General features: G+C 45.4%; 160 protein-coding genes, 3 tRNA genes, 1 rRNA gene, 2 pseudogenes, 1 riboswitch and 1 other annotated feature. Of the genes and pseudogenes, 95 read left to right on the forward strand and 71 right to left on the reverse strand.

Annotated features, from left to right (window positions below; genetic code table 11):
- Positions 1-19 precede the first annotated feature (19 nt).
- Both BW42_RS13915 and BW42_RS13920 read right to left on the reverse strand, forming a co-directional pair.
- Positions 20-205 carry a hypothetical protein gene (locus tag BW42_RS13915; protein ID WP_035412391.1) on the reverse strand — a complete coding sequence of 62 codons (186 nt, stop codon included), beginning with the start codon at positions 203-205 and terminating at the stop codon, positions 20-22.
- A gap of 112 nt (positions 206-317) precedes the next feature.
- Entirely contained in the window at positions 318-857 is a 540-nt protein-coding gene (locus BW42_RS13920) for a gamma carbonic anhydrase family protein (protein WP_035412392.1), read from the reverse strand.
- A 124-nt stretch (positions 858-981) separates the two neighbouring features.
- Here BW42_RS13920 and ade point away from each other — a divergent pair, with 124 nt between their 5' ends.
- On the forward strand, positions 982-2,715 hold the full coding sequence (ade, locus tag BW42_RS13925) for an adenine deaminase (protein ID WP_035412395.1): 1,734 nt from the start codon (positions 982-984) through the stop codon (positions 2,713-2,715).
- Positions 2,716-2,978: 263 nt separating this feature from the next.
- Complete coding sequence (locus BW42_RS13930) at positions 2,979-3,236, forward strand: hypothetical protein (RefSeq protein WP_035412398.1); 258 nt, start codon at positions 2,979-2,981, stop codon at positions 3,234-3,236.
- A 131-nt stretch (positions 3,237-3,367) separates the two neighbouring features.
- Here the strand turns inward: BW42_RS13930 and BW42_RS13935 are convergent, their stop codons facing one another.
- Together BW42_RS13935 and BW42_RS13940 are read right to left on the reverse strand one after the other, a co-directional pair.
- Positions 3,368-5,002: a peptide ABC transporter substrate-binding protein gene (locus tag BW42_RS13935; RefSeq protein WP_035412402.1), complete on the reverse strand. Its 1,635-nt coding sequence runs from the start codon at positions 5,000-5,002 to the stop codon at positions 3,368-3,370.
- A gap of 109 nt (positions 5,003-5,111) precedes the next feature.
- Entirely contained in the window at positions 5,112-5,795 is a 684-nt protein-coding gene (locus BW42_RS13940) for an MgtC/SapB family protein (RefSeq protein ID WP_035412404.1), read from the reverse strand.
- 111 nt (positions 5,796-5,906) lie between these two features.
- On the opposite strand from BW42_RS13940, the gene BW42_RS13945 reads away from it, so the two are divergent.
- Positions 5,907-7,304, forward strand: coding sequence for a basic amino acid/polyamine antiporter (locus BW42_RS13945; protein ID WP_197026248.1), 1,398 nt, complete (start codon positions 5,907-5,909; stop codon positions 7,302-7,304).
- Positions 7,305-7,361: 57 nt separating this feature from the next.
- On the opposite strand, the gene BW42_RS13950 is transcribed toward BW42_RS13945, so the two are convergent.
- Positions 7,362-9,389 (reverse strand): EAL domain-containing protein, encoded by a 2,028-nt coding sequence (locus BW42_RS13950; protein ID WP_035412409.1) that lies wholly within the window; start codon positions 9,387-9,389, stop codon positions 7,362-7,364.
- Between the two features lie 186 nt (positions 9,390-9,575).
- Between BW42_RS13950 and BW42_RS13955 the strand changes: the two genes are divergently transcribed.
- From BW42_RS13955 to nagE, 3 genes are all read left to right on the forward strand, one after another.
- The gene (locus BW42_RS13955; RefSeq protein ID WP_023467138.1) at positions 9,576-10,778 is read left to right on the forward strand and encodes an ornithine--oxo-acid transaminase; all 1,203 of its coding nucleotides are present in this window, start codon (positions 9,576-9,578) and stop codon (positions 10,776-10,778) included.
- Between the two features lie 153 nt (positions 10,779-10,931).
- Positions 10,932-11,129, forward strand: a complete 198-nt coding sequence (locus BW42_RS13960) for a CsbD family protein (protein ID WP_035412412.1) — start codon at positions 10,932-10,934, stop codon at positions 11,127-11,129.
- A gap of 211 nt (positions 11,130-11,340) precedes the next feature.
- Positions 11,341-12,849 carry an N-acetylglucosamine-specific PTS transporter subunit IIBC gene (nagE, locus tag BW42_RS13965; protein ID WP_035412415.1) on the forward strand — a complete coding sequence of 503 codons (1,509 nt, stop codon included), beginning with the start codon at positions 11,341-11,343 and terminating at the stop codon, positions 12,847-12,849.
- Between the two features lie 21 nt (positions 12,850-12,870).
- Here nagE and BW42_RS13970 read toward each other — a convergent pair whose 3' ends face one another.
- The 4 genes from BW42_RS13970 to yhfH all read right to left on the reverse strand — a co-directional run bounded on the left by BW42_RS13970 (position 12,871) and on the right by yhfH (position 15,714).
- Positions 12,871-13,773 carry a DMT family transporter gene (locus tag BW42_RS13970; RefSeq protein WP_035412417.1) on the reverse strand — a complete coding sequence of 301 codons (903 nt, stop codon included), beginning with the start codon at positions 13,771-13,773 and terminating at the stop codon, positions 12,871-12,873.
- 100 nt (positions 13,774-13,873) lie between these two features.
- Positions 13,874-14,515: a YkyA family protein gene (locus BW42_RS13975; protein WP_052019158.1), complete on the reverse strand. Its 642-nt coding sequence runs from the start codon at positions 14,513-14,515 to the stop codon at positions 13,874-13,876.
- A 15-nt stretch (positions 14,516-14,530) separates the two neighbouring features.
- A complete protein-coding gene (locus BW42_RS13980) occupies positions 14,531-15,376 on the reverse strand; it encodes a polysaccharide deacetylase family protein (RefSeq protein WP_035412419.1) in 846 nt (281 codons plus the stop codon).
- A gap of 191 nt (positions 15,377-15,567) precedes the next feature.
- Entirely contained in the window at positions 15,568-15,714 is a 147-nt protein-coding gene (yhfH, locus tag BW42_RS16210) for a protein YhfH (protein ID WP_071908744.1), read from the reverse strand.
- A gap of 183 nt (positions 15,715-15,897) precedes the next feature.
- Here yhfH and BW42_RS13985 point away from each other — a divergent pair, with 183 nt between their 5' ends.
- Both BW42_RS13985 and BW42_RS13990 read left to right on the forward strand, forming a co-directional pair.
- On the forward strand, positions 15,898-16,524 hold the full coding sequence (locus BW42_RS13985; RefSeq protein ID WP_035412421.1) for a nitroreductase family protein: 627 nt from the start codon (positions 15,898-15,900) through the stop codon (positions 16,522-16,524).
- A gap of 139 nt (positions 16,525-16,663) precedes the next feature.
- A tRNA-Val gene (locus tag BW42_RS13990) sits at positions 16,664-16,736 on the forward strand.
- Positions 16,737-16,781: 45 nt separating this feature from the next.
- On the opposite strand, the gene BW42_RS13995 is transcribed toward BW42_RS13990, so the two are convergent.
- Positions 16,782-17,333 carry a YdhK family protein gene (locus BW42_RS13995; RefSeq protein ID WP_035412424.1) on the reverse strand — a complete coding sequence of 184 codons (552 nt, stop codon included), beginning with the start codon at positions 17,331-17,333 and terminating at the stop codon, positions 16,782-16,784.
- Between the two features lie 147 nt (positions 17,334-17,480).
- On the opposite strand from BW42_RS13995, the gene BW42_RS14000 reads away from it, so the two are divergent.
- The 3 genes from BW42_RS14000 to BW42_RS14010 are packed head-to-tail and all read left to right on the forward strand — an operon-like array spanning position 17,481 to position 20,064.
- The gene (locus BW42_RS14000) at positions 17,481-18,830 is read left to right on the forward strand and encodes a cell wall metabolism sensor histidine kinase WalK (protein ID WP_035412426.1); all 1,350 of its coding nucleotides are present in this window, start codon (positions 17,481-17,483) and stop codon (positions 18,828-18,830) included.
- A 1-nt stretch (position 18,831) separates the two neighbouring features.
- Positions 18,832-19,479, forward strand: a complete 648-nt coding sequence (locus tag BW42_RS14005) for a response regulator transcription factor (protein WP_035412428.1) — start codon at positions 18,832-18,834, stop codon at positions 19,477-19,479.
- Positions 19,480-19,497: 18 nt separating this feature from the next.
- Positions 19,498-20,064, forward strand: coding sequence for a histidine phosphatase family protein (locus tag BW42_RS14010; protein WP_035412430.1), 567 nt, complete (start codon positions 19,498-19,500; stop codon positions 20,062-20,064).
- Between the two features lie 59 nt (positions 20,065-20,123).
- On the opposite strand, the gene BW42_RS14015 is transcribed toward BW42_RS14010, so the two are convergent.
- Both BW42_RS14015 and BW42_RS14020 read right to left on the reverse strand, forming a co-directional pair.
- Positions 20,124-21,611 (reverse strand): NAD(P)/FAD-dependent oxidoreductase, encoded by a 1,488-nt coding sequence (locus BW42_RS14015; RefSeq protein ID WP_035412432.1) that lies wholly within the window; start codon positions 21,609-21,611, stop codon positions 20,124-20,126.
- A 17-nt stretch (positions 21,612-21,628) separates the two neighbouring features.
- On the reverse strand, positions 21,629-22,174 hold the full coding sequence (locus BW42_RS14020; protein ID WP_035412434.1) for an isoprenylcysteine carboxylmethyltransferase family protein: 546 nt from the start codon (positions 22,172-22,174) through the stop codon (positions 21,629-21,631).
- Positions 22,175-22,387: 213 nt separating this feature from the next.
- On the opposite strand from BW42_RS14020, the gene BW42_RS14025 reads away from it, so the two are divergent.
- Complete coding sequence (locus BW42_RS14025; RefSeq protein WP_035412436.1) at positions 22,388-23,215, forward strand: D-alanyl-D-alanine carboxypeptidase family protein; 828 nt, start codon at positions 22,388-22,390, stop codon at positions 23,213-23,215.
- Positions 23,216-23,415: 200 nt separating this feature from the next.
- On the opposite strand, the gene BW42_RS14030 is transcribed toward BW42_RS14025, so the two are convergent.
- Entirely contained in the window at positions 23,416-26,556 is a 3,141-nt protein-coding gene (locus BW42_RS14030; protein WP_035412438.1) for an efflux RND transporter permease subunit, read from the reverse strand.
- Between the two features lie 184 nt (positions 26,557-26,740).
- On the opposite strand from BW42_RS14030, the gene BW42_RS14035 reads away from it, so the two are divergent.
- Positions 26,741-26,813 (forward strand) — tRNA-Val (locus BW42_RS14035).
- A gap of 97 nt (positions 26,814-26,910) precedes the next feature.
- Here the strand turns inward: BW42_RS14035 and BW42_RS14040 are convergent.
- Positions 26,911-27,933 carry a PTS transporter subunit IIC gene (locus BW42_RS14040; RefSeq protein WP_035412440.1) on the reverse strand — a complete coding sequence of 341 codons (1,023 nt, stop codon included), beginning with the start codon at positions 27,931-27,933 and terminating at the stop codon, positions 26,911-26,913.
- 363 nt (positions 27,934-28,296) lie between these two features.
- On the opposite strand from BW42_RS14040, the gene BW42_RS14045 reads away from it, so the two are divergent.
- The gene (locus BW42_RS14045; RefSeq protein ID WP_035412443.1) at positions 28,297-29,031 is read left to right on the forward strand and encodes a metallophosphoesterase; all 735 of its coding nucleotides are present in this window, start codon (positions 28,297-28,299) and stop codon (positions 29,029-29,031) included.
- Between the two features lie 36 nt (positions 29,032-29,067).
- On the opposite strand, the gene BW42_RS14050 is transcribed toward BW42_RS14045, so the two are convergent.
- The 5 genes and pseudogenes from BW42_RS14050 to BW42_RS14075 form a co-directional block, all read right to left on the reverse strand.
- Positions 29,068-29,346, reverse strand: a complete 279-nt coding sequence (locus BW42_RS14050) for a hypothetical protein (protein WP_035412446.1) — start codon at positions 29,344-29,346, stop codon at positions 29,068-29,070.
- Between the two features lie 127 nt (positions 29,347-29,473).
- Positions 29,474-30,634, reverse strand: a pseudogene (locus tag BW42_RS14055) (IS3 family transposase).
- Between the two features lie 110 nt (positions 30,635-30,744).
- Positions 30,745-31,299: a TetR/AcrR family transcriptional regulator gene (locus BW42_RS14065; protein WP_035412451.1), complete on the reverse strand. Its 555-nt coding sequence runs from the start codon at positions 31,297-31,299 to the stop codon at positions 30,745-30,747.
- Complete coding sequence (locus BW42_RS14070) at positions 31,286-33,604, reverse strand: YhgE/Pip domain-containing protein (RefSeq protein WP_035412453.1); 2,319 nt, start codon at positions 33,602-33,604, stop codon at positions 31,286-31,288. The genes BW42_RS14065 and BW42_RS14070 overlap by 14 nt, the downstream gene beginning before the upstream one ends.
- 149 nt (positions 33,605-33,753) lie before the next feature.
- Complete coding sequence (locus BW42_RS14075; protein WP_035412456.1) at positions 33,754-34,719, reverse strand: quinone oxidoreductase; 966 nt, start codon at positions 34,717-34,719, stop codon at positions 33,754-33,756.
- A 104-nt stretch (positions 34,720-34,823) separates the two neighbouring features.
- Here BW42_RS14075 and yidD point away from each other — a divergent pair, with 104 nt between their 5' ends.
- A complete protein-coding gene (gene yidD, locus BW42_RS14080; RefSeq protein WP_035412458.1) occupies positions 34,824-35,108 on the forward strand; it encodes a membrane protein insertion efficiency factor YidD in 285 nt (94 codons plus the stop codon).
- A 108-nt stretch (positions 35,109-35,216) separates the two neighbouring features.
- Here yidD and BW42_RS14085 read toward each other — a convergent pair whose 3' ends face one another.
- Positions 35,217-35,606, reverse strand: coding sequence for a tautomerase family protein (locus BW42_RS14085; protein WP_035412460.1), 390 nt, complete (start codon positions 35,604-35,606; stop codon positions 35,217-35,219).
- Between the two features lie 60 nt (positions 35,607-35,666).
- On the reverse strand, positions 35,667-37,151 hold the full coding sequence (locus tag BW42_RS14090; RefSeq protein WP_081780441.1) for an aldehyde dehydrogenase family protein: 1,485 nt from the start codon (positions 37,149-37,151) through the stop codon (positions 35,667-35,669).
- A gap of 273 nt (positions 37,152-37,424) precedes the next feature.
- Between BW42_RS14090 and BW42_RS14095 the strand changes: the two genes are divergently transcribed.
- The 5 genes from BW42_RS14095 to BW42_RS14110 all read left to right on the forward strand — a co-directional run bounded on the left by BW42_RS14095 (position 37,425) and on the right by BW42_RS14110 (position 40,794).
- Positions 37,425-37,913, forward strand: a complete 489-nt coding sequence (locus tag BW42_RS14095) for a DUF456 domain-containing protein (RefSeq protein WP_231496923.1) — start codon at positions 37,425-37,427, stop codon at positions 37,911-37,913.
- Positions 37,914-38,105: 192 nt separating this feature from the next.
- On the forward strand, positions 38,106-39,443 hold the full coding sequence (locus BW42_RS14100) for a hemolysin family protein (RefSeq protein WP_035412463.1): 1,338 nt from the start codon (positions 38,106-38,108) through the stop codon (positions 39,441-39,443).
- A gap of 176 nt (positions 39,444-39,619) precedes the next feature.
- A complete protein-coding gene (locus BW42_RS14105) occupies positions 39,620-40,054 on the forward strand; it encodes an organic hydroperoxide resistance protein (protein WP_035412467.1) in 435 nt (144 codons plus the stop codon).
- Positions 40,055-40,080: 26 nt separating this feature from the next.
- A complete protein-coding gene (locus BW42_RS16465) occupies positions 40,081-40,254 on the forward strand; it encodes a hypothetical protein (RefSeq protein ID WP_197026247.1) in 174 nt (57 codons plus the stop codon).
- Between the two features lie 27 nt (positions 40,255-40,281).
- Positions 40,282-40,794 carry a type 1 glutamine amidotransferase domain-containing protein gene (locus BW42_RS14110; RefSeq protein WP_035412470.1) on the forward strand — a complete coding sequence of 171 codons (513 nt, stop codon included), beginning with the start codon at positions 40,282-40,284 and terminating at the stop codon, positions 40,792-40,794.
- 47 nt (positions 40,795-40,841) lie between these two features.
- Here BW42_RS14110 and mce read toward each other — a convergent pair whose 3' ends face one another.
- On the reverse strand, positions 40,842-41,252 hold the full coding sequence (mce, locus tag BW42_RS14115; RefSeq protein ID WP_035412473.1) for a methylmalonyl-CoA epimerase: 411 nt from the start codon (positions 41,250-41,252) through the stop codon (positions 40,842-40,844).
- A 264-nt stretch (positions 41,253-41,516) separates the two neighbouring features.
- On the opposite strand from mce, the gene BW42_RS14120 reads away from it, so the two are divergent.
- From BW42_RS14120 to BW42_RS14150, 7 genes are all read left to right on the forward strand, one after another.
- The gene (locus BW42_RS14120) at positions 41,517-42,962 is read left to right on the forward strand and encodes a murein hydrolase activator EnvC (protein WP_035412477.1); all 1,446 of its coding nucleotides are present in this window, start codon (positions 41,517-41,519) and stop codon (positions 42,960-42,962) included.
- Positions 42,963-43,164: 202 nt separating this feature from the next.
- The gene (locus BW42_RS14125) at positions 43,165-44,442 is read left to right on the forward strand and encodes a murein hydrolase activator EnvC (RefSeq protein ID WP_035412479.1); all 1,278 of its coding nucleotides are present in this window, start codon (positions 43,165-43,167) and stop codon (positions 44,440-44,442) included.
- Positions 44,443-44,506: 64 nt separating this feature from the next.
- Positions 44,507-44,617, forward strand: a riboswitch (TPP riboswitch).
- Between the two features lie 115 nt (positions 44,618-44,732).
- Positions 44,733-45,536 carry a bifunctional hydroxymethylpyrimidine kinase/phosphomethylpyrimidine kinase gene (gene thiD, locus BW42_RS14130; protein WP_035412481.1) on the forward strand — a complete coding sequence of 268 codons (804 nt, stop codon included), beginning with the start codon at positions 44,733-44,735 and terminating at the stop codon, positions 45,534-45,536.
- On the forward strand, positions 45,517-46,284 hold the full coding sequence (thiM, locus tag BW42_RS14135) for a hydroxyethylthiazole kinase (RefSeq protein WP_035412483.1): 768 nt from the start codon (positions 45,517-45,519) through the stop codon (positions 46,282-46,284). Before thiD ends, thiM begins: the two co-directional genes overlap by 20 nt.
- Entirely contained in the window at positions 46,274-46,912 is a 639-nt protein-coding gene (gene thiE / locus BW42_RS14140) for a thiamine phosphate synthase (RefSeq protein WP_035412485.1), read from the forward strand. The genes thiM and thiE overlap by 11 nt, the downstream gene beginning before the upstream one ends.
- Before the next feature lie 113 nt (positions 46,913-47,025).
- Positions 47,026-47,367, forward strand: a complete 342-nt coding sequence (locus tag BW42_RS14145; protein ID WP_231496924.1) for a hypothetical protein — start codon at positions 47,026-47,028, stop codon at positions 47,365-47,367.
- Positions 47,368-47,425: 58 nt separating this feature from the next.
- Positions 47,426-47,794 (forward strand): metalloregulator ArsR/SmtB family transcription factor, encoded by a 369-nt coding sequence (locus BW42_RS14150; RefSeq protein WP_035412491.1) that lies wholly within the window; start codon positions 47,426-47,428, stop codon positions 47,792-47,794.
- Between the two features lie 44 nt (positions 47,795-47,838).
- Here the strand turns inward: BW42_RS14150 and BW42_RS14155 are convergent, their stop codons facing one another.
- Both BW42_RS14155 and BW42_RS14160 read right to left on the reverse strand, forming a co-directional pair.
- The gene (locus tag BW42_RS14155) at positions 47,839-48,477 is read right to left on the reverse strand and encodes a hypothetical protein (protein WP_035412493.1); all 639 of its coding nucleotides are present in this window, start codon (positions 48,475-48,477) and stop codon (positions 47,839-47,841) included.
- Between the two features lie 201 nt (positions 48,478-48,678).
- Positions 48,679-49,545 carry a YitT family protein gene (locus tag BW42_RS14160; protein ID WP_035412496.1) on the reverse strand — a complete coding sequence of 289 codons (867 nt, stop codon included), beginning with the start codon at positions 49,543-49,545 and terminating at the stop codon, positions 48,679-48,681.
- Positions 49,546-49,681: 136 nt separating this feature from the next.
- Here BW42_RS14160 and BW42_RS14165 point away from each other — a divergent pair, with 136 nt between their 5' ends.
- Positions 49,682-50,284 (forward strand): hypothetical protein, encoded by a 603-nt coding sequence (locus tag BW42_RS14165; RefSeq protein WP_035412499.1) that lies wholly within the window; start codon positions 49,682-49,684, stop codon positions 50,282-50,284.
- Positions 50,285-50,467: 183 nt separating this feature from the next.
- Entirely contained in the window at positions 50,468-51,304 is an 837-nt protein-coding gene (locus BW42_RS14170) for a formate/nitrite transporter family protein (RefSeq protein WP_035412502.1), read from the forward strand.
- 35 nt (positions 51,305-51,339) lie between these two features.
- Here BW42_RS14170 and BW42_RS14175 read toward each other — a convergent pair whose 3' ends face one another.
- Positions 51,340-51,759: a YkvA family protein gene (locus BW42_RS14175; protein WP_035412504.1), complete on the reverse strand. Its 420-nt coding sequence runs from the start codon at positions 51,757-51,759 to the stop codon at positions 51,340-51,342.
- A 98-nt stretch (positions 51,760-51,857) separates the two neighbouring features.
- Here BW42_RS14175 and BW42_RS14180 point away from each other — a divergent pair, with 98 nt between their 5' ends.
- Positions 51,858-53,081, forward strand: coding sequence for an aminopeptidase (locus tag BW42_RS14180; protein WP_035412507.1), 1,224 nt, complete (start codon positions 51,858-51,860; stop codon positions 53,079-53,081).
- Positions 53,082-53,136: 55 nt separating this feature from the next.
- Here the strand turns inward: BW42_RS14180 and murB are convergent, their stop codons facing one another.
- Entirely contained in the window at positions 53,137-54,051 is a 915-nt protein-coding gene (gene murB / locus BW42_RS14185; protein ID WP_035412510.1) for a UDP-N-acetylmuramate dehydrogenase, read from the reverse strand.
- A gap of 245 nt (positions 54,052-54,296) precedes the next feature.
- On the opposite strand from murB, the gene BW42_RS14190 reads away from it, so the two are divergent.
- The 4 genes from BW42_RS14190 to BW42_RS14205 all read left to right on the forward strand — a co-directional run bounded on the left by BW42_RS14190 (position 54,297) and on the right by BW42_RS14205 (position 56,750).
- Complete coding sequence (locus BW42_RS14190) at positions 54,297-54,812, forward strand: GNAT family N-acetyltransferase (protein ID WP_035412512.1); 516 nt, start codon at positions 54,297-54,299, stop codon at positions 54,810-54,812.
- Positions 54,813-54,826: 14 nt separating this feature from the next.
- Positions 54,827-55,312: a GNAT family N-acetyltransferase gene (locus tag BW42_RS14195; protein ID WP_052019161.1), complete on the forward strand. Its 486-nt coding sequence runs from the start codon at positions 54,827-54,829 to the stop codon at positions 55,310-55,312.
- Positions 55,313-55,341: 29 nt separating this feature from the next.
- Positions 55,342-55,701, forward strand: coding sequence for a hypothetical protein (locus BW42_RS14200; RefSeq protein WP_035412515.1), 360 nt, complete (start codon positions 55,342-55,344; stop codon positions 55,699-55,701).
- A gap of 113 nt (positions 55,702-55,814) precedes the next feature.
- On the forward strand, positions 55,815-56,750 hold the full coding sequence (locus BW42_RS14205; RefSeq protein WP_035412518.1) for a hypothetical protein: 936 nt from the start codon (positions 55,815-55,817) through the stop codon (positions 56,748-56,750).
- On the opposite strand, the gene BW42_RS14210 is transcribed toward BW42_RS14205, so the two are convergent.
- A complete protein-coding gene (locus BW42_RS14210; protein WP_369792038.1) occupies positions 56,739-57,569 on the reverse strand; it encodes a GNAT family N-acetyltransferase in 831 nt (276 codons plus the stop codon). The genes BW42_RS14205 and BW42_RS14210 overlap by 12 nt on opposite strands.
- A 149-nt stretch (positions 57,570-57,718) precedes the next feature.
- Here BW42_RS14210 and BW42_RS14215 point away from each other — a divergent pair, with 149 nt between their 5' ends.
- Complete coding sequence (locus BW42_RS14215) at positions 57,719-57,982, forward strand: hypothetical protein (protein WP_035412522.1); 264 nt, start codon at positions 57,719-57,721, stop codon at positions 57,980-57,982.
- A gap of 99 nt (positions 57,983-58,081) precedes the next feature.
- Here BW42_RS14215 and BW42_RS14220 read toward each other — a convergent pair whose 3' ends face one another.
- Positions 58,082-58,993, reverse strand: coding sequence for a hypothetical protein (locus BW42_RS14220; protein ID WP_035412525.1), 912 nt, complete (start codon positions 58,991-58,993; stop codon positions 58,082-58,084).
- A 143-nt stretch (positions 58,994-59,136) separates the two neighbouring features.
- Here BW42_RS14220 and nfsA point away from each other — a divergent pair, with 143 nt between their 5' ends.
- The 5 genes from nfsA to BW42_RS14245 all read left to right on the forward strand — a co-directional run bounded on the left by nfsA (position 59,137) and on the right by BW42_RS14245 (position 63,113).
- Entirely contained in the window at positions 59,137-59,883 is a 747-nt protein-coding gene (nfsA, locus tag BW42_RS14225; RefSeq protein WP_035412527.1) for an oxygen-insensitive NADPH nitroreductase, read from the forward strand.
- Between the two features lie 15 nt (positions 59,884-59,898).
- Positions 59,899-61,104, forward strand: coding sequence for an LCP family protein (locus BW42_RS14230; protein WP_035412530.1), 1,206 nt, complete (start codon positions 59,899-59,901; stop codon positions 61,102-61,104).
- Between the two features lie 156 nt (positions 61,105-61,260).
- A complete protein-coding gene (locus BW42_RS14235; RefSeq protein WP_035412533.1) occupies positions 61,261-61,971 on the forward strand; it encodes an NAD(P)H-binding protein in 711 nt (236 codons plus the stop codon).
- 150 nt (positions 61,972-62,121) lie between these two features.
- Complete coding sequence (locus BW42_RS14240) at positions 62,122-62,658, forward strand: TlpA disulfide reductase family protein (RefSeq protein WP_231496927.1); 537 nt, start codon at positions 62,122-62,124, stop codon at positions 62,656-62,658.
- 2 nt (positions 62,659-62,660) lie between these two features.
- Positions 62,661-63,113, forward strand: coding sequence for a hypothetical protein (locus BW42_RS14245; RefSeq protein WP_035412539.1), 453 nt, complete (start codon positions 62,661-62,663; stop codon positions 63,111-63,113).
- 90 nt (positions 63,114-63,203) lie between these two features.
- On the opposite strand, the gene BW42_RS14250 is transcribed toward BW42_RS14245, so the two are convergent.
- The gene (locus BW42_RS14250; RefSeq protein WP_023467214.1) at positions 63,204-63,413 is read right to left on the reverse strand and encodes a DUF3006 domain-containing protein; all 210 of its coding nucleotides are present in this window, start codon (positions 63,411-63,413) and stop codon (positions 63,204-63,206) included.
- A gap of 257 nt (positions 63,414-63,670) precedes the next feature.
- Positions 63,671-65,047, reverse strand: coding sequence for a Na+/H+ antiporter NhaC (gene nhaC / locus BW42_RS14255; protein WP_035412543.1), 1,377 nt, complete (start codon positions 65,045-65,047; stop codon positions 63,671-63,673).
- 507 nt (positions 65,048-65,554) lie between these two features.
- On the opposite strand from nhaC, the gene argC reads away from it, so the two are divergent.
- Genes argC through argF form a run of 7 tightly spaced genes read left to right on the forward strand, consistent with a single transcriptional unit; the run spans position 65,555 to position 74,718 of the window.
- Entirely contained in the window at positions 65,555-66,586 is a 1,032-nt protein-coding gene (gene argC, locus BW42_RS14260) for an N-acetyl-gamma-glutamyl-phosphate reductase (protein WP_035412545.1), read from the forward strand.
- A gap of 30 nt (positions 66,587-66,616) precedes the next feature.
- On the forward strand, positions 66,617-67,834 hold the full coding sequence (argJ, locus tag BW42_RS14265) for a bifunctional glutamate N-acetyltransferase/amino-acid acetyltransferase ArgJ (RefSeq protein WP_035412548.1): 1,218 nt from the start codon (positions 66,617-66,619) through the stop codon (positions 67,832-67,834).
- Positions 67,831-68,604 carry an acetylglutamate kinase gene (argB, locus tag BW42_RS14270; RefSeq protein WP_035412551.1) on the forward strand — a complete coding sequence of 258 codons (774 nt, stop codon included), beginning with the start codon at positions 67,831-67,833 and terminating at the stop codon, positions 68,602-68,604. The genes argJ and argB overlap by 4 nt, the downstream gene beginning before the upstream one ends.
- Complete coding sequence (locus tag BW42_RS14275) at positions 68,570-69,715, forward strand: acetylornithine transaminase (protein ID WP_035412554.1); 1,146 nt, start codon at positions 68,570-68,572, stop codon at positions 69,713-69,715. Before argB ends, BW42_RS14275 begins: the two co-directional genes overlap by 35 nt.
- Positions 69,712-70,770 carry a carbamoyl phosphate synthase small subunit gene (locus BW42_RS14280; protein ID WP_035412557.1) on the forward strand — a complete coding sequence of 353 codons (1,059 nt, stop codon included), beginning with the start codon at positions 69,712-69,714 and terminating at the stop codon, positions 70,768-70,770. Before BW42_RS14275 ends, BW42_RS14280 begins: the two co-directional genes overlap by 4 nt.
- Positions 70,760-73,792 carry a carbamoyl-phosphate synthase (glutamine-hydrolyzing) large subunit gene (gene carB / locus BW42_RS14285; RefSeq protein ID WP_035412560.1) on the forward strand — a complete coding sequence of 1,011 codons (3,033 nt, stop codon included), beginning with the start codon at positions 70,760-70,762 and terminating at the stop codon, positions 73,790-73,792. The genes BW42_RS14280 and carB overlap by 11 nt, the downstream gene beginning before the upstream one ends.
- Positions 73,789-74,718 carry an ornithine carbamoyltransferase gene (gene argF / locus BW42_RS14290; RefSeq protein WP_035412563.1) on the forward strand — a complete coding sequence of 310 codons (930 nt, stop codon included), beginning with the start codon at positions 73,789-73,791 and terminating at the stop codon, positions 74,716-74,718. Before carB ends, argF begins: the two co-directional genes overlap by 4 nt.
- A 53-nt stretch (positions 74,719-74,771) precedes the next feature.
- Here the strand turns inward: argF and BW42_RS14295 are convergent, their stop codons facing one another.
- Both BW42_RS14295 and BW42_RS14300 read right to left on the reverse strand, forming a co-directional pair.
- A complete protein-coding gene (locus BW42_RS14295) occupies positions 74,772-75,581 on the reverse strand; it encodes an MBL fold metallo-hydrolase (RefSeq protein WP_035412567.1) in 810 nt (269 codons plus the stop codon).
- Between the two features lie 152 nt (positions 75,582-75,733).
- Positions 75,734-75,807 (reverse strand) — tRNA-Gly (locus BW42_RS14300).
- Positions 75,808-75,976: 169 nt separating this feature from the next.
- On the opposite strand from BW42_RS14300, the gene BW42_RS14305 reads away from it, so the two are divergent.
- Together BW42_RS14305 and BW42_RS14310 are read left to right on the forward strand one after the other, a co-directional pair.
- Positions 75,977-76,522, forward strand: coding sequence for a hypothetical protein (locus BW42_RS14305; RefSeq protein WP_231496925.1), 546 nt, complete (start codon positions 75,977-75,979; stop codon positions 76,520-76,522).
- Positions 76,519-76,938, forward strand: a complete 420-nt coding sequence (locus BW42_RS14310) for a hypothetical protein (protein ID WP_023467229.1) — start codon at positions 76,519-76,521, stop codon at positions 76,936-76,938. The genes BW42_RS14305 and BW42_RS14310 overlap by 4 nt, the downstream gene beginning before the upstream one ends.
- Positions 76,939-77,009: 71 nt before the next feature.
- On the opposite strand, the gene BW42_RS14315 is transcribed toward BW42_RS14310, so the two are convergent.
- Positions 77,010-77,966 carry an alpha/beta fold hydrolase gene (locus BW42_RS14315; RefSeq protein ID WP_035412573.1) on the reverse strand — a complete coding sequence of 319 codons (957 nt, stop codon included), beginning with the start codon at positions 77,964-77,966 and terminating at the stop codon, positions 77,010-77,012.
- A gap of 16 nt (positions 77,967-77,982) precedes the next feature.
- Positions 77,983-79,662, reverse strand: a complete 1,680-nt coding sequence (locus BW42_RS14320) for a formate--tetrahydrofolate ligase (RefSeq protein WP_035412576.1) — start codon at positions 79,660-79,662, stop codon at positions 77,983-77,985.
- Positions 79,663-79,828: 166 nt separating this feature from the next.
- Here BW42_RS14320 and BW42_RS14325 point away from each other — a divergent pair, with 166 nt between their 5' ends.
- From BW42_RS14325 to BW42_RS14345, 5 genes are all read left to right on the forward strand, one after another.
- Positions 79,829-80,716, forward strand: a complete 888-nt coding sequence (locus tag BW42_RS14325; RefSeq protein WP_052019165.1) for a carbohydrate ABC transporter permease — start codon at positions 79,829-79,831, stop codon at positions 80,714-80,716.
- The gene (locus BW42_RS14330; protein WP_035412579.1) at positions 80,713-81,600 is read left to right on the forward strand and encodes a carbohydrate ABC transporter permease; all 888 of its coding nucleotides are present in this window, start codon (positions 80,713-80,715) and stop codon (positions 81,598-81,600) included. The genes BW42_RS14325 and BW42_RS14330 overlap by 4 nt, the downstream gene beginning before the upstream one ends.
- Before the next feature lie 144 nt (positions 81,601-81,744).
- Positions 81,745-81,992, forward strand: a binding site (T-box leader).
- 66 nt (positions 81,993-82,058) lie between these two features.
- Positions 82,059-83,033, forward strand: a complete 975-nt coding sequence (gene asnA, locus BW42_RS14335) for an aspartate--ammonia ligase (protein WP_035412582.1) — start codon at positions 82,059-82,061, stop codon at positions 83,031-83,033.
- A gap of 171 nt (positions 83,034-83,204) precedes the next feature.
- A complete protein-coding gene (locus tag BW42_RS14340) occupies positions 83,205-83,426 on the forward strand; it encodes a hypothetical protein (RefSeq protein WP_035412585.1) in 222 nt (73 codons plus the stop codon).
- A 16-nt stretch (positions 83,427-83,442) separates the two neighbouring features.
- Entirely contained in the window at positions 83,443-84,078 is a 636-nt protein-coding gene (locus BW42_RS14345; RefSeq protein WP_052019167.1) for a DedA family protein, read from the forward strand.
- Between the two features lie 153 nt (positions 84,079-84,231).
- Here the strand turns inward: BW42_RS14345 and BW42_RS14350 are convergent, their stop codons facing one another.
- Positions 84,232-85,692, reverse strand: coding sequence for a potassium/proton antiporter (locus tag BW42_RS14350; protein ID WP_035412588.1), 1,461 nt, complete (start codon positions 85,690-85,692; stop codon positions 84,232-84,234).
- Between the two features lie 190 nt (positions 85,693-85,882).
- On the opposite strand from BW42_RS14350, the gene BW42_RS14355 reads away from it, so the two are divergent.
- A complete protein-coding gene (locus BW42_RS14355; RefSeq protein ID WP_035412590.1) occupies positions 85,883-87,163 on the forward strand; it encodes an ABC transporter substrate-binding protein in 1,281 nt (426 codons plus the stop codon).
- A 60-nt stretch (positions 87,164-87,223) separates the two neighbouring features.
- Here the strand turns inward: BW42_RS14355 and BW42_RS14360 are convergent, their stop codons facing one another.
- A complete protein-coding gene (locus tag BW42_RS14360; protein ID WP_035412593.1) occupies positions 87,224-88,513 on the reverse strand; it encodes an NCS2 family permease in 1,290 nt (429 codons plus the stop codon).
- Between the two features lie 197 nt (positions 88,514-88,710).
- On the opposite strand from BW42_RS14360, the gene BW42_RS14365 reads away from it, so the two are divergent.
- The 11 genes from BW42_RS14365 (at position 88,711) to BW42_RS14410 (ending at position 99,629) form a co-directional block, all read left to right on the forward strand.
- Complete coding sequence (locus BW42_RS14365; protein WP_035412597.1) at positions 88,711-90,474, forward strand: sensor histidine kinase; 1,764 nt, start codon at positions 88,711-88,713, stop codon at positions 90,472-90,474.
- A complete protein-coding gene (locus tag BW42_RS14370) occupies positions 90,471-91,175 on the forward strand; it encodes a helix-turn-helix domain-containing protein (protein WP_035412600.1) in 705 nt (234 codons plus the stop codon). Before BW42_RS14365 ends, BW42_RS14370 begins: the two co-directional genes overlap by 4 nt.
- Positions 91,176-91,199: 24 nt before the next feature.
- The gene (gene deoD / locus BW42_RS14375) at positions 91,200-91,907 is read left to right on the forward strand and encodes a purine-nucleoside phosphorylase (RefSeq protein WP_035412602.1); all 708 of its coding nucleotides are present in this window, start codon (positions 91,200-91,202) and stop codon (positions 91,905-91,907) included.
- Positions 91,908-92,007: 100 nt separating this feature from the next.
- Positions 92,008-93,390 carry an aldehyde dehydrogenase gene (locus BW42_RS14380; RefSeq protein ID WP_035412605.1) on the forward strand — a complete coding sequence of 461 codons (1,383 nt, stop codon included), beginning with the start codon at positions 92,008-92,010 and terminating at the stop codon, positions 93,388-93,390.
- Positions 93,391-93,452: 62 nt separating this feature from the next.
- Entirely contained in the window at positions 93,453-94,622 is a 1,170-nt protein-coding gene (locus BW42_RS14385) for a CDP-glycerol glycerophosphotransferase family protein (protein WP_035412772.1), read from the forward strand.
- A 16-nt stretch (positions 94,623-94,638) separates the two neighbouring features.
- A complete protein-coding gene (tagD, locus tag BW42_RS14390) occupies positions 94,639-95,028 on the forward strand; it encodes a glycerol-3-phosphate cytidylyltransferase (RefSeq protein ID WP_035412608.1) in 390 nt (129 codons plus the stop codon).
- Positions 95,029-95,080: 52 nt separating this feature from the next.
- The gene (locus BW42_RS14395) at positions 95,081-96,235 is read left to right on the forward strand and encodes a CDP-glycerol glycerophosphotransferase family protein (protein ID WP_035412610.1); all 1,155 of its coding nucleotides are present in this window, start codon (positions 95,081-95,083) and stop codon (positions 96,233-96,235) included.
- 157 nt (positions 96,236-96,392) lie between these two features.
- Positions 96,393-97,106, forward strand: coding sequence for a Crp/Fnr family transcriptional regulator (locus BW42_RS14400; protein ID WP_231496926.1), 714 nt, complete (start codon positions 96,393-96,395; stop codon positions 97,104-97,106).
- A 233-nt stretch (positions 97,107-97,339) separates the two neighbouring features.
- Positions 97,340-97,453, forward strand: coding sequence for a cytochrome C oxidase subunit II (locus BW42_RS16345; protein ID WP_155960209.1), 114 nt, complete (start codon positions 97,340-97,342; stop codon positions 97,451-97,453).
- Between the two features lie 12 nt (positions 97,454-97,465).
- The gene (locus BW42_RS14405; RefSeq protein ID WP_035412613.1) at positions 97,466-97,936 is read left to right on the forward strand and encodes a cytochrome c oxidase subunit II; all 471 of its coding nucleotides are present in this window, start codon (positions 97,466-97,468) and stop codon (positions 97,934-97,936) included.
- 1 nt (position 97,937) lies between these two features.
- Positions 97,938-99,629, forward strand: a complete 1,692-nt coding sequence (locus BW42_RS14410) for a b(o/a)3-type cytochrome-c oxidase subunit 1 (protein WP_035412616.1) — start codon at positions 97,938-97,940, stop codon at positions 99,627-99,629.
- A 99-nt stretch (positions 99,630-99,728) separates the two neighbouring features.
- Here BW42_RS14410 and BW42_RS14415 read toward each other — a convergent pair whose 3' ends face one another.
- The 5 genes from BW42_RS14415 to BW42_RS14435 are packed head-to-tail and all read right to left on the reverse strand — an operon-like array spanning position 99,729 to position 103,201.
- On the reverse strand, positions 99,729-100,358 hold the full coding sequence (locus BW42_RS14415) for a response regulator transcription factor (RefSeq protein WP_023467256.1): 630 nt from the start codon (positions 100,356-100,358) through the stop codon (positions 99,729-99,731).
- Positions 100,355-101,380, reverse strand: coding sequence for a sensor histidine kinase (locus BW42_RS14420; RefSeq protein WP_035412619.1), 1,026 nt, complete (start codon positions 101,378-101,380; stop codon positions 100,355-100,357). The genes BW42_RS14415 and BW42_RS14420 overlap by 4 nt, the downstream gene beginning before the upstream one ends.
- Complete coding sequence (gene liaF / locus BW42_RS14425; RefSeq protein WP_029340864.1) at positions 101,377-102,096, reverse strand: cell wall-active antibiotics response protein LiaF; 720 nt, start codon at positions 102,094-102,096, stop codon at positions 101,377-101,379. The genes BW42_RS14420 and liaF overlap by 4 nt, the downstream gene beginning before the upstream one ends.
- 59 nt (positions 102,097-102,155) lie before the next feature.
- Positions 102,156-102,773 carry a hypothetical protein gene (locus tag BW42_RS14430; protein ID WP_023467259.1) on the reverse strand — a complete coding sequence of 206 codons (618 nt, stop codon included), beginning with the start codon at positions 102,771-102,773 and terminating at the stop codon, positions 102,156-102,158.
- Positions 102,774-102,823: 50 nt separating this feature from the next.
- The gene (locus BW42_RS14435; protein ID WP_023467260.1) at positions 102,824-103,201 is read right to left on the reverse strand and encodes a hypothetical protein; all 378 of its coding nucleotides are present in this window, start codon (positions 103,199-103,201) and stop codon (positions 102,824-102,826) included.
- Positions 103,202-103,474: 273 nt separating this feature from the next.
- On the opposite strand from BW42_RS14435, the gene rsgA reads away from it, so the two are divergent.
- Complete coding sequence (gene rsgA, locus BW42_RS14440; RefSeq protein WP_035412623.1) at positions 103,475-104,524, forward strand: ribosome small subunit-dependent GTPase A; 1,050 nt, start codon at positions 103,475-103,477, stop codon at positions 104,522-104,524.
- A gap of 70 nt (positions 104,525-104,594) precedes the next feature.
- Here the strand turns inward: rsgA and abc-f are convergent, their stop codons facing one another.
- From abc-f to pflB, 3 genes are all read right to left on the reverse strand, one after another.
- Entirely contained in the window at positions 104,595-106,295 is a 1,701-nt protein-coding gene (abc-f, locus tag BW42_RS14445; protein ID WP_035412626.1) for a ribosomal protection-like ABC-F family protein, read from the reverse strand.
- A gap of 274 nt (positions 106,296-106,569) precedes the next feature.
- Positions 106,570-107,289, reverse strand: coding sequence for a pyruvate formate-lyase-activating protein (gene pflA, locus BW42_RS14450; protein WP_035412629.1), 720 nt, complete (start codon positions 107,287-107,289; stop codon positions 106,570-106,572).
- A gap of 34 nt (positions 107,290-107,323) precedes the next feature.
- Positions 107,324-109,573 (reverse strand): formate C-acetyltransferase, encoded by a 2,250-nt coding sequence (pflB, locus tag BW42_RS14455; protein ID WP_035412632.1) that lies wholly within the window; start codon positions 109,571-109,573, stop codon positions 107,324-107,326.
- A gap of 339 nt (positions 109,574-109,912) precedes the next feature.
- On the opposite strand from pflB, the gene BW42_RS14460 reads away from it, so the two are divergent.
- Genes BW42_RS14460 through BW42_RS14470 form a run of 3 tightly spaced genes read left to right on the forward strand, consistent with a single transcriptional unit; the run spans position 109,913 to position 112,183 of the window.
- Positions 109,913-110,341, forward strand: a complete 429-nt coding sequence (locus BW42_RS14460; RefSeq protein WP_035412635.1) for a hypothetical protein — start codon at positions 109,913-109,915, stop codon at positions 110,339-110,341.
- Positions 110,342-110,369: 28 nt separating this feature from the next.
- Positions 110,370-111,542: a DEAD/DEAH box helicase gene (locus BW42_RS14465; RefSeq protein ID WP_035412637.1), complete on the forward strand. Its 1,173-nt coding sequence runs from the start codon at positions 110,370-110,372 to the stop codon at positions 111,540-111,542.
- Positions 111,539-112,183 (forward strand): hypothetical protein, encoded by a 645-nt coding sequence (locus tag BW42_RS14470; protein ID WP_035412639.1) that lies wholly within the window; start codon positions 111,539-111,541, stop codon positions 112,181-112,183. Before BW42_RS14465 ends, BW42_RS14470 begins: the two co-directional genes overlap by 4 nt.
- Positions 112,184-112,236: 53 nt before the next feature.
- On the opposite strand, the gene BW42_RS14475 is transcribed toward BW42_RS14470, so the two are convergent.
- The 7 genes from BW42_RS14475 to BW42_RS16470 all read right to left on the reverse strand — a co-directional run bounded on the left by BW42_RS14475 (position 112,237) and on the right by BW42_RS16470 (position 119,623).
- Entirely contained in the window at positions 112,237-114,024 is a 1,788-nt protein-coding gene (locus BW42_RS14475; RefSeq protein WP_035412641.1) for a GGDEF domain-containing protein, read from the reverse strand.
- A gap of 10 nt (positions 114,025-114,034) precedes the next feature.
- Positions 114,035-115,867, reverse strand: a complete 1,833-nt coding sequence (locus tag BW42_RS14480) for a GGDEF domain-containing protein (RefSeq protein WP_231496928.1) — start codon at positions 115,865-115,867, stop codon at positions 114,035-114,037.
- 180 nt (positions 115,868-116,047) lie between these two features.
- Positions 116,048-117,949 (reverse strand): ABC-F family ATP-binding cassette domain-containing protein, encoded by a 1,902-nt coding sequence (locus BW42_RS14485; protein ID WP_035412645.1) that lies wholly within the window; start codon positions 117,947-117,949, stop codon positions 116,048-116,050.
- 1 nt (position 117,950) lies between these two features.
- Positions 117,951-118,649, reverse strand: coding sequence for a 1-acyl-sn-glycerol-3-phosphate acyltransferase (locus BW42_RS14490; protein WP_035412648.1), 699 nt, complete (start codon positions 118,647-118,649; stop codon positions 117,951-117,953).
- Between the two features lie 79 nt (positions 118,650-118,728).
- Positions 118,729-118,986, reverse strand: a complete 258-nt coding sequence (locus BW42_RS14495) for a hypothetical protein (protein WP_023467272.1) — start codon at positions 118,984-118,986, stop codon at positions 118,729-118,731.
- A 38-nt stretch (positions 118,987-119,024) separates the two neighbouring features.
- Positions 119,025-119,330: a hypothetical protein gene (locus tag BW42_RS14500; protein WP_035412654.1), complete on the reverse strand. Its 306-nt coding sequence runs from the start codon at positions 119,328-119,330 to the stop codon at positions 119,025-119,027.
- A gap of 125 nt (positions 119,331-119,455) precedes the next feature.
- Positions 119,456-119,623 (reverse strand): hypothetical protein, encoded by a 168-nt coding sequence (locus BW42_RS16470; protein WP_023467274.1) that lies wholly within the window; start codon positions 119,621-119,623, stop codon positions 119,456-119,458.
- A gap of 233 nt (positions 119,624-119,856) precedes the next feature.
- On the opposite strand from BW42_RS16470, the gene BW42_RS14505 reads away from it, so the two are divergent.
- From BW42_RS14505 to map, 5 genes are all read left to right on the forward strand, one after another.
- Entirely contained in the window at positions 119,857-120,711 is an 855-nt protein-coding gene (locus tag BW42_RS14505; protein ID WP_035412657.1) for a S1 RNA-binding domain-containing protein, read from the forward strand.
- A 332-nt stretch (positions 120,712-121,043) separates the two neighbouring features.
- Positions 121,044-122,603 carry a DEAD/DEAH box helicase gene (locus tag BW42_RS14510; RefSeq protein WP_035412660.1) on the forward strand — a complete coding sequence of 520 codons (1,560 nt, stop codon included), beginning with the start codon at positions 121,044-121,046 and terminating at the stop codon, positions 122,601-122,603.
- Positions 122,604-122,709: 106 nt separating this feature from the next.
- A complete protein-coding gene (locus tag BW42_RS14515) occupies positions 122,710-122,976 on the forward strand; it encodes a hypothetical protein (protein ID WP_035412663.1) in 267 nt (88 codons plus the stop codon).
- A 73-nt stretch (positions 122,977-123,049) separates the two neighbouring features.
- Entirely contained in the window at positions 123,050-124,240 is a 1,191-nt protein-coding gene (locus BW42_RS14520; RefSeq protein ID WP_035412666.1) for an EAL-associated domain-containing protein, read from the forward strand.
- 13 nt (positions 124,241-124,253) lie between these two features.
- Positions 124,254-125,015 (forward strand): type I methionyl aminopeptidase, encoded by a 762-nt coding sequence (gene map / locus BW42_RS14525; protein ID WP_023467279.1) that lies wholly within the window; start codon positions 124,254-124,256, stop codon positions 125,013-125,015.
- Between the two features lie 76 nt (positions 125,016-125,091).
- On the opposite strand, the gene menC is transcribed toward map, so the two are convergent.
- The 6 genes from menC to BW42_RS14555 form a co-directional block, all read right to left on the reverse strand.
- A complete protein-coding gene (menC, locus tag BW42_RS14530) occupies positions 125,092-126,162 on the reverse strand; it encodes an o-succinylbenzoate synthase (protein WP_052019169.1) in 1,071 nt (356 codons plus the stop codon).
- Entirely contained in the window at positions 126,159-127,532 is a 1,374-nt protein-coding gene (menE, locus tag BW42_RS14535; protein WP_035412669.1) for an o-succinylbenzoate--CoA ligase, read from the reverse strand. Before menE ends, menC begins: the two co-directional genes overlap by 4 nt.
- 71 nt (positions 127,533-127,603) lie before the next feature.
- Positions 127,604-128,428 (reverse strand): 1,4-dihydroxy-2-naphthoyl-CoA synthase, encoded by an 825-nt coding sequence (gene menB, locus BW42_RS14540; RefSeq protein WP_023469886.1) that lies wholly within the window; start codon positions 128,426-128,428, stop codon positions 127,604-127,606.
- 18 nt (positions 128,429-128,446) lie between these two features.
- Complete coding sequence (gene menH / locus BW42_RS14545) at positions 128,447-129,223, reverse strand: 2-succinyl-6-hydroxy-2,4-cyclohexadiene-1-carboxylate synthase (RefSeq protein WP_035412672.1); 777 nt, start codon at positions 129,221-129,223, stop codon at positions 128,447-128,449.
- Complete coding sequence (gene menD, locus BW42_RS14550; protein ID WP_052019171.1) at positions 129,220-130,863, reverse strand: 2-succinyl-5-enolpyruvyl-6-hydroxy-3-cyclohexene-1-carboxylic-acid synthase; 1,644 nt, start codon at positions 130,861-130,863, stop codon at positions 129,220-129,222. The genes menH and menD overlap by 4 nt, the downstream gene beginning before the upstream one ends.
- The gene (locus BW42_RS14555; protein ID WP_035412678.1) at positions 130,853-132,238 is read right to left on the reverse strand and encodes an isochorismate synthase MenF; all 1,386 of its coding nucleotides are present in this window, start codon (positions 132,236-132,238) and stop codon (positions 130,853-130,855) included. Before BW42_RS14555 ends, menD begins: the two co-directional genes overlap by 11 nt.
- Before the next feature lie 159 nt (positions 132,239-132,397).
- Here BW42_RS14555 and BW42_RS14560 point away from each other — a divergent pair, with 159 nt between their 5' ends.
- The 4 genes from BW42_RS14560 (at position 132,398) to BW42_RS14575 (ending at position 135,830) form a co-directional block, all read left to right on the forward strand.
- Positions 132,398-133,291 (forward strand): 1,4-dihydroxy-2-naphthoate polyprenyltransferase, encoded by an 894-nt coding sequence (locus BW42_RS14560; RefSeq protein WP_035412681.1) that lies wholly within the window; start codon positions 132,398-132,400, stop codon positions 133,289-133,291.
- Between the two features lie 178 nt (positions 133,292-133,469).
- On the forward strand, positions 133,470-134,381 hold the full coding sequence (locus BW42_RS14565) for a PfkB family carbohydrate kinase (RefSeq protein WP_035412684.1): 912 nt from the start codon (positions 133,470-133,472) through the stop codon (positions 134,379-134,381).
- A gap of 25 nt (positions 134,382-134,406) precedes the next feature.
- Positions 134,407-134,835 carry an NUDIX domain-containing protein gene (locus tag BW42_RS14570; protein ID WP_035412687.1) on the forward strand — a complete coding sequence of 143 codons (429 nt, stop codon included), beginning with the start codon at positions 134,407-134,409 and terminating at the stop codon, positions 134,833-134,835.
- A gap of 86 nt (positions 134,836-134,921) precedes the next feature.
- Positions 134,922-135,830, forward strand: a complete 909-nt coding sequence (locus BW42_RS14575) for a YihY/virulence factor BrkB family protein (protein ID WP_035412690.1) — start codon at positions 134,922-134,924, stop codon at positions 135,828-135,830.
- 53 nt (positions 135,831-135,883) lie between these two features.
- Here BW42_RS14575 and BW42_RS14580 read toward each other — a convergent pair whose 3' ends face one another.
- Positions 135,884-137,830, reverse strand: coding sequence for a heavy metal translocating P-type ATPase (locus BW42_RS14580; RefSeq protein ID WP_369792037.1), 1,947 nt, complete (start codon positions 137,828-137,830; stop codon positions 135,884-135,886).
- A gap of 188 nt (positions 137,831-138,018) precedes the next feature.
- On the opposite strand from BW42_RS14580, the gene BW42_RS14585 reads away from it, so the two are divergent.
- The gene (locus tag BW42_RS14585; RefSeq protein WP_035412693.1) at positions 138,019-138,948 is read left to right on the forward strand and encodes a DMT family transporter; all 930 of its coding nucleotides are present in this window, start codon (positions 138,019-138,021) and stop codon (positions 138,946-138,948) included.
- A 162-nt stretch (positions 138,949-139,110) separates the two neighbouring features.
- On the forward strand, positions 139,111-139,398 hold the full coding sequence (locus BW42_RS14590; protein WP_023467290.1) for a hypothetical protein: 288 nt from the start codon (positions 139,111-139,113) through the stop codon (positions 139,396-139,398).
- Positions 139,399-139,438: 40 nt separating this feature from the next.
- On the opposite strand, the pseudogene BW42_RS14595 reads toward BW42_RS14590, so the two are convergent.
- The 3 genes and pseudogenes from BW42_RS14595 to yfkAB form a co-directional block, all read right to left on the reverse strand.
- Positions 139,439-140,590, reverse strand: a pseudogene (locus tag BW42_RS14595) (MFS transporter); the annotation flags it as partial.
- 71 nt (positions 140,591-140,661) lie between these two features.
- Complete coding sequence (locus BW42_RS14600) at positions 140,662-140,844, reverse strand: hypothetical protein (RefSeq protein ID WP_035412697.1); 183 nt, start codon at positions 140,842-140,844, stop codon at positions 140,662-140,664.
- 87 nt (positions 140,845-140,931) lie between these two features.
- A complete protein-coding gene (yfkAB, locus tag BW42_RS14605; RefSeq protein WP_035412699.1) occupies positions 140,932-142,044 on the reverse strand; it encodes a radical SAM/CxCxxxxC motif protein YfkAB in 1,113 nt (370 codons plus the stop codon).
- Positions 142,045-142,128: 84 nt separating this feature from the next.
- Here yfkAB and BW42_RS14610 point away from each other — a divergent pair, with 84 nt between their 5' ends.
- The gene (locus BW42_RS14610) at positions 142,129-142,341 is read left to right on the forward strand and encodes an SE1561 family protein (RefSeq protein WP_023467294.1); all 213 of its coding nucleotides are present in this window, start codon (positions 142,129-142,131) and stop codon (positions 142,339-142,341) included.
- Between the two features lie 40 nt (positions 142,342-142,381).
- A complete protein-coding gene (gene rlmD / locus BW42_RS14615; protein ID WP_035412702.1) occupies positions 142,382-143,767 on the forward strand; it encodes a 23S rRNA (uracil(1939)-C(5))-methyltransferase RlmD in 1,386 nt (461 codons plus the stop codon).
- A 52-nt stretch (positions 143,768-143,819) separates the two neighbouring features.
- On the opposite strand, the gene BW42_RS14620 is transcribed toward rlmD, so the two are convergent.
- From BW42_RS14620 to BW42_RS14650, 7 genes are all read right to left on the reverse strand, one after another.
- Positions 143,820-144,698, reverse strand: coding sequence for an aldo/keto reductase (locus BW42_RS14620; protein WP_035412705.1), 879 nt, complete (start codon positions 144,696-144,698; stop codon positions 143,820-143,822).
- A gap of 31 nt (positions 144,699-144,729) precedes the next feature.
- Positions 144,730-145,293, reverse strand: a complete 564-nt coding sequence (locus BW42_RS14625) for a TVP38/TMEM64 family protein (protein WP_035412708.1) — start codon at positions 145,291-145,293, stop codon at positions 144,730-144,732.
- Positions 145,293-146,687, reverse strand: coding sequence for a cell wall metabolism sensor histidine kinase WalK (locus tag BW42_RS14630; RefSeq protein ID WP_052019174.1), 1,395 nt, complete (start codon positions 146,685-146,687; stop codon positions 145,293-145,295). The genes BW42_RS14625 and BW42_RS14630 overlap by 1 nt, the downstream gene beginning before the upstream one ends.
- Positions 146,684-147,367 carry a response regulator transcription factor gene (locus BW42_RS14635; RefSeq protein ID WP_023467299.1) on the reverse strand — a complete coding sequence of 228 codons (684 nt, stop codon included), beginning with the start codon at positions 147,365-147,367 and terminating at the stop codon, positions 146,684-146,686. Before BW42_RS14635 ends, BW42_RS14630 begins: the two co-directional genes overlap by 4 nt.
- A 127-nt stretch (positions 147,368-147,494) precedes the next feature.
- Positions 147,495-148,055 carry a GNAT family N-acetyltransferase gene (locus BW42_RS14640; protein WP_023467300.1) on the reverse strand — a complete coding sequence of 187 codons (561 nt, stop codon included), beginning with the start codon at positions 148,053-148,055 and terminating at the stop codon, positions 147,495-147,497.
- Between the two features lie 230 nt (positions 148,056-148,285).
- On the reverse strand, positions 148,286-149,425 hold the full coding sequence (locus BW42_RS14645) for an amidohydrolase (protein WP_035412712.1): 1,140 nt from the start codon (positions 149,423-149,425) through the stop codon (positions 148,286-148,288).
- Between the two features lie 18 nt (positions 149,426-149,443).
- Positions 149,444-150,352: a TIGR01777 family oxidoreductase gene (locus BW42_RS14650; RefSeq protein ID WP_035412715.1), complete on the reverse strand. Its 909-nt coding sequence runs from the start codon at positions 150,350-150,352 to the stop codon at positions 149,444-149,446.
- Positions 150,353-150,485: 133 nt separating this feature from the next.
- On the opposite strand from BW42_RS14650, the gene BW42_RS14655 reads away from it, so the two are divergent.
- From BW42_RS14655 to BW42_RS14675, 5 genes are all read left to right on the forward strand, one after another.
- On the forward strand, positions 150,486-151,301 hold the full coding sequence (locus tag BW42_RS14655; RefSeq protein ID WP_035412717.1) for a RecX family transcriptional regulator: 816 nt from the start codon (positions 150,486-150,488) through the stop codon (positions 151,299-151,301).
- A 321-nt stretch (positions 151,302-151,622) separates the two neighbouring features.
- Positions 151,623-153,350: an ABC transporter ATP-binding protein gene (locus tag BW42_RS14660; RefSeq protein ID WP_035412722.1), complete on the forward strand. Its 1,728-nt coding sequence runs from the start codon at positions 151,623-151,625 to the stop codon at positions 153,348-153,350.
- Positions 153,351-153,364: 14 nt separating this feature from the next.
- Complete coding sequence (locus BW42_RS14665; protein WP_035412724.1) at positions 153,365-155,425, forward strand: ABC transporter ATP-binding protein; 2,061 nt, start codon at positions 153,365-153,367, stop codon at positions 155,423-155,425.
- Positions 155,426-155,485: 60 nt separating this feature from the next.
- Positions 155,486-155,806, forward strand: coding sequence for a DUF1811 family protein (locus BW42_RS14670; RefSeq protein WP_023467306.1), 321 nt, complete (start codon positions 155,486-155,488; stop codon positions 155,804-155,806).
- The gene (locus BW42_RS14675; protein ID WP_023467307.1) at positions 155,803-156,075 is read left to right on the forward strand and encodes a YfhJ family protein; all 273 of its coding nucleotides are present in this window, start codon (positions 155,803-155,805) and stop codon (positions 156,073-156,075) included. The genes BW42_RS14670 and BW42_RS14675 overlap by 4 nt, the downstream gene beginning before the upstream one ends.
- A gap of 45 nt (positions 156,076-156,120) precedes the next feature.
- Here the strand turns inward: BW42_RS14675 and BW42_RS14680 are convergent, their stop codons facing one another.
- On the reverse strand, positions 156,121-157,104 hold the full coding sequence (locus BW42_RS14680; protein WP_035412727.1) for a metal-dependent hydrolase: 984 nt from the start codon (positions 157,102-157,104) through the stop codon (positions 156,121-156,123).
- Between the two features lie 103 nt (positions 157,105-157,207).
- On the opposite strand from BW42_RS14680, the gene mutY reads away from it, so the two are divergent.
- From mutY to BW42_RS14700, 4 genes are all read left to right on the forward strand, one after another.
- Positions 157,208-158,224 carry an A/G-specific adenine glycosylase gene (gene mutY, locus BW42_RS14685; RefSeq protein WP_035412729.1) on the forward strand — a complete coding sequence of 339 codons (1,017 nt, stop codon included), beginning with the start codon at positions 157,208-157,210 and terminating at the stop codon, positions 158,222-158,224.
- Positions 158,224-158,649: a hypothetical protein gene (locus tag BW42_RS14690; RefSeq protein WP_035412732.1), complete on the forward strand. Its 426-nt coding sequence runs from the start codon at positions 158,224-158,226 to the stop codon at positions 158,647-158,649. Before mutY ends, BW42_RS14690 begins: the two co-directional genes overlap by 1 nt.
- A gap of 116 nt (positions 158,650-158,765) precedes the next feature.
- Positions 158,766-159,308 carry a DUF402 domain-containing protein gene (locus tag BW42_RS14695; protein WP_023467311.1) on the forward strand — a complete coding sequence of 181 codons (543 nt, stop codon included), beginning with the start codon at positions 158,766-158,768 and terminating at the stop codon, positions 159,306-159,308.
- Positions 159,309-159,398: 90 nt separating this feature from the next.
- Positions 159,399-161,132 carry an ABC transporter ATP-binding protein gene (locus BW42_RS14700; protein WP_035412790.1) on the forward strand — a complete coding sequence of 578 codons (1,734 nt, stop codon included), beginning with the start codon at positions 159,399-159,401 and terminating at the stop codon, positions 161,130-161,132.
- 48 nt (positions 161,133-161,180) lie between these two features.
- Here BW42_RS14700 and BW42_RS14705 read toward each other — a convergent pair whose 3' ends face one another.
- The gene (locus tag BW42_RS14705; protein WP_035412735.1) at positions 161,181-162,479 is read right to left on the reverse strand and encodes a glutamate-1-semialdehyde 2,1-aminomutase; all 1,299 of its coding nucleotides are present in this window, start codon (positions 162,477-162,479) and stop codon (positions 161,181-161,183) included.
- A 175-nt stretch (positions 162,480-162,654) separates the two neighbouring features.
- On the opposite strand from BW42_RS14705, the gene perR reads away from it, so the two are divergent.
- Complete coding sequence (gene perR / locus BW42_RS14710) at positions 162,655-163,077, forward strand: peroxide-responsive transcriptional repressor PerR (protein ID WP_369792039.1); 423 nt, start codon at positions 162,655-162,657, stop codon at positions 163,075-163,077.
- Positions 163,078-163,092: 15 nt separating this feature from the next.
- On the opposite strand, the gene BW42_RS14715 is transcribed toward perR, so the two are convergent.
- Positions 163,093-163,455: a DUF2614 family zinc ribbon-containing protein gene (locus tag BW42_RS14715; RefSeq protein ID WP_035412738.1), complete on the reverse strand. Its 363-nt coding sequence runs from the start codon at positions 163,453-163,455 to the stop codon at positions 163,093-163,095.
- 114 nt (positions 163,456-163,569) lie between these two features.
- On the opposite strand from BW42_RS14715, the gene BW42_RS14720 reads away from it, so the two are divergent.
- A complete protein-coding gene (locus BW42_RS14720) occupies positions 163,570-164,439 on the forward strand; it encodes a nucleotidyltransferase-like protein (RefSeq protein WP_035412741.1) in 870 nt (289 codons plus the stop codon).
- A 346-nt stretch (positions 164,440-164,785) separates the two neighbouring features.
- Positions 164,786-165,148 (forward strand): 16S ribosomal RNA (locus BW42_RS14725); the annotation flags it as partial.

Raw genomic sequence — 165,148 nt, forward strand, 5'->3', positions numbered from 1 at the left:
CGAACAGTGCGTTGCTGAATCATACACGTTCTTCCTCTCGGTTTAATGTTCCAAGGCGGTGCTCGGCATCTTTAACGATACGTACTTGAACCTCAGCTGTCAACCAATCTGTTTCGAATTCAGGTAACGTCGGCAAACCATAGCTTGGGTTACTCGTAGATGAAAATAAATCAGACATAATACGTTCTTCATATACTGGAATCATATAAAAATCCCCTCTCTGTGTCTTGATTCATCTCTTGCACCTCTAGTGTACGAAAGAATTGTAAAGACGGAAGAGGGGAGGTATTAAGAACCTGTGAACTTTGTAAACGTTCTCACAAACTTGTCAAATCCTCTGTAATGGCTTCACAACTATCGGCATATTGCTCCCCTCGTTTCACATATTTTTGGACTGTCCGTTCCATGATGAATCGATCATGGTCGCTGATATCGCGGACGATTTTTGCAGGAACCCCCATAACCATTGTCCCTGCAGGCACCTTCATTTTTGGCGGAACAAGACTTCCGGCAGCAACGAATGCACCTTCTCCAATTTCAGCTTCATCAAGGATCGTTGCCGACATCCCGATCAACGCTCCTTTTCGAATGATACCTCCATGAATCATTGCCATATGACCAATCGTGACTTCATCTTCAATGATAGTCGGAAACCCTTCATACTGATGAATCATCGAACCATCTTGAATGTTGACGCGTTCTCCGATTTGGATCGGACCTTCATCTCCCCGGATGACCGTATTGAACCAGACGGATGAGTCTTTTCCGATCGTGACCTCTCCGATGACCTTTGATCCATCCGCTAAATAAACGGATGGATCGATGTTTGGAATAAGTGAACCGACACGATATTTCATGCGTTTTCCCCCCTCAGGCATTAAATCCATACTCTTTCATCTTGACGTTACAAAAAATAAATTGCAACAGCTTCCAAACTAATTGTAAGATAGTGAAAATACGCTTACACCAGGAGGAGACAGGATGGAACAAACAGTACGTAAACGATTGATCGCGATTGCTGCAAAAAAAGAGAAAGCAGCTGTCGTCTATCAAAACATTTCAGTCATCGATGTCATGACACGTGAGACGTATACGGCAGATGTAGCGATTGATTCAGGCTTTATTGCTGCTGTCGGAGAGGGATATGAGGGAGTCGAGAATCGTCCGGGAACGAATCTATTTATCGCTCCAAGTTTTATTGACGCTCATGTTCATATTGAATCATCGATGGTACCACCAAGTGAGTATGAACAGGCGATTCTACCACTAGGCGTCACGACGATCATCGCGGATCCACATGAGATCGCGAACGTCAAAGGAGCAGAAGGTCTGTCCTTTATGCTAGACGATGCAGAAGGTCTCGCCCTTGACGTGCGCATGATGTTACCGAGCTGTGTCCCGGCGACTTCGTTTGAACATGCGGGGGCATCACTTGACGCAGCGGCACTTGCGCCATTTGTCATTCATCCGGGTGTCCATGGTTTAGGGGAAGTCATGGATTATCCGGCTGTCGAACGAGCCGATCGCGACATGTTACAAAAAATCAAACAGATTGAAGATGCAGGGAAACTCGTCGATGGACATGCTGCAGGACTCGGGCCACGCGAAATCAACATATATGGTGTCGCCGGAATTCGGACGGATCATGAATCCGTCAGTAAGGAAGATGCGATTGCGCGAGCACGTCGTGGTCTGTATGTCGAAGTACGGGAAGGATCAGCAGCTCGAAATTTGAAGGAAGTACTCGATGCCGTGACAGAGAGTAATGCCAGCAGATTTCTCTTCTGTACGGATGATAAACATTTAGACGATACATTACGTGAAGGTACGATTGATTATAATATTCGCTATGCGATTCGTCATGGGATTAAACGCGAAACAGCATATGCGATGGCATCGTTGCACGCGACGAACGCGTATCGTCTAGACGATCGGGGAGCCATCGTACCAGGACGTCGGGCGGACTTCGTCTTGTTATCGGATGCCGATAACGTCGTGATTGATGAGGTTTATATTCAAGGGAATTGTGTCGCACGAGCTGGGAAAACGATTCGACCCGTTCGCCGTGCTTATGTGCCGGAGTCATTACGTGGAACCTTGAATACAAAACCGATCACACCAGAAGTATTCGCCCTTCCACTCGAATCAGCACGTGCGCATGTCATCGGAGTCATTCCGAAAAGCATCGTCACCGAGCACTTGATTCTTGACGTTCCGCTTCAAGAAGGACATTTCGTTCCTGTGCCAGAGGAGGATCTCTTAAAAATTGCTGTCATTGAGCGTCATCACGGGACATCGTTCTCAGCAGTTGGGATCGTCAAAGGATTTAAGATGAAGCGTGGAGCGATTGCTGCGACCGTTGCCCATGATTCACATAATCTCGTCATCGTTGGGGCATCAGACGAAGAGATGCAACTCGCTGCAGAACGTCTTGTTCAAGCGGGTGGGGGTGTCATTGCTGTTAATGGGCAAGACGTGCTTGCAGAATTACCGCTCGAAATCGCTGGGCTGATGACAAATCGTCCTTTCCAAGAAGTCGGGGATACACTCGAAGCATTAAACGATGCACTTGATGTATTAGAAGCGGATCGGTCCTTTAATCCTTATTTGACGATGTCGTTCCTTTGCTTACCGGTCATTCCGGAATTGAAGTTGACCGACAGTGGGTTATTCGATGTGAAACACTTCCAGCATATTTCAGTACAAGCAAACTAAAGTCCATCGCGAGTCTGAGTCTCTTTCCGGGACTCAGACCGTTTTTTATTAGAAATAGATGATCTAAAATCAAAGAAAGACACTTTACAAAAGGTCTAAATATTCTTAATGAAACTTAATAGTTTGGATGTTGAATCATTTTAGAAAGCTTGTTATAGTAAGGTCTATATCATTTGTGAGAAACCTCACTTTCTTTGAAACTCTTTATTTAAAAGAGTCGTAGAAAAGAATAGGATCACTAAAGTGGAAAGGGGACTATATTTATGGATAAATCATATTTTGAAGGACATGAAGTCTTGATTGCGGACGTCTATCGTTCATTCACGCGTCAATTTTATGCACTTCCGACACATCGGCGAACGAAACGTCAATTGCGAAACCTTGCATTCTCCGTTATTCGTCAAGCCAGACCGACGTATGAAGAACGCACCGTTTTGTACGCCTATTTTGCTGAATTCTTCCGAGCAGTGGAAGAAGGACAAGATGAAGAAATCGCTTTTTATAAACAAATCGCACAGTAAAGACCCCCGATGGCTCCGTCAGAAGGGGTCTTTGTTGTTTTTAGGGATATCTTCAGGAAATCAAAAACAAGTAGCGGACGAGGTCCACTACTTGTTGATTAAAGAATTCGATGTGTGCGTCAGGTCCTCGTTTACTTGATTTCCATCCATTTAAAGCTCATATCGGCACCGAATGGGTGACGGTATAATTTATCAATGTTTGTCCGTTGCAAGTACGCTTCACCTTTTTGATAGATCGGCGCGATCGCGTAGTCATCGGTTAGCAAGATTTTTTCAGCTTCTTGCATATCAGACCAACGTTTCGCTTCATCTGCTTGTTGTTTTGCCCCTTTGATGAGATCATCGAATTTTTTGTTCGAGTATTCCATCCGGTTGAAGCTTCCGCCTGTCAACCACATATCGAGGAATGTCATTGGATCCTGGTAGTCAGGTCCCCATCCAGCTGCAGAGATATCATAATCGCCCTTCGATTCGAGGTCGAGGAAGTTCTTGAACGGTTGTTGTTTGATATTGATCGTCAAACCAGGAAGATGTTTCTCTAGATCACCTTTTAAGTATTCAGAGACTTTCTTGAATGCATCTTCATCCCGTGAGAGCATGCTGAGTTCGACTGTTTTGACACCAAGTTCCTTCAATCCAGCATCCCAAGCTTTTTTCGCTGCATCAGCATCATAGCTTTGAAGATCCGGATATTTCACTCGGAAATCCTCACCATCGGGTGTGAACGTGAAATCTTTCGCAACGATGAAGTTTGCTGGTTTTGATCCATCGTTTAGGATGACGTCCGTAATCCCTTGTTTCTCAAAACCAAGTGCGAGCGCTTTTCGAATGTTCTTGTTTTTCAATGCTTTATTCTTTTGGTTAAAGCGGAGGAAGTTGATCCGAGCATCTGGACGTGTCTTGTAATCCTCTGATTTTTCATATTGTGAGACGAATTCAGATGTAATCGGTGCGAAGTCGACTTCTTTTGCTTCAAAGAGGTTGACGCCAGTCGAGATTTCCTTAACGACTTTAACGTTGATCTGATCCATCTTGACGTTTGCTTTATCCCAGTAATCCGGGTTTTTCTTATATGTCCAACCCGCGTTCGCTTGCCACTTATCGAGGACAAAAGGTCCGTTGAAGACCATAGTGTCCACACTTGTCGCGAACTTATCGCCTTTATCTTCAACGAATGATTGCTTTAATGGTAAGTAAGTCGGAAAACTCGTCAAACCAAGGAAGTAAGGTGCTGGAGCTTCGAGTTGTACTTCAAGTGTCTGATCATCGATTTTCTTGACACCGAGTTCATCAAGTTCAGCTTTGCCTGCCATAATTTTATTGGCATTTTTCAAGTCCTGTAAAATGTATGCGTATTCTGCTGCTGTCTTTGGATCAAGTGCACGTTTCCAAGCATAGATGAAATCATCTGCTGTGACGGCTGATCCATCCGACCACTTCGCATCTTTACGCAATTTGAATGTATATGTCTTTTTATCTTTTGACACTTCGACATTTTCTGCGATTCCAGGTGTCGGCTTGTTATCACCATCGAGTCGATAAAGTCCTTCAAAGACGTTGTTCGTAACAATGATGGAAGTCGAGTCCGTCGTTTTCGTCGGATCAAGCTGAGGTACATCTGTCGTCGAAACGAGCGTGACTTCCTTTTTCTTGTTTTTTGAATCAGATCCGCTTGTGTTTTCATCATTTCCTTGCCCGCATGCAGCGACAGCAAGTAGTGCGATGCTAGATAGTCCAGCAAACGCAATTTTCGATGTTTTATTCATGGAACGATGACCCCCCGAGAGTTAGAGTTAAATATTTCAGAAAAATGTGAACATATTGTTAATTTAAGTGAAAGTGATTAAAAATGCAACATAAATTTTCAGATAATTCTCACTGATCAAGGTCTATATCCTTAATTCCGAGTGATTTTAAATAGTCATAAAGTAGGAATATGGTCAGTTTATGCGGAGAATACATTCGTAATGTCAACCGAACCGGATCTCCTCGCATGCGCATATTCGTAATATGAACACCTTTTCGTTCAAGAGCGAAGATGATTTCAGATGGGTCCAGATCAGCAGGAAGGAGCAAGTGTGCGACAAGGACGTTCGCTTCGAATCGACTGTTATTAATGCGGCGCATTCCTCGAGTCAATCCCTCTAATAAGAAGAACAAAAATAAAACAAGAAAAACCGATTCCCATATAAATCCTGCACCGACAGCAATTCCAATTCCACTTGAACTCCATATAATGGCGGCCGTCGTCAATCCACTGACGATATCGTGAGGACGACGCAAAATGACACCAGCACCAATGAAGCCGATACCGGCAATGATTTGTGCGACAAGGCGCATCGGATCCATTTGAACATTCGTCGCCATATCGTGATAGAGTGAAACGGATTTGATGGATACGATGGTTAAAAGACAGCTGATGAGGGTAATTACGAGGCTAGTGCGTATACCGACCGGTTTATTTTTAATTTCACGCTCGAATCCCATGAAAATTCCAAGGGCAGCAGCCAACAGGAGTTTAAAGAGATCCTCGAGCTGAAATACATGAATCCAGTTCATTCGTCTCAAATCCTTTCTTTACTTTAAAAGGTGATTTGTTATAATGACTTTTGTGTCTTTCGAATGAATATACGTAAGATGTAATAGATATACGGAAAAAGGAAGTGTCTCATCATGAATCAACAAAAAATCGGTTTCTTTGCTCTCGCAGCAATGGTTATCGGTTCGATGGTCGGTGGAGGTGCCTTTAACCTTCCCGGTGCAATGGCCCAAAGTGCAAGTGCAGGACCTATTCTCATCGGATGGAGTATTACAGGAATTGGAATGATCATGCTCGCGCTCGTCTTCCAGCACCTTGCAAACAGTAAACCCGAACTTGAAGGTGGTATTTATGCCTATGCACGTGAAGGGTTCGGACGTTTCGTCGGTTTCAACAGTGCTTGGGGATACTGGGTATCTGCATGGATTGGAACGGTTGCGAACATCACACTCGTCTTCAATGCGATTAGTTATTTCTTCCCGATTTTCGCGGCAGAGAATCGGATATTCCTTCTCTTGATGAGTATGGTAGTCATTTGGGGATTATTCTGGCTTGTCTCAAGCGGGATCAAGGAAGCGACCCTCGTCAATCTGATTACAACGATTGCAAAGCTCGTTCCAATCTTGATTTTCGTTCTATTGGTTGGGATCGCCTTTAATATCAAAACGTTCAATTTAGACATCTGGGGAGATGGGACAGAACTCGGTTCAATCTTCGATCAAGTAAAAGGAACGATGCTCGTCACGCTTTGGGCGTTCGTTGGAATTGAAGGGGCAGTCGTTTTATCGAGTCGTGCTAAAAATCGAAGTGATGTCGGAAAAGCGACCGTAACGGGACTCGTTGGTGTTTTGGTCATCTATATCTTGATTTCGGTCTTATCACTTGGCGTCCTTAGTCAAGAAAAACTGGCTGGATTAAAGGAACCGACGATGGCGTATGTATTAGAGGCAGCAATCGGACCAGTCGGCGCGACGATCATCATGATTGGTTTAATCATCTCTCTATCCGGAGCGCTTCTTGGATGGACGATTTTAGCATCAGAGATTTCATATTTGGTTGCGAAAGATGGTGCGTTCCCGAAAGCATTCGCTAAGACGAATCGAAAAGGGGCACCAGTCGGAGCGCTATTAATTACACAGATTGCCACACAAATTGTTGCTGGGATTGCGCTATTCTCTGCACAGACGTATCTCGTTCTATCAAGTATTGCCGGGATTTGTGCGCTCTTACCATATCTGTTATCAGCCTTGTACAGCATCCGGACTTCACGGGAAGAGCGGAATCGGAAAATGTTACTCTTCTCGGTCATCGCATCCGCGTACTCTATTTGGCTCGTCTATGCGTCGGGCGTTTGGTATATCGTCATTGCGGCATTAGTTTATGCGCCAGGCATTTTAGCATATGCGTTAGCAGAACGAGAACAGCAACGGACAGGCATGTCACGCTACGAGTGGATTGCTAGCATGATTCTTGTTGTCTTAGCCGGAGTGGCTGTTTACGGAATGGTCGTAGGAGAAATTCAATTGTAAGAAACGATATGCAAAAGAAGTCACGGTGGATAAAAATCACCGTGACTTCTTTTTTTATTAAGGGGTTAAGAATCTTTTTTCGACATCCTGTACGGACAGTGGTTCAGAGAAAATGAACCCTTGCATGTACTGGCAATCTGTCGTTTTCAAGTAAGTCAAGGCATGTTCTGTCTCGACACCCTCAGCGACGAGGTTCAACTCTAGATTGCGACCCAGTTGAATGATAGAATCCAGCAAAGCATGATCGTTCTTTGCTAGTCCATCAATGAACACTTTATCGATTTTTAATTCATCAATTGGAAACGCGCTGAGATACTGTAAAGAAGAGTAGCCGGTTCCAAAATCATCAATCGATAAGCGGAAACCGAGTGACTTAATGAGGTGCATGCGTTCGACGGTTCGTTGTGTCTGTAAGATAGCAATATTCTCTGTCATCTCGAGCGTGACGGAAGATGGCGAAACGAGTCGCTCCGTTACGACATGTTGCAACGTTCGAATAAAGGAGTCACTTTGGAATTGGTGCGGTGAAATGTTGATCGCCATCGTCAATTCAGGATCAATCGTTTGTTGCCACTTCGCGAGCTGTTCGCATGCTTCGATGATGACCCAGTTGTTGATTGTTGTGATTAGAGAAGCTTCTTCGGCGAGTGGAATGAACTCATCCGGCGGAATATTTCCGAGCGCCGTATGATTCCAGCGTAATAACGCTTCGAATCCTTTGACGGCTTGTGATTGAAGCTCGATGATCGGTTGATAAGCAAGGTAGAGCGACTGATCTTCGAGTGCCGTGAAGAGAGAACGTTCGAGTTGGATTTTACGTGTGAATTGTGTGTCCATCTCGTGTGTTAAGTACTGAATCGTTCCCGTACCAATTGATTTTCCCGCATAGAGAGCAGTTTCAGAGCGGCGGTATAAATCTTCAAGTGTTTTCGCTTCAGACGGATAGACAGTGATACCGAATGTGCAAGAAACGATGAGTGAATGACCGTTAATGTAATAAGGACGTTGTAACGCTTGTTGTAATTTTCGAGCATATTGAAAGAGTAGATTACTCGAGGGTGCAGGTAATAGGACACCGAATAAATCACTCGTCGGATGAAAAGCAAGGACACCCGTCGTATGTTCCAAAAGCCGTGTTGCCATTGCTTGAAGGAGTTGATCCCCGACATGTGTTCCAAACGAATCGTTTATGACTTTGAAACGATCGATATCGAACAAAATGAGTGCAATGGGTTCATGTGATGCAGCAGACTGGAACAATGCTTCCCCTTCGCGTAAAAATCCACGTTTATTTAATAAATGCGTCATCTCATGGTGATGCACTAAAAAATCAAGTTCTTCTTCAAGCACAGTTGTTTCCGTAATGTCGTTACCGATGAACAGATGCTGAAAACGAACGCCGTTTGCATCATAAATCGGAATCAATGTCGCTTGGAGATGTTTTCGTTCACCCGTATGTGAAGTGAGACTAAGACGACCAGACCACGCTTTGCGTTCACGGAGTTGTGTTCGGATTTCTGAGACAGTCGCACTAGTTTGATCGAGAATTACGGACCATGGCTGACCAATAAGCATTTCAGGACAGTAACCTGTTACATCCATAAGTTGGTCGTTTATATACGTAATTGCACCACGCGCGTCAAATACAGCGACACTGGCGATTTGATCGAACGCCTGACGTAAATCCATCAAACCTTGAAATAATGGTTTTGTTGTAATCGGTTGTTGAGCAGACGGAATACAGCAAACGAAAGCAGCAATGGCATTGCCTACTTCATCAAGTAGAGGAGACAGTAGCAACGTTGAGGTCATGGGAGTACCAGACTTATGGAATAAGGAGGCATTCGGCAATTGGACCGATTGACGACGTTCCAGAAAGGAATGCCAAATCTGATGGCTGAATGCCATATCTTCCTGGTCAAGTAAAGGAACGATTTGTCCGACGATTTCCTGTTGTGTCCAGCCCCAATGCTGTTCTGCTAACTCGTTCCAGGAACGAATGGTCAAATCGATATTTAAGATGAAAGACGGTAGTGGAAACTCTTGAATGACGACTTCATAGGAATCAATGGTCGAACGATCCATTACGTGCGCACGCTCCTTTATGATGAAAAGAGATGACGGTTCACTTGTCTTGTCTTTTCCCAATATATTCAATTCTTACGCATCCCAATCCTCTAGGTTATACATTTTTTAGATGAAGATTATACAAGAAAATCTGCTATAATGATTTTGAAAGCGTTTTCTAAAGAGCTATAAGGGGGAATCTCGATGAATCAAACAGAGAAAATCATTCAACAGACAGAACAGTTCGGAGCACATAACTACCATCCACTCCCGATCGTCATTTCAGAAGCAGAAGGTGTCTTCGTCACGGATCCGGAAGGACGTCGTTATATGGATATGTTGAGTGCTTACTCAGCCGTCAACCAAGGACATCGTCATCCGAAAATCATCGAAGCTCTAAAACGACAGGCGGATAAGATCACTTTGACGTCACGTGCCTTCCACAATGATCAACTGGGCTTTTTCTATGAAAAAGTAGCACAATTGACGGGTAAAGACATGGTATTACCGATGAATACAGGTGCGGAAGCTGTCGAGACGGCAGTGAAAGCAGCACGACGCTGGGCATATGAAGTGAAACAAATCCCAGGTGATGCTGAAATCATCGTTTGTGAAGGAAACTTTCACGGTCGAACGATGACAGCCGTCTCCATGTCGACGGAGGCAGAATATCAACGAGGATTTGGACCGCTTCTTCCTGGAATCAAGACGATTCCATACGGCGATCTGGAGGCACTAAAACAGGCAATCACTGAAAATACAGCGGCATTCATCTTGGAGCCGATTCAAGGCGAAGCAGGAATTTTAATTCCGTATGATGGCTTCCTAAAAGATGCACAAGAAGTTTGTCGTGCGCAGAATGTTTTGCTCGTATCGGACGAGATTCAATCTGGACTTGGTCGTTCCGGTAAATGGTTTGCTTCTGATTGGGATGAGGTAACACCAGACATGTACATTCTTGGGAAAGCACTGGGTGGTGGTGTATTCCCAATCTCGTGTGTTGCCGCGAATAAAGATGTCCTTTCTGTCTTCAATCCAGGTTCGCACGGCTCGACGTTCGGTGGCAATCCACTCGCTTGTGCCGTCTCGATTGCTTCACTTGAAGTATTAGAAGACGAAAAGTTACCGGAACGTTCACTCGAACTCGGTACGTACTTCATGGAGAAATTAAAACAAATTAACAACCCGATGATCAAAGAAGTACGTGGTCGTGGATTGTTCATTGGTGTTGAACTAACAGAAGCAGCTCGACCATATTGCGAAGCGTTGAAAGAGAAAGGCTTACTCTGTAAAGAAACACACGAGACAGTCATTCGCTTTGCACCACCGCTTGTCATCACAAAAGAAGAGTTGGATTGGGCGTTCGAACGGATTGAACAAGTGTTAGGCGTTTCCGTCGCCCAGTAAATGAATAAATTCAAATCGAATAACAGTGAACAAGATGTTCACTGTTATTTTTGTTTGGATGAGTGTCGGTATGGATACAGGAAATGTTTGAAATTCAGTCATACGGGAACATACAACTATCGCAAAAAAAATTTTTAAATGGGGGTAATGGTTATGTCAAATGACAGTGGTCTCAATAAAAAAGCAGATGGTCTTGTTGATAAAGTAGCGGGTAAAGCAAAAGAAGCACTCGGTAAAGCAACAGGAGATAAATCGACAGAGCGCGAAGGTAAAAAAGATCAATTAAAAGGTGACGCAAAGAAAACCGTAGGAAACGTTCAACAAAATTTTGAAGATACAACTCGTCGTTAAGACTGTAAGAATTAAATAGAAAAACCGGACTGGAGGATTACTCTAGTCCGGTTTTTAGTGTTTGCTATAATGAATTTTTATACTAATAAAAAAGATAGTGAATAATTTGTATAAAGGTCTAGTCATTTAGATATTTATATGGAATAATTAAAAACGTAAAAGCGTTTACATTGTTCTGTCATTATCGTTTATTTAGGAAAGGGTGAAAGGTATGTTGCAGTTTCTACAACGAATTGGTAAGGCCTTAATGTTACCAATCGCAGTATTACCAGCTGCCGGAATCGTACTTCGATTAGGTTCGGCGGATATGCTAGATATTCCGTTGATGGTAGCAGCAGGAGGGGCAATTTTTGATAACCTTCCTTTGATATTTGCCATTGGTGTCGCGATCGGTCTATCGATCGATGCGAGTGGGGCAGCGGGTCTTGCCGGAGCCATCGGGTATCTTGTCTTAAAAAATGGCGTCGACTCGATGAACAAGGATTATTCCAGTGCACAGATTCAAGCAAAATATGATGCGATTGCGGCGATCGTCAATGATTCCTCGACCAAGGTCGATGGCGCGACGCTTGGTTCGATTGCGAACCAGGCGACGCTCGGTTCAACCGTCAATATGGCAGTATTCGGTGGGATCATTGCGGGTATCGTTGCCGGTCTTCTATACAATCGCTTCTACAATATTAAGTTACCGGATTGGTTGGCATTCTTCGGAGGCCGTCGTTTTGTTCCAATCATTACCTCAGCTGTCATGCTCGTACTTGCTTTCATCTTTGGTTATGTTTGGCCGTTCATCGAGCAAGGTATCAACGGTGCCGGTGAATGGATGGTCGGTCTTGGCGCAGGAGGCGCTGCTTTGTTTGGATTCTTTAACCGTCTCCTGATTCCTGTCGGCTTGCACCATGTTTTAAATAATATTTTTTGGTTTGTTTTCGGTTCATACGAAAAAGCAGATGGTACGGTAGCGAACGGGGATATTGCGCGTTTCTTCGCTGGAGATCCAACAGCGGGGATTTATCAAGCTGGCTTCTTCCCGATCATGATGTTTGCCTTGCCAGCTGCAGCCTTTGCCATCGTCATGGCTGCGCGTAAGGAAAATCGAAAAGCCGTTGCTGGAGCGATGATTGGTCTTGGACTGACATCCTTCCTGACAGGAATTACGGAACCAATCGAGTTCTCGTTCATGTTCTTGTCACCTGTTTTATACGTCATCCATGCTGTACTAACGGGTCTATCGATGGCCATCGTTAACTTACTCGGTATTTTACATGGCTTCTCCTTCTCGGCTGGTTTCATTGATTACGCCTTGAACTTCGGGATTGCGAAAAAACCATTGTTGATCATCCCGGTTGGTCTCGCGTTCGCGGTCGTCTACTACTTCCTGTTCTACTTCATGATCACAAAATTCGATCTGAAGACACCAGGTCGTGAAGATGAATCGCTCGTTACAGACACGGGAGTCGTTTTGACGGACTCAGACGATAAATATGAACAACAAGCAGCTCAAATTTTTGCTGGATTGAAAGGAACAGAAAATGTCACGTCGATTGACAACTGTGCGACACGTTTACGTCTTCAAGTCAAGGATCCAAGCATCATTGATGAAGCGGCGATTAAAGCGGCTGGAGCAAAAGGTGTCATGAAGATGGGGGCGACTAGTGTTCAAATCATCATTGGCACAGATGTCGAATTCGTTGCAGATGCGATGAAACGACAGAAGTAAAGAAAACGACCTTTCCTGAGCTCAGGAAAGGTCGTTTTGCTGTACGTTCGCAACAGGTGCTGTTTTGCTCGAGCGATAGATCGGATAAAAGATTCCAATCAAGATGATGACGATCCCAATCCATTGAGAGCTCATCAGATGTTCACCTAAAATTAACACGGAACAGATGACCGCTGTCGGTAGTTCAGCTGCTCCAAGCAAAGAAACGCTTGCTGGGGAGAGGTGAGGCGCGCCCGCAGCAAATAAGAGCGGTGGTAAAATTAACGCGAACAGACCGAGCGGAATCGCGTATAACAGAAGTCCATTTTCGAAGTTCGCAGAGGATAAGAACGTCGTCGGTGGATACATCGTCATGACGAAAGCAAGACCACCTGTCATCATGTAAAAACTCTTCTTGATGACGGGTAAATGATTGGCGATGCGTCCACTAGCGAGTAAGAAAATTGAGAAGCTGACAGCCGCTCCAAGACCGAATAATGTTCCACGGAAGTCAAGTGGACTCGAGTAAGCGGCACTCGCAAGAATGGCTCCGCCAATCAACAGAATCGCAGACAGGAAATGCGCGCGAGATGGTAAACGTCTGAATGCGAGCGCATCGATGATGACACCAATCCAAGTGAATTGGAATAAGAGAATGATTGCAACGGATGCCGATACGGTCTGAAGACTTTGATAGTACAGATAACCAGTTGTACCACTAGAGATACCGATCAACATGAGAAGACCAGCTGTCTTAAGATCGAGACGAAGATTTTTCGTAAATAAGGCAAGACTGAAAATCATCAGCCAACCGAAGAAAAATTGACTCCCAGAAACGGCTGCTGAGTTAAATCCAGCTGCATAAGCGAGTTTGACGATCGTTGAGAGGACACCATAACTGATAGCGCCAATGAGAACGAATAAGGTTGCTTTTGAGCGATGCATGAATAATTTCCCTCCATTTTTAGTAAAAACCACACAAAAAAGGTTGCAACGGGGCCTTGTCCAGGTTTTTTGGACAGGGTTTGGTTGCAACCTGTGTGATTTATTGAGTTGATGTGTCGAGCAAACGATACAGCCGGGTTTTCGTTTGGTTGTACTGAACGGTCAGCGTGTTCCACTTCTTTAATGACGCGGTAGCTTTCCGTGTTAAACGATTTAAATCCGCTGTTGACTCATCAATCTTAACGAAATCCGGTTTTTTAGTCAAGCGTGAAAGCACTTTCTTTTCAGCGTCCATCGCTTGTCGATACGTTTTAGAGAACGTTTGAAACGTCTGCTGGCGTTCCTTGATGATTGCCACTAAGGCAGTTCCTTCCGTTTTTGCTTTACCATCAAGTTTGTTTACAGCATCCTTCAATTCTTCAAGATCAAGTTCAGCGTACGTTTCCTTACGTAACGTTTCTTCTTGTTTCAATAAAGAAAGCCGTTCGTCATTTAAGGCTTCTAGTTCCTCCCGTTCATTTTGAGAGCGTTTGATTTCTTCAGCACCTGCATCAAGAACGGCTTGGTACGTATTAACTGAAATTTCGTCCTTACGAGCACGTTGATCAGCTAGCATGAATGCCTTTTCTTCACCTTTGACTTGTTGCTCTAGCTGTTCATGAAGAGAGGCTGGTGAATCGTTGGAGCAGGCAGCGAGTCCGAAGCTCGACAGGAACAGTACTGCTACGAATGATTTTTTCATCTAGATAGTAACTCCTTATAAATTCGAGTATTGCACGAAGTTGTACGGAATATGGAAATCTTCATCATAAATCGCGAACTGATAGCCCTTTTTCTGAAGTCCGGCAACAATGGCCGGAAGGGCCTTGATAGCTTGTGGTTGTTCATGCAAGAGAATGATTTCAAATGGACGCTCTGCTCGCCGAATGACCGTATTAGCCACTTCTTTTGCACTATCTTTGTAATACCAGTCCATTGAATCGATCGACCAGTCCCATACTCGGAAGTCTGCAGCGTGGATGGCAGATGCCATCTTTTTCGTAATGCCAGGATCAGATCCGTAAGGTGGTCGTGTCAAATGTGGTGTCAGTTTTGTTAAATCATAAATTTTTTTCTGAACACTTTTCATTTCTGAGACGTACTGTCCTTTTTTGTACAATGTATCGTAATCGTGTGTTTCACCGTGTAAGCCGATGTAATGTCCGGCTTTCGCAGCAGCTTTAACTTCTTTTGGAAAAACATCTACCTGTGATCCGAGATAAAAGAAAGTAGCGCGAGTATGAAGGTGATCTAATGTTCGAAGTAACTCTGATGTTAATGCGGATGGTCCGTCTTCAAAGGTTAAATAAGCGACTTTTTTTGTCACACCATTCCATTTTTCGACGCGTGCTTTCTCCATGTTGACGACGGGAACTTTGGTAATGGACTTACCGGTAGTGATTGACTGTTGTTCAGGTGTGAAGACGTATCGATAAGCAATATACCCTCCGACTCCAAGAAAAACGAGTATAAGAAGTAAGAAAAATCGAGGGAAGAACTTTCTTTTTTTTGTCCGCGGTCGTGGACCGAGTTCGCTAGCGTGGCTTGAGGTAAATGGATCCATCGTTGTCTGTCGCTCCTTGTGTCAAAAATATCATATACAGATAATGTAACATTTTAATTGTTTCTTTTGTAACAAATAGATGACAAAAAGATGACGGGAGATCGATTTTTCTAAAAATATCAACTTAATTAGAAATAGAGTATATAAAAACAAAAAAACAACCACTAGTTAAGTGATTGTTTTACATGTTATTAGTGTTCTGTTACAGCACATTCAACACATTCTGATTGATAGGATTCACATTGCTCGTCCATTTCTTTCCCACAATGAACGCATGTCTTAACGGGAAGTTCACGATAAAACTCAGCAGACGCTTCTTGGTAAAGGGGTTGTTCCATGTGTTTTTCCTCCTTCAAAATAAACGCAATGTCTTTTTTCTTGTTTTCATTGTATTAGTACAGAGGTTTAATGTCAACATTGTTTTATAACAGATGATTTATTTGGAGTATTGGTAAAGGACAATGAAAAAGAGACATGCTACGATATCTAAGTAATCTGATAATAATAAGGGGGATTTGTACATGACACATGCAACACTGGATACAATGCGTGTCTTAACAGAAAGACGTTCCGTTCGTCATTACGACGAAACGTTCAAACTTTCAAAACAGGAAGTGGAAGAACTATTAGAATGGACGACAGCGGCGCCGAGTGCTTGGAATCTACAACACTGGCATTTCACGGTCTTCCATTCAAAAGAAGCGAAGCAACAGCTTGCACCAATTGCATACAATCAGCCAGCCATCACTTCGGCTTCAGCAATCATTGCGATTCTAGGGGATGTTCAAGCCAATCGAAACTACAATCCGGTTTATGGTCCGGCAGTAGAAGCGGGTGGTATGACAGAAGAATTGTTCGATTCGATCAAAGAACAAGTAGAAGGCGCTTATCAAAGTGAAGCGTATGGTCGCGACGCGGCAATGTCGAATGCGAGTCTTGCTGCGATGCAATTGATGCTTGCGGCAGAAGCGCGTGGATTATCAACACTCGCAATGGGTGGATTTGATCATCAACGTTTTACGGAAACGTTTATTACCGAGTCACGGTATGTACCGGTCATGTTAATTGCTGTCGGTAAAGCGGTCGAAGATGCAAAAAAACGTCCAGCACTCCGTTTACCGATCGATCGAGTATCAACCTTCCTGTAAGTCATTCAAAATGGAGGAAGCGGGGGGCAATTCCTCCATTTTAATTTTTTTATTTTTTTTCGGAAAAAGACTTGTCAGCCTTTTAGTTTCTTGATATATTAATACATGTCCTAGCAAGTACATTACGTACTGCAAACATGATTCTGTAGCTCAGCTGGGAGAGCGCTACCTTGACAGGGTAGAGGTCGCTGGTTCGAGCCCAGTCAGAATCATACCGAAAGCCCGCTTCTCCTTTATAGGAAAAGCGGGCTTTTTTATTATTTCTTTATCTCATCCTCGGTGACCCATTTATGATTTTTCACCATCTCTCCACCGTCCGTTGGTTCATAGTTCACCATGTAGACAGTCGTTTCTTTTACTTCATCAATCGTCGCTTTAGCTCCATCCATACCTTTCATATGATCTGCCTTGACAGTCGTTTCATCACCAACTTGCAGTGGCTTAGTTGGAACTGGATCAAGTTCTTCCTGAATGACCCATTTGTGATTTTTCACCATCTTTCCACCAGTAGTCGGTTTATAACTGATTGCATAGACGACAGTATCATAAGCACCGGCAATCGTTGCTTTTGCTCCGTTCATTCCGTCCATATGATTCGTCGTCAAAGTGACATTACTGCCTCTCGGATAAGTCGGATCACTAGCTTTCTTTAAACCAGACGGTACCTTTCCGTCACTCGAATGCATCATATCTCCATGTGACATGTCGTGTGAGTCACTATTACTTCCATCGTTATTGGCGGATCCACATGCACCGAGCCAAAGCGTAGAACTAAGAGCAAGTACAGTTAACGTCAATGATTTTTTCATATTAAAACCCTCCTGAAGTCATTAGTCTTCTTTACTATACCCAGCGTATGTGCAAATCGTGTGCAGATGAAGTGACAGTTTCGTTTATCGGCATTGATTATGTTTTTTTTCGCTATACTAAAATGGAGAGATAAGGAGGGAAACGTCATGCGTCGTATTTCATACTCGGTCGGAGGAATCGTTCTTGCGGCATTTTTAATTTGTGGCAGTGTATTGTTCGGGACTTTATATTATCAGTTGTCTCAAATACGAACGCAGGAAGTGGTGGATGGTTTGCTGAACCGAGGGAATACCCATCGTGATGTCCTGGTCGATTCCTACGACCAAACGACGATGCGTCATGTCAGTATGATGGAAGCGAACTCATCCTTTACTGTCGTGATCACCGATGCAAGAGGGAAACAACTCGAAGCATCACGTCCTTTGACGAGTGAGATGAGACGTGTATTACAACATACAGATTTTGATTATCGTCAACGAGGAAAAATCGTAACGATGCGTAACTTTTTAATGACGGACAGTCCCATCACCATTGACGAGGAACATCGTGGTCATGTCTTCATGTTCGCTTCTAAAGCAATCGTGGATCACGTACTTGATCCGTTGAAACAGCAGTTTTTCCAAGTTGGTCTGCTTGCACTTTTATTGGCAGGTGCTGCAAGCATTTGGACGACCCGAATCATTTCTCGTCCGTTGATTCAGATGGAAAAAGCGACGGCGCGTCTATTGGATGGGGAAAGTGGAGAGTTGCCAATTGATCGAAAAGACGAACTGGGACAATTGGCGCGTTCGATTCAGCAGTTAAAACAGGATCTCGATTTTTTAAATCGGGAACGATCCGAATTTTTAGCAAGCGTATCTCATGAACTACGAACACCATTGACATATATAAAGGGATATGCGGATATTCTCAAACGCCAAACATTGACACCGGATGAACAACGACGCTACATCACGATCATTCGAGAAGAAAGTCAGCAAATGAATGAATGGATTGAACAACTATTTTGGCTAGCACGAATTGATGCCAATGCTTTTATGATGGAACGAAAACCTGTCGATGTCGAAGACTTGATTCATCAAGTGATACGATTGATGCGTCTAGACATCGAACAAGAAAATATTTCTTTTGAGATAGAAGGTGAGCCATTACAAGTGATGGGTGACGCTCAGCAACTCCGTCAGATGATTGTAAATATCATTGAAAATGCACGTCGACATACGACGTCGGGAACAATCATCGTTCGTTATGGTGTCAACGCAGTAGGGGCTTTCATTCAAATCGAAGATACAGGAGAAGGGATTGCTGCAGACTCTTTACCTCATGTAACGAAACGGCTCTACCGAACGGAAACATCGCGTTCTCGAAAACATGGAGGAACTGGAATCGGACTCTCCATCGTTGAAGCAATTGCGCAGACACATGGAGCTGAATTGAACATCAAGAGTCAACTTGGACATGGAACACAAGTGACACTGCAGTGGAGGGAGAAATAAAATGCCGCATGTATTGATTGTAGATGATGAACCGAGAATGCTTGAACTGTTAAAACTGTATATTCAGCCGTATGGGTACACGTGTCAGCTTGTGGATTCTGCGCAACAAGCTCTTGAGCTCTGCTGTCAGAACGTATTTGATCTTATTTTAATGGATGTCATGATGCCAGATATGGACGGATGGACATGTTGTCGTCTCATTCGAAAACACACTAACATCCCGATATTGATGGTTACGGCACGGAATCAGCGGGAAGACATCATTCGGACACGGGAAGTAGGGGCGAATGATTACATATCAAAGCCGATTCAAGAAGGAGAACTGATCGGACGAATGGAAGTTTTATTACAGCAGCGGCATGCTGGTCTATCCTATGACCGGGAAGGCTATCGTTGTTGTTACCTCCAACAAACGATTTCGTTAACGAAGACGGAGTTTGAATTGTTAGGTGTATTTTTAGATTCTCCACGACGTGTTTGGACGCGGAATCAGCTGACGACGATGTTATGGGGAGCGGAAGCGTCTGTAGACGAGCGGACAATCGACTCGCATATCAGACATTTAAGAGAAAAACTACGTGTTTGCGGTTTTCCAATCGAACAGCATCTGGAAACGGTTCGCGGAATCGGATACCGCTGGATACACTAGTAAGAAGGAGATTCAAACATGACGACACTCTATTTCGTACGGCACGCACATTCGACATACTCACCGGATGAACGGAGACGTCCACTTTCCGATAAAGGACAGGCAGATGCAAGACGTTTACTTGAAACGTTTCAAGAAATTCCAATCGACAGATTCTATAGTAGTCCGTATCAGCGGGCGATCGAGACGGTTGCACCGCTCGCGGAGGCACGTCGACAACCAATTATTGAGGTAGAAGAACTAAGAGAGCGATTACTAGCACCTGGAGAGCTTGACGGTTTTCAGGAGGCGGTTATGTATGTATGGCAACATCCGAACGATAATCCATTCGGGGGCGAAACGAACAAAGAAGCAGCGCAACGCATTCGGCAATTCATCGATGAACTGGTGGAGAAGCATTCCGACGAAATAGTTGTTCTTGGAACACATGGAAACATCATGATGTTACTTCTCGAAACATTCGATCCGACATTTGATTATACATTTTGGAAATCCTTACCGATGCCAGCCGTGTGCCGGTTGGAAGTGAAATCAGGAGGAGAGGTAGATATTCACGTCGTACCACTTTTGACGAATGTAAAGTAAAAAAAGAGGCGGAACTGATGAGTAAATCAGTTTCCGTCTCTTTTGTAATCAAAGAAATCTTAAGGCGTAGGAATAGCACCTTCATGTTTTCGGATCAAATCAGCTGTTAATTGACCGGATAAGGTGACCATTGGCACACCGCCGCCTGGGTGTGTAGAACCACCAACGAAATAAAGTCCTTCGTATAACTCGCTCTTCGATGGAATCTTGAATCCACCATTTTTCTTCCGATCAGCTGCGACACCATAAATCGATCCACCGTTTGGACCATATAAGTCCTTCAGATCTTCTGGGGTGAAGCGATATTCAAACTCGATTGATTCCCGAAGACCGTAAAGTCCCATTCGTTCGAGTTTATCAAGAACAACTTCACGATAAGCATCCCAGTCGACCTCACCTTTTTGGAGTGTTAGAGGAGGGACATGCGTCAAGACGAACAGATTATCTTTTCCATCGGGCGCTTGCGAAGCATCAGATTTCGACGAGACCCCGACATAAATCGTCGGATCCTCAGGAGGCGTTCCTTCTTTGAACATTTGAGCGAATTCGCGCTCTGGATTTTCTGAGAAAAAGAAGTTGTGATGTGCTAGTCCACTATACTCACGGTTCACACCAAGTAATAATACGAGTCCAGAAACAGAGGGAGCAAACGATGCCTGTAATTTTTTTGCCTGCTTCCGGGCTTTTTTCTCAGGTACGATTCGTTCGTAAGTCGGGATGACCTCAAGATTTGAGACGACGATGTCGGCTGCATGGAACGTACCATTCGAAAGGACACCAACTGCTTTTTTATTTTCAAGGACGATTTGTTCAACCGGTGAGTTGAGATGCACCGTGACGCGGAGCTCGTCAAGCAATCGTTTCATAGCACGCGCGATTTGATACATCCCGCCTTTAACATAATAGATGCCAAGCCCCATCTGTACATAAATCATTTGATTGAAGACGGCTGGCGCTTGATAAGGGTTGGAACCGACATACATGACCATGTAGTTGAATAGCTGTTCGAGATACGGATTATTGAGGTGTTTTTTTGTTCCGGTCGCGACGGTGTTCATCGGGTCCATCTTTAATAAATCAGACATCGTATGGTATTTTTTTAAGTCCTTTAAATCTTCGAGACTGTATTTATAAAAGCTGTCGAGACATAAGTCATACATTTGTTTTGAGTACCGGAACAATTCGACGAAATCCGCTCGTGACGAAATTTGCTCGACTTCTTCAAGCATTCCAGGTAAGTCACCTTTGACGTCGATTTTTGTTCCATCTTCAAAAAAAGTACGCCATTGCGGTTCAATGCGTTCGATTTCTAAGTAATCATCTAAGTTACGATGAACACTTGAGAAGAGTTGTTCGAGTACCCAAGGCATCGTTAAAATCGATGGACCAGTATCAAAAGTAAATCCTTTCCCGCTGCGCTGATTTAGTTTCCCACCGACGTTTGCATTTTTTTCAAGCATCGTGACTGCGTAACCATCTCCAGCTAAACGAATGGCAGCAGACATACCGGCAAGACCAGCTCCAATGACGATTGCACGTTTCTTCAAATGGATCACTTCTCCTTTTAATAGATGAATGGAATCAAACGTTTTCGTTTTGCAGCCCACATCGTATAGGCAGGTCCGAAACCTTTTGTCAACATCGCTTCCTCGATCCGGATTCGATAGAGTAGGAAAAAGAACATGAGCACTCCAGCGAAAGCGAATAGGACCATTTGTCCCGTGAACAGAGGAAAGCTGATCGTGATCAACAATAATCCACTGTACAATGGATGGCGCAAGAAACGATAAGGACCACTACTGACAAGCTTGTCATCAGCTGCGACGACGACGTGACGAGTGAATTGTTGTTTTAAGTGGAGAATTCCCCAAAGGCGTAAAGCGACTCCACTCCACAACAGCAGGCAGGAAGTGATGCGCAACCAGGGAGAAACACTTTCGTCCGCAAAGAGGAAAGAGCAGACGATCGTTCCACTCAAGACAAGGAAAATCAAATAAAAACTTACTTGTTCTGCGGCGCCCGACCGGGAATCGGATCGATTCCGAAAACGAATCATTTCACTGATCCAACAGACGCTACCAATGCTGAAGATCCATTCCCACAATGTCACGTACGCTCCTCCTTTCTGTTTCAGAACTTGTTTCGAAAGCGCATTCAACGTTATTTACCCATTGCAATTCACCCTTAAGCTACATTTAGAAAACTTCAGAAATACTTCATTTTCATGACAAGCATTCCGAATGAACCCTGTTTGAAAAAAATAATGGTATTCTAATCTAAAACATGGATGCAGATCCTCATGCATAAAGGAGATACACGATTCATGAAATACATCAAGACACTCATCACGACATTGGCATTGACGGTAGCCTGTACGTCGACTTATATATCAGAAGCTGAGGCGGCGACTTCTTCTTATCGTCAAGCCAAGACATCCCTTCATTTACGTCAAGGGACATCAGTCGAGCAACCGAGTATTGCAGTCATTCCGACAGGGATTTATGTAACAGAACTATCAAAAATCGGTACGTGGTCCAAAATACAGTACGGAACGAAGATTGGCTATGCGAGTACGAAATATCTGTTAACGGATGAACAAATCGGTGGGAAACGTATTGGCAAGACACTCATCGCGAATAAGAACTTAGCACTCCGTTCGACGTACGCTCTTGGAGAGAATCAGCAAGCGCGTGCAGCTTTTGAGAAAATGCGCTTGGCAGCAAAAAAAGAGGGGATTACGCTGGTCGCATTTAGTACATACCGTTCGTACGCTTACCAAAAGGCATTGTTTGATAAATATGTCGCGCGAGATGGATATGAAAAAGCGAGTACTTATAGTGCGGAGCCAGGAAAAAGCGAACATCAGACAGGACTCGCTTTTGATATAGGGGGAGCAGATTCTTCTAAATACGCGATGTTCAGTTTTGCGAAGACGAAAGAGGCGAAATGGCTGTTCGCGAATGCGCACCGGTATGGTTTCCATCTTCGTTATCCATCTGGTAAAGAATCGTGGACAGGTTATACGTATGAAAGCTGGCACTACCGTTATGTAGGGGCGACGCTTGCTGCTCGCCTGAAACTCAGTGGGTTGACAATGGAAGAGTATTTTCATCTTGCTCCTTGGAAACCAGTAAAGACTTCGACATCTTAAAACATGATAAATAGAGGGTGTTGGATTCATCTATTATTCGTCTTGAATGAAAGAGATGGACTGTTTGACAATGACCGGCATGCTGATTGGTAGCTGAACATGACGGTACATTGGAGCAGACGGATGAACCGTTGGAATCATAAGCCTCACACTATAAAAAGCCCATCGCAATCCAAGCGATGGGCTTTTTTGATGTTCACTTAATTGGTTGTTCGTTCTTTTTTCGCTTTTTTGAAGAAGAACAGTTCATAGACGACTGGAACAATGATGAGTGTTAACAACGTAGATGTCGTTAACCCCCCAATAACTGTTAGGGCGAGACCTTTTGAGATCAATGTCCCTGAAGAAGTTGTTAATGCGAGTGGTACCAATGCCATGATCGTTGCGAATGCGGTCATCAGGATTGGACGCAATCGTGTTTTACCCGCTTCAATCAATGATTCGCGAATTGGCATACCACGACCAACGTTTTGACCAATACGGTCGACGAGAACGATGGCATTCGTGGTGACGATACCAATTAACATCAAGAAGCCGATCATGACACTGACCGATAATGGTTCATTTGCAAAGAAGAGCGTGACGAGTGAACCGATTGGAACAAAAATCAGTGAAGACAAGATGATGAACGGAATTCGTGCTTTTCCGAACGTGATCAGCATCGTCAGGTAAACAAGCCCGATTGCAACGACAATCGCGATTCCGAGGGACTGGAAGATTTCGACTGTATCATCATTCCCACCACCACTTGTCAACGAGACACCGTCTGGTAAATTAATTTTTTCGACCTCTGTTTTTACAGCATTAGAAACGTTTTGTACGTCGTCTCCTTTAACTTGTCCGGAAACGCGAGCATATACTTTTCCGTCGAGCTTCTGAATTGATGTGAAGGTCTCAACTTCTTTGACGGTCGCGACATCTTTTAGAGCAACAGGACCGTTTGCTGAGAACAGTTGGACGTCTTCGAGATCTTTCTTCGAAACGAGTCCTTTTTCATAAGACAATTGTACATCTTGATCTTTATTATCAAGATTCAACGTGCCAACAGTAACAGGCTTCGTTTGATCATTGACGGTCCCGAGGATCTGGAAGCCGGATAGTCCACGATCACTTGCTTTTTCAGGATCGATTTCAACGAGGAATTGCTTTTGTTTTTCGCTGAAGTTGTTTGTGATATATTTTAAATCACTATTTTTGGACATATTATCCTCGACTAATTTCGCAGCTTTTTGAAGCGCTTCGAGATCGTTCGAGAACAGGTCGACATCGACGTTGTTGTTCGACGGAGGACCACCTGTTGATAATTCAGCTACGCTGATTTTGACATTGACGTTTTCCTCTTGAGCGATGTCCTCCATCTGTGTCTCAAGTGATTTGATCGTTTTCTCAACGTTCGCGCCGTCCTTCAGGTTCAAGAAATAACTTGCTTTATTATCGAGACGTAAGCCTGTCGTAAAGTCTCGTGCTCCGACAGACGTCGTGACGTCAGCGATTGCTTGTTCTTTATCAAACATCTTTTCCATCTCAAATGAGACGTCGCTCGTTTTCTCGAGCGATGTGGCAGCCGGAAGTTCAAGCGATGCCGTTAGTGTCTTTGAGGCTTCGTTCGGAATGAACGTAAAGCCGAGACGTGGAACGATCGCTAGAGAACCGCCGAGAAGAATGAACGATACAATTAAGATCGTCGCCTTATGCGAGAGTGACTTTTCAATCAGCTTGCCATACCACCGTTGAAGAGCACCTTCTTTTTCTTCTGCTGGAACCTTCTTAAAGGCAAATTTCGCAAGAATCGGTACGATCGTGATCGCAACGAGTAGTGAAGCAAGTAATGAGAAAATAATTGTCAAAGCAAACGGTAAGAAGAACTTACCAGTGATTCCACCGACGAATCCGATTGGCAGGAAGACGACGACGGTCGTTAGCGTCGATGACGTGATTGCTTTTAAAATCTCTTTTGTCGATTGTTCGATGATCTCATCCGTCATACCGGATTCGGATTTTCGAACACGCCGGAAGATGTTCTCGATAACGACGATACTATCATCAACGACACGACCGACCGCAACGGCCATCCCGCCAAGTGTCATGATGTTCAGAGAAATATCTTGCCAGTTCAAGAAGATAGCAGCAATGAGTAACGATAAAGGAATCGAGACGATGGCAATAATCGTTGCGCGAATATTTCGTAAGAACAAGAGTACAGCGAGAGAGGCAAAGAGGGCACCAAGTAATCCTTCTTTGACGAGTGTCGCGACGGATTCCTCGATATCCTTCGCTGAATCGATCCCAATCGTATAGTCGACTTGATCGTCATATTTATTAAGGATCTTCGTGACTTCATCTGCGATTTCGACCGTATTGGCATCTTGTTTTTTCGTGATTGCCATCGATAAGGAATCTTTTAAATCGTAACGTGTTTTTTCGCTTTGTTGCGAGACTGCTTCGATTTTTGCAATATCTTCTAGACGAATCGGTTCTGCAGGTTCAGACGCCTGATCTGTAGCTGCTCCACCTGTTGTACTTGGTGGTCCTTGTGTTGCACCTTGTGGTGGACCGCCAGCAGATGAACCACCTGTTTGATCGCTACTAGCTGAACTAGTCGCACCTGCAACGGGTGTCAATTGTAGATTTTTTAGTTTATCTAGATTTTCTAGTTTTTCCTCAACGCGAATCGGTATTTTTGAATCGTTTTCTGATAGCTGACCAGATGGGAACGAGACATACTTTCCGTTGATTTGTTCCTTGATACTTGAGAGCGAGAGTCCTGCTTCTGTTGCTTTCTGATTATCGACGGTGATTTGAACGAGATCATCTTTGTAGCCACCAACGGAAACGCTATTGATTCCTGGAATCTTATTAAGTTCAGGTTCGATATCGTCCTTGAGGATTTTTTCGATGTCTTTACCATCCTTACTAAAGAAAGAGATATTATAGATTGGGAACGATCCAAAGGACAGACGATTTAATTTCGTTGTTGCTTCCTCTGGTAGATTCGCATCTTGGATTGCAGCATCAATCTGTTGTTCGACTTTATCCATATCAGTATCGAACGGGAATTCGATGTTTAAGATACCGATGCTTTCATAAGAAGAGCTTGTCAGCTTAGTAGCTCCTTCGATTCCTTTCAAAGCAGTTTCAAGCTTCGAGACGACTTGTTTATCGACATCGTCGGGCGAAGCACCAGGATATACTGCTTCAACAGAGATTTGAGGAAATTCGATTTCTGGGAACTGATCGACTTTTAATTTCGAGAAAGAATAGACGCCTCCTAAAACTAAAAGAATGGCGATGATGAAAACAGCCACCGAATTCTTTAAACTGAATCGGGTTAAAAAGTTCATATGAACACTCCTTTCGTTTATATGTGCTTATTTACATAGTAGAGGACACTCATAGAACCCGCAACTTTAAAACTGTTTTATTCAAAAAGATCTTTTTGAAAAAAGATAATTTTTTTTGTTAAAAAGGCTTTACACCTTTCGATATGCTGCTATAATAAAAATATACCCAGTAACAACACAGCATGATTCTGTAGCTCAGCTGGGAGAGCGCTACCTTGACAGGGTAGAGGTCGCTGGTTCGAGCCCAGTCAGAATCATACCGAAATCGTTCCTTTTCGAAGGAACGATTTTTTTTGCATTAAAAAAACTATTCCCGAAATCAATCAGGAATAGTTGGAAGGTAGAGATATTATTTTATTGGATTTCGAGATGAAGATCGCCACGCTTCGTCCAGCCTGCGACAGTCGTCAATCGATAGAAGACGAGTGTCAAGACGCCAGGTAAAACGACACCAGTCAAGAAGAAGATAAGGAACGCCTGAGGACCTTGGTTGACGAAGATATTGAGTGGCGCAATCATCGAATTTAAACCGAGTCCAGCGAGTTCATATGGTACTTTCAAAGAGAGAAGAAGCGTCGCTACAGGAGCTGAAATCATCGCTGCGAGAAACGGTGCAACGACAAGACGTGGATTTTTAACGATATTCGGGAATTGTACTTTAGGTGTGACAAAGAAAGAAGCAATCAAACCACCGGGATCCGTCTGACGATATGCCATCAATGTGAAGCCAACGAATTGAGCGGAACAGCCAATGAGTGCGGCGGCACTTGCTACAGGATCAAGCTGCAAAGCGATAGCGAGTGCAGCGGATGAAGCGGGAGACATCAATAAGACACTAAAGATGAGTGCAATGACAAGAGATGTAGCAATAGGAGACGATTCGACTGAAGCGGTGATCATAGCGCTGAATTTTGTAAGGAGTGGTGTCGTTACGGCAGCAGCACCGATACCAGTGATACCACCGGCAAGCACAGCACTCATTGGGATGACCATCATGTCAAATTTCGTTTTTCCAGTCATGCGTTTTCCGACATATACAGCGACCGCAGCTGCGAGTAATGCACTGATTGGCTGACCGGGGGCAAGAACGAGTCCAGAAGCAGTCGATTGAAGCGCAGCACCACCAATCGTCGCTGCGATCATCGCGCTGAACAGGACAAGTGTGTTTCCTCCGAGCTGAAAGGCGATACCGGCACCGAGTGCAGGAGCAAGCAGTACTTTTGCGACGCCGCCAATCGTCAGTAGCATTTGGATATGTAAAAAATTGCCGAGCGTCTCAATCAGGAGTCCGACACCGAGTGTTACAAGAACGGCATTCGCCATTCCAGCTGATACTTTTACCATTCGATCCATCGCATATTCTTTCAACGTTGTCATCCTCTCTCTATCTATCTCTATTTTTTGCCATGAAAAAAGCCTATCCATTTTTGGGATAGGCGCCACTCATTCTGTGCGGGCGCCTCATTCGATGCATCGAAAGGAGGGCCCAAAAATCATTTCCGTTTCATCATCGGAAAAGTTTTCAGTCCCTCATGCATAGAATAATCAGTCGTCCGGCTTGGTTAAATGGCTGTTGCGTCGGAATCATTCAATCGTGCCCCTCTCTGTGAATTTTTCTAAGCCTAACATGCTTCTGATCAATAATCAATATTTTCTGACAATTTATTTTTTTCTCTAAATCTAATAGGAATTTACGCTATCATCGGGAAATCCTAATGTACTAACAATGGAGGCGTTTACATGAAAGTAATGATTTTTACAGATATTCACGGGAATGCTTCAGCATTGCGTGCCGTGTTGTCCTACCTCGATCAGTCTTCAGACATCGATGCTGTATATTGTCTCGGTGATCTCGTCGGTATCGGACCTGAACATAATGAGGTCATCAATTTGTTAAGGCAGCGGCCTGATATTCAGACGATTTCTGGAAACCATGATGAATGCGTCCTTGCTTTGATTCATGGGGATGTTTATCCCGCTAGTTACCAACATGCGAAAGAGCACCATCAATGGATTGCAGATTCATTGACGCAGGAGAATCAGAGTTATTTGGAGCGTTTACCGCGTGTATTGAATGTCACCCATCAGGAACAAACGATGTATCTGACACATTATGCCTATGCCGATCAGACGAAAAAAATCGGTGAGGAACCCTTAAAGCCAGCAGTGGATGGAACGAAAGAAAACTTACCCGTCCTTTTTTCCGGAAATGAGGCGCGAATCATTGGCTTTGGTCACCACCATCCAGCACAACAAGTTGAGACGGATCAAACGCTGTACATCAACCCTGGAGCGATCGGGTGTCAGGAAACAGCTCTTGCCCCAGTAGCAATCCTCACTTTAGAAAAAGGACAAGTTCGTTCGGAAATCCTGACGATTCCTTACGATGACCGCCCATTTCTAAATGTACTCAATACAACAGAAATGCCGGAACGTGAATTGATGCGACGTCTCTTCTTCGGAAATAGATCATGAAAAAAACCTTCATGAATAGATCATGAAGGAAGTCGATCATGCAGACAGTTTCGTCATGATTGAGATGAGGCAGACGATAATCAGTAACAGGATACCGATATTTCGTTTCAACGAGTGGCGTGACCAGTAGAAGAATAGTGCAAGTACAGGGGCCACGAAAAAGGCAAGAACAAGACTGATCAGTGTTGCAAGAAATAAAACAAATATCCAGAGCTTGCTCGTTGTCCGGTAAACCTGCCACATGTCGTAAAGCGACATAAGTGTATAAGCGAGTAATACAAAGATGATTCCGGTCGATAAACTCAAAACGATCATCACTCCATTCCTTTTTTAGTATAAGGGAAGGAGCAAAGATGACTATATGTCTTGCAGGAAAAAACGTGACGAATCGATGAACGTATAGACTGACCTAGCACTATGAGACACATATAAAACACCTTGATTAGGCTGCCAGTACACCGTATCTTTTCGGTGTCAGGTAGCCTAATTTTTCTTGGATTCGTTCTTCGTTATAGTAGTTTAAGTAATTAATAACGCGTTCAGAGACCTCATGGTCTCTTAGCGAGTTAAATTTGACGTACTGGAACTCCTCGGACTTTAAATTAGAGTGGAACGATTCAATAACTGCGTTGTCCCAACAGTTTCCTCTACGAGACATGCTACTTATTAGGTGATTGCTCTTAACGAATTCTTGAAAGGCATATGACGTATAGACACTGCCTTGGTCCGAATGAAGGATGACCCCTTCGGGATAGTTTCGGTTCTCAAGCGCTATCTTCAACGTATCGATCACAAGAGGCGTTTGTTGATGCTCGTATAACTTGTAGGCGATGATTTCGTTATTGAATAAGTCCATGATAGTTGAAAGATATTTCGTCGTGCTGCCGTATTGGATATAGGTGATATCCGTCACCCACTTCTGATTCGGTTTACTTGCTGTGAAGTCGCGCTTGATGAGATCCGGTGCCGTTACGATGCGCTCACCTTGAGACTTCCATCTTCGTTTCAGCTTGATCCGGCATTGGAGATGGTGTTTTTGCATGATTTTCTGCACGGTATTCCGATTGGCTTTCAACTGATAAATTTGCTGTAATAATGCCTTTATTTTTCGATGTCCGTTCCGATACTTCGTCTGCTTACTTAGTCCAATGATGCTTTTTCGAGCACCGAGGGTGCTTTCACAGATTCTTTAATCCAACGGTAATAGTTTGCTCTCGGTATATTCAAAACGCTAAGAATAGCGGTGATTGTATACTTCCCCGAAGAAACTCTACAATTTTTATGACTACTTCTTTCTCAACTCTCTTTCGATCTCCATGTACTTTTTTAAGATTTCGTTTTCCATCTTTAGATGAGACATTTGTCGTTCTCTCTTATCATCCTCACTTGCAGAATCTGGACCATGTCCATAGGTATATTGTTTTCCAATCGGCTGATCAAATCGATAATGTTCGTTAGCGCGATACCATCTCATCCATGTTTTAATTTGAGATTCATTTTTGATTCCGTACTTCTCCATAATCTCTTTCGTCGTTAACTTACCACTCAGCTTATCTTTTACTACTGCCCATTTCACTTCACTTGAATATACGTTTTTGCCCATGCAAAAACACCTCCGATGTTAGTACTTTTTAAAAGTGTACCACTCCGAAGGTGTTTTATATTGTCTCAAAATTTTAGGTTAGCCCAATCCATTGATCAGCGGTTTTTTATTCACAGAACGCGCAACATGGCACGTCGAATCGTATCGAGTTCAAGTGGACGCGCAATCGATGGCCATTCGGCGATCAACGCGATATACGTTCGAAAGATCAGGAAGGCCGTGACATCGACCGGTATGTCGCGATCGTCTTGACCAAGACGAGTCTCAAGTAATGTCTTGATATATTCGACGACATGTCGTTCAATCCGCATCCGTAATTCCTGCATCTCTTGTAATTTTAAGTTGCGTGTTTCTTCGATGATTTGAAGAATGAATAAGTGTTGTTGCTGATGATAGACGATGGCGTCGATCATTGCTTGTTTATTTTCTTCTACGGTCGCCTGTTCGACGTAAGCGCGTTCTGCTTCTTCTTTCATCTCTTGCAACACACGTGTTACGAGTGATTCAAACAGATTGAGTTTACTTTCGAACAATTGATAGACGGTTGGTTTTCCGACATGAGCGCGTCGGGCGACACGCTCGATCGTCGTTCCCTTATAACCGAGTTCTGAAAAGCAAGCCATTGCTGAGTCGAGTATCAAAGTTTCTTTATCAGACTGTGTCATGTTGTTTTCGTCTCGCTTTCGTTGAGAGTAGAATCCGTTTGGCTCCGAGCCCTCCAACGAAGCTGATGATTAATGCGACGACTAATATGGTCGCAAGGACTTGACTATTGGATACGAGGGCATCCGTCACACCGAGTCCAAGCGCTTCGCGGAATCCACCGACCGAATATGTCATCGGTAAGAAAGCGTGAATCGCTTGGAAGAACCCTGGCGTCATTTCGACAGGGAACGTTCCACCACTACCACCGATTTGAAGAAGGAGTAGTAAGAAGGCAAGGAACTGTCCGACGCGACCGAGTAGCATCGCGAGCGTGAACAGAATGGTAATGAACGTCATACCTGTCAAGGCAGCGAATCCATACAGCGCAGGGACACTCGCGACATCAGCATCCAGCACATAGACGATTGCTGTGGCCGCTGCGACACCTTGTAATGCGCCAATCGGTAAGATAAGTGATAATTTACCGACGAGGAAGCGCCATGTCAGACTCTCACCATGTTCGGGACGAATCTGATAGACCGAAGAGAACATCAAGGCACCTGCGAACAAGGCAATACTAAGGATATAAGCTGATAAACCAGAACCGTAATTGTTGACAGTCGAATAGTCATGTTCTTTTAAGACGACGGGTTCTGCTAGCATATTATCCCGCTCTTTTGTCGGCTTGACCGTCGCGTCTTTAGCTCCTTTGCTGAGCTCATCCTTCAGTGTTTTAGCTCCATCTTCAAGTTTCGTGTTGGCATCCGCGATTTTTGAAGCACCCTCGGTCGTTTTGCCGATACCATCTGTAATCGTAGAAGAACCAGATGCCAATTGTCCTAATCCGTTATTCAACGCGCTAGCCCCAGCTTGAAGTTGATGTGTACCATCTGACAGTTGGTTCGCGCCGTCAGCTAGTTGGGCACCGCCTGTTGCGGCTTTATGCACACCCGCAGTATACTGACCGAGTTTTTCATTGAACGTCTGTTGTCCACTAGCTAATTGTTGTGCGCCAGACTCGACTTGTTTCGCACCATCGACGAGCTTCAATTGTCCAGCGTTTAGTTGCGATACAGCAGACTGGACTTGCTGACCACCTGCGGCGAGTTGACCGATTTTCTTCGTTGCATTTGTTGCTTGAGCAAGACTCTGATCAATTGCACCTTCTTGGGCAGCAAGACTTTGAATATTTTCTTCTAATGAACCAATAGAACCGAGTAATATTTGTTTTTCTTCATCTGATAACTGTTCAGAAGCAGAAATAACTTCTTTTAGTTGAGCGACGTTTGCCTCAAGTGCTTGGCGACGGGCCCGTAAGTCCTGTTTCGCCTGTTCAGCATCTTGATTGAGTTGTGTTAAAAAGGCATTCGCAGCTTGTGCTTTTTCATCCAGTTGATTTAATCCGTTCGTCAACTGAGGAATTTTTTCATTAAGCTGAGCAGTACCCGCAGCCAGTTGTTCTGCCCCTTGGCGTACCTGTGTTGAGCCACCGCTGAGTTTTGTTGCGCCTTCTTGAAGTTGCGCGGCACCTGCCTGTAAATTGCCACCGTTTTCATCGAGTGTGTTCAATCCAGAAGATAGCTCACCCGTTTTTTGAGCGAAGAGGGTGGTCTTTTCGTCGAGTGTCGTGACACCATCACTCAGTTTTTTCGAACCTTGATTCGCTTCCCCGAGTTTTTCGGACAGTGTCAGACTGCCATCTGCGAGTTTTCCAAGATTTGTTGCTAGTGTTCTAGCGCCATCCGCTGTTTTATGGTTACCGTCCTCGAGTTTAGAGGAACCGTCCGACGCTTTTTCCATTCCGTTTGCGATTTTCTTTAACGCACCGAATATAGCACTACTATATTGTTTCGTAACGGATTTTCGGATTTTTTCGTTTAACTGTTTTGCGGCAGTACTCGAAATTTGTGTTCCCGAGTAGTTTTTCGCTGGATTCAAGTAATATTCTAACTCAATCTTCTTCGGGTGATCATCGAGTAGTGTCGTTGCATTTTTAGAAAAATTCTTTGGAATGACAACTGTCATGTAGACTTTTCCGTCACGCAATTCTTTCTCTGCCTTATCCTGAGACAAGAACTGCCAATCAAAATCATCATTTTTTTTGAGTTTATCGACGAATTGATCCCCGATGTCGACTTTCTCTCCTTTAAACTTTGTCGCCTGATCTTCGTTGACGATAGCAACCTTAATATCTTCTGTACGACCGTACGGGTCCCAGAATGCAGATAAGAAGATGGAGTTGTAAAGAAACGGTACGAGGATGAGGGCGAGAATAACGACGATCATCATCGGACTCTTCAATTTCTTCCATTCTGAGCGAAACATAAATACAAATCCCCTTTCTAAAACTCAAAACTAATTTGAGTTTTAGGTTTTGATGAGATTTACTTTACTCTCTTCATTATAAAAAATCAATCGATAATTCCAATTTCACACAAAAAAACGACTCACGGAGAGTCGTCTCTAGAAAATGATTAAGGAATTAACAGTAACTTTCCTGTACTACGTCGGCTTTCTAAAAAGTCATGCGCTGCTTTTCCATCAGATAAAGCAAAAATTGTCGGAGAGGACAGGTTAAGGTGACTAGATAAAATCCAATCAAACAGCTCACCCGATCTGCGGATGCGTTCCTCAGAAGACGTTAACACATTCCAAAGGTCGCCACCTGTTAATGTTTTGGACGTATCCATTAAAAAACGTGGATCGACAGGTGCGGGATCACCGCCTGCCATACCATAGAAGACGACGGTCCCATGTACTTTCGTTACATGGAAACTGTCCATTAGCGTAGAACCGATAGACTCATAAACGACATCGACCCCTCTACCAGAAGTTTGTGTAAGCACTTGCTCGACCCAGTTCTCTGAGTACAAATAGACAGACTCACAACCGGCAGTTTTTGCGATCTGTGCCTTATCGGGAGAAGAAGTTAAGCCAATCGGAGTTGCACCAAGTAAACGAATGAGTTGTGTCAGTAATTGCCCCACGCCACCGGCAGCAGCGTGAACTAAGACGGTATCTCCTGGTTGAACGTGATAACTGTCGCGAGTCAAATAATGTGCCGTCAATCCTTGTAATAAGACAGAAGCTGCTGTTTCGTATGAGATACCGTCAGGAAGCGGAATCAATTTATCAACGGGTGCCGCCACGTACTCAGCGTTCGCAAGCGGAACGTCCGCAAAAGCAATCCGTTGACCTACATGGAACGTTGAAACGGCTGCACCGATTGCGGTGATGACTCCTGCTCCTTCGTAACCTAAAATATAGGGAGGCTGTCCTTCTAAATGATAGTTTCCTTTTCGACGATAAATATCTGCAAAATTCAGACCGATCGCTTTCATTTCAATCAGAACTTCCTGTTCGCTGATTGTTGGCGTTGGCACGTCTTCGAAGCGTAATACATCAGAACCTCCGAATTCGTGGAATGTTAATGCCTTCATCTCAACACATCCTTCTTTTAAATCTGCTTATAGTATAAAGCAGAACATCTGAAAATGATGGACAGATGCGTTACACTAGAAAAAAAGAAGAAAGAAGGGACGTTATGAAACGTGTCTTAATGGGAGGCATTCGCTTTTATCAAAAAGTCATTTCTCCCATGAAACCAGCCACATGTCGATTCTATCCGACGTGTTCCCATTACGGGATGGAGGCAATTGAACGTCATGGTGCAGTAAAAGGGAGTTATTTGACGACACGCCGTTTGCTCCGTTGCCAACCGTTTCATCCAGGAGGTCTCGATTTCGTTCCAGAACCTGATCAGTTTAGTTGGAAAGCGCCGTTACAGCGAGAAAATCCCCGTGAGAAGGTCGAAGTCACTGTGGAATAAGTCATGTTAGGGTTTATGTTAATAGTTTAATGAATGAAGAAAAAGGGGGGTGTGTTACCGGAAATCATCGGTAACACACCCCCTTTAATTGTTTCATTTGTTGAACGCTCATAGTTTACCTGTTAAAAACTGTGCTTCACCGAGACCGAAACTCCAGTCTGCCGCATCATTTTCGACGATTGAAACCATTAAATCAGTCGGAGCAAGTCCACAATTTGCTTCTAATCGTTCAGCGAGCAATTGATAGAGACGTTGCTTCTTCTCTTTCGTCCGCGTTTTACTTGTCACACTGATAAGGACGATATCTTTACTCCGATTAAAACCAAGACCTGTATCTTGAATGACCATTTCGTGGGCTTTGTGCGTATGCACGATTTGATACCGATCACGTTCCGGCACGTCGAATGCTTCGACCATCGCGTCATGTGCAGTGTCGAGTAACACGTTCAACTCTTCTTCAGAACGTCCTTCAATGACGTCGAATCGTAATAATGGCATAACCGTTCAGCTCCTTTTTTAAGTATGTAGAGCAGGGAAGAGTTCCCTGCTCTCGATTATTTATTCAAAGAATGGTTTGTATTGGCGGCGATCATGCATGACGGACAACCATTGTACAGTTGAGAATTCTTCAAGCACCCATTCACCGTTAAAGCGACCAAGTCCTGAATCTTTTTCACCACCAAATGGCATATGTGGCTCATCGTTGACCGATTGGTCGTTGATGTGAATCATACCTGTCTCGACTTCCAGTGCAAAAGCGGTCGCACGTTCAATAGATGAACCGTGCACTGCACCACTCAATCCGTATGGAAGAGAGTTTGCGATTTCAAGTGCCTCTTCATCTGTATCGAATGGGATGATGACGGCAACTGGTCCAAAGATTTCATTTTTAGCAAGCGGCATATCGTTCGTGACGCCTGTGACGACAGTTGGCGCAATGACGTTGTCTTTTGCTTCTCCACCTACACGAACGGTTGCACCGGCAGCTTTTGTTTTTTCAAGATCTTCAAGGATGCGTTCGACTTGTGATTGATTGATGAGTGGTCCGACTTGTGTCCGGTCATGTGATGGATCACCATACTGTAATTCTTTCACACGAGCAACGTATTTTTCGACGAACTCATCATGAATCGAAGAAGCGACAAGAATTCGGTTCGTCGACATACAGATTTGACCTTGATGATAGAACTTGCTGTAGACAGCAGATTCAACCGCACGATCGAGATCAGCATCATCAAGTACGACGAAGACGTTGTTTCCGCCAAGTTCAAGCGCTGTTTTCTTCAGGTGTTTACCGGCAAGTTCTCCGATGTGGCGACCGACTTCAGTTGATCCTGTAAAGGAAATCAAGCGTGGGACAGGGTGTTCGACGATGGCGTCACCGATTTCTGAACCACGACCGACGATAACATTTAAAACACCTTTTGGTAATCCAGCTTTTTCAAACAGGCTAGCGAAAATTAAACCGCCTGAGACAGGTGTGTCTGTTGCCGGTTTAACGACGACTGCATTCCCAATAGCGATAGCAGTAGCGATCGACCGCACAGCTAAGTGGAACGGGAAGTTCCATGGACTGATGACACCGATGACGCCAAGTGCTTTACGATAGATTCGGTTTTCTTTGCCTGGTACGACCGATGGACGAATTTCACCGTGCATCCGTAATGGGAAGGTAGCAGCTTCCTTTACGATCAAGACTGAGGCAAGGAATTCACCTTCCGCTTTAATACGTGTACTTCCTGACTCTTTGATTAGCCAATCGATGATAGTCTCTTTTTCTTCGTACAACACCTTCAGGAAGTTTTCGATGAGACCTTGGCGTTTTAAGGCAGGAACTTTCGCCCAGTCTTTTTGAGCAACTTGAGCCGCTTCATACGCATCATCTAAATCTTGTTGGTTCGCGGCAGAGATCGTAAAGAGCTCTTCTCCAGTGAATGGATTTGTGTTCGTCATGTTGCTGTCACTTGCGCCTGTGCGCCACTGACCGTCAATATAAATCTTCGTAAAATCCGTATGCAATGTAGCTTCGTTTTGTTGAGCCATCTCATTTCATCCTCCATTCGTTATTATAACAATTAAGTTATTCACGTTATGAAAAGAAGTAAAACACATCCATACACTTCTACCAAACATATTGCTCAAAATCAGTCAGTCAAGCGGGTTTTAAAGAACTTTAAACCAGGAATTTAACCAATATAATGCTATAAAAATGAGTGGGATCGTTCTTTTTTAGAAGGACGATTGAAACAAGCGCTTGATGAAACCTTTGCCTCTTCACGTTCGTAATAAAAGCAAGAACTTTAGAAGAAGGGAGGGATGGAAGTGACAATTTTATTATGGAGTCTAATCGTCGTGTGTTTTCTCGTCGCTTTTGCAGGACTCGTATATCCGATCATCCCAAGTGCGCCGATTTTAGTGGTAGGCTTTTTGATTTATGGATTCGGATTCGGTTTCTCTGAATTATCGATTAGTTTTTGGGTGATTCAAGCGATTTTTATCATTCTCTTGTTCACACTGGATTATCTCGTCAGCGCCTACACTGTTGATCGACGGGGAGGATCTCAAGCGGCTAAAATCGCGACGACAGTGGGATTGATTGCTGGACCGTTTATTTTACCAGGAATCGGACTATTGATTTTCCCGTTCGTCTTTGCCATCTTGACGGAAAAAATCATTAGTAAAAAAACATGGCAAACAGCCGTTTCAGTAGGAATCGGTACGGTTCTCGGTATCTTATCAAGTGCGTTGTTAAAGGGAATCGCGATGTTGCTCATGATTGTAATCTTCATCCTATACGTGGTCTGACCGATTGAAATCGTGTCTTCAAGTACACATTTTGCAAAAGTTCCGTTATAGTATGAATATGAAAAAGTAAGGAAGCTTTGAAAGAATAAAGCTTCTTTTTGCTGTAAACGACCAGATGCCTTTGCATCTGGCTTTATATTAATGGAGGTGAATCCCCTTTCTTCGGGGAAACGATTGGACAGTACACACTCAATGGAGACATTCGACACGACGACGATCATTATTCGACTACTCGTCATTGCACTACTCATCATTTTAACCGCTTTTTTTGTTGCCGCCGAATTTTCGGTCGTCAAAATGCGAATGTCTCGAATCGATCAGTTGATTACAGAAGGAAGCAAGACTGCGAAAGTAGCGAAGCGGCTACTTGAGAATTTGGATTATTATTTATCAGCCTGTCAACTTGGAATTACCGTGACAGCGCTTGGTCTCGGGTGGTTAGGAGAATCGACGGTAGGTGCGATTCTCAGTATGTTGTTCGAAGAAATCGACATCCCAAACTCCGTTTCGACGATCATTTCGTTCGTCCTTGCATTCTCAATTGTAACGTTTCTTCATGTCGTGCTTGGAGAACTCGCTCCTAAGTCCTTGGCTATTCAAAAGACGGAAGCCATCACGATGTTACTCGCACCACCGCTTTATTGGTTCGGTAAGGTCATGAAACCTTTCATTTGGACATTGAACGGTTCAGCCCGGGTCATTCTTCGTTTGTTTGGTGTTGAACCTGTTGGTCACGAAGAAGTTCACTCGGAAGAAGAAATTAAAATCATCATGACGCAGAGTTACAAGAGTGGAGAAATCAACCAGACCGAACTTTCCTACATGCAAAATATCTTCTCGTTCGATGAGCGGATCGCGAAAGACATCATGTTACCGCGGACAGATTTAATCACGATTTCGAACGATGCATCGATGGAGGACATTATTCGTCTCGTTGAAGAGTATCAGTTCACACGTTATCCGGTAGCGGAAGAAGGAGATAAGGATAAAATACTTGGCTTCATCAATGCAAAACAATTATTTACGGACCATATGGCGAACAAGGGGAAAGCATTAAGTTATTATATCCACAACTTGCCGATCGTATCCGAGTATTCACCTCTTCAAGACGCGATGCTGAAGATGCAGGTGGAACGGACGCCAATGGCACTCGTCATTGATGAATACGGAGGGACAGCTGGTGTCATCACGATGGAAGACATATTGGAGGAAATCGTCGGAGAAATCCGAGACGAATTCGATAAAGATGAGAAAGCGGATATCGAACAGATTCATGAGCGATTATACCGGATTTCAGGTCGTGTCTTAATTGATGACTTAAATGAACGCTTTAACCTAGGTATTGAAGAAGAAGATATTGATACGATTGGTGGTTGGGTCATGGCACAGGATACAGAAGTATCAAGTGGTCAAGAATTCCGCTATCAAGCGTATACGATCAAGGTCATGGAAGTCGATAACCACCAAGTGAAGTCGATTTATCTTCAATTGCCTGATCAAGAAGAAGTTGCAACAGAGGATATCGGATAGAATAGCAAAATCAAAAGACGATGGACATTAAGTTCATCGTCTTTTTTCGTTATTGAAAGAATGGCAGGGTAAAGGAATTGAACACTCCTTGTGTTTATCTCCGCCAGTGACGGGTATTACTGTTTATGTGGCAAAAAAGTCTTTTTTTAATTCAACAGGAAAAGGGGTTTTCTATCATGTCAAACGTCATTCTTACTTCACGCGCATCTGCAGTCGGTGGTCGCGACGGGAAAGTCGCTTCAGATGATAACGTCATTAATCTTGATTTAGTCATGCCTGGAACAAAAGGCAAAGAAGACATTCCGACATCAAACCCGGAACAGTTATTCGCAGCAGGATATGCCGCTTGTTTTGATGGTGCCTACAATTTGATGGCGCGCCAAGCGAAAAAACGAGTCGAGACGCGGACGAATTCAGAAGTCAGCCTCTTACAGGACGAAGCGGATAACGGTGTGAAAATTGCGGCGAAACTCGTCGTCGAAGTCGTTGGGGTATCGCAAGAAGAAGCAGAAGAACTACTTGAGAAGACACACAATTTCTGCCCGTATTCAAAAGCGACTCGTGGCAACATCGATGTTGACCTTTCTGTTAAAGTCGTCGATTCGTTATAAGAATACATCCTTAAGGAGGGTTTTCGATGGCACCAAAAGAAACCGATCGTCCAAATGAAAAATTGGAAGATGAACGGGATCGTCTGTCTGATAAAGAACGGAAACTGACAGAGGAGCAGCAGAAGGAAATCCTAAAAGGGAAAAACGAGATGCCAGATGATCCGGTTTCTCCACGAGATCGCGGAGAAGATCCGATTTAAATTCAAATAACTTGGGAGATGAATCACATGTCTAAAAAAGTAGCAGTCGTACTCGCCGATCATTTTGAAGATGTAGAATTCACTGGACCGGTTGATGCGTTAAAAGAAGCGGGGCACGACATTACTGTCATTGGTGCCAAAAAAGGTGCAGAGCTTGTTGGTAAACAGGAAGATGCAAAAGTAACCGTTGATCTCTCAATTGATGAGACATCGGCGGCAGACTATGATGCCCTTTTGATACCAGGTGGATTTTCACCAGATTTACTACGCGAAGATGAGCGTTTCGTCTCATTCGTCGAAGAATTCGATATGTCAAAAAAACCGATCTTCTCGATCTGTCATGGACCTCAGTTGATGATTAACGCCAAAATCGTTAAAGGAAGAAAAATGACAGGTTATAAATCAATTCGCATCGACCTAGAAAATGCTGGAGTAGATTTCGCGGACGAAGAAGTCGTCGTTGATGATAATTTTATCTCAAGTCGACAACCGGATGACATTCCTGCATTCAATCGAGAAATCGTTGCAAAACTCGGCTAATCGTATAAAACAAAAATCAGCACTGCGTTGTCGCAGTGCTGATTTTTTTATGAGTTCTCTGGATAATCACAGAGTTCCGTGATAACCCCATGTGAATGACGAGGGTTCATATAAATCAGTCGTCGTCCAAACGGCGTCGTTCGATACGTATCTTCTAAAAATGTTAAGCCTTGTTGTTTTGCTTCGGCGATTGCTTGATCTAAATCATCAACACGGTAGGCAATGTGATGGACTCCTTTTCCACGTTGTTTTAAAAAACGAGCGATTGGACTATCCTGGCTAGTTGGTGTCAACAGCTCGATATGCGCATCATCGAACTCGATGACGGCGATGTTGGAAGCGACACCAGGTGCGGGGTTTGAGTACTCTTTTGTTAATGTTCCACCAAGTACTTTTGTATAAAATGAGATTGCTTCTTGCATATCGCGAACGGCGATGCCGGTATGATCTAGTTTCATCTGATGTTTCCCTCCATTCGCTTCAGTTTCCCAAAAATGAATCAAAGTTGCAATGGGAAGCTGTTTTCCATCATTTTCTATTACATAGAAGAGGAACAATTTATTTAAAATGAAATATCACTGAAATATTATGGAAGAGGAATGAATGCTATAATCAAAAACGTTCCTATAAATAAGAAAAACTATTATAGAATTTAATTTTAACGTAACTGTTATTCCATATAATTCATCGACATACTACTAGAGAAAAAGAGGGAATACTACATGAAAAAAACGTTCGCGTCGCTCATCGTTTCCGCACTAGTTCTTTCATCAGCACCTCATTTTGCAGCAGCTGACGATTTAAGTGAACAGAAAGCTAAAAACGAACAACAGCAACAAGACAATGCTAAAAAACAAAAAAACTTAGAGTCTTCCGTTAATCAGGAGGGTCAAAAAATTTCTAAGACGCAACAAGAAGTCAATCGATTAGACGAAGCCTTGAATGAAAAGATCTTTGCTGTCGAAACGAAAGATCGTCAAATTAAGGCGACGGAACGAGAAATCGTTCAACTTGGAAAGGAAATCGAAAAGTATAAAGCGAAATTAAAACGCCAAGAAAAACTACTTGGGGATCGTCTTCGTGTCATGCAAGAAAATGACGGGAACTCGATTAAATGGGAAGAAGTCATTTTTGGGGCAAAAAACGTCGGTGACCTCGTTAGTCGTGTCATGGCCGGAAAATCGATTTCAAAGCAAGATGATAAAATGATCACGGATTATCAAAATACGCAAAAGCAATTAGCGGATGCACAACAAGAAGTGAAAGACAAGAAAGCACAATTGGTTGTTGAAAAGCAAGAATTGAAACGCCAACAAGCAGAACTTGAATCGCAATTAAAAGAGCGAAACAAACGCTTAAAAGAATTACGTAAGAAAAAAGAGAAATTTGAAACACAATTGATGGATGCAAAAGAAGTCCAGCAAATTCTGATTGCTCAAGAAAAAGCGATTGCAGCTGAAAAGGCAGCACGTGAACGTGAAGCACGTATCGAAAAAGAGCGTCAAGCTCAAGCAGCACGTGAAGCAAAAGCGCGAGCAGAAGCTGAAGCAGCTCAAGCAGCGGCTCAAAAAGAAGCTGAGCAACAAGCAGCTAAAGAAGCAGCGGCTCAGCAGGCAGCACAAGAGAAAGCGTCGCAAGCCGCGAAACCTTCTGGTTCGACGAAACAATCGACTCCAAAAGCATCTACACCTGCGCCAGCACCAGCTGCGCCAACACCGTCAGCACCTGCGACACCTAAACCGTCACCATCATCCGGTGGTCTGTTCATCCATCCAACGGTTGGGGCTGTCACGCAAGGCTATGGCTCAGCAGGTGGAGAAAACGGTTATACGTTCCATAACGGGATCGACTTTGGTGGTCCGGTTGGAACTCCAATCGTTGCAGCTGCAACAGGAACAGTCATTACAGCATCAGGTGGTGGTCCTTACGGAAACCACATCATGATTGCTCACCAATTAAACGGTAAAACGTACACAACATTGTATGCTCATATGAGCGCACTCAATGCTCACGCAGGTCAACGCGTCAGTCAAGGTGAACAAATCGGTTTACGTGGAAGTACTGGGAATTCAACTGGTCCACACTTACACTTTGAAATCCACGTCGGTGGATACAGCTATAGTGCAACTGGTCCAGCTAGCTCAGTGAACCCAATGACGATGTTTTAAACAGTAAAGAATCGTTGCTTATGCAGCGGTTCTTTTTTTGCGATTTTCAAAAAATAAATGATTATATTACAAAAAAACGTTTTCATTTGAAATGTAAATGAAATTTTTTTGAAACGATTAGGGTGCTATAATCTATTTCAGATATGAGAGAAACTTGAATACTATAATAAAATATGAAAAACATAAGTGAGGAAAACGATATATGCTAAAAAAACTAATTTCTACCATTGTTTTAGGAGCATTACTTATAACAGGAACACAACCAATTGCAGCAGCAACGATCAAAGAAAAAAAGGCTGAAAATGCCGCAGAACAACGTAAATTAGAAAAAGCAATTAAAAAACAAGAGTCGAAAATTTCGAAAGAACAACGTCAAATCAATCGAATCGATGCAGCGATCAACGAAAAGATTTTTCAGATTTCCGAAAAAAATAAACAAATCGAGAAATTGAATTTGCGAATCGATGAATTAAAAGCAGACATCGTTCGCTACGAAGAGATGTTGAAAAAACAAGAAGAACTACTCGGTGATCGTCTACGTGTCTTCCAAGAAAACGATGGAAACTCAATCAAATGGGAAGAAGTCATTTTTGGATCGAAGGATTTAGGTGATTTATTTAGTCGTGTCATGGCAGGGAAAAAAATCGCGGAGCAAGATGATAAAATGATTTCGGATTACATCGCAACCCAACAAAAGCTAGCGGAAGCAAAACAAGCGCTCGTTGAAAAAAAGGCGGAGCAGGTTGAAGAGAAGAAAACATTAATCGAACAAAAAAAAGCGTTGAAAGTTCAAATGAAAGAACGCAGTGCTACGCTTAAAAAATTACGAAAAGGTAAGACGAAGTTTACGACAGAACTTCTAGACGCGAAAGAACTACAAGCCACACTTGAAGCTCAAGAACGTGCGATTGCGGCAGCGAAGGCAGCAGCTAAAGCAGCGGCTGAAAGAGCAGCAGCCGAGAAAGCAGCAGCTGAAAAAGCCGCTAAAGCGAATGCTCAAGCAGCAAAACAAGCAGGTAAGAGTTCAGAATCACCTACTTCAGTTGCCCCACCCGTTGTTTCGAGCGGTGGGAAATTCGTTCGTCCATCTTCTGGTGGCGTATCACAAGGGTTTGGACCAGCAAGCGGTGCGAACGGCTATACGTTCCATAATGGTGTCGATTTCAGTGGTTCGGTCGGCTCACCAATCGTCGCAGCAGCAGCTGGAACGGTCATTACAGCTTCAGGTGGTGGGCCTTATGGAAATCACGTCATGATTTCTCACTTCCTTGACGGAAAAGTCTATACGACAGTCTACGCTCATATGAGTTCATTATCTGTTCATGCAGGACAAACAGTTTCTCAAGGTCAGCAAGTTGGAACACTTGGTAGTACTGGGAATTCAACAGGACCACACTTGCATTTCGAACTACATGTCGGAGGCTATCAGTACAGTGCCTCTTCTCCTCTGAATGCAGTTAATCCATTAGCATACCTATAATTCAAAACGAGCTTCGGCTCGTTTTTTTCTTGCCGCTATGCTACAGTTAAGGCGAAATGAATACTTGAGCAACTAGGGGAGCTGGAGGAATCCGGCTGAGAGGAAAACCAATCTGTTTTCGACCCTATTACCTGAACTGGATAATACCAGCGTAGGAAAGTTGAGCCGAACGGATACCGAAATGGTTGGATAACGATTTCGTATAGCGTCGACTGCTTTTTTACAGCGGTCGACGCTTTTTTTGTCGGTAACAACTCCCTTACATTGCTCGATGGAAAGGTGAGAAAAATATGAAACATGTATTGACGATTGCGGGATCTGACTCCGGTGGTGGAGCTGGAATTCAGGCAGATTTAAAGACATTTTCGGCATTGGGCGTTTATGGGATGAGTGTTTTGACGGCGGTAACGGCTCAAAATACACTGGGCGTTCAAGCAGTAGAAGAGTTATCATCGGAAATCGTTGATGCCCAATTAGCTTCAATCTTTTCAGATATTCGTGTGGATGCTATCAAAATCGGTATGGTCTCGAATGCACAAACGATTCACGTCATTGCAACACATCTTCGCAAACAGACAGTTCCGATCATACTAGACCCTGTCATGGTCGCAAAAGGCGGGCATGCCCTATTGCGGACGGAGGCAGAGGAAGCACTAATCGCGGAGTTACTGCCACTTGCGACACTCGTCACACCAAATTTACCGGAAGCAGAGCGCTTAACAGGGCAGTCAGTTACTAATCTAGAGGAGATTCGACTGGCGATGCATCAGTTGGCTATGAAGACTGGAGCCGTCTTGCTAAAAGGTGGACATCTACCGGGAGCTGCCACGGATTTATTATGGGACGGGCAAGAGGAATACCGTTTCACATCAGATCGGTTAGATAATCAACATACTCATGGAACAGGCTGTACCTTATCTGCAGCGATTGCGGCACGGATGGCACTTGGAGAAGCTTTACCGGACAGTGTACGTCAGGCCAAGAAGTATGTTACAGAGGCGATTCGTCATGGATTTGCTCTCGGACAAGGGATTGGACCGACACATCATTTTCATTCACTTTGGAGGGATACACATGTTTACGACCATTCTTAAACACAAACCACTCATTCATCATTTGACGAACACAGTCACGATCAATGATTGCGCCAATGTCACACTCGCCGTTGGCGCATCTCCAGTCATGGCGGAGGATATTCGCGAAGTGGAAGAGATGGTTCGACTTGCGCAAGCTCTTGTCTTGAACATTGGAACAATTGATGCAGACATGCAAGCAGCTCAACGACTCGCCGCAAGCGAAGCGAGACGCTTGAACGTTCCGATCATCCTTGATCCAGTTGGAGCGGGAGCTACATCATTGCGTACGTCCTTTTCAAAAGAATTGAGTAGACTCGGATGTACGGTCGTTAAAGGAAATGCTTCAGAAATCAAGACATTGCTTGGGGAGAATGGACGAACAAAAGGAGTCGATGCTGCTAGTGATGAGATCATGGATCGAGAAATCATTCGTGCATTCGCTCGTAAACAAAAGTCCGTCATTGTCGTCACAGGTCCAATCGACTACATCACGGACGGCATGCGCGAAGTGGAACTACAAGTAGGTACGCCGCGTCTCGGAGACGTCACAGGTACGGGGTGTATGACAGCTTCTTTGATTGCGAGTTTTCTTGGTGCAGGATATTCTGCGTTTGAGGCAGCAGTCCACGGAACATTTATCATGGGAAAAGCAGGAGAACAGGCAGCATCAGAAAAAGGTCTAGGTAATTTCAAACGAGAGTTGTTCAATGCAATCAGTCTGATGACGGAGCAAGATTTGATGGAGGTGGTAGAACATGTCAATTGATTATTCCATTTATGCGGTGACAGATCGTCGATATCATCCGGGAGTCGCAATCGAAACGGTCGTTGAAGAAGCGATTTTAGGTGGTGCAACGATTATACAATTACGGGAAAAAACAGCGCAGGGAAAGGAATTCTTCGAACAGGCAGTCCGGTTAAAGAGATTGACGGATCGTCATGATGTTCCTTTGATTATCAATGACCGAATTGATATTGCGTTACTTGTCGGAGCTGGTTTGCATATCGGACAAGAAGATATTCCTCTAACCGCAGCGCGACGTCTCTTACCGAACACTGTGATCGGCGTATCGGTAGCAACCGTCGCGCAAGCGATTGAAGCAGAACGAGATGGAGCATCTTATTTAGGTGTAGGTTCTCTATTTGCGACGTCATCGAAAGCAGACGCCGACTCGATGTCACACACGATGCTTCAAGCGATTCGCGAAGCCGTGCGCTTACCTTTAATCGGCATTGGTGGAATTACGGCAACGAATGTTGCTTCTCTTCCTATCCCATTAGAAGGATATGCGGTCATCTCGGAAATTTTTGCTAAAGAAGATCGACGACGTGCTGCACAACATATGACAGATGCTGTATGGGAATGGCATCAATCTCTTCAGAACAGGGTATAATCCGTTCAGAGGTGATTGTATTGAAATGGCAGACGATCCGTTTTCGGGGCTATTGGATCCGGTATCGATTGGAACCACAAATCATTCGCGTGGATAATCGGGGGATCTACCATTTGGGGAAAATTTTATTTCCGCGTCCTAATCGTGTATCTTATGAAATGGCTCTCTTGCTGAAGGAAAAGTATGAAAGACGCTACAAACGTCCGTTGTATATCAAGACAAGTTCGATCGCTACAGAAATTTGGGGACACACCCACTTAGACATCTATTATCGAATACTGCTTCGTCTCCCGATTCCTTCTCGATTACGTAAGCGTTATAGGAATCGATTGGAGAGTACGAAGATCATCGATATCGGTGTACGTGCGGTCGATCAAAATCGAATCGTTTGGGATATCGGTGATTACGTAGGGGGATGGTTTGTATTTTGGCTCATTCGTAGGCGGATGCGCTGAACTTGCAAATGTCCTGTTTCTCATGGTGCAATATAGAAATAGAAACGAGGTGACGGACATGGACATTCCCCGTTGTGAAACGATTGCTATTGATGAACAGCGTGCGTCTGAGATTGGACAAGTCGTTGATACGATTCCGACGCTTGAAATCGGAAAATTATTTAAGATCCTTTCAGATGCGACACGACTACGAATCGTTTATGCGTTGACGATCGAAGAGGAATTGTGCGTTTGTGACGTCTCTGCTTCTGTCGACTGCTCGATTGCGACAGCATCTCATCATCTTCGCTCCCTGTTGAAACAAGGGCTCGTCAAGTTTCGTAAAGATGGAAAAGTCGTGTATTATTCTTTAGATGACCATCATGTGTCGTCGCTTGTTCATATGGCGATGGAGCATGTACAAGAGGGAAAAGCAGTATCTGAATAATTTTTAGAGTAAACGAAAAGCGCAGCTTTGGCTGCGCTTTTCGTTTACTCTAAGGACGATTCGTCTGACTTGTTAGGTGCGAACCGGTGGGAAAAAAAGATCGTCGCACTAATTAATAAAAAGGACAGAATAGAGAGACTGAGACACATCCATTTATATGTAGCGACTAAAGTATCTGATTGTTGTAATTTTGCTTGAAGTGTCTTATACAAATCATCTTTCACACGAGATAAGTCCTCGAGAATCGTTTGTGTCGTTTGCGTCGTTTGTTTGGCAAGGCGCTTTGCTGCCGTTGGACTCTGACGCTCATAGACGACGAATACTCGTTCAATCTCGGACTCCCAGACATTATTGCGACGTAGTAAATCCTTGATTGCTCCTGGCGTGGTCGACGATTGATTTAGACTGTTTCGTAAATCATGAATTTTAGAAGTAGAAAAGTAATACTGTTCGAGATAACGACTATCTTCATACAATAAAAGACCACGCACCGCATTGGCACGATCTCGGTTATGTTCAACCAACTGGTCCACTTGATTGATTAACGGTATGTCATGATCCTTCATTTGCTCTGTTATCGTTGCAATCGTCCGATAACCGGATAGTGCGTAAATGATTGGGATAGAAGCGAATAAACTGATCAAAAGGATCAGCAGAATACGCTGACGCCAAAGTGAGTGCATGCAATCATTCCTTTAAATAAATAGACATGTCATAAGCTTAACTACTATCGCAAAAAAAGTGAAGCCTGTCCATTTTTTGAATAGGGAGAAGAAAGTAAAAAAATCAGTATTCCTAATAAAAAAGCAGGAAAGCTGGTGCAATACGAGAAGCTGTTTTAAAGTAAACGAAATAGAAAAAGCACAGCTAGGCTGCGCTTGAGTTTAAAACGAATACGAATGTTCCTTATAATTCCCAAAAACAGTATGGATTTCTGAGAACGTAACGAACGCGTTAGGTTCGACAGAAGAAACGATTTCTTGCAAACGGACGATTTCATTATTTTGAACGACGACATAGACCATTTTCTTCGTTCGGTTGGAGTATCCTCCCCGTGCATCAAGGATCGTCACACCACGACCAAGTTCTTTTGTGATGACTTCATTTATTTCATCCGCCTTTTCGCAAATAATGATACATTGCTTAGAAGCGGAATAAAAACTGTAAACCGTTTGAAGAGCTTTGGCGCGAACGAAGCTCATGATAAGAGCATACATAACGTGTTTCAAATCGAAGACCCACCATACCAAGATATAGATGACAAGATCTTGCATCAGAAATATGCGAGGAAGTGGCCAATTATGAAAACGAGCAAAGAAAAACTTTCCAAGAATATCGAGTCCACCAGTCGATGCGCCACCAAAGAAAATCAATGCCATTGCAAGACCAGAGACTAGACCGGCAAAGATGGAGGCAACAAGCGGATCATTCAACGACTCGGGAACGATCTGAGTCGGAATCCAGTCGATTAAAAAAGAAGAGGCAACGACAATGATGCCAGATAAGAACATGAATCGCTTTCGTAAGAAACGGAAACCTAAAAGGAAAAGGGGAATGTTTAAGAGCAATTGGGTTAATCCGATTGGAGTGTGGAAAAGCTCTTGAATGACAAGCGTGATCCCCATGATACCACCTGATCCGATATCATTTGGAGATAGTAGTAAGCTGATGTACAGGGAATACAGCAACGTACCTATGATTAAAAAACTGATTTTTTCAACTCTCTTTTTCTGTGGGTGTGTTGTAGTCATGGCATTATGATGAGTGACCTCATGCTCCTCCTTCTGTGAGTATCTGCCTGCAAGAGTACGCCCATATGCATAAAATTTCAACCCTTCTTATGAAAAAAGATGAAAAAGGGTAAGTTTTTTTAGGAAGGTGATGAAAATGAAGAAAACATTCTTGATTATAGGCTGTATTTGTTTAGGCGTATTGGTGGGGATTCGTCTTTTTCAACAACCAGACGAAGAAAACCAACGATCTATTTGGCATGATGGTGATCTCGTAGCGAGACAAGTCGGTGCTTCCATGATGAATACGGTAGCTGTTCGCCAATTAGCTGAACAACTCCCGTTTTCATCAGAATTAAAACAGGTAGATGTCGAAGGAGAGTCGTTACGGCTCGCTTATGACGTCACAGGCAAAGAACGGCGTGCTTGGATCGGGACCGATACTGGTACATTACAAATGAATCAGGATTTCTTGAACGCTCGCTTATCAAAAGTACTTATGCATCATACGCTCGTTTTATTTTCGACGATTCCTGACTTGACCAATCTTGAAATTCACTATACCGATCCCTATTCGAAAGCTGATTTTAAGATAGATCGTAGCGCGTTCGACATCTATACACCATCTGACATCGAACGCGCTACGTCATCGTCTGGACGTTTTAATCGTGTCGTCATCGATGGATATGTGCTTGATGCCTCCAGACGACAAACCTTTTTCGAGCGTTTCGCATCAGGATTTTCGATTCAAACTAATTAATTGTATAAAGCAAGAAAAGGCATTTTTCACAATCTCGACACAATGATATCGTTTACATCTCGTTCTTTTATGAAAACGATAAAACAGGTCGATTCAAGACTTGAACATCTCTTAAGATGGAAGTATCATAATAAATGAATAAACATTGTGAAGTGTTGAACAAAAGAAAGAGAGGTTTCTACAATGAACGAGGTAGAAGCATTAGAAGGATTACGGAATAAAGCAATCAAGTCGACACGTATGCTACAACTGCGTCCTCTCGAATACTTAGTTCGTGCCATGTTAGCGGGGATATTCATTGGATTTGCAATCATTTTTACCTTAAAAGCAATTAATGGGCTGTATATGGCAGAATCACCTGTCGCGACACTTGTCGGTGGATTGACGTTCGGAGTGGCACTCGTCTTGATCGTTTATGGCGGTGCAGAACTGTTTACAGGGAATACGATGTATTTCACGACGGCAACGATGCGCGGCTATACAACGAAGATGGATACGATGAAAGTCTGGTTGATTTGTCTGATCGGAAATGGTCTTGGAGGATTAGCATTCGCACTACTCTTCTCTCAAACAGGTATCTTACAGGAACTTGGAATGAACAATTGGTTGTTTGCTGTATCGGAAACAAAAATTCATCATTCGACGTGGGAAATCTTTACTCGGGCAATCTTCTGTAACTGGATGGTCTGTTTAGCAATTTTCATTCCGAAGAACATGAAGAATGAGTTAGCGCAAATCATGATGATGATGGTACTTGTCGCAGTCTTCTTCGCATCAGGATTTGATCATGTCATCGCAAATATGGCATTGTTCTCTATCGCATTAATCGTGCCACATCCGGATACGATTACGTTTGCAGGAGCCATGCACAATCTTTTACCGGCTTTAGCTGGGAATATCATCGGTGGAGCAGTCTTCATGGGAATGATTTATACGTGGTTGAATAAAGAAAAACTAGAAATAGATGAATCACGTCAATCTACGGCACCGGTTCATATCGCTTCTAAACAAAATGCATAATGAAAAAGCAGCTGTCGCGACAGCTGCTTTTTCATTCATTCCATATGTTGAAAGCGATCAACATCTGCGGCGAGTTCTTCGTAAATCGTCTCGACGATTTGTGCGTCATCAAAGAGTCCGAGGACGTTATCGTCCGGTAAGGCGTCAACAGGAGACGTAAAGTACAGAACTGCCGTTAGCAATAATTGTTCTTGCTCCGCATGCATCTCGAATTTTTTCTGATAGAGGGCACGAAGCATTTCGAGTAGTTGTTTTAATTGGAAATAAAGGACGAGTTCTGCCTCGCGTTCGATATCAGAACTTTCCGTAGACGCGATATCTTGTGTCAGATGTGCGAGTCCGATTTCTGCTCGAATCAACAATTCTTGTTGTGCTTTTTCATCACCGACGAGATCGAGTGCCTGTCGGTGAAAATACGTATAAGCTGATTTAAAATCTCCGGGTGTGAATTCCATGATGATGCCTCCTTCTCTTCTCTTTCTAGTTTCGCCTTATTTCTTGCAAAATTGCAACTATTTCGTGAAAATAAAGATACAAGAAAGGGGATTACATAATGCCGACACAAGCAGAATTACAACAGTACGCGTCTTTAGCAGTGCGTACCGGGATCAATCTACAGCCAGGACAACAACTTGAGGTGCGAGCGGGAATCGAGAACTTACCACTTGTTCGCGAAATCACACGTGTAGCATATGAAGTAGGTGCTACGCAAGTATATGTACAATGGTCAGATGATGAGATGACGAAAATCCGTTATTTTGATGCACCAGAAGACTCGTTTGATACATTCCCGGATTGGTTAAAAGCACGTTACGATCAGCTTGCAGAAGAAAAAACAGCATTCTTATCGGTCGTCAGCGAAGATCCAGATTTATTAAATGGTGTTGATTCAAGTCGAATCGCGCGTGCGAATAAAGCAGCTGGTATTGCTCTCGCCAATTGGCGAAAGTTCGTCATGAGTGACAATGTCAGCTGGTGTGTCGTAGCAGCACCTTCTGAAAGCTGGGCGAAGAAAGTATTCCCTGATGCAGAGGAACCGATTGAGGAACTGTGGGCAGCTATTTTGAAGGCAACACGTGCTGATCAAGCGGATCCGGTTGCTGCATGGGCGGATCATGATCATAATCTGCGTTCAAAAGCGAAATTCCTGACAGAGAAGAAATACAAAACATTGCATTATACAGCGCCAGGAACAGAGTTATCAATTGAATTACCAGAACGTCACGTTTGGTTAGGTGGCGGTGGTCCGAATGCAGATGGTGTTGATTTTATCGCGAATCTGCCGACTGAAGAAGTGTTCACATTACCGAAGAAGACAGGTGTTAACGGTCATGTCTCGAGTACGAAACCACTCAGCTACAGTGGTAACTTGATTGATGAATTTACTCTTTGGTTCGAGGACGGAAAAATCGTCAAAGCGGAAGCGAAACAGGGGCAAGAAGCATTGGATGATTTAATTTCACTCGATGAAGGTGCCCGGTATCTCGGAGAAGTCGCGCTCGTACCACATCGTTCTCCGATTTCTGATTCAGGTATTTTATTCTACAATACGTTGTTTGATGAGAATGCTTCGTGCCACTTAGCGATTGGTCGTGCGTACTCGACGTGTCTTGAAAATGGTCCCAGTCTTTCAGCGGAAGAACTAGAAGCACAAGGTGCGAACGACTCGATGACGCATGTCGACTTCATGATTGGATCCGCGGATCTATCAATTGAGGGAGAACTTGCAGACGGGACGCGTGAATCAGTCATGCGTGACGGAAACTGGTCGATCTAAACGAATAAAAAGGTGAGTCCGAATACTGGGCTCACCTTTTCTGATTAGATTATTATCATACTTCTTCCCCAATGATTTTTACTTCTGTCTCAAGTAAAATACCGAATTTTTCTTGGACGGTTTCTTGTACATGGCGAATGAGTGCAATGTAGTCAGATGCTGATGCGTTTTCGACGTTGACGATAAAACCGGCGTGTTTCTTTGATACTTCAGCACCACCGATGCGTGTTCCTTGGAGTTCACTATCTTGAATCAATTTACCCGCAAAATAGCCTTCTGGACGTTTGAAGACACTACCACAAGAAGGATATTCGAGAGGCTGCTTTGTTTCTCGTTTATGCGTTAGATCATCCATGACTTCCTTGATCAATGCTGGATCACCCTCCGTCAAAGCAAATCGTCCTTCGAGAATGATGTATTCTTTCTTTGAGAAACAACTCGTCCGGTATCCCAGTTCGAGTTCATCATGCGAAATGTTCAACAGATCCCCTTGTCGTGTCAAAACAGTGGCGCTATGAAGGCAATCTTTGACTTCTCCACCGTAGGCGCCCGCATTCATGATCAACGCGCCACCAATCGTTCCCGGAATCCCGCAAGCGAATTCAAGACCACTCAGTTGATGCGCATACGCAACACGAGACGCCTCGATGATTGCTGCGCCACTTTGAGCGACGAGTTCATGTCCTTCGACCGAAATGTCGGTTAACTTTTCAAACGAAAGAACGATACCGCGAATACCGCCATCACGTACGACGAGATTCGATCCGTTCCCGAGCAATGTCAAAGGGATGCCTCGTTCGTAAGCATATCTTACGACAAAAGCCGTTTCTTCATAAGACGTTGGGATGATGAAGAGATCAGCGATTCCTCCCATTTTTGTATACGTATGATATTTTAAAGGTTCATTGATCAGTACAGATTCTTTTGAAATGCCTTCATATAGCCCTGTCATTACTTGTTCAGTCATCATGGTCTCAGTCCTTTTCATAAATTCCTATCCAGCGCTTATGCGCTCAAAATATATTTTAACATTAATTGTGCAGTCGTTGTTCAACATACTGTTCCCAAAATACCGACTTATGCCGGGAATTGCAAGCACTAGAGAGTGAATGTCATCGATTAGTAATGAAAAACATCGCACAGGTAGAATAATAGGGAAGAGGAATGAAGGGAAAAGAACTCGGGAAAAGAAACATATAGAAGGAGGCGATGAGGATGGAAAGTGAACGATTATGGATGCGACCATTCGAAGAAGCGGATTTCAGCTTTTACAAGTCACTTGTTCAAAATGAGCAAGTCATGCGCTATATCAATGGTGGCGTTGCTCTGAGTGAAGATGAGGCACGAGAATGGTTCGATCGACAATTGGAACGATACTCGGATGAACGACAAACTGGTTTTTTGCTGTTATTCAAAAAAGAAACGAATGAACCAATCGGTTTCGCTGGATTATTGATGCAGGAAGTGGATGGAAAAGAAGAATTAGAAGTCGGTTATTGGCTCGAACCGAAGCACTGGAAAGTCGGTTATGGTCGTGAAGCAGCGAAACGTCTAATGATGGAAGCGTTTAATCGAGGGCATGATCGAATCATCTCGATCATTCATCCCGATAATCGTTCTTCTCAAAATGTCGCTCGCGCAAACGGTCTGAACTGGGAAAAAGATACGATTTTTAAAGACATTCCGGTCACAATCTATGCTGGACAATTATCACGACTTTGTCGTAACTAAAGAGGAGAGTTTTTATGTACGCATTCGCATTTGAGTCTTTTCATCACATGACACCCGATACGTTATATGCATTGTTGAAATTACGAATGGATATTTTCGTCGTTGAGCAGGAGTGTGCATATCCGGAACTAGATGATCAAGATCAACAAGCCACACACCTGATCGTACGTAACGAAAGCGGTCAAATCGTTGGATGTCTTCGGATATACAACCATCCGACAAAAGGATTAGCGATTGGCCGGGTTGCCGTTCATCGTACTCACCGATCAGTTGGATTGGCAAAACAAATGATGGAGAAAGCGATGGATTATTTGCAGGAAAAAGCTACGATCTACTTACAAGCGCAAGCGCACTTAGAAGGGTTTTACGGGTCATTTGGTTTCGAAACTGTATCCGAACCTTATTTAGAGGATGATATTCCACATGTAGATATGCAGTTTTACGCAAAGGATTCTAAAAAAGACTTCACGTCGTCGAAGGATAAACCGATGAATAAGTAGAATGAACTTTTCTCGGAGGTGGATCAGTCATGAAGAAAGTGCTGGTCATTTGCGCGCTTAGTTTAATCGGTATCCTCTCTTTAGGAGTCGGTATTTCGTATGCTCAATTGCAAGGGAATTACCGTGATTCTGAGCAAGAATTGATGACGATTTTAGAGCGACAACATGATTTATCGGCTTCCTCCTTTCTTGAAGTGCATGCCTCCTTTTCTTTACAGCATCGGCAAATCATACACGTCCGCCTTCGTGGCGAGCCTGCCATCACATACGAATTCATCCAACCAAAGGATGAAATCGAATATTATGGATCTGTCGGAACAAGTGTTGAAAAGACAGGGAAGCACGATGACGTCTTTCGAAATGCTCATCTAAAAGTCGGGGAAAAATAAAAAAATGGAGGATCTTCCGGAAACAACGGAAGATCCTCCATTTTTTGCTTTTAAGACGATCGGATATTGCGTACACTACGAAGAGATACTGGAATGAGGAGGTCGAGGGAATTATGTGGAAACCCTTTACGAAAAATCAATCAATTGCTCCGGCGTTGCAAGCCTTTCGGGAACTTGACGTTGAGATGTTTCGGACGCACGTTGCTCAACTGAACGATGCGGAACAACGTGCCTTACAATTCATTAAACGATCGCTAGAGCAGGATTCACCTGCTCATTTAGAACTAGCACTGGAGATGAAACAACCGTTCAGCGAAATCGATCGTCTGTTCCAAACGCTTGTCGCGTGTCAAAATCGTCAGCAGTTACTCGAGATGCTATTAGCGCACGGTCTTGACGTCAATCAAGTCTACACACTTGAGGGTCATCGCTCCATCGTCCGGCAGCCGCTTCACTTTCCTGTAGGTCTTTATGCGGCGCGTCATCCAGAGCTATGGACACTTGTCGCTACAAAATTGGATGTTACCTACACAATGCATCTTCAACGCAGTGATCAATTCATGGAGACGCATGAATTAAATCTGCTTGATCTCGTCTTATTACTTGATATCGAAGAAGAATTGACGATTCGAGTGCTGGATCAGCTGAGCGAATGCAAAGCGACCGTTGGGCTAGCAGAACGATTACAGCGCCCGACTTCACCGTTGTTGTTCAAAACAATTGAGGCAAATGCCTATCTTCCGACGTTCGTTTATGCGAAACATTACTTTCCATTCTATGCGTTGATTGGACGGCAAACGACGCTCTTTCCATCTTTATTAAAACGTGTGATGCAAGAGCCTGTTGCATCTGAAATCTGTAAGGATGCCTTGCTTGCTTTCCATAACCATCACCCTGGACTTGCTATGACAATGGGAGACGTCTATATCGAACAGTTATTCGGGATGGGTCTGGTGCTTCGTGACGTGGGGCACGTTGATTTTAGAAAAATGGATGCGGAGTATGTGTTACCTGAATACAGAGAGGTCGTCGATCGGTTAAACGATTAACGGGGGATGATCTGTACTAAATGTATGCCAATAAGAGGTTAACTGGATATCGCAAAACATCGTGGGACGATATAGTCGTAATACGTCTTGCTGTGTTGAAAGAAAAAAGACTTCAAACGTTTGAATGTTCGAACGTCGTAGTTTTTCCTGAAACGTATGGAGTATGCGACTTCCGTAGCCTTGACGTCTCAGCCCAGGTAGACAGGTGATTTCAAGAAGACGAATGTTCGGACCGAGTTTTTGAAATAAGAGTGTACCAACGATCAATTGCTTATCATAGACTAAATAAGGAACAGCTTTTCGTCTGATTAACTTTTCTAAATCAGCAACACTGTGAGGGAAGAAGTGGGTGGATCCTTTGAGGGCATCGTTACGAAGAGCCAGATACGTATCTTGATTGCGTTCATGAACAGCTTTCAAACGCAATGTGGCAGGTTGTCCGTCTGATAATCCGATCAAACGAAATTGTTCGGCATATAAACTGTAGCCAAGCTCTTTCCAAATCGAGGTTACAGAAAGGTCATGTGGTGGAGAAACTTGTACGTGAATTTGTCGACACCCTTGCCGAAGGGCATGTGTGTGTAATGAAATGGCGAGACGACGGAAGGCTTGAATATCATGAAAAGCTCCGTTCGTTAAACGAACGACATCATGTACGACATGATAGCCAAGTGTCGCCTGGATCTGACCAGACTCGACGTAAATCCATTGACACTCTTCAAGAGGCTGAAAAAATGAAACATCATACGGCTGTTGATGAGAATGTAGAAGTTGATGGACGTGTCGTCTTTGAACATGAGACAATTGACCGTAATACACGATAGGCAAATTAAATTCCTCCTTTAAGAAAGTGAAGATGGTTGCATCTCACTTTTATTTTACAGGAAATAAAAGGTATTTATATCTTTTGTTTCAAATAAAAAGTAGATGGATTCCTGAAGATAAGAAAGAATCGAGGCAAAAATATCATGAAGTATTTTTGGATCATCATTGGGTTATCAGGATTTCTAATCAGTGCGGATACATTGACAGTAGAAGCACGTGATTACGATGAACCGGGCGTGAGTAGTTCGACGACGTATGGTAATTATGGAACGGAAGACCATATCATCGTTGATCGAAAAGAACCAATTTATGAAGGATTCGATTCACCAAACGATATGGCATTTTTATTTGCCTGTATTGCTTTACTGGCAACGGTTGGACTTGGAATCGTTAATGCTTCTGATTGAGATGAATCTGCTCTGAGCCACGAGAATACAAAAAAGCAAGTGACGCTGTCCGTCACTTGCTTTTTTGTATAGTATGAGTGGTTAGGAAGAGAAGGATCCTTAAAAATGAATACGTTTTTTACGTCCGACGCGCTCTATACGATCATGCTCTTGTTCTAGTCCAGCGCGCTCGAGGAGGTCGAGATAATAACGAAAAGGAGTCGAACGATGCGAAAAGTAAGGAATATATTCTGTGAACAGCATTGTCTCCGCTCGTTCTAAGGCTCGTAGTGAAATCAGGGCATGCAACTCTGCAAAGCGAATTTCTTGATAAGTGGATAAAGCATCTGCATCGATTCGGACATGTGACTGTAGTTTTTTTGCATGCACGTTCAAGCAATTGATATAGGCTTCTTGGTGTTCTGCTGTCTCACAGTGGGCAAGTACGGCAAGTAAAAGATCACTGCGTTCGGTATCAACGTCCATTGGAACTTTCAAGGCAGTATAGAGCGCGCGTTCCATCCACTCGATGCCATGACTATCATTTTTATAATAACCGACTAATTCTTGAAAAAAATCGACTTGTGAGACTTTTAATAGTCGAAAAGGATCGTTACTTAAAAATAAAGGTTCTTCTCCGGCAGCTGACGAAAGAAGAAAGAAAAACTCCTCAAAGGCAATCTGGGTTCCATTTTTGCGATGTGCATAATGGCGTAAATGCTTCAGCAAACGTTTTGCGGTAATATACCAATTCTTTTGTTCGCGAAGCGGTACGATTGGGTTTGGCTCAAGGTACTGTAAGTCGTATGCCAATTGGATGAACCGATCTGTCTGTGCGATGGTTTGTTCGACGGTCGGTTGTTCCTGTTCTTTTTGCAAATCCTTATACTTCACGAACTGTGTCAACATGGCGTCAAACTCTTTCTCTTCGATGACTTGTCTCGGAAGTTGACGATAGATTTCGACGATGATATCGCGAAGGGTCGTATCGCCATACTGTTCCAATAAAAGACGTAGTTTCCGTATTCTCATGATCGACCTCCTTCGCCAAAAAAGCACAGTACAACACTATTCATTTCCCGCTTTTTTCATAAACCGAACCTCTTCATTTGCGCTTTTTAGTCAGAGACGACTATCTTAAATAAGAAGACTATTACAGAAGGGGACAATTACTCATGAATGAAACCATTCAACATTTACTCAACCACCGGTCAGTCCGGAAATTTAAACAACATCAATTAGACGAAAAGACAATCGAGACACTTGTTAAAGCAGCGCAGGCTGCATCGACATCTTCTTATCAGCAAGCCTATGCGATTATCGGTGTCGAAGATGAAGAATTGAAACGACAACTAGTCGACGTTGCAAGTGGTCAACAATACGTGGCAGAAAATAGTTATTTCTTTGTATTTTGTATGGATTACCACAAACACATGTTAGCAGCAGAACTAGCAGGGGGGGATGTAAGTCGGACGATCGAGACGACAGAAGCACTTGTTGTGGGGGCTGTTGATGCGGGGCTCGCTGCTCAAAATTTAGTCGTAGCTGCCGAGTCGCTCGGATATGGAACAGTCTATATCGGTTCACTGCGTAATGATGCCCGTCGTGTCAGCGAGCTCTTACAACTTCCTGATCACGTCGTACCATTATTCGGAGTCGCAGTTGGTCTTCCGGATCAGCAACCTGGTAAAAAACCCCGCCTTCCGATGGATGCGGTCTTCCACCGGAATACGTATACTGATGACGATACGATGCGTGACTTACTGGCACAATACGAAGAGTCGACGTCATCGTATTACGGAGAACGGACCGGTGGTCAACGGACAGAAGGGTGGGTCAAACAGATGGCTGCCTCGATGCACGAACCGAAACGGACGTATCTCCGCGAATTCTTGAAAGAGAAACAAATCGCAAAAGATTGATACGGAGGTATCTGAATGGCAGAACATCAACCACAGCGCTCCCGCTTGGAGCGACGACGCTTAGAACTAGAAGAGCAAGCAAAAGAAGAGGCATTTTCGTCGGAAGAGTCGATTGCTCATGAACCACTTAAGGGACAGCAGGGAACAGAAACGTACCATCGATATGTTGAAGAGCAACGACGGGACCCAAAAAGTACATCGCGTCGTTCTAAAAACAGCGTACTGAAACAGGTCGTACAGATGATCGGGAGCGCAGGCTCGCGATTGTTTTCTAATCAAGAACGCTCGAGACGTTCGAGAAAGACTGGGCGATCAGAGCAATCCGTGCAAAAAAAACCTGACGTATCTTCAAAAGAAGCCTATCCTAAAAAAATCAAGAAAAAACGTCGTTTTAAACGAAAGCTTCTTGGATTGTTTTTGCTGTTGCTCATCGCATTCGTTCTTTTTGCCTCACAACCCTTCACGTTTTTGTTGATCGGTAGTGACGCACGACCTGGAGAATCGTTACGCGGGTCACGTTCAGACTCCCTGTCGGTTATGCAATTCATTCCACTTTCTCGAACGATTCAGTTGACATCGATTCCTCGGGACACGTATACACCGATTTCCTGTGAGAATGGAAAGAAAGATAAAATCACACATGCTTTTGCCTTCGGTGGAGAAGAATGTACACAAGATGCCGTTTCTGGTCTACTCGATGAAGACATCGATGGAAAGATCGTCATCTCCTTCGATAGTTTCATCGGATTAGTTGATCAAATCGGCGGAATCGATCTTGTATCGACAGGAACGTTCTCCGAGCAGGATGCGAGTGGGAAAGCAAATCAGTATTCATTCCAGAAAGGAAAGGAATACCATATGGATGGTGCAATGGCACTTGCCTATTCGAGACACCGTAAAACGGACAATGACGGGGCACGCGCCAATCGTCAGTCGGAAGTCATCCAAGGCGTCGCGACGCACTTGTTGAAGCCAACTGGATGGTCGAAAATTCCGGCAGCGCACACGTATATGAAAGAAGAGATGAACCTCGATTTAAGTGTTCGTGAGATGGCAACAGCAGGTTTATCGATCGCCTTGATGTCAGAACGGAAACACTATGAAATTGAAGCCGTCAGTCAGCGATTGAATGGTATTTTCTATGACTTACCGAATGAGAAGGCACTGCAAGAACTACGTGATCGTCTCGATACGACGTTTTATGGTACCTTGAAGAACTAAAGGGGAGGGGTTTCCTTCCGGTCATTGCGGGTATAAATTGATGTACGTTGCTCCTTTGGTGGATCGTGTTAGGTCATCTCCGAAAGTAACGATTTTTGGACATGACATCATGACATTCCACGAAGGTGACTAACTTATCGAGGAGGGACCCCCCATATGAAAGTACTAGTTGTAGGTGCATCCGGTACGATTGGAGCGCGCGTCGTCAAATCGCTTGCCAAGGGTCATCAGGTCACGGTCATCGTTCGTCACGAACATCTGGTGGAACGATTCGAAAAACTCGGTGTCAAGGCACATTACGTCGATATTGAAACAGAACTCGAAAAAGTCATTGAACATGGAGTCGCAGGACAGGATGCAGTCATTTGTGCGGCGACCGCAGGAGTAGACGGCGAAGCAACGGAAATTGAACTGCTGGATCGGACAGTTGCCTTAAAAACGATCGATGCAGCTAAAAAAGCGCGTGTACGTCATTTCGTACTATTAAGTGCGTACGGTGCAGATCGACCTGAGCAATTTAAAAAGGATGTCTATCCGTTCTATGCTGCTAAGAATGCGGCTGAAGAGCAGATTGAACATAGCGGTTTGACGTATACGATCATTTGTCCCGTTGCCATCACGACTGGTGAAGGGCGCGGTTTGATTGAGGCAGATGAAGATTTGAAAGATACAAAGGATGCAACGATTTCGGAAACAGATGTCGCATCGATTCTCGTTGCTTCCGTTGATAATCGGTCAGTATTCAACCGACGTCTAGAAGTCAAGGAAGGGAAGACATCCTTGAATGAGGCCTTAGGCGGAACCGAGGCAGTCGGTAGCGTCAAAGATAACCGTCAAGTCAAAAAACAATTACCACGTTTTAACTAATCATTTAAAGAGCGTATCTAAATAAAATGAGGCGAACTCTTTTCTGTTTACAAAACAGAAGAGTTCGCTTTTTTGTTGATAAAAGAAGACGGTCGAAAAGAGGAAGTCTGCTACACTTAACGAAGAAGGAGGGGATTAGATGTGAAAAAAATGTTGATCTATCTGATCCTAGCGATCGCTATCATCGGCATTGCCTATCAAGGTTATCAAACATACGATGCGAAGCAAAAGAAAGTAGAACAACAACAAAAACAAGCATCACAAGGTGGTCTAGAGGTAGGGATGAAAGCCCCGAATCTATCCTTGCGTCAAGAAGGAAAAACAATCGATCTAGACGAAATTAATCATGATGTCTTTGTTATTAATTTTTGGGCGACGTGGTGTCCACCTTGCAAACAAGAAATTCCAGAACTAAATGCCTTTGCACGACATACGAATATACCTGTTTATGGCATCAACGTCACGACATCGGAGCGGCGTGTTTCAGATGTTGCCGATTTTCTGAAGCAGACACCTGTTGAATATTCTGTGTTGTATGATCGAACAGGAAATTCAGAAGACGCCTATCGTCTCGTAGCAATGCCCGCAACCTACGTATTAGATCGTAAAGGAACGATTCTTGCAAAACATGTCGGTCCTGTGACGGAACAGATGTTAAAAGAGATGGTGAAACGAACAGGAGGATGACAATGGAACTCCTATGCGACAACTGCTCCTTTCAACAAACATTTCAACTCGGTCAACTAGATGGGTGGCCGACGTTTCCTGCTGTCTTGACGCAAGGAGTTGAAGCGTTCATGACAGGTCTGCCGCTTTGGTTCGTACCGTCGATGCATGAACCGGTCTTACAGCGGACGTATGTGGACGACTGGAATCGTTTTCGTCTAATCCAATACTATCAGCTACATCAAGCAGAAGTAGCGGATGATTGGGTACCGTACCAATTAGACTTATATCATTGTCCAACATGTCACCAGTTTTCAAATCGATTTTGGTGTGCTTTATTTTTGCAATTGGATGTCGTACAGCCACAGTATGTGTGTCCAAACGATCAAACAATATTAGAACGAATCGAAATATCTGATGTCCATCAGTACCCTTGTCCGTCGTGTAGTCACCATTCCCTATATGTTCGTCGTTAAAGCGAAAAAGCCATTCGTTTCATGAAGGACTGATGAGAGAAATTTTTCTCTATAGTCGATGCATGATACCGAATGGCTTTTTATCGATCATCAGCCCATTTGCCGAAACGAAAACGTTTGAAAGGAAGAGGGTGATGAATTGCTGACATCTAACGTATAAGTCGTACCGTCAAAAATAATTGTATCGCCTAATCTTGCTTCAGGTGGTAAATAACGTCGTGGAATGAAGCTTGAACCATTTTCCCACAGTAGAACGGCATATTTACCATCAAGTCGCTCCAGCGTACCACGTTTGATCATATTAACTCCTCCCACAATTACATCGAAGTCGTTCCTCGATCGAACAGGAACGTACTCTCTCTCTATCATTCTCTGTAATTTTTATTCTTATGTTTGGTATATTCCCAGTTCGTTTCATCTTTACACATAATTCTTTAAAAAAACGTGATTCCAAGCCGTTTTCGTCGTAATTCGGACGTAATTAACTGGAAATAAAAGCGATAGTGGCAGAAAAAAAGATCCGATATGTCATATCGGACCTCTAATATGAAATAGACTTAAGAAGCGAGGGACTGTTTCGTTTCGACTTTAGTCGGACGAAGAAAAGCAAGTAAGAACGTAAACAATGGTGAAAGAAGTAAAAAGAATGCGAACGGGATGTATTCCGTTACCGGAACACCTAGTGTTGAAGCGAAGAATGCTCCGGAAACTCCCCACGGAATGAGTGGATTGACGAGTGTTCCTCCATCCTCTAGTGAACGAGAAAGGAAACGTGGATCAATCTGACGTTCTTCAAAAACCCGTTTAAATGCTTGTCCTGGCAATAAAATCGACAAGTACTGTTCTCCAGCCATCACGTTGACACCGATGGAAGATAAGGCAACAGCAGAGATGATACTTCCATCGCGTTTGAGTCGTGAAACGGTCCGTTCAATGATGACATCGATGACACCGATGCCGCGTAAAACACCACCGAAAGCGAGTGCGAGCATGACGAGGGAAACGGACCACATCATTGATTGCAAGCCACCCTTACTGATGATTGCTGCGACGGTTTTACTAGAAGATTCTAGTTTTAAACCGTTTTGAATGACGGCCATCCAATTTGAAACGTCCCAATTTCCTTGAACGAGACCTGTTAACAATAGACCACTTAAGACACCAGCTACAAGTGTCGGGATGACCGGCATCTTACGCAATGCTAGAACCATGACAAGTAAAGGAGAAAGTAGCGTCCATGGTGATAGATGGAACAAGCGGGCTAATTCCTCTTGTGTCGTTTGAACAGCAGGTGAATCGACCGTGCCACTGCTACGTCCAAAGATGAAGAACAAAATAAATGTGATCGTGATGGCAGGAATCGTCGTTCCCATCATGAAACGAATATGATCAAATACGGTAACGTTGACGATTCCCGGTGCAAAGTTCGTCGTATCTGACAAAGGTGACATCTTATCTCCAAAACATGCGCCACTGATGATAGCACCTGCTGCAAGTGCGGGATTGACACCTAACGCGATTGCGATTCCCATTAAGGCAACACCAACCGTACCGATCGTCGTAAATGAACTGCCTGTAAAGGTCGAAACGACCATCGCAATGAGAAGGGCGCTCGGTGCGAACCAAGTCGCCGAAAGAGTGGATAAACCAAAATGAAGAAGGGTCGGCACTGCGCCACTCATCATCCAGACTGCGATCGTTATGCCGACGAGTAACATGATTAAGATTGGTTTAATCGCTTCCCGAATACCTTGAATCATATGATGTTCAACGTCTTCGAACTTAAATCCACGATAAACAGCATATCCTGAGACGAAAATAAGACTGGATAAGATGGCAAGATGCGGTTCGGCTTTAGCACCGAATAACGCGGACAATAAGATGATGATGCTGATTCCTAGGATAGCTGCGGATTCACGGAATGACATGCGCATGCTTCCACCTCCTTAAAAGAATATGGATAGATGATAGTCCTCTGTTGCTAACACGCTTTTATGCATGAAAGCAATGAACAAACGTAATCTTAACGAATAATAACGTTGGCGTCAACTATAAGAGATTCGCCAATGAATTAGAAAAGAGTATAAATGTGACGATTTTTTGTCGTAAACGCTTTCCTTTTTTCTTTAAATCTTGCACAATAGGAAGTATCAGATGACATTTTTGTGAACGATGAGGAGGATACATATGTTTACAATGATTTTTGTAGTAGTCGTTGCGATCATGGGTGCAGGCGTATTTGGGATCGATCATCTCGTAGCACAACGTGCTGAAAAGCGTTAAATGAGTGAATATAAAAGAAGTGTTGAAGGGGCTGTCTTATAGAAGACAATCACTTCAACGCTTCTTTTTTGCATAAAAACTAATAAAAATTCAATTGACAGTATAAATATACATATGTTTAAATCGGTATAACATTCTTTGAAGGGGAGCGTACAGTTATGAAATGTACCATCATCGGAGTAACAGGATACACCGGAATTGAGCTATTAAGGCTATTAGAAGCACATCCTTCATTTGAAATCGTTTGTTTGATGAGTGATTCGATGGCAGGACAATCGATGAATGAGTTATTCCCATTCATGAATAAAAAAACGTATTCATTATTATCTTCCTTTTCCGTAGAACATTTAACGGAAACAGAGACAGACATAGTGTTCTTAGCGACACCGAGTGGAGTCTCGAAACAATACTTAGAACAACTTCAAAATTGGTCCGGTTACGTTATCGATTTAAGTGGTGATTTACGACTACCGTCTGAATCGTATGAAGCTTGGTATGATAAGGAACCAATTGATGCCCAGTTACAACAAAAAGCGACGTATGGTTTATCGGAATGGAATCGTCAAGCAATCAAAACGAGCAGATGGATTGCGAATCCCGGTTGTTATGCGACAGCGGTCCTTCTTGGACTAGCACCATTCGTAAAAGAGAAAAAAATCGATCCCTCTCAAATCATCATCCAAGCATCTTCTGGTCTAACGGGAGCAGGAAAGACGTTGACAACACAGACTCATCATGTCCATTCCAGTGAAAACGTTCGTTTATATAAAGTAAATCAACACCAACATATTCCAGAAATTGAACAGGCACTTTTGGAATGGACCGGTTCATCGTATCCGATCACGTTCTCGACGCAATTATTACCGATCAATCGAGGCATCATGGCGATCATGACGGTCCAGCCGTTCCTTGATCAATCAGAAGCAGAATGGCGATCCTGGTTGACGGAACAGTATGCAACGGAACCGTTTATACGTGTACAACACAGCGATCCGGAGATTAAGTCCGTCGTGGGTAGCAACCACTGTGATTTGACCGTCTATAAGGATGAACGGACAGGGCGCGTTACCATCGTTTCGGTCATCGATAATATGCAAAAAGGTGCTGCCGGACAGGCCGTTCAAAATGCCAACATTCTAGCAGGATTTGATGAAATGTCTGGTTTGACCCAACAACCGATCTTTATTTAAACACTTGGAGACGAAAGAGGAGGAACGCCTGTGTGGCAAGTACAAGTAGAGACCCCATTGACGATCACGACACCGAAGGGATTTCAAGCATCAGGGGTACACGTGGGGCTAAAGCGAAAGCGAAAGGATCTTGGTTTGATTTGGTGTGAGGAAGGAGCAAGTGCCGCAGCTGTCTATACGACGAATCAGGTGCAAGCAGCACCGATTACTGTGACGAAGCAAGCGATTCAGGCGTCACAAGGACGCATTCATGCCGTCCTCGTCAACAGCGGGAACGCGAATGCCTGTACGGGAGAACTTGGTCTATCACATGCGTATACATCACAACAAGCGTTAGCGACACATTTCGGGATCGCTCCTGAACAAGTTGTCATCGCTTCGACTGGGATCATCGGTCAACCGTTAGCCATTGATACGTTACTGGCAGGTATTCCACAGCTGATTCCTACAAATGACAAGGATGCCGCGAGTGATTTCGCCCATGCGATCCTGACAACCGATACCGGTACGAAATCAGCTGGTCAACAATACATGCAAGGGGATGTCCAAATTTCAGTATGTGGTGTAGCGAAAGGATCAGGGATGATTCATCCGAACATGGCGACGATGCTTGGGTTCTTGACGACCGATGCAACGATTGAACCGGATGTCTTACAGACACTATTGCGCCGGACGATTCATCGGACGTTTAACTGCATTACCGTAGATGGAGACAGTTCGACAAATGACATGGTCATGATTTTAGCGAGTGGAGCTGCAGGGGGAGCGCCGATCGTTGAAGGTACGGACGAAGCATTCGCATTCGAACAGGCCATCGAAACGGTTTGTCAAGATTTAGCGAAACAAATTGCGCGGGACGGGGAAGGTGCGACGAAGTTAATCGAAGTGACGGTAAAGGGAACACAAACCGATGAAGTAGCGCGGATGGTCGCTAAACAAGTCGTCGGATCGTCTCTCGTCAAAACAGCAATCTTTGGGGAAGATGCGAACTGGGGACGAATCATCGCTGCTGTCGGAAGTATCAAGGAGCCGCTTGATGTATCAAACGTTGATATTAAAATTGGTTCGCAGTGGGTGTTACAACAGAGCATGCCTATTTTATTTGATGAAACAATCGCATCGCAGGACCTTGCGCAACAAGACGTCCGAATTCATATCAATTTGAATGATGGAGTAGGACAAGGACACGCCTATGGTTGTGACCTGACGTACGATTACGTCAAAATCAATGCGAGTTACCGGACATGACGAAACGAAAAGTTATCAAACTGGGTGGTAGTGTATGGGAGCAATTGGATGCGCAGTATTTCGAGGAATGGAAAGCGTGGGTCGAAACCGGTAACGAACTATTGATCGTCCATGGGGGTGGCCCACTTCTATCGAGTTACTGTGAACAAGAGGGAATCAAACCCGTGTTTCGAGATGGTGTCCGTGTGACGACGGATGGTGTGTTACTCGGGGCGCGACGGATCTTAGCAGGGGAAGTCCAATCCGGGATCGTCCAGCAATTGAATCAGGCAGGAATTCCAGCGGTCGGGATGAGCGGGTTAGACGGTGCGAGCGTCCATGGTAAAAAAGTCAAAGGACTCGGGGCAGTTGGTCAAATTACGCACATTCATCCACGATTGTTCACAGTGTTGAGTACGAATGGTTATGTGCCGGTCGTCACATCCCTTGTCACAGGGGAACAAGGTGTGTTGAACAGTAACGGGGATGCGTGTGCCATTGCTGTCGCGAAGGCTTGGTCCGTCGACCGATTTGAATTGTTGACGGATGTCGAAGGTGTAAAAGTAAACGGTGACTATCAATCAGAAATCACGTCTGCAGCTATCGAAGCTGCGATCGCGTCGGGAGAAATTTACGGGGGAATGATTCCGAAGGTCGAAGCGATGATGCAGGCCACTCAGCATGGTATTTCAGAGGTCGTCATTCGATCGGGAAAAAATGCGTTAGCTGCAGGGACACGAATCAAGGAGGAATTACATGAGTGCACTACTACCCACTTATCAACGTACTGATGTGGAATTGGTCAAAGGACAAGGATCGATCGTAGAAGATGCGACAGGAAAGACGTATCTTGATTTCATCATGGGAATCGCTGTATGCAACACAGGGCACCGTCATCCTTATGTTCAGCAACGGCTAGAGGAACAGTTGAACCGAATTTGGCATACGTCAAATCTGTTTCAAATCGCGGCACAAGAGCGGGTCGCCGAGCGACTGACGGAAGACAGTCATCTCAGTCATGCTTTCTTTTGTAACAGTGGTGCTGAAGCAAACGAGGCGGCGTACAAACTCGTTCGAAAATGGACAGGGAAAACAGAAGTTGTCACGTTTAAACAATCTTTCCATGGTCGGACATTTGCGATGATGGGCGCAACAGGACAGGAAAAAATCAAAGCGGGATACGGGGAGATGGTGAATGGATTCAAACATCTACCGTTTAACGAGATGGAAAGCCTATCAGCAATTACGGATCAAACTGCTGCTGTATGGCTCGAAATCATTCAAGGAGAGGGTGGGGTCGTCGTCGCTGACGATGCGTGGCTAGAAGCGTTGATGAAGAAGGCGCAGCAATACGATGTCAAAATCATCGTCGATGAAGTGCAAACCGGAATTGGTCGGACGGGTTCACGTTTTGCATTTGAGCAGACACCACTCGTACCGGATATCATCACCCTTGCGAAAGGACTTGGAAGTGGACTCGCGGTTGGTGCGCTACTCGCAACGGAAGAGGCAGCAGAAGTATTCACGCCCGGATCGCATGGTTCGACATTTGGTGGAAATCCACTCGCGATGACAGCTGCAGAAGCAACACTTGACCTCTTGTTAAGTGACACTGTCATGGCAGACATTCAAGAAAAAGGTGAATATTTACGTCAACAATTAGAAAAAAAATTACCCAATTCGATCGTGAGTTCTATTCGTGGTCGTGGCTTGATGATTGGTATTGAATGTACGATGCCTGTTGCACCGCTGATTGATGCCTTACGTGAGAATGGTCTTCTTGTCGTTTCGGCTGGTCCTCATGTCATTCGCTTGTTGCCATCGTTATTCGTGACGGAACAAGAACTCACGCAAGCCATCGAAAAAATACAACTCGTTTGTCAACAGGAGGTCATCGTATGAAACAATCCGGAAAACTAACGCTTGCGAACGGAACGACGTTTACCGGTTCGTGGCAAGGAACAGTTCCAGTCAAAGGAGAAGTCGTCTTTTTTACTGGGATGACAGGATATCAGGAAGTCTTAACGGATCCATCTTATCAGGGGCAAATTCTTGTCTTCACATATCCGTTGATCGGTCAATACGGTATTCAAGCGGAGGCATCAGAAAGCAACCAGATTCAAGTCGCTGGTGTCATCGTTCAAACTTTGGCTGAGGATGGGCAAGGAACATCACTCGCAAGCTGGCTAGGCGAAGCGAATGTTCCGGTTTTGTCGGGAGTAGATACGCGTTCCCTTGTACATCTATTACGGACAGAGGGCGACCAATTTGGAGACATGATGCAGGAGAATATGACAGTACCGGAGTCAGTAGACGCAGCATACATCGCTTCTGTGTCGACGACTTCAAACGTCGAATACGTTCCGGAAGTCGAAGATGGTCATGTCGTCTGTATCGATTACGGTGTGAAACAATCGATGATCGATGCTTTGATTGAACGGCATATGCGTGTGACGGTCGTGCCATACGATACGACACCGGAACGGATTCAAGCACTGGCACCAGACGGTCTGCTGTTTTCCAATGGACCTGGTGATCCGACGCAACTAGATCCATTCCTTTCAGGAATCCGTGAACTGGCGACGAGCTATCCGACACTTGGTATTTGTATGGGACACCAAGTTCTCGCTCATGCGTTCGGTTGTACCTTATTAAAACAACATCATGGACACCGAGGAGCGAATCATCCTGTACGTCATCTAGCATCCGGACAAGTATTCATGACGTCTCAAAATCATGGTTATGCCGTTGATGTTAAAAGCATCGAAGCGTCTGAGATGGAACTTGCGTATGAACATATCAATGATGGATCCGTTGAAGGATTGATTCATCCGGCTTTACCGATCATGACAGTCCAGTTTCACCCAGAAGCGAGTCCAGGACCGACAGAGGCGATGGTCGTCTTCGATCAATTCGTAAATACCGTATTACATCAGGAGGTAGCATATGTGGGATAAACAGAAAGTACTCGTCATCGGTTCGGGTCCGATCGTCATCGGACAAGCAGCAGAATTTGATTATTCCGGCACACAAGCCTGTCAGGCGCTTCGAGAAGCGGGATGCGAGGTCATCTTAATGAATTCGAATCCGGCTACTATCATGACGGATCCGAGCACGGCAGATCATGTCTACATTGAGGCGATGACTCTTGAAAAAGCAACAGCTATCATCAAACAAGATCGACCGTCCCATCTCCTAGCGACGGTCGGCGGACAAACGGCACTCAATCTTGCAATGTCACTCGAAGAAGCAGGAGTACTTGAGCGATACGGTGTCGAACTCCTAGGGACATCGCTTGAGACGATCCGAGACGGAGAAGATCGCGAACGATTCAAACAAAAGATGATCGAGCTCGCGCAACCGCTCCCGGAAAGTCAAACGATCGAATCGTTAGCAGAGCTTGAAGAATTCATGGCAGTACATGGTGTCCCACTCGTCATCCGACCAGCCTTTACACTCGGGGGAACGGGCGGTGGAATTGCGCTGACAAAGGACGAAGCACGTCTGCTAGCGCAAAACGGCTTACAAGCAAGTCCGATTTCACAGTGTTTGGTTGAAGTGAGTATTGCTGGTTATAAAGAAGTCGAATATGAAGTCATGCGTGACAGTGCAGATACGACGATCATCGTCTGTAACATGGAAAACATTGATCCCGTCGGTGTCCATACCGGAGACTCTGTCGTCTTTGCACCGATTCAATCGATTTCGGATCGAATGAATCAGCAATTGCGGACGGAAGCGCGTAAAATCGTGTCGCACCTCGGTGTCATCGGTGGATGCAACATCCAGTTTGCGATCCACCCGACGGAAGAACGCTACTTCGTCATTGAAGTCAATCCGCGTGTCAGTCGCTCTTCAGCACTTGCTTCCAAAGCGACGGGGTACCCGATTGCGAAATTAGCGACGCGTCTTGCACTCGGTGAGCGACTCGACGACTGTATCAATCCTGTCACGAAGGAGACGATGGCGAGCTTCGAACCGACGATGGATTATATCACGGCAAAAGTGCCTTGTTTCCCGTTCGATCTATTTACTGACAGTAACCGGACACTTGGTACACAAATGAAGGCGACCGGTGAGAGTATGGCGATGGGGAAGACGCTGGAAGAAGCGTTACAAAAGGCGTGGCGTGGTGCAGGAGTCGAGCAATCGCCTCTTTATCCGACATGGATGAAAACAGCGGAGGCTGGCGTATTGTGGAAAGAAATAAAAGTGCCGACGGACCGTCGTCTGCTCGCGATGTTAGCACTACTAGATCGTCAGGAAACGACCGTCGAAGAACTCGTCGAACAGACGAAAGTACAAGCTTTATTCGTCAAAGTACTCCAGCGCCTCGTCGATCAGCAACGAAAAATTGATTTATCGAATGAAAGTTCTTTAAAACAGACAAAAATGATGGGCTTCACGGACGAACAAATTGCCTTTCTGACGGGTGTCGGTGCTGTAGACATCGAGCACTTACGTAAAGAGAAAGGCATCCTTCCTGTCTATCATATGATTGATACATGTGCAGGAGAGTTCAAGAGTGCAACTCCTTACTTCTACGGAAACTGGAGTGGTCAAACGGAAGTCACTACATCGACGAAAAAGAAAGTCGCTGTCATCGGTGCGGGACCCATTCGGATCGGTCAAGGAATCGAATTTGATTATTGTTCCGTTCACGCGGTACGTGCACTACAAGCATCCGGTTATGAAACGATCATGATCAACAATAATCCGGAGACCGTCTCGACCGACTTCGAAGTCGCAGATCGCCTATATGTCGAGCCGCTGACACTCGAAGACGTCATGCATGTCCTAGAAGCAGAGGATTGCCAAGATGTATTAGTCCAGTTCGGAGGACAAACGGGGATTGCGCTTGCATCAGGTTTAGAGACAGCCGGTTATCATCTTCTTGGAACGACGGCAGCTGTCATCGATCAAATGGAAGACCGTGAGCGGTTCTATCAATTTTTAGATGACATCGGGATTGATCGTATTCCAGGACAAGAAGTGGCGACACACGAACAAATGATAGAAGTCGCAACAACGATTGGTTACCCGGTCATGATTCGTCCTTCCTATGTCATCGGAGGTAAGGGGATGCATATCATCCACGATCAAGAGCAATTAGAGACGATCGTTTCCGAATTAGCATTCCCTGTCCTCGTGGATGCCTACCTCCAAGGAAAGGAAATCGAAGTCGATTGCATTACGGATGGAACAACGACGTACGTTCCGATTTTGATGGAGCAATTGGAACGGGCAGGAGTTCACTCTGGAGATTCGACGATGATTCTACCACCTGTATCGCTCAGCGCTACCGTTCAGAGCGAAGTAGAACGAATTGCACAGATGATCGGGCAACGGATGGATTATAAAGGAGCGTACAATATCCAATTCGTCTTGCATGACGATCAGGTCTACGTGCTAGAAATCAATCCGCGTGCCTCCCGCACGTTACCGATCGTCGCCAAAGTAACGGGTCAACCAATCTTGCAGTGGGCAGTCCAAGCTGCTGTCGGTCAAGCGGTCGCACTACCAACAGAACAGACGAAACTTAATTTCCATGCCGTCAAGACCCCTGTTTTTTCAACGCTGAAACTACAAGGAGTCGATCCGAAAACAGGCCCTGTCATGCGTTCGACAGGTGAAACGTTGCAATGGACGACAGACGGACTGGCACTGGAGCGTTTCATTTTCGACGAGACGACGAAACGACATTTGACCGCAAGAGACATCATCGTTGCTGGAGCAGATACCGAGGCATTCGGAACAGGTGTAGCGTTAGATGAAACGATCGACTGGGCACAATGTGCGATTTTCTATTCACACGTGACAGAAGAAAAAACCAGTCGCGAAGCAGCGCTTGCTGCCGGAGTACAAGTTCTGACAGAACCTGAACTAGCACAGTATCATCTACAAGCGGTAGAAAAGTCCTCTTATGCTATTAAGCCACTTCATACATGGACAGAGCCGATCAAGGAGGAAGTAAAATGAAGACGATGCAACACCTAAAACATTTCTTGACGATGGCGGAACTGACGCCGGAAGCATTGACGGAGCTATTGGCACTCGCGAAAGATATCAAGCATCAACCAAGCGTTTACCAAAACGTATTAAGCCATAAAAAAGTTGCCTTATTGTTTGAAAAGGCATCGACGCGGACACGCCTATCATTTGAAGTGGGTGTTGTCGAACTCGGCGGGCATCCAATCGTACTGAGTGGAGCAGATATGCAAATCGGTCGGGGGGAGCCGCTTTCTGATACGATTCAAGTCATGAGCCGTTACGTCGATGCCCTCATGATCCGGACGTTCGGTCATGAGATCGTCGATACACTTGCGGCACATGGCACGATTCCAATCATTAACGGACTGACGGATTTGCATCATCCGTGCCAAGTCCTTGCTGACTTGCTGACGATCGAAGAGACATTCGGAACCCGGGCTGGAAAGATTTTGACATATATCGGGGACGGGAACAATATGGCGCATTCGCTAATGATTGGTGGAGCGCTCAGTGGAATGGAAGTCCGAATTTGTGCGCCAGCAGCCTATGCTCCTGATCCACAAGTCGTTCATGAGGCACAAGCCATCGCGAAAGAAACCGGTGGAAATATCATCGTCATGACGGACCCTAAGGAAGCAGCGAGTGGTGCGGATGTCGTGTATACGGATGTCTTCGCAAGCATGGGGCAAGAGGAAGAAGCGACGATGCGTCTGCAAGCATTTGAAGGATATCAGGTCAATGACGATATCATGAATCAAGCGAATGATGAAGCCATTTTCTTGCACTGCCTGCCGGCACACCGTGGGGAGGAAGTCACGGCAGACGTCATCGATGGCAAGCAATCTGTCATCTTCGATCAAGCCGAGAATCGTCTCCATGCACAAAAAGCGTTACTCGTCACATTACTTGGATAATCATAAAAGACTCGGTCGCGGATTTAGCGACCGAGTCTTTTGGTTGATGAAAGTTAATCGTAGTGACGCCGTGCTAATCGTTCCTCGTGTTCTTGTTTGACTTGTCGCTTATTTTTTTCGTGCAGACGTTTCATGAACGGAGTCGTTTGCCAGGATGGTGCCCAGTCAGATTCTTTTCCGGCACGGAGCGCGAGGATATAATCATAGCTCTGATGAAGTCGTTCAATCATCTCTGTTCGGACATCGCAAATGTGACCGTGTCCGGGAATCAAGAGTTTGACTTCATATTCATAAATGAACGACTCGAGTAGTTCGAGTGTCGTCAAATATTCAGAGGAATCGTGTTCAATCAAAGGGATTTCAACATCGGAAGCATAATCACCGCAGACTAACAAGTGAAGTGGCATGACGATGAAGGAAAGGTGAGTCGCTTCATGACCGGGCGTCATAAAGAAGATCAGCTTCGTCTGTCCAATCGTCAAAATCGTTTCAGACTCATGGATCACATGCGTCACATCTGGAAATAGCACGGGGGAGTCGATGTAAAATTCATCGTTAAAGTCTTGAACGGCTTTGAGCGCTTCTTGTCGATCGACATCGATGAACGGTTTAGAAGCGATGACGATGGCATCCGTAAAGGCGTAAGCACCTAAAATATGATCAAAATGAGCATGCGTATAGACGACATATAATGGTCGTTCACGACGCACGATTTCAACGTCTCGACGAATCGTTGCAATCTCATCAGGAAGCCAGCCAGGATCGACGACAATCAGACAATCAGGCGTCTCGATCAATGTTGAGGTCGTTTTCATAAGTGTACTTTGATAAATCGTCACGCCAGGCATTTTCATCTGAATCATACGAATCCTCCTTTACGAATCTCTATCTATATCGTTGTATACCCATAAATTCGTTGGAATCATCAGCAGAACCAATAAAAAAGACGACTCGCACGCCGCGAGTCGCCTGCCCTCTAGAGGGAAATGGTCCTAGACCTATGTTATGTCATAATTGGAGCGGGTGAAGAGAATCGAACTCTCGTCATCAGCTTGGAAGGCTGAGGTTTTACCATTAAACTACACCCGCGTATTGGCTACATGAAATATAGTAGCATAGCAAAGAGAGCATTTCCATAACTTTTATGAAAAAAGGCAATTTCTTTTGAGATTCAGTGTACAATAATACTAGTTAATCGTTTACACTGGTAATCTTGATTTGTAATATGGGTAAAGTTGGGTAGAGGAGAGAGTGTCTGGTGAATGAAGTAAGAGTTTGGAGCGAACAGCCGATGGGAAAAGGATGGGAAGCAATTTGTCATCACCAATTCGATCGTCATCGCTTATTGATAGGAGAGTGGTTCCATAACGTAGGTGTACTTGCTTTTTCCATCAATCAAGATGCGGATTTGTTACCGGATGTCCTTCCGAACACATTCGATCTGCCGCTCGTCTCGGAACGTGTGCAGCGAGTCATTGCAGCATATGCGCCCTTTTCTGTACAATGTCTCAAGGTACATCTTGAGACGAAGGACGGAGTGGTTCCGTACTATCTTCTCAATCTCTTATCTGTCAGTCGGATCGAACATTTACATACGACGGATGTATTCCGTCCGATTCCGAGACGGCGCGTCTATTTTTTGACAGAGCGACGAATCAGCGATTCGATATGTCCGCATCATCTTATGCGAGATGAGCGAACACATCGCATGTTCGTCTCTGCTCAACTCGCTCGACAATTCGAGCGTATGGCTGTGACGGGTATTCGCTTTGAAGAGATACAACGAATGGAGGAATTCAAATGAAACAGTACACAGTCGATCATTGGATCACGCTAGAATATCCAAAGGTATTTGAATATCAAGAAGAAGAAACATACGTCAGTTTTTATTCAACAGACGAAAATGCAATGGGCACGCTACAATTATCCATTTATGAGTCCGATTCAGAAGAACTGACACCGTATGAAGCGGCAGAACAAGAAATCAATCTGTTGGTAGAAGAGTTCGGCATCGAACTAACGGGAGCACTTGAAGTCCGCCGTAATTCAACAAAAGAAGCATTGCTAGCAGTAGACGGGAAAGAAGAAGATATCTTCTTACGCATCTATGCGTATTCAGACGGGGAACGGCTAGTCCTATTGACATACTCCGCAGAACGCGAGACGCTTGAAATCGAGGAAATCGAAGCGATGATTTCTTCACTAACTTGGATTCAATGAAGTACACAATAGATTGTTCAAAAGGCAGCAGATCCAAGGATCTGCTGCCTTTTTGTATCGATCGATATGACTTAAGAAGAACGAGAAGATGAGCGTGTAGCTGCAGGGTTGACTTGTTTATTCAACCAGCTCGCGATATCTGCGAAAACGCGGATACGTTCGAACTCATGGAAGAGCTCGTGGCGTAACCCTTTATAAATCGTCAGCTGTACGGCATCGACACGGACACGGTTATACATATCGAACAGATGATGGATACCTTTGCCGTCAAATGCGACCGGGTCATCGCCACCCGCGATCAACAAGAGCGGTAAATGTCGCGGATGCTGATAGATGGAGGCAAGTGCGTTGACGAGTTTCGTTGCGTGCAAGAGTTCATGGAAGAACCCGAGTGTGACCGTTTGACCGGATAACGGATCTTCATCATAGCGCATGACGGATTGTGGATCCGAAGAGAGCCAGGCATTTTTCGATAGTGCCGGGAAGAAACGTAGATTATAGCGTCCGAAGACCAGTTGTCCGAAACGTTCAGCAAGATGTGTAGAAGAAAGCTGATTGATTTGGCGTTCGACGAGCTTTTCGCTGATGTTACCGAGTAAACCTGTGCTCGTCGGAGGGCCGCTCGCGATGATTCCTGCTACCGTGTGACCGAGTGTTTGACCAATCCGGCGAGCGATCAACGAACCAAAACTGTGACCGAAAATGAATACTGGTAACGTCGGGTAACGTTCTTTGATGTCAGAGACGAGTTCTTCTGCGTCCTGCATCAATTGATTAAAACCTTGATTCGGTTCAAGATGACCGAGTGTCCCGCGCTGTGCAGCTTGAGTCCCGAAACAGCGCAAATCTGCGATGATCGTGTGGTAATGATGAGCATAGAGGAATTCTGCGAATTCCTCATACCGTGCGCCATGCTCCATCATCCCGTGAAAGACGATCACGACTCCTTTCGAATCATGTGCTTCGAGGCTATGCAATGTCGTAGTATAGCCGTCAGAGGCTATCCAGTGTGAATGATCAATCGTCATGTAACTCATCCTCTCATTAAGAAAGTCCGAATACCTGTCCGTCTTCCGAAACGCCCATATGGAAGGCAGCAGGAACCGCGGGTAATCCCGGCATCGTTAATACATTCCCAGTCAATGCAACGATGAATCCTGCACCAATCGATGGTCGGATTTCACGAACTGTAATCGTGAAGTCTTCGACACGACCATACCGAGCGGGGTCATCGGTTAAAGAAAATGGCGTTTTTGCCATACAAATCGGTAAATGATTCAATCCCATCTCCGTACACCGTTCGAGTTCGCGGAGGGCTTTGTCTTCAAAATGAACGTCGGCTGCGCCATAGACACGTTTTGCGATACGTTCGATCTTTTGACGAAGCGGCAACTCGTCAGGGTACAGTGGACGGAACTGGCTTGGTTCCTCAAGTGCTTGCATGACTTCCGCGACGAGTGCTTCACCGCCGGCACCGCCTTTACTGAAGACTTCGCTTTCCGCCACACGAATATTTCTTTCCTGGCACCATGTCAAAATCATGTTCCGCTCGGCTTCCGTATCGGTGAAGAAACGGTTCAAGGCAACGACGGCAGGGACACCGAACAAGTTCATCGTCTCAACGTGTTTTTCAAGTAAAGCAAGACCATCCGTTAAGGCAGCGAGGTTTTCTTCGCTGAGTTGTGTTCTGTCTACACCACCATGCATCTTCAAGGCACGAACCGTAGCGACGATGACGACGGCATCCGGATGGAGTTTGCCAATCCGAGATTTGATATTGAAGAATTTCTCAGCTCCTAAGTCAGCGCCGAATCCTGCTTCTGTGACAACGTAGTCACTTAACTTCAACGCGGTTTGTGTAGCAATCAAAGAGTTGCAGCCGTGTGCGATGTTCGCGAACGGTCCGCCATGAATCAATGCCGGTGTTCCTTCGACGGTCTGAACGAGGTTTGGGCGGAACGCATCTTTTAGAAGTAACGTTGCAGCTCCTGATGCTTGAATATCCTTGACCGTAACCGGCTGTTGATCGTACGTATACGCAACGACAATGCGGCTCAGGCGTCGTTCGAGATCCGTGATAGAGTCTGATAGACAGAGGACAGCCATGATTTCGGAAGCGACCGTGATATCGAAGCCATCTTGACGCGGAACGCCATGTGCAGGACCGCCGAGACCAATCGTAACTTGGCGCAAGGCACGGTCGTTTAAATCAAGCACACGTTTCCAGACGATACGGCGTGGATCAATGCCAAGAATGTTGCCTTGATGCAGGTGATTGTCGAGCAAGGCACTGATTGTATTATGAGCAGATGTGATCGCATGCATATCACCTGTGAAATGGAGATTGATCTCCTCCATCGGCAGGACTTGGCTATAGCCACCACCACACGCACCACCTTTTAATCCCATCGTCGGACCAAGTGAGGGTTCCCGTAAACAAATCATCGTCTTATGGTTTGCTCGGTGTAGTGCTTGTCCGAGTCCGACAGTGACGGTTGATTTCCCTTCACCGGCAGCCGTCGGATTGATAGCAGTGACAAGAATCAGTTTGCCGTCAGATTTCGTTGCCAACCGGTTCAGCAGCCCGTCTGTCAACTTCGCTTTATACTTTCCGTACGTATCAAAATCTTCTTCTTGCAAACCAATCCGATCCGCGATTTCTCGAATCGGGCGTAAGACAGTTTGTTGTGCGATTTCTAAGTCAGAACGAATGGTCTTTTCCATGGTATCGACTCCCTCTTTGATTGGATCTCTCTTTTTTCTAATAGTAGCCTATCTAGTGTGAACGCGCCAAAAGAAAACGTTCAATATTTTCCACCCAATGGGTCAAATGGTGACGTGTTCAAGTGTAAGTGAAAGACGTACTGTAGAGTGGAGGAGGGATGAAACAATGACATCTGGACAAAAGAAGTGGAAACGCGGTCTTGATTTTTGGCTCTTCGTCGGACCGGTCTTTCTTGTATTCGCAGTGATCGTGCTTGTACCGTTTTTCAATGGCGTCATGTATTCGTTCACGGACTGGAATGGTGTAACAGGAGAATTAAATTGGATCGGCTTTGATAACTATGTCCGTCTCTTTACGAGTGACGAGCAGTTTCAGCAGTCATTTTGGTTGACGACGAAATATACGGTCGTCGCCGTCGTCTTAACGAATGTCGTCGGTTTCATCTTGGCGTTCTTATTGACACAAAATATTCGCACACGTAATTTCTTACGGACAATATTCTTTATGCCGAACTTAATCGGTGGATTGATTCTCGGATTCGTCTGGCAGTTCATCTATGTCAAAGGCTTTGCATCAATCGGTGAATTGACAGGGTGGAGCATATTTGAACTTCCATGGTTAGGAGATGCCCGAACAGGGTTCTGGGGTATCGTCATCGTTTCAATTTGGCAAGGTGGCGGTTACATCATGGTCATCTATATCGCGGCTCTACAAAACGTTCCTCAAGAGCTGATTGAAGCAGCAAAAATCGATGGTGCCAATCGTCTATCGACGTTACGGAACATTACGTTGCCACTGATTATGCCGTCCGTCACGATTTGTCTGTTCTTAACGATTTCGTGGTCCTTCAAGTTATTCGATACGAACTTGTCACTAACGAATGGTGGACCCTTCAAATCGACCGAAATGCTTGCTTTAAACATTTACAAGGAATCGTTTACGAATAATAATCTTGGACTCGGTTCAGCGAAAGCAATCATCTTCTTCGTTGTTGTTGCGGCGATTACAGTCACTCAAGTCTATCTGACGAAAAAACGGGAGGTGGAAGCATGAGTACGGCACAACCGTTACCTACTCCGCAAGAGGAGAAACCAAAGCGCTCTAAAAAGGCGAGAGGTCGTTATTCACTCCGTCTTGGAACGGTCGAACTAGCAGCCTTATTGATGGGGCTTCTGTATATGATTCCGTTTTATTACGTCGTCTCGAATTCATTCAAGACGCAGGGAGATATCTTTACGAACACATCGGGTCTACCAAAGGAATGGATGACTTCCAACTATTCAGAAGCATGGGAAGCCATGAACTTCGGAAAAGTCTTTTTAAACTCCGTCATCATTACAGTCGGTGCTAATGCGGTCATCATCATCTTTTGTTCGATGGCAGCCTGGAAGCTTGTCCGTACGAAAACACGTTTGTCGACGATCATCTTCTTCTTGTTCGTTGCCGCGATGATCATTCCATTCCAATCAATCATGATTCCTTTATCGAAACTGTCTGGGGATCTTGGATTACAGAATAGTTATTGGGGACTGATTTTGATGTACCTTGGTTTTGGTTCTGGACTATCGATCTTCCTGTATCATGGTTTCATGAAGTCGATTCCTGAAGAAATCGAGGAGGCAGCAATCATTGATGGTTGTTCACAATGGGGTGTGTTCTGGCGCATCGTCTTCCCATTGCTCAAGCCGATTACAGTGACGATCATCATCTTGAACACGCTGTGGATTTGGAACGATTTCTTATTACCCTCGCTCATGTTACGAGATGTCGATTTACGGACGATTCCTCTCGCGACGTTTTACTTCTTCGGACAGTATACAAAACAATGGGACTTGGCTCTTGCCGGACTCGTGCTTGGGATCATTCCGTTGTTGCTATTCTTCTTCGCCCTGCAAAAACAGATCATTCAAGGGATTACAAGTGGATCAATCAAATAATTTTTGTAAGCGCGTTCTCGATTCTAGGAGAACGCTTTTTTTATGTTTCATGCATCAGATTAATCTGATAACTTTTATTTTTTTTGAAAAAAAGGCTTTTCAAATACTTGCGACCTGTTGTACGATGTTCTCAATTCAATTGTAACAACGACGTTGAAGGGAAGAGTAACACCTTGTACGACCGTATAGCGAGCTGGGGATGGTGAGAGCCCAGTCGGAAGCAAGATGCGAAGAACCTCCCGGAGTCGCTACCCGAACCCGAATGTCAGTAGGCGTAGCCGGAGTTGCCTGTCCGTTATCATATGGCCGAAGATGAAGTGATTCGTCTTTTGAGTGAGCAACATCGTTGCTAACATGGGTGGTACCGCGGAACCGAGTCTTTCGTCCCATATTCTTGGGAAAGAAGGGCTCTTTTTTATGGCTTCTTTTTCAAAACACAATTGAGGAGGAACATCACCATGACAACACTCGTATCGATGAAACACACACAGGAAGCAATCACACTCGTAAAGAAACGCTTTGAGGAACGCTTTTCGACGACACTCGGATTAACACGTGTTGAAGCACCATTGTTCGTAGAGAGCACACTCGGCGTCAACGACCATCTCAACGGCGTAGAGCGCATCATCCGCTTTGATGCACTAGATCACACGACAGATCTTGAAATCGTCCAATCCCTTGCGAAATGGAAACGTCAAGCGCTTCACACATACGGATTCGAAGCTGGAGAAGGATTATACACATTGATGCATGCGATTCGTCGTGATGAGATACTTGATGCGACACATTCCATCCACGTCGACCAGTGGGATTGGGAACGGGTCATTACGAAAGAACAACGGACGAGTGCCTATCTAAAAGAAACGGTACAAGCGATTTATGCAACGATTCGTCAAGTCGAGCAAGAAGTGGAAGCAGAGTATGGCATTTCAGCGATCTTACCGGAAACGATTCATTTCATGACAACACAGGAACTAGAGGATGCCTATCCAACGCTTTCAACAAAAGAACGTGAAACAGAGGTCACGAAGGCATACGGTGCTGTTTTCTTGATGCAGATTGGTGGCGCGCTTGCTTCGGGAGAGAAGCATGATGGTCGAGCGGCAGATTACGACGATTGGACACTCAACGGTGACATCTTAGTACATCACCCAGAAATCGGAGCATTTGAATTGTCTTCAATGGGAATTCGTGTTGACCGTGAAGCGCTATTAAAACAGACGTCCATCGCTCAAGAAGAGGATAAATTGGCTTTCCCGTTCCATCAAGGTGTGCTCGAAGAGCGTCTGCCGTTAACGATGGGTGGAGGGATTGGTCAATCACGTATGGCGATGTTCTTATTGAAGAAACGTCATATCGGCGAAGTCCAAGCTTCTGTCTGGTCGGAAGAGACTCGTAAAAGTCTTCAAGCTGAAGGTATTCACTTGCTCTAACATATATATATAGTAAGAAAGCGTCAAAGGAATGATATTTTAAGTAACGAAGAGCACACTTCCATTCGGAAGTGTGCTCTTTTTTTAAAGGTCATAAGACCTCAGGCGGAGGAAAAGCGTGTCAATTCTTGATAGAATGGGGATAACAATAAATAAGAAAGAGGTGAAAGCATGTCTTCTCTATTAATCGTCGGAATACTCATCCCCATTTTGTTCATTGCGTTTCTTTGGTTCAACATTAAAGGTTTACGGACAATGTGGCGGGATTATAAACGGACAGGCTCAATCGTTGCACTCGGCTTTTTCATTGTCGGGGTCATCGGAATTTTCACAGGTGTCTGGACAACTCTAGTCGTCATCATTTATTATCTCCTCCGTCCAGCGAGAGGATGAACGGAGGGTTACTCGTATGTTGGAATGGTTATTTTCGGCCGGAGAATCTAATCTCTGGCTGTTTTTAGGAATCATGATCATTGGTCTTGGAACAGAATTGATTCCAGCAGAAGTCGGATTACCGCTACTCGGTTTATATGTATCGAACGGAACAGTCAGTTGGACAATTGCTGTTCTCGTCGGCTTTCTAGGGAGTTTGATGGGGGCGACAGTCTTTTATCTCTTAGGGCGTTACGCAGGTCGTCCAATCCTTATACGATACGGAAAATGGTTACTGATCAAAGAAAAAGAAATTGAGCAGGGTGAGCGAATCGTCGGAAGGTATGGAACATGGTCCGCGTTATTTGGACGATTCTTCCCTGTCGTTCGTTCAGTCGTCTCGATTCCCTGTGGTCTGTTTGGTCTTTCATTCAAGCGCTATCTACTCGCTTCAAGTATTGGATTATTTCCGGTCTCTTTCTTTTACATCTGGGTCGGGGAGCGATTCGGAGTAAAGCGAGCGGAGTCAATGCTTAAAGGGCTAGAGCAGGAGTTATGGTGGATTTTAGGCGGAATCGTCGTAATCCTCGGCGGGTACATCCTGTATCGTCGCTCTAAAGCGAAACAACACGGACAGACGCAAGACGTAAAAACGAAGCAACAGAATAAATGAAGGGGTCGACAAAAAGTCAGTCTCTACAAAGATAAGGGTGGCAGAATGATGATCTGCCACCCTTATCTCATAAAAAAAGGACTCGTCACACGCGACACCTACAGGAAAGGGCGTGAAAAGACGAGTCCTTCTTTTTTTGAGTAAGCCCGGGATTCAAGCAGGAGGAAACAAGAATCGCTTCAGCGACTTAATACGATGTTTAGGCGTCAGCAGTAACAGTTGATCATTGCCTTCAAGAGCAGTGTCGCCACGGGGAGTAATGATATGATCATCGCGAATGATGGCGGTAATCAAAAACTCTTGCGGTAGATCGATTTCTGAAATCGTCGTTCCGATGAACGGATGGGACATCGGTAACGTCAATTCAATGATTTCTGCGTTCGGTTTACCGATCGACATGAACTCAATGACCGTATGGATAGCAGAAGTCTGTGTCTCGTTGAGACGTAACCGTTCGGAAAGGAATGTCAACATACTCCCTTGAATCAGTGTCGATAGTAGAACTGTAAAGAACACGATATTGAAAATCATCGATGCATTCTCGATGTCGGCAACGAGTGGGTATGTCGCAAGAATGATCGGTACCGCTCCTTTTAGACCAGCAAAAGAAATAAAGACCTTCTCTTGCCACGAATAACGAAACGGCAATAAGCTAATCCAAACGGACAGCGGTCGAGCAATGAAAATCAAAATCAACGCAAGGGCAACGGAAGACAGGATAACCCGGATATCGAGCAATTGTTTCGGGAAGACGAGCAACCCGAGAACAATGAACATTCCGATTTGAGCTAGGTGTGCCATACTCATCGTAAAGCGGACGAGCGTCTGACGGTAGACGAGTTCATGATTACTGATATAGATTGCTGTCACATAAACGGCGAGAAATCCACTAGCATGAAATGTATCAGCTAACCCGAAAGACAAGAAAGCAAACGACATGAGTAAAATCGGATAAAAGCTCGAGGAAGATAAGTCAATCCGATTGATCAAGGTTGAAGCTGTCCATCCAATGAATAGACCGATTAAAAGCCCCATCGACATTTCCCAAACGAGTGAACCGAGTCCCATCAAGAGTGATGCTTCTTCAGGATTCGTCACGAATTCAAGGAATAAGACGGTCAAAAAGACAGCCATGGGGTCATTCGTTCCAGATTCAACTTCGAGTGTTGACCCTACCTTACGTCGGATCGGTTGTCCACTTAAGACAGAAAAGATGGCAGCAGCATCCGTCGATCCTACGATTGCGCCAAGTAAAAAGGCATTCGCCCAACTGAAGCCAAGAATGTAATGGGAGGCAACTGCAACGATGGAAGTAGCAATGAAGACTCCGAACGTTGCAAGAGAAAGCGAAGGTGCGAGCTCGTGTCGCACTTCTTTCCACGCTGTTTGCAGACCACCTTCAAACAGAATGATGATCAGAGCGACAGTTCCAAGAAGCTGGGCAAGTTCCGCATCGTCAAAGCGAATGAAACCCGTAATATCACTTCCGGCAATCATACCAAGAGCGATAAAAATCAATAGAGCAGGAATATTCAGACGACTTGATAACTTCGTCGTCCACACAGCGGCGAACAATAGTATACCAATCAATAAAATCGTGAATTGTAAGGACATGGCATCAAGCTCCTATTCAATAAAGAATCTTCTAGTTTCATGATACAACAATCCCGATGAAAAGACTCGGATAATGATTGTTCAATATTTTCCACCACACCGGACAACTTTCTCTCTCTTCATTGCAAGCGTTTTCATTTATTGTGAAGGTGTAGCACGTAAATGAAACGAAATCAGGGAGGGAATCCGAATGCGTAAAAGAAGATGGGCAGCATTACCTGTCGTCACAACGGCGATGGTCGTCGCTTTGGCAGCATGTGGTGGCGGTACATTGAATAGCGATGACTCGAAAGATAGTGGTTCAAAAGATGGTAAGACGCTCAACGTATTCCAATTCAAGGCTGAAATCGCAAAAGACATGGAAAAAATGGCAAAAGCGTATGAGAAGGAGACGGGGACGAAAGTCGTCGTACAAACAGTTGGTGGTGGATCGGATTATGGTGCTGCCTTGAAGTCGCAGTTTGCCTCTGGGAATGAACCGGATGTCTTTAACAACGGTGGCTTTACGGAAGCAAAAACATGGCAGGATAAATTAGAAGATTTGTCAGACGAAAAATGGGTCGGTGATCTAACGGACCTATCAAAAGAGCCGATGACGATTGATGGAAAGTTATACGGCATGCCGATGAACCTTGAAGGATACGGCTTCATCTACAACAAAGATATCTTCAAAAAAGCAGGCATCACAGAGCTTCCAAAAACATTAACGGAATTAACGGATGCATCTAAAAAGTTGAAAGCAGATGGTGTGACGCCGTTTTCGATCGGATATGGAGAGTGGTGGATTCTTGGAAACCACCTAATGAACATTCCGGTCGCACAGCAGGATGATCCAGATCAGTTCATCGCGGACTTGAATGCTGGAAAAGCTAAATTCGAAGATAACAAACAGTTCAAGGAATTCATGAATCTGTTTGATTTGACGATTAAGTACGGGAATAAAAATCCGTTAACGACGGATTACAACACACAAGTTTCTCAGTTCGCTGAAGGTAAGACAGCGATGATTCAACAAGGGAACTGGGCACAGCAATTGATCACAGATGTGAATCCGGATATCAATATGGGCTTCATCCCGATGCCAATCAATGACGATAAAGAAAAAATGGATCGTCTCCCTGTTGGCGTACCAAATAACTGGGTCGTCAATAAAAACTCGAAGAATAAAGCAGAAGCGAAAAAATTCCTCGAGTGGATGGCGACATCTGATACAGGAAAAGACTACATGGTCAACAAATTCAAGTTTATTCCGGCCTTCAAATCAATCGAAGCAAAAGATTTAGGACCGCTTGCAGATGATATCCAAGCGTACTCGAAAGCTGGTAAAACGATCTCATGGAACTGGTTCAAGTATCCGGATGGTGCAGTAAACGAGTTTGGTGCGATCATGCAGGCATACGTCGGTAAGCAAAAAACAGCTGACGAGATGCTACAAGATTTCACGAAAACATGGGACAAAATGAAGAAATAAGAAGTGATTCAAAAAAACATGCCTGTTCCGATCAACTGACGGAACAGGCATGTTTTTTTATTATAGGAAAAATAATTGGATGAAGAAGAGAAGCGCAAATACATAGATGAGTGGATGGACGCGCTCTTTTTGGATGGCTTTCATGATCGGATAAACGATGAAGCCGAATGCGATACCGGTTGCGATGCTACCGGATAACGGCATGATCAAGATGACAAGGAAAGCTGTGAAAGCTTCACTGAAATCATCCCATGGAATCTGTTTGATGTTTTGAATCATAAAGGCACCGACTAGAATCAACGCGGGTGCGGTAATCGCGGGAACACTTGAAATCGATTGAACGAACGGTCCAAAGATGGCAGATAATGCGAAGAGTATCCCGACCGTCACGGACGTGAGTCCAGTCCGACCACCCGCAGCAACACCTGCTGCAGATTCTACATAAGCAGTTGTTGGACTTGTTCCGAACAAGGAACCGGCAACCATCGCAGTCGAATCAGATAATAGTGCGCGTTCACTATTTTTCAATGATCCATCTTCTTCAATCAATCCAGCTTGTTCACCGACAGCGACCATCGTACCTGTCGTGTCAAACATCGTTACGAGCACGAAGGAGAGGACGCCGCTGAATAGCCCGTACTGAAATACGTCCTGAATGGCGTTGAAAGGATTAGTGATGATCAATCCTTCCGGTAACGTTGGTAACGCGACGAAGGAATCTGAGAACTTTAATTCACCTGTCAAAAATGCGATCACACCAGAAAGGATCATGGCGTAAAGGATAGCTCCTGGTACCCGTTTGATCGTCAAGATCGCAGCAACTAATAACCCGATGAGTGTGATCAGCGCTTCTGGTGACGTCAAGGCACCAATCGTGACCAGTGTATCTTCACTACCAATGAGAATTCCTGACATCTTGAGACCAAGTGAAGCGATGAAGAGACCGATTCCACCCGTGATGGCAAGCTTTAAGGTCATCGGAATGATTTCGATCAGTTTCGTACGGATCGGCGAGAGTGACAACAATAAGAAGATGACACCAGCGACGAACACGACTGAAAGTGCTGTTTGATATGGAATTTTTTCACCGACGACAAGTGTATATGTGAAGTACGCGTTGAGTCCCATTCCGGGTGCGACTGCGATCGGTAGATTCGCATAGAACCCCATTAAAAGTGTACCGATCAATGTAGCGATGATCGTCGCAGAAAAAGCTTGGGCTTGAGGGATACCGGCATCTGCTAAAATCGTCGGATTGACGAGCAAAATGTATGCCATCGTAATAAACGTTACAAATCCGGCTTGAATTTCACGTTTTACGGTTGTTTGGTGTGCGGCAAGTTTAAACATGGATAAAAGAACCACCTTCATAACAAATTGATTAAAAGACGAACATTGATGATATTATAGTAAAATTCATTCGGAATCAAGTCGAAAGAAAAAATAATTTATTATTGCAATCCTGAAAGAGAATATCAGGAAATGATGTAAGCGAATTCAAGGTTATGATACGATTGATTACAAGAAAAAGGATGGGGGCGCCTTTTATGAAAAGTATCCGGACACGTTTGATTCGTCTCGTTGTCTTAGCGATCTTAATTCCGACAGCCCTCGCGACTTCGATTTCCTATCTTTATGTACGACACCAGAACATCGAACAGGCAGAACATTCTAGCCTGAACGTGTTGACTCGGGGAAATACACAGGTGACTCATTATATAGAGGATATTCGACGTCTATCAACGAGTTTATATGCGAATCGCTCGTTGATGAACATCATGCGTGTCGGAGCGGATCAGGAACTAGACGAATCCGATGGAGTCGTCTCGCGGGCGATGTTAGGTCTATTTTTATCCCGACAGGATATTGAGCAGTTACATTTCGTCATCTTGAATGGCTATTCAGAGTATTCGGTTTACAATATGAAAACGACGAGTCGAGGAACATTTGATTGGATGCAAGAAACGGATTATTTTCGATTAATGAAACAAAAAAACAGTTGGTTGATTGACGGAGCTCACCCGATCGAACCGTACAATGTGCATACGATGATTCTCGATGAGAAACAAGTCGTCAGTTTTCGTTATCGGATTGATCGTGTCGAGACGGATGAGCCGCTTGGGTTCCTCTCAGTCGATATTCCGGTTCGGGTATTTGAACAGCAATTAAAATTGTTCGAGAATGATCCGGATGAGTCGCTGTGGCTGATGACCGATCAACGTGTTCTGGCACAGACTGGAGCAAAGATGGACCTACCTACCGACCAATTCACTGGACAGAGTGGAAGTCTACGTGTCGGAAAATCGTTCATCGTCTACTCGAAAACGATGACGAACGGAATCCCGTTGACACTGATCAAACGGATTCCTTATGCATCCGTCATCCAAGGGGCAAACGAGACGGCATTGATTCTCGTACTGATTGGTCTCGCTTCTCTTATCGTCATGATTATTGCCGCGAGTCTGGTTGCCATGCAAATCACGAAACCGATTAAACAGTTGACGGCAAACGTCTGGCGAGTCGAACAGGGTGATTTATCGGCACCGTTCGTTGCCACGACGAATGATGAGATTGGATTACTCAATCGTCAGTTCCAACGCATGATTCAACGGATCGATCGTTTGATTAAACGGGAATATCGATTGGCGCTCGAAAATCGGACGAATGAGCTTCGAGCCTTACAATCTCAACTCAATCCTCACTTTTTATTCAACGCCTTGCAATCGATCGGAACGACGACGTTACAAGGGGACCGGAAGATCGCGTACCGCTCCATCACCGGATTATCGCAAATGATGCGTTACTCGATGAACAATGAACAAACGATCGTAACGTTAAAACAAGAAGTCGATCATCTTCAAGCATACATCCGTCTGCAACAGCAACGTTTTCCTGAGCGATTCCGTTATATCGTCGACGTCCCTTGGCACCTCAATGACATTGAAGTACCAAAGATGATCTTACAACCGTTTGCTGAAAACTATTTCAAACACGGCTTCCGTCAACAATTAGCGGCGACAGAAAACTATCTTGCCTACAAAGTACGGACGGATGGTGGACGTCTCATCATTCAAATCGAGAATAGCGGTGCCGTCCTTGAAACAGGACGACTTGAAGAAATTGATCGAAAAATGCGTATGCATCGTAGTCCAGAGGATCTCGAGACGAGCGGGATCGGTCTCCACAATATCTACGAACGTCTCTTGATATTTTACGGGGAGGAAGCAAGTATGACCCTCTCTTCTCCAGTGACGGAGGGAGGATTCAAAATCGTGATTCGGATTCCATATGAAAAGGGGGATTTGGCATGAACGTATTGATCGTAGATGATGAACGACATGTACGAGAAGCGGTCAAACTGCTCGGAGAATGGGACAGATGGCGTGTTTCAAACCTATACGAGGCGGAACATGGGGAAGAGGCAAAACGTTTACTGGATACCGGAACGATCGATTTAATGCTGACCGACGTCGAAATGCCTGGACTGGACGGATTAACGTTACTGGAATGGACAAAAAATCATCATCCAAAGGTCGTCACGATCGTGCTGACAGGGTATGATGATTATACGTATATGCGGCGTGCCATTTTGCATCAATCCTTTGATTATTTATTGAAGCCAGTTGATCCAGATGTACTCAATGATGCCTTGTCCCGCGCGATGGAATGTATCCATCCGGTAGTGGAATCAGGGGAAGCGATTGATCAAATCGCAAAATACATCGAAACGCATTATGCGGAAGAATTGACACTACAATTCATGAGCGAACGGTTTTACTTGAGCCGAGAGTATATATCACGGCGCTTCAAACAGCGTTTTTCTGTTAACTTATCTGATTACATTCAAACAATTCGTTTGAATCGGGCGAAGGAATTGTTGAGCGAGACGGAAGCGCGTATTTATGAAATTGCGCTTGAAGTCGGATATCAGGACGATAAGTATTTTCGGAAAGTGTTCAAAAAACAATTCGGTGTCACACCGAACGAGTTTCGTGAATTGTTGTCGATTTAAACGACTATCGAGGAGGAATCGTACATGAGTGTACACATTAACGCAGCTGAAGGACAAATCGCCGAAACGGTCTTACTTCCAGGAGATCCGCTACGGGCTAAATACATCGCCGAAACGTTTTTAGAGGATGTTGTTCTCTACAATGAAGTTCGAGGAATGTATGGTTTTACAGGTACTTATAAGGGTAAAAAAGTTTCTGTTCAAGGAACAGGTATGGGTGTACCATCGATGTCAATCTATGCGAACGAACTCGTTCAGTCGTATGGTGCGAAAAACTTGATTCGTGTCGGTACTGCTGGTGGCATTACTCCAGACGTTAAAGTCCGCGATGTCGTTATCGCAATGAGTGCTTCACATGACATGGCACAAAACCGCGCTCGTTTTAACGGATTAGACTACGCGCCGACAGCGTCTTTTGATCTGTTGCATAAAGCCTATACAGCCGCAAAAGAACAAGGCATCGATGCAAAAGTCGGTCAAATCTTCACGACGGATCAGTTCTATCAAGATGATTTTCATCATTTCAAAAAATGGGCAGATTTCGGATGCCTCGCAATCGAGATGGAAGCAGCAGGACTGTATACGCTCGCTGCGAAACATAAGGTAAATGCATTGACGATTTTGACGATTTCGGATCATCTGTTGACAGGGGAAGAAACGACATCGGAAGAGCGTCAAACGACATTCAACGACATGATGAAAGTCGCGCTCGAGACAGCGATTCAATTATAAAGAGCAAGACGGAGAATCCTCTCCGTCTTTTTTCATATCGAAAAAGAGATATGGTAAGATGAAGGCAGTGTTATAGACCAGTTAAAGGAGAGATTCTCGGATGGAAACAACGATGACAGAGACAGTTCTTTCAGAACGCTTGCAATTACAACGGCACTTTTTCCGGACAGGGGCAACACGCAGTCTAGCCTTCCGCTTAAGTATGTTAACGTTCTTACGCCAAGCAATCGAAACACATGAAGCGGCGATTTATGAGGCATTAAAACAAGATCTCAATAAAGGACAGCATGATGCGTTCACGACGGAAATCGGATTCGTTTACGGAGAGATTCAACGGATGGAGAGACAACTCCGTCGACTGGCAAGACCAAAACGTGTCACAACACCGCTTCTGCATATCGGGTCGAAAAGTGAAATCCAATACGAACCTTATGGCAATGTGCTTGTGATTGCACCATGGAACTATCCCTTCCAGCTCGCACTTGCTCCTGTCATTGGTGCGATTGCAGCCGGGAATACGGTCGTCCTTAAACCATCCGAGTTGACACCGAATGTCTCTCGCGTATTACGAGAAGTCTTTGAAACGGCATTCCATGAACGATTCGGAATCGTCATAGAAGGGGATGCTGAAGTCAGCAGTGCCTTATTAAACGAGCGTTTTGACTATATCTTCTTTACGGGTTCCACACGCGTCGGAAAAATCGTACATCAGGCTGCGGCGAAGCACCTGACGCCTGTCACGCTTGAACTAGGTGGAAAATCTCCGACGATCGTGCACAAGGATGCAGACCTTCGTCTAGCAGCGAAGCGGATCGCATGGGGAAAATGGTTGAATGCGGGACAGACATGTATCGCTCCGGATTATGTATTGATTCATGAAGACGTCAAAGAACGCTTCTTACAACTGATAGAAGAAGAAGCCTTTAAACAGTACGGAAACGGCGTAGGCGTCTCTTCATACGTTAAAATCGTATCGGACGATCATTTGAATCGTTTAAGCAATTATTTAACGCAAGGAACGATCGAATTCGGTGGACAAGTGGATCCGGAAACACGCAAGATGGCGCCGACCGTCATGACTGGTGTAGTAACGGATGCTCCATTGATGCAAGACGAAATCTTCGGACCGATCCTACCGGTGTTAACATACCGTGAAATCGAAGAAGTTATTACATTCGTCAATGATCGTGATAAGCCGCTTGCGCTTTATCTATTCACAGAGAATAAAGCCATCGAGCATCGCGTCCTTGAGCGAATTTCGTTTGGTGGTGGATGCGTCAATGACACATTGATGCATGTCGCACAGCACCACTTACCATTTGGTGGAGTCGGAGCGAGTGGAATGGGTGGATATCATGGCAAATATAGTTTCGAGACGTTCAGTCATCGGAAAGGAATCGTCAAAAATACGACGGCATTTGATTTACCGTTCCGCTACATGCGAACAAATAGCAATTCCAAATGGATGCGCTTTTTGTTATGATGAGCTGTGATTAATTGACTTAAGAAGGAGCTCTTCACTTGAAAGATCAAGTAAAACAGTGGATGAAACGAACAGGCTTGATTGAACGCGGTCTTCGTACCGTCATGAGAGTCTTTACATGGTTGCCACAAAAACGTAAGCGAATTCTTTTCGAGAGTTTTCTCGGAAAACAATATAGTGACAGTCCGCGTGCCATTTACGAATTGATGCGCGCGATGCATCCGGAGTGTGAGTTGATTTTCAGCAAGCAACGAGGTGTTGCATTTCCACCAAATGTCAAGACAGTAGATCGGTTGACGTTCCGCTGGATTTATTTACTTGCGACGTCACGGGTCTGGGTATCAAACAGTCGGTTACCGGGTTGGTTGATCAAACCGGAAAAAACGTTTTATCTCCAAACTTGGCATGGCACACCGCTCAAGAAACTAGCGCTTGATATGGATGATGTCCAAATGGCGAATACGACAACCGAACGATATAAACAAGGATTTAAGCAGGAAGCAGCAAAATGGTCTAGCTTAGTTTCACCCAATACCTATTCCAGTTCAATATTTAGACGGGCATTTGCATTTGAAGGTGAGATGCTAGAAATTGGGTATCCTCGAAATGATATATTTTATCAAGAGGCGCGACATGCTAAAATCAAAGAAGCAGTATATCGCCACTATGATATTGATCATTCAAAAAAAGTCTTGTTGTATGCACCAACTTGGCGAGATAATGCATTCGAAGGTCAAGGGAAATATTCATTTGAGCTACCTTTTTCGCTAAATGAATTTGAAAAGCGATTTGGGGATGAATACGTTCTGCTTGTCCGAATGCACTATTTAGTCGGAAGTCGTCTCGACGTCACTGCTTATCCATCCGTTCGAAATACATCGGACTACCCGGATATCGCGGAGCTCTATCTGGCGTCGGACGCCTTGATCACGGATTATTCTTCTGTCATGTTTGATTTTGCGCACTTATCTCGTCCGATTTTATTCTATACGTATGATTTAGAACATTATCGAGATCAGTTGCGTGGATTTTACTTCGATTTTGAGCAGGAGGCACCGGGACCATTGTTGTCGACTGAAACAGCACTGTTTGAAGAGCTGAACCAGTTAGATGATTGGCACACACGGTATGCGTCAGCATTTCGAGCGTTCCAAGAGACGTATTGTCAATGGGATGATGGACAGGCTTCAGAACGGGCGATGAAGACGATCATAAAGAGAATTCACGGATAAAAGGGAGAGCAGAATCATGAAGAAGGTTATTACGTACGGAACATTTGATTTATTACACTGGGGTCATATCAACATCTTAAAACGCGCAAAAGCGATGGGAGACTATCTTATCGTTGCGATTTCAACGGACGAATTCAACCGTTTGAAACATAAGCAGTCCTACCATAATTTCGAGAATCGAAAGATGATTCTTGAAGCCATCCGTTATGTGGATGAAGTCATTCCGGAAAACAGCTGGGATCAAAAAGTAGAAGATGTGAAGAAGCATAACGTCGACCTCTTCGTCATGGGTGATGATTGGAAAGGCGAGTTCGATTTCTTAAAAGAGCATTGTGAAGTCGTTTACCTTAGCCGAACTGAGGGTATTTCTACGAGTCAGATTAAAACGGAATTAGCTTCGAAGTGATTGAAGAGGAGACCACACGACGACGTGCGGTCTTTCTTCGTAGAAGGGCAGGATGAAAGTGGTTAGAGAAGGAATCGTATGGGTCTATTTATTGTTGTTTCGTATTTGTTATGGTGTCTTTCGGTTGTTACCGCTTCGCCCCGTCACTTTATTTTGGATGACATACGGGGATAACGCAAAACCTGTTAATGATCGCTTGGCGCAGGAATTGCCAAATGAGAAACGGTATCTTGTATATGATCACCATTTCATGAAGCAGCCAGATTTATGGAAGTCAGACCGAATGCTTCGCTTTCGTCGATTACGGTTCGTCAGACTCGCATATTTACTTGCGACCTCCCGGACGGTTTTCGTCGATAATTATGTTGCGGAATTCAGTGTTGCTAAAACGCGACGTGGAACACGACGTATCCAGCTATGGCATGCCGGCGGAACGTTAAAGCAGTTTGGACTAACTTCTTCGAAAAGCCTGTTCGTATCGGAACGGATACGAAATCGGTTCCGACGTGTCTATCAGGAATATGGTGATTTCATCGTGCCGGGGATGCGTTGTGCGACACAATTCATGGCACCGCATGATTTAAAACGATCTCATTTTAAACCGTTCGGCATGCCGCGGACGGATTATTGGTATGATGAGGTTCAGCGGGAACATCGGGCGCTTGATTTAAAAGAACGTTATGTAAAACCCGACCGCCGGATTCTATTGTATGCCCCGACTTACCGCGAATATAAAGGAACGGAAGATCACACGATTCAACAATTTGAACAACTGGCTAAAACAGGCTGGACGATTCTTGTTAAGTTACATCCGACGATCCGAGCGCTTTCGACCTATCGTTCCGCCCATATACATCTTGTGGATGACACGTATCAGATCAATGATTATTTGCTCATCACGGATGTTCTGGTGACCGACTATTCGTCGATTCCATTTGAAAGCTGTCTTCTTGAGGTTCCAACGTTCTTATACACACCGGACATCGATACATATCGACAACTACCAGGACTTGTCGATCAGTATCCAAAACCATTACCGGTGCGACAGACGGAGCAGATGGCGCAATTGATGGAGTGGATCGTGTCTGACGCGATACTTGAAGAGTGCCGTCAGCACATGCAAGAATTCCAAACAAGTTGGTATGATCACCCACCAGGTCAAGCAGTTGAACGAATCGTTCATCATTATTACGGAACAGGTATGTAATACTATATCTGACGATTGCTTTAGTTTTAGAAAGCGGTCGTCAGATACTTTTTCAAAACTAATGTGAAATATTGAACAAAGTTTGACAATCTTTTGAAAATCCATTCTTTTGAACTGTGATGTTCTATACTAAAAGCAGAAGAAAAGGAGAGGAGAAATGGATATGCTGACTTGTGGAACGACTGAAGCGAATACATTCATCTTATCACCTGAGACAAGAACGTTACTAGAGAGCTTCATGACGGAAACGACGTTCAAAAAGGATTCCATCGTCTGTTGGGAAGGGGAAATGAACGACAAGTTGTTTTATGTGAAACAAGGAGGCGTCAAACTATCGAAGTTGACGAAAAAAGGCAGTCCATTACTCATGTTCTTATATTTCAAAGGGGATCTATTTGGTGAATTTGATGTAGGAGAAGCTTTTCCGAGTTCATACAGTATCGAGACGATGGAGGATAGTATCATCGGTTTCCTCTCAAAAGAAAAATTAGAGGAACTCATGAGAAAGGATGGTACTTTTGCGCTTGAGATCATGCGGTGGCAAACATTGATGCGGAAACAGACGGAGACTAAATTGCGCGACTTGCTATTGTTCGGAAAACCGGGTGCGTTAGCTTCGACGTTACTTCGTCTCATCGCGATGGAAGGGGAACAAGTAGGAGAAACCTACCGTCTTGCAAAACGTCCATCCGATGGGGAGTTTGGTCAATTGATTGGCGCACCGCGTGAAACGGTCAATCGGATGTTCTCCCAGTGGAAAAAAGAAGGTGTCATTTCGATGACGCCAAAAGAAATCATCATTCATGATGCACAATATCTGCGTGATCTGTGTCATTGTGAAGGATGCCCAGCAGGTGTTTGTCGAATTTAATAGATAGTGTACAAACAATTCAAACGTGAAGCAGAATTTTCTGTCTCATGTATGGATTGTTTTTTTTTGTAGATGAGTCGTGCCTCCTTCTCTTGTTCAGATGTGAACTTTTTGTGTGTTTTTAGAAAGAAAAGTGCGGATTCTTCACATTTGAAGTGATATATATCACAGTTTCCGAACTTGCTGAATTCTTACAATAAAGACAAGTTCAAAGCAGGAGAGGAGTAATCACCATGGACCAAAAATCAGAATCAAACCTCAAAGGAACATTTATTGCCGTCCTGATCGTAGCAGGTATCATCATTGGGATGTGGAGCTCAATCTTTCTATTATTCTTATCACGGTAAGGGGGAGTCACAATGCATATTCATCGTCTAGAAAAAATCTGGCTGATTTTTGGAGCAGTGATGCTTGGCGTCTTTTTAACCATCATCGGCGTATCCGCTTTTGCATCCGGAAATCAACCGCCATCCGATGCAACATTGATTGATCCGACGAAAGTTGATCAAACGAAACCATTCGACAAGCCAGGACTAAAAAAAATCGATGACGACCGATACGAAGCGATCATCGTCGCACAAGCGTTCCAATTCACACCAAAAGATATGGTCATTCCCAAAGGGGCAACGGTTGATTTTTTGGTGACATCAAAAGATGTCGTCCATGGCTTTGAAATTGTCAAGACGAATGTCAATATGATGGTCGTTCCTGGTCATATCAATTCCATTGAATATACATTCAAGGAAGCTGGCGAGTATTTGGTCGTCTGTAATGAATACTGTGGATCGGGTCATCATATGATGGCAACCAAAATCAAGGTGGTGGAATAAGATGAATGCCATTTCAAAAAAATTAAGACAGTTCGAGATGGAGCGTGGTCTGCCTGCTACCGTCATCGGAATTAAGGAAGCGAAGCTCGCTTTCGCACATGTTAGTTTTTCACTCGTTGCCTTATTGATTGGTGGTTTATGTGGATTGTTACAAACGATGGTGCGGACAGGTGTCATTCCAGAAATTGCTGGAGTCGGCTACTATGAGCTTCTCACTGCCCACGGGTTAATGCTTGCGATCGTTTTTACGACATTATTCATATTTGGATTACTGTTTTCATTTTTAGGTCAATCCTTTGGACGTTTCGAAGACTTTCCTCGACGTCTCGGGTGGGTTGGATTCTGGTTCATGATCCTTGGTGTCATCCTCGTCACATGGATGGTACTTGCAGGAGAAGCTTCCGTCCTCTATACATTCTATGCACCACTCAAGGCACATCCAGTATTTTATATTGGACTCGTCATCTTCGTCGTCGGAACGTGGATTGCTTCTGGTGCCATGTTCCGTATGTATGCTGATTATAAACGGGAACACCCTGGCGTTCATCCACCACTTCAAGCATACATGAGTATTATGACTGCCTTATTATGGGTGGTTGCGACACTCGGAGTAGCAGCGACGATTCTCTTTCAGCTCCTTCCCTTATCCCTTGGTTGGACGGATAAGGTCGGAATCGAGCTATCCCGGACGCTATTTTGGTATTTTGGTCATCCACTCGTCTATTTCTGGTTGTTACCTGCCTACATCGTCTGGTATACAGTCATCCCGAAAATCGTTGGTGGAAAGGTTTTTTCTGACGCGTTAGCACGTATGTCATTTTTATTGTTCCTCCTCTTTTCGTTCCCGGTTGGTTTTCACCATCAATTGTTAGAGCCGGGGATTTCTGCTTTTTGGAAGTATGTCCAAGTCGTCTTAACGTTCCTCGTCATCATTCCATCATTGATGACAGCCTTCTCGATGTTTGCGACTTTTGAGTTGGCGGGTCGTCGGAAAGGGGCGACCGGGGTATTTGATTGGGTGAAGAAAATGCCGTATCGCGATGTACGTTTTCTTGCACCGTTCATCGGGATGTTGTTCTTCATTCCTGCAGGTGCAGGTGGTGTCATCAACGCATCCCATCAACTAAACATCATCGTTCACAATACGTTATGGGTCACAGGACACTTTCATATCACGGTCGGTGCCGCTGTGGCATTGACGTTCTTTGGAACGGCTTACTGGCTTGTCCCGCTCTTACGTGGTCGAACGTTAACAGCGGCAATGAATCGTCTTGGGCTTATTCAAACGGCTGCCTGGACAATCGGAATGCTCTTCATGTCGACAGCAATGCATATCTCAGGTCTACTCGGTAATCCACGACGGACGGGTCCTGCCGCCTACTTCAAAGATTCGATCGTCGCTGACTGGATTCCATATCATGTCGCCATGGCAATTGGTGGGACGATTTTATTCATCTCGATTCTATTGTTCTTGTATGCGATGTTCCAACTTGCATTTCGTACACCAAAAGGAACGGAAGAATTTCCGATTGCTGAAACGGAAGAAGAGGCGATGGCAACGCCACTCTTCTTTGAAAATTGGAAGCTATGGATTTTTGTAACGTTCGCTTTGATTGCGTTTGCGTACACAGTACCGATTTGGCATATGATTGAAAACGCCCCTCCAGGCGCTCCGGGATGGAAGCTTTGGTAATCGTTTCGTACAACATCAAAACCCCGAACGGTCTCTGACTAAGAGACGATTCGGGGTTTTTGGCATGCGCTTAAAGAATAAGTAATGAAGGGCTAAATCTTATTTGACGAGATTATGCTTGAAGGCATAGACGACAGCTTGTGTACGGTCTACGACATCTAGTTTTGATAAGATGTTCGAGACATGTGTTTTGACGGTTTTTAAGGAAATGAATAATTCGTCCGCAATCTCTTGGTTCGCCATACCACGAGCCATCAATTGAAGAACTTCCTGCTCACGTTCCGTTAAATCATCATGTAAGTGTGTCGTAGGACGACGAAGACGTTCCATCATTTTACCGGTCACTTGTGCTGCCATGACGGATTGACCGTTTGCTGTCTTGCGAATCGCTTCTGCGATGTCAAAGGCGCTAGCTGTCTTTAAAACGTAACTCATCGCACCCGCTTCAATGACAGGATAGACTTTCTCGTCATCAAGAAAACTCGTCACGACGAGAATTTTTGCTTCCGGCCAGTCTTTGCGGATCAACCGGGTTCCTTCGACGCCATCAACTGGCTCCATCACTAAATCCATCAAGATGACATCCGGTCGGTGTTCGAGCGCCAGCAAGGCTCCCGCTTGACCATCCGAAGCTTCAGCGACGACCTCGATGTCTGGTTGTGTGGAAAGGAAAGCAGACACACCGGCCCGGACCATCTCGTGGTCATCTACTAATAATACGCGTATCATACTTGCACCATCCGATCTTTTCTAAGTTTTACTTCGATTTGGGTTCCTTGTCCATGAACACTGACGAGACGAATCGTTCCACCCATCTCAGCCGTTCGTTCTCGCATCGAATTGATGCCATAAGAGGCAAGTTTTTTTTCATCCACAACAAATCCAACACCATCATCATTCATGCTCAGGATAATTGTTTCGTTGAATTGCCGGAGCTCGATATCCATATGGGACGCTTTCGCGTGACGTAAGGCATTCGTTAATCCTTCTTGAACGATCCGGAACAACTCGTTTTCGATTTGTCGTGGGAGTGACATCTCTTCTAACTTCCAACTCAATTGTGTGGACTGCTTTCTAGATAATTCTTCGAGCAGTTGAGAAAGTCCTTGTTGTAACGTCATTCCTTCAAGTTCGACGGGACGAAGTTGAAGTAAGAGCGAACGCATTTCAGACTGTGCCGTTTGTGCCATCGTCTCGACCATTTCGATTTGTTTGGCAGCAGCTTCAGGTTGAGACAAAATCGTCTGTTTGGCTGCTGTCGTCATCATCGAGATGGCATAAAGTTGTTGTGAAACGGAGTCGTGTAAATCACGTGCGAGTCGCTTGCGTTCTTCGGTGACAGCTTGAATCCGTACCTGTTCGACGTGCTGCGGACGCGTGCTGATCTTTTGAACGGTCTCGACTTGCTCGTCAATACGTTTTCCAATTCGTGACAGGCGTGTCAACGTATGAAAATAGGGACCGGGAACAATTGTGACATCTTTTCCTTGCTCCAGTTCGATGATGGCAGTCGTGACACGCTTGAAGTCACGACGCAAGAAAAAATAATGCATGCTACCGATAGCAAGCGGCAGTAGTAATGAGAGTCCGATGACGAGTAAAAGGACAGGAAAGTCTTGCTGACGGACGAAGAGAACATGCCAATCGACTTGGCGTGTACTTAAGAATAACAACGTCGTCATGACGGCTGTCAAGAAGCCCGTCATGACTTGCAGAGCGATGACACCAAGCGGAAATTGATCACGCTTCATATCGAAGACACCTCCACGTTGCCAATACCGAGCATGACATGAATACGAACCTTCCGCGTCGCTTCACCATATTCTGGTGCTCGGAATTGAATGCGTCGATTGAAGAAGGTCGGAATACGGCGGATGTCCGTCTTGACGCTTCCGAAGCCGATCGACGTGTCGAGCGTATAATCATAACCGGACGGTAAAAGAATCCGGACGTCCCCGACGACGCCACTGACGACGATCAATGTTTCACCTTCCGGGACATAGGCATGCGTCAAATCGATTTCTAAATCCTTGACGATGAACTGTTCACTTAAGTCCTGTAAGACATACGGTGCATCGGCCTGGGTCGAGAAGGAGTAAGCTGGTTGAATCTTGATGCCTTCCTCTTCATATTGATGGGGGGCAATCCGTGAAAACAAAAATTCACGGACAGAATGCCGTGTCACAAGAATGATCCCAAGATAGAGCAAAATTCCGGCAATGACAAAACCGATGGCAGCCGAACTGAGGACGACGCCAGCAAGAATGATCGTACCGACGATATAAAAGAGGATCGCTAGTTTTTCATGATTGCGCCGCCGGAAATGAATCCCGACGTAATACAGCAGGAAAGGGAATAAGACACCGAACAATACATTTCCTGCACCGGATAATAGGTCATAGAATAGACCAAGGGCGAACAGGATCGATACGTAACCGACCAGTTGTTTCGTACTTAATCGTCGCACGATCAATCTCCTTTCTAACATGACAAAGGGAGGCATACGCCTCCTTCGTCATGAACTGCTTATTGGTGAATGCGGCGTTCGAGTTCAGCGATACGCGCATCGATATCATCTTCATCAACGGCTGGTTGTTTTGCTTCAGGTTCTTCCGCCGTGAACGGATGTGCTTCTTCTTTTATAGTAGCATTTGGTTCGCGATCTAGCACCTGGTTCATCTTGTTTTTTAAGTTCGAAACGTTTTCGCGCATCATCCATTCGTACCGTTTGTTCTGTAGGTCTTCGAGCTTCAACTTCAATTCGAGGGCTTCACGTTCAAGCTCATTTAACTCGCGTTTCGTTTCAGCGACGAGTTCTTCGAAGAACCGGTATTGCTCTCCGTAATGTTTCGATTCGATGGCAGCACGTTCGGCGAGTTGCTGTTCACCGGCTTCGTTTGCGATTTCAACTTGTTTGAAGCGTTTATCGGCTAAATCCTTCGCTTCTTCCTGCTTTTGAGTCAGTTCCAGCAATAATGTCCGTTGACGCTCAAGTAGTCGATCAATCTCTTTTAAATCAGCTTCTGTAGATCGAATATGACGAACGAGCTTTTTAGCAGGTACTTCGCCCTGTTCAGCGGCTTTTTTGACTTCTGTCATCATTTGTGTCGCAAAATCATTGAGTTGATCAAACACGTTTTTCATGAAAAATTCCTCCTTGAAAGTGGTAAACAGTATGGGTATTATCTTTAAATTTAGAATCGTTTTTCGTCTAAGTCTTTCCAGTCAGCTTCAAAATGTGTTGTTGACGTACGGCGGCGGTTAAAGAGATCTTGAACATTGACACGCTGTAGTTTCATACGCATGTAACCGACGTACAATGCGATGGCTGCTGCGATTCCGATGACTGCCCAGATGTTTGAGAGGGCAAGTCCGATTCCGATGGCTGCTAGAAATCCGAAACCGAGTTTCGCTGGCCATTTGTTCGATTGCATGAACTTACTGATCGAATAGAACGCAAGTAATGCCCCTAAACCAAGTCCGATCATATGTGGTAATGTTCCGATGACAACGGCGAGTAATGCGAGTCCGGCAAGAATCATCACCAATTGTTTTCCTTTCGATTGCTTCATGAGGAAGCCTCCCTTGTGTTGATACCTTTATAATACGGAAGTCCTTCTGTTCGTACGACGCTCTTTGGACCGTATTTGCTCTCGGGCTTAAGGCGGAGAGAAGGTCTGACTTTGAGGGAAGCGCTACCAGAAACATTGATTGATATGATATTCTATAAAGGAATCGAATCGAGAGGAGTGATGTTGATGAGTGCAACAATCAACGCTAAAAAAGTAACATGTGTCGAAAACCAGGGAGGGGTTTCCCTCCCTTAAATCAGAGGAGGAAACCATTTGAACGAATGGGGTACACCACCTGTCTACGAAACGACAGGAACAGAACAACTGGGACGAATCACGGCCGTCTACCAAACGCATTATCGTGTCATGACGGACACAGGAGAATCACTTAGCGAACTGTCTGGTAAGCTGCGTTTTCAATCAGGAACGAAAGCTGAATTGCCAGCGGTTGGAGACTGGATCATTCAAACAGAGCGAGAGCCAGGCAAAGGACGAATCGAACGGGTCTTGCCACGGTCGTCTCAATTTTCCCGAAAAGCGGCAGGGACGGAGACCGAGGAACAAATTATCTGCGCGAATGTCGACGTTGCCTTGCTCGTCATGGCTTTTGGACATGACTTCAACGTCCGTCGACTGGAACGTTATTTAACGGTTGCTTGGGATGCAGGGGTGACACCAATCATCGTCCTGACGAAAAAAAGTTTGATGCCGTCGATCGAAATAGAACTGCAGGCTGTCGAAGCGATTGCGTTCGGAACACCAATCCTTGCCGTTGATTCTTTGACGGGTGACGGATTAGAGGAACTACGTGCCCAGTTACAAGTCAAGCAAACGATCGTGTTAGTCGGATCGTCCGGCGTTGGGAAGTCGACGCTCGTCAACGCTTTAGCTGGAGAACAGCTAATGGAGACGGGTGGCGTACGGGAAGACGATGAACGCGGACGTCACACGACGACACATCGCGAACTGAAACGACTGGCGAACGGTTTATTACTCGTCGATACACCGGGGATGCGAGAATTGGCCTTATGGGATGGAAGTGAAGGTTTATCGTCGACGTTTTCCGATATTGAAGAGCTTGCTGAAAACTGTCGTTTTCGAGACTGTAAACATGAGAAGGAACCAGGATGTGCCGTTCGGACAGCTTTAGAAGATGGAACGCTATCTGCTGAGCGCTGGAACAGCTTCGTCAAGCTAAAACGAGAAATCGCCTATACGGAACGTAAGCAAAACGTGGCGTTGCAGGCGGCGGAGAAAGAAAAGTGGAAAAAAATCCACAAGCAGGCACAAGCGCATACGAAACTGAAGTATCAAAAGCGGTAATACGACTGAAATATGAAAAGCATCTGCAATGGAAACAGGAGTCTCTTTTTCTATGCAGATGCTTTTTTTGTTATTCTTTTGAAAGTGATTCATTTGTTTCTGTATCGAACGGCACATCACCTGTCAAAGCATCAAGACGATGTAGATCGGATTGAGTCGCTTCAGGGTCACTTCGGCGTGCATTTCTTACCACGGCAGTTCCGTCTGGATGATCGTTGAATCCAGTCGTTAAGTCAAACGTCCGGTTCGATAGCCGATCGGTAAAATAACGATCGTGAGAGACGAAGAGGAGCTCACCAGGGAAGACATCGAGGGCGGCTTCGATTTGTTCACGAGTCGCAAGATCCAAATAGTTCGTCGGTTCGTCGAGAATAAGCAAGTGAGCACCAGAGAAATAAAGGCGTAAAAAGGCGATTCGACATTTCTCACCCATACTGGCGTCGGCAATCGACCGGTAAACATCATCACGTCGAAATAAAAAACAGGCGAGTAGTGTCCGGGCATCCGTTTCACTCATCGTGCCGAACTCGAGCAATGCCTCTAACAACGTACCGGATGTCGGTAAATGGGAAAGAGCTTGTGAAAAATAGCCGGTTTTTAATCGAGAATGGCGGATGACTGTCCCTTGATTAGGAGCATATTCGCCCTCAATGAGACGCAGTAAGGTCGTTTTCCCACTTCCATTCGGTCCAATGACAGCAATCCGGTCACCGCGATCGATTGAAAATGAGACATCGTTTAGAATGGTTTTCGTCTCATGCATGAATGAGACACGTTCGAACGAAATCAGTCGTTTCGCACGAATCGCTTCATGTTCGAATGCGACGTGAACAGTCGGTGCAACTTGTGGTTTTTGTACACGATCCTCGAGTAGACGCTCGAGTTGCTGCTCTTTTGCCTTGACCTTCGTCGCATGTTTAGCAGCCTTCTTTTTCGCATACGGATCGCGTTCACTCGCTTGATTCGAGGCTTTTTGATGCCATTGCCGGTATCCTTGAATCATGCGTGTCAGCTCTTTACGGGTGCGTTCTTGTTTTTCGTACGCTCGTTGTTGCGACAGAGCTTGATGTTCCTTTTGTTCTTTATAGGACTGATAGTTTCCGCTGTATCGCGTTGCCCCTGATTCGGATAATTCAATGACGGCATCAGCCGTTGCGTCGATGAAGAATCGTTCGTGTGAGACATAGAGAATCGAGGTCCGTGACATGTTGACCCATTCCGTGAGCCACTCGAGTGTCTCTTGATCCAGATGATTCGTCGGTTCATCGAGAATGATGAAATCAGGTCGTGATAGAAGCAGACAGGCAAGTTGGAGGCGCGTCTGTTCACCACCGCTTAAACTGGATGCTTTGTGTGTCCAGAGTGCTTCCTCTAATTTGACTTCTTTTAAGACGCGTGCTGCATCTGCTTCCAGCGAGAAGGCGTCCTGATCGATTGCTCGTTGATAAATCGTCAAGTCACCATTCATGGCATTAGCGCGAAGTTGATAACGAACCGCATCCGCTCGTTCGACGACATCAAGAACGGTGTGATCGCCCGCTACGAAGTGTTGTGATAGTAGACCGAGTTTTTTGTAATGACGCTTGATCGAACCGTCAGTCGGCTGAAGTTGGTCAGCGATCAAGTGTAACAGTGTCGTTTTTCCGATGCCGTTCGGACCGATTAAGGCGACATGTTCACCGGTATGAATATGAAAAGAAACGTCCGAGAAAAGACGTCGTTCGTCGTAGTCCATCGATAGGTGTTGGATCGTAAGTGTTTCAGTAGGCATAAAAGCAGCTCCTTTAGTGTTCATTTCCGATAAGATGAAATGAAAAACACACCATCCGAAGCGAGCGGATGGTGTGCCGGAGTGTAACTCAAAGAAGGTGCTGGCCAGAGGTTGGTCACACCGAAAAAGAGCAGACTCGTAGCGTCAGACATCCGCAACTGCATTGCGAAAGAGATGATTTCATTCATCAAGCGACCTGTACGAGTGATTGCTTCATTTCGGTGTTGTACCTCCTGTTCATAATCTATGATGTCATTGTAACAAATTGGAAACGTTAACACAAGTACGATTCAAGTAGGGTTTGCGCAGCGTTTGTTTCTTCTCGTGAAGGAGGAAGCACATCAGTTAACGGATAAGCAAGACCAAGGTTTTCCCACTTATAGACTCCGAGTTGATGATACGGCAGTACCTCGACGCGCTCGACGTTTCCGAGCGTCCGGATGAACTCGCCGGTCTGACGGAGGAAATGTTCCGACATCGTGATACCTGGAACTAGGACGTGGCGAATCCAGACGGGAATGTTTCGCTCGGCTAGGCGTTTTGCGAAGGCGAGTGTATTGGCGTTACTCCGTCCAGTCAAGACGCGACAAGCAGCATCGTCGATATGCTTGATATCGAGCAGAACCAAATCCGTCGCATCGAGAATGGCGTCGATGTTTTTTGGGACGACAGATCCAGCGGTATCGATGACCGTATGCAGTCCATGCCGCTTCGCTTCTGTTAAAGCAGCCTCTAGGAACTCTGGCTGAGCGAGCGGTTCACCTCCAGAGAAGGTGATTCCGCCACCCGTCGCCTCGAAAAAGGAGCGATAGCTGATCGCTTCTTTTACGACTTCGTCTGCTGAGACACGCTGTCCGCAACCGAACTCCCATGTATCCACGTTATGACAGTATTGACACCGTAGTGGACATCCTTGCGTAAAGACGATGAATCGAATGCCAGGACCATCGACTGTTCCACATGATTCAACGGAATGGATCATACCATAGGTCATTCTGCTCACTTCCTTTCACATACTACACATCATTTTAGAGAGAACCGTGGAACGTACGATTGATGACATCAATCTGTTGTTCACGCGTCAGTTTAATGAAGTTGACGGCATAACCGGAAACCCGAATCGTTAACTGTGGATACTGTTCTGGATGCTCCATGGCATCGAGTAACGTCTCACGGTCGAAGACGTTGACATTCAAGTGATGACCTTTTGAAGTCGTACCACCCATATATCCGTCAAGTAATCCGACCGTATTGCGAATACGTGTTGCTTCCTCCTTACCAAGTGCTTTTGGAACGATCGAGAACGTGTAGGAGATACCATCGAGCGCATGTTCATATGGTAGTTTCCCGACAGACGTCAGAGCAGCGATAGCACCACGGGTATCACGTCCATGCATCGGGTTAGCACCGGGTGCAAATGGTTCACCCGCACGGCGTCCATCGGGTGTATTTCCTGTCTTCTTACCATAGACAACGTTTGAAGTAATCGTCAGGACAGACTGTGTCGGGAGCGCATTTCGATACGTTGGATGTTTACGGATTTTCTCCATGAACAATGTCACGAGATCAACCGCCATCTGATCGACCCGTTCATCGTTATTCCCGAACTTTGGAAACTCACCTTCGATCTTGAAATCAACTGCAATCCCATCCGCATCTCGGATCGGGCGGACTGTTGCATAACGAATAGCGGATAGACTGTCAGCGACGACCGATAAACCAGCGATGCCGCATGCCATCGTCCGTAAGATTTCCGGATCATGTAAAGCCATTTCAATCCGTTCGTAACTGTACTTATCATGCATGTAGTGGATGACATTCAGTGTGTTGACGTACAGTTCTGCGAGCCAATCGAGTTGACGATCGTAAGCCGCCATGACTGTCTCGTAATCGAGTACTTCGTCGAGCATCAATGGTGTGGCTGGGGCGACTTGAATTTTGAGCTTCTCGTCCATTCCGCCATTGATTGTATAAAGTAATGCTTTTGCAAGGTTTGCTCGAGCACCGAAGAACTGCATCTGTTTCCCGATCCGCATCGCGGAGACACAACAAGCGATGCCGTAATCATCCCCATAAACCGGCAACATCAAATCATCGTTCTCATACTGAATCGAGCTTGATATGATCGACATCTTCGCGCAAAATTCCTTGAATCCGCGTGGAAGCTGAGTGGACCAGAGAACAGTTAGATTTGGTTCAGGTGCCGGACCGAGTGTCGAGAGCGTATGCAGGAACCGGAATGAACTTTTCGTGACATTTGATCGACCATCTTCACTCATCCCGCCAATCGATTCCGTTACCCACGTCGGGTCGCCAGAGAAGAGATCGTTATAGTCCGGTGTTCGTAAGAATTTGACGATCCGAAGTTTCATGACAAAATGATCGACGAGCTCTTGTGCTGTTTCTTCCGTCAAGCGGCCGGTCGCAAGATCACGTTCGACATAAATATCGAGGAACGTCGAGACTCGACCGAGTGACATAGCTGCACCATTTTGTTCTTTGATCGCAGCAAGATAAGCAAGATAGACCCACTGGAATGCTTCTTGTGCTGTTTCTGCAGGGCGGGAGAGATCAAAACCATAGCGAGTTCCAAGCTCGGTCAATTCCGTTAATGCGCGCAATTGTTCATTCATTTCTTCGCGGTCGCGGATCATCGATTCAGAGAGGAAGCCGCCACGTGCCTTCAAGTCTCGCTTACGTTCTTCAATCAAACGTGCTGTTCCGTACAAAGCGACACGACGATAGTCGCCAATGATCCGCCCACGTCCATAGGCGTCTGGTAATCCTGTGATGATACCGGCTTTACGCGCGCCGCGCATCTCTGGAGTATAAGCATCAAAAACCCCTTGGTTGTGTGTTTTTCGGTAATCGCTGAAAATTTTCGTGACGGTCTCGTCTGCTTCAAAGCCATACGCAGCTAAGGCATCATTCACCATCCGAATCCCGCCGTTCGGATGAATTGAACGTTTGAACGGTTCATCCGTCTGTAAGCCGACGATTTTTTCAAGAGAGGGATCAAGATACCCTGCATCATGCGAGAGAATCGTTGATGGTGTCTTGGCATCGACGGCATACACACCACCACGTTGTCGTTCTTCATTCGTCAACTGTAGAATTTGTTGCCAAAGCCGTTGCGTCGCTTGCGTCGGATCGACTAAAAAGTGATCATCACCTGTATATTCCGTGCGATTGAGCCGGATGAAGTCTGCAACATCGATTGTCTTGATCCATTCGCCAGACGTAAAGTTTGCCCAGGCACTCGTTTTTTCTAATAACATGGATACCACTCCTTTAAAATTGAGCTAATGATCAGTTCCTTATGTGAATAGTGTAACAAAAGGAGGTAGAGATTCCCTTTACGTTCATGTGAATATTTTAACAAGTGAACAAACGTTGATATGACGGGCTTTCTTTATTTCTGTACCTATGAAAGAGTGAAGATTAAAAAACAGTTGAAGTCTGGTAAATCAAGATTTTCACGAAACTGTATGAGCTGATTTGAAAAAGATCCACTAGCACAGTTGAAACTGTGAGGAATGTCACGTTACGGTATCTTGTGTTTTTAGGACGTATCGTTGACAATGAAAAAGGGAACATAGAACGTGGAGGTGTGCCAAATGGAGTATGTGTCATTAACGCAACAAGGAGATTATCAGTCGGGAGACTGGGTCTCGCTGAAAATCGGATCGGAAGGTTCGACGCGAACTGGGATGATCACAGAATTTGAAGGTGATGGATTCTGGATTCGGTTTGAAGATGATTTTGATTATGAAGACTTTATCGGCTATGATGAATCGTACTGGATTGCGCTTGTTCGCCGTCCCGTGGACGTAAAAGCGACGTATGCGAGTCTTGCCGTGTATCCGGCACTCGCTGCAGAATTACAGGATCGTGTCATCCAAGGCTTCGAGATTTTAAAGGAAGAAGCTGGTGAAGAAGAAGTCCGGTTCCACATCCGATTGCTCGACGCAGGAAATGAATATACACAGACATTACGGGGATACCGTGATGCATCAGGAGATCATGTCGAATACGTAACGGCATGATGGAATTAAGAGAGTAGGAGAAATCGTTATGAACTTTACAAAACCATTTTTACAGGAAGCATGGGAACGGGCGCGCTTTACAGAGTTGATGCCTGTTCAAGAACAAGCGATTCCGTTGTTGCGCGAAGGAAAAGATGTCCTAGCTGAAGCGCCGACAGGAACAGGGAAGACGCTTGCTTATGTCATTCCAGCTTTAGAAAAGATTGAAGTGGAAGAGCCACACGTGCAAGTCGTCATCACGGCACCAACACGGGAACTCGTCATGCAAATTCATCAAGTCATTCAATTATTTGCTCAAGGAAGTGGTATCAAATCCGGTGCATTCATTGGTGGTGTTGAATTAAAGCGACAATATGAACGATTGAAGAAAAAGCCGCAAATCATCGTCGGAACACCGGGACGTCTCGTCGAGTTGATTGATTCGAAGAAGCTGAAGATGCATAAGGTGAAATTGATCGTTTTAGATGAAGCGGATCAAATTTATGAAAGTGGCATGAGTGACTCGGCGACGCGAATCGCAAATAGTGCGCTACGCGATCGACAACTGGCATTTGTCTCAGCGACATTGCCGGAACGGACAGCAGAATGGGGACGGACGCTTGCGAATGATCCTGAGACGATTCGTGTTGAGCGTGCCGTCAGCACACAAGTGACATTCGGTTATTTGGAGACTTCACGTCGTCAGAAACCGGAATTGTTACGTCGTCTGGCGAACATGCAAGGATCAAAAGTGCTGACATTCATCAACAATCGCTCATTCCTTGGACCATTGAATGGCGAGTTGAGTAAATTCTCACTGAAATACCGGATTTTAGACGCTGAAAAAGGAAAACGAGAGCGGATGGAGACCTTGCGTTCTTATAAAAAGGGAGAGTTTCCTTTACTCGTCACGACAGGTCTTGCGGCGCGTGGGCTTGATATCGAAGCGGTCACACACGTCGTCCATTACGATTTACCGGAGTCGCTTGACGATTTCGTACACCGTTCAGGTCGGACGGGACGCGGAAACGCAAATGGGATGGTACTTGCACTTGTCACGGATCAAGATTTAAAACACTTAAAAACACTTGCAAAGCAAATGGGCGTCGAGATGGAGCCAATGGAAATTTACCGCGGAGAAGTCATTCCGAAACGTGAATTCACAGCTCCTCAGACGATTAAGCGACCGGCTACTCCTCACCGGAAAGGGCGATCGAAATGAAGAACGATCGAAAAGTAATTCCATTTCCGACGACGGTTTCTGAAGCGGAAATGAATGCAGCCTTGAAGAAAATGTATCAGGAAGCAGCAACAGCACGCAGTACGGACTGGGTCGCTTTCATTGAAGAGATTGCGACAGAAGGACGTTGGTATTTAAAAGATGCTGAATTGTTCCGGGACTTATTCGTTGACTGGGCGATCTTCTATGAAACGGATGATCAAGGAAAAACACCGCACGGTCGTTTTCTCGAGCAGATAAAAGACGAGCTATCACCTAGTCTCTATCGCGCCTTGCGTGGATTAGCTGACCCGATGCCGTCGCTGTTTCAAGTCGATGCAGATGGTGTTGTTGATTTAATGTCGAAACAGACGTATCAAACGGATTTGGCTGAGATTGAAGTCGAACCGGGGGATCTGTTGATTGGGAAACTGCTCTATATTTCTGGTAAGTGGCGCTTTGCGATTGCCTACATGAAGGTAGCGCGCGCATTAGTACCAGAAGTCCTCGCTTTGTTGACGGACTTCGTGGATGAAGTGGGAGAAGACGCGTTACTTCGTCAATATCCAGAGTTTTGTGCGGAATTAATCGACTTGCTCCTCGATATCGAAGAAGGTAACATTGCACCAAGACCAGAAGAATAACTCAAAAAACCTAGGACACGTTGACTACAAAAAGTCATATGTCCTAGGTTTTTTCATGGGTCCGCTCGATATAAAGCGACATCATTCTTATCCCGATGTTTCACGCGATACATGGCAAGATCGGCTTGCTTTAAACATGTTTCAAGATCGGCCTCATGACACGCTGTCACTCCGATGCTTGCGGAAACGAATAAAGATTGTCCTTTGTAGACATAGGGACGTCTTAAAAATTGTAAAAAGGATTTACATTTTCGGCGTAAGGAGAGTTCATCATCGGCTTGTAAAAGGATCGCGAATTCATCTCCACCGAGGCGATACACGGATTCCGAAGAACTTGTATGTTCGCTCAATCGCTTCGCAACTTCAATTAATACATAATCTCCTGCCTCGTGACCATACGTATCATTGACTTGCTTAAATCCATCTAAATCGACTAAGGCAAGATAATTCTTATCGGAGAGTCGATTTGAGAAATCTCGTTCTAAGGAACGACGGTTTCCGATATTAGTCAAAGCATCATGATAGGCATGGTATTCGATTCTCTTTTGACGAATTTTGCTTTCCGTGACATCATGTAAAATCGTGAATCGTCCCATCGAGGTAGCGGCAATTTGAATCGGAATATCAATGATTTCATAGCGGCGACTTTGTTCATCCTCATACTCATCAACGTTCGTTTCGAGCATTTCTAACAAATGACGCATCGTACGAGGAACATGTTCAATCGTCATATCTGGCAAATGAAACAGACGTTGGGCAGCTAAATTCGCGTACAGCGCAGTGCCGGACTGATCGAGTCGAATCATCGGATCAGGATGACCGAGGAAGAGTGGAATGACCTGTTGTTCACTATCTTGGATTTGTTGTTTTCGATGTTCAATGCGTGAAACGAGTTGTTCATTTCGTTCGTGTAATTGTGCGACAATCAACCCATGTTGACGGGCAATCAAGATTTGTCGAACGATTAGTAGGAATAAGATGATAAAGATGTCGAGTTTTCCACCTTCTTGTTCCACCATGTAGTGGATGAACAAAGGGATGGCCAGTAAAGGAAGCCACGAACGAGGAATGACCGTCGTTCGAGCAGTTCCTTCTTCAATATGATCAACATGCCATAGAATAGCTGCACTTTGCGCCAAACGAATCAATATCGGGAAGAACACCAGATAATTCGCTGAAAAATCAGGGAAGTAGACACTAGAGACTTCATAGATACCACGAATGAAAATGGATAAGAATAATAGAAATAAGGCCATCCGTGATACCCAATGTGTTTCTTGGATGAACGTAAAATAGAAAAAAACGAACAAACCGAGTGATGTGTTCGTAATGACGATGATGGCATAAGGAACAGTCTGAAGCCCAGGGTTCGTCAGTTCATTGAGGACATGGAATGCGACAAGTCCAATGAAAATGACGATAATCGCGGCATCAACGAAAGCAAGTACATGTTGTCCGAGTGTTCGTTTTGTGATGATTCGGTAAAAAATCGCGTATAAGAATACGTAATGGGATATTGAAAATAAAATCAGGCTATAAATAGATGGAATTGGAAAGTCTGAATAGACAAAACGTAACGTCTCAAAAATGGAACCGATATAGGATAAAACCAGTGATCCTAAAGCAATCAGCCAGAAATTTCGTCTGGGTACGACTAATATTTGTTCCTTACGATAAGCCGTAAGAATGAAGTAAGCGATCAACCCAAGTGATACATACTGAAGTACCTGTTCGACAATCCCATTAGAGATGGAAGGAGTCCATGTAGTAAGGATCATTAGAATAAAAGAGATTACGAGCATGGCAGGGAACCAACGGATGAAGTAGTTTGATTTAAGCACGGGATCCCTCCTAACGTTTGATGTGGACAGCGAACATATAGTTATTTTTCTCGTTCTTCTTGATCTGGTACATGGCTTCGTCTGCCCGAATCAATAACTGTTCTGAACTCTTACCGTCTTCAGGGTATAAGGAAATTCCGATAGATGGTGTGATATGAAGCATATACGTGTTGATATAGAATGGATAATTTAGGATTTCGAGAACGTGTTCGGCAAACTGTCGAGTTTCCGAGGCAGATGCCTGAATGAAGATCAAGAATTCATCTCCACCAAGGCGTGCGACGAGATCAGTTGGCGTCGTCATTGATTGAAGACGCGTTGCTGTTTCTTGTAGCAGTAAATCACCGACATCATGTCCATAGGTGTCATTGATTTGTTTGAATCCGTCCAAATCTATGAATAATAAGGAGCCATAATCTAGCGTTGGCAGAGTTAGATAGAGTTGCTCCTCGAAGTAACGCCGGTTTGGTAAACGAGTGAGTGAGTCATGGTATCCCATACGTTCTAGCCATACTTCCTGTTGATAGTCTTCTGTGACATCCGCTAAGACGACGAAATAGCGTTGCTGATGTGGAATATCGATGATTGTCGTATTCAAAAAGGTTTCTGGATGTTCCTCCGTAGCAGGTACATGTAGGAGGTGAGCAGGATAGGTCGACTGCTTTTGTTGAAGCAACGGGATGAGCCGATCAAGTTGACGGCGTTGACTCGGTCCGAGCGGTAAATCATTCCATCCTGCTTCTGCAGCGGCTGGATTGACGGATCGAATTTGATACATGTCATCGATTTCAAAAACGATTTCTGGATAAGACAAAAAAAGTGACGTCAGTTCTTTTTCACGCAACTGTAGCAACTCTGTTTTTTGATGAACGATGTCTTCTAGATTCGTTTGTAATGCCGTTGTTTCCTGTAACAACCGAAGATTTTCCCGGTATGAAAAAAGCTGCCGTGTTAAAAATAATAAAAACGTAATACCAATAGACAACAAGAAGAAGGTTCGAGAGACAGGATAAAACGTAATATAAAGAATCAGCGCAGATAATAAGATGTAAACCAACAGTGAACGCGTAAGTGTCTCGACTCGAATGAGATTTGCTTGCTCCTCACGACTCATGGGAAGTGTACGTGTGTTCAAAAAGGCGATGAGGAACAGACCGCTAAGTGGATATAGCGGAAGCAATAGACCCGATATTTGCGGTTCACCGTTTAATAACAAGGTATAAAACACAAAGTTCGTCATGCCGAGAATGAATGTTCCGAGGACAAGAAAGATAAATCCTGATCGTGATACGTTCCGTCTTAACCCAGACGCATAGAGTAAAAAAAAGAAAAGCGTCAACAAAATTGTCAAGAAGGCATAAAATGTCCAACTGAGTTGCTCGAGTGTCGTTCGCGTATAAGAGGGAACAAAGCGGAAAATAGCGATATATCCAGCAATCATTGAAACAGCGAATAAAGTCAAGGAATCAAGAATCAATAACTTTTGTTTTTTGAATAATGTCAAATCTAATTGTCGGAAAAAGAAAAGGACCATCATTGTCAAATGAATCGTATAAGGTAAATCCAGCAAGACGTTCAAATTGACATCGTTCCATTGAAAGAAACGTCCAATCATATTCAGGAAATCGCCTAAAAAATAAGAGAAGAAAGCGATGGATAACCACTTGTACGGAAGGGAAGGTTGTTTGAAAGCCGTCGATCGACTAAATAAGAAAATCATGAAAGAACCGCTTAAACTAATAAGTGCCGAGAGTTGTAACGAAAGGTCTTGTGGCAATAGCCAGAGCAGTATGTAAGTAATGACTAAGTAGAATGCGACGATAGGGTAGATGTTTTGAACCATCCGTTTCACTAGAACTCCTCCTTTCGCAAGCCTTCCTCCAAAACGAAATATGCTATAACATTACCCGATATCTAATATGAATTCACATTTATTTTCATAATTAAAAATAAAAGTAATAGATGTTTTCTATTTCATAAAAAAAGCGGAACTCTTCTAAGTGAAGAACTCCGCTTATCGGATTTATTGATGAGATTGGCGATGGTTTTCAAATGCCTCGATTTTTTCAGAAAGATATGTCCAATATTCCATTCGCTCGTCAAGCGTCGCTTTGGTCTTTTCGATGGCTTGATACAATTCATTGACCTTTCCGAGATCACTTCCTGCTGAAGCGAGATCAGCCTCTAATTGCTCTAGTTCAACTTCACTCTCTTCAATTTGTTGCTCAATGATAGCCCAATCTTGTTGTTCCTGATAACTTAGTTTCTTTGGCGTCTCTGTTTTTGGTGCTGTAGCAACCTCTGCCGTTTTTTCAACGACGATTGAGGGAACGGGTGCTGCCATTTGCTCAAGATAGTCTGTATATTGTCCGTAATAAAAAATGATGTTTCCATCTTCAAATGCAATCAGGCGATCGACGACCCGGTCGAGGAAGTAGCGATCATGACTGACTGTGATGACAGTACCTGGGAATGATTCTAAATAATCTTCTAGTACGGATAAGGTCTCGGTATCCAAGTCGTTCGTCGGCTCATCAAGGAAGAGGACGTTCGGTTCTTCCATCAAAATCGTTAACAATTTCAGACGTCGCTTTTCGCCACCAGAAAGCTTGCCGATTTGTTTATATTGTGCTTCCGGTTTAAAGAGAAATTGTTCGAGCATCTGACTTGCTGTGATCTCCTCACCGGCGAGTGTCGTAATGACTTTTGCGATCCGTTCGACCTCATCGATGACGCGGCGTTCGGGATGCGTAAATTCGGCGAATTGACCGTAAAAACCAATCTTCACCGTTTCGCCGTGAATGATCTCACCCGTTGTTGGCTCTAAGCGTTTCGCGAGGATTGAAAGAAGTGTCGATTTTCCACTACCGTTTCGACCAACGATGCCATACCGCTCTTTGCGTCCGATCAGAGCGTCAAACGATTCAAAAAGTGTCCGTTCACCAAATCGGTGCGAGACGTCATATGCTTCAATGACTTTCTTGCCGAGGCGGGTCGAACCGACCTGTACTTCAAGTGTCGCTTCTTCTTCCTCATACGAAAGGTCTTGTAAAGCATCCACGCGCTGGATCCGGGCTTTTTGTTTCGTCGTCCGTGCTTTTGCTCCGCGACGCAACCAAGCGAGTTCGCGACGGAGGATGTTTTGACGTTTTTCCTCCATAGAAGCCGTCCGTTCACGACGTTCGGCACGTTTTTCAAGAAACGATTCATAGTTTCCGACATAGAAATAAGCTGTTCCATTTGCGATCTCCATCATATGATTCGTGACACGATTCAAGAAATAGCGATCATGAGTGATCAGTAGAATCGCACCACGGTATTCCTTGATTTGAGTCTCAAGCCAGCTGATCGTCTCGGCATCAAGTTCGTTCGTCGGCTCATCAAGCAGGAGGAGATCGGCTTCATCGAGTAAGGCTTCAGCGAGTCCGACGCGCTTACGTTGTCCTCCGGAAAGAGAGCCGATCAACGCGTTCAAGTCGAGGATGCCGAGTTTGTTTAAGATCATCTTTAAACGCGATTCCGTGTCCCACGCTTGCGCGGCATCAACCTCGGTTTGCGCCGTGATGAAGCGGTTGAGTAACGTCTCACTTGTCGGATCCTGTTCGAGCGCTAGTCGTGCCGTTTCGTAGTGGCGCAACGCGTTGATCGTTGGTGTGTCACCCGAAAGGAGTACTTCCATGACAGTCCGATCTTCCGGATAATCGGTCGTTTGCGATAGCAAACGGATCCGATAATCATTTGGATGATGGATCGTACCAGCATCTGCTGTTTCTTTGCCTGCTAGAATGTGCAGGAGGGTCGATTTACCGGTACCGTTGACGCCAATGATACCGATCCGGTCACCAGGAGAGACAGAAAACGTGACATCTTCGAAGACAATTTTATCGGCAAATTCTTTTTTGAGATTTTCTACTTTCATTAACATATTAGACACCTTCTACAATCTGTTTGATTTGATGTTCGACCGTCTGGACGAGTTCTTTCTGTGTCATCGTGCTCGGATCAATCGACGGCAAGATCGTGACTTCGACTGTAGCCGGACGGATCTTACCCGTTTCCTCCATGACACGATAACTACCTGAAATCGCGACGGGTACGACGCGTGCGCCACTTGATGTCGCAAGGGTAAAACTTCCTGCTTTGAATTCCGCCATCGGTCCGCCTTTTGAACGTGTTCCTTCTGGGAAGATGATCATTGATTGTCCGTCCTTGATCGTGTCGACACCAGAGCGGATCGCTTTTAGGGACTGGCGTCGGTCTTTTCGGTCAATCATGACACACCCCATCAGATTCATCCAGACATTAACGATTGGAATTTTATTCACTTCGATTTTTGAGATGAATGCTTTTGGTTTATCGATTTTTCCAAGTAGAATCGGAACATCGAAGTTTCCTTGGTGATTCGAGATGAACACGACAGGTTCATTTGCCGGGATATGTTCATGCCCCGTCACATGGACACGAACGCCAGCGAGTCGGAGGAGAGAGTTCGCCCAGGCGCTCGCTACACGCTGAACGAATGCATAGCGCGCGAGATGCGTTCGACGTTTTGCGGTTGGTAAAAACGGTAAGGTACAGGGTAAGACAAGTCCAAAATAAATGAACCAAATGACAGTACGGATCATGGTAAAGTGACAGCTCCTTTTTTTCATTGCTGATGTTATTGTACAAAAAAAGACCAGGTGTCGCACCCGGTCTCCATGATTATTCCCAGTAACGAGGCTCAGATTCCTCTTCGCTTTCTCCAAGTTCGAAAGTGAGGCGACGTGTCGTCGGATCAACGGAGAACGTAGCGTTCGTGTTGTCGATCTGTTTGATTTCCATCGTCTCTTCATCCAAGATGAGAGTCAAGCGGACCTTATCTTCGTGATCTACGAGCAGTACGCCATCTTCCTTCAACCATAAATCGATGACAGGTGAGTAGCGGAGTGTCCAACCGTTTGATAAAGGGATTTCGTTCATAATGAATCTGTTCCTCCTAGGTGATGAAATCGTGTTCTTTATTTATCATGCTGGTCTGTCCCAGAGAATGCAAGTGGTGTACTCGAATCTCGATTAGGATAGGCAATTTGATAAGACTGTTCTCGTTTTTTCATGCGTTCGTACTGTTTTTTGACGCGACGGTATTGAATGTATTCAATGTAAGTCAGATAGGACGTACGGAGTAACTGTCGAATCGATGATAACGATAGGCAAATCGCTAACGTAAAGACGAAAACACCAATCGAACTTGTATAATAACCGGTAACAAAACTTAAGTATGTAGTGATGAGACCCGCAATCGTCGTGAATAAGTAGAAGAGCACGTCCGTTTCCTCCTCGAAATTAAAATATAGGTATGTTCATCTAATTCGAGGTTGAACTTGATTTTCCTTTATCGTCCTGTAAATGTCCGGAAAAAATAAAAAAATCCACACGGAAGGTGTAGATTTTAAGGGCGATCGATTTGCTGAAGCGCTGGTGTCTTCGGAGTCATATCTGTACTGTTTGATCCTTCTGCAAAAACGATTCCAATCGTAGCAAGGAAAGCAAAAAATGCAAAAACCAATGTTTTCGTGAAGCGTCGAGCGAACGAACGCGATTGAATATTATGAAACATTTTTATCCCCCATATTTACCTAAACTAAACCTTCTTTTTCCTGTTATTTAATCATATATCTTTTTTTCAAAAAAATCACGCAAATGTGTTTCGTTCACAAATATGTCACAACTGTCATCGTGTGGTCGATTTCAGAGGTGAACAGAAAAAGAGTATAGTATGGTAGGGAAAGAACAGAAGGATGGTTCGAATGAACTTGAACCAATTCAAATAGAGAGAGGAGATGACCCGAAATGGGATTACGCGCAGGACAGGTTGTCACATTAAAAGTAGAACGTGAAGCAGAGTTCGGAGTGTTTTTGACAGATGGAAATGAAGATGTGTTGTTGCATAACAATGAACAGACACAAAAAGTAGCTCTTGATGATGAAGTAGAAGTCTTCTTGTATCAAGATAATGAAGGACGTTTGGCATCATCGATGACGATTCCAGAAGCTTCATTTGAAGACTACGTCAAGACGACGATCAATGGGACGCGCTATAACACAGGAGTGTTCGCGAATATCGGGATTCAAAAAGATGTTCTTGTCTCACTTGACGATTTGCCGCAACGTCGGATGTTCTGGCCGGAAGAAGGCGATCAACTTTTCATTCGTCTAAAACATGATCAAAAGCTTCGTTTACTCGGAGACCCTGCACCATATGCTTACTTCAACTTACGAGCGAAGCCAGCTCCAGAAGAATGGAACAACATGGACGTCGAAGGTCTCGTCTTCTCACAACGCGAACCAGGCGTCAATGTCTGGGTCAACGATCAGTCAATCGGATTCTTGCATGAACGCGAGATGGAACGTTGGCCGCGTCTTGGAGAAGTCTTGAAATTACGAGTGACAAATGTAAAACCAGATGGTACAGTATTACTTTCAGCACGACCACGTGCCTTTGAAGCCATTGATACAGACGCGGAGTTGATTCTGAACCATCTACTTGAACATGATGGTCAGATGCCGTATGGTGATAAGACAGCTCCCGAGAAGATCGATGAAGTATTCGGTCTCAGTAAGGCAGCATTCAAACGAGCGCTCGGTCGCCTGTTGAAAGATAAAAAAATAGAAAAAAATGAAACGGGTATTCGGTTGACGCAATAATCAAACCGAGTAAGCCTGCGTTTCGAATAGATAGTAAGGAATTCATCATTTTGGTGGTTGCGGCTGGTTTGATTACCGGCGACCATTTACTGAATATACCCCATCACTAGTGGGGGCACGCGATGACGTTCATCGCACGGTCCGGGCACTTCGCCTTTCCCTCGCCCTTATGGCAACGATTATGATGGTGACTTCCCTAAACATTATTATGAGAGAAACCACTCTATCTTTATGGGATAGATTCTGTTATAATAGGTAGTCGATTGTATTCGTTACGGTAGCGTCTGTTTAGTGGCAGACGCTTTTCATATGACAAAGGAGAGTATTTAGCATTGACAACATTTCGTGAATTAAATCTTAGTGAGGCACTTATCAAAGGTGTCCTAAAAATGGGCTTTGAAGAAGCAACACCAATCCAAGCAGAAACAATTCCAGTCGGACTCAGCGGCGTTGACTTAATTGGTCAAGCACAAACAGGTACTGGTAAAACTGCAGCATTCGGTATCCCAACAATCGAGCGTCTTGACGCAAAATCACGCAACATCCAAGCGTTGATCCTTGCTCCGACACGTGAGCTTGCAATCCAAGTAGCTGAAGAATTGAACCGGATCGGTGAAGTAAAACGCGTTCATGCACTTCCTGTTTACGGCGGTCAGCAAATCGATCGTCAAATCCGTGCACTTCGCAAAAATCCACAAATCGTCGTTGCGACACCAGGACGTTTGATGGACCACATGAACCGTAAGACGTTGAACCTCGATCACGTTCAAACGGTCATCCTTGACGAGGCAGATGAGATGTTGAACATGGGATTCGTCGAAGATATCGAGAAAATCCTCGGTGCACTTCCTGAAACACGTCAAACACTCTTGTTCTCAGCAACGATGCCACCACAAATTCGTAAAATCGCAGATCGTTTCATGACGACTCCGACGCACATCAAAGTCAAAGCAAAAGAAATGACAGTTGAAAACATCGACCAGTCATTCATCGAATTGAAAGAAAGCCAAAAATTCGACGTTCTTTGCCGTTTGATCGACACAGATTCTCCAGAACTTTCAATCATCTTCGGTCGTACGAAAAAACGTGTTGACGAGATGACAGAAGGCTTGATCCAACGCGGATACACAGCTGACGGTTTACATGGTGACTTAACACAAGCAAAACGTGACCAAGTCATCCGTCGTTTCAAAAAAGGAACGATCGATATCCTCGTAGCGACAGACGTTGCAGCACGTGGTCTTGACATCTCTGGTGTCACACACGTCTACAACTTCGACGTCCCACAAGATCCAGAAAGCTACGTTCACCGGATCGGTCGTACAGGTCGTGCTGGTAAAACAGGATCGGCTGTCACATTTGTTACACCACGTGAATTCGGTCAAATTAAAACAATCGAACGTGTCACGAACAAAAAAATGTCACGTCGTCATGCACCAACACTTGATGAAATCTTAGAAGGCAACTTGAAGCTTGCTGCACAAGAACTCATTAAACGTGTTGAAGCAAAAGACTCAAAAGAATATACGACACTTGCACAAGAACTCTTAGAAGAGTACGAAGCAGTGGAACTTCTTTCAGCAGCACTTAAAGGATTGACGAAAGAGCCGGATGCAACACCAGTCCAAATCTCTTCAATCGAACCAATCCGCGTGAAACGTTTCGGTAGCAACGGTGGTGGAAACCGTCGTCCTTACGGAAACAAAGGTGGAAGTGGAAGCGGCAACCGCAGTGGCGGATACCGTGGAAACAACCCGCGTGGTGGCGATCGTCGTGAAGGTGGTCGTTCATCTTCTTCATCAGATCGTCGTGAAGGCGGTTATGCTGGACGTAGCAACCGTAGCGAAAGCGATCGTAACCGTGGTGGACGCAAACCACGTTTTGAAAAGTAAACGATTCGAACCGATTTGTCACAGACAAGTCGGTTCTTTTTTATGATTTATCTAAGCGGTCATGATAAAATGAGCCATGAACGATAGGGAGAGGGCTGAATCATTCGTGTATACCATTTATGTAGCAGCATCCGTCTGTCTCGTTGCACTGATCGTCGCGACGAAAAAGATTTGTGAGCGGACGACAAAAGGACATTTTCGTTATATTCCGTTAGCGACCTTATTATTTGGTGGCATCATCTTTCTTGTGCTGGCCATTGGTAAGGGCGGAGCTGTTGGGATTCAATACGGTGTCCTGAGTATCATCTACTTGACGGCGACATTCGGTGTGTATTTGTATATCGCAATGCGGAAAGATACGACGTTATCGTAAAACAGGGGGCTCTCTCGTTACAGAGAGGCTCCTTTTTTGTTAAGATAGAACAAGAGTACAAGGGGGGAATAGAATGGACGCATTAGATGTCATCGTTCATCCCGAAGAGATAGAGGCGTGGTTTCAACCGATCGTAGGCGCTGCCCCTTTTAAGGTGGAAGGGTATGAAATCCAGTCCCATTTTCGTGGAGAACCGTTAAAACCATTTTTTCAGGAAGATGATGTTCCGATCGAGTATCAGCTCGAAGTCATGGGACATGTCGTCCGTCAAGCATTCCAAAAAGTACCCTCCGATACACAAGCGTTCATCCTGATCCGTTGTCGTCCGGCTTGGTTGTTTGAGAACGGTGGGGAAGATTTCTTGCATGTTTTACGTACGGTCGACTCGTCGTTTCCAAAAGAACGGATGTATGTTACTTTGACGGATGTTCAAGTCGATGATTTTGATCGTCTGGGCCGGATCGTCGCGTACTATCAGAATTCTGGACTGAAGGTAGCGCTGGATCGCGCGGAAGCAACGAGTCTCGAACGCGTCTTTTCGATGTCGCCGGATATGTTAATCGTCGATCTATCTTCAATGATTGAGAAAAAGACCGTCTCAGCATCGTATCCGCATCTATTACAGACGATGGAGCACCTTTGTGATCAGCTTGGAGCGCCACTTTTGTATAAAAACATCAGTCATCTTGGTCAACTTCGATATGCGTGGCAGCATGGTGGACGCTATTACATGGGGAATCTTTTAGGAGAGGCTGCGCCGGAATGGGTCATGACTTGTCCTGGAATGGAGGTCTTGATCCATGAAGTCCCGATGTTCTATAAATATGATCGGGAACAGATGAATCGCCTGTTCCAACTGGAGCAAGACTGGACAGTCCGATTTAATGAGTATTGTCAGTCCTTGAAGTCGGAGCAAGATCTCGATCAATGGCTGCTAATGCTCGCCCGGAAGATGGAGCCGGAATTCATCCGGTTTTACATCACGGACGCGAATGGCTTCCAACAGTCTTCGAATGTCAGTAAAAAGAGTGGCGAGTGGAAACTGTATTCCTTCTACAAGGGATACAACTGGAGTTTTCGTCCTTACTTTATCCGGACGACGGTAGCAATGGAGAGACGGCATAACGGATATCTGTCGGAACGGTACGTCGACTTCAGCTCGAGTGAACAAACGCGGACGTTTAGTATGCCGCTCAGCAATGGCATGTTCTTATTTGCGGATATCTCCGCAGATTATCTATATCAAGAACGATTGAGTGAATGAGGAGGAAATGAAAGTGTTAGATTATGATTATGAAGCATTACGAGAAATTGGACGCATCGTCGCGATGGCGCGCGACGAGATGGCGGATGCCGTCAAACCAGGAATCACGACAAAGGAACTTGATGACATCGGAGCACGTATTCTGAAGGAGCAGGGAGCAGAATCTGCCCCGATCGTCATGTATGATTTTCCGGGAGCGACATGTATCAGTGTCAACGATATCGCAGCACACGGTATTCCCGGTAAATATGTCATTCAAGAAGGCGATATTGTTAATGTCGATGTCTCAGCTGTGAAGAATGGCTACTATTCGGATACGGGGAAAACAGTCATCGCAGGAGAAGCAAAACGTCCGGAAGATGTCCGACTCGTTGAAGTATCATTGACGGCGCTTGAAAAAGGACTCGAGAAGGTCAAAGCCGGAACGAAGGTCAATCAGATCGGAAAAGCGATCTATGCTGAAACGCGTAAGAGTGGTTTCACCGTCATCCGTAACTTAGCGGGGCATGGTCTCGGGAAGACACTTCATGGTGAGCCGGAATCCATCTCGAACTACTTCAATCGTGAAGAAAACGATCTGCTGAAGGAAGGGCAAGTCATTGCTGTCGAGACGTTCATTTCAACAGGAGACGAGTTCTGTATCGAAGATGAGCGGGATGGCTGGACGTTATACACACCAAATCGGAGCCTTGTCTCACAGTTTGAGCACACTGTCGTCGTCTTAAAGGACGGGTATGAGATTTTGACGAAAGTCGAAGGCAAAGAATCGTTCTAAAAAAGTTCGCATAATAAAACACAAAAAGAGGCAATGGAAGTCAATCCATTGCCTCTTTTTTGTCGTGGTGTTCTTGTTACAAAGAGATCCGGGAGGTTGCCAATTTGTTTAATTGGGACTCGGATACGGCTGGAGCAAAATAGCGAATGTGTCCGTGTTCGACATGATACGGGGTCTCGAGCAAATCTTCTTCAAAATAATCCGCAGTACTTGCCATATCGATCGGATAAGCGAGCCCTGGAAGTGTCGCGAAAGCAAGGGTCTGACGACGTCCGATGCCGCTCTCAAACATCCCTCCGAGCCAGTAGGGCGCTTTTGTTCGAAGGGAAAAAGCGTTCGTCAGCCCACCGACACGTGCCGGCTTGATATTCAGAATCTGACCAGCGTGAAGCGTCTTCATCAAATCGGCATCCGCTGGAGCGACGATGGATTCATCTAGACAAATCGGTGTCTGCAAGAGTTTAGCGAGACGTTGATGTCCGGACCAATCCGACGCTACGAGAGGTTGTTCCATCATAACGAGACCGAATGAATCCCAATGCTGTAATAAAGGAAAGTCTGCTTCTGTGAAGCTGCCGTTAGCGTCAAACATCAAGGGCGCATCAGGGAAAGCGGCACGTACTTGCTCAAGAACGACGGTATCCGTCGGAGCGAGCTTCAGCTTGATCCGTCCATATCCGGAGGCGATCGCTTGTCCGACGGCTTCGACGGTCTGCGCTGCAGAAGCCCGTCCGAGTGCTTTCCCGCAAGGTACGAGGGATGATTCATCACCTCCGAGATACGTAGCGAGCGATTGTCCGGCAGCTGCTGCGAATAATTCATAAATCGCTCCTTCAAACATCGCTTTTGCCATCGGATTGCCTTGCACGATGCGGAAGCGGTGCGTGACATCTGCTGGATGATGGAGCGGTTGGTCAAGTAACTGGTACAGCAGTGAAGCGATTCCTTGCAAAGAATGTTGTGTTTCGGACGTATACCACGGTGTATCAAACGCGACTCCTTCCCCGTAACCCATTCGTCCTTCCGAATCGGTCAGGCGCAAAATCGTCGTCCTGCGTATCGTTAACGTCGAGAGTGCTGTTTGCATCGGACGACGAAAGACGAGCGGTACATCGAACAATTCGGCAGACCGGAGGGTGATGCTCATAATGACTCCTTCAGTTGTTTCCGCAATAGTTTACCGTTCGCATTGCGTGGCAAAACGCTATGATAGATGTAATCAACCGGACATTTATATTTGGCGAGCAATTGACTGATTTCCGTTCGGATGATGGCTTCATCGAGTGAACTAACGATGAAGGCAACCGGAACTTGTCCCCATTTAGCATCAAATCGTCCGACGACACCTGCTTCTTGAATCCCATCGATCGAGAGAAGTGCTGATTCGACCTCAGCCGGGTAAATATTTTCCCCACCTGAGATGATGAGATCACTTCGACGATCGAGGACATATAGGTATCCATCGGCGTCCAAACGTCCTAAGTCACCAGTCTTGAAAAAACCGTCTGCTGTAAAGGCGTCTGCCGTTTTCTCTTCATCATGAAAATAGCCTTTCATGATTGTCGGTCCTTTGACTTCGATTTCTTGGTGGCGCGTGATGCGGATTTGCGTCGGATAAATGGCTTGTCCAGCTGATCCGATTTTTCGTAAGGCATCCTCAGGCAGAAGAGTCGCGATTTGAGAAGCTGTTTCCGTCATCCCATATGTCTGCATGACAGGAATATTGCGGTCGAGTGCACGCGTCAGAATCGGTAATGGAACAGGACCACCCCCTGTCAGTACGACGCGAAGCGCGTGACGACGTAGTCCGGCGTCGAGCAACCGATCAAGCATGACTGAGACGAGTGAGACATGTGTAATTTTTTCCGTCGTAATCCAGTGTAAGGCGCATTCTGGTGAAAAATGTGGCTCGAGAATGATCGGTACTCCATAGATGACCGCTCGATAGACGATGGCTAACCCACTCATATGAAACAGTGGTGTGACAATCAAAAAACGATCCTCTGGCAGTGATCCGATATGACGAGCGGCATTCGTCGCACTCGAGAAATGATTCAACATCGTTTGTTCCACAGCTTTCGGATGTCCGGTCGTACCACTCGTAAAGAGCATTGATTGGACGTATTGTTTAGGCATATGGCGTATTAACAGATCGGGCACTTCTTTTTCATAAGAAAAAGCTCGACACGGAATCGCTGTATCGAGTATCCGGTCTGTTACGACGAGCCGCACATCTGCCTGTTTGAATTGGCGCAGCACTTCCGTTTGCGTTAGTCGAGTGTTGATCGGGACGACGGTTAATTCAAGCAATTGAGCAGCGTGAAGAGCGACGATATACTGTGCACTGGATGGACCGTAAAGAGCAATCCGGTCTCCGCGTGTCACGATCGTCGCCCACGTACTCGCCAAACGATGCGCGCGTGCATATAGTTCAGACCACGTCCAACGCTCCGTTTCCGTAATGAGCGCGATGTCATCCGGTTGCTCTTTTGCCCGTGTATAGATCCAAGGATACAAAATAGTCACTTCCTTTTTGATGAATATACGAAAAAGGTTCAATGTCATAAGACGATTGAACCTTTTTTTCATTATGGGAAACGCGGAAACTGTCCGAAGTCAGGATTGCGTTTTTCTTTGAACGCATCGCGTCCTTCTTTTGCTTCGTCAGTCGTGTAGTACAGTAATGTTGCATCTCCTGCGAGTTGCTGAATCCCTGCGAGACCATCTGAATCGGCGTTGAATGCCGCTTTGAGGAAACGAAGAGCCGTTGGTGAATGTTGAAGAATTTCAGCACACCATTGAATCGTTTCTTGCTCGAGATCCGCGAGTGGAACGACCGTGTTGACGAGTCCCATATCAAGTGCTTGCTGTGCGTCATATTGACGGCAGAGGTACCAGATTTCACGCGCTTTCTTGTGTCCAACGACGCGCGCGAGGTAACCAGAGCCATAACCAGCATCGAATGAACCGACTTTTGGACCTGTTTGTCCGAAGCGGGCGTTGTCTGCAGCGATCGTCAAGTCACACACGAGGTGAAGGACGTGCCCGCCACCAATCGCATAACCTGCGACCATAGCGATGACTGGTTTCGGGATGACACGAATCAAACGTTGAAGATCAAGGACGTTTAAACGTGGGATTTCATCGTCGCCGACATATCCACCATGTCCGCGTACCTTTTGGTCTCCACCAGAGCAGAATGCGAGATCACCTTCACCTGTTAAGATGATGACGCCGACGTTTTGATCGTCACGTGCACGTGAAAATGCGTCGATGAGTTCATGGACCGTGTGTGGTCGGAACGCATTGCGAACTTCTGGACGGTTGATCGTGATTTTTGCAATCCCGTTCCATTGTTCATATTTGATGTCTTCATAGCTACGGGCTGATACCCATTCCGGAGCGTATTTCATTTGAATTCCCCCAATATGTTAGTGATGAATAAGTAGATTCTTTACCATTGTAACAAACTTTTGCGGTTGGTCGATATGTGGGGCATGCGAAGCATGCAAAATCACGTGAATTTTTTCAGGTGATGCCGCTCGTAAGGCGATGGCGCGGAATTTTTCATCCTCTTCCCCGACGATCCAATCAATCTCTTTCGGAAGGCATGACCAAAGAGAGGGCATGCTTCCTGTACCTTGTGCTCGAAGCGAAGCACTCAGACCTTCAACCGTTTGAGACATACGCTCCTGACGCAGTCGCGTGCGTTGTTGTTCTTTGAGAAGCGCTTGAGGTTTAAATAATCCAAGTGTCTCCCAATGATCAATGAAAGCTTCGAGTCCATCCTTTTCGAGTCGCTCCGCTAACATACGATCGGATGCACGACGTACTTTTCGCTCCACTGCCGTCTTGATACCTGGTGTTGTACTAACAGCGATTGTTCGAGCGATTTGCTCAGAGACGACACTCAACATTAAGGCGATTCGTCCGCCCATCGAATAACCGAGGACAATCCATGGCTCGGATCGTGTAGCGAGCAGCGCCTCAAGATCCTTGACTTGTTGTGTCAAACGCATTCGTTGATTAGACGCTGGTATCGTTTCTCCATGTCCCATCAAATCGAGGCGGTAGACGGTGAAGTGAGTCGATAAATGCTCACTTAGCATGTCCCACGTCGAGAGGGAGCCTGTAAAACCGTGGAGTAATAAGAGCGGTGGACCAGCTCCCTCGATTTTCACATGATAGGGATGACCGCGTAAAATCATCGGAATACCTCGGCTAACGCTTGATTCGTCACGTCCCAAATCGAACGATGCATCTGTACGTTTTCGATTCGTGTTGTCTTGACTTCAAGTATCCGAGTGACATTCGTCTCTTCCGCAAGTGCTTGACGTAACGCAGCAATCGAATCAATCGCCTGATAGGTCACACCGTAGCCGGAGGCGAGGGAGGCGAAGTCGAGATGCTGCGGTGTACCGAATAGTGGCTCGAACACCGCTTGCTCGAGTTGCTGTTGCGGTAAGAAGCTAAAGATGCCGCCACCCGCATTGTTGACGAGAATGATCGTTAACGGAAGCGTGTGCGCTGTCATCAGCCCGTTGATATCATGAATGAATGCCAGGTCACCAACGAGTAAATAGCGGTGTTTGGCATCAAACGTTGCCCCGAGAGCACTCGAGAGGATGCCGTCAATCCCATTTGCTCCACGGTTCGCGAGTAGACGAAGGGGTGTTCCTGTAGGCAAGAACGTATCAATATCTCGGATTGGCATACTGTTCGAAACGAATAGGCTTCCTTCTTGTAACGTCGTTAACGCGCGGACGACGTTATACTCCGTCATCTCCTCTTGATCGATCGTCGTAAAGGCATCGGTGACGCGTCGCTCTGCCTGTTGTAACAGATTGAGGTACGTAGGGTCATGCGGAACGGGCTCATGATGTTCGAGTTGTCGCGCGTGACCAATCACGAAATCCGAATGGAGTTGGGGATCGCGCCAATTCCCTGGATGACCAACGACTGTCGTCGGAATATCCCGAGACCAAAGCAGATAAGGTTTTGACGTCGGCATGGCGCCGAAACGAATGATTCGATCCGGTCGGACGTGCTGAGCGGTGGCCGGATGTTTTAGCCATGTATCGTAGTAGGCAAAGACGTGATCATCATGCGATTGCCGCCCTTGACTGAGTGGATCTGCTAAGACCGGAATCCCTGCTTGTTTTGCATACGAGATGACAATCTGACTGTCCGCGGCAGCAAGTTGTGGTCCAAGTACAAAAAGAAGGCGCTCTTTCTGAAGCACGATCGCTAAGGCGTTATTTACTCCCGATGTCGGTTCAGGTAAAACGCCGACAGGACGACCTGTTCGTAAAAGATCGAGTTCAGGCACGAGTGGTTCACGTAATGGAACGTTGATTTGAACTGGTCCCGCCGGTTCCGTCAGGGAGAGCAGGGTTGCACGTTGTGCGACATGAGCGACGTAAGGAAGACTCGCTTCTTCCGCTAAGGGAAGATCAAATGCATGACGAACCTGCTTGCCGTATAGTCCGACCTGATCGATGGCTTGAGGTGCTCCGACATTACGTAATTCATGAGGTCGATCGGCAGTCAAAACGATCAATGGAAGTTCAAAAATATTAGCTTCGGTTACTGCTGAATAATAGTTCGTCGCAGCGGTACCGCTTGTACAAATTAGCGCAACGGGACGAACACGCTCTTCCGTCCGTGTTAAACCTAAAGCAAAAAAACTAGCCGACCGTTCGTCAACCAGGACGTGGGTACGGCTAGACGGATGCAGAAAAGCTGCAATAGCAAGTGGTGTCGAGCGGGAACCGGGACTGATGACGAAGTCCCGGACACCAGACGCAACGAGCGTATCAATTAACGTGTGCATCCACTTAGTCAACATAAATATCATCCTTTTCAATCGAACCAATGTGTGAAAGAGCTTGTAACATCGGTGATAGTTTAGTTTCCGTCTCTGCTAGCTCGCTGTCGAAATGAGAACCTTCAACAAGACCGCAACCGGCATAAAGAATGACAGCCCGTTCCGTAAATAATCCAGAGCGAATGGCAACAATGAATTCCCCATCATCCTGTCCGTTCATCCAACCGACGGGTGAACCGTACCAACCCCGTTCGAACGTTTCAATCTCTTGGATCGCATCGACCGCTAATTGCTTTGGCTCGCCACCAAGTGCAGGTGTCGGATGAAGTTTCTCAATCAGTTGGAATAACGTGACATCTGCTTTTAAACGCGCTGTGATCGGTGTATAGAGATGTTGGATATGACGATTTTTTAAGAGAATCGGGGTATCCGGACAATCCAGTTGCTCTGAAAAAGCAGATAACGTCCGTTCGATCGAATCAGCGACAATCCCGTGCTCCATTCGGTTCTTTTGATCTTGTAATAACGATTGACCGAGTGCCTCATCCATCTCATCCGTCGCGTGGCGCGGTGCAGAACCGGCGACGGCTGCTGTCTCAAGGCGACGTCCACGTTTTTGGACGAGTCGTTCCGGTGTGGCTCCGATAAAGGCCTCTTCCGGATTCGGCTGGAAGCAGAAGACATAGCTACCGGGCTGCGTATCTTCGAGTTCAGCAACGACGGCGGCTACATCAAGTGGGCGGTCCAGTTCGTAGACGACTTCCCGCGCCAAAACGATTTTTTCAAGTGTTGTCTCCAAGTAATGCATCGCTTGTTGAAACGAGGCTTCAAAGGCTTCATTTCCATCCCGAGATAGACGTAAACGCGTGACGCCTGTCGAAGTCGGTGTTTGCGGTTGATTAACTTTGGCGAAATCAAGTGCGAGCTGATTTAAGATTGAATCGACTTGATCCATCGGTTCAACACGGGCGAAGATCGTCACGCGTGTCTTACCATCTTGCTCTAAGAATAAAAACTTCGGAATCGTCATCGAAGCGTCTCCAAAGGAAGACCAGCGATAATCCGGTTGGTTAAGTTCAGTGAAAGAGAATCCGCTGAACGCAAACAAATCATGACCGACATGGTCGCGATTCACATTTGTCCATTGCGATTGAATTCGTAAAAAACGATCCGTTCCTGAAGCCTGAAGTTGTTGTACGATGCCAAACCCAATGGCCCGCATCGAGCGATCAGGTGTCGCGAAATAAAATCGTTCCTCGATACCCTGTTCGAGAGAACGCATGTCAGTTGCTTCGATTTCCCATGAATACGAAGCAAGTATAGGTCGTTGTGAGGCATTCGCCTGACTGACGGCCTGTTCGATACACTGTTTTAGCTCTTGTTGAGCGTAAGCCATACCGCTCATTGCCCCCTAGTCTGTAGATACTGTGATATGTTTCACTTATTCTAAGTGTAAACTTTTTGCGGACAAAAAAGAAGGAATAAGCTATCTTGGATTGAACATTGACATCAAAAAACGAAACCCGCTACACTTAGACAGGAAAGGGGTTATTATATGAATAAATCAATCGCTGTCTATTGGCGAATGACACGACCGCATACACTGACAGCAAGTTTTGTTCCGGTCGTCGTCGGTACGGCAGTTGTCGCACCACGTGTGGAATCAATACGCTTGGATTTGTTCGTAGCGATGTTAATCGCATCGATGTTGATTCAAATCGCAACGAATCTGTTCAATGAATACTACGATTACAAACGTGGTTTAGATACAGAGGAATCGGTCGGAATCGGTGGATCAATCGTACGTGATGGATTCAAGCCAGGTACGATTCTTGCATTTGCACTTACGTTGTATGGCATTTCCGCACTACTCGGTGTGTATCTATGCATCGAGACTTCGTGGTGGTTGCTTGTCGTAGGACTCATTTCGATGTTCGTCGGATATATTTACACTGGAGGACCACTACCGATCGCGTATACACCGTTTGGGGAAGTGGTTGCTGGCTTTTTCATGGGGTATATCATCATTGCGATCTCCGCCTACTTGCAAATTGGTTATGTACCAACGGAAGCCATTGCGATTTCGATACCTGTTGCCATCTTGATCGGTTCAATCCTGCTTGCAAATAACATTCGGGACTTGGATAATGACAAGGTCAACGGACGAAAAACGATTGCCTGTCTTGTAGGGCATCGCCATGCCGTGTACGTTTTGATCGGATTTTTTGCGGCAGCTGTCCTGTCACTCATCATTGCTGTACTGGCATTCGAAGTCTCTTGGTTTGCCTTACTTGCGTTGTTAAGTATTCCGCTCATGATTAAAACGGTCCGTCTCTTCTGGGAGGACTTGCCACCAGAACAACTGATGCCTGGTATGGCGCAGACTGGTAAAGTAAATACGATTTTCGGATTATTACTCGCAATCAGTCTCGTGATTGCGAACATCTAAATTCAAACAAAGCAGCAGGCGATTCGCTTGCTGTTTTTTTATGAGAAGATAGCGAACAGTTAGAAAAAAAGTGCTTCGGTTGTCACTGATTTAAAATTTTACTATAATTGAAGCAATGTGCCTGAAAGATCAATTCAAGGATCGGGAATCAGGAAATATGGTTAGAGGTGGAACTGGAATGAATAAAATCGCGGTAATCGGAAAAGTATTCGTCGACATAAAAGGAACTTCGTTCGCTCCTTTGCACAAGGATGCGAAAAACGTAGGAGACATCACGTTTTCGAATGGAGGAACAGGACGCAACGTAGCACAAAACTTAGCCGTCCTCGGGAATGAAGTTCGCTTTATCTCGACGGTTACGAATGATCAGATTGGCGTGGGAGTGCTCGATGAGCTGAAATCTTACGGTGCGAATGTGGATCATGTCGAAATGTTAGAAGATCATGGAATGGGTATGTGGCTAGCGGTCATGGATAACGAAGGTGACTTGCAAACCTCAATCTCGAAACAACCGGATGCGAAGTTGCTCGAAGAGGCGATTTTACGTCAATCAATCTATGCGCTCGATGGAGTCGATGCCGTTGCCATCGATCTTGATTTGTCTGTTACAGTCTTGGAACGTTTGATTCATCTATGTCGCAAAATGGAGTTGCCATTGTTTGGTGTTTGTGGTCACTTGAGCGTCATTGAACGGAATCGTCATCTGTTACAAGGATTCACTGGATTCATTTGCAGTCGCGAAGAAGCAGAAATTTTGTCTGATCTGTCAATCGTGACGGTAGAAGATGCGATTCATGTAGCAAATGAGCTAGCGAAAAAAGGTGCTCCATTCACGGTCGTGACGATGAGTGAACTAGGGGCGGTCTACGTCGATCGTCGTACGGCGACGTCAGGTCATGTTGGAACGAAAAAAGTAAAAGTCGTCGACTCAACGGGAGCAGGCGATTCCTTCTTCTCTGCTGTCTTATCTGAATTGACAAAAGAAAAACCAGCAGAAGAGGCATTAAAGCTTGGCATGAAAATCGCGGCAGAAGTCATCGCTTCGACAGAAAACGGATTGGTTCCAGAAATGCTGGATGCCATTCAATGAATTAATTTTGAAAAGGGGTGGCGTCATGCCGATTCAACGAAGTGCGATCATTTTACGAAATGAACAGGATGAAATTGCGTTGATTCGACGGGATAAACCGAACGAAACGTATTATGTCTTTCCAGGCGGTGGAAAAGATGATGGAGAATCACTAGAAGAGACAGCGATTCGTGAAGCACATGAAGAACTTGGTGTCGACGTGGAGTTGAATGGCATTGCTGCCATCGTCCGTTTTAACGGATTCGATAACCCTTATTTTTGGGCGAAAGCAATTGGCGGTCGCTTTGGAACAGGTATGGGTGAAGAATTCGAAGAGGAAGGGTCTGGTTATACACCAGTCTGGATTAAACGATCCGAGTTGCCGTCATTGCCGATTCGTCCACCGTCTCTTGCCAAACAATTGGCAGAAATGACAGAACCGTTCTATAAATTGATTCTTTCTGAAAACGAATGAGGTTTTAGTTGAAATAAAATGGGAAAAGTATATTAAAACAATGAGGTGGTCTTTGACTGCCTCTTTTTCATGAAGGAGAGATGACGATGGCGCATTCACGCGATCCTAAAGGGCTTGCCTTGAACTTAAAGCAGCGAATGTCCGATCACAACATTACGGATTATGCAGGGACACTCGCCTATTACTGGTTTTTATCCATTTTCCCAGGTATCATTTTCGTCATTTCCGTCTTGTCGTTCTTTGATATTGATCGTCAGACACTTGAGTCGCAAATCCGGGACTTAGCACCGGGTGGGGCCGTCAATACATTCACGGATACGATTTTTCAAGCCATCAAGGATCCGCAGGGGGGATTGTTATCGATTGGTGCGATTCTTGCCATCTGGTCCGCTTCAAAAGGTGTCGATCGCTTGATCACGACAGCGAACCATGCCTATGGTGATTTCTCGCCACGTGGTTTTGTCGCAGCACGCGGGATTGCTTTACTACTCACGATTGTTCTCGGAATCGGGATGTTATTATTGATTGTCTTGAACGTTCTTGGTGGTCCAATCATCACGTATCTTGCGAATTTCGTTCTCCCGATCGATATGGGGCAAAAAATCTTATTAACGGTCTTGCGTTACGTCGTTTCAACGATTCTATTGATTGGTATACTGTCGATCTTTTACCGCGTCGCACCAAAGCGCCCGATTACCTTTAAGGAGGCGATCCCAGGAGCCGTCTTTGGTGTCATCGTCTGGCAATTACTATCGGTCGGATTTGGATTCTACGTCTCGAACTTCTCAAACTACAATCAGACGTACGGTTCACTCGGTAGTGTCGTTATCTTGTTATTATGGCTTTATTTCACAGGATTGATCATCTTACTTGGTTCTGAATTGAACGCGTCATGGGAACGATTCATGAAAAAAGCGGATCCGAAGAAGATGGAAGAAAAGCGCTTGAAGGAACAAGCAGAACTCGATTCGATTCCGACGAATACGTTCGGATGAAGAGACGAAAAACGTCTGATTGCCATGCGGCAGTCAGACGTTTTTTTTAATGATTAAGCGGCTAATCGTTTTTCGGATACACGCTGTGGGAGAGTTGGTAAAGCATCCTGTTGAAGAAGACGTAAGCCATTCAGGATGACAAGAATCGTCGATCCTTCGTGTCCGACGACAGCGAACGGCATGATTAGGAACTGTGACAAGTTGGATGCGATCAATAGAAGGATGACACCGATCGCAAGCGTGATGTTTTGTTTGACGATCCGGTTCATCTTCCGGGCTTTATGCACGGCGTAGGCAAGACGACCTAAATCGTTTTTCATCAAGACAACGTCAGCAGTCTCAAGCGCAGCATCCGTTCCTTCACCCATTGCAATCCCGACATGTGCCAGTGCGAGCGCCGGAGCATCATTGATACCATCACCGACCATCGCAACGGTCCGACCTTCTGTTTGGTATTGCTTAATATAGCGCACTTTATCTTCCGGTAAGCATTCAGCGACGAAGTCCGTTAAACCCGCTTCACGCGAGATGGCTGCTGCCGTGACCGGATTATCACCTGTCAACATGATCGTCGCGATGCCGAGATCGTTTAAAGCGGCGATTGCTGTTTTAGCTTCCGGACGAATCGTATCACGTAATGCATAAAGTGCTACGATTTGTGATCCATTGCTGACATAAACGATTGTATGCCCTTGTTCTTTCAGTGACTGTTCAATCGTGACGAATGGATCGTCTAGACCTTCGTGGAATGCTCGCTTGCCAATGCGATACGTGACGCCATCGACAGTTGCTTCAATCCCGTATCCTGTCACATCTTTGAACGTTGACGGTTCGCGAACATCGGTTTTTAAGTGATCAACGATCGCTTGTGCGAGCGGGTGATTCGACTGGGTTTCAATGGAAACAACCGCTTGTTCGACGGCTCGGATATCGATACCTTCCGCGTACCGACTTTCAGTAACGACGGGTTTACCTGTTGTCAGAGTCCCTGTTTTATCGAAGACGATCGTGTCGACTTGTCCGAGTGTCTCGATATGTGCTCCACCTTTGAAGAGAACGCCATTTTTCGCAGATGCGGCGATTGCGGACAAGGCAGCAGGGGTAATCGACGCGACAAGCGCACAAGGCGAAGCAACAACGAGTAAAATCATCGCCCGATAAATGCTTGTCTCGAATGTCCAGCCGACGACGTAATGAGGAAGGACCATCATCAGGGCAACGACGAGGAGGACGATTTTGACATAACGACTTTCAAATCGTTCGATGAACTGAGCAGAGGGAGACTGCTCACTTTGTGCGTTTTGGACCATATGAATGATTTTTTGGAACAATGATTCATCAGCGGCTTTCGTCATTTCAATCGTCAAGACGCCATTCATGTTGACGGTCGAGTTATAGACGGTATCGCCCGTTTGTTTTTCAACAGGAATCGATTCGCCTGTAATCGATGCTTCTTCGATTGCTGCTTGACCACGAACGATGACACCATCGACCGGAATGCGTTCCCCGGGACGAACATAGACGAGGTTACCGATTACTAGTTGCTCGATTCCAACGACTTCAAGTTGTCCGTTTGCATTCAGACGCGTTGCTTCCTCTGGCTGTAAGGACATTAAACTTTGTAACGCCCGTTCATTTTTATTCATCGTATAGGTTTCAAGAGCACCGGATAACGCGAAGATGAAGATAAGGATCGCACCTTCCATCCAGTAGCCGATGGCAGCGGCACCGATGGCAGCTAAAATCATCAACAATTCGACGTTCAACGTTTTTTCTTGATACGTTTCCGTCAAGCCTTCCTTTGCTTTCGCATATCCTCCAATCACATATGCTGATAAGTACAACGTGACATAAACGGCAGACGCCGTATTGAATTTTTCGAGTCCATAAGCAACTAAAATCAATATTCCGCTAAACAATGCTAGAATCAATTCGTGATGCTCATCCCAAGCATGACGGAATACGGAACGCTGTTGAACATCGGTAGTAGTGGAAGTCATCATATTAAAACTCCTTTCAAAATGTAAATGAGAAATGAAATCATTATAGAAAGAGAATGAGAATGTGATATATCAATGAGTTTAACTGATTGATAATGAGTTTCATTGTCTCTAGATTATAATTATTATTATCTGTAGAATTACTATACCATGCTTCAGTGAAAAGGAACAGGAAAGGAACCAGAAAGATGCAAAAAATTTTAACCCATCGGATTGGTCTCGTCGTCTTTGCATTATTGACGACCTTTTTGTGGGGAAGTGCGTTTCCCTTCATTAAGAAAAGTTATGAATTATTACAGATCACGTCTTCTGAATACGGGGAGCAACTATTGTTTGCGAGCTATCGCTTCTTTTTAGCAGGGGTGTTGCTACTTGTCGTCAGTGTATTCGTCTTTAAACAAACGATTACACTGAAGAATCGGACCTATGCCTATAGCCGTCTTGGTTTCTTTTTGACGTTCTTGCAGTATGTCTTTTTCTATATTGGTCTCTCTTTATCAACCGGTGTGCAAGGATCAATCATTGCCGGCTCGACTTCGTTCTTCCAAATGTTACTGGCTCATTTCCGGTACGAAGACGATCGATTGAATCGATTCAAAGGACTTGCCTTATTCCTTGGGTTTACAGGTGTCATCTTGGCCAACTGGCCGCAAGGTGGGCAAGGTGTCTCATTTGGTCTTGGAGAAGGATTATTGATTGCGGCAATGGTTTCCGGAGCATTCGGTAACTTGATCGCGAAAGAATACTCAGCACGTTATCCGGTGGCACCGATGACAGGATGGGCGATGGTCATTGGATCAATCGGTCTCTTCATCGCGGGCGTCGTTCTCGATGGTCACGTTGCACCGTTTACTTTTTCGACTACGAGTGCCTGGATGCTTGTGTATCTTTCCTTTTTATCCGCGACTGGATTTACGCTTTGGAATCTACTGATGAAATATAATCCAGTCAGTAAAGTATCGTTGTTTATGTTCTTCGTACCAATCTATGGTGTCAGTTTATCTGCTTTGATTCTGGGTGAGACGATTCCACCTCAAGCGTTGCTCGGTTTACTCTTCGTCATCGGAGGTATCTTAGTCTCGACATACTTACCAGTGTGGTTTCAAAAGCGAGGTTGACGAAGATTCAGAATCGTGTAAAAATAGTTTCAATTAATGTAACTCCAATCGTTCGTTGCTCAAGCCGACCTGTTCGGCTTTTTTCTGTACGGTCATCAAAAGACCGATTCGGCCTTGTCTGAAAGGCTAGTGCGACTATAAAACGGAAGGAGATGAAAACGAATGGAACGGAATGAGATCGTTCGAAAGATCATTGCCACTCGTCGTCCACGTGATGAGTTTGCTCGGTTCGTCGTGACGTGCGTCAGTCAGCAGTTAAAGGAAACCCACGGAGATGTCGATGTGGAGATCATCGAGGCGGAGAGAGGTTACGATTCAGTGTGGTCAATCAACGGTCGAGAGGTCGTCGTGTTGCTCGAGACAGAAGAGCTGAAGCGTGCAAAGGAGCAACCGTATGCAATCGACGATAAGCTCTGGCGGAGTTTTCGACAAGAAGGAATCGTAAAATAAAAAACGGATCTTGCGCATCGATGGCGCAAGGTCCGTTTTTTTAGATTTCGGGTGTCTCGTGACGTTTTGCATACCGCAATAGAAGCGCAAGCGTCGTTAAGACAAGAACAAATAAACTGAAATACAGCATGGAAGGAAGTGTAACGAACAGACTACCAGCGATCGGTCCGAGAATCGAACCAAGACTGAAGGCAATCCCTGCAAGTAAGTTACCGGTTGGTAAAAGATGACGTGGTAACTGTTCTGTCATATAGGCAACACCGAGCGAATAGGTCGAGCCGAGTGCCATCCCACTGACGGCAAAAATCGCGAACAACCAACCGTAACGTTCGAAGACGAAGCAAGCAGTGAGAAAAGCGACGGAACCAATCGACAGTACAGTGACTAACGTCCGACGTTTTCCGAAGTGATCGGCAAGTCGCCCGAGTGGTAGCTGCATGATTAATGAGCTGACGACAAATGTCGTGATTAAGGTACTTGTCTCGGATAAACCATATCCGTTACGCGTCGCAAAAACGGGAAAACTGGCATTCAGTGTGGCTTCGAGAAAACCGTATGTAAAACCAGGAAGTAATGTAAACCAAGCAGTCGATAGGACGAGTCGATACCGTGAAGCAGCACTTTGTAGTTCCTCTGGCATGACGGACGATGGTTTTTCGTTCGGTATACGGAATAGTAAAATTAGAACGATGACAGTTAAAGTCCCTGTTAACACGAACGGTAACCAATCGATCACATCGACGAGCGGTGCAGCAAGAGGACCTAAGGCAAAACCGAGACCGAATGCCATCCCGTATAACGACATCGTTCGTCCTAACCGTTCGTTTGGTGTAATGGACGTTACCCAGACTTGTGACCCATAATGTAAGGTCTGATCACCGAAACCGACGAGGAAGCGGAGAATTACCCAAGCGATAATGCTTGGGAGTAATGGGAATAAGAAGACAGCCACTGCGACAAGGGCAAGACCGAATGAGATGACAGGAATATAACCACGCCGTCGTAATGGACCTTCCATAAGAGGTGCGGCAACGATGACACCGATATAGAGGACGGCGGCACTGAGTCCATTAATGAAAGCAGATGTCCCTTGACGTTCTAACAAGATGGACAGTAATGGAATCAGTAATCCTTGTGTGAAACCGGAAATGAAGACGATCGATAAGATGAGAGCAAAACGACGTGACACAAGTAACGACGACCTTTCTTTTTTCTTTTAGCATAACACGCCCCGGACTTCGAAAAGGGAGACCGGGGCGTGTTTCATTTATTTTCTTGTTCAAACCGTGTCGGACGAGGCATGTGCAGGAGATGTTCATCCCAATCCGTCTGATCAAAGACTTCATCATGTTCAATGCTATGTGAAGCACGAATACCAACCATCATGATGAACAGAACCATACTGAACGTGCCGATAATTGCGATAATACCTACAAGCCATTCCATCCCGGTCACCCCTTTTTAGAAAACAAAATGTGTCTACTTTGTGACATTTTTCCCGGGATGGCATCGTTCAAAACCTATTTTTCATTTTTAAAGCCGACTAGTTTGTTTTGTGAAATCAATCTCAGGGTAATAAGCATTCTTCACAAGCGCGTTCGGTCCAAGGCACTGCACTGCAGGACAGTGACACGACAAACTTTTATTCAGCTCTGTCTCTTGCCACTGGGCATACGCATCATTGAAGGACGTCTCGTGAATCGTACCGAGCGAAGCAAGTTCGTCACCGAAATCGGTTACGATGATTTCACCGTCGAAGATGTTGATGTTGAGACGGGAACGACCATCTGGGTCATTTCGGACCGATACGTTTTTCTCCTGACGCAAGCGACGATGCAGTTCTAAATCTGCCTCCTCCATTGAACAAGCATAGAAGGGGAGTGTTCCGAACAACATCCAGACGTTCGGATCCCGGACGTCAAGCAAACGATGGATTCCATTGCGAATTTCGGATAAGCTAGCGGCTTCGATCATCGACGCGAAGTCAGCTGGGTACATTGGATGCACTTCGTGACGGACACAGCCCATATCGACGATTTCTTTATGGATCGCTTCAAGATGTGGCAACGTCCGTTTATTGATCATCGTTTCGGCAGACACGATGACACCACGTGCATTCAAGACACGAGCATTCTCTTTCATCGTTTCAAATAGTTTCGTTCGTGCTTCACGTGACGGTTTTCGCTCCATCATCGCAAAGCCACCATCGATGAAATCATCGGCTGTTCCCCAGTTATGTGAGATATGCAAGACATCGAGATAAGGGATAATTAATTCATAACGAGATAATGGAAGTGTTAAATTTGAGTTGATTTGGGTTTTAGCGCCACGTTCGTGGGCATACTTAAGTAAAGGGACGACGTACTCCTTGACGGACTTCATTGAAAGCATCGGTTCGCCGCCTGTAATGGAAAAGGCGCGTAGGTGTTCGATTTCATCCAGACGTTGAATAAGCAGTTCGACAGGGATTTCAGGTGACTCGCTACTGGATAACATGTAACCGACGGCACAATGTTCGCAGCGCATGTTACACAGTTTAGTCGTCGTGACTTCAATGTTCGTCAAACGGACCGTGCCGTATTGCTCAATGTCGCGATAAGCTTCCCACGGATCGTTCGCGATCGTGATGGGTGATGAATGTGACATAGATACTCCTCCTTTTTAGTGCTCCACTTCGTATCGTATGCTAAAATAACGTCGGAATCCAGCGGAAGAAAGGAAGTCTGAATAATGGGAAAAGCAAGAACTGATAAACTTGGTCAAATGAATGTGCTAAAATCAAGAATGCAGCTTCTCTGTCATACAATCGATTCACTCGATGAATCATCAGATATCGAAGATTTGGAACGACTGATCGTATCACTAGATCAACTCAAGGCGAAAGTCGTTCGGTATGCGAAGGATATGAAAGAACAAGAAGAAACGAAAAAAGCGGTAGATTGAGACCGCTTTTTCATTTGCGTAAAGAGAAAGGATGAAATCAATGGCAACAAAAATTAAATTAAAGACTGGTGAGGTCCGTTCAGTCACGTGTCTACGGATGGGAATCAACGGTGAAGGGATCGCGACGCTCGAGCGACAAATCGTCTTCATCCCAGGATTACTCGTCGGGGAAACGGCACAAATCGAAATCACGGAAATTCATGCGAACTATGCGAATGCAAAGATCTTGAAGCGAGACGATCGATCACCAGACCGCGTGACACCGCTTTGCCCGGTCTATAGTGTCTGTGGCGGCTGTCAATTACAACACATGAGTTACGATGGACAATTGCGTTATAAGGAAGAAATGCTTCGCAACGCTTTCTTGAAATCAACGAAGTTGAATGTCGAAAAAGCCGATATCCGTCCGACGATCGGTTCGAAAGAATGGGAATACCGCAACAAGTCACAATTCGTCGTCGGGAAACAAGGGAATGAAATCGTCAGCGGTCTCTATTCTGCGAATTCGAATCGTCTGGTCGCAATCGACGATTGTGTTGTCCAAAATAAGGACACGCTTCGTGTCAACCAAGCTGTCACGAAATTACTCAATGACTATAAAGTACCCGTTTACCATGCAGCGAAACAAGACGGTGTCATGCGCCATATCGTCGTCCGGACAGGAATCAAAACGGGTGAAATTCAAGTCGTGCTGGTTGCCTTTAAAGACGGTTTCCGTGATTTAGAGAGCTTATCGCGCGATATCATGGACATTCCAGGTGTCGTCTCGGTCGCATTGAACATCAATGATAAGTTGACGTCACGTGTCTTTGGAGAAGAAACGGAAGTCTTGCGTGGTGTCGAACGGATCGAGGAAGAAATGGGCGAGTTCACGTATCAATTATCCCCGCGTGCCTTCTTCCAGTTGAACCCCGAACAAGCAGAGCGGATGTATGAAGAGATTGCGCGTGCCGCTGCTTTGACAGGTGAAGAACGAGTCGTTGATGCATACGCAGGTGTCGGTTCGATCGGGCTTTGGATCGCTAAAGGAGCGAAAGAAGTCCGCGGTATGGAAATCATTGAAGAAGCTGTCGAAGATGCCAATGCGCACATGAAGCAATATGGATTCGACCATGCGCATTATGTCGTCGGTAAGGCCGAAGCGTGGATTCCTCGTTGGGTGAAGGAAGGCTGGATTCCAGATGTCTTTATCGTCGACCCACCTCGCTCAGGTTGCGATACACAATTGTTGAACGCGATGATCTCGTCTAAAGCGAAAAAAATCATCTATGTCTCGTGCAACCCGCAGACGCTTGCGCGTGATTGTGATCACTTGATGAAAGCAGGATACAAGGTGTCATACATCCAACCGTACGATATGTTCCCACAAACAGCGCACGTTGAAGCAATCGTCGTGCTCGAAAAGAAGAAAAAGAAAAAGTTCTAAGTAACAAGCCCGTATGCACTCCTTGAACGAGTGGACATACGGGCTTTTTTTATCATGTTTGTGAGGGATAACCGAACGTCGCGTCACACTCAGCAAAGCGTTCCTTCAACCGAGCAACACGGTCAGCGGGGAGTGGACCGCGCTCAATCAGTTGCTGATTCAACGCGAGATGTTCGGATCGAGACGTGCCAATGATGGCCGTCGTGATTCCTGGTTCAAAGACTGTAAAACGAAGCGCAGTTTCAAGCCAACTGGATTCCTCTAGTGGATAAGCGAGTTGTTGCGCACGTTCCCAATATGGTTCGACATACTGTCCGACCGGACGCTCCGTGAAGCGCCACGGGGCGTTGCCGATCGGACGCTTGGCGATGACTCCGTGATCTAGAAGAGTGGGCAGGACTTCATCGACACGTTGATCAAACAGATTGAACGACGTTTGGAAACTGTCGAAGCGGTTCGTTTCGATCGCATATACTAAGTCTTCCCGATCGCCTGAATAGGCGATGACGCGGACTTTTCCAGCTTGTTTTGCTTGTTCAAGCGCGTCGATGACATCTCCTTGGGCGAGGATTTCTTGACTACAAGAATGTAAGTGTACGATGTCGAGATGATCCGTCTGCATCGTCTGTAAGGCTTGATCGATGCCACCACGGACGGCTTCAAAGGTCCAGTCCTGCGCACCGGGAACATCATAGCCGACTTTCGTCGACAGAATGACGTCGTGCCGACGATTCTTTAGAAATTGTCCGACGCGTTGCTCCGATAAGCCGTAGCCGCGTGCCGTATCGATCAGGTTGATGCCGAGATCACGTGCTTGTTCGAGTAAATAAACTGCTTCCCGGTCCGTCATCTGTTCTGCACCGATGTGACCGGCTCCGAATCCAAGCGGGGACACGAATAAATCAGATGTTCCAAAACGTCTTAACTCCACGAACAATACTTCCTTTCAGATGCCTGTAGTTTTAAATCGATGGTGTTCGTTTTTGATGAATACGATAGATCAGATAACCAACGAGTGCCACACCTGCAATCGACCATTGAACGATGGACGAGGATTGCATGAACTGATGGACGGCGAGCACTTCGACTAACATGGCTGGAATTTTTCCGATCGTACTCGCAGTCAGGAAAAGTAGGACGGAGATACTACTAGCAGCACTGATGATGTTGACGATGCCAGACGGGACGAACGGCAACAGCCGTAGTAATATGATCGTCCAAAACGCTTCATGTCCTTGTTGTGCTTGTAGTTTTTGTTGCAAACGAGCGAATCGATCGGGAAGTGGGCGACGAAGGGCATAGCGCAGTCCTTTTCGGTATAGTAGAAACGCACAAACCGCACCTAAGACTTCACCGATGAAGGAGAGCAATGTGCCCATCCATAGACCGAAATAGACGAGATTCGCAGCGGTGACAAACGTACTTGGTAGGACACCAAGCACACTGACGACGACACCGACCAAGACACTAACGAATGGAGCGAACGGTCCGAAGAGTTCAAAGGTTTGGATGACATGTTGTTCCATTATTCGAATTCATCCTCTTCATCCGGAAGAAGCGGTAACTCGATGTGAACAGTCGTTCCTTCTCCAAGAACGGAGTCGAACCGAATCGTCCCATCATGACGATCGATGATGTGTTTTGTGATCGCAAGACCAAGACCGGTTCCGCCATCTTTCCGCGTCCGTGATTTATCGACGCGATAAAAACGTTTCGTCAGTCGATCGAGATGTTCTTCCGGAATGCCTTCTCCTTCGTCCCGGATAAGACAATGCGTCCGATCGCCGATCGTTTCAGTCGATAAGAAGATCTGTTTGCCGGGCGGTGTGTATCGTAAAGCGTTATCGAGTAAATTGCCGAAGACTTGCTCGAGACGGTCTGTATCGCCTAAGACAATTTGATCCGGATCGAGATTCATCACGAACGTGACTCCTTTTGACTGGGCGATCGGTTCCATCCGGTAAATGACATCTTCAAGTACTTGACTGAAGACAAGTGGTTGTTTCGACATCGGATAGGAATCGCGTTCAAGTTGAGCGAGATCGAGCAGATCATTGACGAGACGTTGCAGACGCTCCGTTTCCCGCTCAATGATTTGGTAATACTGCGCACGCTTTTCTTCCTCGAGCGAATCATCCTGCATCATCTCCGTATAGCCACGAATGTAGGAGAGAGGTGTCCGCAATTCATGACTGACGTTTGCGAGGAACTCCTTCCGCTGCTCGTCGACCTCACCGAGCGATTCCGCCATCTTGTTCAATGTTTCTGCGAGTTCTCCGATTTCATCGTCCGATTGAATCGGAATCCGGTAATCAAAGTCACCTTGTGCATAAACAGTCGAGGCGCGCTTCATGTCGATCAACGGACGGATGATCGTATCGATGATTTGTCGTCCGAAGATGACGAGATTCAAGACGATCAGTCCGATCATGAAGAAGATCATCAGGCGGAGTGGGCGGAATGGTTCACTGATTTGACCGAGTTCTAGATACAAGATCAGCGTACCGACCAGTCGATTGTTTTCGATGATCGGAAATCCAGTCATTAGAATGTCCGTTCCTTCTATCGGATGGGTCCGGCTCGAGACGACCGTCTCGCCATTACGAAGCTGTTCGATGTCCACATTCGTCAAAAAACGGAGTCCTGCCGGATTTTTCTTCAGAAAATCGATGAAGAAGACTTTCGATTCCGTCAATTCATTCGTATAAGTCATCCCATCGTAAAAAGCACCAGATAAGCCTTCGGACTTGTAAATGTTGATTAGCTTTTCCCCTCGGTTCAATAAGATATCTTCTTGCGTCTGAAGATAGAACCGGTCGTAGAGATAAAACGTCAGCAGGACGAACAGAATGGCAGAAAAAACGCTCGTGAACCAAATCGTGATCCAAATCCGGCGCCGGATCGTATAGCGCTTAATCATACTTCCTCGAATTTATAACCGATGCCCCAGACGGTTTGAATCGAGCCACCAGCTTCCCCGAGCTTTAAACGAAGTGTTTTGATATGCGTATCGACCGTCCGTAAGTTCCCGATATAATCCGCACCCCAAATTTGATCGAGTAACTGTTCGCGAGAAAAGACCTTATCATTGTTTTGAGCGAACAGATGCAGCAAATCAAATTCCTTGCGCGTCAGACTGACCGGTTTGCCGTTGACGTGGACACTCCGACTTTCCGTGTCGAGTTCAAGCATACCGAGCGTTAAAGTAGCCGATTGATCAACTGTAAAGCGGTGAGAGCGACGAAGCGTCGCTTCGATGCGAGCAAGCAGTTCGCGTGGGCTAAACGGTTTTGTAATATAGTCATCAGCTCCGATTTTCAGACCGTGGATGCGGTCGAGTTCGTCCGAACGTGCCGTCAGCATGATGATCGGAACGTTTGAGAACTCACGGATGCGCATACAGGCTGTCAAGCCGTCCATTTCTGGCATCATGACATCGAGCAGGACGAGGTGGAATGTATTTTGTTGAATGAGATGGATGGCTTCTTGTCCGTTAGAAGCTGTCATCGTCGTGTAGTGTTCTTTTTCGAGATTCGAGACGAGAAGGTCACGCATTTGTGCTTCGTCATCTACTACGAGAATGTTAAACGATTCTGGCATTAGTCTTCGCTCCATTTCCTGTAGAAGAAAAGGTTTCTTCCATAAAGATGAGTTTTCTTATTTATCATACCATTTCAAACTTTAGAAACGCATGCGTGGACACAAAAAAGCATGAGAGACAAGGCCCTCATGCTTCGAGTTGTTGGTGATCGTATAGTGTTTCGAGTTCCCGACCATGAATGTACATGTGGAAACTAGATTTTGAGACTTCATACAGCGTGAACTGTGTTTCGCCAGCATTCAATTGCTCAAGAAGCGCAGGGCGCAACTCATCCGCACAGAACGCATACGGCAATTTTTCAGCTGCTTTTTGTGACCGAATATTGCTTTTGCGAATTTTCATGAAGACACTCTCATATCCGAGCTCGAAGAACAGCTCAGAGAAGAAGGCTTCTTTCGCTAAATGATTGTATCCTTTACCATGATACGGTTTACCTAACCATGTACCGAGAAACCCATATTGTCCTTCGATATCGAGTAAACTAATCGTACCAATCGGTTGATCGAATTCATCTAGGATGGTACGTGATACGATTTCACCACGTTCTTCCTCTTCGATTGCCTGCTTTGTAGTAAACAGAAATTCATCAAAGTACCGTGTTTTTTGGCGGACGTACGGATATACGTCTTGATGCTGCATCAGTTCGAACAAATCAGCGCAGTCGCTCAGCTCCCGTTGCTTGAGCATACTTCCATTCCTCCTTTTAGGACCGCAAGAATGATTGTCGAAAGCTACCTGTCTGACTCGTTTGAACCGCGCATGGTATGCCTTCTTCAGTTGTCGGATAAGATAATATTACCTTCTTTTTTTAAAATTGCAAGAAAATAATTTTTGTGAAAAAAGATACAAAAACAAGATGTTTTCCGTAAGCGTCTAAAACCCCCGAAAGGTGCAAAAAACACCTGGCGGGGGTGGGATTAAGTCAAGTTCAGTTGAGCGTGTTCAAAAATGATTTTTCCATCAATCATCGTCATGAGCGGCTTCGCTAAATAGTCGAGTGGGAAGTGACTCCACAAGACGAGATCCGCGTCTTTTCCGACCTCGATCGATCCGACACGATCGTCCACACCGAGCGAACGGGCTGGATGGATCGTGATCGCGCGTAAGGCGACATCGACCGGTAGACCTTCTCGTGCGGCAAGACCAGCACAGAGGTTCAAGTATTGGACAGGCGTGTATGGATGATCGGTCGTAATCGAAATTTCAAGACCATGTTCGTGAAGAATCCGGTACGTTTCCCATGTCTTATTCTTCAGTTCGATTTTAGACTTTCGCGTAAAGGTTGGTCCAACCGTCACTTTTTCGATCGGTAATTGTTCCATCTCTTTTGCGACGAGATGACCTTCCGTGCAATGTTCGATGCGTAAATCAAGATCAAACTCTTCCGCGAAACGAATGGCGGAAAGGATATCATCTGCTCGATGTGCATGTACACGAAGCGGCATCTTGTGATCGAGGACCCGTTTGATCATTTGATGGGCGAAGGTTTCGGAAACCGGTTGCGTTCGAACTTCAAGAAAGGCTTCGCGCAACATCCCCATGATGCCCATCCGTGTCAGTTCACCGGCACGACCAGCACTATGGACACGCTTCGGGTTTTCACCGAGCGCCACCTTCAGACCCGCATACTTTCGAAGAATCATATCATCGATGAATCGTCCGTGCGTTTTGATGACACTCGTGACGCCACCGATGATGTTCATGCTACCCGGCATGACTTGAACGGTCGTGATTCCGTGTTCGACAGCTTCCTTAAAGCCTTCATCCAGCGGATAGACGCCATCAATGGCACGCAGATGAGGAGTCATCGCGAAAATCGTCTCATTCGCATCATTTCCGACGGTTCCGGTACCTTCGTCATATAATCCGAGATGTGTATGGGCATCGATGAAACCGGGCAATAAAAAGTGACCTTCTGCTTCAATGACTTGATCGTCTTCTAAATGATCCAGTAATTCACCGATTTCAATGATTTTCCCATCACGAATGCGGATGTCCCCGTAAAAACTGTCCGAAGTAATCGGATAGATATGTGCATTTCGAATTAAGATATCCAAGTATCGTCCACCCCTGTACTAGTTTGAATGCTCGATTGCTCGTAATGCATCCTTTAGTTCAGCATACCGAAACTTGTATCCGTTTTCGAGCGCTTTTTTCGGGACGACACGAGCTCCTTCTAGTACAATCGTACTCTTTTCACCGAGTGCGAGTTCTAATGCGAAGCGTGGTGCCGGGAGCCAGTGTGGGCGATGTAAGACTTTTCCGATCGTCTGTCCGAAACGGCGCATCGTCTCCGGGTGAGGCGCAGTGATGTTCAGCGGTCCTTCGACTGTCGGAGTTTCAAGCGCGAATAGGAATAACTCGACTAGATCATCGATGTGGACCCAGGAGACCCATTGTTTACCGTCGCCCATCGTCCCACCGCCAAACAAGACATAAGGGAGACGCATTAACGGATAAGCGCCACCGGCTTTCGTCAAGACGACACCGATTCGTGGATGGACGAGTCGAATGCCAGCGTCAGCAATCGGACGAGCAAGATCTTCCCACGCAACACAGACATGACTTAAGAAGTCAGCGGTCGGTGGAAGGGGTTGATCTTCAGAGAAGGTTTGATGCCGATCTTGTCCGTAAATGCCAACCGCAGAAGCAGACAAAACGACATTTGGTTTTTGATCGAGTGCTTCAACGATTCGCACGAGCTCCTTCGTCGTACTGACGCGGCTGTCGAGAATGACGCGTTTACGTTCATCCGTCCAACGTCCGTCGTTGATCGAAGCACCAGCCAGATGAATGAATGCATCGACGCCCTCTAAGTGCTGTTCCGGTTTTGCGTCTTCTGTCATCCACTTGATATATGTGATATGCGCATCGTTCGCTTTCGGATGACGCGTCAAGATAAAGATGCGATGTCCTTGCTCTAATAAACGCTTCGTCAAGGCTTGACCAATCATACCGGTTCCACCGGTAATCGCAATGTTCATGTAATTCATCCTCCCTGAAATAAGTAAAAGTAGCTTCTTTTCATATGTTCCCATTCCATGGTTTTACTCAAACATAGACCTGCCTGTTCATGATATCGTAGAACTACCGAGTCAGGTCAGAGGAGGGAATGTAATGAAGATCAAACGGATCTCGACACAGAAAAAGAACAGCGAACGATTTAATATCTATGTCGAGCGTGATGGCAAAGAAGAGTATGCCTTTGCCGTAGACGTCGATATTTTAATCAAATACAATCTGCAACGCGATAAAGAACTCGATGATGACTTCGTCAAGGAAGTATTGACGGCTGAAGAACAGCAGAAAGCATATCGTCTCTCATTGAATCATTTATCGTACCGCATGCGGGCGACGAGTGAAGTCGTCGCGTATTTAACAGAGAAAGAGACACCGGAGCATGCGATCAAACATGCAATCGAGCGATTGACAGAGCAACGCTATCTGGATGATCAACAGTTCGCACTTGCTTATACGGCAACGAAAAAAGCGACGACACCACAAGGACCTGGACGGATTCGCCGCGACCTTGAGGCATTGAAGATACCGAAGACAGCGATTGATGAAGCGATCGTGACGTTTACGGATGAAGAGGAATACGAAAAAGTCCTGAAGTTTTTGCGGCAAAAGCAAAAAGAGCTGCAACGGCGTTCCGTGCGGGAACTGACGCAAAAGCTACAGATGACACTCATGCAACGCGGTTTCTCGTCCGACTTGATCAAGGCGGGTATCGAAGAGGTGTTCCGAGCTGAAGAAAGGGACGAAGAAGAACAAGCGGCCCTTTATCAAGCGCGTAAGTATTATCCGAAATATCGACAACTTGAACCGTTCGAGCGTGAACAAAAGGTGAAGCAAGCACTTGTTCGAAAAGGATTTCCATACGGTTTAGCAGCTCAAGTCCTTGAACAAGTCAAAGAAGAAGAAGCAGAATGACGCAATCAAGACGAAAAATTGACAATTATCCGACAATTGTGCTATTCTACGCACAGACTAAGAAAAGGAGGAACCGTCCTATGAAAAAGCCAATTGGTTTCACTCATATCCAACAGCTGAATACGACGGAGACTCTTGAGCGCGTTTAAGTAATTCATTTCATGTGCGAGCAAGGGGATTCGTCTCCCGAGCGCGCAGACGAACAAGAATGGATCATGCCCATTTCAAGGCATACTGATTCTCGGACTGCATCCGGAAATCCGTATGCCTTTTTGCGTGCTCGGAAAAAGTAGTTCATTTCACAGTAAAGGGGGGACCCTCATGCGTTTATTTAAGCAATTGAGTTGGTTTCTTAAAGAACACAAATCATCGTACCTCGTAGCAGTCGTCTTGTTAATCATCACCGGCTTCATCGATTTAACGCCACCGTGGCTGATCGGTAAGGTCATCGACGGTTTACGATCAGGGTCGATGGACCGGACGACACTTTTGCAGTATGTCATCGGATTAACAGCCATTTCCATCGTGTCCTTCCTCTTGACGTATCAATGGTTAGCGAAATTATTCGGAACGGCCTTTTTATTAGAACGGACGCTGCGGAGCCGCTTCTTTACGCACTTATTAAAACTGACGCCGACATTCTATCAAAAGAATCGGACGGGAGACTTGATGGCGCTCGCGACGAACGACTTAAAGGCGGTCGAGCGGACAGCCGGATTTGGTGTCTTGACGCTTGTCGACTCGTTGAACATGACAGCGATCACGCTTGTTGTCATGGGTGTCGCGATCGATTGGAAGCTGACGCTTGCTGCCTTGTTACCGATGCCGCTTCTCGCCTACGCGATGAATAAGCTCGGAAGTCAGATTCACGGGCGTTTCATCACGGCCCAGGATTCGTTCGGAACGATGAATGATCAGGTCGTCGAGTCGATTTCCGGACTGCGTGTCATTCGCTCGTTCGTCCAAGAACCAGTCGACGTTAAACGGTTCGACGATGTCACGACGGATGTTTTTGAGAAAAACATGCATGTCGCAAAAATCGATGTCTTATTTGAACCGATCATCAAGTTGCTCGTCGGGTTTAGTTACTTGATCGGCTTATCGTTCGGGACATATCTCGTCTTTACGAACGACATCACGCTCGGACAATTGGTCGCCTTTAACATCTATCTCGGGATGCTGATCTGGCCGATGTACGCCTTTGGTGAATTGATCAATGTCATCCAGCGCGGAACAGCAAGTCTTGATCGCTTAGAAGCAACGATGCGAGTCAAACCGTTGATTGCTTCGACACCGCGGAAACACGTCGATCGCCCTGAACGGATCGAGATGAACGATTTGACGTTTACGTATCCAGAGACAGCCCATCCGGTCTTACGAGATTTGAATATTTTGATCGAACAAGGAACGACGATCGGGATCGTCGGACCAACGGGATCCGGGAAAACGACGTTCTTGCGTCAATTCTTACGTGAGTATCCAATCGGACGGGACATGTTGACAGTCAACGGCGTACCGTATGAAGATGTTGCGCTAGAGACGGTTCGCGGTTGGACGGGCTATGTGTCACAAGAACATTTACTATTTTCAAAATCTGTTCGGGATAACATTTTGTTTGGTGCAGGTGAAGCGACAGAAGAAGAATTGCAGGAAGCGATTCGTCTCGCATCGTTCGAAAAAGATATCGAGACGCTGGAGCAAGGACTTGAGACGATGGTCGGTGAACGTGGCGTTACGTTGTCGGGAGGACAAAAGCAACGTCTGTCAATCGCGCGGGCGATGTTAAAAAAACCAGAGTTGCTGTTGCTGGATGATTCATTATCAGCGGTAGACGCGAAAACGGAATCACATATCATCGATTCAATTCGATCGAATCGCCACCAATCGACGACATTAATTGTTGCCCATCGCTTATCGGCAGTGGCACATGCGGACGAAATCATCGTCTTGCAAGACGGAATGATTTCTGAACGAGGAACACATGACAGCCTGATGGCACAAAATGGCTGGTACGCTCAACAATTCGAGCGACAAAGTGAAGAAATGTAAGGAGGTGCCTTTGCATGAATGAATTGGAATTATATCAACTCGATCCGGCACGTCGGAAGACGACGATCCGTTCGTTGATCCGCTATGCGATGCATGAGAAACAAGCGATCTTCTTAGGATTGTTTCTACTCGTACTGGCAGTCGGTGCGGAATTGACAGGTCCGTATATCGCGAAAGTCATCATCGATGAACATATCGTAGCGATTGAAAAGGACTGGGTCGAAGTTAAAGCAGACGGTGCGGTCACGTATGACGGTCGTCAGTTCGCCAAAGCACAGGATGTCTCGAAAAGTCAGATCGTTCGATCCGTCTCGATCGTCCAAACGACCAACGGCTACTTTTTCGTACCAAAACAAGTCGTCAGTGGGGGAGAGCGGAAAATCAGTGGAAATACGATGACGGTCACGCGTGGAGACAATGTGTACACGTATGATAATATTCAAAAACTGACACAAGGACAGGTCTATGATTTTTATTCAAAGGACTTAAAAGCAATCGGCTGGTTGTCCTTGATCTATGTTCTTTTGCTACTTGCAGCAGCTGGTTTGAACTGGATTCAACAAATCTTGCTCCAGCGATCTGCTCATAAAATCATCAAACGGATGCGGCTTGATGTCTTTACGCATCTGCAACGGTTACCGGTTCGTTATTTCGACCAGACGCCAATCGGGAAAATCGTTAGTCGCGTCACGAATGATACGGAAACGATTCGCGATTTATATCTCGGTGTGCTCGCACGAGTCTTCTCAGGGATCATCACGATGGCAGGGATTCTCGTCGCGATGTTCTTCCTCGATTATCGCTTAGGACTCGTCTCGCTAATCATTATTCCGATCGTCTATTTCTGGATTCAACTGTTCCAGAAACTCGCGACGAAGAATAACTTCAAGGTCCGTTCACTCGTTGCCGACATGAATGGTCAACTGAATGAGAACATCCAGACGATGCCGATCATTCAGGCTTATGCACGTGAGAAGGAAGTTCTTGCTGAATTCGAACAAAAGAATGAAGAGAACTATCAGACACGGGCAAAGTTGTTACGACTTGATGCCTTGATGTCACACAACTTATCCTACTTTTTGAAAAACTTGACGCTCGCCTTGTTGATTTGGGTCGTCGGCGGAAAAAGTCTGACGAATGGATCGTTTTTATCACTCGGGATCTTATATGCGTATATCGATTACGTGTCCCGTTTATTCGAACCGGTCACTCAAATCATGAATCAGCTGTCACCGCTACAACAAGCGCTCGTGTCAGCGGACCGAATGTTCCAGTTGCTCGACGAAAAGGGCGAGCCGGTCGAACAAGGGCGCGTTGCTCGGTTTAAAGGAGCGGTATCCTTCAAAGACGTCGAATTCAGTTACGAAGCGGGAAATCCCGTATTACGTGAAATTCAAATCGATGCTCGTCCTGGCGCGACGATTGCCCTCGTCGGTCATACGGGTAGCGGGAAAAGTTCAATCATGAATTTATTGATGCGTTTTTATGATCCGTCAAAGGGACAGTTGTTGATTGACGGACAGGACGTGACGACTTTACCGAAACAAGCGGTTCGTGAGCATATGGGGATCGTCTTACAGGATCCGTTCCTCTTCACAGGAACGATTCGCTCGAACATCACACTCGGCAATCCTGATATTTCCGAAGAACGAGTACGACAAGCGATCGAAGCCGTCGGCGCGGATCGGTTCATTGATCGTTTACCGAACGGGCTCGATGAACCAGTCATCGAAAAAGGTGCCACGTTATCAGCGGGGGAACGACAGTTGATCAGTTTTGCCCGTGCGTTAGCGTTTGATCCTGCAATCCTAGTTCTTGACGAAGCGACAGCGAGTGTTGACTCGGAAACGGAAGCGGTCATTCAAGATGCCTTGTTAACGTTAACGAAAGGACGAACGACGTTCATCATCGCCCATCGCTTGTCGACGATCAAGGATGCGGATGAGATTCTTGTTCTCGATCATGGTCGGATCGTCGAGCGAGGATCCCATGATGTGCTCCTTGCAACGTCCGGGATTTATGCGAAAATGTATGCGTTACAAAGTAAGCGGAATCTAGAATTGAAATCAAGCTAATCCATCCAGTTTCTCCTCCTTTTCGTTTATACTGAAAAACGAAGAGGGGGAGTTTTTGTAATGGAGACACGGATGAGTCAATTATCGAAATACGAGCTTGAGATGTTGATTACGAAATTAAGTGAACAAAAACGAAAAGCGGAGCAACACGGGAACGTCAGCGAAGTGGAAGTCGTGACGCGAAAAATCGCCATTGCGAAAAGTTATTTGATTGATCCGGCACGATTCGAACGGGGAGCCTTTTACCGAATCGAAGGAGAAGAGGCGCGATTTGAGTTACACTTCGTCAATGGCGTCATGGGTTGGGGACATTTTGAAGGAACGGCTCAGGAAGTCGCGATTCCGCTCGCGTTATTCACAGGAGAGGGAGAACAGACATGACGAATCGAGAACAAGCCCTTCAGCAACTGGCTGAAGAATTATTACAAGTGAATGAAGTATTAACCCCGGAAGAAGCACTGACGTGGGTCGAAGTGCTGTGGGAAGATTTCGAAGCGACACTCGCGCGCGCAGGTGAGAAATATCAAGGTGAAGCCGTTGCGGTTCATTTTGTCGAGCAGCAGATCAAACAGCACGGGGCAATGTTACACCGGTTTAATACGACGAACGAAAAATTCAAGCATTTGATGACAGGTCGAAACGTCGAATGAAAAAAGCTCCGCACATCGGGATTTCCGTTGCGCGGAGCTTTGTCTTTATAATGCAGGGATGAACAGTTTTTTCTGCAAGGTCCGTTCGCTAAACACCCAGCCGGTATAGGAGCTGACGATCTCTTGTGTGGCAGCGTCGATTCTGACGACGGCAACGAATGGATAGACTTCCTTCGTGAAGTAACGCAGGTTGGTGAAGCGGTATTCGACAATGCCATCCTTTCGTGAGACCGTATACGTATGAATCTTCGAAAACTCAAGAAACGCTTGCAAGTCCGCGTTTTGTTTGACGATTTCGTACAAGGCGTCACCGTGTGGTTCGTCCTTGATCCGGAAGTTTCCGCATTCGACGACGGTTCCACTGTTAATCTTAACGACGGAATACTCATCGCGTAAACGTGCCGCGACATGCCATTCATCCCATTTCATGCCAGGGGAGATGAACAGTTTATGCGCACCGCGATAATAGCGGGCTGCGGTCGCGAGGGCATCGTTTCGTAACTTGAATTGAACAGCGTAGTAGATGATGACGATAGCAATTAAAATCGGGAAGATGACGATCGTCGCTCGCGTTAGTAGCCAAATCCCGAACGCGGCATAATACATCGTGAACAGATATGGATCAAATGTATTGATGACACCCCAACCGATCCAGGATTTTTTGAACGGGTGTAAGGCTTGTGTTCCGTAAGCGTTAAACAGATCGACGAAGACATGAAGAGCGACAGCGATCTGTGCCATCAGCCATAATGAAGTCGGAGGTACACCGAATAACGTGCCGATGACGATCGAAAGTAATAATGGCCAAGCGAGCAAAGCGATCAAACCGTGTGATTTTCCGCGGTGTTGGCGCAAGTAGGCGCTGTTTCCTTTAAATTTAAAGACAGTATCGAAGTCCGGTGCGTGTGAGCCGACGAGCGCTGTCGTCGTCACGGCAGCAAACAGCGTCGTGCTCGCTGCGACGTCAGGGTGTAGCGTCGAGATGGCGGCGAGACAAAGTCCCATGCCAATATGCGTACCAGTATCCAATGCGAATTCGCTCCTTCTATGAAATCGTGATGGTGAATCCATCGTGGTTCTGCCGAGTAATTTTTAATTAATATATCGTATTTAAGAGAAAAGAGGTAACCTTTTGACTGTCGTTCAAGAATATTTCACAAACTTTAATAAAACACAATTTACCACAGAACTGATTGCCTGGTTCCTTCGTGAACAGCGAGATCTCCCGTGGCGAAGAACCAAAAACCCGTATCATATCTGGATTAGTGAAATCATGCTCCAACAAACGCGCGTCGATACAGTCATTCCGTATTATGAGCGCTTCACGAAACGTTTTCCGACACCGCATGATTTAGCAGAAGCGGATCAAAGTGAAGTCCTGAAGCACTGGGAGGGCTTAGGGTACTATTCCCGTGTCAAGAACCTTCAAATCGCGGTTCAGGAAGTTGTTGAAAAATATGATGGAATCGTGCCCGATGAAAAGGAATTGTTCAGTCAACTGAAGGGTGTCGGTCCGTATACGACAGGAGCAGTTCTATCGATTGCTTATGGGCAAGCAGAACCGGCAGTGGACGGGAACGTGATGCGCGTCCTATCGCGTGTACTTGGAATTTATGAAGATATCGCTGCACCGAAGACGCGAAAATTGTTTGAAGCGGCCGTGCATCAATTGATTGATCCAGCTGATCCGTCAAGCTTCAATCAGGGGTTGATGGAACTTGGCGCGATGGTCTGTACGCCGAAGTCACCGATGTGTGGACTTTGTCCTGTTCAAGACGTTTGTTTTGCATATGACCGAAACGCACAGGAAGAACTGCCTGTGAAGACGAAGAAAGGGAAGACGCAAATAATTCCTTATGACGCTCTTGTTTATGAAGCAGACGGAAAAATCGCAATTGAACAACGGGGGGAGACCGGTTTGCTTGCAGGTATGTGGCAATATCCACTTCGAGAAGCGGAAGAAGAGCGTGAGGGAACGCTTGTCGGGCACGTCCGACATATCTTCTCACACCGGATTTGGGAGATCGCCGTCTATCGCGTGACGGAACAGCCGGATCAGACAGTACTCGTCGATCAGGAAACGTATGCGACGCATCCGATATCTGTCGCCCAAATGAAGATTGATCGACTATTAAAGGGGGAGATCTAATGCATACTTTTCGATTTGAGACGCGTGTCGATACATCAAAGAAGCAAGCGTGGGATTTTTTAAGTGATGCCAAGGCATTGAGTCGATTGACGGTATTTCCGCAAGTGAAGACGTCGGGTGATACACGGACGCGAGCCGGGAATACGATTCGTCTACGTGTCGGAGTTTCACCACTATTTGTCTCGTGGACGTCTTGGATTCCTTTCGTAGAAGAATATGTCTTCGTCGATGTTGGTACAAAAGTGCCGTATCCGTTTCGTGCCTGGTGCCACGTGCACCGAGTCGAAGAACGTGAATCTGGCGTCTATTTCATGGATGAAGTGACGTATGCCTCCTTCTTACCAGCCTTCGTCATTGAAGCATTCATCTTGAAACCGATGTTCAAACAGCGAAAAAATGCGATTTTGAATCACTTTCAAGGCTGAATTCCGTCATTTTTCTGAAAAAATACCCTTTCGTTTTTCATGTGTTCTGAAAATGGGTATAATAAGCACGAGAGTATAACAGAATGGAAGAAAAACGCTTTAGAAAGGAGTAGCACATGAGTCGATTCCCAAAAGAAAGTAGCAAGATTGAGATTCAAAGTTTCAAACATAACGGGAGCTTACACAGAGTTTGGGAAGAAACGCTCGTGCTGAAATCGACGGAAGAAGAATTGATTGGGTTCAATGATCGCATCATGGTCAGTGAATCGGATGGTCGTCAGTGGCGAACGCGAGAGCCTGCAATCTGTTATTTTTCAACAGAACTCTGGTTCAATGTCATTTGCATGATTCGGGAGGATGGCATTTATTACTACTGTAACCTCGGATCCCCTTCTACGTTCGATGAGAAAGATCGAGCAGTCAAGTACATTGATTATGATTTAGATATCAAAGTATATCCGGATATGTCCTACATGATCCTTGATGAGGACGAATATGAGAAACATCGCCGCGAGATGAATTATCCGAAGGCGATCGATCGTATTTTGAAAGACAATGTCCAAATCCTGATCCAGTGGATTCGTAGTCGCAAGGGTCCATTTAACCCGGCTTTTGTGGATATGTGGTATCGTGAATATGAAACAAGATATCGGAGATGATGGTTCGCCATCGTCTTTTTTTAGTTGAAGGAAGTGAAACATGTGGCAACACAAGCAAAACGTAAGAAACAAGGCTCGATTCGTCGGTATATGGCGTTCGTCAAGCCGTATCAAAAACAGATCCTCTTGACGGTCTTCGTCGGGATCATCAAGTTCTCGATCCCACTCGGACTTCCATTGTTGTATAAGTACATCATCGACCATATCCTAACTGGGAACACGATGCCGATGGCGGAAAAAAGTAAGCAATTGGCATATTTGATCGGAGCAGGTGTCTTCATCTTCTTGATCGTCAAGCCGCCGCTTGAATACGTTCGCCAATATCTCGCACAATGGTCAGCGTCGAAGATTCTATTTGACGTACGGAACCGATTGTTTGATCATGTTCAGAAATTGTCGCTTCGTTTTTATTCGAATACGAAAACCGGAGAAGTCATTTCGCGGATCATCAATGATGTCGAGCAGACGAAAGACTTCGTCGTCACAGGATTAATGAATCTATGGCTTGATATGATCACGATTTTTATTGCCATTGCCATCATGTGGACGATTGATCCGAAGTTGACGCTTATCGCCATCATTCCTTTACCCTTCTACGCCCTCGCCGTTAAGTTCTTTTACGGTCGCTTACGTGGATTGACACGGGAACGCTCGGCAGCACTTGCGGAGCTACAAGGTCATTTGACGGAGCGGGTCAACGGCATGGCGGTCATCCGTAGTTTTGCACTGGAACCACACGAGAACAAAGCGTTCAAACATCAAAATGATGGGTTCTTAAAAGCAGCGCTTCGTCAAACGAACTGGAATGCGCGGACATACGTCGTCGTCTCGACGATTACGGACTTCGCACCAATCCTGATCTTCGGAACGGCGGCGTTCTTCGTCTTGAACAATCAAGTGACACTTGGGACGATGGTCGCGTTCATTGGTTATATCGACCGTCTGTATGCACCGCTCGGTCGTCTCGTCAACTCCTCAACGACGTTGACACAGTCGATTGCCTCGATGGATCGGATGTTCGAGTTTTTAGATGAGCCGTACGACATCACGGAAAAACCGAATGCGCGTGAACCGAAAGATGTCCGCGGAAACGTTCAATTTGAAAACATCAGTTTCGCTTATGAAGAAGGCGGCGAGCTGGCGATCGATCGCTTGACGCTTGACGTTCAGGCAGGCGAACGGATTGCTTTCGTCGGGATGTCAGGTGGCGGGAAATCAACGCTCGTCAGTTTGATTCCGCGTTTTTATGATGTGTCTGCCGGTCGGATCACGCTTGACGGTGTTGATATTCGTGACTTGAAGTTGCGAGGTCTTCGCGATCAGATCGGGATGGTCATGCAGGAATCGATTCTATTTAGTGAGTCGGTCCAAATGAACATCAAGATGGGGAATCCGGACGCGACGGACGAGGAAGTCATCGCAGCAGCAAAAGCAGCGAATGCCCACGAATTCATCGAACGATTACCGAACGGTTATCATACGCCGGTCGGTGAACGAGGCGTTAAGCTATCGGGTGGTCAAAAACAACGTCTTGCGATTGCGCGGGTCTTCTTGAAGAATCCGCCGATTCTAATCTTGGATGAGGCGACGAGTGCGCTCGATTTAGAGAGCGAAGCGATGATTCAAGATTCGTTAGCGCGTCTTGCAAAAGGGCGGACAACGTTTACTGTCGCGCACCGTTTATCAACGATTACCGATGCCGATAAGATCGTCGTCATTGAAAATGGTCAGATTACGGAAATTGGCACACACGAAGTTCTCATGCAAAAACGAGGCGCTTATTTTGAACTGTATGCCATTCAAAATCTGGAACTCGTCGAATAACAAAAAACAGCGCCCCTTGCGAGGGCGCTGCTTTTTTAGTGAAGAGATTTAAAGTCGAGCAAAGGCACGATTGACTGCTGCGATCGTCTCCTTGATGTCGGCTTCCGTATGTTCTGTCGTCAGGAACCACGCTTCGTATTTCGAAGGAGCGAGGTTGACGCCTTCTTCTAGCATCAATTTGAAGAAACGTCCGAACATCTCGCTATCTGCACGTTCTGCACCATCGTAATCGATGACTGTTTCATCCGTAAAGTAGACCGTCATGGCACCTTTTAGACGGTTGATCGTAATCGTGACGTCATGACGTTTTGCTGCTTCCAGTACACCTTGTTCGAGTAAGGCACCGAGGTAATCAAGTTTTTCATAGACACCAGGCTGCTCAAGTAATTCAAGACAAGCGATACCGGCGGCCATCGATGCTGGGTTACCTGCCATCGTTCCCGCTTGATAAGCCGGACCGAGTGGCGCGACGTGTTCCATGATTTCCTTGCGACCGCCATAAGCACCAATCGGTAAACCACCACCGATGATTTTGCCGAGCGCCGTCATATCGGGGCGGATATCGAGTAACTCTTGTGCACTGCCGTACGTGAAACGGAATGCAGTGATGACTTCATCGTAAATAACAAGTGCACCGTGAGCATGCGTAATTTCGTTGACTGCAGCAAGGAATCCAGGTTGCGGTTCGACGATACCGAAGTTTCCGACGATTGGTTCAACGAGTACACAAGCGACTTGATCGCCCCATTGTTCCATGATTTGACGGTACGATTCAATATCATTGAATGGTGTCGTGATGACTTCTTTTGCCGTCGCTTTCGTGACACCTGCTGAATCGGGAGAACCAAGTGTCGCTGGACCACTTCCTGCTGCGATCAGCATCAAATCCGAGTGACCGTGGTAACAGCCACTGAACTTCACGACAAGCTCACGACCTGTATATGCTCGTGCGACGCGAATCGTCGTCATGACGGCTTCCGTTCCGGAGTTCGTAAAACGTACTTTTTCAAGCGAAGGAATCGCTTTTTGTAGTTTATGTGCAAAGTCGATTTCTAGACGGTGGGGCGTGCCATAAAGAAGACCGTTCTGGGCAGCGTGTGTGATCGCTTCCGTAATGTGGGGGTGACCGTGTCCTGTGATGATCGGACCGTAGGCCGCTAAGTAATCAATGTAGCGATTGCCATCGACATCATAAAAGTAAGCACCTTTTCCGCTTTCCATATAGACAGGTGCACCGCCGCCGACGGCTTTGAATGAACGGGATGGGCTGTTGACGCCACCAACGATACACTCTTGTGCGATTTCATATAACGCCTCTGAAGTAGGGCGAGTAGTGTGAGTAGACATGAGGATTCCTCCAATCGATGATTCGTGAAAAATATCACGATATGATTGTATCATGGACGTCAAATCCGGTGCAGAGCCGTTGACGGAATGACTTTTTGTAGGTAGACTAATTATAAAGATTATAATCTGATAATCAATGAAAGATAGAAATGAGGGGATGGACGTGGCTAACGAAATGCTGGATGACGCCGTGAAGTCGCTTCGGGAATCAGGCGTTCGAATGACACCACAACGTCACGCGATTTTAGAATATCTGACGACGGGACACACACATCCGACAGCGGATGAGATTTATCGTGCACTCGAACATCGATTTCCAAATATGAGTGTGGCGACTGTATATAATAACTTACGCGTTTTTCGAGAAAAGGGAATCGTTGAGGAAATGAACTACGGAGACGCTTCAAGTCGCTTCGATTTCGTTACGACACGCCATTACCACATGATCTGTGAGAACTGCGGAAAGATCGTTGATTTCAATTATCCTGTGCTCGATGATGTCGAAACGGTAGCGGCTCATTTAACAGGTTTCAAAGTCGATCGTCATCGACTAGAGGTGTATGGAACTTGCCCGGACTGTCAATCGAATGTCCAATAAAAAAACGAGCTGCCCTTAGCGGGGAGCTCGTTTATTGTGTTTATTGTACTTTTCGTCAAATTCTTTTCCTTCGAGAGAAGGATCCATCGTCAGTGGTTCGTCACAATGCATACATAAGTCAACGCGACCAAGGACTTTTGTCTCTTTTCCACAATTCGGACAAGTAACGACAGCTGCCTTCGTTGATGTTAGACCAATCAAGAAGTAGAGTGCCGTACTGGCGAGGACCATGACGAAACCGAGAAGCATGAGTAAGACCATGATGATCTCAAATCGTTTAAGTAATAGACCGCCGTACATGACGAGCATACCGCCGAATACGAGGAACATTGCTAAGTTTCGCGCGCGGTTTATTTTATTTTTTCGTTGTTTTTTCAAGTGAATTCCCCCTGTTGTCAGTCTAGCATAAGATGCGGGATTGCCTGAAGAAGGAAAGCTTGTTTTTTTGTCGAAAATGGTAACGACGAGTTCGTATAGAAGGGTGAGAAGTAAATGGAACAAGCAACACGAACGATTTATTCGGAATACGCGGCTTATCGTGAAACTCAAGGAATCATTGCGGTTGAAAAACGACAACCACGGGATTCTCTGACAGATCAATTTGATACACTTCTTGTTGTCATCACAAGAGATCCGGAAGTCGAATGGACGATTAAACATTACCGATTGAATACGTTGAAAGTATCTTTACATCTTGTACACGAGGATGTGTTATCGCGTTGGATTTTATTGAACGCTAATCGACGAGCAATTCATTGGATTGCTGAAGGGACGATCGTATTCGAACGAAACGATTACTTAGTTGACTTAAAAAGACAACTACTCGATTTTCCTGATGAGGAACGACATTTACAGATGACGATTTCCTTTGCTAAATTGTTGCGTCGTTTCCAAGATGGAAGAAACTTGTTTAGTCGCGGACATCATTATGATGCCTATACACATGTCCATCATGCGTTGCATCACCTGGCACGGTTATCCGTCCTCGAAAAAGGAAAACATCCTGAAACGGTCGTTTGGGAACAGGCGCGACTCGATGACCCGGATGTCTATAAACTATACGAGCAATTATTGATGAGTGAAGAGACACTAGATCAACGTATTCATCTTGCTTTGATTGGGCTTGAGCACCTTTTGCAATCCAAGGTTTTATCGGGAGGACGCTATTTATTCGAAATTATGCGTGAACGGACGGATCCTTGGACGATGTATGAATTGATGGAAGAAGAACGATTGCAAGAAGTTAAAGTAGATTTGAGCAGCTTAATCGATTTCTTCATGCGAAAAGGTTTGATTCGTATCTCATATCAAACGACTAAAGGGGCGGGAGTCGAACTCGTGACGTATGAGCCGGTCGTATGACGATCGGCTTTACTTTTTCCTAGAATTGTTTTTGCTATATATAGAAGAAAAAAGATTTCAAAAGTTTTTTTAGAAAAACTATTGACGGTATTATACCGAGATAGTATATTAATACATGTCGACAGGGCAACACGCGCTGGACGGTGACAGGAAAGAAAAAAGATTTCAAAAAAGGATTGACGCTTAAGTTATTCCGTGATATCTTATTAAAGTCGCTGAAAACGACACGACGAACTTTGAAAACTGAACGATGGGGCAAAAATCGTATTCTACGGAATACAAAAACGAATGAAGCGCAAGCTTCGTCAATCGTGACTCCGGTCACAACAACGAGCAAGTCAAACACTTTATGGAGAGTTTGATCCTGGCTCAGGACGAACGCTGGCGGCGTGCCTAATACATGCAAGTCGAGCGCAGGAAACTGACGGAACTCTTCGGAGGGAAGGCAGTGGAATGAGCGGCGGACGGGTGAGTAACACGTAAGGAACCTGCCTCAAGGATTGGGATAACTCCGAGAAATCGGAGCTAATACCGGATAGTTCAACGGACCGCATGGTCCGCTGATGAAAGGCGCTTCGGCGTCACCTTGAGATGGCCTTGCGGTGCATTAGCTAGTTGGTGGGGTAACGGCCCACCAAGGCGACGATGCATAGCCGACCTGAGAGGGTGATCGGCCACACTGGGACTGAGACACGGCCCAGACTCCTAC

Origin of the sequence: Exiguobacterium sp. RIT341, assembly GCF_000632205.1 — a bacterium.
Lineage (GTDB): Bacteria > Bacillota > Bacilli > Exiguobacteriales > Exiguobacteriaceae > Exiguobacterium_A.

Excerpts from the sequence above, each read along its gene's own strand:
- menC (WP_052019169.1), bottom strand. The coding sequence starts at position 126,162 with ATGAGCATCACCCTCCGGTCTGCCGAATTGTTCGATGTACCGCTCGTC.
- BW42_RS13935 (WP_035412402.1), bottom strand. The coding sequence starts at position 5,002 with ATGAATAAAACATCGAAAATTGCGTTTGCTGGACTATCTAGCATCGCA.
- BW42_RS13915 (WP_035412391.1), bottom strand. The coding sequence starts at position 205 with ATGATTCCAGTATATGAAGAACGTATTATGTCTGATTTATTTTCATCT.
- BW42_RS13995 (WP_035412424.1), bottom strand. The coding sequence starts at position 17,333 with ATGAAAAAATCATTGACGTTAACTGTACTTGCTCTTAGTTCTACGCTT.
- BW42_RS14420 (WP_035412619.1), bottom strand. The coding sequence starts at position 101,380 with ATGAAGCGTGATCAATTTCCGCTTGGTGTCATCGCTCTGCAAGTCATG.
- BW42_RS14245 (WP_035412539.1), top strand. The coding sequence starts at position 62,661 with ATGGAACTCCTATGCGACAACTGCTCCTTTCAACAAACATTTCAACTC.
- BW42_RS13985 (WP_035412421.1), top strand. The coding sequence starts at position 15,898 with ATGACACATGCAACACTGGATACAATGCGTGTCTTAACAGAAAGACGT.
- BW42_RS14625 (WP_035412708.1), bottom strand. The coding sequence starts at position 145,293 with ATGGAACAACATGTCATCCAAACCTTTGAACTCTTCGGACCGTTCGCT.
- BW42_RS14095 (WP_231496923.1), top strand. The coding sequence starts at position 37,425 with ATGGAAGTGACAATTTTATTATGGAGTCTAATCGTCGTGTGTTTTCTC.
- BW42_RS14555 (WP_035412678.1), bottom strand. The coding sequence starts at position 132,238 with ATGGCTTACGCTCAACAAGAGCTAAAACAGTGTATCGAACAGGCCGTC.
- BW42_RS13955 (WP_023467138.1), top strand. The coding sequence starts at position 9,576 with ATGAATCAAACAGAGAAAATCATTCAACAGACAGAACAGTTCGGAGCA.
- menD (WP_052019171.1), bottom strand. The coding sequence starts at position 130,863 with ATGTTGACTAAGTGGATGCACACGTTAATTGATACGCTCGTTGCGTCT.
- BW42_RS14470 (WP_035412639.1), top strand. The coding sequence starts at position 111,539 with ATGAAGAACGATCGAAAAGTAATTCCATTTCCGACGACGGTTTCTGAA.
- BW42_RS14705 (WP_035412735.1), bottom strand. The coding sequence starts at position 162,479 with ATGTCTACTCACACTACTCGCCCTACTTCAGAGGCGTTATATGAAATC.
- BW42_RS14655 (WP_035412717.1), top strand. The coding sequence starts at position 150,486 with ATGAAGATCAAACGGATCTCGACACAGAAAAAGAACAGCGAACGATTT.
- BW42_RS14100 (WP_035412463.1), top strand. The coding sequence starts at position 38,106 with ATGGAGACATTCGACACGACGACGATCATTATTCGACTACTCGTCATT.
- BW42_RS14405 (WP_035412613.1), top strand. The coding sequence starts at position 97,466 with ATGCATATTCATCGTCTAGAAAAAATCTGGCTGATTTTTGGAGCAGTG.
- BW42_RS14075 (WP_035412456.1), bottom strand. The coding sequence starts at position 34,719 with ATGAAGGCATTAACATTCCACGAATTCGGAGGTTCTGATGTATTACGC.
- BW42_RS14040 (WP_035412440.1), bottom strand. The coding sequence starts at position 27,933 with ATGACAACGTTGAAAGAATATGCGATGGATCGAATGGTAAAAGTATCA.
- argB (WP_035412551.1), top strand. The coding sequence starts at position 67,831 with ATGACGAAACGAAAAGTTATCAAACTGGGTGGTAGTGTATGGGAGCAA.
- BW42_RS14310 (WP_023467229.1), top strand. The coding sequence starts at position 76,519 with ATGAAACAGTACACAGTCGATCATTGGATCACGCTAGAATATCCAAAG.
- BW42_RS14560 (WP_035412681.1), top strand. The coding sequence starts at position 132,398 with ATGAATAAATCAATCGCTGTCTATTGGCGAATGACACGACCGCATACA.
- perR (WP_369792039.1), top strand. The coding sequence starts at position 162,655 with ATGCTGGATGACGCCGTGAAGTCGCTTCGGGAATCAGGCGTTCGAATG.
- BW42_RS14005 (WP_035412428.1), top strand. The coding sequence starts at position 18,832 with ATGCCGCATGTATTGATTGTAGATGATGAACCGAGAATGCTTGAACTG.
- BW42_RS14170 (WP_035412502.1), top strand. The coding sequence starts at position 50,468 with ATGAACGAGGTAGAAGCATTAGAAGGATTACGGAATAAAGCAATCAAG.
- BW42_RS14165 (WP_035412499.1), top strand. The coding sequence starts at position 49,682 with ATGAAGAAAACATTCTTGATTATAGGCTGTATTTGTTTAGGCGTATTG.
- BW42_RS13950 (WP_035412409.1), bottom strand. The coding sequence starts at position 9,389 with ATGGATCGTTCGACCATTGATTCCTATGAAGTCGTCATTCAAGAGTTT.
- BW42_RS14600 (WP_035412697.1), bottom strand. The coding sequence starts at position 140,844 with ATGGAATGGCTTGTAGGTATTATCGCAATTATCGGCACGTTCAGTATG.
- yidD (WP_035412458.1), top strand. The coding sequence starts at position 34,824 with ATGAAACGTGTCTTAATGGGAGGCATTCGCTTTTATCAAAAAGTCATT.
- BW42_RS13970 (WP_035412417.1), bottom strand. The coding sequence starts at position 13,773 with ATGCATCGCTCAAAAGCAACCTTATTCGTTCTCATTGGCGCTATCAGT.
- BW42_RS14125 (WP_035412479.1), top strand. The coding sequence starts at position 43,165 with ATGCTAAAAAAACTAATTTCTACCATTGTTTTAGGAGCATTACTTATA.
- BW42_RS14360 (WP_035412593.1), bottom strand. The coding sequence starts at position 88,513 with ATGTTTAAACTTGCCGCACACCAAACAACCGTAAAACGTGAAATTCAA.
- BW42_RS14465 (WP_035412637.1), top strand. The coding sequence starts at position 110,370 with ATGAACTTTACAAAACCATTTTTACAGGAAGCATGGGAACGGGCGCGC.
- BW42_RS14720 (WP_035412741.1), top strand. The coding sequence starts at position 163,570 with ATGGAACAAGCAACACGAACGATTTATTCGGAATACGCGGCTTATCGT.
- BW42_RS16470 (WP_023467274.1), bottom strand. The coding sequence starts at position 119,623 with ATGTTTCATAATATTCAATCGCGTTCGTTCGCTCGACGCTTCACGAAA.
- BW42_RS14315 (WP_035412573.1), bottom strand. The coding sequence starts at position 77,966 with ATGACGATTGATCATTCACACTGGATAGCCTCTGACGGCTATACTACG.
- argC (WP_035412545.1), top strand. The coding sequence starts at position 65,555 with ATGAAATGTACCATCATCGGAGTAACAGGATACACCGGAATTGAGCTA.
- BW42_RS14345 (WP_052019167.1), top strand. The coding sequence starts at position 83,443 with ATGTTGGAATGGTTATTTTCGGCCGGAGAATCTAATCTCTGGCTGTTT.
- rlmD (WP_035412702.1), top strand. The coding sequence starts at position 142,382 with ATGGCAACAAAAATTAAATTAAAGACTGGTGAGGTCCGTTCAGTCACG.
- menB (WP_023469886.1), bottom strand. The coding sequence starts at position 128,428 with ATGAAATACGCTCCGGAATGGGTATCAGCCCGTAGCTATGAAGACATC.
- BW42_RS13940 (WP_035412404.1), bottom strand. The coding sequence starts at position 5,795 with ATGAACTGGATTCATGTATTTCAGCTCGAGGATCTCTTTAAACTCCTG.
- BW42_RS14610 (WP_023467294.1), top strand. The coding sequence starts at position 142,129 with ATGGGAAAAGCAAGAACTGATAAACTTGGTCAAATGAATGTGCTAAAA.
- BW42_RS14505 (WP_035412657.1), top strand. The coding sequence starts at position 119,857 with ATGGGATTACGCGCAGGACAGGTTGTCACATTAAAAGTAGAACGTGAA.
- BW42_RS14590 (WP_023467290.1), top strand. The coding sequence starts at position 139,111 with ATGGAACGGAATGAGATCGTTCGAAAGATCATTGCCACTCGTCGTCCA.
- BW42_RS14630 (WP_052019174.1), bottom strand. The coding sequence starts at position 146,687 with ATGATTAAGCGCTATACGATCCGGCGCCGGATTTGGATCACGATTTGG.
- BW42_RS14010 (WP_035412430.1), top strand. The coding sequence starts at position 19,498 with ATGACGACACTCTATTTCGTACGGCACGCACATTCGACATACTCACCG.
- BW42_RS14490 (WP_035412648.1), bottom strand. The coding sequence starts at position 118,649 with ATGATCCGTACTGTCATTTGGTTCATTTATTTTGGACTTGTCTTACCC.
- BW42_RS14355 (WP_035412590.1), top strand. The coding sequence starts at position 85,883 with ATGCGTAAAAGAAGATGGGCAGCATTACCTGTCGTCACAACGGCGATG.
- nhaC (WP_035412543.1), bottom strand. The coding sequence starts at position 65,047 with ATGCGCATGTCATTCCGTGAATCCGCAGCTATCCTAGGAATCAGCATC.
- BW42_RS14030 (WP_035412438.1), bottom strand. The coding sequence starts at position 26,556 with ATGAACTTTTTAACCCGATTCAGTTTAAAGAATTCGGTGGCTGTTTTC.
- BW42_RS14695 (WP_023467311.1), top strand. The coding sequence starts at position 158,766 with ATGAGTCGATTCCCAAAAGAAAGTAGCAAGATTGAGATTCAAAGTTTC.
- BW42_RS14340 (WP_035412585.1), top strand. The coding sequence starts at position 83,205 with ATGTCTTCTCTATTAATCGTCGGAATACTCATCCCCATTTTGTTCATT.
- BW42_RS14670 (WP_023467306.1), top strand. The coding sequence starts at position 155,486 with ATGGAGACACGGATGAGTCAATTATCGAAATACGAGCTTGAGATGTTG.
- BW42_RS14050 (WP_035412446.1), bottom strand. The coding sequence starts at position 29,346 with ATGATCGTTTTGAGTTTATCGACCGGAATCATCTTTGTATTACTCGCT.
- BW42_RS14495 (WP_023467272.1), bottom strand. The coding sequence starts at position 118,986 with ATGAACGAAATCCCTTTATCAAACGGTTGGACACTCCGCTACTCACCT.
- abc-f (WP_035412626.1), bottom strand. The coding sequence starts at position 106,295 with ATGCCTACTGAAACACTTACGATCCAACACCTATCGATGGACTACGAC.
- BW42_RS14205 (WP_035412518.1), top strand. The coding sequence starts at position 55,815 with ATGTGGAAACCCTTTACGAAAAATCAATCAATTGCTCCGGCGTTGCAA.
- BW42_RS14660 (WP_035412722.1), top strand. The coding sequence starts at position 151,623 with ATGCGTTTATTTAAGCAATTGAGTTGGTTTCTTAAAGAACACAAATCA.
- tagD (WP_035412608.1), top strand. The coding sequence starts at position 94,639 with ATGAAGAAGGTTATTACGTACGGAACATTTGATTTATTACACTGGGGT.
- BW42_RS13975 (WP_052019158.1), bottom strand. The coding sequence starts at position 14,515 with ATGAAAAAATCATTCGTAGCAGTACTGTTCCTGTCGAGCTTCGGACTC.
- ade (WP_035412395.1), top strand. The coding sequence starts at position 982 with ATGGAACAAACAGTACGTAAACGATTGATCGCGATTGCTGCAAAAAAA.
- BW42_RS13960 (WP_035412412.1), top strand. The coding sequence starts at position 10,932 with ATGTCAAATGACAGTGGTCTCAATAAAAAAGCAGATGGTCTTGTTGAT.
- BW42_RS14120 (WP_035412477.1), top strand. The coding sequence starts at position 41,517 with ATGAAAAAAACGTTCGCGTCGCTCATCGTTTCCGCACTAGTTCTTTCA.
- BW42_RS14410 (WP_035412616.1), top strand. The coding sequence starts at position 97,938 with ATGAATGCCATTTCAAAAAAATTAAGACAGTTCGAGATGGAGCGTGGT.
- BW42_RS14675 (WP_023467307.1), top strand. The coding sequence starts at position 155,803 with ATGACGAATCGAGAACAAGCCCTTCAGCAACTGGCTGAAGAATTATTA.
- BW42_RS14000 (WP_035412426.1), top strand. The coding sequence starts at position 17,481 with ATGCGTCGTATTTCATACTCGGTCGGAGGAATCGTTCTTGCGGCATTT.
- BW42_RS14175 (WP_035412504.1), bottom strand. The coding sequence starts at position 51,759 with ATGGAATTCACACCCGGAGATTTTAAATCAGCTTATACGTATTTTCAC.
- thiE (WP_035412485.1), top strand. The coding sequence starts at position 46,274 with ATGTCAATTGATTATTCCATTTATGCGGTGACAGATCGTCGATATCAT.
- BW42_RS13930 (WP_035412398.1), top strand. The coding sequence starts at position 2,979 with ATGGATAAATCATATTTTGAAGGACATGAAGTCTTGATTGCGGACGTC.
- BW42_RS14395 (WP_035412610.1), top strand. The coding sequence starts at position 95,081 with ATGAAAGTGGTTAGAGAAGGAATCGTATGGGTCTATTTATTGTTGTTT.
- BW42_RS14105 (WP_035412467.1), top strand. The coding sequence starts at position 39,620 with ATGTCAAACGTCATTCTTACTTCACGCGCATCTGCAGTCGGTGGTCGC.
- BW42_RS14235 (WP_035412533.1), top strand. The coding sequence starts at position 61,261 with ATGAAAGTACTAGTTGTAGGTGCATCCGGTACGATTGGAGCGCGCGTC.
- yfkAB (WP_035412699.1), bottom strand. The coding sequence starts at position 142,044 with ATGTCACATTCATCACCCATCACGATCGCGAACGATCCGTGGGAAGCT.
- argF (WP_035412563.1), top strand. The coding sequence starts at position 73,789 with ATGAAGACGATGCAACACCTAAAACATTTCTTGACGATGGCGGAACTG.
- asnA (WP_035412582.1), top strand. The coding sequence starts at position 82,059 with ATGACAACACTCGTATCGATGAAACACACACAGGAAGCAATCACACTC.
- BW42_RS14520 (WP_035412666.1), top strand. The coding sequence starts at position 123,050 with ATGGACGCATTAGATGTCATCGTTCATCCCGAAGAGATAGAGGCGTGG.
- deoD (WP_035412602.1), top strand. The coding sequence starts at position 91,200 with ATGAGTGTACACATTAACGCAGCTGAAGGACAAATCGCCGAAACGGTC.
- BW42_RS14240 (WP_231496927.1), top strand. The coding sequence starts at position 62,122 with ATGTTGATCTATCTGATCCTAGCGATCGCTATCATCGGCATTGCCTAT.
- BW42_RS14070 (WP_035412453.1), bottom strand. The coding sequence starts at position 33,604 with ATGTTTCGCTCAGAATGGAAGAAATTGAAGAGTCCGATGATGATCGTC.
- BW42_RS14230 (WP_035412530.1), top strand. The coding sequence starts at position 59,899 with ATGGCAGAACATCAACCACAGCGCTCCCGCTTGGAGCGACGACGCTTA.
- BW42_RS14430 (WP_023467259.1), bottom strand. The coding sequence starts at position 102,773 with ATGAAAAACGTGTTTGATCAACTCAATGATTTTGCGACACAAATGATG.
- BW42_RS13920 (WP_035412392.1), bottom strand. The coding sequence starts at position 857 with ATGAAATATCGTGTCGGTTCACTTATTCCAAACATCGATCCATCCGTT.
- BW42_RS14250 (WP_023467214.1), bottom strand. The coding sequence starts at position 63,413 with ATGATCAAACGTGGTACGCTGGAGCGACTTGATGGTAAATATGCCGTT.
- BW42_RS14380 (WP_035412605.1), top strand. The coding sequence starts at position 92,008 with ATGGAAACAACGATGACAGAGACAGTTCTTTCAGAACGCTTGCAATTA.
- BW42_RS14325 (WP_052019165.1), top strand. The coding sequence starts at position 79,829 with ATGACATCTGGACAAAAGAAGTGGAAACGCGGTCTTGATTTTTGGCTC.
- BW42_RS14370 (WP_035412600.1), top strand. The coding sequence starts at position 90,471 with ATGAACGTATTGATCGTAGATGATGAACGACATGTACGAGAAGCGGTC.
- BW42_RS14215 (WP_035412522.1), top strand. The coding sequence starts at position 57,719 with ATGAAGTATTTTTGGATCATCATTGGGTTATCAGGATTTCTAATCAGT.
- mce (WP_035412473.1), bottom strand. The coding sequence starts at position 41,252 with ATGAAACTAGATCATACCGGCATCGCCGTTCGCGATATGCAAGAAGCA.
- BW42_RS14350 (WP_035412588.1), bottom strand. The coding sequence starts at position 85,692 with ATGTCCTTACAATTCACGATTTTATTGATTGGTATACTATTGTTCGCC.
- pflA (WP_035412629.1), bottom strand. The coding sequence starts at position 107,289 with ATGACCTATGGTATGATCCATTCCGTTGAATCATGTGGAACAGTCGAT.
- BW42_RS14435 (WP_023467260.1), bottom strand. The coding sequence starts at position 103,201 with ATGAAGCAATCGAAAGGAAAACAATTGGTGATGATTCTTGCCGGACTC.
- BW42_RS14155 (WP_035412493.1), bottom strand. The coding sequence starts at position 48,477 with ATGCACTCACTTTGGCGTCAGCGTATTCTGCTGATCCTTTTGATCAGT.
- BW42_RS14085 (WP_035412460.1), bottom strand. The coding sequence starts at position 35,606 with ATGCCATTATTACGATTCGACGTCATTGAAGGACGTTCTGAAGAAGAG.
- yhfH (WP_071908744.1), bottom strand. The coding sequence starts at position 15,714 with ATGGAACAACCCCTTTACCAAGAAGCGTCTGCTGAGTTTTATCGTGAA.
- BW42_RS14160 (WP_035412496.1), bottom strand. The coding sequence starts at position 49,545 with ATGACTACAACACACCCACAGAAAAAGAGAGTTGAAAAAATCAGTTTT.
- BW42_RS14570 (WP_035412687.1), top strand. The coding sequence starts at position 134,407 with ATGCCGATTCAACGAAGTGCGATCATTTTACGAAATGAACAGGATGAA.
- thiM (WP_035412483.1), top strand. The coding sequence starts at position 45,517 with ATGTTTACGACCATTCTTAAACACAAACCACTCATTCATCATTTGACG.
- BW42_RS14150 (WP_035412491.1), top strand. The coding sequence starts at position 47,426 with ATGGACATTCCCCGTTGTGAAACGATTGCTATTGATGAACAGCGTGCG.
- BW42_RS14485 (WP_035412645.1), bottom strand. The coding sequence starts at position 117,949 with ATGTTAATGAAAGTAGAAAATCTCAAAAAAGAATTTGCCGATAAAATT.
- BW42_RS14365 (WP_035412597.1), top strand. The coding sequence starts at position 88,711 with ATGAAAAGTATCCGGACACGTTTGATTCGTCTCGTTGTCTTAGCGATC.
- BW42_RS14415 (WP_023467256.1), bottom strand. The coding sequence starts at position 100,358 with ATGATACGCGTATTATTAGTAGATGACCACGAGATGGTCCGGGCCGGT.
- BW42_RS14220 (WP_035412525.1), bottom strand. The coding sequence starts at position 58,993 with ATGAGAATACGGAAACTACGTCTTTTATTGGAACAGTATGGCGATACG.
- BW42_RS14320 (WP_035412576.1), bottom strand. The coding sequence starts at position 79,662 with ATGGAAAAGACCATTCGTTCTGACTTAGAAATCGCACAACAAACTGTC.
- BW42_RS14330 (WP_035412579.1), top strand. The coding sequence starts at position 80,713 with ATGAGTACGGCACAACCGTTACCTACTCCGCAAGAGGAGAAACCAAAG.
- BW42_RS14480 (WP_231496928.1), bottom strand. The coding sequence starts at position 115,867 with ATGGTTCAAAACATCTACCCTATCGTCGCATTCTACTTAGTCATTACT.
- pflB (WP_035412632.1), bottom strand. The coding sequence starts at position 109,573 with ATGTTATTAGAAAAAACGAGTGCCTGGGCAAACTTTACGTCTGGCGAA.
- BW42_RS14460 (WP_035412635.1), top strand. The coding sequence starts at position 109,913 with ATGGAGTATGTGTCATTAACGCAACAAGGAGATTATCAGTCGGGAGAC.
- BW42_RS14635 (WP_023467299.1), bottom strand. The coding sequence starts at position 147,367 with ATGCCAGAATCGTTTAACATTCTCGTAGTAGATGACGAAGCACAAATG.
- BW42_RS14690 (WP_035412732.1), top strand. The coding sequence starts at position 158,224 with ATGCATACTTTTCGATTTGAGACGCGTGTCGATACATCAAAGAAGCAA.
- carB (WP_035412560.1), top strand. The coding sequence starts at position 70,760 with ATGTGGGATAAACAGAAAGTACTCGTCATCGGTTCGGGTCCGATCGTC.
- BW42_RS14280 (WP_035412557.1), top strand. The coding sequence starts at position 69,712 with ATGAAACAATCCGGAAAACTAACGCTTGCGAACGGAACGACGTTTACC.
- BW42_RS14385 (WP_035412772.1), top strand. The coding sequence starts at position 93,453 with ATGAAACGAACAGGCTTGATTGAACGCGGTCTTCGTACCGTCATGAGA.
- BW42_RS14110 (WP_035412470.1), top strand. The coding sequence starts at position 40,282 with ATGTCTAAAAAAGTAGCAGTCGTACTCGCCGATCATTTTGAAGATGTA.
- BW42_RS14180 (WP_035412507.1), top strand. The coding sequence starts at position 51,858 with ATGCCGACACAAGCAGAATTACAACAGTACGCGTCTTTAGCAGTGCGT.
- BW42_RS14700 (WP_035412790.1), top strand. The coding sequence starts at position 159,399 with ATGGCGTTCGTCAAGCCGTATCAAAAACAGATCCTCTTGACGGTCTTC.
- BW42_RS14090 (WP_081780441.1), bottom strand. The coding sequence starts at position 37,151 with ATGGCTCAACAAAACGAAGCTACATTGCATACGGATTTTACGAAGATT.
- BW42_RS14575 (WP_035412690.1), top strand. The coding sequence starts at position 134,922 with ATGGCGCATTCACGCGATCCTAAAGGGCTTGCCTTGAACTTAAAGCAG.
- BW42_RS16345 (WP_155960209.1), top strand. The coding sequence starts at position 97,340 with ATGGACCAAAAATCAGAATCAAACCTCAAAGGAACATTTATTGCCGTC.
- BW42_RS14200 (WP_035412515.1), top strand. The coding sequence starts at position 55,342 with ATGAAGAAAGTGCTGGTCATTTGCGCGCTTAGTTTAATCGGTATCCTC.
- BW42_RS16465 (WP_197026247.1), top strand. The coding sequence starts at position 40,081 with ATGGCACCAAAAGAAACCGATCGTCCAAATGAAAAATTGGAAGATGAA.
- BW42_RS14295 (WP_035412567.1), bottom strand. The coding sequence starts at position 75,581 with ATGATTCAGATGAAAATGCCTGGCGTGACGATTTATCAAAGTACACTT.
- nfsA (WP_035412527.1), top strand. The coding sequence starts at position 59,137 with ATGAATGAAACCATTCAACATTTACTCAACCACCGGTCAGTCCGGAAA.
- BW42_RS14195 (WP_052019161.1), top strand. The coding sequence starts at position 54,827 with ATGTACGCATTCGCATTTGAGTCTTTTCATCACATGACACCCGATACG.
- BW42_RS14640 (WP_023467300.1), bottom strand. The coding sequence starts at position 148,055 with ATGCTCAAGCAACGGGAGCTGAGCGACTGCGCTGATTTGTTCGAACTG.
- BW42_RS14025 (WP_035412436.1), top strand. The coding sequence starts at position 22,388 with ATGAAATACATCAAGACACTCATCACGACATTGGCATTGACGGTAGCC.
- BW42_RS14190 (WP_035412512.1), top strand. The coding sequence starts at position 54,297 with ATGGAAAGTGAACGATTATGGATGCGACCATTCGAAGAAGCGGATTTC.
- BW42_RS14400 (WP_231496926.1), top strand. The coding sequence starts at position 96,393 with ATGGATATGCTGACTTGTGGAACGACTGAAGCGAATACATTCATCTTA.
- BW42_RS14045 (WP_035412443.1), top strand. The coding sequence starts at position 28,297 with ATGAAAGTAATGATTTTTACAGATATTCACGGGAATGCTTCAGCATTG.
- BW42_RS14275 (WP_035412554.1), top strand. The coding sequence starts at position 68,570 with ATGAGTGCACTACTACCCACTTATCAACGTACTGATGTGGAATTGGTC.
- menH (WP_035412672.1), bottom strand. The coding sequence starts at position 129,223 with ATGATTTTACGCGGTCATCCCTATCATGTGAAAATCGAGGGAGCTGGT.
- BW42_RS14650 (WP_035412715.1), bottom strand. The coding sequence starts at position 150,352 with ATGAACATTGCGATTACCGGTGGAACCGGTATGATTGGTCAAGCCTTG.
- thiD (WP_035412481.1), top strand. The coding sequence starts at position 44,733 with ATGAAACATGTATTGACGATTGCGGGATCTGACTCCGGTGGTGGAGCT.
- BW42_RS14565 (WP_035412684.1), top strand. The coding sequence starts at position 133,470 with ATGAATAAAATCGCGGTAATCGGAAAAGTATTCGTCGACATAAAAGGA.
- BW42_RS14580 (WP_369792037.1), bottom strand. The coding sequence starts at position 137,830 with ATGACTTCCACTACTACCGATGTTCAACAGCGTTCCGTATTCCGTCAT.
- BW42_RS14585 (WP_035412693.1), top strand. The coding sequence starts at position 138,019 with ATGCAAAAAATTTTAACCCATCGGATTGGTCTCGTCGTCTTTGCATTA.
- murB (WP_035412510.1), bottom strand. The coding sequence starts at position 54,051 with ATGATGACTGAACAAGTAATGACAGGGCTATATGAAGGCATTTCAAAA.
- BW42_RS14665 (WP_035412724.1), top strand. The coding sequence starts at position 153,365 with ATGAATGAATTGGAATTATATCAACTCGATCCGGCACGTCGGAAGACG.
- BW42_RS13980 (WP_035412419.1), bottom strand. The coding sequence starts at position 15,376 with ATGGATCCATTTACCTCAAGCCACGCTAGCGAACTCGGTCCACGACCG.
- nagE (WP_035412415.1), top strand. The coding sequence starts at position 11,341 with ATGTTGCAGTTTCTACAACGAATTGGTAAGGCCTTAATGTTACCAATC.
- BW42_RS14065 (WP_035412451.1), bottom strand. The coding sequence starts at position 31,299 with ATGACACAGTCTGATAAAGAAACTTTGATACTCGACTCAGCAATGGCT.